General features: G+C 46.9%; 193 protein-coding genes and 1 tRNA gene (1 of these 194 cut by a window edge). 52 read left to right on the forward strand and 142 right to left on the reverse strand.

Going from position 1 to position 230,686, the window contains the following annotated elements; all coding sequences use genetic code 11:
* Positions 1-371: the 5' portion of a 50S ribosomal protein L11 methyltransferase gene (gene prmA / locus V7S65_RS13720; protein WP_336386764.1), read on the reverse strand. It extends 457 nt beyond the left edge of the window; 371 of the gene's 828 nt are visible here — the first part of the coding sequence; the start codon lies at positions 369-371; its stop codon lies beyond the left edge, outside the window.
* Between the two features lie 121 nt (positions 372-492).
* Here prmA and V7S65_RS13725 point away from each other — a divergent pair, with 121 nt between their 5' ends.
* A complete protein-coding gene (locus tag V7S65_RS13725; protein WP_336386763.1) occupies positions 493-1,062 on the forward strand; it encodes a hypothetical protein in 570 nt (189 codons plus the stop codon).
* A 91-nt stretch (positions 1,063-1,153) separates the two neighbouring features.
* Here V7S65_RS13725 and V7S65_RS13730 read toward each other — a convergent pair whose 3' ends face one another.
* The 3 genes from V7S65_RS13730 to V7S65_RS13740 all read right to left on the reverse strand — a co-directional run bounded on the left by V7S65_RS13730 (position 1,154) and on the right by V7S65_RS13740 (position 4,743).
* Positions 1,154-3,502: a polyribonucleotide nucleotidyltransferase gene (locus V7S65_RS13730; protein ID WP_336386762.1), complete on the reverse strand. Its 2,349-nt coding sequence runs from the start codon at positions 3,500-3,502 to the stop codon at positions 1,154-1,156.
* 124 nt (positions 3,503-3,626) lie between these two features.
* On the reverse strand, positions 3,627-3,899 hold the full coding sequence (gene rpsO / locus V7S65_RS13735; RefSeq protein ID WP_079470431.1) for a 30S ribosomal protein S15: 273 nt from the start codon (positions 3,897-3,899) through the stop codon (positions 3,627-3,629).
* Positions 3,900-4,047: 148 nt separating this feature from the next.
* Positions 4,048-4,743, reverse strand: a complete 696-nt coding sequence (locus tag V7S65_RS13740; RefSeq protein ID WP_079470432.1) for a cell division ATP-binding protein FtsE — start codon at positions 4,741-4,743, stop codon at positions 4,048-4,050.
* Between the two features lie 153 nt (positions 4,744-4,896).
* On the opposite strand from V7S65_RS13740, the gene V7S65_RS13745 reads away from it, so the two are divergent.
* Together V7S65_RS13745 and V7S65_RS13750 are read left to right on the forward strand one after the other, a co-directional pair.
* Complete coding sequence (locus tag V7S65_RS13745; RefSeq protein WP_079470433.1) at positions 4,897-5,262, forward strand: BlaI/MecI/CopY family transcriptional regulator; 366 nt, start codon at positions 4,897-4,899, stop codon at positions 5,260-5,262.
* 2 nt (positions 5,263-5,264) lie between these two features.
* Positions 5,265-6,956: a M56 family metallopeptidase gene (locus tag V7S65_RS13750; RefSeq protein WP_336386761.1), complete on the forward strand. Its 1,692-nt coding sequence runs from the start codon at positions 5,265-5,267 to the stop codon at positions 6,954-6,956.
* A 303-nt stretch (positions 6,957-7,259) separates the two neighbouring features.
* Here the strand turns inward: V7S65_RS13750 and V7S65_RS13755 are convergent, their stop codons facing one another.
* Positions 7,260-8,435: an AIR synthase related protein gene (locus tag V7S65_RS13755; RefSeq protein ID WP_079470435.1), complete on the reverse strand. Its 1,176-nt coding sequence runs from the start codon at positions 8,433-8,435 to the stop codon at positions 7,260-7,262.
* 137 nt (positions 8,436-8,572) lie between these two features.
* On the opposite strand from V7S65_RS13755, the gene V7S65_RS13760 reads away from it, so the two are divergent.
* Positions 8,573-9,511, forward strand: a complete 939-nt coding sequence (locus tag V7S65_RS13760; RefSeq protein ID WP_336386760.1) for a bifunctional riboflavin kinase/FAD synthetase — start codon at positions 8,573-8,575, stop codon at positions 9,509-9,511.
* On the opposite strand, the gene V7S65_RS13765 is transcribed toward V7S65_RS13760, so the two are convergent.
* Genes V7S65_RS13765 through V7S65_RS13775 form a run of 3 tightly spaced genes read right to left on the reverse strand, consistent with a single transcriptional unit; the run spans position 9,508 to position 11,502 of the window.
* Positions 9,508-9,777 (reverse strand): hypothetical protein, encoded by a 270-nt coding sequence (locus V7S65_RS13765; protein WP_079470437.1) that lies wholly within the window; start codon positions 9,775-9,777, stop codon positions 9,508-9,510. The two genes, V7S65_RS13760 and V7S65_RS13765, sit on opposite strands and share 4 nt — an antisense overlap.
* Positions 9,778-9,785: 8 nt before the next feature.
* Positions 9,786-10,781 carry a DNA polymerase III subunit delta gene (gene holA / locus V7S65_RS13770; protein ID WP_111577714.1) on the reverse strand — a complete coding sequence of 332 codons (996 nt, stop codon included), beginning with the start codon at positions 10,779-10,781 and terminating at the stop codon, positions 9,786-9,788.
* Positions 10,782-10,809: 28 nt separating this feature from the next.
* Positions 10,810-11,502 carry a ribonuclease H-like domain-containing protein gene (locus V7S65_RS13775; protein ID WP_227024494.1) on the reverse strand — a complete coding sequence of 231 codons (693 nt, stop codon included), beginning with the start codon at positions 11,500-11,502 and terminating at the stop codon, positions 10,810-10,812.
* A gap of 138 nt (positions 11,503-11,640) precedes the next feature.
* On the opposite strand from V7S65_RS13775, the gene V7S65_RS13780 reads away from it, so the two are divergent.
* Both V7S65_RS13780 and V7S65_RS13785 read left to right on the forward strand, forming a co-directional pair.
* Complete coding sequence (locus V7S65_RS13780; RefSeq protein ID WP_336386759.1) at positions 11,641-12,603, forward strand: hypothetical protein; 963 nt, start codon at positions 11,641-11,643, stop codon at positions 12,601-12,603.
* A gap of 437 nt (positions 12,604-13,040) precedes the next feature.
* Positions 13,041-13,436, forward strand: coding sequence for a response regulator (locus V7S65_RS13785; RefSeq protein ID WP_079470441.1), 396 nt, complete (start codon positions 13,041-13,043; stop codon positions 13,434-13,436).
* Positions 13,437-13,512: 76 nt separating this feature from the next.
* Here the strand turns inward: V7S65_RS13785 and V7S65_RS13790 are convergent, their stop codons facing one another.
* Positions 13,513-15,156, reverse strand: coding sequence for an ABC-F family ATP-binding cassette domain-containing protein (locus V7S65_RS13790; protein ID WP_079470442.1), 1,644 nt, complete (start codon positions 15,154-15,156; stop codon positions 13,513-13,515).
* Between the two features lie 246 nt (positions 15,157-15,402).
* On the opposite strand from V7S65_RS13790, the gene V7S65_RS13795 reads away from it, so the two are divergent.
* On the forward strand, positions 15,403-16,065 hold the full coding sequence (locus tag V7S65_RS13795; RefSeq protein WP_336386757.1) for a carbonic anhydrase: 663 nt from the start codon (positions 15,403-15,405) through the stop codon (positions 16,063-16,065).
* 2 nt (positions 16,066-16,067) lie between these two features.
* Entirely contained in the window at positions 16,068-16,886 is an 819-nt protein-coding gene (gene murI, locus V7S65_RS13800) for a glutamate racemase (protein ID WP_079470444.1), read from the forward strand.
* A 54-nt stretch (positions 16,887-16,940) separates the two neighbouring features.
* Here the strand turns inward: murI and V7S65_RS13805 are convergent, their stop codons facing one another.
* From V7S65_RS13805 to V7S65_RS13840, 8 genes are all read right to left on the reverse strand, one after another.
* Positions 16,941-18,989 carry a S9 family peptidase gene (locus tag V7S65_RS13805; protein ID WP_336386756.1) on the reverse strand — a complete coding sequence of 683 codons (2,049 nt, stop codon included), beginning with the start codon at positions 18,987-18,989 and terminating at the stop codon, positions 16,941-16,943.
* 138 nt (positions 18,990-19,127) lie between these two features.
* Positions 19,128-20,513 carry a Gfo/Idh/MocA family protein gene (locus V7S65_RS13810; protein WP_336386755.1) on the reverse strand — a complete coding sequence of 462 codons (1,386 nt, stop codon included), beginning with the start codon at positions 20,511-20,513 and terminating at the stop codon, positions 19,128-19,130.
* Between the two features lie 187 nt (positions 20,514-20,700).
* The gene (locus V7S65_RS13815) at positions 20,701-21,465 is read right to left on the reverse strand and encodes a succinate dehydrogenase/fumarate reductase iron-sulfur subunit (RefSeq protein ID WP_079470447.1); all 765 of its coding nucleotides are present in this window, start codon (positions 21,463-21,465) and stop codon (positions 20,701-20,703) included.
* Positions 21,466-21,528: 63 nt separating this feature from the next.
* A complete protein-coding gene (locus tag V7S65_RS13820; protein ID WP_336386754.1) occupies positions 21,529-23,502 on the reverse strand; it encodes a fumarate reductase/succinate dehydrogenase flavoprotein subunit in 1,974 nt (657 codons plus the stop codon).
* A gap of 19 nt (positions 23,503-23,521) precedes the next feature.
* Positions 23,522-24,205: a succinate dehydrogenase cytochrome b subunit gene (locus V7S65_RS13825; protein ID WP_079470449.1), complete on the reverse strand. Its 684-nt coding sequence runs from the start codon at positions 24,203-24,205 to the stop codon at positions 23,522-23,524.
* A 187-nt stretch (positions 24,206-24,392) separates the two neighbouring features.
* Positions 24,393-24,956, reverse strand: coding sequence for a hypothetical protein (locus V7S65_RS13830; RefSeq protein ID WP_079470450.1), 564 nt, complete (start codon positions 24,954-24,956; stop codon positions 24,393-24,395).
* A gap of 30 nt (positions 24,957-24,986) precedes the next feature.
* Positions 24,987-25,805, reverse strand: a complete 819-nt coding sequence (murQ, locus tag V7S65_RS13835; protein WP_079470451.1) for an N-acetylmuramic acid 6-phosphate etherase — start codon at positions 25,803-25,805, stop codon at positions 24,987-24,989.
* A gap of 19 nt (positions 25,806-25,824) precedes the next feature.
* Positions 25,825-26,673, reverse strand: coding sequence for a BadF/BadG/BcrA/BcrD ATPase family protein (locus V7S65_RS13840; RefSeq protein WP_336386753.1), 849 nt, complete (start codon positions 26,671-26,673; stop codon positions 25,825-25,827).
* A 216-nt stretch (positions 26,674-26,889) separates the two neighbouring features.
* Here V7S65_RS13840 and V7S65_RS13845 point away from each other — a divergent pair, with 216 nt between their 5' ends.
* Complete coding sequence (locus tag V7S65_RS13845) at positions 26,890-28,506, forward strand: S41 family peptidase (protein WP_227024496.1); 1,617 nt, start codon at positions 26,890-26,892, stop codon at positions 28,504-28,506.
* 88 nt (positions 28,507-28,594) lie between these two features.
* Here V7S65_RS13845 and V7S65_RS13850 read toward each other — a convergent pair whose 3' ends face one another.
* Both V7S65_RS13850 and V7S65_RS13855 read right to left on the reverse strand, forming a co-directional pair.
* Positions 28,595-30,715 (reverse strand): carboxy terminal-processing peptidase, encoded by a 2,121-nt coding sequence (locus V7S65_RS13850; RefSeq protein ID WP_079470454.1) that lies wholly within the window; start codon positions 30,713-30,715, stop codon positions 28,595-28,597.
* A gap of 275 nt (positions 30,716-30,990) precedes the next feature.
* The gene (locus V7S65_RS13855; protein ID WP_336386752.1) at positions 30,991-32,220 is read right to left on the reverse strand and encodes a PQQ-dependent sugar dehydrogenase; all 1,230 of its coding nucleotides are present in this window, start codon (positions 32,218-32,220) and stop codon (positions 30,991-30,993) included.
* Between the two features lie 141 nt (positions 32,221-32,361).
* Between V7S65_RS13855 and V7S65_RS13860 the strand changes: the two genes are divergently transcribed.
* Positions 32,362-33,618: an MFS transporter gene (locus V7S65_RS13860; RefSeq protein ID WP_079470456.1), complete on the forward strand. Its 1,257-nt coding sequence runs from the start codon at positions 32,362-32,364 to the stop codon at positions 33,616-33,618.
* 40 nt (positions 33,619-33,658) lie between these two features.
* Here the strand turns inward: V7S65_RS13860 and V7S65_RS13865 are convergent, their stop codons facing one another.
* Positions 33,659-34,153 (reverse strand): YkgJ family cysteine cluster protein, encoded by a 495-nt coding sequence (locus tag V7S65_RS13865; protein ID WP_079470457.1) that lies wholly within the window; start codon positions 34,151-34,153, stop codon positions 33,659-33,661.
* Positions 34,154-34,317: 164 nt separating this feature from the next.
* Here V7S65_RS13865 and gcvP point away from each other — a divergent pair, with 164 nt between their 5' ends.
* A complete protein-coding gene (gene gcvP, locus V7S65_RS13870) occupies positions 34,318-37,179 on the forward strand; it encodes an aminomethyl-transferring glycine dehydrogenase (RefSeq protein WP_407934863.1) in 2,862 nt (953 codons plus the stop codon).
* An 80-nt stretch (positions 37,180-37,259) separates the two neighbouring features.
* On the opposite strand, the gene V7S65_RS13875 is transcribed toward gcvP, so the two are convergent.
* A complete protein-coding gene (locus V7S65_RS13875) occupies positions 37,260-38,510 on the reverse strand; it encodes an alkaline phosphatase family protein (RefSeq protein ID WP_079470459.1) in 1,251 nt (416 codons plus the stop codon).
* 316 nt (positions 38,511-38,826) lie between these two features.
* Between V7S65_RS13875 and V7S65_RS13880 the strand changes: the two genes are divergently transcribed.
* The 6 genes from V7S65_RS13880 (at position 38,827) to V7S65_RS13905 (ending at position 44,620) form a co-directional block, all read left to right on the forward strand.
* Entirely contained in the window at positions 38,827-39,339 is a 513-nt protein-coding gene (locus V7S65_RS13880) for a hypothetical protein (protein WP_079470460.1), read from the forward strand.
* A gap of 267 nt (positions 39,340-39,606) precedes the next feature.
* Positions 39,607-40,476 carry a hypothetical protein gene (locus tag V7S65_RS13885; RefSeq protein ID WP_336386750.1) on the forward strand — a complete coding sequence of 290 codons (870 nt, stop codon included), beginning with the start codon at positions 39,607-39,609 and terminating at the stop codon, positions 40,474-40,476.
* Between the two features lie 15 nt (positions 40,477-40,491).
* Positions 40,492-41,412 (forward strand): hypothetical protein, encoded by a 921-nt coding sequence (locus V7S65_RS13890; RefSeq protein ID WP_336386749.1) that lies wholly within the window; start codon positions 40,492-40,494, stop codon positions 41,410-41,412.
* Positions 41,413-41,459: 47 nt separating this feature from the next.
* Positions 41,460-41,810, forward strand: coding sequence for an MmcQ/YjbR family DNA-binding protein (locus V7S65_RS13895; protein WP_111577726.1), 351 nt, complete (start codon positions 41,460-41,462; stop codon positions 41,808-41,810).
* A gap of 73 nt (positions 41,811-41,883) precedes the next feature.
* Positions 41,884-43,776, forward strand: a complete 1,893-nt coding sequence (locus V7S65_RS13900) for a CocE/NonD family hydrolase (protein ID WP_336386748.1) — start codon at positions 41,884-41,886, stop codon at positions 43,774-43,776.
* Positions 43,777-43,900: 124 nt separating this feature from the next.
* Positions 43,901-44,620, forward strand: coding sequence for an FKBP-type peptidyl-prolyl cis-trans isomerase (locus tag V7S65_RS13905; RefSeq protein ID WP_079470465.1), 720 nt, complete (start codon positions 43,901-43,903; stop codon positions 44,618-44,620).
* Positions 44,621-44,768: 148 nt separating this feature from the next.
* Here V7S65_RS13905 and V7S65_RS13910 read toward each other — a convergent pair whose 3' ends face one another.
* The 8 genes from V7S65_RS13910 to V7S65_RS13945 form a co-directional block, all read right to left on the reverse strand.
* Complete coding sequence (locus V7S65_RS13910) at positions 44,769-45,770, reverse strand: chorismate synthase (RefSeq protein ID WP_079470466.1); 1,002 nt, start codon at positions 45,768-45,770, stop codon at positions 44,769-44,771.
* A 22-nt stretch (positions 45,771-45,792) separates the two neighbouring features.
* Positions 45,793-47,055, reverse strand: a complete 1,263-nt coding sequence (gene aroA, locus V7S65_RS13915) for a 3-phosphoshikimate 1-carboxyvinyltransferase (RefSeq protein WP_079470467.1) — start codon at positions 47,053-47,055, stop codon at positions 45,793-45,795.
* Between the two features lie 39 nt (positions 47,056-47,094).
* Positions 47,095-48,120: a 3-dehydroquinate synthase gene (aroB, locus tag V7S65_RS13920; protein ID WP_079470468.1), complete on the reverse strand. Its 1,026-nt coding sequence runs from the start codon at positions 48,118-48,120 to the stop codon at positions 47,095-47,097.
* 74 nt (positions 48,121-48,194) lie between these two features.
* Entirely contained in the window at positions 48,195-49,298 is a 1,104-nt protein-coding gene (locus tag V7S65_RS13925) for a chorismate mutase (protein ID WP_227024498.1), read from the reverse strand.
* A 33-nt stretch (positions 49,299-49,331) separates the two neighbouring features.
* Entirely contained in the window at positions 49,332-50,174 is an 843-nt protein-coding gene (locus tag V7S65_RS13930; RefSeq protein WP_111577727.1) for a prephenate dehydrogenase, read from the reverse strand.
* Complete coding sequence (locus V7S65_RS13935) at positions 50,171-51,334, reverse strand: pyridoxal phosphate-dependent aminotransferase (protein ID WP_111577728.1); 1,164 nt, start codon at positions 51,332-51,334, stop codon at positions 50,171-50,173. The genes V7S65_RS13930 and V7S65_RS13935 overlap by 4 nt, the downstream gene beginning before the upstream one ends.
* Positions 51,335-51,342: 8 nt before the next feature.
* The gene (locus V7S65_RS13940) at positions 51,343-52,167 is read right to left on the reverse strand and encodes a prephenate dehydratase (protein WP_079470471.1); all 825 of its coding nucleotides are present in this window, start codon (positions 52,165-52,167) and stop codon (positions 51,343-51,345) included.
* Positions 52,168-52,749: 582 nt separating this feature from the next.
* Positions 52,750-52,983 carry a hypothetical protein gene (locus V7S65_RS13945; RefSeq protein WP_079470473.1) on the reverse strand — a complete coding sequence of 78 codons (234 nt, stop codon included), beginning with the start codon at positions 52,981-52,983 and terminating at the stop codon, positions 52,750-52,752.
* Between the two features lie 131 nt (positions 52,984-53,114).
* On the opposite strand from V7S65_RS13945, the gene V7S65_RS13950 reads away from it, so the two are divergent.
* Positions 53,115-53,690: an RNA polymerase sigma factor gene (locus tag V7S65_RS13950; protein ID WP_079470474.1), complete on the forward strand. Its 576-nt coding sequence runs from the start codon at positions 53,115-53,117 to the stop codon at positions 53,688-53,690.
* Entirely contained in the window at positions 53,665-54,798 is a 1,134-nt protein-coding gene (locus V7S65_RS13955; RefSeq protein WP_336386747.1) for a S1C family serine protease, read from the forward strand. The genes V7S65_RS13950 and V7S65_RS13955 overlap by 26 nt, the downstream gene beginning before the upstream one ends.
* Before the next feature lie 66 nt (positions 54,799-54,864).
* Here V7S65_RS13955 and V7S65_RS13960 read toward each other — a convergent pair whose 3' ends face one another.
* The 8 genes from V7S65_RS13960 to V7S65_RS13995 form a co-directional block, all read right to left on the reverse strand.
* Positions 54,865-55,581 (reverse strand): carboxypeptidase-like regulatory domain-containing protein, encoded by a 717-nt coding sequence (locus tag V7S65_RS13960; RefSeq protein ID WP_079470476.1) that lies wholly within the window; start codon positions 55,579-55,581, stop codon positions 54,865-54,867.
* A 182-nt stretch (positions 55,582-55,763) separates the two neighbouring features.
* The gene (locus V7S65_RS13965; protein ID WP_079470477.1) at positions 55,764-55,949 is read right to left on the reverse strand and encodes a CsbD family protein; all 186 of its coding nucleotides are present in this window, start codon (positions 55,947-55,949) and stop codon (positions 55,764-55,766) included.
* Positions 55,950-56,030: 81 nt separating this feature from the next.
* Positions 56,031-56,984, reverse strand: coding sequence for an aldose 1-epimerase (locus tag V7S65_RS13970; protein WP_336386746.1), 954 nt, complete (start codon positions 56,982-56,984; stop codon positions 56,031-56,033).
* Positions 56,985-57,098: 114 nt separating this feature from the next.
* Entirely contained in the window at positions 57,099-58,427 is a 1,329-nt protein-coding gene (gene xylA, locus V7S65_RS13975) for a xylose isomerase (protein ID WP_336386745.1), read from the reverse strand.
* 46 nt (positions 58,428-58,473) lie between these two features.
* On the reverse strand, positions 58,474-59,952 hold the full coding sequence (locus V7S65_RS13980; RefSeq protein ID WP_111577732.1) for a xylulokinase: 1,479 nt from the start codon (positions 59,950-59,952) through the stop codon (positions 58,474-58,476).
* A gap of 96 nt (positions 59,953-60,048) precedes the next feature.
* Positions 60,049-61,734, reverse strand: a complete 1,686-nt coding sequence (locus V7S65_RS13985) for a sodium/sugar symporter (protein WP_079470481.1) — start codon at positions 61,732-61,734, stop codon at positions 60,049-60,051.
* Between the two features lie 397 nt (positions 61,735-62,131).
* The gene (locus V7S65_RS13990) at positions 62,132-63,271 is read right to left on the reverse strand and encodes an NAD(P)/FAD-dependent oxidoreductase (RefSeq protein ID WP_336386744.1); all 1,140 of its coding nucleotides are present in this window, start codon (positions 63,269-63,271) and stop codon (positions 62,132-62,134) included.
* A 9-nt stretch (positions 63,272-63,280) separates the two neighbouring features.
* Positions 63,281-64,081, reverse strand: coding sequence for an SDR family NAD(P)-dependent oxidoreductase (locus tag V7S65_RS13995; protein ID WP_336386743.1), 801 nt, complete (start codon positions 64,079-64,081; stop codon positions 63,281-63,283).
* Positions 64,082-64,230: 149 nt separating this feature from the next.
* On the opposite strand from V7S65_RS13995, the gene V7S65_RS14000 reads away from it, so the two are divergent.
* Together V7S65_RS14000 and V7S65_RS14005 are read left to right on the forward strand one after the other, a co-directional pair.
* Positions 64,231-65,277, forward strand: a complete 1,047-nt coding sequence (locus tag V7S65_RS14000) for an NAD(P)-dependent alcohol dehydrogenase (RefSeq protein WP_079470484.1) — start codon at positions 64,231-64,233, stop codon at positions 65,275-65,277.
* Positions 65,278-65,406: 129 nt separating this feature from the next.
* A complete protein-coding gene (locus tag V7S65_RS14005; RefSeq protein WP_133256157.1) occupies positions 65,407-65,931 on the forward strand; it encodes a hypothetical protein in 525 nt (174 codons plus the stop codon).
* Positions 65,932-65,960: 29 nt separating this feature from the next.
* On the opposite strand, the gene ilvA is transcribed toward V7S65_RS14005, so the two are convergent.
* The 8 genes from ilvA to V7S65_RS14045 all read right to left on the reverse strand — a co-directional run bounded on the left by ilvA (position 65,961) and on the right by V7S65_RS14045 (position 76,355).
* A complete protein-coding gene (ilvA, locus tag V7S65_RS14010) occupies positions 65,961-67,217 on the reverse strand; it encodes a threonine ammonia-lyase IlvA (RefSeq protein ID WP_079470485.1) in 1,257 nt (418 codons plus the stop codon).
* Between the two features lie 160 nt (positions 67,218-67,377).
* On the reverse strand, positions 67,378-68,424 hold the full coding sequence (gene ilvC / locus V7S65_RS14015; RefSeq protein ID WP_079470486.1) for a ketol-acid reductoisomerase: 1,047 nt from the start codon (positions 68,422-68,424) through the stop codon (positions 67,378-67,380).
* A gap of 128 nt (positions 68,425-68,552) precedes the next feature.
* The gene (gene ilvN, locus V7S65_RS14020) at positions 68,553-69,089 is read right to left on the reverse strand and encodes an acetolactate synthase small subunit (protein WP_079470487.1); all 537 of its coding nucleotides are present in this window, start codon (positions 69,087-69,089) and stop codon (positions 68,553-68,555) included.
* 49 nt (positions 69,090-69,138) lie between these two features.
* Complete coding sequence (gene ilvB / locus V7S65_RS14025) at positions 69,139-70,887, reverse strand: biosynthetic-type acetolactate synthase large subunit (RefSeq protein WP_235015942.1); 1,749 nt, start codon at positions 70,885-70,887, stop codon at positions 69,139-69,141.
* Positions 70,853-72,532 carry a dihydroxy-acid dehydratase gene (gene ilvD / locus V7S65_RS14030; protein ID WP_336386742.1) on the reverse strand — a complete coding sequence of 560 codons (1,680 nt, stop codon included), beginning with the start codon at positions 72,530-72,532 and terminating at the stop codon, positions 70,853-70,855. Before ilvD ends, ilvB begins: the two co-directional genes overlap by 35 nt.
* A 247-nt stretch (positions 72,533-72,779) precedes the next feature.
* Positions 72,780-73,682, reverse strand: coding sequence for a branched-chain amino acid transaminase (locus V7S65_RS14035; protein ID WP_079470490.1), 903 nt, complete (start codon positions 73,680-73,682; stop codon positions 72,780-72,782).
* 682 nt (positions 73,683-74,364) lie between these two features.
* Positions 74,365-75,462, reverse strand: coding sequence for a phosphotransferase enzyme family protein (locus V7S65_RS14040; protein WP_336386741.1), 1,098 nt, complete (start codon positions 75,460-75,462; stop codon positions 74,365-74,367).
* Positions 75,453-76,355, reverse strand: coding sequence for a sugar phosphate nucleotidyltransferase (locus V7S65_RS14045; protein ID WP_079470493.1), 903 nt, complete (start codon positions 76,353-76,355; stop codon positions 75,453-75,455). The genes V7S65_RS14040 and V7S65_RS14045 overlap by 10 nt, the downstream gene beginning before the upstream one ends.
* A 131-nt stretch (positions 76,356-76,486) precedes the next feature.
* Here V7S65_RS14045 and V7S65_RS14050 point away from each other — a divergent pair, with 131 nt between their 5' ends.
* The 3 genes from V7S65_RS14050 (at position 76,487) to V7S65_RS14060 (ending at position 79,603) form a co-directional block, all read left to right on the forward strand.
* Positions 76,487-77,827 carry an alpha-L-fucosidase gene (locus V7S65_RS14050; RefSeq protein ID WP_079470494.1) on the forward strand — a complete coding sequence of 447 codons (1,341 nt, stop codon included), beginning with the start codon at positions 76,487-76,489 and terminating at the stop codon, positions 77,825-77,827.
* Positions 77,828-77,856: 29 nt separating this feature from the next.
* Positions 77,857-78,804, forward strand: coding sequence for a 1-aminocyclopropane-1-carboxylate deaminase/D-cysteine desulfhydrase (locus V7S65_RS14055; protein WP_336386740.1), 948 nt, complete (start codon positions 77,857-77,859; stop codon positions 78,802-78,804).
* 67 nt (positions 78,805-78,871) lie between these two features.
* Positions 78,872-79,603, forward strand: coding sequence for a hypothetical protein (locus tag V7S65_RS14060; RefSeq protein WP_079470496.1), 732 nt, complete (start codon positions 78,872-78,874; stop codon positions 79,601-79,603).
* Positions 79,604-79,605: 2 nt separating this feature from the next.
* On the opposite strand, the gene lipB is transcribed toward V7S65_RS14060, so the two are convergent.
* Positions 79,606-80,370 carry a lipoyl(octanoyl) transferase LipB gene (gene lipB, locus V7S65_RS14065; protein WP_339545901.1) on the reverse strand — a complete coding sequence of 255 codons (765 nt, stop codon included), beginning with the start codon at positions 80,368-80,370 and terminating at the stop codon, positions 79,606-79,608.
* Between the two features lie 58 nt (positions 80,371-80,428).
* Here lipB and V7S65_RS14070 point away from each other — a divergent pair, with 58 nt between their 5' ends.
* Positions 80,429-81,502: an RluA family pseudouridine synthase gene (locus V7S65_RS14070; protein WP_336386738.1), complete on the forward strand. Its 1,074-nt coding sequence runs from the start codon at positions 80,429-80,431 to the stop codon at positions 81,500-81,502.
* Between the two features lie 165 nt (positions 81,503-81,667).
* Positions 81,668-83,296: a gliding motility-associated C-terminal domain-containing protein gene (locus tag V7S65_RS14075; RefSeq protein WP_168771317.1), complete on the forward strand. Its 1,629-nt coding sequence runs from the start codon at positions 81,668-81,670 to the stop codon at positions 83,294-83,296.
* A 3-nt stretch (positions 83,297-83,299) separates the two neighbouring features.
* Here the strand turns inward: V7S65_RS14075 and V7S65_RS14080 are convergent, their stop codons facing one another.
* From V7S65_RS14080 to V7S65_RS14115, 8 genes are all read right to left on the reverse strand, one after another.
* The gene (locus V7S65_RS14080; protein ID WP_111577739.1) at positions 83,300-84,250 is read right to left on the reverse strand and encodes a hypothetical protein; all 951 of its coding nucleotides are present in this window, start codon (positions 84,248-84,250) and stop codon (positions 83,300-83,302) included.
* A 132-nt stretch (positions 84,251-84,382) separates the two neighbouring features.
* A complete protein-coding gene (locus tag V7S65_RS14085; RefSeq protein WP_111577740.1) occupies positions 84,383-84,922 on the reverse strand; it encodes an anti-sigma factor in 540 nt (179 codons plus the stop codon).
* Positions 84,923-85,195: 273 nt separating this feature from the next.
* Positions 85,196-86,065, reverse strand: a complete 870-nt coding sequence (locus V7S65_RS14090; RefSeq protein WP_336386737.1) for an anti-sigma factor — start codon at positions 86,063-86,065, stop codon at positions 85,196-85,198.
* A gap of 66 nt (positions 86,066-86,131) precedes the next feature.
* Positions 86,132-86,635 carry an RNA polymerase sigma factor gene (locus V7S65_RS14095; protein WP_079470502.1) on the reverse strand — a complete coding sequence of 168 codons (504 nt, stop codon included), beginning with the start codon at positions 86,633-86,635 and terminating at the stop codon, positions 86,132-86,134.
* A 119-nt stretch (positions 86,636-86,754) separates the two neighbouring features.
* Complete coding sequence (gene def, locus V7S65_RS14100) at positions 86,755-87,333, reverse strand: peptide deformylase (protein WP_079470503.1); 579 nt, start codon at positions 87,331-87,333, stop codon at positions 86,755-86,757.
* A gap of 102 nt (positions 87,334-87,435) precedes the next feature.
* Positions 87,436-87,849, reverse strand: a complete 414-nt coding sequence (gene ruvX, locus V7S65_RS14105; RefSeq protein WP_079470504.1) for a Holliday junction resolvase RuvX — start codon at positions 87,847-87,849, stop codon at positions 87,436-87,438.
* A gap of 26 nt (positions 87,850-87,875) precedes the next feature.
* Positions 87,876-88,742 carry a UbiA-like polyprenyltransferase gene (locus V7S65_RS14110; protein WP_079470505.1) on the reverse strand — a complete coding sequence of 289 codons (867 nt, stop codon included), beginning with the start codon at positions 88,740-88,742 and terminating at the stop codon, positions 87,876-87,878.
* A gap of 12 nt (positions 88,743-88,754) precedes the next feature.
* Positions 88,755-89,288, reverse strand: a complete 534-nt coding sequence (locus V7S65_RS14115; protein WP_235015944.1) for an RNA methyltransferase — start codon at positions 89,286-89,288, stop codon at positions 88,755-88,757.
* A 46-nt stretch (positions 89,289-89,334) separates the two neighbouring features.
* Here V7S65_RS14115 and mutS point away from each other — a divergent pair, with 46 nt between their 5' ends.
* Complete coding sequence (mutS, locus tag V7S65_RS14120) at positions 89,335-91,944, forward strand: DNA mismatch repair protein MutS (RefSeq protein WP_111577742.1); 2,610 nt, start codon at positions 89,335-89,337, stop codon at positions 91,942-91,944.
* An 86-nt stretch (positions 91,945-92,030) separates the two neighbouring features.
* Here the strand turns inward: mutS and V7S65_RS14125 are convergent, their stop codons facing one another.
* From V7S65_RS14125 to V7S65_RS14135, 3 genes are all read right to left on the reverse strand, one after another.
* The gene (locus tag V7S65_RS14125; protein WP_336386735.1) at positions 92,031-93,614 is read right to left on the reverse strand and encodes a SusD/RagB family nutrient-binding outer membrane lipoprotein; all 1,584 of its coding nucleotides are present in this window, start codon (positions 93,612-93,614) and stop codon (positions 92,031-92,033) included.
* Positions 93,615-93,652: 38 nt separating this feature from the next.
* Complete coding sequence (locus tag V7S65_RS14130; protein WP_336386734.1) at positions 93,653-96,937, reverse strand: SusC/RagA family TonB-linked outer membrane protein; 3,285 nt, start codon at positions 96,935-96,937, stop codon at positions 93,653-93,655.
* An 845-nt stretch (positions 96,938-97,782) separates the two neighbouring features.
* Positions 97,783-98,814: a LacI family DNA-binding transcriptional regulator gene (locus V7S65_RS14135; protein ID WP_079470509.1), complete on the reverse strand. Its 1,032-nt coding sequence runs from the start codon at positions 98,812-98,814 to the stop codon at positions 97,783-97,785.
* Positions 98,815-99,128: 314 nt separating this feature from the next.
* Here V7S65_RS14135 and V7S65_RS14140 point away from each other — a divergent pair, with 314 nt between their 5' ends.
* The 7 genes from V7S65_RS14140 to V7S65_RS14170 all read left to right on the forward strand — a co-directional run bounded on the left by V7S65_RS14140 (position 99,129) and on the right by V7S65_RS14170 (position 112,079).
* Complete coding sequence (locus V7S65_RS14140) at positions 99,129-100,004, forward strand: AraC family transcriptional regulator (RefSeq protein WP_079470510.1); 876 nt, start codon at positions 99,129-99,131, stop codon at positions 100,002-100,004.
* A gap of 138 nt (positions 100,005-100,142) precedes the next feature.
* A complete protein-coding gene (locus tag V7S65_RS14145) occupies positions 100,143-100,727 on the forward strand; it encodes an RNA polymerase sigma factor (protein WP_079470511.1) in 585 nt (194 codons plus the stop codon).
* A gap of 92 nt (positions 100,728-100,819) precedes the next feature.
* Positions 100,820-101,842, forward strand: coding sequence for a FecR family protein (locus V7S65_RS14150; protein ID WP_336386733.1), 1,023 nt, complete (start codon positions 100,820-100,822; stop codon positions 101,840-101,842).
* 5 nt (positions 101,843-101,847) lie between these two features.
* Entirely contained in the window at positions 101,848-105,333 is a 3,486-nt protein-coding gene (locus V7S65_RS14155) for a SusC/RagA family TonB-linked outer membrane protein (protein WP_336386732.1), read from the forward strand.
* An 11-nt stretch (positions 105,334-105,344) separates the two neighbouring features.
* Positions 105,345-106,922, forward strand: coding sequence for a SusD/RagB family nutrient-binding outer membrane lipoprotein (locus V7S65_RS14160; protein WP_336386731.1), 1,578 nt, complete (start codon positions 105,345-105,347; stop codon positions 106,920-106,922).
* A 376-nt stretch (positions 106,923-107,298) separates the two neighbouring features.
* A complete protein-coding gene (locus V7S65_RS14165; protein WP_200817288.1) occupies positions 107,299-110,448 on the forward strand; it encodes a SusC/RagA family TonB-linked outer membrane protein in 3,150 nt (1,049 codons plus the stop codon).
* Between the two features lie 29 nt (positions 110,449-110,477).
* The gene (locus tag V7S65_RS14170; protein ID WP_336386730.1) at positions 110,478-112,079 is read left to right on the forward strand and encodes a SusD/RagB family nutrient-binding outer membrane lipoprotein; all 1,602 of its coding nucleotides are present in this window, start codon (positions 110,478-110,480) and stop codon (positions 112,077-112,079) included.
* Between the two features lie 249 nt (positions 112,080-112,328).
* Here the strand turns inward: V7S65_RS14170 and V7S65_RS14175 are convergent, their stop codons facing one another.
* From V7S65_RS14175 to V7S65_RS14185, 3 genes are all read right to left on the reverse strand, one after another.
* Positions 112,329-113,141: an alpha/beta hydrolase gene (locus tag V7S65_RS14175; protein WP_336386729.1), complete on the reverse strand. Its 813-nt coding sequence runs from the start codon at positions 113,139-113,141 to the stop codon at positions 112,329-112,331.
* A gap of 84 nt (positions 113,142-113,225) precedes the next feature.
* Positions 113,226-115,550 (reverse strand): M1 family metallopeptidase, encoded by a 2,325-nt coding sequence (locus V7S65_RS14180; protein ID WP_336386728.1) that lies wholly within the window; start codon positions 115,548-115,550, stop codon positions 113,226-113,228.
* 8 nt (positions 115,551-115,558) lie between these two features.
* On the reverse strand, positions 115,559-116,140 hold the full coding sequence (locus V7S65_RS14185; protein ID WP_336386727.1) for a HupE/UreJ family protein: 582 nt from the start codon (positions 116,138-116,140) through the stop codon (positions 115,559-115,561).
* Positions 116,141-116,208: 68 nt separating this feature from the next.
* Here V7S65_RS14185 and V7S65_RS14190 point away from each other — a divergent pair, with 68 nt between their 5' ends.
* Together V7S65_RS14190 and V7S65_RS14195 are read left to right on the forward strand one after the other, a co-directional pair.
* Entirely contained in the window at positions 116,209-116,697 is a 489-nt protein-coding gene (locus V7S65_RS14190) for a DUF6702 family protein (RefSeq protein ID WP_336386726.1), read from the forward strand.
* A 32-nt stretch (positions 116,698-116,729) separates the two neighbouring features.
* Positions 116,730-116,882, forward strand: a complete 153-nt coding sequence (locus V7S65_RS14195; protein WP_159454328.1) for a hypothetical protein — start codon at positions 116,730-116,732, stop codon at positions 116,880-116,882.
* Between the two features lie 727 nt (positions 116,883-117,609).
* Here the strand turns inward: V7S65_RS14195 and V7S65_RS14200 are convergent.
* From V7S65_RS14200 to V7S65_RS14345, 30 genes are all read right to left on the reverse strand, one after another.
* Positions 117,610-118,902 carry a phenylacetate--CoA ligase family protein gene (locus V7S65_RS14200; protein ID WP_336386725.1) on the reverse strand — a complete coding sequence of 431 codons (1,293 nt, stop codon included), beginning with the start codon at positions 118,900-118,902 and terminating at the stop codon, positions 117,610-117,612.
* A gap of 11 nt (positions 118,903-118,913) precedes the next feature.
* A complete protein-coding gene (locus V7S65_RS14205; RefSeq protein WP_079470522.1) occupies positions 118,914-119,291 on the reverse strand; it encodes a holo-ACP synthase in 378 nt (125 codons plus the stop codon).
* A gap of 5 nt (positions 119,292-119,296) precedes the next feature.
* Positions 119,297-120,982: a C45 family peptidase gene (locus V7S65_RS14210; protein WP_336386724.1), complete on the reverse strand. Its 1,686-nt coding sequence runs from the start codon at positions 120,980-120,982 to the stop codon at positions 119,297-119,299.
* A gap of 1 nt (position 120,983) precedes the next feature.
* Complete coding sequence (locus tag V7S65_RS14215) at positions 120,984-122,501, reverse strand: phytoene desaturase family protein (RefSeq protein ID WP_336386723.1); 1,518 nt, start codon at positions 122,499-122,501, stop codon at positions 120,984-120,986.
* Positions 122,488-126,363, reverse strand: a complete 3,876-nt coding sequence (locus V7S65_RS14220) for a 1-acyl-sn-glycerol-3-phosphate acyltransferase (protein WP_336386722.1) — start codon at positions 126,361-126,363, stop codon at positions 122,488-122,490. The genes V7S65_RS14215 and V7S65_RS14220 overlap by 14 nt, the downstream gene beginning before the upstream one ends.
* A complete protein-coding gene (locus V7S65_RS14225) occupies positions 126,356-127,549 on the reverse strand; it encodes a DUF2062 domain-containing protein (RefSeq protein WP_111577751.1) in 1,194 nt (397 codons plus the stop codon). Before V7S65_RS14225 ends, V7S65_RS14220 begins: the two co-directional genes overlap by 8 nt.
* Positions 127,550-127,909 (reverse strand): 3-hydroxyacyl-ACP dehydratase, encoded by a 360-nt coding sequence (locus V7S65_RS14230; RefSeq protein WP_336386721.1) that lies wholly within the window; start codon positions 127,907-127,909, stop codon positions 127,550-127,552.
* Positions 127,910-127,944: 35 nt separating this feature from the next.
* Positions 127,945-128,568 carry a hypothetical protein gene (locus tag V7S65_RS14235; RefSeq protein WP_336386720.1) on the reverse strand — a complete coding sequence of 208 codons (624 nt, stop codon included), beginning with the start codon at positions 128,566-128,568 and terminating at the stop codon, positions 127,945-127,947.
* Positions 128,546-129,178, reverse strand: a complete 633-nt coding sequence (locus tag V7S65_RS14240; protein ID WP_336386719.1) for an outer membrane lipoprotein carrier protein LolA — start codon at positions 129,176-129,178, stop codon at positions 128,546-128,548. The genes V7S65_RS14235 and V7S65_RS14240 overlap by 23 nt, the downstream gene beginning before the upstream one ends.
* Positions 129,171-129,950, reverse strand: coding sequence for a polysaccharide deacetylase family protein (locus V7S65_RS14245; RefSeq protein ID WP_079470530.1), 780 nt, complete (start codon positions 129,948-129,950; stop codon positions 129,171-129,173). Before V7S65_RS14245 ends, V7S65_RS14240 begins: the two co-directional genes overlap by 8 nt.
* Entirely contained in the window at positions 129,944-131,008 is a 1,065-nt protein-coding gene (locus tag V7S65_RS14250; RefSeq protein ID WP_336386718.1) for a beta-ketoacyl synthase N-terminal-like domain-containing protein, read from the reverse strand. The genes V7S65_RS14245 and V7S65_RS14250 overlap by 7 nt, the downstream gene beginning before the upstream one ends.
* A gap of 12 nt (positions 131,009-131,020) precedes the next feature.
* On the reverse strand, positions 131,021-132,217 hold the full coding sequence (locus V7S65_RS14255; protein ID WP_336386717.1) for a beta-ketoacyl-[acyl-carrier-protein] synthase family protein: 1,197 nt from the start codon (positions 132,215-132,217) through the stop codon (positions 131,021-131,023).
* Complete coding sequence (locus tag V7S65_RS14260; protein ID WP_079470532.1) at positions 132,214-132,480, reverse strand: phosphopantetheine-binding protein; 267 nt, start codon at positions 132,478-132,480, stop codon at positions 132,214-132,216. Before V7S65_RS14260 ends, V7S65_RS14255 begins: the two co-directional genes overlap by 4 nt.
* A 19-nt stretch (positions 132,481-132,499) precedes the next feature.
* Positions 132,500-133,054 carry a hypothetical protein gene (locus V7S65_RS14265; protein ID WP_079470533.1) on the reverse strand — a complete coding sequence of 185 codons (555 nt, stop codon included), beginning with the start codon at positions 133,052-133,054 and terminating at the stop codon, positions 132,500-132,502.
* A 67-nt stretch (positions 133,055-133,121) separates the two neighbouring features.
* Positions 133,122-134,378, reverse strand: a complete 1,257-nt coding sequence (locus V7S65_RS14270; RefSeq protein WP_079470534.1) for an NAD(P)/FAD-dependent oxidoreductase — start codon at positions 134,376-134,378, stop codon at positions 133,122-133,124.
* A 43-nt stretch (positions 134,379-134,421) separates the two neighbouring features.
* A complete protein-coding gene (locus tag V7S65_RS14275; RefSeq protein ID WP_227024503.1) occupies positions 134,422-135,483 on the reverse strand; it encodes an SAM-dependent methyltransferase in 1,062 nt (353 codons plus the stop codon).
* 14 nt (positions 135,484-135,497) lie between these two features.
* Entirely contained in the window at positions 135,498-136,643 is a 1,146-nt protein-coding gene (locus tag V7S65_RS14280) for a beta-ketoacyl-[acyl-carrier-protein] synthase family protein (RefSeq protein WP_336386716.1), read from the reverse strand.
* A 12-nt stretch (positions 136,644-136,655) separates the two neighbouring features.
* On the reverse strand, positions 136,656-137,075 hold the full coding sequence (locus tag V7S65_RS14285; RefSeq protein ID WP_079470537.1) for an acyl-CoA thioesterase: 420 nt from the start codon (positions 137,073-137,075) through the stop codon (positions 136,656-136,658).
* 3 nt (positions 137,076-137,078) lie between these two features.
* Positions 137,079-137,837: a hypothetical protein gene (locus V7S65_RS14290; protein ID WP_111577755.1), complete on the reverse strand. Its 759-nt coding sequence runs from the start codon at positions 137,835-137,837 to the stop codon at positions 137,079-137,081.
* 6 nt (positions 137,838-137,843) lie between these two features.
* A complete protein-coding gene (locus tag V7S65_RS14295) occupies positions 137,844-138,269 on the reverse strand; it encodes a hypothetical protein (RefSeq protein WP_079470539.1) in 426 nt (141 codons plus the stop codon).
* Positions 138,270-138,344: 75 nt separating this feature from the next.
* Entirely contained in the window at positions 138,345-139,220 is an 876-nt protein-coding gene (locus V7S65_RS14300) for an LpxL/LpxP family acyltransferase (protein WP_079470540.1), read from the reverse strand.
* Positions 139,220-139,477 (reverse strand): acyl carrier protein, encoded by a 258-nt coding sequence (locus V7S65_RS14305; RefSeq protein WP_079470541.1) that lies wholly within the window; start codon positions 139,475-139,477, stop codon positions 139,220-139,222. Before V7S65_RS14305 ends, V7S65_RS14300 begins: the two co-directional genes overlap by 1 nt.
* A 95-nt stretch (positions 139,478-139,572) precedes the next feature.
* A complete protein-coding gene (locus V7S65_RS14310; protein WP_336386715.1) occupies positions 139,573-140,799 on the reverse strand; it encodes a beta-ketoacyl-[acyl-carrier-protein] synthase family protein in 1,227 nt (408 codons plus the stop codon).
* A gap of 49 nt (positions 140,800-140,848) precedes the next feature.
* The gene (gene fabG / locus V7S65_RS14315) at positions 140,849-141,577 is read right to left on the reverse strand and encodes a 3-oxoacyl-ACP reductase FabG (RefSeq protein ID WP_336386714.1); all 729 of its coding nucleotides are present in this window, start codon (positions 141,575-141,577) and stop codon (positions 140,849-140,851) included.
* A 48-nt stretch (positions 141,578-141,625) separates the two neighbouring features.
* Complete coding sequence (locus V7S65_RS14320; RefSeq protein ID WP_336386713.1) at positions 141,626-143,161, reverse strand: HAL/PAL/TAL family ammonia-lyase; 1,536 nt, start codon at positions 143,159-143,161, stop codon at positions 141,626-141,628.
* 146 nt (positions 143,162-143,307) lie between these two features.
* Positions 143,308-144,600, reverse strand: coding sequence for a hemolysin family protein (locus V7S65_RS14325; protein WP_079470545.1), 1,293 nt, complete (start codon positions 144,598-144,600; stop codon positions 143,308-143,310).
* 23 nt (positions 144,601-144,623) lie between these two features.
* Positions 144,624-145,355, reverse strand: a complete 732-nt coding sequence (locus V7S65_RS14330) for a ZIP family metal transporter (RefSeq protein ID WP_079470546.1) — start codon at positions 145,353-145,355, stop codon at positions 144,624-144,626.
* Complete coding sequence (locus V7S65_RS14335) at positions 145,352-145,930, reverse strand: phosphatase PAP2 family protein (RefSeq protein WP_079470547.1); 579 nt, start codon at positions 145,928-145,930, stop codon at positions 145,352-145,354. Before V7S65_RS14335 ends, V7S65_RS14330 begins: the two co-directional genes overlap by 4 nt.
* A 2-nt stretch (positions 145,931-145,932) precedes the next feature.
* Complete coding sequence (locus V7S65_RS14340) at positions 145,933-146,676, reverse strand: class I SAM-dependent methyltransferase (protein WP_079470548.1); 744 nt, start codon at positions 146,674-146,676, stop codon at positions 145,933-145,935.
* A gap of 31 nt (positions 146,677-146,707) precedes the next feature.
* A complete protein-coding gene (locus tag V7S65_RS14345; RefSeq protein ID WP_336386712.1) occupies positions 146,708-148,726 on the reverse strand; it encodes an LTA synthase family protein in 2,019 nt (672 codons plus the stop codon).
* A gap of 166 nt (positions 148,727-148,892) precedes the next feature.
* Here V7S65_RS14345 and glmM point away from each other — a divergent pair, with 166 nt between their 5' ends.
* Entirely contained in the window at positions 148,893-150,275 is a 1,383-nt protein-coding gene (glmM, locus tag V7S65_RS14350; protein ID WP_336386711.1) for a phosphoglucosamine mutase, read from the forward strand.
* Between the two features lie 70 nt (positions 150,276-150,345).
* Here the strand turns inward: glmM and V7S65_RS14355 are convergent, their stop codons facing one another.
* The 5 genes from V7S65_RS14355 to V7S65_RS14375 all read right to left on the reverse strand — a co-directional run bounded on the left by V7S65_RS14355 (position 150,346) and on the right by V7S65_RS14375 (position 155,219).
* The gene (locus tag V7S65_RS14355) at positions 150,346-151,473 is read right to left on the reverse strand and encodes a cysteine desulfurase family protein (protein ID WP_079470551.1); all 1,128 of its coding nucleotides are present in this window, start codon (positions 151,471-151,473) and stop codon (positions 150,346-150,348) included.
* A gap of 194 nt (positions 151,474-151,667) precedes the next feature.
* Positions 151,668-152,399: a LytR/AlgR family response regulator transcription factor gene (locus V7S65_RS14360; protein ID WP_079470552.1), complete on the reverse strand. Its 732-nt coding sequence runs from the start codon at positions 152,397-152,399 to the stop codon at positions 151,668-151,670.
* On the reverse strand, positions 152,396-153,688 hold the full coding sequence (locus V7S65_RS14365; RefSeq protein WP_079470553.1) for a sensor histidine kinase: 1,293 nt from the start codon (positions 153,686-153,688) through the stop codon (positions 152,396-152,398). The genes V7S65_RS14360 and V7S65_RS14365 overlap by 4 nt, the downstream gene beginning before the upstream one ends.
* A 192-nt stretch (positions 153,689-153,880) precedes the next feature.
* The gene (locus V7S65_RS14370; protein WP_336386710.1) at positions 153,881-154,228 is read right to left on the reverse strand and encodes a DUF4907 domain-containing protein; all 348 of its coding nucleotides are present in this window, start codon (positions 154,226-154,228) and stop codon (positions 153,881-153,883) included.
* Positions 154,221-155,219, reverse strand: a complete 999-nt coding sequence (locus V7S65_RS14375; RefSeq protein WP_200817289.1) for a Kelch repeat-containing protein — start codon at positions 155,217-155,219, stop codon at positions 154,221-154,223. The genes V7S65_RS14370 and V7S65_RS14375 overlap by 8 nt, the downstream gene beginning before the upstream one ends.
* Positions 155,220-155,466: 247 nt before the next feature.
* Between V7S65_RS14375 and V7S65_RS14380 the strand changes: the two genes are divergently transcribed.
* Together V7S65_RS14380 and V7S65_RS14385 are read left to right on the forward strand one after the other, a co-directional pair.
* Positions 155,467-156,801, forward strand: coding sequence for a DUF4270 family protein (locus V7S65_RS14380; RefSeq protein ID WP_336386709.1), 1,335 nt, complete (start codon positions 155,467-155,469; stop codon positions 156,799-156,801).
* A 9-nt stretch (positions 156,802-156,810) separates the two neighbouring features.
* Positions 156,811-158,040 carry a hypothetical protein gene (locus V7S65_RS14385; RefSeq protein WP_336386708.1) on the forward strand — a complete coding sequence of 410 codons (1,230 nt, stop codon included), beginning with the start codon at positions 156,811-156,813 and terminating at the stop codon, positions 158,038-158,040.
* 26 nt (positions 158,041-158,066) lie between these two features.
* On the opposite strand, the gene V7S65_RS14390 is transcribed toward V7S65_RS14385, so the two are convergent.
* Positions 158,067-159,437, reverse strand: coding sequence for a GH1 family beta-glucosidase (locus V7S65_RS14390; protein ID WP_079470558.1), 1,371 nt, complete (start codon positions 159,435-159,437; stop codon positions 158,067-158,069).
* Positions 159,438-159,626: 189 nt separating this feature from the next.
* Between V7S65_RS14390 and V7S65_RS14395 the strand changes: the two genes are divergently transcribed.
* Positions 159,627-160,673 carry a formylglycine-generating enzyme family protein gene (locus V7S65_RS14395; RefSeq protein ID WP_336386707.1) on the forward strand — a complete coding sequence of 349 codons (1,047 nt, stop codon included), beginning with the start codon at positions 159,627-159,629 and terminating at the stop codon, positions 160,671-160,673.
* On the opposite strand, the gene V7S65_RS14400 is transcribed toward V7S65_RS14395, so the two are convergent.
* From V7S65_RS14400 to V7S65_RS14510, 23 genes are all read right to left on the reverse strand, one after another.
* On the reverse strand, positions 160,656-161,165 hold the full coding sequence (locus tag V7S65_RS14400; protein ID WP_336386706.1) for a DsbA family protein: 510 nt from the start codon (positions 161,163-161,165) through the stop codon (positions 160,656-160,658). The genes V7S65_RS14395 and V7S65_RS14400 overlap by 18 nt on opposite strands.
* A gap of 1 nt (position 161,166) precedes the next feature.
* Positions 161,167-161,628 (reverse strand): redoxin domain-containing protein, encoded by a 462-nt coding sequence (locus V7S65_RS14405; protein ID WP_111577763.1) that lies wholly within the window; start codon positions 161,626-161,628, stop codon positions 161,167-161,169.
* A 114-nt stretch (positions 161,629-161,742) separates the two neighbouring features.
* Positions 161,743-163,296 carry a M56 family metallopeptidase gene (locus tag V7S65_RS14410; protein ID WP_336386705.1) on the reverse strand — a complete coding sequence of 518 codons (1,554 nt, stop codon included), beginning with the start codon at positions 163,294-163,296 and terminating at the stop codon, positions 161,743-161,745.
* Between the two features lie 13 nt (positions 163,297-163,309).
* Positions 163,310-163,669 carry a BlaI/MecI/CopY family transcriptional regulator gene (locus V7S65_RS14415; RefSeq protein ID WP_079470564.1) on the reverse strand — a complete coding sequence of 120 codons (360 nt, stop codon included), beginning with the start codon at positions 163,667-163,669 and terminating at the stop codon, positions 163,310-163,312.
* Between the two features lie 171 nt (positions 163,670-163,840).
* On the reverse strand, positions 163,841-164,980 hold the full coding sequence (locus tag V7S65_RS14420; protein ID WP_336386704.1) for an AhpC/TSA family protein: 1,140 nt from the start codon (positions 164,978-164,980) through the stop codon (positions 163,841-163,843).
* Positions 164,981-165,050: 70 nt separating this feature from the next.
* Positions 165,051-166,133 carry an AhpC/TSA family protein gene (locus tag V7S65_RS14425; RefSeq protein ID WP_336386703.1) on the reverse strand — a complete coding sequence of 361 codons (1,083 nt, stop codon included), beginning with the start codon at positions 166,131-166,133 and terminating at the stop codon, positions 165,051-165,053.
* 238 nt (positions 166,134-166,371) lie between these two features.
* Positions 166,372-166,965, reverse strand: coding sequence for a bifunctional phosphoribosyl-AMP cyclohydrolase/phosphoribosyl-ATP diphosphatase HisIE (gene hisIE, locus V7S65_RS14430; protein ID WP_079470568.1), 594 nt, complete (start codon positions 166,963-166,965; stop codon positions 166,372-166,374).
* A 23-nt stretch (positions 166,966-166,988) separates the two neighbouring features.
* Positions 166,989-167,744: an imidazole glycerol phosphate synthase subunit HisF gene (gene hisF, locus V7S65_RS14435; protein ID WP_079470569.1), complete on the reverse strand. Its 756-nt coding sequence runs from the start codon at positions 167,742-167,744 to the stop codon at positions 166,989-166,991.
* An 11-nt stretch (positions 167,745-167,755) separates the two neighbouring features.
* The gene (hisA, locus tag V7S65_RS14440; RefSeq protein WP_336386702.1) at positions 167,756-168,901 is read right to left on the reverse strand and encodes a 1-(5-phosphoribosyl)-5-[(5-phosphoribosylamino)methylideneamino]imidazole-4-carboxamide isomerase; all 1,146 of its coding nucleotides are present in this window, start codon (positions 168,899-168,901) and stop codon (positions 167,756-167,758) included.
* A 1-nt stretch (position 168,902) separates the two neighbouring features.
* Positions 168,903-169,496, reverse strand: coding sequence for an imidazole glycerol phosphate synthase subunit HisH (hisH, locus tag V7S65_RS14445; RefSeq protein WP_079470571.1), 594 nt, complete (start codon positions 169,494-169,496; stop codon positions 168,903-168,905).
* Between the two features lie 4 nt (positions 169,497-169,500).
* Complete coding sequence (trpA, locus tag V7S65_RS14450; RefSeq protein WP_111577768.1) at positions 169,501-170,274, reverse strand: tryptophan synthase subunit alpha; 774 nt, start codon at positions 170,272-170,274, stop codon at positions 169,501-169,503.
* 8 nt (positions 170,275-170,282) lie between these two features.
* Complete coding sequence (trpB, locus tag V7S65_RS14455) at positions 170,283-171,491, reverse strand: tryptophan synthase subunit beta (protein WP_111577769.1); 1,209 nt, start codon at positions 171,489-171,491, stop codon at positions 170,283-170,285.
* Between the two features lie 6 nt (positions 171,492-171,497).
* Complete coding sequence (locus V7S65_RS14460) at positions 171,498-172,133, reverse strand: phosphoribosylanthranilate isomerase (RefSeq protein WP_336386701.1); 636 nt, start codon at positions 172,131-172,133, stop codon at positions 171,498-171,500.
* Between the two features lie 4 nt (positions 172,134-172,137).
* On the reverse strand, positions 172,138-172,941 hold the full coding sequence (trpC, locus tag V7S65_RS14465) for an indole-3-glycerol phosphate synthase TrpC (protein ID WP_079470577.1): 804 nt from the start codon (positions 172,939-172,941) through the stop codon (positions 172,138-172,140).
* Positions 172,942-172,956: 15 nt separating this feature from the next.
* Entirely contained in the window at positions 172,957-173,952 is a 996-nt protein-coding gene (trpD, locus tag V7S65_RS14470) for an anthranilate phosphoribosyltransferase (RefSeq protein WP_336386700.1), read from the reverse strand.
* A 60-nt stretch (positions 173,953-174,012) separates the two neighbouring features.
* The gene (locus tag V7S65_RS14475; RefSeq protein WP_079470579.1) at positions 174,013-174,582 is read right to left on the reverse strand and encodes an anthranilate synthase component II; all 570 of its coding nucleotides are present in this window, start codon (positions 174,580-174,582) and stop codon (positions 174,013-174,015) included.
* Between the two features lies 1 nt (position 174,583).
* Positions 174,584-175,996 (reverse strand): anthranilate synthase component I family protein, encoded by a 1,413-nt coding sequence (locus V7S65_RS14480; protein ID WP_336386699.1) that lies wholly within the window; start codon positions 175,994-175,996, stop codon positions 174,584-174,586.
* A gap of 246 nt (positions 175,997-176,242) precedes the next feature.
* Positions 176,243-177,379: a bifunctional histidinol-phosphatase/imidazoleglycerol-phosphate dehydratase HisB gene (gene hisB, locus V7S65_RS14485; RefSeq protein WP_336386698.1), complete on the reverse strand. Its 1,137-nt coding sequence runs from the start codon at positions 177,377-177,379 to the stop codon at positions 176,243-176,245.
* The gene (hisC, locus tag V7S65_RS14490) at positions 177,376-178,449 is read right to left on the reverse strand and encodes a histidinol-phosphate transaminase (protein ID WP_079470583.1); all 1,074 of its coding nucleotides are present in this window, start codon (positions 178,447-178,449) and stop codon (positions 177,376-177,378) included. Before hisC ends, hisB begins: the two co-directional genes overlap by 4 nt.
* Positions 178,450-178,459: 10 nt before the next feature.
* Entirely contained in the window at positions 178,460-179,752 is a 1,293-nt protein-coding gene (gene hisD / locus V7S65_RS14495) for a histidinol dehydrogenase (protein ID WP_336386697.1), read from the reverse strand.
* Positions 179,753-179,767: 15 nt separating this feature from the next.
* Positions 179,768-180,622: an ATP phosphoribosyltransferase gene (hisG, locus tag V7S65_RS14500; RefSeq protein WP_079470586.1), complete on the reverse strand. Its 855-nt coding sequence runs from the start codon at positions 180,620-180,622 to the stop codon at positions 179,768-179,770.
* A 284-nt stretch (positions 180,623-180,906) separates the two neighbouring features.
* Positions 180,907-181,587 (reverse strand): hypothetical protein, encoded by a 681-nt coding sequence (locus V7S65_RS14505; protein WP_079470587.1) that lies wholly within the window; start codon positions 181,585-181,587, stop codon positions 180,907-180,909.
* A gap of 210 nt (positions 181,588-181,797) precedes the next feature.
* Positions 181,798-182,787, reverse strand: coding sequence for a hypothetical protein (locus V7S65_RS14510; protein ID WP_336386696.1), 990 nt, complete (start codon positions 182,785-182,787; stop codon positions 181,798-181,800).
* Between the two features lie 327 nt (positions 182,788-183,114).
* On the opposite strand from V7S65_RS14510, the gene V7S65_RS14515 reads away from it, so the two are divergent.
* The 3 genes from V7S65_RS14515 to V7S65_RS14525 all read left to right on the forward strand — a co-directional run bounded on the left by V7S65_RS14515 (position 183,115) and on the right by V7S65_RS14525 (position 185,182).
* On the forward strand, positions 183,115-183,534 hold the full coding sequence (locus V7S65_RS14515) for a LexA family protein (protein WP_079470588.1): 420 nt from the start codon (positions 183,115-183,117) through the stop codon (positions 183,532-183,534).
* 63 nt (positions 183,535-183,597) lie between these two features.
* Positions 183,598-184,350: an SOS response-associated peptidase gene (locus V7S65_RS14520; protein ID WP_336386695.1), complete on the forward strand. Its 753-nt coding sequence runs from the start codon at positions 183,598-183,600 to the stop codon at positions 184,348-184,350.
* Between the two features lie 13 nt (positions 184,351-184,363).
* A complete protein-coding gene (locus V7S65_RS14525) occupies positions 184,364-185,182 on the forward strand; it encodes an AraC family transcriptional regulator (RefSeq protein WP_336386694.1) in 819 nt (272 codons plus the stop codon).
* 67 nt (positions 185,183-185,249) lie between these two features.
* On the opposite strand, the gene V7S65_RS14530 is transcribed toward V7S65_RS14525, so the two are convergent.
* From V7S65_RS14530 to V7S65_RS14545, 4 genes are read right to left on the reverse strand one after another with little or no spacing between them, the layout of a single operon-like run.
* Positions 185,250-186,587 (reverse strand): alkaline phosphatase family protein, encoded by a 1,338-nt coding sequence (locus V7S65_RS14530; RefSeq protein WP_336386692.1) that lies wholly within the window; start codon positions 186,585-186,587, stop codon positions 185,250-185,252.
* Between the two features lie 17 nt (positions 186,588-186,604).
* Positions 186,605-188,365, reverse strand: a complete 1,761-nt coding sequence (locus V7S65_RS14535) for a RagB/SusD family nutrient uptake outer membrane protein (protein ID WP_339545926.1) — start codon at positions 188,363-188,365, stop codon at positions 186,605-186,607.
* A gap of 18 nt (positions 188,366-188,383) precedes the next feature.
* The gene (locus V7S65_RS14540; RefSeq protein WP_336386690.1) at positions 188,384-191,710 is read right to left on the reverse strand and encodes a SusC/RagA family TonB-linked outer membrane protein; all 3,327 of its coding nucleotides are present in this window, start codon (positions 191,708-191,710) and stop codon (positions 188,384-188,386) included.
* A 17-nt stretch (positions 191,711-191,727) separates the two neighbouring features.
* A complete protein-coding gene (locus V7S65_RS14545; RefSeq protein WP_336386689.1) occupies positions 191,728-192,702 on the reverse strand; it encodes a FecR family protein in 975 nt (324 codons plus the stop codon).
* A gap of 169 nt (positions 192,703-192,871) precedes the next feature.
* Between V7S65_RS14545 and V7S65_RS14550 the strand changes: the two genes are divergently transcribed.
* The 5 genes from V7S65_RS14550 (at position 192,872) to V7S65_RS14570 (ending at position 195,843) form a co-directional block, all read left to right on the forward strand.
* Positions 192,872-193,468, forward strand: coding sequence for an RNA polymerase sigma-70 factor (locus tag V7S65_RS14550; protein WP_079470594.1), 597 nt, complete (start codon positions 192,872-192,874; stop codon positions 193,466-193,468).
* Between the two features lie 177 nt (positions 193,469-193,645).
* Positions 193,646-193,855, forward strand: coding sequence for a hypothetical protein (locus V7S65_RS14555; protein WP_336386688.1), 210 nt, complete (start codon positions 193,646-193,648; stop codon positions 193,853-193,855).
* 40 nt (positions 193,856-193,895) lie between these two features.
* On the forward strand, positions 193,896-194,369 hold the full coding sequence (locus V7S65_RS14560) for a PRC-barrel domain-containing protein (protein WP_079470596.1): 474 nt from the start codon (positions 193,896-193,898) through the stop codon (positions 194,367-194,369).
* A 120-nt stretch (positions 194,370-194,489) separates the two neighbouring features.
* Entirely contained in the window at positions 194,490-195,464 is a 975-nt protein-coding gene (locus V7S65_RS14565; protein WP_336386687.1) for a hypothetical protein, read from the forward strand.
* Positions 195,465-195,573: 109 nt separating this feature from the next.
* Positions 195,574-195,843 carry a hypothetical protein gene (locus V7S65_RS14570; RefSeq protein WP_079470598.1) on the forward strand — a complete coding sequence of 90 codons (270 nt, stop codon included), beginning with the start codon at positions 195,574-195,576 and terminating at the stop codon, positions 195,841-195,843.
* A 55-nt stretch (positions 195,844-195,898) separates the two neighbouring features.
* Here the strand turns inward: V7S65_RS14570 and V7S65_RS14575 are convergent, their stop codons facing one another.
* The 8 genes from V7S65_RS14575 to V7S65_RS14610 all read right to left on the reverse strand — a co-directional run bounded on the left by V7S65_RS14575 (position 195,899) and on the right by V7S65_RS14610 (position 209,254).
* Positions 195,899-196,930 carry an isoaspartyl peptidase/L-asparaginase family protein gene (locus V7S65_RS14575; RefSeq protein WP_336386686.1) on the reverse strand — a complete coding sequence of 344 codons (1,032 nt, stop codon included), beginning with the start codon at positions 196,928-196,930 and terminating at the stop codon, positions 195,899-195,901.
* Between the two features lie 23 nt (positions 196,931-196,953).
* Positions 196,954-197,988 (reverse strand): cyanophycinase, encoded by a 1,035-nt coding sequence (locus V7S65_RS14580; RefSeq protein ID WP_336386685.1) that lies wholly within the window; start codon positions 197,986-197,988, stop codon positions 196,954-196,956.
* Positions 197,988-199,385, reverse strand: coding sequence for a RagB/SusD family nutrient uptake outer membrane protein (locus V7S65_RS14585; RefSeq protein ID WP_336386684.1), 1,398 nt, complete (start codon positions 199,383-199,385; stop codon positions 197,988-197,990). The genes V7S65_RS14580 and V7S65_RS14585 overlap by 1 nt, the downstream gene beginning before the upstream one ends.
* Before the next feature lie 12 nt (positions 199,386-199,397).
* Complete coding sequence (locus V7S65_RS14590; protein ID WP_336386683.1) at positions 199,398-202,751, reverse strand: TonB-dependent receptor; 3,354 nt, start codon at positions 202,749-202,751, stop codon at positions 199,398-199,400.
* A 115-nt stretch (positions 202,752-202,866) separates the two neighbouring features.
* Entirely contained in the window at positions 202,867-203,943 is a 1,077-nt protein-coding gene (locus V7S65_RS14595) for a FecR family protein (protein WP_336386682.1), read from the reverse strand.
* Positions 203,944-204,034: 91 nt separating this feature from the next.
* Positions 204,035-204,586, reverse strand: a complete 552-nt coding sequence (locus V7S65_RS14600) for an RNA polymerase sigma factor (RefSeq protein WP_111577786.1) — start codon at positions 204,584-204,586, stop codon at positions 204,035-204,037.
* Between the two features lie 14 nt (positions 204,587-204,600).
* Positions 204,601-207,645 (reverse strand): S41 family peptidase, encoded by a 3,045-nt coding sequence (locus V7S65_RS14605; RefSeq protein WP_336386681.1) that lies wholly within the window; start codon positions 207,643-207,645, stop codon positions 204,601-204,603.
* A gap of 70 nt (positions 207,646-207,715) precedes the next feature.
* The gene (locus V7S65_RS14610; protein WP_336386680.1) at positions 207,716-209,254 is read right to left on the reverse strand and encodes a hypothetical protein; all 1,539 of its coding nucleotides are present in this window, start codon (positions 209,252-209,254) and stop codon (positions 207,716-207,718) included.
* 167 nt (positions 209,255-209,421) lie between these two features.
* On the opposite strand from V7S65_RS14610, the gene V7S65_RS14615 reads away from it, so the two are divergent.
* A tRNA-Gln gene (locus V7S65_RS14615) sits at positions 209,422-209,492 on the forward strand.
* Positions 209,493-209,646: 154 nt separating this feature from the next.
* Here V7S65_RS14615 and V7S65_RS14620 read toward each other — a convergent pair.
* The 5 genes from V7S65_RS14620 to V7S65_RS14640 form a co-directional block, all read right to left on the reverse strand.
* Positions 209,647-210,267: a hypothetical protein gene (locus V7S65_RS14620; protein ID WP_336386679.1), complete on the reverse strand. Its 621-nt coding sequence runs from the start codon at positions 210,265-210,267 to the stop codon at positions 209,647-209,649.
* A gap of 56 nt (positions 210,268-210,323) precedes the next feature.
* Positions 210,324-210,524, reverse strand: coding sequence for a hypothetical protein (locus tag V7S65_RS14625; RefSeq protein WP_336386678.1), 201 nt, complete (start codon positions 210,522-210,524; stop codon positions 210,324-210,326).
* A gap of 372 nt (positions 210,525-210,896) precedes the next feature.
* Entirely contained in the window at positions 210,897-211,994 is a 1,098-nt protein-coding gene (locus V7S65_RS14630) for a Fic family protein (RefSeq protein WP_336386677.1), read from the reverse strand.
* Positions 211,995-212,094: 100 nt separating this feature from the next.
* Entirely contained in the window at positions 212,095-213,525 is a 1,431-nt protein-coding gene (locus V7S65_RS14635; protein WP_111577793.1) for a SusD/RagB family nutrient-binding outer membrane lipoprotein, read from the reverse strand.
* An 11-nt stretch (positions 213,526-213,536) separates the two neighbouring features.
* On the reverse strand, positions 213,537-216,731 hold the full coding sequence (locus V7S65_RS14640) for a SusC/RagA family TonB-linked outer membrane protein (RefSeq protein WP_336386676.1): 3,195 nt from the start codon (positions 216,729-216,731) through the stop codon (positions 213,537-213,539).
* Between the two features lie 125 nt (positions 216,732-216,856).
* Here V7S65_RS14640 and V7S65_RS14645 point away from each other — a divergent pair, with 125 nt between their 5' ends.
* The 3 genes from V7S65_RS14645 (at position 216,857) to V7S65_RS14655 (ending at position 220,719) form a co-directional block, all read left to right on the forward strand.
* Positions 216,857-217,624, forward strand: coding sequence for a hypothetical protein (locus V7S65_RS14645; RefSeq protein ID WP_336386675.1), 768 nt, complete (start codon positions 216,857-216,859; stop codon positions 217,622-217,624).
* A 355-nt stretch (positions 217,625-217,979) separates the two neighbouring features.
* On the forward strand, positions 217,980-218,828 hold the full coding sequence (locus V7S65_RS14650) for a hypothetical protein (protein WP_336386674.1): 849 nt from the start codon (positions 217,980-217,982) through the stop codon (positions 218,826-218,828).
* Between the two features lie 289 nt (positions 218,829-219,117).
* Positions 219,118-220,719 (forward strand): NAD(P)/FAD-dependent oxidoreductase, encoded by a 1,602-nt coding sequence (locus V7S65_RS14655; protein WP_336386673.1) that lies wholly within the window; start codon positions 219,118-219,120, stop codon positions 220,717-220,719.
* Between the two features lie 65 nt (positions 220,720-220,784).
* Here V7S65_RS14655 and V7S65_RS14660 read toward each other — a convergent pair whose 3' ends face one another.
* From V7S65_RS14660 to V7S65_RS14685, 6 genes are all read right to left on the reverse strand, one after another.
* Positions 220,785-222,182, reverse strand: coding sequence for an alpha-L-fucosidase (locus V7S65_RS14660; RefSeq protein WP_079470615.1), 1,398 nt, complete (start codon positions 222,180-222,182; stop codon positions 220,785-220,787).
* 37 nt (positions 222,183-222,219) lie between these two features.
* Positions 222,220-223,845: a RagB/SusD family nutrient uptake outer membrane protein gene (locus V7S65_RS14665; RefSeq protein WP_336386672.1), complete on the reverse strand. Its 1,626-nt coding sequence runs from the start codon at positions 223,843-223,845 to the stop codon at positions 222,220-222,222.
* A 29-nt stretch (positions 223,846-223,874) separates the two neighbouring features.
* The gene (locus V7S65_RS14670; RefSeq protein ID WP_168771321.1) at positions 223,875-227,183 is read right to left on the reverse strand and encodes a SusC/RagA family TonB-linked outer membrane protein; all 3,309 of its coding nucleotides are present in this window, start codon (positions 227,181-227,183) and stop codon (positions 223,875-223,877) included.
* A gap of 196 nt (positions 227,184-227,379) precedes the next feature.
* Entirely contained in the window at positions 227,380-228,357 is a 978-nt protein-coding gene (locus V7S65_RS14675; RefSeq protein ID WP_336386671.1) for a FecR family protein, read from the reverse strand.
* A 62-nt stretch (positions 228,358-228,419) separates the two neighbouring features.
* A complete protein-coding gene (locus V7S65_RS14680) occupies positions 228,420-228,992 on the reverse strand; it encodes an RNA polymerase sigma-70 factor (RefSeq protein ID WP_079470619.1) in 573 nt (190 codons plus the stop codon).
* 175 nt (positions 228,993-229,167) lie between these two features.
* Entirely contained in the window at positions 229,168-230,670 is a 1,503-nt protein-coding gene (locus V7S65_RS14685; protein WP_336386670.1) for a redoxin domain-containing protein, read from the reverse strand.
* Positions 230,671-230,686 lie beyond the last annotated feature (16 nt).

The raw sequence follows: 230,686 nt of genomic DNA on the forward strand, positions 1-230,686 counted from the left end.
GCGGTAGTGGCATGATGCCCGGTACCAAAAGCCATTTTAGGGGTAATAATAATTTCATATACGGGTTGCGGATCAAACGGCGGGTGAAACTCCGCCCGGATACCACAAAAGCTATCTACCTGCACCGGCTGGAAATTGCTTTCCCACAGGGCGTTCCAGTTAACCGGTAAAATCGTTTCTTTCGTATAGGTAACCCCGTGGGCTTCCAATTGCTGCTGTAACACAGCCTCGTCGAAATCAGCGGCGGGGATATAGGCAATAAGTGTGTCCGGCTGTTCTTCAAACCCTTCGTATTTCAGCTCAGATAACTGGGCAATCAGCAGGTCTGTTTGTTCGGCGCCGGCCCGCATGGTAATAGCAATGTAAGACATAGGCCGCAAATATAGCCATTAGTGGCTAGCTTTCAGTCTTTTGCCCCTGTATCTGCCGCTAAAATCATCTCCAGATATTAAAAATCATTATATTTGATTTATAAATCATATCAACTATCCTATGAAAGCACTGTTCCTCCTGCTGACCGGCGTGGCGTTGTCCCTGCCGGGCATGGCCCAGGTAATTAAAGTACGGCCACCAGAACCTATTATGGATTCCATCATTTACCAGACTGAAAATGTAACGCTGATCTTCGACAGGAAGCATCTCACGGAATATATGACGGGCATGGATTCCACTCTTCGTAACAGTAAATACAGCAACAAGGTATTTAACAGCGTACAGTTTGCACACCTGAATGCCATTGATATGGGCAACCATTTCCGTAAGGCTTATTGCTACCTGGAAGATACTGCCAACAAGGATTTTAGTTACAGCACCGGTAAAATGAATATGTTATGGGCAGAAGATGGTGGTATTATGCTTCCCTATGTGGAAGAAATAATGCCGGACCTGCTGGCCGGCGGGGAAGTAAGGGTGATAGACAGAAGTACCAAAGCGGTACAACCGGCTTACAAGATGATTGCCGAACCGGTAGATGGTAATAATTACCGGGTGTTCCGCCTGAACAGCGGCCGGGAAATATTCAGGGAAAGTACTTTCCGTGTAGAGCAGCTTACGAGGAGATAAAAACGGATCCATCATAAAAAGAGAAAGCAGCCACCTGGGTGACTGCTTTCTTTTGTATTTAATTCCAGTTATCTGCTAGCTATAACAGCGCCTATTCGGCATCAAAGGTAGGCTCCTGAGGTTTTTCAGGACCGGCGTTGTAATTTCCGCCACCACGGTTACCGTCGCGGTTGAAATCACGTCTGTCGCCGCCACCGCGTCTGTCATCACCGCCACGTCTGTCGTCACGGGGACCACGTCTGTCGCCACGATCTCCACGATCGCCACGATCACGGAAGTCGCCTCTGTCGCCACGCTCTTCACGTTCTGGTCTTTCCACATAACCTTCCGGTTTAGGCATGAGCACTTTGCGGCTCAGCTTAAACTTACCGGTTTTAGGATCGGTACCAGTCAGTTTTACTTTTACTTTTTCGCCTTCTGTCAGCACACCTTCCATTGTTTCCAGGCGTTTCCAGGAAACTTCAGAGATGTGGAGCAAGCCTTGTTTACCAGGCATGAACTCAACGAAAGCACCATAAGGCATGATGGATTTTACAACGGATTCATATACTTCACCTACTTCAGGTATTGCAATGATTCCTTTCACCCATGCAACTGCTTTATCAAGACTTTCTTTCTGAGAAGAGAAGATACTAACTTCACCGGTTTCACCAACTTCTTCGATGTTGATGGTAGTACCGGTTTCGCGTTGGATCTCCTGTATAATTTTACCACCGGGTCCGATTACAGCGCCGATAAATTCACGGTCGATGATGATCTTCTCCATGCGTGGTGCATGTGGTTTTGGTTCAGGACGTGCAGCAGGCATTGCTTCGTACATGGCTTCCACGATATGCAGACGGCCTTTCTTAGCCTGAGCCAGTGCGGAGCGCATTACATCCATGCTTAAACCATCCACTTTAATATCCATCTGGATACCCACAATACCATCGCGGGTACCGGTTACTTTAAAGTCCATATCACCCAGGTGATCTTCATCACCGAGGATGTCGGTTAATACTGCCCATTTGCCATCGGATGCGCGGGAGATAAGACCCATTGCCACACCGGAAACGTGTTTAGGCAGGGGCACACCAGCGTCCATCAGTGCCAGTGAACCGGCACATACGGTAGCCATAGAGGAAGAACCGTTTGATTCGAGGATATCAGAAACCACCCTTACTGTGTAAGCGTAGTCGCTGCCTGGCATCATTTGCTTCAGGGAGCGCATCGCCAGGTTACCATGTCCTACTTCACGACGGCCGGGACCGCGCATCATTTTCACTTCACCTGTAGAGAATGGAGGGAAATTGTAGTGCAGGATAAATTTGGAATAGTTGGAAACGGCTGCGCTTTCGATCAGCAGTTCATCTTCCGGAGTACCCAGTGTAACGGTAGTCAGCGACTGTGTTTCACCACGGGTAAACAGGGCGGAACCGTGAGGAGAAGGCAGGATATCTGTTTCCATAGCCAGCGGACGAACCTGATCCAGTGCACGGCCATCCAGGCGAACGGATTCGTCCAGGATCATGTTGCGGATCACTTCTTTTTCCAGGTCATGCAGGTATTCTTTTACCAGCGGCTGGTCTTCTTCCGGTAATTCGCCCAGGTGTTCTTTCAGTTCGGTGCCGATGGCAGCAAACGCATCGCTGCGATCGTGCTTGGCTGAAGCTGACTTGGCTACCTGGTAAATTTTATCTTTTGCAAAAGCTTCTACTTTTGCTTTCAGTTCTTCGTTCTGATGAGGTTGTGCGTATTCACGTTTGCCGGTTACACCTTTCAGGTCACGCAGTTCTTCCTGTGCTTTTACCTGCACCTTGATCGCAGCGTGTGCTGCTTCAATTGCGAGGATCAGATCTTCTTCCTGGCACTCTTTACTTTCACCTTCCACCATCATGATGTTCTTGTCGGTAGCACCGATGATGAAGTCCATGTCGGCTTTAGCCAGTTCAGTACGGTTAGGGTTGATCACGAGTTTGCCATCAATGCGCGCTACGCGGCACTCAGAAATAATTTCCTGGATGGGAACGTCGGATACAGCCAGTGCAGCAGATGCAGCCAGACAGGCCAGTGCATCAGGCATTACTTCGGGATCAGATGAAATCAGGGACACCAGTACCTGAACTTCACATAAATAATTGTCGGGGAACAGGGGACGCAGAGCGCGGTCAATCAAACGGGAAATAAGTACCTCGGAATCAGACAACCGGCCTTCACGCTTGAAAAAGGAACCTGGGATACGGCCTGCGGATGCAAACTTTTCCTGGTAATCAACTGTAAGGGGGAAGAAAGACTGGCCTGGTTTGGGTTCTTTATTTGCTACCACGGTGGCCAGCAATATTGAATTCCCTAAACGCACCGTAACGGCACCGTCAGCCTGACGGGCCAACTTGCCGGTTTCGATGGTCACCATACGACCGTCTCCTATATCGAATTTCACTGAAATAGGTGTCAGATTCATAATAAAGTGAGGATTAAAAATAAAGTTATTCTTTTTTGATCGCTAAAGAACAACAAAAGGTATACATACAAAAAAACTATTCCCAACCATATAAGTTGGGAATAGCGCTATAATTAAGTCATGGTTATTTCCTGATACCTAACTTCTCGATGAGGGCACGGTAGCCTGTGAGGTTGGTTTTAGATAAATAGGAAAGCAAACGCTTTCTCTGGCCAACCATCTTCATCAAACCACGGTGGGTAGAAAAATCTTTTTTGTTTTGTTTCAGGTGACCGGAAATGCTGTTGATACGCTCAGTCAGCAGTGCGATTTGTGCTTCCACAGAGCCTGTATTTTTTTCGCTTCCACCAAATTCCTTAAAAATATTGGCTTTCTTTTCAACAGTTAAGTAAGACATCTTTAAAAATAATAAGTAATAATAATGTTTTTTGTCGCTATTTTTCCGGTGCAAAGGTAATTTAAAAAATAGGAATTACCAATTAACCGGAAATTAATAATAAATGAGGGATAATGTACATCTGTAAGATTTTCTTTCTCAACAACTCCTAAGAAGAGAAATTCACAGCTGCATTATCCGTTACATGCCCGTTTTCTGTACGCAGTACTCTCGACGGGAATTTCTGTAATACAATGTAATCGTGTGTGGCCATCACTATGGCGGTTCCTTCGCGGCAGATACGGAATAACAGCTGCATAATACCATCGGAAGTTTCCGGATCCAGGTTACCCGTAGGCTCATCCGCCAGGATCAGTTTTGGCGAATTCAGCATAGCACGGGCAATATCCACACGCTGCTGCTCTCCTCCCGATAACTCATACGGCATCTTAAAGCCTTTGGTACCCAACCCCACTTTTTCCAGTACATCCGTGATCTTATTCTCCATTTCCTTTGGATCCTGCCAACCGGTAGCCCGGAGCGCAAATTTCAGGTTATCATGCACATTGCGGTCGGTTAATAACTGAAAATCCTGGAATACCACACCCAGATTCCGGCGAAGATACGGCACTTTTTTCCAATCCATCTTCTTGAGATCAAAACCAACCACCTGTCCTGTGCCATCATTTAAAGGTAAATCGCCATACAATGTCTTTAACAAACTGGATTTCCCGGTACCGGTTTTACCAATGAGATATACAAATTCACCCTTATTCACCGTGATGTTCACATCAGATAATATCAATGAATGGCCCTGGTATATACTGGCGTTTGTTAATTGTATGATAGGTTGTTCAGGCGTCATGTCCTTTCTGTTTTTTACGGTCTGTGCGGACAAAAATAACTAATTAAAAAATAACTCGTTGTGATAATATGTCAAATATCCATCTCTTTAAAACTAAAAAAATAGTTGTCGAACTAAACAATTAGTTTTAACTTGGTTTTATAAACGAGATATATGAAACAACTCACCAAAGCAGAAGAACAGATCATGCAGGCACTCTGGGAAACAGGACCCGCCTTCGTGAAAGATATAATAGAAGTAATGCCGGAACCAAAACCACATTACAATACCGTATCTACCCTCGTGAAAATCCTGATTGAAAAAGGATTTGTTGACTTCAAAGCCTATGGTAAATCACACCAGTATTTTGCCCTTGTTACCAAAGACGCTTACAGCCACAAAACGGTCAACAATATTGTAAAAGGCTATTTCGACGGCTCCTTCAGCAACATGGTTTCTTTTTTTGTGAAAGAGAAAGAACTGAGTATCGCTGAACTGGAGAAACTGGTACAAAAAATTAAAGCAGCCCAAAAACCTTAACCATGACAGTTCTGCTCACCTATCTCTCTAAAGTGATCATCTGTTCTGCCGTTTTATACGGCTACTATTATATTGCCCTGCGTAATAACCGCTTCCATCAATGGAACCGGTACTACCTGGTACTCATCACCCTGATTTCCCTGCTCACACCACTCCTGAAGATTCCACTGCCGGGTCAGGCAACCGAATCCTCCGCAGTATTATCTTATACCGCGCGTATTGTTAATATCCGCGAAACCGTGATATCAGCCAGCCCCGGGATCAGTTCCGGTACAGTGCTTAACACATTGTACATCGCGGTGATAGGTTTACTGCTGACAAGAACGGTGATCAGTCTTTTCCGGATCAAAAACCTGATCCGCCGCAGCCAGGTACAGGAAATTCCTCCTTACCGGTTTGTAAAAAACAAGGATATCAAAGCGCCCTTCTCTTTCTTCAGCTATATTTTCTGGGATCATCAAACTTCGCTGAATTCGCCCGAAGGGCAGCAGATCTTCAAACATGAACTGGTACACCTGCAGGAGAAACACAGCACAGATAAACTGTTCATGGAACTGGTAACGGCCGTGTGCTGGATCAATCCCTTCTTTCACCTGATAAAAAGGGAACTGGCGCTGGTGCATGAATTCCTGGCCGATAAAAAAGCAGCCGGGGAAGAAATAGCAGGCTACGCCCAAACCATCCTCCAGATGGCCTTTCAAAGTAAACAATTCAGTATTACGAACGACTTTTTCCATCCGCCAATAAAAAGAAGAATTCTTATGCTGACACAATTCCACACCCCCAGGTTCAGTTACCTGCGACGCATCATGGTGCTGCCACTGGCTGCATTCATTTTCTGCTCTCTTGCATTTGTGGCCGATAAGCGTCCGTCCGCCATTCCGGCGCTTGCCGCCACTAACACCGTTGTACCCACCCCCTCAGCGGTACCCTCCGCCGCCCTTGCAATGGATACTACACCTGTGAAGAAGGTGAACAAAACGAAAGACAACGTTTACACTTTTGTAGAGCAGCCCCCTTCTTTCCCGGGTGGTGAGGAAGCGCTGGCAAAATATCTTTCCAGGAACATCCGGTATCCAAAAACTGCACAGGAAAAAAATATATCCGGTACCGTGTTCGTAAGTTATGTGGTAAACGAAGAAGGTAATATCACGGATGTTCGCCTCCTGGGAAAAAATCCGGGCTTTGGTCTTGCTGAAGAAGCCATGCGCGTAGTAAAGGAAATGCCGCAGTGGGTACCTGGAAAACACCAGGGGAAAACGGTATCTGTACAGTTTAACCTGCCCATCCGCTTCATGCTGGATACCGGGAAACAGGCGCCCAAACCCGGTGGTCAAACCGTGAACTTCCCGCCACCGAACAATGATAATAATGAAGTATTCACCTTCGTTGAACATCCACCGAAATTTCCAGGCGGTGAGAACGCGCTCGGACTATATCTCAATAAAAACATCCGTTACCCGGCAGAGGCACAGAAAGCCAAAATAAGCGGTACCGCTTTTGTGCAATTTGTTGTGGATGCAGATGGCAGCATCCGTGATGTGAAAACAATAGGTGCAAAGAAAGGCTATGGCCTTGAAGATGAAGCGATAAGAGTAGTTAAGGCCATGCCGAAATGGGAGCCAGGCGTGCAAAACGAACACCAGGTAGCTGTGCAGTTTAATCTTCCTATCAGGTTTAGTTTACAAAACTAACACAACTATAAACAATCAATGAAGAAAGGCCACCGGTTAAACCGGTGGCCTTTCTTATTAAAATACGGTTATTACTTCTCCGATACGTCTTGGATACTTCTTGGATACTTAGGACTCGTGTATGTGTCGTATTCCCTATACAGTTCCTATACAGTCCCTATACACTCCCTATACTGTTCCTATACTGTTCCCATACACTCACCATACACTCACAATACACTCACAATACACTCCCCATACACTATGAATAAAAAATCCTGCCCACTTTGCCGGTGAACAGGATACTTTTTTAACACTATTTTCCTAATATACAAAAGTACCGGCCGGCGCTTTCACCGTCACTTTCTTCTCTTCAGCGGCCTCTACCCTGCCTATAATCTGTGCATCGATATTAAAGCTTTTGGAAATGCTGATAATGTCGGCGGCTATTGCTTCCGGTACATACAGTTCCATCCTGTGGCCCATGTTAAATACCTGGTACATTTCCTTCCAGGGGGTACCGGATTGTTCCTGGATAAGACTGAACAACGGAGGTACCGGGAACAGGTTATCCTTGATCACATGCAGTTTCTCGATAAAATGCAGCACTTTGGTTTGAGCGCCGCCACTGCAATGCACCATCCCATGAATCTGCGGACGGAATTGCTCCAGCACTTTCTTGATCACCGGTGCATAGGTGCGGGTGGGCGACAATACCAGCTTGCCTGCATCCACGGCGCCAAAGCCCGGAATATCTATTTTATCTGTCAGCGATTTTTTACCGCTGAATACCAGTTCATAAGGAATATTGGGATCAAAGCTTTCGGGGTATTTCTCCGCAATAGCTTTGCTGAATACATCATGACGGGCACTGGTAAGACCATTGCTACCCATACCGCCGTTGTATTCTGTTTCGTAAGTGGCCTGACCGTACGATGCCAGTCCCACTACCACATCTCCCGCCTGGATACGATCGTTGGAGATCACATCTTCGCGTTTCATGCGGCAGGTAACAGTGGAATCCACGATGATGGTACGTACCAGGTCGCCCACATCGGCGGTTTCCCCACCGGTGGAATAAATACTGATACCGTGGTTCCGCAGTTCTGCCAGGATTTCTTCCGTGCCATTGATGATGGCGGCAATTACTTCACCCGGCAGCAATTGTTTGTTGCGGCCAATGGTGGAAGAAAGGAGGATATTATCTGTAGCGCCCACACAAAGCAGGTCGTCCATGTTCATGATAATTGCATCCTGGGCTATGCCTTTCCAAACGCCCAGATCACCGGTTTCTTTCCAATAAATATAAGCCAGGGAAGATTTGGTGCCGGCGCCATCTGCGTGCATGATATTGCAATAGGCTTCATCGCCCCCTAAAATATCGGGTACAATTTTGCAGAATGCCTTGGGGAAAAGACCCTTATCAATGTTTTTAATGGCATTATGCACATCTTCCTTACCTGCTGAAACACCACGTTTGGCGTAAATATTATTATCCACCGGGAAATAAATAAATATGTAAATAAAAAATAAACTAAATAAAGATGCTCTTCAGGCTGCAAAAGTAACAGATTCCATGCAGAATGCCCGCCGAATGTGTTAGATTTGCACGGCGATTTTGATAGTTATTGATTTATATGCAGGTTCACAGGGACTTAGACCATTTACCGGAATTCCGTAATGCTATTATCACGATAGGCACTTTCGACGGAGTACATGCAGGCCACCGCTTCATTATTGAACAATTGGAGCAGGCTGCCGATACCTGCGGTGGAGAAACCGTGATCATTACCTTTGATCCGCATCCGCGGGAAGTATTACAACCCAAACCTAATAACATCCGGCTGCTGACTACCCTGCCTGAAAAAATTGCCTTGCTGGAACGTGCCGGTATCGATCACCTGGTAGTAGTACCTTTTACCAAAGAATTTTCTGAGATGCCCGCCCGCAGTTACCTGGAAGACTTCCTGGTAGCGCGCTTCAAGCCGCATACCATTATCATAGGTTACGACCACCGGTTTGGCCATAACCGGGAAGGCGGACTGGAACTGCTGGAAGCAGAACAGCAGCAGTATGGTTTTACCCTGATAGAAATTCCGCAACAGGTAGTGCATGATCTTACGGTGAGTTCTACCAAAATCCGCAAAAGCCTGCAGGAAGGCGGTATCCGGCTCGCCAATGAATTACTGGACTACACTTATTTCTTAACCGGCACTGTGGTGCATGGGGATAAAATGGGCCGGCAGCTGGGTTATTCAACCGCCAATCTGCACCTGACAGATGAAAGAAAGCTGATTCCCGCTGAAGGGATTTATGCCGTAAATGCGCAACTCAGCGGCCGCAGTGAATTATTACCCGCCGTTATGAGCATCGGCTTCCGCCCTACTTTCAATGGCACTGATCTGCGCCTGGAAGTACACATCTTTGATTTTAAGGAAGATATTTACGGACAGGAATTGACCGTTCACTTTGTAGAATACATCCGGTCCAACCTGAAATTTGACAATATAGATGCCCTGATAGTGCAGATGGATAAGGATTCTGCACAAGCGAAGGAGATCCTGGCGAAGATTTAGAATTCTTCTCCCAGGAGTTCAGTCTTTTCTTCTTTCTTTTTAGGAGGTTTCATTAAACGGACCCCACGCCAGAGGAAAAAAGCAGAAGCGATCACATAAAAGCACATCACCAATGCGGTGTTGGTGCTCATTCTAAAATCCACACCGATGCTTCCCTTATGAATAGTAATAATATTCATCAGCACAATCAGCGCGCAGAAACTACTTAAGCAGAAACACAGCAAGCCAAACAGCAACCTGAATATCTTTTTTACCCCAATAGCCATAGAAATAATTAATTCATCACCTTATACATCAGTTCTTTCATCAGTTCCCCGTCTTCCACACCACTATCGTTAATGCCTATACTCCGCAGGTTATATTGATGTAACAGCAAGATAGCTTTTTCGGTTCCTTCGGGTCCGTACTGACGGGCAGCGTTCATATAGTCCTTTACAAAAAAAGGATGTACACCCAGCGCAGTGGCTACTTCCTTCTCTCCTCCTTTTACGCTGAAAATGAGGTTTACTTTTGCGAAGAAATTATACAATGCGGGCAGTGTCATCTGGATAGGTGCTGCTTTGGGATTGGCGGCAAAGTAAGAGATGATGCGGAATACTTTGGCCGTATTTTTCTGTCCCAGGGCGTTTTGCAATTCAAATACATTGTATTCTTTGCTGATGCCCACATACTTTTCAATATCCCCTTCATCAATCTTTTTCTGGGCCGGAAGGTTTACCAGCAGCTTATCTATTTCATTGGAGATACGCGACAGGTCATTACCGATATGGTCTACCAGGAGGATAGCCGCTTTTTGTGAGATGGCCAGTCCGCGGCTGCTCACATAGCTTTCCACCCAGGTGGGGAGCTGGTTATCATATAATTTTTTGGTAGACAGGAGTACGCCTTTTTCCTTTATGAGCTTGGCCATTTTACTCCTGCCATCTATTTTGCCCTGTTTATGCGCCACTACAAACACGGTGGAGGTAAGCGGGTTATCGATATAGGTTTCCAGTTTCAGGAGGTCGCGCATGGCCTGGGCTTCTTTGAGGAGTACCACCTGTCTTTCCGCAAACATCGGGTACCTGCGGCAGGCGTTGATCACCTGGCTCCAGTCGGTATCTTTTCCGTAAAGGACGGTGAGGTTGAAGCCTCTTTCTGATTCAGGCAGCAGTTCATGTTCTGCATAGCTGGTAACCTGGTCAATAAAAAAGTCTTCATCTCCTTCCAGCCAGTATAATGATTTGAATTTCTGTTGCTTCCAATCCCTGATGATATCCTGGTACTCCATTACTAGAATGCTTTTCGTCTTTTTAAGACTATTTTTTTACGATGATAATATCTTCCTGTGTCAATGCCGGTAAACGTTTGAATTTCAGCAGCAGCTGTGCTACCGCCAGTACATCCTTCTGGCAATAGGCGGCAATACGTTCCAGGTCTCTTTCCTCCCAGTATACCTTGCCTACCATGCTGCCATCTATATCGTCTTTGGGCGTATCAATACCCATTACAGCGGTCAGGAGTTTCAGGGAAATATAATGTTTAAAGTCCCCGAAGCGCCACAGTTGCAGGGTATCGAGCATGGGAATTTCCCAGGGTTTAAATCCGTGCAGCTGTAAAGGCTGTGGCAAAGATAACTGATGGATAACAGACCTCCTGCAAATAAAAGGAATATCAAATTCTTTGATGTTATGCCCGGCAAACTGGAACCGGGGGTATTTCGCATAGAATTTATTGATTAATTCTAAAAATCCTGACAGCACAACTGCTTCATCATCATCATAAAACGATTTCAGCCTTAGCTGGTACCTGTTATTTTCGAGACTGAAGAAGCCTACCGAAATACACACAATTTTCCCAAATTCAGCGTAGATGCCAGCCCTGTCAGCGTATGCTGAATCTTCATTTCCCGAAACTGGCGCAGTTTTTGTAATTTTCTCCCGCCAGAGCTGTTGCATGTCTTCAGATAAGTGCTCTATAGCTGGAGCCGCCGGTGTTGTTTCTATGTCCAACAGTAATAATTGATCTAATGCAATATTTGGAAGCACGATTGAAAAACAGTTTTATAGCTATTTATAAAATATGAATATTATAAGTACTTTTGAATAACAATTTTTAACCATATAACAATAAACATAAAACTCACAACTATGACGGAGAACACTTTTAATTCACCTGCACCGGGATCACCCGGACCAGAAAAACCACGTAGCCGGAACGGTCTAATTTACGGTATTTTAATTGCAGCATTAGCGGGTACCTGGATATATATGTTGTACGATAAAAATAAATCCAATGAGCAAATCGTTCAAAAAAGTACCCAGATAGATTCGATTTCTTCTTCCCGTGATGCACTGCAGCAGGAATACAATGCAGCCAATGCCCGCCTGGATGATCTGGTTTCGCAGAACACCCGGATGGACAGCCTGGTTAAAACAAAAGATAAAGAAATACAGGATATGAAAGCCAGGATCTCCAGCATCCTGACCAATAAAAATGCTACGCAGGCACAGCTGGCGGAAGCCCGTCGCCTGATTGAGCAGCTGAAATCCAATATTGAAGGTTACTCAGAAACTATTGAACGCCTTGAAGGTGAAAAAATAGTGCTGGCAGGTGAAAGAGATTATGCACGTAAAGAGCGCGACTCTGTGTCTACTGTGAAGGATAGTCTTAACAAGAAAGTAGACCTGGGTTCCGTACTGCACGCATCCAACATTAAACTGTTACCGATCCGTGTAAAGAACAACGGTAAAGAAGTGGAAACCAGCAAAGCAAAACGCGCAGATATGATGCGGGTTACCTTTGACCTGGACGACAACCGCATTGCGCCAACCGGTGACAAAGAAATTTTTGTAGCCATCACTGCTCCCGATGGAGCTCCTCTGGCTGTAGAAGCGCTGGGTTCCGGACGTTTCACACTGGAAGATGGTACCGAGAAATTATATACTGCTAAGAAAACAGTTGCTTACACTACTGGTCAGAAACAAACAGTAAGTATGGACTGGAAACAGAACTCCGATTTCAAAGTAGGCGATTATGCTGTTGAAATCTATCACAATGGTTTCAAAATCGGACAAGGTAAAGTAACATTGAAAAAAGGCGGCTTGTTTTAGTAGCAATCAGCTTTACTGATAAAGGCAATGGCCGGAGTGAAAGTATGTTCTTTCGCTCCGGCCATTCGCATTTATAGCGGTTTTATAGCGGGTTCATGGTGTTTTTTTCGCTTATCTGATTTGTTAATGATTAGTTATTGCCAAAAAGATATATATAAAAATAAAATTAAATTAACGTTCTTTGCTTCACAATTAAAGATAGCCGGAGGCCACTGCACTCCCTTGACCAATGCTTAAGAAGAGAATGTGACAGGCATATAATGCCGGTTTAGCCCGTGTTTACAATTAAGGAGATTGATTTCAGCAGCTTGTTATCCCTGAAGTCAACGCCCTTTATTTGACAGAAAACGGTCCCTGATAATTCGCTTCTTGACATCGTCTCTTGTGCACCTTTTGTTATTATCGGATAAGATAAGAAGCCCAATTAAAACTGAAGCATGGAAGACATGAATAAAATAGTGTACGTTGTAGATGACGATGAAATATTTCATTTCATCATCAAAAAAATGTTGGGGCACCAAAGCGATCACCTGGTAGTTACCTCTTTTCTCTGTGCAGAAGAGGCCCTGGAGCAGCTTTCCAGTACCCCTCAGCCTACCTTACCCTCTCTTATCATTCTTGATATGAATATGCAGCGAATGAATGGCTGGGATTTTATTGAGGCATACAGAGGATTGAAAACTTCTCTTAAAAGTACCATCCCGATTATTATGTGCTCCTCCTCTGTGGATGTACGAGATATGCAAAAAGTGCAGCATACGCCGGAACTGATGGCGTACATTACAAAACCGCTCGATAAGAATAAACTGAAAGTAATAGAGGAGTATCTGTAAGATATAAAAACACCATTAAAAAAGAAGCGAATGATCGGTTGATCATTCGCTTCAATTATTTTCAGCTATTTATCTTTTACGCTAAAACCGCGCTGCCGTACATTTCTTCACGCAGTGCTTTCACACGTTCATCGGCCAGGTACTCATCAAAGGTCATCAATCTGTCGATGATGCCTTTAGGCGTCAGTTCAATAATACGGTTTGCTACTGATTGCATGAAGGTATGGTCATGGGTAGTGAACAACACCACGCCTTTGTAGTTGATCATACTTTCGTTGAAAGACTGGATAGATTCCAGATCCAGGTGGTTGGTAGGCTCATCAAGTATCAGCACATTCGGATCCTGCAGCATCATGCGGCTGGTCATGCAACGTACTTTTTCACCACCACTCAGCACGGAAGTTTTCTTCATGATCTCATCTCCGCCAAATAACATTTTACCGAGGAAGCCACGCAGGAACGGCTCATCCACATCAGTTACATGTGGTGGTACGTATTGACGCAGCCAATCCATCAGGTTCAGGTCTTTATTGGTAAAGAAGGCAGCGTTGTCGTTTGGCAGGTAGGCACTGGTAACAGTGGTACCCCATTCAAACTTGCCGCTGTCGGCCTTTGCTTCATTGTTGATTACTTCAAAGAAGGTAGTGAGTGCCAGGTGATCTTTAGACAGGAACGCGATCTTATCTCCCTTGTTAACGGAGAAAGTAACATCTGTAAAGAGTTTGCGGCCATCCACCAGTTTTTCCAGTTTCTCTACGTTCAGGATCTGGTTACCTACTTCGCGCTGTTGCTTGAAGATGATACCCGGATACTTACGGTTAGAAGGCTGGATATCTTCCACCACCAGTTTTTCGAGGGCTTTCTTACGGGAAGTAGCCTGTTTACTTTTGGAGGCGTTGGCACTAAAGCGGGCGATAAAGTCCATGAGGTCTTTACGCTTATCTTCCATTTTCTTGTTCTTATCTGCAATCTGGCGGGCCATCAACTGAGATGATTCGTACCAGAAGGTGTAGTTACCGCTGAAGATCTGGATCTTCGCGCGGTCCACATCTGCCACATGCGTACATACGGCATCGAGGAAGTGACGGTCATGGGATACAACGATCACGATATTTTCGTAGTCGGCCAGGAAGTTTTCCAGCCAGCCAATGGTTTCCACATCAAGGTCGTTCGTAGGCTCATCCAGCAGCAGGATATCAGGATTACCGAACAGCGCCTGTGCAAGCAGTACCCGCACTTTAAGGCTACCGGCAATGTCTTTCATGAGCGTGCCGTGCATTTCTTCCTTCACACCCAGATCGCTCAGCAGTACGCCCGCATCGCTTTCTGCGGTATAACCGCCCATTTCGCCATACTCAGCTTCCAGTTCGCCCGCGCGCATACCGTCTTCTTCGGTAAAGTCTTCTTTGGCGTAAATAGTGTCCCTTTCGTGCGCTATTTCCCAAAGTTTCTTATTACCCATCAATACGGCATTCAGTACGGTAACCTCGTCAAACCCAAAGTGGTTCTGTGTGAGCACGCTCATGCGCTCACCGGGGGTGATTTCCACAGTACCTTTATTCGGTTCTATTTCACCGGACAATATCTTCAGAAAAGTAGACTTACCTGCTCCATTGGCCCCAATCACACCATAACAGTTCCCTTTTGTGAAATTGAGGTTTACTTCGTCAAACAATACTCTCTTACCAAAAGAGAGCGTTACGTTTTTAACACTGATCATGCTGGCTATGTAAATTTTGAAGCTGCAAAGGTACTGATTTAATGCGGGGTTTCCAAGAAGACATCCTACCAGACATATCGATAAAAAAACAATGATAATCATCTTTGTAACAGCATTTTATACATTCAATATGCCAGCAGTGAGCAAAAGCAGTCATTCCTCTCCAGCTGTTAACCCATTCATCATGAAAGGGTTGTCTCGCATATGCTTTCTATACGTATCTTTAGCGCATAAAAATGGAACCGCATGACAGCATATAAAGAGATATTTGAGAACAACAAACGTTGGGTAGCTTCCAAAATGGCCACGGACACGGAGTTTTTCGAGAAGATGGCCGATTCCCAGAAACCAGCCTATCTGTATATTGGCTGCAGCGACAGCCGCGTTCCCACCAATGAAATCATGGGACTCGAAGCAGGTGAAGTTTTTGTACATCGCAATATTGCCAACCTTGTTCCCAACACCGACCTCAACGTAATGGGCGTGATCAACTACGCGGTGGTACATCTCGAAGTAAAACATATCATTGTATGCGGTCACTACAACTGCGGCGGCGTAAAGGCCGCCATGCAGGCGAAAGACCTCGGTATCCTCAACCCCTGGCTGCGCAACATCCGCGATGTTTACCGCCTCCATATGGACGAACTCAACGCTATAACGGATGAGCATACACGCTACAACCGCCTTGTTGAACTGAATACACAGGAACAATGCATCAACGTGATCAAAACCGCAGCGGTGCAGAAATCATTCGTGGAAAAAGGATTCCCTACCGTACACGGCTGGGTGTATGATCTGAAAAACGGCATGCTGAAAGACCTGGAAATAGACTTTGAAGGCGTACTGCACGAAATTCAGAAGATTTATGACTTAACAGGTTCCGGCCTGATGCAAAAAGACAACGACTAATCATGGGTCCGATAGGCATATTCGACTCCGGCTACGGCGGCTTAACCGTACTCAAAGAAATAGTAGCGGAACTCCCGCAATACGATTACATCTACCTGGGCGATAACGCCCGCGCACCTTATGGCAACCGTGGCTTTGATACCATCCATGCCTATACGCTGGAATGTGTGCAGAAACTGTTTGCAATGGGTTGCCCGCTGGTAATACTTGCCTGTAACACCGCTTCGGCCAAAGCGCTGCGTACCATCCAGCAAAAAGATCTGCCCAATATAGCCCCTGATAACCGGGTGCTGGGCGTGATCCGTCCTACTTCTGAAATGGTGGGCACCATCACACAAACCGGTGAAGTAGGCATACTGGCCACCAACGGCACCGTATCGTCCGAATCTTACCCGCTGGAAATCCAAAAGTTTTTCCCGCACGTAAAAACACATCAGCTGGCCTGCCCTATGTGGGTACCGCTGATTGAAAATAATGAACACGAAAACGAAGGTGCAGACTACTTTGTAAAAGAGTACCTGGATAAAATATTGCTGCCCTCACCCGGCATCGATACCCTGGTACTTGGCTGCACCCATTATCCCCTGCTGATGAAAAAGATTAAACAGTTTTTACCAGGCGGTATCACTGTTTTGTCGCAGGGGAAAATTGTGGCACACAGCCTGAAAGATTATCTGAAACGCCATCCTGAAATGGAAAGCAGGTTAAGTAAGCAACAGCAACGTACTTTTTATACAACCGATGACCCGGCCATTTTTGATAAAATGGCGGAGATCTTTTACGGTAAAACAGTAACATCTGCAAAGATGCTCACCAAATAAATAAAGCCTGCCGGCAAATGATACCGGCAGGCTTTACATTTTTATTTCTCTTCTTTATTTTCCCTCGAGCTTTAACAGGAACGAATACTCCAGCGCCACTTCCTCCAGTGCTTTAAATCTTCCGGAAGCGCCACCGTGGCCGGCTTCCATATTGGTATGCAACAGCAGTAAATGATGATCTGTTTTCATTTCCCTTAGCTTCGCCACCCACTTGGCCGGTTCCCAGTACTGTACCTGTGAATCGTGCAGCCCGGTGGTGACCAGCATATTCGGATATGCCTTCTGCTCCACATTATCATAAGGAGAATAGGACTTCATGTAATCGTAAGAATCTTTATTTTTTGGATTGCCCCACTCATCAAACTCACCGGTGGTGAGCGGAATACTTTCATCGAGCATGGTGGTAACCACATCTACAAAAGGCACCTGTGCTACAATGCCATTGAACAACGTAGGCTCCATATTGGCTACAGCACCCATCAGCAGACCGCCTGCACTGCCGCCCATCGCATAAAGATGTGCGGAGTCGGTGTAATGCTGCTGTACCAGGAATTTGGCGCAGGCGATGAAATCGGTGAAGGTGTTTTTCTTTTTAAACATCTTGCCGTCTTCATACCACTGCCGCCCCATTTCCTGGCCGCCACGGATATGTGCAATAGCAAAAGCAAAACCACGATCCAGTAAACTTAACCGCGTAGAGCTGAAAGTAGCATCCATGCTGTTGCCATAAGAACCGTATCCATACAGTAATAACGGGCCCTTGCCATTTTTCTCAAACGTTTTCTTATACACAATCGACACCGGAATTTTGGTGCCGTCTGTGGCAGTAGCAAATAATCTGTCTGTGGTGTAATCTTTCGGATCATAACCGCCCAGTACTTCCTGCTGGCGTTTCAGTTCACTGGCGCCTGTTTCCATGTTGTAATCATACACAGAGTTGGGCGTGATCATGGAAGTATAGTTATACCGCAGTTCTTTGCTGTCCATTTCCGGGTTACTGCTAACGGAAGCAGTGTATGCGGTTTCTGAAAAGGGCAGGTATTTTTCTGTATGGGTTTTGTCGTTGATGATCCGGATATGCGTTAAACCGCCTTTTCTTTCTTCCAGTACCGTATACTCTTTAAACAGCTCCACTCCTTCCAGCAATACATCGCTGCGGTTGGGGATCAGCTCTTTCCAGTTTTGCCGGGAAGTTTTATCCAGCGCGGTTTCCATCAGGCGGAAGTTGAGTGCATTCCAGTTGGTGGTAATGTAGAATTTATCATCACGATGATCCACGTAGTACAGCATCTCTTTTTCACGCGGGTGGAAAATGCGGAATTCTTCATTGGGTTTGGCCGCATCCAGGATCCTGCTTTCAGACGACAACGTGCTTTCGCTGTTGATAATAATATACTTACCGGATTTTGTTTTGGATACCTCTACATTAAACGTTTCATCGGCTTCATGATACACTTCCTTATCGGTTGCAACGCCCAGTGAGTGCCGCATGATACGATCAGCCCGGAGGGTAACGGTATCTTTGCGGGAATAGAACAGGGTTTTATTATCACTGGCCCAGGTGCTGCCGGCGGTGGTTTCATGGATTTCGTCTTTCAGCAGTTCGTTTGTTTCCAGGTTTTTGATCCGGATGATATAACGTCTGCGGCTTACCGTATCTATTCCGTAGGCGAGTAATTTCGCATCGGGACTTACACTCAATCCGGCTACCTGGCAATAGGCGTGGCCTGCAGCCAGTTCGTTTACGTTCAGGATCACCTCTTCCGGCGCTTCCAGGCTGCCTTTCTTACGGCAATGCACGGGGTACTCTTTCCCTTCTTCATAACGGGTATAGTAATAATAACCGTTTTTAAGATAGGGCACACTCATATCTGTTTCCTTGATCCGGGATTTCATCTCGGTGAAGAGTTTTTCGCGGAGCTTTTTTTCGGGCGACAGGATCGTGTCGAGGTAAGTGTTTTCTGCGTTCAGCCAGGCCAGTACTTTCGGATCTTCCCGGTTGTTCATCCAGTAATAATTATCGATCCGTTTGTCGCCGTGGATGCTGAGTTCTTTAGCTATCTTTTCCGCTACAGGAGGTTTTATATCGGCCTGGTCATTCATAGTATTTTTCTTTTGATTACAAGACAAAAGCACCGTTCCCAAAAGCAACCAACAATTACCCTGGAAGTTTTTAAACATAGGAGATAGATTTAAATAGTAAGGTTTTAACTCAAAAGCATTACAAATTACGAATTCTCCTTACACTATTTTCATATTCACCGGGTCCCAGTTGATCAGTTTTTTGCTGAAGTAGCTTTCATTTGTTACCAGAGCTGGTCCTGCGGCGCGGAGACCAAATACGGCATCTTCCACCACCGACTTACCGGAGCGCATGGATTCAAAGAAGTTGGTGAAGTGGTCCAGGCGGTCGTCGTATCCTTTGGGAGAAGCAAAAGCGCTGGAGGTTTCCACTGTATTCCGTTTATCTGTAGGGTATTTGGCGTTATACTCCTGCACATACTGCGCTTGTTGTTGTTTGGTAAATGTGTTATAGGTATCCCAGCCACCATAGCCCGGCGCTTCCGGCAGTTTGTGTTTTTTGATTTTGAAATCATTCCAGCCCAGTTCCAGCACGCCATCGGTACCAATAAAACGGGTGTATTCGCCGCCACCGCTGCCATCAGCAAAGTTCACGCGGAGCGTCATCTGGAAGGCGGGATGTTCTTTTGTTTCGGGGTAGTCGAAGATGGCTACTACCACATCCGGCACATCGCGGCCATCTTTCCATTGTACCAGGTTGCCGCTGGCGTAAATGGAAGTGGGACCGAGCGACCCGGTAATGAAATGCAGTCCGGAGATGAGGTGTACAAACAGATCGCCGGGGATGCCGGTGCCATAGGCGCGGTAATTACGCCAGCGGAAGAAGCGTACCGGGTCGAAAGGCATTTTGGCTGTATCTTTCAGGAAGGTGTCAAAGTCTACGGTAGCGGGTGAAGCATCCGGCGGGATGGAGTATTGCCAGGCGCCGAGTGCGCTGTGGCGGTCCATCCGGGCCTCTACCACGTTCAGTTGTCCTATTTCGCCTGCCTGGTAACGTTTACGCGCTTCTGCGAGGGCCACGCTGCTAACGCGCTGGCTGCCCACCTGGAAAACGGCTTTGGTGCGTTGCTGTGCGGCAATTACTTTATGCCCTTCTTCTATCTGCTGTACCATCGGCTTTTCACAGTACACGGCTTTACCGGCTTCCATTGCGGCAATGGCAATGGTATCGTGCCAGTGGTCGGGTGTAGCTACTATGATGGCGTCTATATCTTTTCGTTTCAGTAGTTCGCGGTAGTCGCGGGTGGTGTATACCTGCGGGCCGAATACGTCTTTCACCTTTGTAAGGTGGCCGGTGTACAGATCAGCAGCGCCCACAAATTCCACTCCCGGCACTTTAATGGCGGTTTCCACATCCCCGAATCCCATGATGCCCATTCCTACACAGGCGATCCGGATTTTGTCGTTCGGAGCGATCCTTTTTTCAGGCTGTAATATTTCTACGTGTTCCTTTTCTTTTGCGAGGGCCGCCAGCTGGCCTATTCCGAGCAGTGCGGCGGTGCTGCCGATGTGTTTGATAAACTTTCTGCGTGATTGTTCTGACATATGTTCTCTGTTTTACATTGCGTGGAAAAAACACATGATAGTAAAAAAATTTAGAAAGATAAAGTTCGATGGATGAGCGGAGGGGCTTTTTGGAAAGCACGTAAAAAGAAAGGAGATAAGAATGGATATTCCATTCTCATCTCCTTAATATCATAAAAGAAAAAATCAATAAGACAAACTCCGCAGCTTATTTCTCGGAAGAAAATCCTGCTCCAATAAACTCCCGGTTGAGGCGGGCGATATTGGTGAGGGAAATTTCTTTCGGGCATTCAGCTTCGCAGGCGCCGGTATTGGTACAGCTACCAAAACCTTCCTTATCCATTTGCGCAACCATGTTGAGGGCGCGGGATTGTTTTTCGGGCTGGCCCTGTGGCAGCAATGCCAGCTGGGAAACTTTTGCAGATACGAACAGCATGGCAGAAGAGTTCTTACAAGCTGCTACGCAGGCGCCGCAACCGATACAGGCAGCAGCCGCAAAAGCCAGGTCAGCTTTGTTTTTATCTACCGGTAAACAGTTCGCATCCTGTGCGTTACCTGTATTTACGGAAATATAACCACCTGCTTCAATGATGCGGTCGAAAGCGGATCTGTCTACAGTCAGATCTTTAATCACCGGGAATGCGCCTGCTCTCCAGGGTTCTACCGTAATGGTATCGCCATCTTTGAAAGCGCGCATGTGCAGCTGGCAGGTAGTAGTCCCATCCCAAGGACCGTGTGCGCGGCCGTTGATATGCATAGAGCACATACCGCAGATACCTTCGCGGCAGTCGTGGTCAAATGCTATTGGTTCTTTGCCTTCATTGATCAGCTCTTCATTCACTACATCAAACATTTCCAGGAAAGACATTTCAGAAGAAATGTTTTTTGCCTGTAATGTTTCAAATCTACCCTGATCGTTTTTGTTTTTCTGCCTCCACACTTTTAATGTGAGGTTCATGTTATAATGTTCCATATACCTTGGACAATTATTTGATTTATAATCCTGGCTAACCGTTAAACAGTTTACCAATAACCATTATTTGTAGCTACGCTGTGTTGGTTTACATTCAACGAATTCCAGCGGTTCTTTGTGCAGTTCATACTGGCCATCACCTTTGTATTCCCATGCAGATACGTAGCTGAAGTTTTCGTCGTCACGTTTTGCTTCCCCTTCATCTGTTTGTGATTCTTCGCGGAAGTGGCCACCACAGGATTCGCGGCGGTTCAGCGCATCGATGCACATTAATTCGCCCAGTTCCAGGAAGTCGGCCACGCGACCGGCTTTTTCCAGTTCGGGGTTGAATTCATTGGCTTCACCGGGAACGCGAACATCTTTCCAGAACTCAGCACGCAGCGCTTTAATTTCTTCGATCGCTTCTTTCAGGCCCTTTTCATTACGCGCCATACCGCATTTGTCCCACATGATCTTACCCAGCTTCTTGTGGAAGAAATCGACAGATTTGGTGCCTTTGATGTTGATGAACTTATTGATTGTTTCCCTCACTTTATTTTCTGCCTCTACGAAAGCAGGGTGGTCGGTAGGGATTGCCTTTGTGCGGATTTCATCTGCCAGGTAGTTACCAACGGTGTAAGGAATCACGAAGTAACCATCTGCCAGGCCCTGCATCAGTGCAGATGCACCGAGACGGTTAGCGCCGTGATCAGAGAAGTTTGCTTCTCCCAGGGAATATAAGCCGGGAACGGTAGTACCCAGTTCGTAATCCACCCAGAGGCCACCCATTGTGTAGTGTACCGCAGGATAGATACGCATGGGCAGTTCGTAAGGATTTTCACCGGTGATTTTGGCGTACATGTCGAACAGGTTACCATATTTCTCGGCTACTACTTCTTTACCCAGTTTAATAATTTCTTCTTTGGAGATATTGGAGAGCTGGCGTTTACCCACCTCAATATTACCATAACGTTCGATGGCTGCGGCAAAGTCGAGGTATACTGCCTGTTTGGAAGTACCTACGCCATAACCGGCATCGCATCTTTCTTTTGCTGCACGGGAAGCCACGTCGCGGGGAACGAGGTTACCGAATGCAGGATATCTTCTTTCCAGGTAGTAATCCCTTTCTTCTTCAGGAATATCACTGGCTTTGCGGGTATCGTTTTGTTTTTTGGGTACCCAGATACGGCCATCGTTACGCAGTGATTCTGACATAAGGGTCAGTTTCGACTGGTGATCGCCGGAAACCGGGATACAGGTAGGATGGATCTGTGTGAAGCAGGGGTTAGCGAAGTAAGCGCCGTTCTTGGTAGCTTTCCAGGCGGCAGTTACGTTAGAACCCATTGCGTTGGTAGACAGGTAGAACACGTTGCCATAACCACCGCTGCAGATCAGCACGGCATGACCGAAGTGGCGTTCCAGTTCGCCGGTGATCAGGTTACGTGCAATGATACCGCGTGCTTTACCATCGATTTTCACGATGTCGAGCATTTCGTGGCGGTTATACATTTTCACGTTACCCAGTGCTACCTGGCGTTCCAGTGCGGAGTAAGCGCCGAGGAGCAGCTGCTGACCGGTTTGACCGGCGGCATAAAAAGTACGCTGTACCTGTGTACCACCAAAAGAGCGGTTACTTAACAGGCCACCGTATTCACGTGCAAAGGGAACACCCTGTGCCACGCACTGATCTATAATGTTACCGCTCACTTCTGCCAAACGGTGTACGTTAGCTTCACGGGCGCGGTAGTCACCACCTTTTACTGTGTCGTAGAATAAGCGGAAGACAGAGTCACCGTCATTCTGATAATTTTTTGCCGCATTGATACCACCCTGGGCAGCAATACTGTGTGCGCGGCGCGGACTATCCTGAAAGCAGAATGCTTTTACTTTATATCCCAACTCTCCTAATGAAGCCGCTGCTGAAGCGCCGGCCAAACCAGTACCAATGATAATTACTTCCAGGTTGCGCTTATTGGCAGGGTTCACCAGTTTACAGTGTCCTTTATAGTCTTCCCATTTGGAATTTAATGGTCCGGCAGGAATTTTTGCGTCAAACATATATCCTTACTTTACAGAATTATTTGAAATAGATTACAACGGGGATGATAGCAAAACCGATAGGAATTGCGATACCAAACAACCATATGCCAATGAAGCTGAGTAAGCCGTTGTATTTTTTATGATTTAAACCAAAGGTCTGACAGGCGCTTTTAAAGCCGTGGATCAGGTGGAAAGACAGACCGATCATACCGATCACGTACAATGCTACCAGCCAGCCATTCTTGAAGGTTTCATAAGATAAAGCATACAGGTCTTTCAGCGGTTCAATGCTGCCTTCATAAGTGCGGGTGGGCATTTCCGTGTAGTGGAATTTCCCCCAGAAGTTAACCAGGTGGATAACGATGAAGATTAAGAGGATACTTCCCATAATGGCCATCTGACGACTGAACCAGGAAGATGTCTGATTACCCGGGTTCACGGCGTATTTCACCGGACGGGCTGCTCTGTTGCTGAATGTGAGCTGGAGCGCAATAAACGCGTGCAGCAGGATCACAATTTTCAGCCCCCAGGCAATAAACTGAATCAGGCTGTTGTGTCCCATAAACGCAGCGTATGCGTTAAAGGCCTTGCCTTCGTCGTTGTACAACAGCTGGAAATTACCTGCCAGGTGTACAATAACAAAACTGCAAAGAAACAAGCCGGTAGCACCTACCAATAACTTCTTACCGATAGAGGTATTAAAGAACTGTGACCACTTCATAAGTAAAATTCTAAGCTTCCTAGTATAAAAAGATGTTTGAAATGTCGGGCAAATTTAACGCAGGAAAAATAAAAACCAAATGATATTTATCAGGTTTTCATACGCATATATTATTATTCACATTCATTACGCATTTGTAATCATCTAAACACGCATAATATCTTTCATTTTGTAATGAAAATTAATATTATTCCAGCCGTTTTAACATGATATTATCTACCATGTTAAACAGGTGTAATGGTTGATAGGTGCGCCATTTATCATCATCGAGCAAGTGAACATAGTAGTGCAAACGTGCTCTCTCAAACTCTTCGCGGGTTTGTATTGGCATATTGAGGCTTACGATCCAGCCACCTTCATCGCGGATATCTTCCCACCATTCTTCATAATAACAATCATCGGAAGAATGGAAGTTCATTACATTTTCCGTGATGAGAATATATTTTGTGATGCCTTGTGCGATGAGGGTATCGATGATGTTGCGCTTCATAGTCATGATGTCGTTATCAATCGCATCATTCCATTCTCCCAGTAATTCTATGATGGCGAAGTTAAACTGGTAATCTATGAAGAGGATTTTCATGTACAGGTTGCGTGAGCCAAATTCATCCCACTGTGGATGTATATAATAGTTATACACCGAATTGGAATATTCAAACTCACTGTATTCCCTTCCATAAAACGGAGAGTACTCATCTTCTTCGGCGGTGTACAAATGCCGCCAGTTGTAATATGGCTCTATGTTATGCATACCTGGTTGCTGGGTACAAAAGTTTTAAAATCATTTTCCGGTAAAATCGTCCACTGCCTTTTTCACGCTGCCGGCCTTTAACAGCAGTTGTTGCGCCTGTTCGTAATCGGTGAGTGACAATTGTTCCATGAGCATTTTCACGCCGCGGTCTACCAGCTTTTCGTTACTGAGCTGCATGTTCACCATTTTGTTATCTTCTACCCTGCCGAGCTGGATCATCACGGCGGTAGACAGCATATTCAGCACCAGCTTCTGCGCAGTGCCGCTTTTCAGGCGTGTGCTGCCCGTTACAAACTCCGGTCCTACCACTACCTCCACGGGGAAGTCGGCCGCCGCAGATACCGGCGTATCCGGGTTACAGCTGATGCTGCCCGTTACAATGCCATGCTTACGGCATTCATTGAGGGCGCCTATTACATAAGGCGTGGTGCCGCTGGCCGCGATTCCCACCACCACATCTTTATCGGTTATATTATACGCCTGCAGATCTTCCCAGCCCTGTGTGCGGCTGTCTTCCGCAAACTCCACGGCTTTACGTATAGCCGTATCGCCGCCGGCAATCAATCCTACCACCAGTCCCTGCGGCACGCCAAAAGTAGGCGGGCATTCTGAAGCGTCTACCACACCTAAACGTCCGCTGGTACCGGCTCCCATATAAAAGAGGCGGCCACCTGCCAGCATTTTATCTGCTACGGCGGTCACCAGTTTTTCTATTTGCGGGATCGCCTTTTCCACGGCTAACGGAACGGTCTGATCTTCTTTGTTCATGTTCGTCAGCAGCTCCTGCACGCTCATCTTTTCGAGGTGACGATAGTGTGAAGCCTGTTCCGTTACTTTTACAAATGACATATTGAATGGTTAAAAATGATTAACGATGATATTCCAGCAAACCTTCCATTGGCGTGCGCAGCACTTTGCCCATTGGCAATTCATAGAGTTCGCACAATTCACTGATGATGTCTCGGAAGTGCCAGGCAACCCCACCGGTAAAGTGTAGTGCGGTGGTCCAGCTTTCCCTGTATTTATAAATATGATTAAAGAAGAAGTCGTTCAGCCCGTCTTCCAGGATGTTCTGGATCATGTAGTGCTCGCGGTTTTCCGACAGAAACTCTGTAAACCCGGCCAGGTAGCGGTTGGCTAACGGCTTGCGGTATACGTTTTCCAGGATCTCATCTTTATTGGTATGGTACTTATATTCAAAGCGGGCGTGCAGGTCGGCATCAAAACTATGGTAAAGGTAATACTGGAGCACTTTACGCCCCAGGTAGGCGCCACTGCCTTCATCGCCGAGGATATAACCCAGGCCCGGATTATTTTTCACCACTTCTTTCCCATCATAGTAACAGGAATTAGAGCCGGTACCTAAAATGCTTACCACGCCTTCCTGTGCGCCGCAAAGTGCGCGGGCAGCCCCCATAAGGTCGTGCTGTACATCAAATGCAGCAGCAGGCCATACCGCCTTTATAGCATCGGATACCAGCTGCAGGTTCTTTGGCTGCGACAGGCCCGTTCCATAAAAATATATTGCTGTTACCGGTTGGCCGGCAGGTAACTGTGGTACCAGTTCCTTTTCGAAAATGGCCTTGATCTGCTCCGCAGATTGAAAATACGGACTCACGCCCTGCGTTTTCAATATCAGCGGTTCCGCCGCGCCCAGCAAGCCCCATTCCGTCTTCGTAGATCCGCTGTCAGCAATTAACTTTATTCCAGCACCCATATCCGGTTATTTATGAAATTTAAGAATCCTAAAAGTTTGCACCCGATTTATGCTATTTTTGTCACAATTTAAACAAAAGGGGTTCATAAAAACAAATGGCCCCTTTAAGTTTAAGTGATGATGATACATGTATGCAGCAGATTGCTTTCCGCCAGGTGCTTTTGCTACATGGATACAAAGATTGGTCATATAAATTAGCGGGATAATAATCTGATTATGTCTAACAGGAAGTTGAATGTTTTTTTACCTCTTCTCTTTGCAGTTGTATTAGCCCTGGGAATGTTCCTCGGACATAAAATGCCTGGATCGAACAACGGAGGGGCCACTGTATTTTTTACCAAACCCAACAGGGGCCCGTTACAGGAAGTGATGGACCTGATCAAAGCGAAATATGTAGATTCACTCAATACAGATGATTTACAGCAGGAAGCCATAGAAGGGTTACTGACCCACCTGGATCCTCACTCCATATATATACCACCTTCTGAACTGCAACGGGTAAATGAAGATATGGAAGGTAACTTTGAAGGGATCGGGGTAGAATTCAATATCACTGCCGATACGGTGAATGTGGTGAGTGTGCTGAGCGGCGGCCCGTCTGAAACCGCAGGCGTACAAACCGGTGATAAGATCCTGAAAGTGAACGACAGCCTGGTAGCCGGCAACAGCATTACACCGGAAAAGATCCGCAAACTGCTGAGAGGCCCTGCCGGTTCTACCGTGAACACCATTGTATTAAGACAGGATAAAAAGATCACCATCCCCATCAAGAGAGGCGTTATTCCTTTGTATAGTATAGACGCCAGCTACATGGCGGCTCCTGGTGTGGGTTATATCAAGATCAGCAAATTTTCCGCCACTACCTACGATGAGTTTATGAAAGCCATCCGTCAGCTGGAAAAACAAGGCATGCAGAAACTGGTAATTGACCTCCGGCAGAACCCCGGCGGTTACCTGGATGCAGCCACCCGCATTGCCGATGAACTCATCGACGACCAGAAACTGATTGTATACACGAAGGGGAAAGACTTCCCACGTACCGATTATAAAACGAAACGGCCGGGTCTTTTTGAAAGAGGCGCCCTCGCCGTACTTACGGACGAAGGCTCTGCTTCTGCCAGCGAAATCCTTGCAGGCGCCATACAGGACTGGGACCGTGGCACCGTTATTGGCCGCCGCACTTTTGGTAAGGGCCTGGTACAGGAGCAGTACGACCTGGACAACGGAGGCGCGCTGCGTCTTACCGTAGCCCGCTACTATATTCCTTCCGGCAGAAGTATCCAGAAACCTTACGGAAAAGGACATGATGATTATGATGACGACATCATTGAACGTTACCACCACGGAGAAATGGTGAACAAAGACAGTATCAAAATAACCGATACCGTGCTTTATAAAACAGCAGCAGGCCGCCCGGTTTACGGCGGTGGCGGTATTACACCGGATATTTTCATTCCGTTTGATACTTCCCGCTTTACACCTACTTTAACTGCCATTTATACCCGCAATACGTTCAGCAACTTTGCGTATCAGTATTATACCACGCACAGGGAAATTTTCAAATCTTATACGAACGCTGAGGCTTTCACCAAAAACTTCCAGACTACGCCTGAACTGATCAGCGACTTCAAAGTATACGCTAAAAAAGACAGCATACCTGGCCTGGATCATCTCACAGCCCGTGACGAAACAGAAATCCGCACAAGGCTCAAAGCCATGCTGGCACGCCAGCTGTACAGAACAGAAGGTTTCTATGAAGCCATCAATGCAGAAGATCCTATGGTAAAGAAAGCGCTGGAAGTAGTGAGCAAGGAAAAGGGAGCGTCACAATAACGAAATCATTACGATAAAATAAGAAAGCCGTTCAGGAATATCTGAACGGCTTTCTTATTTTATGTTAGTAAGAAGATGATCTCTTCTCTTACTGATTCTTACGCTGCATCTTAGGCAATGACTGAACGATCAGGTCATTCATTACGTTCACTGCTTCATCGAGATAGATGTCTTTGGTTCTGATCCTGATCCAGTCCTTGTTACGGGCTATCTTGGAAGAATCGTTGCCAAATTTCTCCATATCAGATTTGATGTTTATGATATTGAGTTCTTTTACTTTATCATTTACTGCGTCATATTTTTTGAGTGCAGCGGTATTTGTTTTTTGTTCTGTTTTGTAAGTCTGCAGGTTCAGGGAATAAGTTTCCTGTTTTTCCAGTTTCTTTAAAGTGTTCAGGTTTTCGTTGAGCAATTTGAAAGCTGCGCTGGAAGCCATTCTTTTTTCGCTGTTCTTTTTCAGAGATTCTGCATTTACCGGGTTATACCATGCAGTGAAGCTTGCGCGGGGGATTTCATCCCATGCCAGTGCATCGGAATCTTTACGTTCAGCTACTTCGTAGTATGGATCAGGCAATACGATATCTGAAGCCACGCCTTTCAGTTGGGTAGAACCGCCATTGGCGCGGTAAAATTTCTGCTGGGTAAGTTTCAGTGCGCCGAGGCTGCCACCGTCTTTTACCGGGTAGAAATCATCCAGGTTGAAGAGACGTTGTACCGTGCCTTTACCAAATGTTTGGGTGCTGCCGATGATTACTGCGCGTTTGTAGTCCTGCATGGCTGCGGCCATAATTTCAGAAGCGGAAGCGCTGTATTCGTTTACCATGATAGCCAGTGGTCCTTCGTATTGTACATTCTTATCGCGGTCACGCAGTACTACAGCGTCGCCACCACGGGAGCGTACCTGTACCACGGGGCCTTCCGGAATGAACAGGCCGGCCATCTGCACTACATCCTGGAGGGAGCCGCCGCCGTTGAAGCGGAGATCAAGGATAATGCCTTCCACATTCTCGGCTTTCAGCTTAGCTACTTCTTTGGCAACGTCTTCCGCGCTGCGGGCGCCGTTACGGTCGTTGAAGTCGGCATAGAATTCCGGCAGGTAGATGTAGCCTATTTTATGTTGTCCGTTGATGATCGCTGATTTGGCGAATGTTTCTTCGGTAACAATTTCATCACGGATGATGGTGATATCTTTAGTGGTACCGTCCACGCTTCTTACAGTCAGTTTAACAGGAGTACCTTTTTTACCACGGATCAGTTTCACCGCATCTTCTACGGGGTAACCGGTAATATCCACTGGTTCAGTATTTCCCTGGGCTACTTTCTGGATCACATCGTTGGCTTTCAGTTGTCCCTGTTTCCAGCTCGGACTTCCGGTAACGATGCTTACCACGCGGATTTTGTCGCCTTCTTCTTTCAGCTGTGCGCCGATACCAAAGAATTTACCGGCCATCTGTTCTTCGAACGCACGTTTTTCATCCGGCGGGAAGTAGTCGGTATGCGGATCCATGGTAGTGGTAATCGCATTTACGTAGAGGTTAAAGCGGTCATTATCGTTCTGCCTGTTTTTCAGACGTTCAAAATAACGGTCGTACAGTTGTTTCACCTTTACGCGTGCTTCTGCTTCCAGTTCCACATCGGTTTTGGTTTTAATACTGTCTTTCCCTTTATCTTTTTCTCTCATTTCCTGGAGATCGGTCAGTTTTTCCAGCGTACGGTATTTCAATACTTTGCGCCAGGCTTCTTTACGGGCATTTTCATCTGCAGGAAAATCCACTTTATCCGGGTCCAGTGTTACCTTTTCATCTACGGTGAAATCAAAAGGTTTGGACAGGATTTCAGGGTAGATCGCTGCTGCTTCAGCCACCCGTTGTTTGATCAGGGTGTTGATGCTGCGGAAACAGTCGATCGGTGCGCCTTTCAGTTCATCGTCAATATGAACGGCGAGGGGCATAAGTTTATCCACATCTGTTTTCAGGAAAAATTTCTTTTCCGTGTCCAGGCTACGCAGGTATTTATTAAAAACTTCGGTGGAGAATTTGTCATCTATTGCTTTGGGTTGGTAATGCCCTTCTTTCAGCATCTGCCCCACCAGGTTCATGATCACCTCATAACGACCGGGAGGATCGTCATTATGTCCGAGCTTATTAAAAGCCAACACGCCTGCGGAGATGCTAAGCAGCACAACCGGTATAATCACTTTCAGTCTCATATGTATCTCAATTGAACTTAAACGTTGTCAAATCAAATATAAAATAAAATCACCCGTCGGTCGTGCAATTTATTTCCTTTTAACAAAAAATTGGGCCAAACGGGCACCAGGCGAGATACATGGCTGAAAAGCGTTGTTTTTCCCGCCCGCTACAGTACCTGTGAGGGTGTGGTTACCGGCTGTCGACGTATCCACGAAGTATCTACGAAGCATCCACGAAGGAACCCCGCCTGAAAGGTGGACCTGAGGTAAACGATTAAGATGGCTGGAATGTTTTATTCCTTCACCAGCTTATACACCGCTCCTTTAAATCCGCTGCTGCCGGAATTGCTGGCAAGCATATATAATTCGCCCTGTTCATCCTCTCCCCAACTGAGGATCTGGAGGTTATCCGCAGGGCGACCGGTGAGTTCCAGCGGAGCGCTGGTCCATTTTTGCCCGTTGGGCGTGAGTACAAAGGCTTTCCCGTTATAATCGCCGAAAACATATAATCCTTTCAGCGCCGGGATGGCGCTGCCGCGATATACATAACCACCGGTGATACTTATCCCCACATCGTGGCTGTATTCGTGGATAGGTGCAATCAATGCCGACTTGTCCGCACCCGCAGGCACGTTATAGTCATGAGTGCCTTCCAGGATCCGCCAGCCGTAGTTGCCTCCTTTGGTGATGATGTCTACTTCTTCATACTTATTCTGTCCTACATCACCGGCAAAGAGCATCCTGGTGGTTTTATCAAAGGAAAAACGCCAGGGGTTGCGAAGGCCATAGGCCCATATTTCAGGCCGGGTGTCGGGCCGGTTAACGAAAGGATTATCCGGCGGGATAGAATAGGGTGTTCCATTGACATTTATTCTTAATATTTTACCCAGTAAAGTATTGAGGTTCTGACCGTTGCCAATAGTGCCATGCTTATCGCCGCCGCCGCCGCCATCACCAAGCCCCACATAGAGGTAGCCATCGGGACCAAACTGCAGCTGCCCGCCGTTATGATTGGATTCCGGTTCATCCACTTCCAGTACAATCCTTTTGGAGGCGGTATTGGCCACATTTGGATTCCCTGCTGTGGTGGTAAACTCTACCAGGCGGCTGGTGTGATCGAAGCCGGATCTTTTAGCAGGCGAGCTATAGTACACATAAAACTTGTGATTCGATTTAAAATCGGGGTGAAAAGCCATCCCCAGCAGCCCGCGTTCATCATATCCCGGATTTACGGTAATCATATCGCTGCTTACATCCAGGAAAGGGGTGGGAAGCAGCTTGTTTTGCTGCACGATCCATACTTTCCCTTCTTTCTGACAGAAAAATAACCTGCCGGTACCATCCCCGGGCACGGCCATATTTACCGGAGATATGAACTGGTCTGTTACCAGCTGCAGCTTCGCTTTCCGGGGCGCATTAGCCGGAGGCTCAGGACCATCGTCATTGGAATTATTGCCCGCGCAGGCAAACTGTATGAATATGGCCGGTAATAAAGCCCGGAAAATAAGGGTATGTATTTCCATAGAACTGCGATATTAATGCAGAATAAATATAACCCAGAAAGCCGAAAGGAAGAAGTGATTGTGGTGAGCGGTGAAGCGGATTGTCCGATATTCTGCAGCCGCCGTTTCTGATTTTTGTACCTTCGCAAAAAACTCATCAGGTTGGACACTACGGCACCGAAAAAGAACGACCCATACGCTTCGCTACGCTTTCCGGAATTCAATTATTACCTGGTAATCCGCTTTGCGCTTGTATTTGCGCTGGCCATGCAATTTGCCATTATAGAATGGAAAGTATATGAAATTTCAAAAGATCCCTTCTCACTGGGATTGATAGGTTTGGCAGAAGTAATTCCTGCCGTGTTGCTGGCGCCGTTTGCCGGGCATATGGTAGACAAACGTGAGAAGCGGGGCATGCTCCTCTATTGTGTGATTGCTTATCTTTTTATCAGCTCGGGGTTATTCCTGTTAACCTGGGACCGTGCAGTGGCGGGCGTTTCAAAGCACTGGGTGCTTAACCTCATTTACCTGCTGGTTTTCCTGGGCGGCATTGTGCGGGCCTATACAAGTCCTTCTAACTTTACCCTGATGTCGCTGCTGGTGCCGCGCGAATTATACGCCAACGCCTCTACGTGGAGCAGTTCTGCGTGGCAGATAGGCGGTGTGCTGGGACCTGCGCTGGGCGGTCTTTTCATTCACTGGTTCGGGGTACACTGGTCGATGTTGATGGTAGTATTTATTTTCCTGGCGCCCTTATACAGTTTGCTGAAGATAAAGCCCAAGCCGGTTTATTATAAACCGAAGGGCGAGAGTTTTGTGACGGGTCTTACTGAAGGAATGCGGTTTGTATGGAAAACCAAAGTGGTATTGAATGCGATGGCGCTTGATATGTTTGCAGTGTTGTTTGGCGGTGCGGTAGCGATGTTACCGGCATTTGCCACAGATGTGCTGCATGTGGGTTCCCTGGGTTATGGCTTGCTGCGTTCCGCCCCAGCGGTGGGTGCGCTGGTCACCATGTTTATACTGGCCCATAAGCCATTGGTGAACAAACCGGGTATCAAGCTGCTGGCGGCGGTATTCGGCTTTGGTTTAACCATTATATTGTTTGGTCTTTCCACTAGCTTTTACCTGTCGATGTTTGCGCTGCTGATCAGTGGCGCGCTGGATGGTATCAGTGTAATCATACGGCAAACGATCCTGCAGTTAAAAACGCCGGACGATATGCGCGGGCGGGTAGCATCGGTAAGTTCCATGTTTGTGGGTTCTTCCAATGAACTGGGGGCCTTTGAAAGCGGTTTTATGGCCAGGGCAATGGGTTTGGTGCCATCGGTAGTATTTGGAGGATGTGTTACGCTGGGCGTGGTGATCACCACTTATATTATCTCACCGGCTATGCGCAAACTGGATCTGAAGCCTTAGCAGGCGGCGGTTAGCCTTTAACAGCGCCAACCGCCTTTACCTATAAATCCATCTTTTCCTTTAACTTTTCCAGTACATAATAAACAGCCGGGCAAACGGTGCTGTTTTCGTAGGTGATCTTCGGGCGTTTAAAAAAGTCGTAACTGTCTGTGTAGGGATAGTTGGCGCAATCGCCGGGGCGTACATCATAGATGCCGCAGTAGTTGTCGGCGCCCAGGAAGGGGCACGGCGTGAACTTCACCACATAGTCTTCATCCTTATCAAGCCGGAGGTAGGTTTCAATGAAATCACCTTCCTTCATGCCCAGGTGCTTTGAGATGCGCCTTATATCGGGCCCTTTAAAACGGGGGCTGATGGTTTTGCAGCAGTTACCGCACTGGAGGCAATCGATTTTACTGAATGCTTCCTCATGCAGATCCGGCAACAGCTTCTCCACTCCTTTTCCACGGCGGGTTTGCAGTTTTGCGAGGAACTGTTTATTCGCTTTTTGCTTATCCTGGGCCTTCTGTTCCCAGTCTTCTAATATTTTGCTCATTTGGTGCAAAGATAGGTAAATAGTCTGTGGACAAAATTATGACATATACACCCATCCCTGAAGTATCATTTATCACTGTTTTCCCCCGCCAGTATTGATTGTTTGGCCGTTGCTTAAAATCTGCATAGCTTTGCGCATTCTATTTCAAATTACCTGCTTACATCATGAATCTTTTTGATATTCAACAAAATGAATTCGTGCACCGTCACATAGGGCCGAATGAAAGAGAGACCAACCAGATGCTGGAAACCATCGGGGCCTCCAACCTGGACCAGCTGATCAGCAAAACCGTTCCGGGCGCCATCCGTATGCAACAGCCACTGGCTATTCCTGCAGCGATGAGTGAAAGTGATTATCTCCGTCATCTGAAGGACATATCACTGAAAAACAAAGTATACCGCAGCTATATTGGCCAGGGTTATTTTGATACGATTACACCAAGTGTTATTCTGCGTAATGTATTTGAGAATCCAGGATGGTATACCCAGTATACGCCGTACCAGGCAGAAATTTCCCAGGGCCGCCTGGAAAGCCTGCTGAACTACCAGACAATGGTATGTGATCTGACAGGACTGCCAATTGCCAATGCTTCCCTGCTGGATGAAGCCACTGCCGCAGCAGAAGCCATGACCATGTTCTTCAATGCGCTGAATAAGGATCATGATCATGTAACCAGACCTAAATTTTTTGTAGATAACAACGTATATCCGCAAACGCTGGATGTAATTTATACCCGCGCTACCCCGCTTCACATTGAAGTAGTGACAGGCGATTACAAAACTGCTTCCTTCGACGAATTATACTTCGGTGCGCTGATCCAGTATCCCGACAACGTGGGTGCTGCAGCCGATTACCGTGCTTTCATTGACCAGGTACACGCAGTGGGCGCATTTGTAGGTGTGGCAACAGACCTGCTGGCATTGACCCTGCTTACTTCCCCTGGCGACATGGGCGCTGATGCAGCCTTTGGTTCTGCACAACGCTTTGGTGTTCCATTGGGCTTTGGTGGTCCGCACGCTGCTTTCTTTGCCGTAAAGGACGATTTTAAACGTTCTATCCCCGGCCGTATCATCGGTGTGAGCATTGATGCCAATGGCGGCCGTGCGCTGCGTATGGCACTGCAAACCCGTGAACAGCACATCAAACGTGAAAAAGCAACTTCCAATATCTGTACTGCACAGGCATTGCTGGCCAATATGGCCGCCATGTATGCCGTATATCATGGTCCGGAAGGGCTGAAAAATATTGCTACCCGTATTTCCCTGCTCACCAATACACTGGCGGGTAAGCTGAAGGCTAAAGGTCTGAAGCTGGCGTCAGACAGCTTCTTCGATACTATCGTAGTTGAAGGCGCTGATGTAAAAGATGCTGCAGAAGCACTGGGTATCAACTTCCGTTACTTCGCCAATGGCAATGTGGGTATCTCTCTCGATGAAACCACTACCATTGCTGATGTAAACGACATCCTGCACGTATTTGGCGCAGGTACTACAGATGCAGCAGCCGTTTCCGGTGGTGCCACCGGTATCCCTGCCGATCTGCAACGTACTTCTCCTTACCTGCAATATCCTGTATTTAACAGCTATCACAGCGAATCGCTGATGATGCGTTACCTGAAGATGCTGGAAAACAAGGATCTTTCCCTGAATACTTCCATGATCTCCCTGGGTTCCTGCACCATGAAGCTGAATGCAGCTACCGAGATGATTCCTTTGAGCTGGGCACACTGGAGCAAAATGCATCCATTTGCACCGAAAAACCAGGTAGGCGGCTATTTACAGATGGCTGAAGAACTGGGAGAATACCTCAGCAAAATTACCGGCTTCGACGCATGCAGCCTGCAGCCTAACAGTGGTGCACAGGGTGAATACGCCGGCCTGCTGGTGATCCGCGAATACCAGAAGAGCAGAGGTGAAGGCCACCGTAATGTAATGCTGATCCCGATCAGCGCCCACGGTACCAACCCCGCATCTGCAGTAATGGCGGGCTTCAAGGTAGTGATTGTAAAAGCGCTGGAAAACGGCTACATCGATGTAGACGATCTGAAAGCAAAAGCAGCCACCTACAGTAAAGACCTCGCCGGTATCATGATCACTTATCCATCTACCTACGGTGTATATGAAGAAAGTGTAAAAGATATCTGCGCTACAATACACGAACACGGCGGACAGGTATATATGGACGGCGCCAACATGAACGCCCAGGTAGGTTTAACCGCACCCGGACTGATTGGCGCAGACGTTTGTCACCTGAACCTGCACAAAACTTTCGCTATTCCTCACGGTGGCGGCGGTCCCGGCATGGGCCCTATCTGCGTAGCAAAACACCTGGCGCCATTCCTGCCAGGACACGTTACACTGAATGATGGCAAGCCATCCAACGCCGTATCTGCAGCGCCATTTGGTTCTGCCAGCATCCTGCTGATCTCTTACGCTTACATCCGCATGCTTGGATTCAACGGCGTTAAACAGGCGTCTGAATTTGCTATCCTGAATGCCAACTATATGAAGGCAAGACTGGAAAAAGCATATGACATCCTGTATACCGGTGTTAACGGTACCTGTGCGCATGAATTCATTGTGGACCTCCGTCCGTTTAAAGCAGCTGCCGGTATTGAAGCGGAAGATGTGGCCAAACGCCTGATGGATTATGGCTTCCACGCTCCTACCATGAGCTTCCCGGTTCCGGGCACTATCATGATTGAGCCTACTGAAAGTGAGGATAAAGGTGAGCTGGATCGCTTCTGCGATGCGCTGCTGGCTATCCGTGAAGAGATCCGTGCGGTAGAACTGGGTCAAAGCGATAAACAAAACAACGTACTGAAAAATGCACCGCATACCCAACAGGTGATCACTGCCGATGAATGGACCCGTCCATACAGCCGTCAGCAGGCAGCATTCCCGCTGGAATATGTGAAGGCAAATAAATTCTGGCCTTCTGTAAGCCGTATCAACAATACATTCGGCGACAGGAACCTGATCTGTACCTGCGAACCTGCAAGTGCATATGAGGAAGCAGCGGTATAAGCTGTTGGTTTAAATATTAAAAGAGAAGGGGATAGATGTTACGTCTATCCCCTTCTCTTTTTTTTAAAGATAAATAACGGTTATTGTAAGACAGGCTCCAGTACTTCCAGGCGCCCATCGATAGGCTGTGTGATATCCAGGCCGAGTATTCTTGCTACTAACGGGTACACATGTACGTTTTCGAAAGTGGCGATGCGGGTATGTGGTTTAAAAGCCGGCCCCCAGGCCATGAAGATGGCGTTCATGTTGGTGAGGTTATTGTCATACCCATGATGACCCGGACTTGCTTTTTTTGACGGTGTAAATATATAGTTGGCTTCTGCCAGCAGGATAATATCACCGATACGGTTATAAACATCTTCCTGACCATAGTGCCATCTTTCAGGTGTTTCCTTTTTCAGGTAAGCCGTATAATGATTTTCGTGTTGTTTAAGATAATCATATGCGGCTTTGATTTCCTCATCGGTTTTACCGTATAGCATTACCTTTTCGTTTCCAGGTATACTTTTCAGGGGTTGCAGCACGGGTGCATCCGGCAGGGTGATGGTATGAGTGGTATCTGCCAGCATCATACCGTGATCGGATACCACGATAAAATTTACCGGGAGATGCAGCTGCTCTGCTTCGGCCACCATTTTGCCGATGGCGGCATCCACAAATTGTACGGCGCTGCGTACACTGTCGGCGTCCGGTCCCCAGGAATGTCCCATGTGATCCACTTCAGGGAAGTAGAAGGTAATGAGGTGCGGGCGTTGTTCTTCCGGCAGGCGGAGCCAGTTTATGACTGTTTGGATGCGTTGATCGATCCTTGTTTTTTCCTGGTACTTAAAATAGTAGGTAGGACGTACGTTTTGTATAGCGCTTTCTGATCCTACCCAGAAATAGCTGGCGCTGATCATTTCCTGTTTCTCCGCCAATACCCATAATGGCACGCCATTGTACCAGGTGCCGTCTTCCACGGCATCGCGGTTGCCCACTTTGTAAACAGCATCTCTTTTACGGTCGTAAAAAAAATTATCCACCAGGCCGTGATGGGCGGGGTAAAGACCAGTAGCCAGGGAATAGTGATTGGGAAAAGTAAGGGATGGAAATGCCGGCTGCATAGCAGTAGCGCGAACGCCTGCTCCCGACAGGCGCAGCAGGTTTTGTGCATTGTATTTTTCGGCGTAGTCGTACCGGAAACCATCAATGGAGATCATGATCACATAGGGCCTCGACTGCTGCGTGGCGCTGTTCTTTCTTCCTTCCACTACCAGCTGGGCAGTATCCTGGGCGTAGCCGGCAAAGCTGATCGATAGCAGGACAGCGGCTAATAAAAAAATCCTTTTCAATATTATAGTATTTATGATTGCATGGTAACAATTGGGGAAGAATAACAGATGATGGGTTATAATGCGGGGCAAATTAGAAAACTATTTCCATTCAAAACGACATAAAGTAGTTATATATCCGTTAATAAAAATGCAGATATGAGTTACCACAGCTATTAAATCTCTCTTAAACATGTAATAATATTTTACCACATATTATTACAAAATGGCTACAAACAAGCAAAATGATAATCACTAAATAAAAAATTATATATATAATTTTAATTAATTAATTGTTTATCTATATATTAGCCTACTGAAAAACCATCTAACAACTATGTCTGATTACACCTTTATTACGACTGAGGAACATTTTTTATTACAGGACGCGCTGAAGAGAAACAAGCAACAGTTAACAAAATTCACCCTTATCGGTTTTGGGCTATTATTGATTGCTGCTGTGATACCGCAAATTTATTTATACACTCACAACAACCTGGGTGATGCGGATGATTCGCTCCTGTCTTTCAAAAACCTTTGGTTCTGGGTATGGCTGTTATGCTTTGTGATAGCGTTGATATTTGCGTTGATAAAAGTAACAGATATACGCTACTGGGCTATTAAAAAAGATCTGACTGCCCTACAGAAAGCCACCCTGGAGGCGCCGATGGAAGCGGTATACCTGGAAAACAATGATACACAAACCAATATTATGATCCTGCTGGAGAATAAGAAAAAACGCCTGTTTTACTGGATGCGTGGTGCGTTGGAAGGATACAGGGCAGGGCAGCAAGTGGAGATCACCTATGCCCGTTATTCCCGTGTGATCATCAGTATCAACAAGAAATAATCCGCCAAAGTTTTTAAGTGCCGGCCCTGTGCGTGTAGCTTACCTGCTAACACACAGGGCTATATTATTGCAGGGCCGGCTTGTAACATTTACCCCATATCAGCGTTTTATCCTAAATCTGCATTCCGGGAGCGTCTGCTTGATAGTTTGACCTTACTTTTCCCGCAGAAGCCATCAATAAATCGGTATTTTTAACAGGTTGTTATCCAATTTATGCGTTTATCCTTACTATATCCGGTAAAAATCCTGCTGTACTATACTGCGCTTTTGCTACTCATAATAGCTCCAGCCTGTCAGTGTAAAAAAGACAACAGCGTTACTCCCCCACCCCGCCCGGAGCCACCAAAAGATATTTACCTCGTTACCGCGATCCGCGTGAATAACATACCCAAAGACAGTCTTGTTTATAATGACAAACACCAGGTTACGGAGAGATGGGACTACAACCCTACTTACCGTATCTGGCAAAATTATATAGCCTACACCTATAACCAGGAAGGTTATGTATCAATGGCCAGGTATTATAACGAAAATGATAATACTATAAAAAGTCTTAGCCAAAAGGATTCAGTGGCGTGGAATGCAGACAGGTTTATCATTTACACCACCTTTTACAGGGAACTGGGTAATGAAATTTCCGGGTACGATACGCTTAATTATTTACAGACTAACAATCAAAGAATGCTCACCCTCGTAGGCACTAAAGACACCATTTCTATTGTTGTTGGAGTGGCAGTGTTGTACAAACAATACCAGTATAACGGGAAAGATATCACGCAGTTTCAGGATATAAACTGGTATCATGTATATAACGGGGAACCCGAATTACTCTCGAACACATTTGACCTTGCATACCTTCCGCTGGAGAACCCGTTGTTTCCACAGGTATCAAAAAATCCACTGCTGTTCCGCACCATTGGCGGTGATAAATTTCCTTATCCCTCCGATGAATATTACCCTTACCTTTTGAGTGAACACCTGACAGCAGCGTTTACGTATAAAACAGATAAGGTACCACCGAAGATCTGCCCCATCGCCTATAAAATGTTTGATACCACACAGTATCCACAAACACAAAGTATTCCAGGCATCAATAAAACAATTGCTTATACCTATAAAGTGATCAAAGCAGATTAAGAACGAAATCATACCATGAAATATATTACGCTACCCGTCATTGCGCTTGTAATATTGACTAATACCGGATGCCGGAAAAAAGATCAGCCTAAAGAACCAACGGGACCAGCGCCCATACAGGTTACTCGCCTGATAACACAGATTTATAGAGATAATATTCTCTATGAGCAACTGGGTTATAACAATAACCAGCAACTAACCACCTTCGACCATTATGAACCCGGCAGTGATCAGGCTACTATGCATATGGAATTTAAAACCGATGCCAATGGAAAGCTGACAGGAACAGTTCTCTATCGAAAGGACGGAGCCAATTTCAAATTGTCGGAAAAAAATGTGGTACAATCATCTGAAAGAGAATTTAAGATAACAGGATTCCTGTACCCACCATACTCTGGAGGGAGAAATGATACGGTACCGGACGCAATGCGATTTACATTTGATGACAGCGGTAAATTGATTGAACTCACAGATACATTGATAACAGAGAAGGGCGCCGATTATATGCGCCAATTGATAGCCATCACCACCTGTAATTATTCCGGCGATCAGCTCAATAACTTAACACGCAATGGTTATGGCTATTATGCCTCCCCCACCCTGCCAGGCGGAGAAGAAACCACACTGCATACCAGCAGCATATCCCAGTTTGAATATGACGACACGCCTAACTTTTTCTATGCACTCGGCAAACAATATCCTTATCTGCGATTTATAATGAGGCCGGACCATCGCTTATTTGCCGGTCGCACCAATGTAAAAAAGATCACTGAAAAGCATCTCCCTCCTGGCGGCAGTCAGACTGAGATCACCCATATCTTCCGGGATATCCGCGATGATCACGATAGCCAGGTCGTTTACACTACAGAGTTGTCCATACAAAACGGTGTTACCAGTACTACCCAATGGCGGTATCATTACAGACCTCTTCCATAATTCCCGGAAATTTTACAGACTTTTGTAACAAGATATAATTGTTACTCATGAACCTTGCACAATTTCAGGAATATTGTCTTTCACTACCCGGCGTTACAGAAGAGTTTCCTTTTGGAGATGAAACCCTGGTATATAAAGTTTGCGGAAAAGTATTTGCCCTCAGCGGCCTTTCAAATTTTGAATCTATTAACCTCAAATGCGATCCGGAAGAAGCCGTTGAACTGCGGGAGCGTTATGAAGGCGTGATCCCCGGCTATCACATGAATAAAAAACACTGGAATACTGTTGATGTACACTCCGGTATTCCCAATAAGCTGCTGCTGGAATGGATCAGAAATTCGTACGAGTTGGTAGTGGCGAGTTTACCAAAGAAAGAAAAAGAGAAACTGGGCCGGTAACCGTTCCCCACATAGCTGCCAGCCATCCCCCGTTTTTTTATTACATTAGCCCGAAATCTAAAATAAACTGTTTATGAGAAAATGGCTGCTGCTGGCCTGTGCCGCGCTGTTTGTAATTCCTGCGGCGTGTAAGGCCGTTAACCAGGATTCACTCTGGATGCATGAACACTACACTAAAAAGGAAGTGTACATCACCATGCGCGATGGCATTAAGTTATTTACTTCCATTTACCTGCCGAAAGATCAATCGGAAAAACATCCTATCCTGATGACGCGCACGCCTTATTCCTGCGCTCCTTATGGAGAAAATGCCTTCCGTCCGTTGTATAAAAATCATTATAAAGAATACCTGAAAGAAGGCTACATCATGGTCATACAGGATGTAAGAGGCACCTGGATGAGTGAAGGTAAATTTGTGAATGTAAGACCTTTCAATCCTGCTAAAAAAGGAAAGAAAGATATTGATGAAGCCAGTGATACCTATGATACCATCGACTGGCTCGTGAAAAACCTCAGCGGCAACAACGGTAACGTAGGAATATTTGGTATTTCCTATCCCGGCTTTTACTCTACTATGGCTGCGCTGAGCGGCCACCCGGCCCTGAAGGCGGTGAGTCCGCAGGCGCCTGTTACGGATTGGTTTTTGGGAGATGATTTTCATCACAACGGTGCTTTCTTTATCGCAGACGCTTTCTCTTTTTATACGGTATTTGACCAGCCGCATCCCAAACCCACTACGGAAGGGCCAAAGGGCATTGATTACTACACGCACGACAACTACAAATACTACCTGGAAACCGGCGCATTGCCTAACTTCGCTAAGATCATCGGCGACAGCGTAACCTTCTGGCATGAAATGTACGCACATCCTACTTACGACAGCTGGTGGAAAGCCCGCAACGTGCGCAACTTCCTGCAGAATGTAAAACCCGCTATGTTGATTGTAGGAGGCGTGTTTGATGCGGAAGATTGCTTCGGCGCGTGGAATACCTATCAGGCCATTGAAACCAAAAGTCCGGCTACCAATAACCGTATTGTAATGGGACCGTGGTACCACGGTCAATGGGCATCCAACGATGGTACCCACCTGGGTAATGTGCGCTTTGGCAGCAACACCGCCGAATACTACGCACAAAACGTTGAAATTCCTTTCTTCAACTATTACCTTAAAGGCAAAGGCGCTGCACCTGATATCGCAGAAGCCACTATTTTCTTCACCGGCGAAAACAAATGGAAACAACTCCCTAAATGGCCTCCGGCTAACATGGAAGACGCTCCTGTTTATTTGCAGGAAGATGGTAAGCTTTCCTTTACCAAACCCGCTGCTGCCAATAGCTTCAGCGAATACGTAAGCGACCCGGCCAAACCTGTTCCATATACAGAAGACGTACATTTTGGCCGTACCATCAACTATATGACCGATGATCAGCGCTTTGCCGCCCGCAGACCTGACGTAGCCGTATTTGAAAGTGAAGTACTGGACAAAGACATTACCCTGGCCGGCCCCGTAGTAGCAGACCTGATTGCCAGCACCAACACTACAGATGCCGATTTCATCGTGAAAGTGATTGACGTATTCCCTGACGATTTCAAATATGAAGAAGACGCGCCTGCCGAACATCGCCGGGTGCCTTCCGCTACCTACCCGATGGGCGGCTACCAGATGCTGGTACGTGGAGAGATCATGCGCGGCAAATTCCGCAACAGCTTTGAAAAGCCGGAAGCATTTGTGCCTGATCAACCTGCTGAAGTGAAATTCACCATGCCGGATGTAGCGCATACCTTCCAGAAAGGACACCGCATCATGATCCAGGTACAAAGCAGCTGGTTCCCGCTGTCAGACCGGAACCCGCAGCAGTTCATGGATATTTACAAGGCTACAGACAAAGATTTTAAAAAGGCCACTATCCGCATTTACCACGATGCACAGCATCCTTCCAACGTGGTGTTGCCGGTAGTGAAATAATGATTTACCGGGATGACACCGTTGGCATCATCCCGGTAAAAGGCTTGCGGGCGAAATATTATATTGATTAACTTGCATCATCTTTAAAAAGCCTTATTTTAACTAACATTTCTGTCTATTATTTATGAAGTACAAAAAATACCTGTTCATAGGAGCCCTGGGATGCTTATCCGTACAAGGTTTCAGTCAGGCTAAACCTGCACCTAAGAAGCCCGTGGCCAAAACAGCCGTTAAGTCACCGGTATTGAAAAACAAACTGGACTCCGTGAGCTACGGAATAGGAGTTAGTATTGCGGAGAACCTGAAGGCCCAGGGACTGGAAAATGTGAATCCTGCCCTTCTGGCCAAAGCAGTACAGGATGCGTTGAAGAACAAACCGTTAACACTGTCAAAAGAACAATGTGATATGAGCATAAGTAATTATCTGCAGCAGCTGAAAGCAGACAAAGCTGCCAAAAACCGCGAAGCAGGACTTAAATTCCTGGCGGAGAATAAATCAAAACCAGGAGTTGTAACGCTGCCTGATGGTTTACAGTACCAGATCCTGAAAGAAGGCGATGGTCCTAAACCTACCGCCGCCGATAAAGTAAAAACACATTATCATGGTACATTAATCGATGGTACGGTGTTCGATAGCTCTGTAGACAGAGGTCAGCCCATCTCCTTCCCGGTAGGCGGCGTGATCAAAGGCTGGACAGAAGCCCTTCAGTTAATGCCTGTAGGCTCTAAATGGCGTCTTTTCATCCCTTCTGAGCTGGCATACGGCGATCGTGGTGCAGGTCCGAAAATCGGTCCGGGTGCAGCGCTGATATTTGATGTGGAGCTGCTGGCGATTGAGCAGTAAAAGGATCGCCTTCGGCGATTGTCTTTTTCAGGATTAAGCTGATAACGCTGATTTGATTATGTTTTAATTTTAAAAGATTAGGGAAGATAAAAGCGGATTCGCTTCTATCTTCCCTAAAATTTTTTATATCCAAAAAAGTAAAATCGGTCTACTTCGCAGCAAACACCCGCGGCCGGCGTTGTTCCAGCAACAGAAAATCAGCCAGCACCATAGCGGTAACTGCTTCCAGTACCACCGGTACGCGCAGGGCGATGCAAAGGTCGTGACGGCCTTTCACGCTGAAAGTTTCTACTTCCCCGCTTTTAATATTGAGGGTTTGTTGTTCTTTAGGTGTACTGGAGGTAGGTTTCACCGCGATGCGGAAAACCAGCGGATTGCCATTGGTGATACCGCCTACTACGCCACCCGCATGATTGGAGGCTGTTTTACCGGTTTTATCGATGATGGGATCATTATGTTCGAGTCCTTTCATTTTAGCAGCAGCAAAGCCGGCGCCAAACTCAATACCTTTGATAGCAGGAATTGCAAAAACGGCGTGCGCCAGCGCGGATTCCAGCGAATCAAAGAAAGGTTCGCCCAGGCCAATGGGCAAGCCATTTACCACGCACTCCACGATACCACCTACTGAATCTTTTGCTGCAATCGCGGCTTCCAGTCCGGCTTCCGGATCAGGGTTGCCTCCTACTTCCGTGATGGTGGCATTCACCTGGATCTCTTCGCCCAGGATCTTTTTGGCAATTACACCGGCTGCCACCAGGTTGAGGGTGAGCCTGCCGCTGAAATGTCCGCCGCCGCGATAGTCTTCAAAGCCGCCAAACTTTTCGGTCGCTACAAAATCGGCATGTCCCGGACGCGGAAACTCCCGCAACTTTTCGTAATCAGTGCTGCGGGTATTGTTATTTTCAAAAAGAATAGTAACAGGTGCACCGGTAGTGAAATCGTTAAAAACGCCTGATTTGATAAAGGGCAGGTCTTCCTCCTTGCGGGGCGTAGTGCCCCTGGAACCGCCTTTACGACGTTCCAGGTCTGCCAGGAAATCTTCCTGCTTTAACGGGATACCTGCCGGTATACCATCTATATTTACGCCAACGCTGGCGCCATGTGATTCTCCAAAAACATTTACCCTGAATAATCTGCCAAAACTGTTCACACGCTGATGATTTAAAGTGAAATTATACGGTTACTGCCACCTTACCACCCAACAATTCCAGGTGATCATAAAATTCCGGGTAGGATTTGTTGATTGCTTCTGCATTGTCGATGATCACCGGACCGTCTGCTGTTAAAGCAGCTACAGCGCATGCCATCGCAATACGGTGGTCGTTATGTGAATGTACCTGGGCGCCTTTAATACCGGTGCCGCCGTGTACCAGCATGATGTCGCCTTCAAGGTCAATCTTAATACCCATCTTGCCAAATTCCTCCTGCAGTGTTAAACCACGATCGCTTTCTTTATGAGCCAAACGGCTCACGCCTTTTATTTTCGTAGTGCCGTTACAGTTAGCAGCCAGCGCTACCAGCGGAGGGAACAGATCGGGACAGTCGGTGGCATCTATTTCAAATGCGTTCAACCCGCCTTTTTCTATATTTACCGTAAACACGCCGGACATTAAATGTGCGCCGGCTTTTTCCAATGCTTCCAGGATAGCTTTATCTGACTGGGCAGAGGACGTGTTGAGATGCTGTACTTCTGCTTTACCGGCTACTGCCGCAGCTACCAGCAGGAATGCGGCGCCGCTCCAGTCGCCTTCCACCGTATAGTCGCAGGGGTTATACGCCTGTTTCTTTCCGAAATGGAAGGTTTCAAAATTCTTTTCTTCCACCTGAACGCCAAAGTGCGCCATCAGTTGAAGGGTTAACGCAATGTATGGTTTGCTTTTCAGATCTGTTACTGTGATGGTCACGTTTTCTGCTGCAGCACCATAGGCCATGAGCAGGCCGGTGAGGAACTGTGAGCTGAGGGAACCATCGATCGTAATATCTTTCGGATGTAACGGTCCCTGGATATGCAGGGGCAATTTACCGCCCTGTGTGGAGCATTTTACATCGAGCTGTGGTAATACGGCTTCGAAGAAATCCATCGGGCGGGTAGTTAAGCTACCGTGGCCTTCAATGGTAATGGGCAGGGACGACAACGCTGCGATGGGCGTAAACATACGGATCCCCAAACCGGATTCGCCGCAGTTGATTTCATCATAAAACGGTGCTACACCGTTGCTGGTGATTTCGAAATAGTCGTATTCCCGTTTGATTTTAGCACCCAGGTTTTCGGCTACTTCCAGTGCTGCCAGGCAATCATTGCTCAGGCCGGGATTACGGATAATGCTCTTTCCTTTTGCCAGCAAAGCCGCTGCCACAGCGCGTTGCATAGCGCTTTTGGAAGGATTGGCCGTAACCGTGCCTTTAATGATGGCTGGTGATACAGTAACTTGCATATGTATATTTCGTCTGCCTTTAATTAATTAGAAAAAAATTTACAATTCCTGCAGTAACAACTTCAGTTCTGCAATGGGAATGGGCATGGTGGTTGCTTTCCCGATCTCCTCCAGCAATACAAAATGTATTACATCTTTCTCCCGTTTTTTATCCAGTTTAAAGATGTCGAACACCGCGTCTTTATCAGAGTTAAAAGCTACGGGCAGCTGGTAATCGCTGATCAGTTTTATCAGGCGGATCGTTTGATCTGCCGGCAGGTTCATCAGCTTTTCCGAAAAACGGGTAGCTGCTACCATCCCTATGGCCACTGCTTTTCCATGCGCTATATGTTCAAGCTTTTCCACAGCATGACCGAGGGTATGACCAAAGTTGAGCCATCTGCGCGGACCGTTTTCCAGCTCATCTTCCAGTACTACTTTTGTTTTTGCTGCTACCGATTTTTCCACCAGGTATTGCAGTACTTCCACATCGCGGGCCAGTGCTTTTTCTTTGTTATTTTCGAGATAATCAAACAACGTTGCATCCATGATACACGCGTATTTGATGATTTCAGCAAAGCCGTTATGCCATTCTTCTGCCGGCATAGTGAGCGGCAGGGTATAATCGAAGAGGATAAACTCCGGCTGGCGGATAATGCCCAGCAGGTTTTTCTGTTTACCATGACTCACCCCGTTCTTTCCGCCAATGGAAGCATCTACCTGCGCCAATAATGTAGTAGGTACAAAGCCAAAAGGAATTCCACGCATGTATATGCTGGCAGCAAATCCTGCCACATCAGTGAGCATTCCGCCACCAATACCAACCAGCGTGGTTTTGCGGTCGGCTTCGTAAGAAATAAGACCATCGATGATCTTATCCACCGTAGCCATGTTCTTTAATTCTTCCCCTGAGGGCACCACAATTTTGTTCCAGTTGTGCAGATGATGACCGTGATAGTATTCTACATTTTCATCTATTACCAGTACGGCCCTGTGACGGTTTACATGATTGCCCAACTCCATCAGGCTTTCCCCTAAAAAATAGGTGGTTTCCTGTTGTTGAAACTGGTGGGTTTGTATGAGCATGGAGCGATTAGCTTTAGCTGTCAGAAAAACTACTGCCGGCTGTTGTTAGTGTCAACAGCCGGCGGCTGATGGATCTACTTATCTTCGTTCATTACTTTGTTCTGGCGGTTGATGGATTCCAGGTGAACTGCATCAAAATATTTCACGATGAAATCTTTCGTCAGGCCCAGTTTCTCACCTTTAGACACCGCGCGGTCCAGGATTTCATTCCAGCGGTTTGTTTGCAGGATGGTGATGTTATTTTCTTTCTTGTACACACCAATCTTTTCTGCAATTTTCATACGGTTGCCGAGCAACAGCATAATTTCATCATCTACCTGGTTAATCTGCGCACGCAGTTTTTCCAGTGCAGAGTTGAAATCTTTCTTATCGGAATGTTCTCTTCTCCAGGTGATACCATCCAGCAGGTCTGCTAATTTTTCAGGCGTGATCTGTTGTTTGGCATCGCTCCAGGCATTGTCCGGATCTACGTGTGTTTCCAGCATCAGTCCATCGTAATCGAGGTCAATGGCTTCCTGGGAAACTTCCTGCAGAATATCGCGGCGACCGGAGATATGTGAAGGATCGCAGATCATAGGCAGTTCAGGCATACGGCGTTTCAGCTCAATAGCCAGGTGCCACATCGGTGCATTACGGTATTGGGTGTTGCCATAGCTGGAGAAGCCACGGTGAATTAAACCTACTTTATTGATACCTGCTTTCTGGATTCTTTCCACGGCGCCAATCCACAGTTCCAGGTCAGGATTGATAGGATTCTTAATTAAAACGGTAGTGTCCACGCCTCTCAGTGCGTCGGCTACTTCCTGTACAGAGAAAGGGTTTACGGTAGTACGTGCGCCTACCCACAGAATATCCACACCGAAATGCAGCGCGTCTTCCACCTGCTTCGCAGTAGCTACTTCCACCGCCAGCGGCAGACCAGTGATTTCACGGGCTTTCTGCAACCATGCAAGACCCTTTGTACCGATGCCTTCGAAAGAACCGGGGCGGGTACGGGGTTTCCAGATACCGGCGCGTAAAACGTCCACTTTACCTGTTTTTTGCAGGGCCAGTGCGGTGGCTAATACCTGCTCTTCGGTTTCTGCACTGCAGGGTCCGGAAATGATCAACGGCTTTTTATCGGAAGACGGATCGGAGAATTTTGTTTTAGATAATATCTGTTCCATTGTCTGTACCATAGTATTGAAGTTAAGTAGATTATCAGAATTTAGTTATTTCAGGATCTTCCTGATTTTATTGGATTTTTGAATCAATTTGTAAAAGGTGTCGTAGTCTTCATTTTCCAGCAATGATTTCATCTGCTGTAACTGGCTGATATGTTCGTCCAGTACATCGAGTACATTGTTCCGGTTGTGTTTGAAGATAGGTACCCACATATCAGGAGAGCTTTTCGCCAACCGTACAGTGGATTCAAAACCACCGCTTGCCAGTTCAAAGATGCGTCCTGACTCTTTCTCTTTTTTCAACACGGTTAATGCCAGTGCGAAAGAAGTGATGTGAGAAATGTGAGATACATAGGCAGTGTGCAGGTCGTGCTCTTCTGCATTCATATACACAGTGCGCATCTGCAGCTGGTCTACCATATTTTCCACTACTTCCAGGGCGTCTTCATCACTGTTTTTCACATCGCAGAGCACCATCGTTTTATTTACGAAGAGGTTGCGTACAGCTGCATCGGGGCCGGAGTACTCGGTGCCGGCCATCGGATGGGCCGCCACAAAGCGTCCTCTGTTGGGATGACCGGCAACGAGTTGCAGTATTTTTTCTTTGGTAGAACCTACATCCATAATCACCTGGCCGGGGCGCGCTTTATCCATGATGGCAGGCAGGGCCTGCAGCACTGCATCCACCGGGATCGCCAGTATCACCAGGCTCGAGCGCTTCATGGCATCTTCCAGGCTGGCGCCTTCATCGATGATGTTCAGCTCCAGCGCCCGTTGCAGGTGCTCCTGGTTCTGATCCACCCCGATGATCCGCTCCGCCACGCCTTTTTCCTTCAGCGTGATGGCGAGCGAGCCGCCGATTAAACCCGTTCCTATTATTGTTGCAATCATTTTACGTTGGTTTTGATACGTTCTATCGCTTCCTGGAAAACTTTTTCATCCTGGCACAAACTCACCCTGATATAGCCGTTACCGTTACTTCCGAATATTCCTCCCGGAGTAATGAATACACGTGCCTTTTGCAGTATTTCATCAGTGAGCGTATAGCCGTTTTCGTTAGTAGCAGGTATTTTCGCCCAAACGAACATACCTACCTGGTTTTTATCATAGGTGCAATGCAGCAGATCCAGCAACTGAAATACTTTCTCCCTGCGTGCACGGTAAATTTTATTTAAGTCGTCGTACCAGTCTTTACCCAGCTGCAGTGCTTTTACAGCGGCCATCTGCATAGGCTGGAACATACCGGAATCCATATTGCTTTTGAAGCGCAGTACCTGTGCAATCCACTCTGCCTTGCCCACCAGCATACCAATGCGCCATCCGGCCATATTGGACGATTTGCTGAGGGAGTTCAGTTCCAGCACCACATCCTTTGCACCTTCAAACTGCAGCAAACTTTCGGGTTGCTCATTCAGGATGAAGCTGTACGGATTATCGTGGCAGATAAGGATATTATGTTGTTTGGCGAAAGCGATGAGCTTTGCGGCAAACTCCCTGTTTACTTTTGCGCCGGTAGGCATATGCGGGTAGTTTACCCACATCAGTTTCACGCGGCTCAGGTCTTTTTGTGCCAGTGCATCCAGGTCCGGCAGCCAGCTGTTCTCTTCCGTCAGGTCATAATCAACAACAGTAGCGCCACTCAGGTTCACTGCAGAGCGGTAGGTAGGGTAACCCGGGTTAGGGATCAGGGCTTCATCACCTTCCTGCAGGTAAGTCATGCAGATATGCATAATCCCTTCTTTGGAACCAATCAGCGGCAATACTTCCGTATCCGGGTTCAGGGTTACGTTGTAATAGCGTTGATACCAGTCTGCCATTGCTTTACGCAGGGCGGGAATACCTTTATAGCCCTGGTAGTTGTGCGTATTCGGCAAAGCGGCGTTCTCGTTCAATGCAGCCACCACTGAAGGATGAGGAGGCAGATCCGGGCTTCCGATACCGAGGTTGATCACCTTTGTACCGGTTTGGTTCATTTCCTCAATTTCCCTGAGCTTTTTGGAGAAGTAATATTCTTCTGTGCCTTGTAATCTTTTAGCGACCTGTATCTGCATAAAACTGATTAATGTGTTTTTCCTTTTTTATAAATACCCAGCACTTTCAGGTGTTCTGTGAGTGGTTCTATTTTCGATAATGCTTTTTCAAAGTGAGCGGCGTTATCAAATTCCATATCGGCGTGGAAGTAATAATTCCACTCTTTCGCCGGGATAGGAAAGGATTGCAGCTTCGACAGGTTGATGCCGGCCACTGCGATCTGGGTAAGCACTTTAGCCAGGCTGCCCCTGTCGTGGCTCGTTTGAAAGTATACGGATGCTTTATTGGCATCTTCCGGCGTAGCCATCGGCGTGCGGGACACGGCCAGGAAGCGGGTATAGTTATTTTTATTGGTGTGGATATTAGGCGCTATGATATCCAGTTCAAAGATTTCCGCAGCCAGTTTACCTGCAATAGCCGCTGTACTTTTCAGTTTCTTCTGTCTTACATGCTTGGCACTGAGGGCGGTATCTTCTGTTTCTACCAGTTTGATATGCGGGTATTTTTCCAGGAAATCCATACACTGCAAAAGGGCCATCGGATGGGAATGTACTTCCCTGATATCTTCCATTGTTTGCCCGGGCAGTACCATGAGGTGCTGGTTGATCTGAAGATAAATTTCACCGGTGATGTGCAGACCGGAGTTTTTAATAAGACTGTAGTTTGGTAAGATGCTACCGGCAATTGAGTTTTCGATGGCCATTATACCTGCATCCACATCGGTTTGCTGTTTTGCTTTTTTAACCAGCTCTGCAAAGGAGGCACAGCATTCTATTTCGGTTTGTTTACCGAAATACCCCTGGGCAGCAACCTGGTGAAAACATCCTTCAAACCCCTGTATGGCAATTTTCATGTGTATGTGATTGATTTTATTCAGTTATAGTTGCTACAGCAACTAGCTATTAAAAACAGAAAGGGTCCCGATCCGGGACCCTTTGCGCTGTACTTTTATATGTAAGTATGTTATTGCAAACGAGTCCCCTGCTTCTTCGCATAAAAGAAGTAAGAGAAGTAATAAAAAAAGTAATTGCCTGAAACTGGCTGTAACATATGTTTATCTGTTGTTGGCATCAGCTGGCTGTATGCCTGTTTTTGGTATTAAAAAAGGCCTTCCGGTTCCGGAAGGCCTTTTTGTAGTTCTTTTATCTTTTACAAACGACCTCCCTATTTCTGGTACCAGAAATAATAAAAGCTAAAAAAGCCGAAAGAGGTTTGCTGTATCATATTATTATTTGTTACTCGTTTTGAGTGTAGGACAAAAATACGGCACGATTTTAATTATCCAAGGGGTAATATCAAAAAATATGCTTTTTTTAATAATAAAGGTCGTTTATTGAATAACTTTCAAAGAAACATATTTCCATAATCAAAAACGGGGCATAAAAAAACCGTTCAGGCTAAGCCGGAACGGTTAATTATAAATTCTAAAGTCAGATTAGTGATGAGCAGCAGCTGAATCAACAGTTTTAGCAGCAGAATCAACAGTTGCTTTTGCAGCGTTAGCTACAGAATCAACAGTAGAAGTAGCTACCTGAGCAGCTGAATCGATAGTAGCACCAGCAGCGCTAGCAGTAGAGTCGGTACCAGTTTCAGTTTTTGCACCACCGCAAGCAACTGCGAACAGACCGAAAGACAGAGCTAAGAAACCAATTTTGATTACGTTCTTCATGTTACAATTATTTAAGTTGTTTTTGAATGATTTAACCTTTATACCGGGATCACCTAAAAGGTAACCCAAACTTTTAAAAATATTTTTTTTCGCTACTTTGGGTTACCAAATGCCTAATAACTGTATTAAGAGTGAAGCAAAATCAAGACATAACAAGAGACCGGGAATTATTGCTGGGACTGGCAAAAGGCGAGGATAAGTCATTGGAAATCATCTATTCTGAGAACTTTCCGGTGGTATTACGAATGATCCTTCAGCATAATGGCTCGGAAGACGACGCAAAAGATGTGTTCCAGGAGGCTATTATAGTATTATATGAAAAGGTACAAACCAGTGATTTTACTTTAAGCAGCAGGCTAAAAACCTTTCTTTATTCGGTTTGCCGCCATCTGTGGCTTAAAAAAGTTCACCGTACCTACGGATTATATGCTTTAACGCCTGAGCTGGAAGAAGTAATTCCGGCCGCGGAAGAACTGGAAGAACATGAGGCAAGGGATCAGGAATTCAGGATCATGGAAGGGGCAATGAGCAGTATTGGTCAACCCTGCCAAACCATCCTGGAAGATTATTATCTGCATAAAAAATCTATGCAGGAAATAGCGGAAAAGTTCGGATACACCAATGCCGAAAATGCCAAGAACCAGAAGTACAAGTGCCTGATGCGTTTGAAGAAGTTATTTTTTGATCAATACAAAACACCACTATAAGCAGAAAGCAGCCATGAAAGAAGACATGATCTTATTACGTGAAATTGAGCGTTACCTGGAAGGGGAAATGAGCGAACAGGAAAAAACTGCTTTCGAAACTTTACGTCATACCAACCCGTTAGTTAATAAACAGGTAGAAGAACACCAGCTGTTTCTGCAACACCTGGGCAATTACGGAAAACGCCAACAATTACAGGCAAAGCTTAACCAGATACATCAGCAACTGGATATGCCGAGTCTCCGCAAACAGGCACAGGAAGAAAACCAGACTGCAAGAAGATTAACCATCCGTCGCAGAACCATCACCAACCTGGCTGCCGCCGCCTGTATAGCACTGGTTACCTCCCTGTCTACCATCGCGGTAATACAGAATGTTTCCAAAAATAAATCCACTGCACAGTACGAAGATGTAAGAAGGGTACTGAATAATATTCAACGTTCCCAGAATGCCATCATCAGCGATATGAACAGCAAGAGCAGGGCCCCGTTAAACCCGGGCACCTATGGTGGTACCGGTTTCGCGGTATCCGGTAATGGCTATATCGTTACCAACTATCATGTAGTAGCCGGCGCCGACTCCGTATATGTTCAGAATAATAAAGGAGAAGCTTTTAAAGCTATCAGCATATTTGAAGATATTTCCAGCGATCTGGCTGTACTGAAGATTGCAGATTCTTCTTTTAAAAGTCAACCCCTGCCCTATGCTTTGAAACCACAAAGCGTAAAACTGGGCGAAGAAGTATTCACAATGGGCTTTCCCCGCGATGAAATTGTTTATGGCAAAGGTTATATCAGCGCCAAAACAGGTTTTAACGGAGATACTACGGCCTACCAGGTATCTATCCCGGTAAACCCGGGTAACAGTGGCGCTCCGCTGCTCGACAGCAAAGGAGATGTAGTGGGAATAGTAACCGGCAAACAAACTACCTCCGATGGTATTGCCTTTGCGGTAAAATCTGCCCACCTCAAACATCTGCTGGACGAAATGCCAAAAGATAAACAAACCCGGAAGGATTGGAACCACAAGAGCCGCCTGGAAGGAATGAACCGGGTAGATCAGATTAAGAAACTGGAAGACTTTGTATATATGGTGAAGGTGTATAATTGAACCAACGCCCATTAAAAAAAAGCGCGGGATATGTTATCCCGCGCTTTTTTTATGCCCTCTGCCTGCTTATTTCTTCAGCCAGGCTTTGTATTTATCAGTGATCCAGTACAACAAATCGTTGTTATTGATCGTCCGCATGGTATTATAATCAGGATAATTGTCCCGCATAAATAACTGGAGTGAGTCGCCTTTAAGCCCTGTTACCCGGCTTACCAGTACCGGTGTAAAGCGGGAGTCGATGTACTTTTCTTTTTCCATCTTCTCGTAATTCTCTTTAAACTGCCGTTTTTGTTTTTCTTTTTTGGAGAAACGGGTAATGGGACTAAACACGATACCAGCGCCTTCAGGAGTACTGCCACCTGCCAGTGGTTTGTTCGGATTATCAAGAATATATCCGTACTGGTTACGTCTTTCCATTGAATCTACCTGGTAAGGCGTATACTGGGAGGTGATTTCCACGCCTTTCAGGAACTTCCCGGCTGATTCCATCACCACATTGATGGTTTGAGTGCCGGAACTTTGGGTAACGATGACCGTATCCGGCTTGTAGCCTACGAAAGTAACCACGAGCCGGTCGTTGCGGGAGGCAGATATTTTGTAATACCCTCCCTGATCAGAAAGCGACCGTTTCCCGGAGTTGAGATTGCTGACTGTGGCATAGGGCAGCACCAGCTTGTTGCTATCTGAAATCATCCCGGTAACGGTTACCTGTGCCTGTACCTTCGGAGCAAATGCCATACTGAGTATACAGCCTAGTGCTATGATGCGTATGAAAACCTTCATATAAAATATAATAATTTTTACAGCTAAATCCCTTCCAATTCTTTACAAACAGATCAGTATAGACATTGTTCATCTACCCTAACGAAGTACAAATTAAAGAAAATGCCACGGTGTTTTAAAAACAAAATCCTTCCACCCAGGGGCGGAAGGATCTGTGTATTTAAAATTTCAGGTTGTACCAATCAGGCAGACTTCAGTAAATCGATCACTTCGTCCCGGCTTTTACCCAATTTCTGCTGCAGCTTTCCAATCAACTTATCTTCCTGTCCTTCTTCATATAACAGGTCATCGTCAGTCAGGTCCGCATATTTTTGTTTCAGGGTACCTTTTAATTCGTTCCACTTTCCTTTGATTTGTAACTTGTCCATAATCTTTCAATTTATATGGTGATATAATCGGGTTACTTATGAAAGTGGAAGAGCCAAAGAATATGCCATCACCTGGTTATGCTATAAAGACACCTGGATGCGGGTACTGAAAACCCTGCTTTCGCCGGCAGCCAGCTGAACCAGTCCGAGCCCGTTGTTAAAGGCATCCGGGGCGCCGCTGAGATTTTCCATAGCGATGCTGGTACGGTGCGGCGGAATGTATATCTGCAGGATGGGGTAGCTATTTTCCGGGTAGAAGGCAATGTTGATATTTTTCTTCGGATCGTGGATCGTCGCAAGCGGTTGTGGCTTTGTAAGATCCAGTACAAAAGAATTATCAAGCTCCACGCCTTTCAGCAGCTTCCCTTCAACAAATTCGGTATATGGCAATACTTTTCCGGTAGGCAGCAATTTTTCGTTAAACTCCACTATTTCTTTTGAAGCAAAGGTGAGCACCAGTTCATCTACCGGGGTACCGGTGCTGAAGTATGGATGCCAGCCATCCATCACGGGGATGGTATCGCCACTCTGGTTTACAAGGGTGGTGTTCAGCTGCAGCTCATTACCCGCGCGCAGGGTAAAGGTAGCGATACAGTCGTACGCAAAAGGATACCCTGCATCATCCGTTTGTTTAAAATGATGGGTAAGGGTTACCGATGCCTGCTGATCATCCGCCTGTTGCGCGGTCACCGTGAAGGGGGCATCGTATAGCAAGCCGTGGATGGCATTTCCGGGCGCCAATGTTTTTTGAATGGTGTAGGGCTTACCTTCCCAGGTATATTGCGCATCCTTCATGCGGCATGCGTATGGACTCAGTTTTACGCTTTTAAAGCTGGTGCGTAGATTTGCTTCCAGGTCGGCGATATCTGTATAACTATCTATCAGGTTCAGATTCCCTGTTGTGTGCTTTACCTTGAAAGCATGCAGCAGTGCGCCGTAAGAAGGAATTATTTCCACCTGCGTTCCTGTTTCGAGATCCTGGAGCGCAACGATATCAAATCCTGCCTCTTGAAAAGAATGGATGCCAAATTTCATTGTTCATTATTTTGGAAGAAAAAATAAAACATTTTGGGATTTTACTTTGGTATTATTTGATAACAGCTGTTTGTTGTTACCGGATAATACCAAGGCAAAATCCCAAAAAGTATCTTAAATGCTTGCGTTGATCAGGTTTTCCAGCCATTCCTGTTTACCGCTGGTTTGTTTGGGCTCTCCGTTTGCCAGGGCAAAATTACGGAGGTCCTCCAACGTTAGTTTACCTGCTTCAAATTCCTGTCCTTTACCACCGTCGAAAGAAGCATAGCGGTCCTGGCGGAACTTTTTATACGGTGTAGCGGTCAGTACTTTTTCCGCAACGATCGCTGCTCTTGCGAAAGTATCGATACCACCGATGTGTGCATGGAAAATATCTTCCAGGTCGGTGGAGTTACGACGGGTTTTTGCGTCGAAGTTTACACCACCGCCGGCAAATCCGCCAGCTTCAAGGATCACGAGCATACTTTCAATGAGGTCGTTGAGGTTGGTGGGAAACTGATCAGTATCCCAACCGTTTTGCGCATCCCCGCGGTTAGCGTCAATGCTGCCCAGCATCCCTGCATCTACAGCTACCTGCAGTTCGTGCTGGAAGGTATGGCCTGCCAGCGTAGCGTGATTTACTTCGAGGTTCAGTTTGAAATCTTTGTCGAGGCCAAACTGGCGCAGGAAGCCGATCACCGTGGCGGCATCGTAATCGTATTGGTGTTTGGTGGGTTCGCAGGGTTTAGGCTCTATGAAGAAGGTACCTTTGAAACCCTGTGCCCGCGCGTAATCGCGGGCCATGCCCAGGAAACGGCCCAGGTGTTCCTGTTCACGTTTCATGTTGGTATTGAGCAGGGTCATGTAACCTTCACGGCCTCCCCAGAATACGTAGTTTTCGCCGCCCAATGCGATGGTAGCATCCAGTGAGTTTTTCACCTGGGTACCAGCGTAGGCCAATACTGCAAAATCAGGATTGGTAGCAGCACCGTTCATGTAGCGTGGGTTGCTGAATACGTTGGCTGTGCCCCATAACAATTTCACGCCGCTGGCCTGTTGCTTTTGTTTGGCGTAGGCAACGATTTGCTGCATACGGCTTTCGTATTCTGCGATGTTAGCGCCTTCGTCTACCAGGTCTATATCATGGAAGCAGTAGTACGGAAGCCCCATTTTGGTGATGAACTCAAAAGCTGCGTCCATCTTATCTTTAGCGCTCTGATTGGCGTCCGGGGAAGTGAGCCACGGGAATTGTTTGGTACCCGGACCAAAGGGATCACCGCCGGTTCCGCAGAAGGTATGCCAGTAAGACACTGCAAAACGGAACAGTTCTTTCATGGATTTACCGCCGATGAGGCGGTTCTCATCATACCATTTGTAAGCCAGCGGGTTGTCTGACTGTGGTCCTTCGAACTGTATTTTACCAATCCCTTTGAAATACTCGTTGTTTCCTAATGTAATACTCATAACTAATGTGGTTTTTTAAAATGCTGGATCAACCTATATGTTTCCGTTAGTGCATCAGGGTACGAAGACCATTCAGCCAGTTGCCGTAAACATCACGGTATTGTGACTGCAGTGCGGCATCCGGCTCTATCACTGCGAGGCATTCCATACCGCGGAAAGCGTCTGCAGTACTAACATAGCCGGCTCCTATTGCGGCGCCGCGGGCGGCGCCCTGAGCACCATCTGTATTATATAATTCTATCACTACATTGGCGGTATTGGCGAAGGCTTCCCGGAACAGGGGGCTGAGGAACATGTTCGCATGTCCGGCTCTTACGCGGTGAATGCTGAGGTCCATTTCCGCCATGATGTCCATGCCATAGTTAAGGCCAAATACAATGCCTTCCTGTACGGCGCGCATAATGTGCGCACGGCTGTGGCGGTTGAACTCCAGGTTGCGGAGGGTAGCGCCGAGGCTCCTGTTTTCCAGTATGCGTTCCGCACCGTTGCCAAAAGGAAATACCTGCAGGCCCTTAGCGCCTACCGGCGCCTGTTGCGCCAGGGTATTCATTTCAGGATAGGTGATATCCCCTACCAGGTTTTTGAGCCAGCTGTTGGCAATGCCGGTACCGTTAAGACACATGAGCACACCATTTCTCGTATGGGCGTGATCGTTATTCACATGCACAAATGTATTGACACGGCTCTGCCGGTCGAAACTGTTTTTATCGTGTACAGCATATACTACGCCCGATGTACCCGCTGTGGTGGCGGCTTCTCCGGGTTGCAGCACATTGAGCGAAAAAGCGTTGTTGGGCTGATCGCCGGCGCGGTAGGTAACCGGTGTGCCGGGCGCCAGTTTCAAGGTAGCAGCTGCTGCCGCTGTGAGCTGGCCCTGGATGCCGAACGTAGGTACGATGGCAGACAGCAGTTGTTCATCTATATTATAATACTTCAGTAATGCTTTGGAAACGGTATTTTCCTCAAAGTCCCAGAAGGTACCTTCTGATAAGCCGGAGATGGTGGTGCAGGCTTCACCGGTTAATTTCATGGCAATAAAATCACCCGGCAGCATTACCTTATGAATACGTTCATAAATATGCGGTTCATTTTCCTGGATCCAGCGAAGCTTTGAGGCGGTGAAGTTACCTGGAGAATTAAGCAGGTGCTCAAGGCAATACTGTTCCCCTAGTGCTTTAAAGGCGGCATTACCAGTATTTACGGCGCGACTGTCGCACCAGATAATAGCCGGGCGCAGTACCTGTTGTTGCTTGTCCACACACACCAATCCGTGCATCTGGTAAGCAATACCTATTCCTTTGATCTGTGCAGGATCAACAGTATACCTGTTCAGCAGGATTTCCGTAGCATGAATAATTTCCTTCCACCAGCTCTCAGGGTCCTGCTCTGCCCAGTCGGCCTGGGGTACATCAATAGCCATCTCTTTTTCGGGGCAGGTGGCAGTGGCCACGCAAGCGCCGGTATCAGCATTCAGCAACGCCGCTTTGATAGACGATGACCCAATATCGTATCCTATAAAGTACATAACGCGAAAAAATTAACAATCTGAAAAAGGACCGGATATTTTACGACAGGAAAATGTCCTAAAATATCCGGATACCAAAATAATAAAATGTTCTTATTACCAGAATACAGTATACAGGGCAATAAGAATACCTACAATCAGTAAGGCGCCCACGGTAAAGCCCAGGTTGGGTTTAAACATGCTGGCGTCGATAGCCAGTCCTTTCGGATTGTTCACACTGCGTTTATCCGACAACGTAATAATGATCATACCCACCACGCACACTACAAACACCAGTCCCATACGATCAATAAAGGCCATTTCATATAAGCCGCTGTCCGGGTTTAATGCGGCAAAGCCAAACTGGTGCAAAGGCTCCAGGTTTACCCATGCCGGCATAAATTTCAGGAAGAAGGAAAGAAGCAAACCACCTATCATCGCAAACATGGCTGCGCTGGAGGTTGTCCGTTTCCAGAAAAATCCGAGGGCAAACATGGCAAATACACCGGGAGAAACAAAGCCGGTATATTCCTGGATAAACTGGAAACCACCTTTTTTATCGATACCGAGGAAGTTGGAAATCACGATGGCAATGATCATGGTAATAATTACCACGGCACGGCCTACGCCTACGATCTTCTTTTCGTCGGCATTTTTGTTATATATCTTCTTATAAATATCCAGGGAATAAATGGTGGAAATACTGTTGGCCTTACCTGCCAGGGAAGCCACTACCGCGGCTGTTAAAGCAGCAAATGCCAGTCCTTTCAGCCCCGAAGGCAGGAGGTTGAGCAGTACAGGGTAAGCATTATCCGGGTTCAGGGAACCGCCTTTCATCATGGATTGTGCGAAATCGCCGTGGTTCTGGGCATACAGTACGTAAGCCGCAATACCCGGTAATACTACGATCACCGGCATCAGGAGTTTCAGGAAGCCTGCAAACAGTAGTCCCTGGCGGGCGGTTTTCAGATCCGCACCCAATGCACGCTGTGTAATATATTGGTTACATCCCCAGTAGTTCAGGTTTACGATCCACATACCACCTATCAGCACACTTAGTCCGGGCAGATCGAGGTATTTGGGATTTTCTTTATGAAGGATCATATGGAAATGATCGCTGGCATGTTGTGTCATCAGGGAGAAGCCTTTTAATACGCCTTTCTCACCAAAATGCTCAGACACCAGCTGTAATGCCAGGTAAGTAGTGGCTAATCCGCCCAGGATAAGGAAAAACACCTGTATCACATCGGTGTAACCGATCACCTTCATCCCTCCCAGCGTAATGAGGATGGCGAAGAAGGCCAGTGCCACCATACACACATAGAAGTTTATACCGGAGATGGTGGAAACAGCGAGGGCGCCGAGATAAAGAATAGAGGTGAGATTCACTACCACATACAACAACAGCCAGAAAACGGCCATGATGGTACTTACCGTTTGATTATACCTGCGTTCCAGGAACTGGGGCATGGTATAGATCTTATTTTTCAGGTAAATAGGCAGGAAAAACACTGCTACCACGATGAGCGTAGCCGCCGCCATCCATTCGTAGGTTGAAATGGCCAGTCCCATGCTGAATCCGTTTCCGGACATCCCTATAAACTGCTCTGCAGAAATATTGGAAGCAATGAGCGATGCGCCGATAGCCCACCAGGTAAGGGAACCTTCTGCCAGGAAAAAGTCTTTGGAATCCGTTGTGGTCTTCTTCTTTTTCTGATAGATATAGTAACCATAGCCAGCCACTATTAAAAAATATACCAGGAATACCAGGTAATCAAAGATGTGTAAGGATTTTGTTTGCATAACGTTCAAACGTGGTTATAAAAAATTTAGCGGATCAATATACATAATAAATGTAAAAAATACGCTTACAAATGTTTTTTTTACGTGAAAATAAAAAACGCGAGGGCTGCCGCGGTTTACCGGGTGCTAAAACTATACATTTAAATTACTTGTCATAGTGCTTTTGTATAAAAAGAAACAATTGATACCCTTTACTTTCACAAAAGGTACCCGTGAACGCAATAAAAATACATTCCTGATTGATTTCCTTTCCTTTATGGAGATAGGAATTGTCAACTGAATGCCTGATAGCGTGGAAATAAAAAATAAATATAGAACACAGAAAACCGGGAAGCAAGTTTTTCGGCTTTAGCGGGAAAAAACATTTTGGCCAATGCCTGCCCGTAGCGGGTTATTATCAGGATTCCAATGCCATCACGGCAATATTGTCGCCGATTACAGAACCGATGGCCACGCCCATGCCTCCCATGCGCACGCCCATGATCACATTTTTCGTATGTGCCTTTACGATAGGTTGTTTTGTTTTACCAAAAGCCATGATGCCGGTCCACCTGTCGGCCACCGCCACTTCACGGCCCGGGAGTATTACGTTATGCAGCAATACTTCCAGCTCGTGCTGGATCCGGTCGTTAAACCGGAAGTTGGTGGAAGTTTCGCCGGCAAAGTCGAGCTGACGGCCACCGCCCAGCAGTACTCTTCCTTCCAGTTCCCTGAAATAATAATATCCTTCTTCCATGTGGAAAACGCCTTTAAAGGGCAGGTCTTTTACCGGCGTGGTAATGAGTACCTGTCCCCTGCCGGGCACTACATCTTCCTCCGGGAGCAGCCGGCGGGTAAAGGCATTGGTGCAGATGAGCACTTTGCGGGCGGAGAAAGTAATGTCTTCTTCCAGGGTATGATGCGGCACTATAACGTTTACACCTGTATGAAAATCGTCTATTGTTTTTACGGTGCAGCCGGTTTTAATTTCCACTCCTTTTAACAGGGCGGTGTCAATGAGCGCCCGCATCATTTTACCGGTATGTAATTCCCCCTCAAAATTATTGCGGATGAGTGCTTTTACATAGCCGGGGGCAAAACCGAAAACAGGGAGGCCGTCGTTTGCCAGGGTAAATGCGGGTTCCCCGTTGAAGAGTTCTGCCAGGATGTGGTTTACTTCCGGGAGCTGGTGCAGCGCCCATTCTTCAGAGGGGCCAATCAGTTCATGGCTGCCGTTTTCCCCGTAGCCGATAGTGGCGTCGCCGAGGCGGCTGCGCAGCAGGCGTAAGCCCTGCAGGCGCAGATTGACCAGGTTCCTCACCGCTTCCACGGACATCGTTTGCAGATCAGTCAATATTTCGGTGAGGCTACCGATACAGGCAAAGCCGGCGTTTTTGGTACTGGCGCCGGTGGGTAGAATGTCTCTTTCCAGCACCAGTACCCGGCTGCCGGGCGCTCTTTCTTTCAGGCTGATGGCGGCCGACAAGCCAACGATACCGCTGCCGATAATGATATAGTCGTATTGCAGCAGGCTTTCCTTCTCCCAGAAACTTAACATACTTATTATTTATACAGTGCCTACAGATCCGCCATCTACCCGGAAAACCGCGCCAGTGATAAAAGAGGCGTGATCAGAAGCCAGGAAGGCCACTATGCTGCCGGTTTCTTCCGGGGTACCGGGGCGGCCCAATACCTGGTAAGGACGGTTTTGTTTCAGGAATTCTTTGGCGGCATCGGCGATGGAAATATTTTTTTCTTTTGAGATGCCTTCCAGCATTTCATCTACCAAAGGTGTTTTGATAAATGCGGGTGAAACAGTGTTTACCAGGATATTGTCTTTTCCGTAGTTCTGCGACAATGTTTTGGAATAGTTATTCAACGCGGCTTTTGTAGCATTGTAATGGCCCATGTTGGGATCCGGCTGTTCCGCATTTTCGGAGGAGATATTGATGATCCTGCCACCGCCCTGCTTTTTCATATGCGGTATTACCAACTGGGTGAGTGCAACCAGACCGAAGAAATTGACTTCAAACACCTGGCGCCACTGACTCATACTGATGGTATCCAATGGTCCGAAGGCATCAATGCCGCCGGCGTTGTTTACGAGGATATCGATATGCCCCAGCTGCTGCACCGTGGTGTTAACCAGCCGCTGCAGGTCCGCTTCTTTCGTCATATCTGCTACTACCGCCAGCACATCCTTTCCCTGCAGCCGGAACATGGCGGCTGTATCTTCCAGTTCATCCGCATTACGGGCGGTGATCACTACTGTAGCCCCTTCCTGCAGCAAAGACGCTGCGATGCCTTTGCCTATGCCTTTACTGCCACCGGTAACGATGGCTACCTTTCCTTTTAAGTTAAGCTCCATGATCTTATTATTTTACACCAAAAATAAAAACAGGCGATCCGTTTATTACTGTATAAGTTATTGAAAAAACAGTAAAAAGAGCCGTTTTAAACGGGCAGGTATCCGGATAGTACAAATTATGTAGCTTCGGGGGACTAAAGTTTTACACCATGATTGCAACAAAAGCTTATGCTGTGCAGGATGCTGCATCGCCATTGGGTCCCTGGAATTTTGAGCGCAGGGAGCCCGGTCCGCATGATGTGCAGATCGAAATCCTTTACTGCGGGGTATGCCACTCGGATATACACCAGGTGCGGAATGAGTGGGGCAATTCCATTTACCCGATGGTTCCCGGCCATGAAATAGTGGGGCGTATCACCAAAGTCGGCGATCATGTCACGAAATTCAAGGTGGGCGATCTGGCCGGGATAGGTTGCTTTGTAGATTCGTGCCGGCAGTGTGACCCATGCAAATCCGGCGAGGAGCAATATTGTGTAACCGGTGGCGCCAGTACGTACAACGGTTACGAAATGGATAGAAAAACACATACTTATGGCGGATACTCCACCCATATTGTAACAGATGAAAACTATACGCTGAAAGTTTCTGATAAGTTACCGCTCGATGGCGTAGCACCGCTGTTATGCGCCGGCATTACCACTTATTCCCCCCTTCGCCACTGGAAAGTAGGCAAAGGCCATAAAGTGGCAGTAGTGGGTTTGGGTGGTCTTGGTCACATGGCAGTAAAGCTCGCCTCCTCTATGGGCGCCGAGGTAACTATGCTGAGCACCTCTCCTTCCAAAGAAGCGGATGCCCGCCGGCTGGGAGCCCATCATTTTGCGCTGATGACAGATAAAGAGCAGGTAAAGCAGCTCCGCAATAAGTTCGATTTTATCATCAACACTATTTCTGCCCCGCATGATTACACCACTTACTTAAACCTTTTGAACCTCGATGGCGTGATGATTTGCCTGGGAGTGCCTCCGGAACCTTCCGTGGTACCGGCTTTCAACCTGATCATGGGACGCAGGAGCATTGCCGGGTCATTGATCGGCGGTATCCGTGAAACGCAGGAAATGCTGGATTACTGTGCAGAACATAATATTACCAGCGATGTGGAAGTAATTAATATCAAAGATATCAATACTGCTTATGAGCGGATGCTGAAAGGCGATGTGAAGTACCGGTTTGTAATTGACATTGCGAGTTTAAAATAAGTGAACCGGATTTTATTTTACGCCCGCCCCGGTGAACCGGGGCGGGCGTTTTTTTGTTATGCAGTTGTTAAGCAGGATTTGCTCTTTGGTTTTGTTGGTATATTAGTCACTATCCCTAAATTCCCCGTCATGTCGAGTACTACTACCTCAAAGAACCGCAACAGGTACCGGCGCCTGCATCTAATCACAATTGGTATGGTTGTCATCACCATTGCCGGAATTTTGCTATACTCATTTCTTAACCAGCACAAGGGTATACCGGATGTTGCTGCTGATCTGCATTTCGCGGTAATGCCCGAAGAAGATACCAGTATAGGAAGATGTGCACAATACCCTATAGGTGCCATAGAGCTGCAAAAGCTATATCTGGCGAATGATCCGGTAGTGGCAGAAAAGTATACGAATGAAACGGTATATCTAAACGGTATTTATATTGGTACGGGTATTAATCCAATGGGCACTGCCTATATGATCCTTAAAAGCAGTGACAGATCCCATTCCATTAAATGCTTTCTGCAGAACAAAGAAGATATCAATTTAACGAAGGGAAGCCCGGTTTTCCTGAAAGGCTATTGCAGGGGGCTGATCTGGGATCTCAAAATTGAGGAATGTGAATTACTGGATTTTCCGGTGGTAGCGTCACAAAAAAAATAGCGCGCCCATTTTATGGACGCGCCTGATTTTTATACGAGATACCCGAACAGGCTGTCATCTTTATTCAGTTCGGTGATCTGGAAATTATATTTCTGACAATTGGCAATCAGTTTATCGTAGTCTTCGCGGTGCCTCAATTCCACACCTACCAGTGCCGGGCCTATTTCCTTATTATGTTTCTGGATATATTCAAACCGGGTGATATCATCATCCGGGCCAAGTATATCATTCACAAATTGTTTCAGGGCTCCGGGACGTTGAGCAAAGCGTACAATAAAATAGTGTTTCAATCCTTCATACAGGAGTGAACGTTCTTTTATTTCCTGCATGCGGTCGATGTCGTTGTTACTGCCGCTGATAACGCATACTACTTTTTTCCCTTTGATTTCTGCTGCATGGTCGTCCAGTGCCGCGATGGACAAGGCGCCCGCGGGTTCTACCACAATAGCATCTTCATTATATAACCGGAGGATGGTGGAACACACTTTTCCTTCGGGTACCAGGTGCATTTTATCCAACACATCTTTACAGATTTCGTAGTTGAGGGTACCTACTCTTTTAACAGCGGCGCCATCTACAAAGCGTTCTATTTCATCGAGGGTAACGGGGCCGCCGTTTTCCAGTGCGCGGAGCATGGAGGGCGCGCCTTCCGGTTCCACGCCGATGATGCGGGTATTGGGGCTGTAAGTTTTGAAATAGGTGCCGAGGCCGGCGGCAAGTCCGCCGCCACCAACGGGTACAAAAAGAAAATCGATAGCGGACTGGTCTTCCAGTATTTCCACTGCCACTGTACCTTGTCCTTCAATTATTTTCGGGTTATCGAAAGGAGGGATAAAGGTCATGCTGTTTGCTTTTGTGAAAGCCTGGGCTTCCACAGAGCAATCGTCGAAGGTATCTCCTACAAGGCGGATTTCTATGTGATCGCCGCCAAACATATTTACCTGGTTAACTTTTTGTTTTGGTGTGATCACGGGCATAAACACCACGCCTTTTATATTCATGGCTTTACACGCATAAGCGAAGCCCTGGGCGTGATTACCGGCGCTGGCGCAGGTAACGCCTTTGGCCAGCAGTTCGGCGGGCAGGCTGCTGATGAGGTTATAGGCGCCGCGCAATTTATAAGAGCGTACAATCTGCATATCCTCTCTTTTCAGATATACGTCGCAGTTATAACGCCGGGAAAGGTTGGCGCTATACATCAGCGGAGTGCGGGTGACGATTGGTTTCAGTTTCACTGCCGCGTCCAGGATATTCAGGGAATTGACACTACTCATTACTTCAGACATAAAATGTAATTAATACAAATGGCAAAGCATTTTCGGGATTATCGAAATCATGGAACCTGTATTCAGTATTGGAAAGATGTATTCTTCCGTACTAAATACGAGCGCCAATAATTTCAATAATTCGAAAATGCTTTGCCATTGTAATGTATAATATTAGCTATTAAGCGTTGTTAGGACGCAGCTTACGTACAGCCGCACCTGCCTGCCACATTTCGCTTTCGCGGAGTTCTTTCAGTTCTTCGTTCAGTTTTTCGCGGTAGTCCGGAGTGCTGTTGGAAGCGATAGAACGGGCAGCTTCTTTACCTGCAGCAACGCTGGCATACAGTTCATCAAATACAGGCTGGGTAGCAGTTTTGAACTTCTTCCACCAGTCGAGCGCACCGCGCTGAGCAGTAGTAGAGCAGTTTGCATACATCCAGTCCATACCGTTTTCTGCTACCAGTGGCATCAGTGACTGAGTGAGTTCTTCTACTGTTTCGTTGAAAGCTTCAGAAGGTGAGTGACCATTCTTACGCAGTGTTTCGTATTGAGCAGCGAAGATACCCTGGATACAACCCATGAGAGAGCCGCGTTCGCCGGTAAGATCGGAGTAAACTTCTTTTTTGAAATCTGTTTCAAACAGGTAACCGGAACCAACGCCGATACCCAGTGCTACTACGCGTTCTTTAGCGCGGCCGGTAGCGTCCTGGAAAATAGCGTAGCTGGAGTTCAGACCCTGACCAGCCAGGAACAGGCGGCGCAGTGAAGTACCGGAACCTTTTGGAGCTACCAGGATTACGTCTACATCAGCAGGAGGAATAATACCGGTTTGCTCTTTATAGGTAATACCGAAACCGTGGGAGAAGTACAGTGCTTTACCAGGAGTCAGGTGTTGCTTTAAAGTAGGCCACAGGGTGATCTGTCCGGCATCAGACAGCAGGAACTGAAGAATAGTACCTTTCTGAGCTGCTTCTTCGATATCGAATAAAGTTTCACCAGGAACCCAGCCATCAGCAACTGCTTTATCCCAGGTTTTGGAATTTTTACGTTGACCTACAATAACATTAAAGCCATTGTCTTTCAGGTTCAGTGCCTGGCCAGGACCTTGTACGCCATAACCAATAACTGCAATCACTTCGTTCTTCAGCACTTCCCTTGCTTTTTCCATAGGGAATTCTTCTCTGGTTACTACTTGTTCGAGTACCCCTCCAAAATTGATGGTTGCCATGTGTTGTTTTTTTAGCTTTTAGCTACTAGCTGTTAGCTATTAGCTGAGGTGTGATTTGAATGAATAATGATTAAGATGTCAGCTGCCGGCGGCTGGCCGGCAGCCAGTTATTTGCTGAAAGCACGCGGCTAAAGGCCGGGCGCTTCCTGTGTATGTAATTCTTTCAGGTGTTCGTGGAAACGGCGGCTCCATTTTACAATGGCAACCCTTCCGCTCTTGGTGTACTCTATCAGGCCGTATGGCTCCAGTTTCTTGATAAAATCCGTCAGCTCCTGCTGATGACCTGTTTTCTCGATCACAAAATAATCTGCGGTGATCGTCAGGATACGCGCATTGTTTTCACGTATCAGTCTTTCGATATCACCTGTATGTAACGACCGGGTAGAAATCTTGTACAACGCCAGCTCCTGGTATACCACTTCATCTTCTTCATGCACAAAAGCGCGGTGAATTTCAATCAGTCTTTCTATCTGTCCAACTACCTTATCCAGCTTCTCACGTGTAGACATCACCGTTATTACAAACTTATACACACCCGGAATTTCTGTTTCAGCGGTGGTTAAGCTGGTGATATTGATGCCCCTGCGGGTAAATATGATGGTGATACGGTTGGTTATACCTATACGATCTTCCGTATATACCGTTACTGTATATTCTTTTTGCATATACCTGTTGTGAATTACAAATGATCAATGTGAATCCTCCGGGATGCTGCTACTCCAGCCTGATGCTGGAAACAGGAGCGCCTGCGGGCACCATAGGGAATACGTTATCTTCTTTTTCCACTACTACTTCCAGCAGATAAGCACCCTTGTGCGCCAGCATTTCATCAATAGCGGCGGATATATCTTCCCTTGCTGTTACTTTTTTGCCGGGGATATAAAATCCTTTGGCAACCTGTACAAAGTCGGGATTGACCATTTCAGTGGAGGAATAGCGCCTGTCGAAAAACAGTTGCTGCCATTGTCTTACCATTCCCAGGAAGTTATTGTTCAGGATCACTATTTTCACACCAATCTGCGACTGGTGAATAGTGCCCAGTTCCTGTAATGTCATCTGGAAGCAACCATCGCCGATAATAGCGACTACTTCTTTTTCAGGCGTACCGGTTTTGGCGCCCATTGCTGCCGGCAGCGAAAAGCCCATCGTACCCATTCCACCGGAGGTGACATTGGTATTGGGATTTTTAAAGCGGTAGTAGCGGGAAGCTACCATCTGGTGCTGACCAACATCTGTTACCAGTACTGCTTCGCCTTTGGTTTTTTCTGAGATCAGGCGGATTACTTCTGCCATTTTCAGTTCACCTTCCTGCGGGTAAAGCTCAGCATGCTGTACTTTATCATATTCTTTTTTATCAGCGGCGCGGAATTCTTCCAGCCAGGCTGCATGCTCTGCAGGGTTTACCTGTTTGATCAATGCTGCCAGGGCTGGCTTTGCATCTGCGTGAACGGCTACATCAGCTTTGATGATCTTGTTGATCTCTGCTGCATCGATTTCGATGTGTATAACTTTCGCGTTGGGAACATAAGTGCCTACGTCGCCGGTTACACGGTCATCGAAGCGCATGCCCACTGCGATTACTACATCGGCTTCGCCGGTGAGCATATTGGGACCATAGTTACCATGCATTCCCAGCATACCTACATACAGCGGGTGATCTACCGGTACGGCAGACAGGCCCAGTAAAGTAGATCCGATCGGGATAGCGGCTTTTTCGGCCAGTGCGATCAGTTCTTTTTCCGCACCTGATAACAGTACGCCATGACCACAGAGGATGAATGGCTTCTTTGCACCGTTGATCAGCGCTGCTGCTGCGGTTACCGCATCCTGGTTCAATTCAGGAATAGGACGGTAACTGCGGATATATTCACATTTCTTGTACTCGTATTCAAATTCCCCGAACTGTGCATTTTTGGTGATATCCACCAGTACAGGGCCGGGACGGCCGCTGCGGGCAATGTAAAATGCTTTGGCCATTGCGCCGGGGATATCTTCCGGACGGGTCACCTGTATATTCCACTTGGTGATAGGCATGGTAATGCCGATCACGTCTGTTTCCTGAAATGCATCGGTTCCTAACAGGGCAGCGGCTACCTGGCCGGTTACGCATACCATTGGGGTACTGTCCATATAAGCATCCGCCAGACCTGTAACCAGGTTGGTAGCGCCCGGACCGGACGTAGCAAAAGCTACACCTACCTTACCGGAGCTGCGTGCATAACCTTGTGCAGCATGAGTGGCACCCTGTTCGTGCCGGACGAGTATGTGATGGACCTGATCCTGGAAATCGTAAAGGGCATCATAAATAGGCATGATCGCCCCGCCGGGATATCCGAAAATAGTGTCCACCCCTTCTTCGATCAGGGAACGGATCACAGCCTCGGAACCTGTAATCACAGGCTTTGCAGCTAATTGTTTATCTGCTATCTCAGGCTTCATCGGTAACACATCCTTCTGTTGCATTTTTTACAAGTTTTGCGTACTTAAATAAGATTCCATTGGTCACTCTCAATGCGGGTTGTTTCCACGCTGCCCGGCGTGCGGTCAGTTCTTCATCACTGATTTCCACATTGATAAAATTCTTCGTTGCGTCTATTTCGATGATATCGTTGTCTTGTACGAGTGCGATATTTCCCCCTTCAAAAGCTTCCGGGGTAATATGGCCTACCACAAATCCGTGGGTACCACCGGAGAAACGGCCATCGGTGATGAGGGCTACGCTTTTACCCAGTCCCACGCCCATGATGGCGCTGGTGGGTTTCAGCATTTCCGGCATACCGGGAGCGCCTTTCGGGCCTACCTGGCGGATAACGACCACATCCCCTTCTTTCACTTTACCGGAGGTGATACCTGCGATCAGTTCAAATTCGCCGTCGAATACACGGGCGGGGCCTCTGAAGCGTTCGCCTTCCTTACCGGTGATCTTGGCTACGGAGCCTTCTGTAGCGAGGTTACCGTAGAGGATCTGGATGTGGGCGGTTTGTTTCAGTGGTTTTTCCAGCGGCACAATGATATCCTGTGTGCTGAAATCTATGTCTGCCACGTCTTCCAGGTTTTCGGCGATTGTTTTACCGGTAACGGTCATACAATGGCCGTGGAGATATCCTTTTTTCAGGAGATATTTCATTACCAGTGGAACGCCGCCAATGTTGTGGAGGTCTTCCATGAGGTATTTACCACTTGGTTTCAGGTCGGCGATCAGCGGTGTTTTGTCGCTGATGCGCTGAAAATCTTCCAGCCTGATAGAGATGCCTACTGACTTCGCAATGGCGATAAAGTGCAGTACGGCGTTGGTGCTGCCACCCAGGGCCATGATGATGGTGAGGGCGTTTTCAAACGCCTCTTTGGTCATGATGTCCTTAGGTTTAATATCTTTTTCAAGGAGCAGGCGGATGTATTTACCGGCAGCGATACATTCATCTTTTTTGTCCTGGCTCAATGCGGGGTTGGATGAGCTGTACGGGAGACTCATACCGAGTGCTTCAATAGCGGAAGACATGGTATTAGCAGTGTACATACCGCCACAGGCGCCGGCGCCGGGGCAGGAATTCTGTACAATGCCTTTAAAATCGCCTTCATCCAGTTTGCCGGCCATTTTCTGACCTAATGCTTCAAATGCTGAGATGATGTTAAGATCCTGGCCTTTATATTTTCCGGGTGCGATGGTACCGCCGTAAACCATGATAGAGGGGCGGTTGAGGCGACCCATAGCCATCAGGGAACCGGGCATGTTCTTATCGCAGCCGGGTACGGTGATCAGGGCGTCGTAATACTGCGCTCCTGCAACGGTTTCAATGGAATCTGCAATCAGATCACGGCTAACGAGGGAGTAGCGCATCCCCGGCGTACCATTGCTCATACCGTCACTGACGCCAATAGTATGGAAAATGAGTCCGACCAGATCATTTGCCCAGACGCCTTTTTTCACGTCTTTCGCCAGATCATTCAGGTGCATATTGCAGGTGTTGCCATCGTAGCCCATGCTGACGATACCCACCTGTGCTTTTTTCAGATCTTCTTCTGTTAAACCAATTCCATACAATTGTGCCTGCGCAGCTGGTTGCGTAGGGTCTTGCGTGATCGTCTTGCTGTATTTATTTAATTCCATTGCTTTTTGTTATTACCCCGATTACAGGTGTTTATAGGTACCCTATTTTAAAAACTCTCCACAAATTACCCGGTGTCGTCGTCAAATTCAAACCAACTTATTCCAATTTACCGGTCTTCAAATCTGCCTTTTTAACTTCAAAACCCTTTACTGCAAAGGATTGTAAGTTTTTCGATTTACAACCTTCAAAGGGTTTTAACTGTCAGCTGTTAGCATTTAGCGAATGCTAACAGCTAACAGCCAACGGTTATGCTAATTGAGCTTCGCGCTGAAATGATTTTTCCAGCACTTTAGCTTTGTAAGCCTGTTGGAGTAATTTTCCGAGTGACTGTGCCCAGGGTTTGCTGAAAGACTGACCGTCCAGGGAGTCGATACCGATGATTTCTGCTGCGGTACCGCAGAAAAACGCTGCTTCGGCTTCTTTTAATTCCGGGATGGTGAATAATTTCTGTTCCAGTGGGATATTCAGTTCCTGGCAAAGTTCGATAACAGTGGCGCGGGTGATGCCTGGGAGGATGTTACCGGCGGGAGGAGTGTATATTTTGCCGTCTTTTTCAAAGAAGATGTTAGCACCGGGGCCTTCTGCAACGTAACCATTCATATCCAGCAGCAGCGCTTCATCGTAACCTTTTTCTTTTGCTTCCTGCGAGGCCAGTATGGAGTTTACATAAAGACCGGCCGATTTGGATTCTATTTTAAATGCTTTCGGATTTGGTCGTTCGTAGGAGGAAGTCATTACGCGCAACAGCTTTTCTCCCAGGTAAGCTCCCCATTCCCACGCGCAGATCAGGATGTGCGACTCTGCGGCGGCTTTCAGCGTCATATTTGGCGGACAGAAAACCAGCGGCCGGATATACGCTTCTTCCATGTTGTTCATCTCCAGTACTTTATAACAAGCGGCGATCAGCTCTTCGTTATCAAATTTGTAAGGGATGTGGATCAGTTCACAGGAGCGCTTCAGGCGGTCGAAGTGTTCTTTTGCTTTAAAGATCTTCACTTCGCCGTTTGCGGTTTTGTAGGCGCGGATGCCTTCAAAAACAGCATAACCGTAGTGGAGCGACTGGCCATACAGGTCAGTTGTAGCAGCATTTGCTTTGGTGTACTCACCATTGATGTAAAGAAAGGTGTTGTCGTTGTAATAGCTATACATAAAATTGAAATTATACCAGGAATATACAGTCCAAAAAAAAGCCTCCCTCTTTGCGGAGGAAGGCGTTATATTTTGTGATTATATGCACGTTTACCTATCCTCCATACTGGTGGCTAATAATGACAACGACGATAATCACGACCTTCGTGATAGCCCAGTTGAGCTGAGGTACGATGTGATTAAGTTTTATATTGTCTTTATTTACCCACATGGAGGTGCTTATTTTCTTTAGCGTTTCTACAAAAGTATTCGTGAAAAAAATAAAAAACAACAACACACCCAATATTTAGTAAAAAATTAATCACATTAAGGGTTTTTGAAAATATTTAAAAAAAGAAGGCAATAGTTACGCATTTTCTAAACAAATCGTATGATCCTTATAAATTAATCTACCAGTTTTGTGTACAAAAGACGCGGAAATTGTCTTTTCCAGGATTAAACTGATTACACTGATTACCTTGATTGGACTTTTTGGATTTTAAAGGATTTGGGGAGATATGAGCGATATCCGCTTACATCTCCCCAAATCCTTTAAAATCCAAAGTGATCAAATCCTTAAATCAGCATAATCAGTTTAATCCTGGAAAAGACAACCTCCGCAAAAAAAAATCCCGGTGCAGGAAGCACCGGGATAAAATGATTTCATTTCATTTACTGTTCACGTTCTAAAAAATGATTTCATTTACTGTTCACTTGTTACGTTGACATGCAGGCATTTGTCGATGATATCCTGCAGTACTGTTTCTTTTTCCATGAGCCGCTGCAGTAAAACCAGCTGATTTTTTGCGCGGTCGTAATTGTGTGCCGGATACTTGATGGGATAATATACATCACCGTTCAGATAATCGGTGAGGAAGCGTATCCCCTGCATGTAGATCATAAACTTCCCGGCAAAGAACAGTTGTTCTTTTTCTACTTTTGTCAAAGTACCGCCAATCTCTGCGAGATACCCCTGCATAAGGGCTTCGTAGTATTCTTCGCGGATAACGATCTGGCTGAAATCCCTTTCTTCTTCAGACACGGGGCAAACATAAGTGCGTACCATGTCACCGAGGTCTGAGATGATTTTTCCGGGCATCAGGGTATCCAGGTCACATACACAAATACCTTCATAAGTATCCTTGTTGAGCAATACGTTATTGATTTTGGTATCGTGGTGCATCAGATGGTCCCTGAATTCAGGATTTGTTTTCAGCTGTTCATACGTTACTGCGATGTCAGAATAGCGGAGGAAATCTTCAATCATCTCTTCTGCTGCAACTTTCCGGTCTTCCTTTGCCGTTCGGATAGCCTCCTGGAAGGCGCTGTACCGAAGGGTCAGGTTGTGAAAGTTTGGAATCGAAGCTTTAAACGGCTTCAGGTCAATTCCCGAAAGGTAACTGGCGAGGCGGCCAAATTGTTTGGCTGCTTCATACGCCTGCTTTGGGTTGTCGGCCTGGTCTACCGTTACGGAATCCGCAATAAAAGGGATCAATCTCCAGTATTCGTTGTCAATTACAAAGAGCTCTTCCCCGTTAACCGTGGGGATCGGCGTAATAAACAGATAGCCGGGATGATGAACTGCCAGATAATCCGCTGCCATTCTCTGGTTGGCGGCGATAACTCCTGGTTCCTTAAACACGTTTACATTGATCTTTTGTAAAACGTATCTACTGCCGTCCTGCTTTTTTTCTAACAAAAAAGTGTTGTTGATGTGTCCTGATCCAAATTTTCGGACATTTAATCCTTCAGGCTCAAGTCCAAAAGCCTGAAGGATCTTTTTGTTGGGTTTTATTTCCATAAATTGTCTGGATATTCTCCATTCTCAACCAGCGCCGACAAGCTGGCCTGCACGCCCGGTGCATCTTCTTTGTAAGTAACGCCAAACCATTTTGCGCTGGTTGGGATTACTTTTACCTGGCCAATACCACGGCGGGTAAATTCATCGGCTACAATCGTAATAAAGAACTCCGATTTAGGATTGCTGCTGTTTTTTTCCAGGAATTCACTGAAAAGGCCCTGGCTCAGTTCAAATACGCTCGGATGAAATCCCCAGAAGTTCATGGATACCGGCGTATTGGCTGGTAACGGATGTTTGCTGCCATCTGCTTCTTCATAAACGATCTGGTTGTTTTCAGCGTATATCTTGGTCCTTTCGTTGATAGCCGCCAGGTTACCGTCTGCGCTTACTTCGCATACACCGCGGGATACAGAACCGTGCTCACTGATAGTTTTGCCCAGTTCATAACCTACTACGCTGTATACATCAGGTTTGCAGTCGTTGTTCAGGAAAGCCGCCATTTTAACGAAAGCATCGGTACCATAGAAATCATCTGCATTGATCACTGCAAATGGCTCATTGATAGCGTTTTTGGCGCAAAGAACGGCGTGGGCAGTACCCCACGGCTTAGTCCTTTCGGCCGGCACCGCATGATCTCCTAAAAAAGCATCCATTTCCTGGTATACAAAATCAACAGCCACGCGGCCTTTGAGCTTTGGTTCAAAGATTTCCTTGAACTCAGCCGCAAAATTCTCGCGGATGATGAACACTATTTTTCCAAAACCGGCGCTGATAGCGTCGTAAATAGAGTAGTCAACGATAGTTTCACCGCTGGGGCCAAATTGCTGGATTTGCTTTAAACTTCCGTAGCGGCTGGCCATACCGGCCGCCAAAATCAATAAAGTCGGTTGCATTTTTCTGATATTAGTTTTATAAGTGTCAACTATTTACCTAAAAATATCGGCGCTAAATTTAATCATTAAAACTATTTTCACACTTTCTTTTTGTAGTAACACCCTTTTTTAAAGATTAATTAAACTGAACAATGAAGAGATTATTAGTGCTGGTAGCCTTTGCCATGCAGCTTCTTACGGCTGCCCATGCGCAACAGAAAACAAATCCGGATGACATCAAAGAAAAAATGCAGTGGTTCTCCGATGCCAAACTGGGCATTTTTATTCACTGGGGCATCTATTCCGTCAAAGGAATCGATGAATCCTGGTCGTTCCACAACAAAAAAATATCCTACCCCGATTACATGCAGCAGCTGAAAGGCTTTACTGCAAATAATTACAACCCGCAGGCATGGGCCGACCTCATCAAAGAATCCGGCGCCCGCTATGCGGTAATGACCACCAAACACCACGATGGCGTGGCGCTGTGGGACAGCAAATACAGTAAACTGGATGTTGCTAACAGTACGCCGGCGAAAAGAGACGTGCTCACCCCGTTCTACGCGGCTTTGCGGCGCGATAGTATCAAATGTGGTGCCTATTTCTCCCTGATCGACTGGAGCCACAACGATTATCCGCAGTTTCTGAAAGACAGCAACCGCTACGAAATCAAAGCCCAGCCCGAAAGATGGCAACGCTTCCTCAAATATTATGAAGGACAAATGGCCGAAGTAATGACGAAGTTCAACCCGGACCTGTGGTGGTTTGACGGCGACTGGGAACACTCCGCCGAAGAATGGGAAGCACCCAAAATGCGACAAATGCTCACCTCCCATAATCCCAACACCATTATCAACGGACGCCTCCAGGGTTACGGCGACTATGAAACCCCGGAACAGAACTTCCCCGTGTCGCGCCCGAAGTACCACTGGTGGGAGCTTTGCATGACCATCAACAACAATTGGGGATGGCAGCCACAAGACAACAACTGGAAAACACCCTTCGAAATTATCACCATCTTCGTGGATGCCGTGAGCAATGGCGGTAACCTCCTGCTTGATATAGGCCCCAAAGCCGATGGCAGCATTCCTGAAGAAGAAGTACATATGCTGAAAGAACTCGGCGCCTGGAACAAACGCAACGGCGAAGCGGTGTTCAATACCATCGGTGGTATTCCGCAGGGACACTTCTATGGCCCCACCACCCTCTCCAAAGATTCCAGCACCCTCTACCTGTTCCTGCCTGCTAAAACCAGCGGCCAGGTAATGGTGAAGGGCCTCTCCAATAAAATTGAAAGCATCACCGTACTGGGTAACAACAGCCAGCTGACCCACAAGGTAGTTGGCAAAATTTCCTGGAGCCCTGTACCCGGACTGGTATTTATAGACGTACCGGAAAATGTACACGATAAATACATCACGGTGCTGAAAGTGAAGCTGGATAAGGCTGTGAAGCTGTACAGAGGCCAGGGCGGTTTCCTCACCAACGATTAATAAGCGATTTTGATTTTATATTTGGGGAGATGAGAGCTGCCGTATGCTTTCATCTCCCTGATCTTTTTATCGCCTTATCACTTAACCGCTGCATGATTTCTTACAACAACATTACCCTCGAATCTTTTCAAACCACCTGGCTGCCGGAGCATATCCACGCTGCCATGCTGCGTTTGGATAAAATTCACCCGGAGGTATCAGGCAATAAGTGGTTTAAGCTGAAATACAACATTGCGGCGGCTAAGGCCCATAACAACACCGGCATCCTTACCTATGGCGGCGCTTACTCCAATCATATTGCAGCCACCGCGCTGGCCTGCAGGGAGGCTGCTTTACCCTGCACAGGTATTATCCGGGGGGAAGAACATAACGGCCAGTTGAATCATACGCTTCAAACCGCGGAAAACAATGGCATGAAGCTCGTTTTCGTTAGCCGGGAGGATTATCGCAATGATAAAGGCGGCGAAACTGTATATCCCGGTTATCATGTTGTTCCTGAAGGCGGTCACAACGCCCTGGGCGCCAAAGGCTGTGAAGAGATCCTTTCCATCTTCCCCACAACAAACTATACACATATCCTCTGTGCAGTAGGCACAGGCACTACGCTTGCTGGCCTCATCAACAGTGCCGCACCGCATCAGCAGGTAATTGGCATTCCTGTGCTGAAAGGCGCGCAGTACCTTGAAAAAGAAGTTACTGATCTATTGCATCCCAATAATACCACCCGCTGGCAGTTATTATACGAACACCACGGTGGAGGCTATGCAAAGAAATCACCGGCACTTATAGATTTTATCAATACTATTTACAAAGAAACAGGCATCCCGACAGATATTATTTACACCGGCAAACTGGTAATGGCCTTTCGTGATCTGGTCCAGCAGGGCTACTTTCCGGCCAACAGCAACATATTGCTGATACACAGCGGTGGCCTCCAGGGCAATCTTTCCCTCTCTCCCGGCGTTCTATCCTTTTAAAAACTGTTCATTATATTTGAACGGTAGTGTATTTTTGCCAACTTTAAGAGCTCACGGAATAATCAGTATGAAGCAGATTGTGCGTATAACATTTGTTATTGGAATTTTTTTATTGACCGGATTTGCAGGAAAGGCTCAGACACAGGAGTTTGTGCCACCTGTGCTGCCTAATTTTACCGCTTCTATTAAAACCGGTAGAATACAACTGGACTGGATCTCCGGCTTCACACAGGTAAAAGAAATTGGTGTACAGCGCTCGCTCGACAGCGTGCTGAACTTTAATACCATTGGTTACGCCAGCTATCCTACTCAAACAAGGAACGCCTATCTCGATAATAAACCGTTACCGGGCAGCAACTATTACCGTCTCTTTATCTTATTCACCAACGGACGCTTCATGTACAGCAAAACCATACTGGCCTTGTCCGACAGCACTATCCGCGCGGATCAGAAATTACAGTATGCCGATATCATGGATGCTTCAAGAGGACTGAGAGGCAAAGAACAGGAAAACAGGGAGCCGGAAAGAGCCTCCTGGCATCCCTCCAACTACATCTACACTACCGCCGATGGTAATATCAACATAAAACTGCCGGATGCTCCACAAAAGAAATACTCCGTTAAGTTTTATGAAGCCAACGGCACCTTCCTTTTTGATATAGACCAGGTAAAAGGCCCTTCCCTCATTTTAGAGAAAGCCATTTTCATGCATGCCGGGTGGTTCAACTTCGAAATATTCGAGGATGGGAAATTAAAGGAGAAATGGAACCTGTTTATTCCACTGAACTATAAAATGTAACACTACACCATTTCAGCGTTGAACACTTCGCCGAAATGTTTGCTCAGCTTAGCTTTTACTTCTTCCAGGCTTACCGGCTTTCCCACTTCTTTATCGAGTGAGGCTACCTGCTTGTCGGCAATGCCACAGGCGATGATGTTATTGAAGTAATCCATAAGGGTATTCACATTCAGCGCAAAGCCATGCATGGTTACCCAGCGGCTGCAACGTACGCCCATGGCGCATATTTTACGGGCCTTCGTTTTATCGTGCGGATCCAGCCATACGCCGGTTTCCCCGGAAGAACGGTCGCCGGTTACGCCATACTCCGCCAACGTGCGGATGATCACCTCTTCCAGGCAGCGCAGGTATTTGCCAATATCTGTAAAGAAATTTTCGAGATCCAGGATAGGATAACCCACCACCTGGCCGGGACCATGAAACGTAATATCTCCGCCACGGTTGGTAGGCACAAAGCCTATCCCCTGCTCCTGCAGCTCCTGTTGGGAGATCAGCAGGTTTTCCATATGACCGCTTTTACCAATGGTATACACGGGAGGATGTTCGCAAAACAAGAGGTAGTTGGTAGTAGCCTTTGGCAACTGATCGGCCACCCTGGTTTTCAACTGCACATTTTCCTTCAGCAACTGCTCCTGGTAATCCCAGGCAGCCTGGTAGTCTATCACGCCGAGGTCTTTTACTACAATCTTCTGCTTTACTTTGTCCATGATCATATTGGTCTTTTTCAGCTGCGCAAAGGTACGCCAAATCGCTGTGATACGGAACATTTGCCCACAGGGCTGCTAAACTGCCAACTAAGCTTTACCTTTGCAAAAAATTATATTGATGGCTGAAGAATTGCTGGAACTGGAAGATGAGCTGGAAAACGGGGATGGCAGCGAGGAATTATATGAAAAGATTAATATGGTGGTCGACAAAGGTCAGGACCCTATCCGTATTGATAAATTCCTTACTAACCGCATAGAAGGCGCCACCCGCAATAAGATCCAACAGGCCCTGGATGGTGAACTGGTATTGGTGAACGATAAACCCGTGAAGGCCAATTACAAGATCCGGCCGCTGGACAGGATCGTTGTGTTTTCCAACCGGAACCCGGAAAATACCGATATCATTCCACAAGAACTACCGCTGAATATTGTATTTGAAGACGACGATATTATGATCATCGACAAACCCGCCGGCCTGGTAGTACATCCCGGCTGCGGCAACCGCGATGGTACACTGGTAAACGGCCTCTCGTGGTACCTGGGCGATAAAACCCAGGCTACAGAGCCGGAAATTCCCCGTTTCGGGCTGGTACACCGCATCGATAAAAATACCAGCGGGTTGCTGGTCATCGCCAAATCCGAGAAAGCGATGAACGACCTGGCCAAACAATTCTTTGATCACACCGTACATCGCCGCTACATTGCGCTGGTGTGGGGCGATTTTGAAGAAGACGAAGGCACGGTGGTAGCCCACGTAGGCCGCCATCAACGCTTACGTAAGATCATGGACGCATATCCCGATGGTGAATACGGCAAAGAAGCTATCACCCACTACCGCGTACTGGAAAGGTTTAATTATGTAACCATGATTGAATGCCGCCTCGAAACCGGCCGCACCCACCAGATCCGCGTACACATGCAGCATATCGGCCACTCCCTGTTTAATGATGAAACCTATGGTGGTAACCGCATCGTTAAAGGAACCGTATACACGAAGTACAAACAGTTTGTGGAAAACTGCTTTACTATCATGCCCCGTCATGCCCTGCATGCACAACAGCTGGGCTTCATACATCCCCGCACCCGCGAGCAGATGTACTTTGAAAGCAACTTACCTTCCGACTTTACGGCCGTACTGGAAAAATGGAAAAGATACATCGCGGCCAGGCCACTGAAAGAGGATGAAGAATAACTTACACCCGGTTTTAGCGGGGAATTGTCTCCGCTAAAATCATCTTCTCACAAAAATCATATTTATTATTACAAATATTCTACATGTTTAGGTTATCTTAGCGGCAATTACCCATGTCATTGCATGAGAGACCAAATATCTGTTTTCTGTCGATTCTTATTCCTTATGCCGGTTTTACTGGTGTGCTGCCTGCTTAGCAACAAAGCCGGCGCCCAGAATACCCCTTTTGCGGTATCCTCTACCTGTGTAAACGATACTTCTTTTTTCCTGATCATCAATCCCGCCGGTGTTGACTCTGTAAAATGGTTTTTTAATGATCCCCCTTCGGGAGATAAAGATTCTTCCAGGAGCATGCGGGCGTATCATATTTATACCAGTACCGGCACTTACACCGATACCCTTATCGCCTGGCGCAATGGTGTTCCGGATACCACCATACAACCCGTTACCATCGTTACGCCTGTGATCTTTGACCTCGGCGACCAGGACATCACCCTGTGTGAAGGCGGCACCATGACTTTGCAGGCGCCCATCATTCCCGGCGCTACGTACCTGTGGCAGGACAGCTCCACAGGCAGCAGCATCCTTGTGGATACTTCCGCTACCTATAAAGTAAAAATAAACGGCTGCCCGAACCCCGACTCGGTGAATGTTTTTTATACACCCATCCCGGAAATTGATCTTGGCAAAGACCTCATATTATGTACCGGCGAACATATTGCGCTGGATGCTACCGCGCAAAACTGTACATATCTCTGGAGTACCGGTAATACAGAACCTACACAGGATGTTTATACCTCCGGTACTTATCACGTAGACGTATATCCGAAAGGATGCCCCACTGTGTCGGACGATATTACCATTACTTTCACCGGTGCCCCATATCCTTTTTCACTGGGACCGGATACTCTGCTGTGTCCCGGGGAAACGATCCGCGTGGCACCGGCCATCCCGGAGGCCACCAAATGGGAATGGAGTACCGGCGCTACTACGCCATCGGTGACCATCCGCAACACCACTAACCTGTGGGCGCTGGTGGAAATCAACAACACCTGCAGCGTGGTAGATACCATCTTCATCAATTATAACCGGTTAAAAAAACTGGATCTCGGCAACGATACCAGCATCTGTAAAGGCAACTTCCTGGTGCTTACCGCCGATTTCGGCAACGGACAATATCTCTGGCAGGATGGCTCCGACCAGGCCACCTACTATGTAACCAAGCCCGGCTTCTATTATGTGCATGCACAAATAGGCCGCTGCGAATCGATGGACAGCATCTCCGTAAAATTTGAAGATACCCTGCGGGTAAACCTCGGCCCGGATACGCTGCTCTGCAGAAACGAAGTATACCAGCTGCGCGCCACCGGCGCTGGTGGCGGCACTTACAAGTGGCAGGACAGTACCAGCACACCTATGTACACTGTTACCAGGCCCGGGTTTTATGCAATGGTGGCTACCAATAGCTGCGGAACATCTGTTGATTCAGTAGAAGTAAAATATCATGATTGCGAATGCCAGCTGTACTTCCCCACAGCCTTTTCACCTAACGGAGATGGACGAAATGATTATTTCCGGCCGGTATACCGGTGTCCCATATACGATTATACGCTCAGCATCTACAACCGCTGGGGAGAACGGATCTTTTATACTACCGATCCGCAGGTGGGCTGGAACGGCCGTGTGAACGGCACTTTAGCAGATATCGCCACTTATGTGTGGATAGTGGATTATAAAGAAGTGATCACCCGGTTTGCCGTGCATAAAACCGGCACTATTACTTTGGTGAACTAACGGTTACTGCGCGCCCGTAAAATTCAGGAACTTAGCGGCAAACACGGCTGTCTCCCTTTTTTTGAAGGGCACATTCCAGGTGCCGTTATAGGTAACCAGCGCAGGGATCAGGAGGCCATTATATTTGGTCATCTGCACATTCATCTTCACATTAAAATCAAACAACATCGTTTTGTAAGACAGGGCATATTTACGGCCAACGATCTCAAAGTTCTCTTTATTAAACCAGGTGATCAGCTCGTCGATTACCACGTCTGCCCTGTCGATGCGGCTCAGGCCGGGCTTTGTTCTGGCAGTAAACACATAGCAGGAGGTGCCGTCCACATAGTTTTCGGCAGTGATGGAAAAATCGTAGTACCGCATTACCTCGCTGTTGAAGATGGCTACTTTGGGCCCTACGATGGGCACACCACGGATAGGTTTCCCGGGGTTAAAGATCAGTTGTTTCAGCTGCGCCTTATGCCGGGCGAGGCTGCCGCTGGAGCGGTCGGGATCTTCCCCTGATTCATCGGTGCACACGGTGCCTTTGGTAAAGAAGAGGTTAGCGTATAATTCGGCTGTATAATAATTATAATTTCCTTTGCGGGTATAGAAGTCGCCGGTTACTTTTTCGTTAGAAACCTGCATGGTGCGGCATTTCCCTTTCATTTCCTGGTGGGTTTGATTATACAGGGAAGCCTGTACCTGGGCCTTTTTGCCAAGTACCTGGATATCGTTGATGGCATCAAAGCCTACGATATGCAGGTTTTTGAATGCGCGGTAAAAGGTGGTGTCATCTTCCACCCTTTTAATAAAGCTGTTAACGTCGAAGCCTATACGCTTTGCGGCTACAATAACTTCATCCAGGTTAACCGTCATTCCTTTATAGCGGGCTGTGTCCTGAGCGTTGAGTTGCAAACATTGTAACAGGCTGAGGGCAATGGTTCCGGCTATACTTTTCCAAAAATGTGACATAGCTGCAATTTAGTAAAAAAGAGCAAAGTGGATGCCAGGCAAATACTAAAAACAGAAAGCCGTTGCAAGTATCACTTGCAACAGCTTTCTGTTTTTCTTTAAAAGGAGATAGAGAAGACCTATCTCTTTTTATCAACCGGGGATTTTTCCGGCCACATACATTTGTTCCATAGTAGGCTGCAGCGCACCACCTTTTTTCTCCAGTGTAACAGCAAACATTTGTGCTTTGCCGGTTACTTTCATTTTCTGGAGGAGGCTGGCTGTATCACCCATTTCGAACACGCCCATATCAACCGGTTTGCCATCTACGATAGCCCAGAGTTGATACTGTTTGTCGGCAGTTGGTTCTGGCAGTTTGTTAACTTTCAGATACACTTCCTGACTTTGCGGGTTCCAGAATACAGTAGCTAATGCTTCAGGGAACGCTTTGGTACCTGGCATCGGCACTTTCAGAACTTTAGGATCCTGGAGAATATCCAGAGATTCCTGCATTTGTTTGGTCCTGGACAAAATGGAGTTCTGTGATACGAGTAAAGACTGGTATTTGTCTTTGTACTCCTTGAATTCCTTGTACCGGTTAAAGTACACATAATTCAGAATAAGACTTCCCACCAGCAGCACGGCGGCGATGGTGGCAAGCCATTTCCAGGATAGGTTTTTAGTTTCTTGCATGGATACTACTTTTGGTTGTTGCAGGTCTTGATCGGGTACAGGTTAACCCTCCTGCAAATTGGTTTCATTATTGAATTGTGTGAATAAACGTGTTTTTGGATATAGTTTAGATACTTAAATACTAACGGATTTCACAACACGACAAAACGGAACATGATCATCACGCCTTCTGCTTTCACGGATATTTTTCTATAATAGTTATTTCTCTTTGAAAATGGTTAATCGGGGCGCCGGTAAAGGCGATATACTCATTTATGATAAACAAATCCAGCGTTAGTTTGCCAGTTTTGCCGACATGCATACCTGGTCCATACTTGGGTCGGGGCTGCCGCCTTTCTTTTCAAGCGTAATGGCGAAGCCCTGTGCAACCGCTACTGCTTTCATTTGTTGTAACAGTTGTGAGGCATCGGCGCCGGTGAGAAAAACACCTGCATCCACCAGCTTCTTATTCGCAATGGCCCATAGCTGGAATTGTTTACCGGCCGGAGGTACAGGCATCAGTTGCGCCTGGAGGTATACGGCCTGTGTTTTTGCATTCCATCCTACAGATACCAGGTTGCCTGCATATTTGCCGCCACCGGGGATTTTTGTCCATTTAAAATCGGGATTATTCAGGGGGTCCACATCTGTCACTACATTGCCGGGCGTTTCCTTTAAACTGGTCAACGCCTGCTGTTCCTTATCTGCTTCCAGTTTTTCTTTGGTGGCTATCAGCGACTGGTAGCGGCTTTTATAATCAGTGGATTTCCGGAAGAAAAAGAAATTCATGAACACACTGCCCAGCAACAAGACTACGATGGCGGCGGTCAGGTACTTCCAGATCCGGTCATTTGATTTTTTGGCCACTGGCAGCTGTTTTACCGGGGTTTCCCTGGCTGGTTGCTGCGTTTGTTTTTTCTGTTTTCCGTTCAGGGGTGTGGGGATTGGTGCACGCAGTTCATCCGGCAGCAGGTCGTTTCCTTCCTGCGTGTTTTCCTGACGGATAATTTCCACCAGCCGTTCCTTGATGCCGTGAGGAGGTGCTATTGCATACAGCTGCACAAAACGCTCCTTGTCGTGCTGCAATGAATCCACTGCAGCTTTAACGTCGGGGTATTGAGATACGGCCGTTTCTACCTCACCTTGTTCTGCTTCCGGTAACATACCGAATACATAGCTTTCAAGGATTCCGGATGATATGTATCGTTGTACATCCACTATTTCTTATAATTACAATTGTTTTAACAGTGTTCTCAATTGTATGATAGCATTGCGCATGCGGGTTTTCACGGTGCCCAATGGTATTTCAAGGGACCTGGCTATTTCTTCCTGGGTATGTCCCTTGAAGTAAGCCATGTCTATAATAATTCGTTGATCTTTTTGAAGCTTTTCAATCACTTTGGTTAAACCAAGATGGTCCACGGATAAGTGTACCGCCAGCTGTGGTTCATACATCAGTGCCACACTGTTTACATCCTGTACGCGCTGTTCCAGTTTATGATTTTTTGAGCGAAGACTGTCGATTGCTGTGTTGCGGGTAATATTCAGCATCCAGGTAAATAACCTGCCTTTGGAGGCATCATAGCGGTCAATATTCCGCCAGATTTTTACAAATACTTCCTGTAGTACATCTCCCGCTGCGGCTTCTTCTCCTACTACTTTCAGGGCTACGCCATATAAAGCAGGTGAATAATGATCATACAAATAAGTGAATATCTTTTCATCCCTGGCCATAAGACCCTGAATCAATTCAACTTCAGTGTATGTTAAGGTAGCTCCCAAGTTTGAGGATATGGATGTTATACTTTATGATACCAAAATAACAGGTTTTCTTTACATTACAAAATTATTTCCTATTTAGGGAAAGTCATCTTGTAATCTACTCTTATTTTGCCTTTGGTAATGTCTTCGAGCTTACTTTTCAACATTCTGCGCTTTAATGGCTTCAGGTGATCGATGAATAAAACACCGTCGATGTGATCATACTCATGGAGGATTACCCGGGCAGTCACACCCGTGAATGTTCTTTCATGCGGGGTAAAGTTCTCGTCCACATAGCTCAGGGTAACCGTTTCCGCCCTGTTTACATCTTCCCGTACCTTCGGAATACTCAAACATCCTTCATTATATGCCCAGTCTTTCCCGCCGGTTTCCACGATATGTGCGTTGATAAACACTCCTTTCACGCCCTCATCTCCGGGATAATCGTTCTTTTCGTCTTCTTCCAGGTTGTGAATAATCTGCTCACTGTCTACCACAAACAGCCGGATCGCCTTATTTACCTGCGGGGCGGCAATGCCCACGCCGTTGGAACCATACATGGTTTCCCACATATTGGCAATCAATTCCTTCAGGTTAGGATATTCAGGAGTGATGTCTTCTGCTACTTTTCTCAATACCGGGTGACCGTAAGCTACAATTGGCAAAATCATGTTCAAATACTTGGTTTAATCCGCAAAGATAGACAATTTCGGAGTTAAGCGGATGTTGTCTTGCCCCCGATTAGCCTGATTAAGCTGATTTTTTATATGGTATTATATTTTATTACGGAGATATTCCTGCAGTATAATAGTGGCACTGATCTCATCAACGAGGGCCTTATTCCTGCGGTCCATTTTCTTCAGACCGCTGTCGATCATCGTCTGGAAAGCCATTTTGGAGGTAAAACGCTCATCCACCGTTACAACAGGGATATCCGGGAAGTTCTTTTTAATGATACGGATACACTCCGTAACCAGTGCAGTAGCATCTGTTGCGTTGCCATCCAGCCCTTTGGGCTCCCCTATTACAATTGTTTCCACCTGTTCGGCGGCGAAGTATTTTTTCAGGAAAGGGATCAGGTCATGCGTGGCAACGGTGGTAAGCCCGGTGGCAATCATCTGTAAAGGGTCTGTTACGGCCAGTCCCGTTCTCTTTTTTCCGTAATCTATTGCCATCAGGCGGGCCATATCGTATCTTTTAGCAGGGTGTTGGGTTAATGAAAAACGAGCATATCCGTGATCGCAAAAACAGCGAACACCACGCTCGCAATCCCGTTGGTAGTCATAAACATAATATTGATCTTACTAAGATCATCGGGTTTTACCAGCAAATGCTGCGAAACCAGCATCACCACAAAAACAGCAGCTCCTATCCAGTAGATCCAGTGAAAATTGCCGGTTAAGCCGATAGTTACTACCAGCGCCGCCGCTATCACATGGAGTAATTCAGAAAAACGCAGGGCGCCGGAAAGTCCCAGCCACGCCGGGATGGAATTCAGCTGCTGCGATTTATCAAAGTCCTCATCCTGCAGGGAGTAAATAATGTCAAAACCGGATACCCAGCATAGCACCAGCAAAGATACCAGCACCGGTAACAGCGCAAAACTGGCGGTTACTGCCAGGTAAGCGCCAATCGGCGCCAGCGCCAATCCTACACCCAGCACCAGGTGGCAAAGGGCGGTAAAACGCTTGGTGTAGCTATATCCCAGCACCACCAGCAAGGCTACCGGCGACAGGTAAAAGCACACGGGGTTGATAAACCAGGTGGTGAGAATAAATAATACCACATTGGCTATAATAAAAAACAAGGCATTTTTGGGAGATATGATACCGGCTGGTATTTCCCTTTTAGCCGTACGTGGATTGAGCTTGTCGATATCCACATCCAGCCACCGGTTAAACGCCATCGCCGCACTGCGTGCAAACACCATACACAGCACTACCAGCGCAAATGTAACCCAGTTAAGACCGCCGCCTCCTTTGGTGATAGCCATAAAAAAGCCGGTGAGGGCAAAAGGCATGGCAAAGATCGTGTGACTGAACTTTACCAGCGATAAATACTTGTTGACCGTAGAAATCATATAATTAGTCCTTTAAGCCTTCTTCAATTTTACAAAGATATCCCAAACCACAATACCGGTACTCACAGAAATATTTAAGGAATGCTTCATGCCCAGCTGCGGAATTTCAATACAACCATCCACCAGCTTCATTACTTCCCCGTCTACCCCGCTCACTTCATTCCCAAAAACCAGCGCCAGCGGCTGATCCGCAGGTGGTACAAAACTGTTCAGCATATAACTGTTCACCGCCTGCTCAATGGCCATCACCCGGTATCCGGCTGTTTTCAGCTCCTGTACAGCACTCACCGTGGTATCAAAATACTGCCACTCCACCGTTTCGGTAGCGCCCAACGCCGTTTTATTGATATCGCGGTGCGGCGGCACCGGCGTATAGCCACAAAGAATGATTCCCTGTACAAGGAATGCATCCGCTGTACGGAACACTGACCCCACATTGTGCATGCTGCGTATATTATCCAGTACCAGTACAATAGGCGTTTTATCGGCAGCCTTGAACTCTTCCACCGTTTTACGGCCCAGTTCATCCATGCTTAATTTTCTCATCACCTGCAAAGATAATAGGATGGGATGAGTTTTATATATTTGCGGCATGGCAAAAAGTAAAACGGAAGAAACACCGCTCATGCAGCAACATAAGGCCATCAAGGACAGATACCCTGATGCCGTACTGTTGTTCCGTGTTGGCGATTTTTATGAAACGTTTAATGAGGATGCAGTTATAGCCGCCCGGGTACTGGGCATTGTTTTAACCAAAAGGGCCAACGGGTCCGCCTCTTATGTTGACCTGGCAGGATTTCCCCACCACTCGTTAGATACTTATCTTCATAAACTGGTAAAAGCAGGTCACCGGGTGGCCGTGTGCGACCAGCTGGAAGATCCCAAAACAGTAAAAGGCATTGTTAAACGCGGCGTCACCGAAATGGTCACACCCGGCGTAGCCATCAACGATAAGCTGCTGGAAAACTCCAGCAATAACTTCCTGGCGGCTGTTCATTTTGGTACAGACACCACCGGCGTATCTTTTCTCGATATTTCCACCGGCGAATTTTTTATTGCAGAAGGCAGTACGGAATATGTGGATAAACTCCTCCAGAGCTTCCGCCCGGCAGAAGTACTGTTCGCCAAACAACAACAGAAAAATTTCAAAGCTACTTTCGGCACCCGTTTCTACACCTATACTATGGATGAGTGGATATTTACCACCACCTATGCGGAAGAAATACTGCTGAAACATTTCCAGACCCATTCCCTGAAAGGATATGGTGTGGAAGGCCTGCCGTCCGCTATTATCGCTGCCGGCGCCACCCTTCACTACCTGAAAGATACCGAGCATCCCAACCTCCAGCATATCACCCGCATGCAGCGCATCAGCCAGGACGACTTCCTCTGGATGGACCGCTTCACCGTGCGCAACCTGGAATTGCTCAACAGCAGCGTGGAAAACGGGCATACCCTCCTGAAAGTACTGGACAATACGGTAACCCCGATGGGCGCACGCCTGCTCAAACGCTGGATGGTATTCCCCCTCCGCGATATCAAAGCCATCAACGAAAGGCTGGATACCGTTGAATACTTTATCAAAGAAACCGATCTCTCCAAGTCACTCGTACATCACCTGAAACAAACCGGCGACCTGGAAAGACTGGTATCCAAAATACCGCTGAAGAAAATAAATCCACGCGAAGTATTACAACTAGCCCGCTCCCTGCAACAGGTACAGGCGGTACAGGCACTCCTGGAAAACAGCAGCAGCGACTACCTCCGGCGGCTAAACGAAAAACTGGATCCCTGCGTTCCTTTACTGGACCGTATTCTTAACGAAATCATGGAAAACCCGCCGGTACTGGTAAACAAAGGCGGCTGCATCAAAGAAGGCGTAAACGCTGAACTGGATGACCTCCGGAACATCGCCAACAAAGGGAAAGACTATCTCCTGCAAATCCAGCAGAAAGAATCAGAAGCCACCGGTATTCCTTCCCTGAAAATAGCTTTCAACAACGTATTCGGCTATTACCTGGAAGTAACCAACACCCACAAAAACAAAGTGCCTGACCGTTGGATGCGCAAGCAAACACTGGCCAACGCAGAACGATATATCACTCCCGAACTGAAAGAGTACGAGGAAAAGATTGTAGGAGCAGAAGATAAGATCCAGGTGCTGGAAAGCAAACTGTTCGACGACCTGGTGCAAAGTCTCCAGGCATTTATTAAACCGGTACAGGAAGATGCACAGGTGTTTGCGCGGATCGACTGCCTCCTGTGTTTTGCTCACAACGCCCTGCAATACAAATACCGCCGCCCGAATATCACGGAAGGCTTCGACCTTTTGATCAAAGAAGGCCGTCACCCGGTGATTGAAAGGGGGCTACCTGCGGGTGATACCTACGTTTCCAACGACCTGCAACTCGATAAGGAATCCCAACAGATCATTATTCTTACGGGCCCCAACATGTCCGGTAAATCGGCCCTGCTGCGGCAAACGGCGCTCATCACCCTGATGTCGCACATGGGTAGCTTTGTACCTGCCACCAGCGCTGATATTGGTCTTACTGATAAAATATTTACCCGTGTAGGCGCTTCCGATAACCTGAGCGGCGGGGAATCTACCTTTATGGTGGAAATGAACGAAACAGCCAGCATCATCAACAGCATTACAGCGCGCAGCCTCGTAATACTGGATGAAATAGGCCGCGGTACCAGCACTTACGATGGTATCTCCATCGCCTGGAGCATCGTGGAATACCTCCACGACATGACCACACACCGCCCTAAAACGCTGTTTGCCACCCACTATCATGAACTGAATGAACTGGAAAACAAACACGCGCGGGTAAAGAACTTCCATATCACCAACATGGAATCGGGGAATAAAATTATCTTCCTGCGTAAACTGGCGCCCGGTGGAAGTCGCCACAGCTTTGGTATTCACGTGGCCCGCATGGCCGGCATGCCGCCAGAGCTGATCAACAGAGCCAATGAAGTGCTGGCCAATCTCGAAGAAAAACATATCGATGCACCACTGCAGAAAAATATAAAACAGATCAGCACGCCGTCTCAGAAGCTACAGCTGAATATATTTGATGCACATAGTGATGTGTTCCAGCAGATCCGGGAGAAACTGGATACCGTGGATATTAACCGGTTAACACCGGTAGAAGCATTGCTGAAGCTGAGTGAGATTAAGAATATGATCGGGTAGGTTGCTGATCATCGTTATAACATAAAAAAAACGTCCCGGAAAGTCCGGGACGTTTTTTTATTATAATTGTTCACTGGTCCTGGTCCTTAACGAACGTCCCAGAAAATTTTGATGTTGGCTTTGTCTTTTGCAGCAACTTTTGCGTAGTTGTCTGGATTGTACACCTGCTCAGTAGAAGGATACAACAAACGCTCAGGCGGAACGGTAGAACCGGAAGTAGATGCCAGTGGGAAAGGCAGCTTCGGATAACCAGTACGTCTTATCTCTGTCCATGCTTCGCCAGCCTGAAGGATAAAGAAGTTCACCCATTTCTGCGTCCAGATCTTTGCCAGTTTCTGCTGGGTGGTACCTGTATAGGCAATAGCCGGCATAGTCAGGAAGCTATTAACAGCCGAATCAGTAGGCGTTGGTATTACAGGCCAGCTTTGATCCGCACGGTATACCACTGCTTTATTAAGGCCATAATAAAATTCTATCGACTGTTTAAGACCATTGGTATAATCGGTAAGAGGTGATCCTATACCCCATCTTTCACCTGCTTCTGCTTTCAGGAAGCTCACTTCTGAAGCTGTAAAAATAACTCCAGGTACGTTGTAGTTATTGAAGAAAGTTGCAGAGTCGTAAGTAGCATAACCTGCAGCTTCATAAGCAGCGGCAGTACCGTTAGCCGGGAAGCCTTTCAGACCATGTGTAGTACCTTTATCCCAGTATACTTCTGTCCGGGGATCGTCATTCGTTGCCATTACTGTATCCAGGAGGAAAGCAGGAGCAAAAGGACTTCCTGTTAAAGCGCTAAATATATCGCTTTTCAGTGACGGAGGACTCATCTGAATAGTTGCGTTTTCCAGGTTGGAGCTGATTAACGGATATTTCACCGGGTTATTCAGCATAGTCGTCACTTCCGTTTTCGCGCTTGCTTCTTTCACAAACGAAGTACGCATTAATAAACGCAAACGCAGTGAGTTGGTATAACGTCTCCAGGCATTCACATCCCCTTTCAGCATAATATCCGCTTTACTTAAGCTGGCTTTGGCTACATTAGAGAGCTGGACTGTTTCAAAATAAGTATTCAGGCTGTTGAGTCCGGAGATCAGCGTATCATAAATAGCAGCAGCATCTTCAAAAGCAGCAGGATCTACATTACGGTCAGGCGTATTCAATGAACCTGCCTGGCCAAAAGGAATATCACCCCAGAGATCCACCATCTGGCTGGTCTGGTCAAATAAAATTACTTTGGCGCAATTCAGGAATACCAGTTGGTCTGCCTGTTCCTCCGGTGTCAGTTTTCCGAAAGTAGTTTGCATTTCCCTGAAGTTAGCCATGATACCAGGTCCAACGTAGTTAAAGTCATTGTCGTCACTTTTGGACCCTGCATAAAAGTCTACCCAGCGGTTTTCAGTGTAAGACAAAGAAGGTACATACATCTTTGTACCTGGCTGTAATGCCGTAGTCTGCGAGAAGCTGGCTGTAGTGGGCAATATAAAAGTGGCATAATCCCAGTACGATGGACGCATACGCTTATTGATGAACATACCGCTGAGCAGTTTGCTCATAGAGCCGGTCTGACTTAACTCCGGGTTAGCGTAATCGTCTGCAATCTGTTTCTTACATGCGCTGAAAGAAGCAACAAGTAAGATAAGAAGTGAAGTGTTTATTAAAAGACGTTTCATTTCAATTTGTTAAGTTCGTTTACAAAATCAGCATACTACTAAAAACGTGCACGCAGGCTGGCGCCTAAACTCCGGGTAGGGCCCACTGTGCCGCCATCAACACCCTGACTCAGCCAGGAAGAACCTACTGCTACTTCCGGATCTAAACCTTTAGGTAAGGTTTTCCAGATATAGAACAGGTTTCTGCCGATCAATGAAAACTGCAGATTCTGCAAATGCAGTTTTTCTATGATGCTTTTTGGCATATTGTAAGTGAGTGTTACCTCACGCAACTTCACGTAGCTGTTTTTAAACACGGCGTTTTCATACAAACCGTTAGTCTGCCAATCGTGCTGGGTAGACCAGTATTGTCCGGCTGTAATTACTTTCTCATTCTTTTTACCATCTTCAGTTACACCTGGCAGGATTACACCATCGTGATGCGCACCATTCGGATTAGCCACCAGGTTACCACTTGCGTAGTCGATTGCATCGTAGGCAAGACCGCCATGTGCTGCATCTCTGTATTGCAGGGTACTGTTAAACATACCGGCACCGATCTGATAGTAGTAAGGAATAGATACCAGGTTACCACCTAAGCGATAATCCAGTGTAAAGTCCAGTGAAAAGTTTTTATAGCTCACGGAGTTGGAGAAACCACCTACTACTTTAGGCATAATGTTGCCGGCATATTCGTACTCGGCAGTGTTGGTAGTGTAAATACCATCTGCATTTACAATCTTATTACCGTTTTCATCTTTGTTAGCCGGATGTACATAAATATTACCCAGCGGATCGCCTACGTTAGAGCGGATCAGCAGGTAACCACCATCATAGGAAGGCATGGTTAAAGTAGTCTGACCATCTTTCAGTGCAGTAAGTCTGTTTCTATTTACCGCAAAGTTAAAGCGGGTAGTCCAGCGGAAATCTTTATTAGCAATTGGTGTGGCATTAATAGCAGCTTCGTAGCCATAGTTGCTCAGGTCTCCCGCATTCACCAGCTGAGAAGTAGCGCCGGAAGATGCAGGTGTGCTCAGTGTCAGGATCTGGTTCGTGATCTTATTGTTATAATAACTGAAATCTACACCGATCTTATTTTTCAGGAAACGTGCTTCAAAGCCAAACTCCATTTCTCTCTTTCTTTCTGATTCCAGCAGTTCATTACCAAAAGCGGAAGGATTGGATTGCTGGTAGGGAACATTGTTCTTACTCAGCGTAACGGTGTAAGGATTGTATGCAATGTTGGACTGATAAAGATTAGGATGATTACCAACCAGGCCATAAGAAGCCCTGAACTTCGCATAGTCAACAAATGCAGGCAGTTTAGCTACTTCGGAAAGCAGGAAACCGGCGTTCACGGAAGGATAAAAGTACTTGTTATTAGCTACCGGTAAAGTAGAGGTAGACTCATAACGACCTGTTCCTTCCAGGAACAGGAAGCCTTTATAGCTCAGGTTCAACATACCAAAAGCCGCTACATCTATCTGTTCAGCGCGAACAGAGGTAGCATACAACGGACTTGCAGAGTTATTCAGACTAAACCAGTTTTCATCCACCAGACCATCTTTGGTTTGAGTGAACTGATTTTTATACGTTTGTTTACGGCCGGTAACACCGCCTGTAACTGAGAGATCAAAGTCTTTGGCAACTTTAGGATTATATACGAGGATCGCATCTCCGTAAAACACGTTATTGTTACGGGTGTTTACATCGTACTGACCAGTATATCCTAACGCAGCCGGTTGTGTGTTATGTTGTTCATCTGCGGTAGTTACGTTGGTGAAATCGCCTCCTACTCTACCTCTGAAACGCAGATTATCCAGGATACCCACATTCAGGGTTGCACTGTTGATAAAGCGGTTCTGGGTTTCATCGTAGTTGTTACGCAGGTTGTTCCACAGGTAATCCATCAGGTTGGTAGCTCTGAAACGATAGGCCATTTTCTCATCCTGATCGTACTGGTTGTTGTTAGCATCCACGTACTTATAACCGTTACTGGTCTGGTATTTATTTAAGAACGTATTCATATCATCAAAGCGGCTAAAGAAACCGTCGAATGAACCGAATATGTTACTCATTACGTTTGCGCGGTTATGAACAAAGCTATTATTGTAAGTAGATACGAGATCCACACTTACCCTTTCACTCAGTTTTAATGTACCGTTCAAATTGAAGTTGTTCTTATAGAGATTACTTCCCGGCATGATGCTCTTATAATCCACGCGATTGTATGAAAAGCGGAAACTACCCTTATCGCTGGCATTTGAGATTGCTACATTGGCTGCAGAGTTGTAACCTGTCTGGAAGAAGTCTTTATAGTTATCTTTCTGTGCAACATATTTACGGGTAGTACCATCCCAGTATTTCACATCACTGCCATCGAATTTAGGGCCGAACTGATTGTAAGCGCGATAATACGGGTGCCTGGAGCCATCGGCATCAGTAACCCAACCTTCAGCATCAGCAATACCATTTACGATATTCGTTTGCGGATCGTACCCGGGACCATATTCGTTCTGATAGTCTGGTTGCGAAGCAATTTTCTCCTGGTTGAAAGTGTAGTTTACATCTACGTTCAGACCGCGGCCTTTAACACCTTTCTTGGTGGTAATAACTACCACACCGTTAGTAGCTTCAGAACCATACAATGCAGAAGCACTCGCACCTTTCAGGATAGTGAGTGTTTCGATGTCTTCCGGATTGATGTCCAGTGCACCATTTCCCTCAATTCTTGAGTTGCTGGTACCAAAGCTTCCGGAAGTAAGATCATTGAAGTTTCTCAACGGTACACCATCTACCACGTACAGCGGCTGTGTACTCAAACCGATAGAGGATACACCCCTTACCTGTACGGAAACAGCGCTGGAAGCGCCACCCGGAGCAGCCACAATTTTCACACCGGCTGCTTTACCATACAAGGCAGAAGCAAAGTTGGTGCTTCCGCTTTCGGTAATTTCTTTTGAACTTACAGTACTCACAGAGTAACCCAATGCCTTGGCTTCTCTCTTAATACCCATAGCGGTAACCACTACTTCATTCAGATTCTTGTTGTCTTCTTTTAATACAATGTTTACGGTAGACTGTCCATTAACAGCTACTTCCTGGTTGATAAATCCTATGTAGGAAAAAACGAGTGTAGCACCATCTGCTACCTGGATTTTGAAATTTCCATCGGGGCCGGTTGTAGCTCCGTTGGAGGCGTTTTTCTCTTTTACGGTAACACCCGGTAAAGGCGTTCCTTTTGCGTCCTTAACGGTTCCCGCAACAGCTTTCTTATCCTGCGCCCAAGCAGTGATACAGCAGCATAAGAAAAGCAACGTGGTGAGAAGAAGTGATCTTCGCATAGCTTCCTTTTGGTTTAGTGAATTATAACAAGTGAATCAGACACATAAGCAAAAAAGACACGAAAGGTCCCGCTACCATTAACCTGCCTGCATTGCACAGGGGTTCTGATGGTAATCACGTGGTTTCCGTTCTTAAATAATTAAATGGAATTACTCCATTGGCATTAATTGTTATTCTGACACTATAGTAATACTAAAACGTTTTAGCAATACCACATAAAAAAAACCTGTATACCACTCTCACATTTCATTTTCGCTACAAGTTTGGCTGATCAGTCTGAATAATGGTTTCAAACTTAGGGATAATTATGAGAAGTGCAAAGAAGATTTAACAATTTTTTTATTTATCGTTAACAGCTCGTTAAGAAAGAGAAAATAATATTCCATGTGATTAAAATAGCATTAGGTAATCGCCGGAGGCGATTGTCTTTTTCAGGATTATACAGATTGAGCGTGATTAATTTGATCTGATTTTGTTCAGATTTTTTTAAGATAAAAAAAGATGTCTCACTGCTATCATTAAAAATTATTGCTGTCCGGGCTGAAAATAAAAAAGCATAAAAACTGTATTTAAAGCGCTAAATCCATCTATTGGCAATCTCTGCCATATGCCACCCTCATTATAGGATAAGCCGTAGATAAGCCGTATATAACCCGTATTTAAGCCGTAGATAAGTTGTACCTATAGAGATATGGCTTATCCCTGTTTTATCTCCGGGTATAACATAAATACAGGAAGTATCACCCCCTGGTTACAGCTGGCTATACAATGCTTCAGGGGAGATAAGCATAGGTATCTCTATGCTTATCTCCCCTGATCATTATAAAATCAAATCAAAAAGACATTACTTCCGCGAAGAAGAACCGCGGATAATCAGCTCCGGCTCCAGTATTACCTGTTGCGGCGGAGAAGCAGGAGTGCCCGCCACATGATTCAGTTCTTTCATCAATAAATCCACAATACTTTTTCCGATAGCTGCGATAGGTTGTGATACACAGGTAATGGAAGGACTGTGCAAACGGAACAGGTCATGGTCATCAAAACCTACCAGCCCGATTTCTTTTCCTATCTCCCATCCCATTGAGCGGATCGTTTCAATACCGGCGATACCCAGGTAGTTGGTGGCAAAAAATACAGCGTCCACGCCTTTTACAGCAGTGAGGAATTTCTTTATCTCATTGTTGAAACTTTCCCGGTCCAGGTCGAACGGCAGGCGTTTGACAAACGATTTATTAAAAGGAATTTTATGGTCTTTGAGCGCAGCAGTGAACCCGTCAAGCCTTTCTTTCATCTGCGTTTGATCAGATGCGATAGTAACGATGGCGATTTTTTTATAGCCTTGTTTCACCAGGTGAGTGGTGGCGTCATAGGCGCCCTTATAGTTATTAAGCACCACATAATGGCTGTTCACATGCGGGAAATAACGATCCACCAGCACCAGTGGTTTGGCGGCCGATTGAAGCAGTTCTATTTCTTTATCAAGGTTTTTGGTAGGCGTGATAATATAGCCATCCACCTGCCGGTATTTCAATACTTCGAGGAGTCCTTTTGCCTTTTCCGTATTGTCTTCTGTGCTGCCGTAAAGCACCTTATAACCGTGCTTATCGGCCTCATCTTCCACGACTTTGGCCAGCGTGGCAAAGAAGTTGTTGGCAATATCCTCTACAATAAGACCAATAGTTTTGGTTTTACCGGTACGCAGTCCGCGGGCGAGCTGGTTCGGTTTATATTTCAGACGGGTGGCAATTTTCTGGATTTTCTTACTTACCTGTTCACTGATTCTTTTCTCCTTTGCTTTACCGTTGAGTACAAAAGATACCGTTGTAGGAGATACTCCGGCTTGTTTTGCAATATCTTTAATAGAGATCCCTTTCATAGAAAAAATGCTACATCGATTTAGCCGGACGTAATTTACAAAATGAAGTTGGAAATTACGCTCTTGTGCTAATTATTCCAAGTAACCCGGTCAAAACTATTGCTCTTTACCCCGGTTTGTTTTCTATCACATAAAAAGGTTATTTTCGGCAAAATGATATTTTTTTAACCAATTTTTAATAATTTGGCATCATTCATAGGACGATCTCAATACTGCTCGCCTACCTGCATAGGGTTCCCCCAGACGGGAATAATGGCAATGGTAATAAAGTACAGGACGGTCACACTAACATAGTAGCTTAAATTAATACATGAATGAAACCCATCCTTATTAAAGTTGGGGCTTTTGCCGATAATCAGATCACGATTATAGAAAGAAGTGATCCTTATTTCAATACACCATTCCACTTCCATCCGGAGTGCGAGCTGGTATATGTTACGGAAAGCCACGGGAAGAGAATTGTAGGGGATAGCATCGAGAGCTTTGAAGAAGGCGATATGGTGTTTCTCGGACCGCATATACCGCATGTATGGTATAATGAGGAAGAATATTATAAGGGAGATGAAAATCTGAAAGCCCGCTCTGTGGTCATCTATTTCCCTAAAGACATATTCGGGGAGAAATTTTACGGATTACCGGAAACCAAAGCACTCAGTGAATTATTTCACCGGGCGCAAAGGGGAATGAAAATCACCGGCGCCACCCACGAGCTGCTGAAACCCGAGATCCTGGCCCTTCCCCGGAAGGAAGGACTGGACCGCATCATCTCCCTGCTCCACATCTTAAAAACACTCTCTGAAACCCGCGATTGCTATTACCTGGCCAGCACCGGTTACTCCCACGCCTATAATGTAAAGGATAACCATAAGATCGATGAAGTATTCAAGTACGTTATGAATAACTTCTCCAAAGAAATATCCCTGCAGGATGTAGCCAGCATCACCAACCTGTCGCCCCAATCCTTCTGCCGCTTCTTTAAAAACCGTACAAAAAAATCCTTTGTACAGTTCCTCAATGAAGTACGCATCGGGCACGCCTGTAAACGGTTAACCGAGGAAGACTGGTCCATCGCGGAAATCGCCTACTCCTGCGGCTTTAAGAACCTGTCCAATTTCAACCGGTTCTTCAAGGAAATAGTAGGCAAAACACCCAAGGAATACAAAAATGAACTGCGCCTGAAGGAAGCATGATAAAAAATGTAATTATTTTATCATTTGGTTATTTAGTTATTTTAAAAAGTAAGGGCCAAATGTCAAAATATCAAATTTTTCTTCTTACATTCATTTCAGTAATTATCAACCAAAACGCTTAATTACTACTGTAATTCGATGTACAGCAGTTATTCCGATAACCAGTTAATTTCGCTGCTGAAAAGCGACGACACCGCTGCCTTCAATGCCATCTACGACCGCTACAGTAAAATGTTGTATTTGTTTATACACAGCAAACTGGATGCCTCCGAGATCAGCAAAGATGTGCTGCAGGAACTCTTTATTTCCCTTTGGGAGAAAAGACATTCACTGATCCTCAAGGAATCATTGAAAGCTTACCTGTACCAGGTAGCCCGCCACAAAATCATCGATATTTACCGGAAAAACGCCACTTACCGCAAATACCTGCAGCAACTCATCGAACATTTCGATGCACAGCCGCACTCCATCACGGAAACAGTAGATAATAAAGCACGGACACAGGAACTGTTTGAGGCCATCAACCACCTGCCCGACCGTATGAAAGAAATTTTCATGCTCAGCAGGTTCGAAAACCTCACCGTAGAACAGATCTCCACCCATCTTGGCCTTTCGCAACAGACCGTAAAAAACCAGATTACCAAAGCGCTGAAGATACTAAGGACCAGCTATGCCAGGACCGACCTGATCGTACTCCTGATATATGTTTATTTGTTTATCTAACCCGCACACCCGGCACCGGATAAAAAATAATTAAATGTACATGGTACCTTTTCCACGTTATTACGACTTATCAACACATAAAACGGCAACAGGTGGACACAGAACAGATTAAAATATTGCTGGAACGGTATAACCAGGGGAATTGCTCACCGGAGGAGGAGGCTATTGTGGATCAATGGTTTGAAAATATCAACCGGCACAAGTCCACCTATGTAGAAGATAAAGAACTCGACCGCGAACTCGACAGCATCCGTTTACAACTCAACGAACATATCACCCCCGCACCAAAGGTGCGGCATATGCGTGCCCGTTACTGGTACGCCGCAGCAGCAGTAGTATTACTGGCAGCAGGCGTTTTCTGGTTCAACCAGCCAACACCCGGCACACATCCTGCCACCGGCAACCAACCTGCCTCCATTGCCGCTAATGGAGCCAACCGGGTGGTAAAAGATGGTTTTGTGGAAATCACCACACCAAAAGGCAACAAGGAAAGTATCACCCTCGAAGACGGCAGCTCCCTGGAACTGAACGCCGGCAGTAAAGTACGCTACCCCGAACATTTCGATAGCAACAGCCGCACCATTTTCCTGGAAGAAGGAGAAGCCTTTTTCAATGTAGCCGCCGACCCAACCAGGAAATTTGTGGTGAATACCGGGGAACTGGCCACCACCGCACTCGGTACCGCCTTCAACATCCGGGCATATGCCAGCGAACACAAAGTAACCGTGGCACTTGTAAGCGGTAAAGTAAAAGTTGACCAGCTGAATAAAAGCAGCCAATCCGCCTCCTCACTCATCCTGCTGCCAAGTGAACAGATCAGCTACGACCGCATTTCACTCAGCCTCGTAAAATCTGTTTTCAGCAAACCTGAAGAGGTGACCGCCTGGAAACAGGGATACCTCGTATTCAAAGACGCACCCTATAATGAAATAGTAACAGGTATAGAAAATCGTTATGACGTTACCGTTATTAACGAAAGCGACAAAAAAGAATGGAACTACAACGGCTCTTTCAAAAACGAAAGCCTGAAAGACGTCATGGATATCATCTGCCTGGCTAAATCCCTTTCTTATACCATTAAAAACGACACCGTTCACCTGCAAAACAAAAACTAGTCCATATGAGGGTAAAGCCATGCCCCATGATGTGGTTTGTATCCACGGGGTTGATGCTGACACTACTGTTGGCGGGGAGCTTGAACACAACGACTAGTGCCATCACGCAAACACCCGACCCGCCCACAGGTATAGTTGTCACCATCCAGGTAAAAAATAAAAACCTGGAAGAAGTAATGACCGAAATTTCGGTAAAAACAGGACTCAACTTTCATTACGACAAAACGGATCTTAACCTGAAGAAAAAGATTACGTTGAACTGTACGAAAACACCCATCGATGAAGTGCTTACGTTACTATCAGTTCAGGCCGGATTAAAGTTTACCCTGATCAATAACAAAATCATTGTAGGCGCAGAAAGTGAAGCCAAACCCTCGCCCACTGTAGACCTGCTGAATCATGTGTCCCTGGAGAGAGAGATCAGTGGAACCGTACGCGATAACAAAGGCACGCAGCTCCCGGGAGTCACCATTCAGATCAAACATTCCAATAAAGGAACCCAATCCAACGCCGATGCTGGTTTTTCACTGAAAGCCAGTACCGGCGATGTGCTTGTATTCAGTTCCGTAGGATTCATTACCCGCGAAGTAACGGTGGGCGCCGATCCCCGCATCGATGTACGCCTGCAGGAAAATGTAAAAGCACTCAGTGAACTGGTGGTTACTGCACTGGGCATCCAGAAAAAAAGCCGGGAACTGCCCTACTCCACCCAACAACTGGATGGCGATGACCTGCAACTGGTAAAAGATGCCAACGTTATCAACTGCCTGAACGGAAAAACGGCCGGCGCCACCATCACCCGCAGCGCATCCGGCATCGGCGGCTCTGTGAGAGTGGTATTGCGCGGCAACAAATCCACCCGCGAAAACCAACCCCTCTATATCGTAGATGGCGTACCTTATGCCAATTACACACCGGCACAACCCGCAGATGTATGGGGCCAGTCGCATAACATCATCGGGGCCGGTGGCCGCGACGGCGGAGACGGTATCTCCAACATCAACCCTGATGATATTGAAAGCATCAGTATCCTGAAAGGTGCTTCCGCAGCGGCGCTCTATGGCAGCCAGGCCGCTAACGGCGTGATCCTCATCACCACCAAAAAAGGAAAACCCGGCCGCAGCAAAATTGACGTTTCTTCCGATTATACCCGCGAAACACCCGCGATCCTGCCCCCGCTGCAATATCGTTACGCACAAACCGATACGCCCGGCGTGGATAAAGTAGGCACGCCACAACCCGGATCACTCGGCAGCTGGGGCCGATCCATCAATGCACCCGATCATGTAAAAAACTTTTATAACACCGGTTCCACCTTTACCAACACCATCGCCTTCAGCGGCGGCACCGAAACCGCGCAGAGTTATTTTTCATACGCCAATACAACCAATAAAGGAATTCTGCCCACCAACAAATTCGACCGTCATACGGTGAACCTGCGCGAAACATTAAAGCTGCTGAACGACAAACTGGTAATGGACGCCAATGTATCTTTCACCGCACAAAGCACTACCAACCGGCTTTCGTCGGGATTGTACTACAGCCCCATTTCCGGGCTCTATACCTTTCCCCGCGGGCAGGACTTCGACTACTACAAAAATAATTTTGAATACCACGACCAGGGCCGCGACCTGTACATGCAAAACTGGTGGAACATCCGCAATGATAAAAAGTGGATCGGGCAGGACGACCAGCAAAACCCTATGTGGGCGCTGTACCGCGACCTGCGGCTGGATTCCCGCTACCGTGGCCTCGCTACCCTGTCGCTTACCTGGCAGCTGAACGATTGGCTATCATTGAAAGGACGTGGCAACTTCGATAAATCGCTTGATCAATACGAACTGGAAGCATACGCCGGTACACAAATTGTACTCGCCGGCTCAAACGGACGGTATACCCTCGAACGGGAATTCAATACCCAACTGTACGGGGATATGATGCTGAACGCCAGCCGGAAAATGAATAAGTGGCTGCACCTGGCCGGCAATATCGGCGCAAGCATTACAGACACCAAAGCACACGAACGCAATTTTAACGGCTCCAATCCCAATGCCGATCCAGGGCTCACGTACCCGAATAAATTTTCGGTATCCAATATCCTCAGCACCTCGCTCGATGCACAACACAGCATAGACCAGAAGCAACTGCAGGCCCTTTTCGGTAATGTACAGGCAGGCATCAACAATTATCTTTTCCTGGATCTCACCGGCCGTAACGACTGGTCCAGTACATTCGCCTATACCACTACGCTGCACAAAGGATATTTTTATTATTCAGCCGGGTTATCTGCCGTATGGAGTGAGATGTTTAAAATGCCCGCGGCTGTTGATTTCCTGCGTTCCCGCATTTCCTACGCCAAAGTAGGTAACGATATCGCCGCCTACTCCTCCCGGCCGGCGGCGTTTACGCTGCAAACCATTGCCGGCGTTACACGCGTGGTGCTGAATCAACGTACGCTTTACCCGGGTCTCAGCCTGGAGCCGGAAGACAACCGGTCTTTTGAAATAGGTCTGGAAGCGCATCTCCTGAAAAACAGGATCACCGCCGATATTACCTTCTACAAAAATAATAACTACAAACAGTACATGGAAGTGCCGGCACCACTGGGCAACAGGTATAATACCTACTATCTCAACATGGGGAATATACAAAACCAGGGATGGGAAGCCACACTCACTTTAATGCCTATACGTAATAAAGCGGTGTCCTGGACCAGCACTATCAACTTTGCCGCGAATAAAAATAAAATCGTTTCCCTTTCCAATTCCAGGATCATCGGTGCAGATACCAGCAGCATGTTTGTACTCACCGATTTCGGGGTAAATATGTTTGGTTCGTTCATCATGGAAGGCGGCTCCTGGGGCGACATCTATTCCAATAAAGAATTGTTGCAAAACGATAAAGGCGCCTACGTGATTGATGCTGCCGGCAAACTGCAAACACGCAACGCATTTAAAAAAGTGGGTAATCCCAATCCCGATTTCACATTAGGATGGAACAACAGCATCGACTATAAAAACTTTAACCTCAGCTTCCTCATAGACGGTCGCTTCGGTGGCAAGGTAATGAGCGTAACACAGGCAGTACTGGACTGGTACGGCGTAAGTGAAGAAAGCGCCAAAGCCCGTGACAAAGGCGGCGTGGAAATAAACGCGGTGAACAGCAACGGCACACCTTACAGCGGGAAACTGGATGCACAAAGCTACTATACCACCATTGGCGGCAGGGCCGGCATTGGCGAAATGTATATGTACGATGCCACCAACATCCGCTTAAGGGAACTAAGCCTGAGCTACCGCATACCGCTGAAGTGGAAATGGATCCGCAATATGCGCATGGGCATAGTAGGCAGGAACCTGTTCTTTTTTGAACTGCACGCGCCGTTTGATCCGGAAGTATCTATGGGTACGGGCAACGGACTGCAGGGTGTAGATGTTTTTGGGTTGCCACCCACACGAAGTATGGGCATCAACCTGAGATTAGGAATTTAAAATACTCACCAATGAAAAGCTGGAAAATCAACACATTATTCGCCGTTATGGCAGTTGTGCTGGCAAGTGCATGTACGAAGAGATTTGATGAGATTAACAGGAATCCTTTCGACTTTACAGAAGAGGAACTGAAAGCCGATTACCGGCTGATGGGAGAACCATTGTCGCAGGCCCAGTTGAACCTGCTTATTTATAACGACCCGCCTACTGCCCAGCTGCAACAAAATCTGAATGCGGATATTTTCTCCGGCTATATGATGGCGCCCACTCCTTTTGAAGGCAATATCAATAATACCAACTATGGCCTGTTATACTACTGGAACAATAAACCGTGGCAGGTAACCTACAGCAATGTAATGAAGACCTGCGATTTTGCACAATCGAAAGCCAAAGGCCACTACGCCGATTTTTATGCGTGGGCGCAGATCATCAAAGTAGAAGCCATGCATCGTATCAGCGATATTTATGGCCCGGTGATTTACACAAAGTATGGTATACTGAATGAGGAAATGGGGATTGATTATGATTCACAGCAGGAAGCGTACTATGCTTTTTTTAAAGACCTGGATGAAGCGGTGGACACATTAACTGGTTTTATTAACAGCGGCTTTCCTCAACGCTTTGCTGCCTTCGACCTGGTATACAAAGGCGACTACACCCAATGGGTGAAATTTGCCAACACCCTTCGTTTGCGGCTCGCTATCCGTATTTCCGGTATTGATCCGAAAAAAGCGCGTGAAGAAGGAGAGGCAGCACTGCGTCATCCGATCGGGCTGCTCACAACACCTGCGGATAATTTTGCAGTGAATATTTCACCGGTTACACATCCGCTGAATATTATGTGTTACACCTGGGCCGACTTAAGAATGAGCGCGCCTATGGAATCGATCCTCACCGGGTATAAGGATCCGCGGCTGGCGCATTATTTTGTACCGACCGACGATGGCGTGAACGTTTACCACGGCATCCGCAACGGTATTAAGATTGCCGCCAAAGAAGAATACAGTGGCTTTTCCCAGCTGGTGAAATTTGACAATAAGATATTGTTTATGACCGCCGCGGAAGCCTGGTTCCTGAAAGCCGAAGCAGCACTGTATGGCTGGCAGGGCGCCGGTAACGCAGCCACTAATTATGCCACCGGCATCAGCACTTCTTTTAATCAATACAGTATTGCTAACGCTAATGCATATATGAATAACAATGTGGATAAACCCCATCCATATACCGATCCGCAGAATAGCGATAATAATGTACCGGAAGGCGATCCTCATTTAAGTACCATCACCATTAAGTGGGAAGAAAGCGCTGCGCTTCAACAGAAACTGGAACGGATCATCACCCAGAAATGGATTGCCATGTTCCCGGAAGGACAGGAAGCATGGAGTGAATTCCGCCGCACGGGTTACCCTAAATTATTTCCCGTGGTAATCAACAACAGCGGTGGTACTATTTCTACCGAAAAATTTATCCGCCGCCTGCCCATGCCGCAGATAGAACTTGTTACCAATCCTAAAGCAGTAGCCCGTGCTGTAGCCACGTTAAAAGGACCGGATACCGGCGGAACACCGCTCTGGTGGGATCTCCGGTAACATCTCAAAAAAATTTAAAAATAATTTAAAACGGGATAGTACTAAATATAACTCCGCACGACTCCTTTCCGGAAGCGCCACAATTGAACGCTTTATGCTATGCAGCCTGTAACAAACAGACGTTATTAAAAACAACATTTCATGTAAGGAAAACACATTTGCTTTGCTCAACCCGGTCAACACATTGCGATAAGCAATGAGGCTTTGCACGCCCCTATAGGCCGGTAACTGCATATAACACGAAGAAAAACAGCCAGTAAAGGATGGTACGCGCCATGCTAACGGCTATCTTATTTCCAAACAATGCACGCTATAAAAAATGGTCAGTTTAATTCAACTATACAAATCCCATTTATTAACCAAAAAAAAGGCAAGTATGAAAAAAAACCTACGCCTTATGAAAGTGTGCGCTATGACCGGTCTGGCCCTCACTTCCATATTAGCAGACAGTGCATATGTGAAGGCCGCCAGCTATACATGGTCGCCCGCATCTTCATTCCGTAGCACTTTCCAGGAAAAAGAAATCAGCGGCACCGTAAAGGATAGCAAAGGCAATCCTCTTCCTGGTGTTACTGTACAAATTAAAGGCGCCTCCAAAGGCACACAAACAAGTGCAGAAGGTAAATATCATATCAATGCTAAAACCGGTGATGTATTGGTTTTCAGCTATGTTGGTTTTGCCATTAAAGAAAGTACCGTTGGCAGCAGCGCTACCCTCAATGCTACCCTTGAAGACAATGTAAGAGGACTGAATGAGCTGGTAGTTACTGCGCTGGGCATCCAGCGTAAAGCAAAAGATCTCACCTACTCTACCCAACAGGTAAAAGGAGAAGATCTGACGAACGTAAAAGAAACAAACGTTATCAATAGCTTATCCGGTAAAGTTTCCGGATTGCAGATCAACCGCAGCGCCTCCGGTGTGGGCGGCTCTGCCAGGGTGATTTTACGCGGACAAAAATCTATCCGTGAAAACCAGCCACTGTACGTGATCGATGGCGTGCCTATCGCTAACTTCACCAGCGCGCAACCTGGTGATCTCTGGGGACAGGCATCCGGCGCATCTTCCGGTGGCCGCGATGGCGGTGATATCTTAAGTACCATCAACCCGGATGATATTGAAAGCATCAACGTACTGAAAGGCGCCTCTGCATCAGCATTGTACGGCAGCCAGGCCGGTAATGGTGTGATCATCATTACTACTAAAAAAGGTAAAGCCGGTCAGGCAAAAGTGAACTTCTCTTCTAACTTCACTATCGACAGACCCGCATATCTGCCCGAATCACAAAACTCCTATCTTCAAACCGGTAACGGTACCATTGATAGCTGGGGTAAAGCAGGCAGCAGCCCTGAAATTGTAAAAGATTTCTTTAAAACCGGTACTACCTGGATCAACTCCGTAAACGTAGCCGGCGGTACTGAAAAGGCACAAACTTATTTCTCCTATTCCAATACCACGAATACGGGAATAATGCCTACTGCAAAGTATGGTCAGCATACACTCAACTTCAGGGAAACAGGCACCTTCCTGAACGACAAACTGAATATTGATGCGAATGTGCAGATGACTACACAAAATGCACACAACCGCCCTACTTCCGGTTTATATTATAACCCGCTTACCGGTTTATATATCTTCCCAAGAGGACTGGACTTCGAAAGTTATAAAAACAATTACGAATACTTCTCTGCACAACGTAACGTAAACATGCAGAACTGGTGGAACATCAATTATGATAAAGGCCAGGCGGGGGAAGACTTCCAGCAGAATCCATACTGGATACTGAACAGGAACGTTACCGAAAACAGGAAAGATAACCTGATTGCATCACTGAGCTTACGTTATGCTATCAACGACTGGTTAAATGTACAGGTACGTGGTAACGCCAACAAAGCCTGGGATAAATATGAACTGAAAGCAAATGCCGGTACACAAACCACTATTGCAGATGCCAACGGCCGTTATACTTACGATTACCTCACCAGTACCCAATACTATGGTGATCTGTTAGTATCAGGTAACAGGAAATTATCCGATAAACTCGGATTCAATTTCACTGCCGGTACCAGTATCAACGACCTGAAACAGGACCGTACCTTTATAGATTCCAAAGACGGCGACCTGGCTTTTGCCAATGTATTCCACATTGGTAACCTGAACCTGAGTCCTGCTGCTAAATTAACACCCACCGGTGCCAGAAGGCAGATCCAATCCGTGTTTGCAACAGCCGGTGTGAACCTCAGCGAAAAAGTATTCCTGGACCTGACCGCACGTAACGACTGGTCATCCACCCTGGCTTACACGCCTTCCATGAAGAAAGGTTACCTGTATTACTCAGCTGGTTTAAATACCATTCTGAGTGATGTATTTAAGATGCCTTCCGCCATCACTTATTCAAAGATCCGTGCTTCTTATGCGAAGGTGGGTAACGACGTAGATCAGTTTGTAACACGTCCCACCAACCAGATCATTTCCGGCACACTGATCTCCAACATTGCCGGTCCTTTTGGTGGCGTGGCGCTGAAACCAGAAATCACCACTTCCGTTGAAATAGGTACAGAGTGGAGATTCCTTGACAACCGCCTGAACCTGGATGTTACCTGGTACAATTCCCACACAAAAGATCAGTACTTCGACTTTCCCGTATCCGTTGGCTACCTGTATCCTAATGCTTACCTGAATGCAGGTGACGTACAGAATACCGGTATAGAAGCCACACTGGGTTTCCAGGTTGTTAAACAGAAGAATGTAGGCTGGAATACTGCCTTCAACTTCACCCGTAACAGGAATAAGCTGATCAAACTGGCGCCGCAGTTAAACGGTGACTATACCCTCACACCAAGAGGCGATAACGTTAATACGTATGCGTTAGTACTGCATGAAGGAAGCTCCTATGGCGATATCTACGGCAGGAAAGCAGTGCGCAGCGAAAGCGGTCAGCTGGTAATAGATGATGAAACCGGTAAACCCAAAGCAAAAGACGGTAAACTGGAATACCTCGGTAACCCAACACCAGACTTCCTCCTGGGATGGAGCAATACCATTAACTGGAAAAAGTTCAACGTAAACATCCTTGTAGATGGCCGCTTTGGTGGTAAAGTAATGAGTATCACCCAGGCAATGATGGACCAGTACGGTGTGTCAAAAGCATCCGCAGATGCCCGTAACAACGGTGGCGTGGATGTACCTGCTGTTTACGGCAGCGGTAAAGCATATACCGGGAAGGTACCTGCAGACCTGTACTATCAGGGTATTGGCGGTCGCGCCGGTATCACAGAGTTCTACATGTATGATGCTACCAATATCCGTTTAAGAGAATTATCCATCGGCTATACTTTCGCATTGAAACCAGGATTCTTCAAAGACATGAAGCTTGGACTGGTAGGACGTAACCTGTTCTTCATCACTAAAAAAGCGCCTTACGATCCTGAATTGAGCATGAGTACCGGCAACGGTGTACAAGGTGTGGATGTATTTGGTTTACCATCTACCCGCAGCTTTGGATTGAACCTGAAATGTGCATTTTAACCTGATTAAGAACAACAAAAACAAGAGCTATGAATTATAAAACATTCAAAATAGCTGGTCTGGTGATGGCAGCCACACTATGCTTCAGCAGCTGTACCAAAAACTTTGAGGACATCAACAAAAACCCATACGGTTCCACTGATGAGGAATTAGCGGCTGATTTCGCCCTGGTACCCGCCTTATTGCAACAGGCACAACGCAGCATTTACCTGTATCAGCCGGCGCCTACCTTCCAGCTGCAACAAAACCTGCTGAGTGATATTTACAGCGGATACATGATGTCTCCCACTCCTTTCGGCGGTAACATCAACAACATCACTTACAGCTTTGTAGATGGCTGGATCAACACTACTTTCAGCACCGGCTATACCAATGTAATGAACCCCTGCTATAAAGTGGCCGGTTTTACAAAAGGTAAAGTACCTGATAGCTATGCCATGTCGCTGATCGTGAAGGTGGAAGCCATGCACCGTACCTCCGATATCTTCGGCCCCATCATCTACAGCAAATATAATACGCCCAATGGGGATGGTTCTGTTGACTACGACAGCCAGAAGGATGTTTACTATACCTTCTTTGAAGAACTGAAAACAGCGATCGATATTCTGACGCCACTGGCTGATAAACCATCTTCAGAGTTGTTTAAAAAATCTGATCTCGTGTACGGCGGTAACTACAAACAGTGGTTACAGTTTGCCAATACCCTCCGTTTAAGACTGGCACTGCGTATCGTAAACGTAGATGCAGCGAAAGCCAAACTGGAAGGCGAAGCGGCCCTGGCCAACGCCGGCGGACTACTGCAAACGTACAAGGATAATTTCACCGTGGATATCGGAAGCACCACGCATCCGCTGAATACCATCTGCGGCTCATGGGGTGATATTTTAATGGGTGCGCCCATTGGCACTTATCTCGGTGGTTACAACGATCCACGCCTGCCTTTGTACTTCAAGAAAGCAGTAGACCCTGCTGTAAAAGACCGCTATATCGGTATCCGTAATGGTATTAACATCGATGGTAAAGCGCGTTACGCCGACTATTCCAAACTGATGGACCTGCCTGGCAAATTACAGCTGGTAACCGCTGCTGAAGCCTGGTTCCTGAAAGCAGAAGCGGCTATCCGCGGATGGGCAGGTGCAGGTAGTGCGCAAACCAATTATGAAACCGGTATTCAAACATCCTTTAATCAATATTCATTAGGCAGCGCCAGCACTTACTACAACAATGCTACTTCCCTGCCTGCTGAATACATTGATCCCAAAGCCATGACTGCGGGACAAAATGATATTAAGAAAGGTTCACAGTATCTGAGCACCATCACCATCAAATGGGAAGAAGGTGTTACGCTTGACCGGAAACTGGAACGTATCATTACCCAGAAATGGATCGCTAATTTCCCTGAAGGGCAGGAAGCATGGAGTGAATTCCGCCGCACCGGTTATCCTAAGCTGTTCCCTGTTGTTGTGAACAACAGCGGTGGAAAAGTAAGTACTACTGATTTCGTTCGCAGGGCGCCGTTCCCAAGTAACGAATACTCTACTAACGGAGCTGCCGTTGCGAAAGCAGTGAGCACGCTGAGCGAACCCAAAGACGTAGGTGGTACTCATTTGTGGTGGGATCCAAAAAAATAATTACCGGACATTCTTATTTTGAATCGCGTGCATAAAAAAGGCCGGTCCTGTTGAGGACCGGCATACGCGTATGTTGTCTTTCTCAGGATTAAACTGATTATACTGATTTAGGGATTTGATCACTTTTGATTTTAAAAGATTCTGGGAGATATAAGCGTATATCTCCCAGAATCTTTTAAAATCAAAAAAATAAAATCAAGGTAATCAGTATAATCAGTTTAATCCTGAGAAAGACAACATACGCTCTATCTATTGTTGAAAAAACTGATGAAAGAACAACAGCTGGTACTTCACAGCGTTGGCCCAGTACTGCCAGTTGTGCTCTCCCGGACGCTCCGTATAGTCGTGAGCGATACCTGCCAGCAATAATTTTTTATGAAGATCCCGGTTTACATCAATAAAGAAGTCTTTCACCCCGCAATCGATGATGATGGACAATGCGCCTGATTTGAGACTATCTACCTGTTTGAGTACCGTATAGTCGTACCAGTTAGCACCATCTGGTCCGGGTTCGCCCAGGCGTTTTTTCAGGTCCCAGTTTTTTGGGAAGGGGCGGAAATCCACACCACCGCTCATGCTGCCGGCGGCTCCAAATACGTCCTGGTGGCGGATGGCAAGGAACATGGCGCCGTGGCCTCCCATGCTTAACCCGGCGATGGCACGGTGAGCGGGTTCGGGTAACGTTTGATAATGCTGATCTATGTATTGCGGAATCTCCTTTGACACATAGGTTTCAAAACGCATGGAGCTGTCTACAGGGCTGTCGAAATACCAGCTGGTTACCGCGCCATCGGGGCATACGATCATGCACTGATAAGTATCTGCCAGTTCTTTGATAACGGGGACATTGGTTACCCAGTTGGCGAAATTGCCGCCGGCGCCGTGCAGCAGGTATACCACCGGGTAACGCTGCGTGCCGTTTTTGTAGCTGGTGGGGGTAATGACCACACATTTGTACGCGCGCTGCATTTTCTGACTTAAAACAGAAACGGTATCTACATCCGCGGCCCTGGCTGTTTGCACCAGGCATATCCATAATAATAAACGGGCTATTACTTTCATAACTCGGGCTTTTAAAAGAAACTTAAAAAGTAAGGCGGCTACCATACGTTGATGATAGCCGCCACAAAATATAAAATAGCTTGTTTATTTTGTACTTGCTTTCTTCATCGGGTTGTCGCCGCTGGAGGCGCCGCGGATTCCCCCGGATGCCTTAAACAACTCGAATTTGGATGGTGCAGCTTCGCGTGGCCAGCTGTTGTTGCTTTCGTCGATATCAGCTGTTTCCCGCAGTGGATCGAGCTTCACAGCTACCACCTGTTTATCTTTTGCAAACACCTTTGTAACGGCATTTTCATCTTTGCGCCAGATGTAGGCGGAGATCCGGTCGGTTTCTTTGGTACCATCGGCATATGTCCACTCAATGATGAGCGGCATTACCAGTCCGCCTTTATTGGAGAATGTCAGCTGGTAGAAGTTCTTCTTACTGTCGTACAGCGCTTTTTCTTCTTTGCTCAGGCCGTTATAAAACTGGTTATAGGCTGCTTTATCTTCCTGGCTTACCTCGAAGCGGTTCCATTTACTGTAGAAGTCCTGCAGGCTCGTATCCTGGTCTACCGTGTATTTTACGCCGGCGGCTTTATTTCTCTGCCTGGCTATATGATCCATATTTTTATCATAGGCTGCCTGTGCGGATTTGGCTGTTTCTTCCGGATTTTTGCCATCCATGCGATACCATTTGAGGCTGTCGATAGAGATGTCTACCGGCTCCGTTCCAAAGAACCATCCGCGCCAGAACCAGTCCAGGTCTACAGCAGAGGCATCTTCCATTGTACGGAAGAAATCGGCCGGTGTGGGGTGTTTGAAGGCCCAGCGGCGGGCGTATTCACGGAATGCAAAATCAAACAGGTCGCGGCCCATGATGGTTTCTCGGAGAATATTCAACCCTGTAGCTGGTTTCGCATAGGCATTGGGGCCAAACTGCACGATGTTCTCGGAGTTTGTCATGATAGGTTCCAGCTGATCTTTCGGCATCTTCATATAATCCACAATCTTATGAGCAGGGCCGCGGCCAGAAGGGAAGTTGCTGTCCCACTCCTGTTCTGCCATAAACTGACAGAAGGTATTGAGTCCTTCATCCATCCAGGTCCATTGCCTTTCATCGGAGTTCACGATCATGGGGAAGAAGTTGTGCCCTACTTCGTGCGTGATCACCCCGATCATGCCGTTCTTGGTGGCTTCGCTATAGGTGCCGTCTTTATCGGCGCGGCCATAGTTAAAGCAGATCATGGGATATTCCATTCCATTGGCTGCTTCCACGGAAATGGCCACCGGGTAAGGATATGGAATAGTATGTTTGGAGTAGGATTGAAGGGTGTGGGCCACTACTTTGGAAGAATAGCGGCGGTAGAGCGGATATGCTTCAGGCCCGTAGTACGACATAGCCATTACCTTGTTGCCTTCCACATTGGTAGCGAGGGCGTCCCATACAATGCGCCGGGAAGATACCCAGGCGAAGTCGCGTACATTCTGCGCTTCATACACCCAGGTATTTGTTTTGCCGGCGTGGCCCTGCATGGCTTTCTTTGCTTCATCGAGGTTCACTACTTCTACAGGCTCCTTGCTGTTCTGCGCCTGCTGCCAGCGCTGGTATTGCGCCGGTGTGAGTACTTCTTTATAGTTCTGGCATTCGCCGGTGGCGCCCACTATATGGTCTGCAGGAACGGTCATGCGTACACGAAAATTTCCAAACGTGAGGGCAAATTCTCCTCTGCCGGTAAACTGCTTGTTCTGCCAGCCCTGGAAATCGGAATATACGGCCAGTCGCGGATACCACTGGGAAATGGTGTACAGGTAATTTTTATCTTCCGGAAAATATTCATAGCCACCGCGGCCGCCAATGGTCATACGGTCGGAAATGTTATACCACCAGGATACTTTAAACCGGTACTTCTCGCCGGGCATCAACGACTTAGGCAGATCGATGCGGAGCATCGTCTGGTTAATAGTATAAGGCAATGCTTTACCATCGGCATCGGTGAGCTTTACAATCTTTACGCCCAGGTCTTTTCCCGAAGGCAGGATACTGTTCAGTGTGGCCAGCGTCATTTTATCTGACATGCGGCTTTCATTGAACTGCTGGTTATCGCTTTTGCTGTCGTGTTCATTCTCATCCAGCTGTAGCCACAGGTAGGTAAGCGGATCGGGAGAATTATTAAAATAGGTGATGGTTTCGGCACCGGTGAGTTTCTGCTGCTCATCATCCAGTTGTGCTTCGATGTCGTAATCGGCCCGTTGCTGCCAGTACTTAGGGCCCGGAGCGCCGGAGGCAGAGCGGTACATGTTGGGTGTTTGCAGCATGGTACCCAGCTGCTCGAAGCGGTTGCCATGATTGGATCCCGGGTTGTTTTGCGCCTGCAGCGACAATACGCTGCAGCACAATACCCCGGCCAGGTAAAGTTGTTTTCTCATAAACAGTATTATATAAACAGTGCTCTTACGCTTTGAATGATCATTATAAATGCCACGCCAAAGGTGGCAGAAGAAAGGAACATGTTCCAGTCCCGGCGTTTTACGCCTCCAAATTTCACGATCGCGGTAGAAATGAGCAGTATGCACATCACAATGATGATCTGCCCGAATTCCAGCCCTAAATTGAATCCCAGGAGTGGCTTAACAATGTTTGCCTGGCTCCCCAGCAAACTTTTTAAGTAATTGGAAAACCCCAGTCCGTGAATTAAACCGAAAAATAATGCGTAAAAATAATTCAACTGCAGCTTTTGCGGCTCATCGTTTTTCCGGATAATATTGGAAACAGCTGTTACGCAGATGGTCACCGGTATCAGGAATTCGATAAGCGCCGCAGGTATACGGACAATGTGTAACACACTCAAAGCCAGCGTAATAGAATGACCGATCGTAAATGCAGTCACCAATACCAGTACTTTTCTCCAGTCGCGCAGCAGGTAAATGGCACTCAACGCTATTACAAAAAGAATATGGTCGTACGCGTCCCAGTTTATAATATGTTGCCACCCCAGCTGAAAATACAACTCATCCATTGTCCCCTTTTCTATAATTTTGGTAATTATAAAAAGTAAAAGTTAATTTTTTTAAAAATATTAGTCCAGTGGGTTTATTATTATGTAAATGGTGGATGACGTTGTGGCTCACAGCCCTGCACCCCTTCTATGCAAGCGTGACAGAGATTTCACATGATGTCGGTAAAAAAGAACTGCAGGTAAGCTGCCGCATTTTTACAGACGACCTGGAAAATACCCTTAAAGCACAGTATAAGATCCCGCTTGATATTACCCACCCTACCAGCCGGAAACAGGTAGAAGGCTATATCTCTGCCTATCTCTCCCAACACCTGGTGATTACCCTCGATGGTAAAAATGTTCCCCTTCATTTTATTGGTTATAAAATAGAAGAAGATGCTGTGTGGAGTTTCCTCGAAGCGGAAAATGTACCCACACCAAAGAAAGTGCAGGTAAAGAATAACCTGTTGTATGAACGCCATGCCACGCAAACGAATATGGTGCATGTGCTGGTGGGCGGAGAAAGGAAAAGTACGAAGCTGGATAACCCGAAAGAGGTGGCGGTGATGGGGTTTTAGGATGTTTATTCAGAATTTAGTAAATTGTAGTAATGAAACCAACAATAACAGTCATATCACGGGAAAATAAAAAGGCGCTGGAGGCTCTGAAAAAGCTTCATGCGGCTAAGTCCTCGCTACGTGATTATATTGCTAAAGGTGGCTCAATTAAAGACTATAATCCTAAGAAAAAGAAGCTTGATTAAGCCTTACGAATTTAGCTCTAATCCTTCCCCTGTAGAAATTAACGTTGATTATCAATTTGAAACATGTAACGGACATGTGTACAAAGTGACTTTTGTAGAAGCCACAAGAATTATAGATATACTGGATAACCTGCCAGTAGTTTCAAATGCGATTTATGTTATCGTTGATCCCATTTATATTCAGGGGAATTTGAATTTAGACATCAGAATCGGATCAACTGTGATCGATATTATAAAAGATTATCTTTTGGAAATAGATCGTTTTTCCATACTGGTATTCAATTGTGATATATCCGATGGCCGTCAGATTAACAGGCACCATAAGTTTGACAGGTAGTTCCGGGATCATGCACGTGATCTTAATTTTGAAAAGATAGATGAGGAGATATTAGAGCCCGACGAAACCGGGAGCGGCTATACTGCCACCTTTATTTCCATTCTTTATGCAACTGATCATCCACGAAAAACTATCATACTGCAGGAACTTTCTCATCTCCGTGCTACGATAGGTGCTGATAAGCTCAGATAAGTTATAACTATTCTTATAAAACGTTTATGAAAGAGATTCCCGATTTTCTTATCACTACAGAAGAGGAGTATAATAAAACAATACAGCGCATACATCACCTAATGCTAAAAGGTGAAGCCAATCTCAGTCCCATAGAACTAAATGAACTGAAGTTAATGGCCATTGCAGCAGAAAGTTTTGAAGACAAAAACTATCCCTTTAACTCCTGTTATCCAAAAACTTCACCGGCTTCCGGCTGTTCTCCGGAAACTGCATCCGCATAATATCCTGCTGACTGGTATACCGTACCTGCGGAATCACCCGCAGCTTCGCCTGCAAATAAGACTTTATCTTACGGTCCATTTCTTCTGATTCTTCCCGCGGCCACAGGTGCAGCAATATCTCATCAGTACCGAGTTCATTGGAATACACTTCCACCACAAATTCTTTCACATCTTCCATATCATTAAGCAAATCAAACAGGGCAGGCGGATACAGGGTAGTGCCCTTATATTTGATCATCTGTTTTTTACGGCCTATTACGGGAGATAACCGGAGCGTATGTCTGCCGCAGGAGCAGGCTCCATAATGATACTGGCAAATGTCACCGGTTTTATAGCGCAGCAGGGGCATCCCTTCCACGCCCAGTGTGGTAATAGTTACTTCCCCTTCTTCTCCCGGTGCAACGGGCTGGTTGTTTTCATCGAGCAACTCTACATAGAGCAGCTCTGGATGATGATGCCCCCCCTGACCGGCTTTGCATTCCGTAAAAGCAGTTTGCATTTCAGTGGATGCATAGGTGGAATAGAGCTGGATATTCCATTGCTCTGTGATCTTCTTGCCCAGTACGTTCAGTGAAAAGTCCGTGTTGCGGATATTCTCTCCAATGCATACCGCCTTCTTAACGGAAGTCTGATTGATATCTATATGATGTTCTTTGGCGTAAGCAATCAGCTTTACAATAAAAGAAGGAACACCTACAATAGTGGTAGGTTGTATCCGTTGGATATTTTCCCATTGCATGCTGGGCACGCCGGGGCCTACGCGCAGTACGCCTGCTCCCAGTTTACGAATGCCATTGTAATACGCCATACCCGCCATAAACTGACGGTCCAGTGTAAGCATAAGCTGGTAAATATCGCTGTCGGTACCATCTGCACAACAGAAAGAAATATATTCGTTATAGCTTAAACGCTGCAGGTCTTTTTCCGTTAAGGCGATGATCACCGGGCGTCCTAAAGTTCCGGAAGTAGTAGTGTATTCGGCTATTTTGCTTTTATCCACACAAAGAAACTCCCAGTTATGTTCCTGGAGATCTTCCTTTGTAACCGGCGGGATCTGCGAAAATGCTTCCAGCGATTGAACCTGGTCTGCAGCAATGCCGTGTTTTTTAAACCATGCTTTATAGAATGGCGAAAATTCACGCAGGTAACCCAGCAGGCGCATTACTTCCTTCTCCTGGTAAGCCCTGATAACTGCTTTAGACTGTAGTTCTATATCCGGTATATACATCTTCTATAAATTTATCCTTCTAAAATCACCATTGCAACAGCGGCACTTTTTTCATGGGACAATGATACCCATATTTTCCGGATGCCTGCTGATGCGTATCTGTCTGCACCGTTTCCTATTAAAAATAATTGCGGTTTCCCGGCTTCATCATTGCGGATCTCTATTTCGTCGAAGTTCACACCGCCATTGCCCCAGCCGGTACCCAATGCCTTCAGCAGGGCTTCCTTTGCAGCGAAACGGGCAGCATAACTTTCCGCCGGCATCGCCTGGTTTTCACAATAGCTGATTTCAAAAGGAGTAAACACCAGGTTCCGGAATCCATCTCCCTTCGCCAGCTTTGCCGCGATGCGTGGCACTTCTACGATATCTGTTCCGATACCAATGATCATAGTGGTTAGCTTTTTAGTTTAGCATTACACAGTGCCAGCTGCTTGCGGATATGATCTTCCTCGCCTTTGGTGGCAATCACTTTTGTTAACGCCGTTTCGTAATAAGACTTCGCCTTTGCATATGCTTTCTGCTTATATTCATAATCACCTGCCAGCACGTAGGTGTGATAATAAGCCGGGTTAGAAGCAATCAATGCACGGATATCCACTGCCTGCCCTTCTTTCAGCTGATCTCTCAGCTTGCGGTAGGTTTCAAAGGCAAGATAATCTTTTGACAGCAGGAAACTATCTGCCGCTATATTCTGTGCGCTGTCGTATACTTCATGATCAGTAGTAAGACCATGCATGCTGAAAATCTTATTCAGATCGTAAGCCACAAACTGCCCCAGCTGATAAGGTGCGGTAGATACCCATACCATCCCTTTCTTAGGCTCAAACACAATGGAGTGGTGCGCAATCAGCTGGTTAATGGCTTTCTCATTACCCATCCCGATATCCGCATTGTGTAAACCTCCGCGGTCGCGCAGGATATCCACTGTTTTCTGAACAGTATTGGGTCCCTTCTCTTTCATCAGTTCTGTAAGCCTTTCATAGCGATATTCGGAGGCGCTTTCTTTTATCTGTAATTTATTAGACGCCAGGCTGCCCAGCGAATCGCCCTGGAAGTGATTGGTGCAGGTGATAAAGTTTTTACCGGAACTGTACATATCCATGCCTTCCGGTGTCTTTTCGATGAGCACCGCTTTATTATCTTCTGCAGAACCTACCAGGAAAGACTCTGAAACAAACATCTTACGCTTCCGCGCAATTTCCCATGCTTCGTTGATATTTTTTGCATACTGCAGTATTTCCCGCGCCACCAGTGATACCGGGGTAGCGGCAGCGGTAGGTACGCTGGTTTTGGCAGCATTGATGGTTACGGTAAGTCCTTTGTCGTTCATGCCGGAAACCACGCCGGTAAAGCCGCCCCAGGTTACAAACATAAAGTTGTGGCCTTTCTCAGGACGGTAGAATACCACCATCTTCTCTTCTGCAAAGGCATCGCCCATGTAAAAATCGAAGTTGCGGCCAATGATCAGGTTACTGTCGGCCGACTGATCATTCCACGTACCAAATGACGTACAACCCACCAGCATCATGCCCTGCAGAGCATGTCCAATGTCGTGCGCAGCATGATAGTTCATCAACCGGGCATAGTTGGTACCAATATAGTCGTAGTTGGGAGAAGCAGAAAAAGACTCTCCATAAATTTCTTCCTTAAACTCTTCCGGCACATGATCCGCCAGATCGCGGTTAAACCAGCCGATAAAATATTTCAGGAAATGCAGGTAGAAAGTAGAAGGCACCATTTTGCTGAACTGCGCCACAAATACATCTTCCTGGCGACGGATCAGCTCTCCGGAAAGCTTACCATTGATCACCCCTCTTTCAAAAGGAGCGCCCTCCACATACATTTCATACAATCCACTGTTGCTTTTACGGAACCAGTTGTTGCCCAGTGTATACGCGGTACTGTCCAGCTTGGTGCGCTGCAGCTGCAACGCCCGCTGGTCGGCTATTACCGGCGGCGGCATTTTACTTACCGATACCAGGTAAATGGCCAGCCCGATAAAAAGCAATACGAAAAAGCCGATGATGTATAGTAGTATGCGTCCAAGTCTTCTCCAGCCGCTGCGTTTCTTATTTTTCACTTCAAGTATATATTGACTGATTAATTTCATCTAACAGGAAATCCATTCCCAGCAACTCCGCCGAGGTGATCACACTGCTGATGGTTACCCCTAAAATTCCATGCAAGTTCAGGTTTTGACCGGTAAGATACAAATTGGATAGTTTGGTACGGGCCGAAACCATTGTCCGTAAAGGATCTGCACTATCTTTTGCAATGCCGTACATGCTGCCGTCGCCGGTACCGATATAATCCCGGTATGATAACGGTGTAGCCACATAGGAAGTATGGATACAATCCCGGAAACCGGGAAACTGCTTTTCCACACAATCAATAAGCAGGTTGGCCTTTTTCTCCTTAAATGCTTCATAATCCGCTCCCCTGCTGCCGGTTTGTAACACCGTATTAAAAGTATGTTGCCATTGCTTTACCTCATCATACCGCATGTAGGTCATGATGGATAAACTATCTGCCCAGGTTTCATGCCGGGAGCTGGCCGATACGTACATGGCATAGGTTTGCGGCCATTCTTCTTCTTTATAATCAATACCTGCCCAGGCATTACCTGTAGCATGGTAGTAATGATTGTAGTTAAGATATCTAAAGGTACCCGGTTTCAAAGCTACGTTCAGTACAAAGGCGCCTATTGAATTTTCCAATCCCTGCATGCGGCTGCGGTAAGCGCTGCGCAATACATCACTGTGGGTAATCGCCATCGTTTGCGCAGGATGCAGGTTAGAAATATAATGCGTAGCCTGTACTTTGCTGCCATCCTGCAATACAATATGATCCACCTTATCGCCGTCGCCATTGATAGCGGTAACAGCCATGTTACGGATCACTTCTCCACCGTTCTCCCGGATCTGGCGGCATAGCAGCTTTCCTATCTGGGAGCCGCCATCCACACACTTCCAGGAGCTTTTCATATAGCTGTTTAACACCAATGCATGTACGTAAAAAGGCGTTTTCTCCGCTACGCCTGCATACAAAAGATTGTTGCCGGCCAGTACCTGTTGCAGTTTTTCATTGCTGGTAATGCTGCGCAAATAGTCGGCAGTATTCAGTTGCAACACCGATCGCTTTTCTTCATAATCACCGGTACGAAGATTATACAGCGGGAACTTGCTGCATACTTCCGTGATCTTATTGCAATAGGCGCGTAACGCCGCCTCTTCTTCAGGAAAATCCTCCAGCAGCGTACGGATGAAGTTCTCTTCTCCCTGCGCTATCCGGTACACTTTATCATCCCCGGCAAAACTGATATGATCGAAACCATCCATATCCATACGTTTCAGCCGGAGCTTATCATAAATGCCGAGGTATTTAAATACTTTGTAAAGGTTTTCACCAGGCGCCAGTCCGCCGATATAATGCACACCAGAATCAAAAATAACTTTATCACGTGACCATGTTTGCAGGCAACCGCCTGTTTGCCGGTTCTTTTCGTATATGCATACACGATACCCATGCCGGCTGAGGATAGCTCCACATACCAAACCGCCTAGGCCGCTGCCTATAATGATGACATCATAGTGGTGCATAATTTTCCTGGGGAAGTTTTTTGATCACAAATATTACATTAGAGGTGTACCGGGTATTGTCTATTTCCTCCGCTACTGCACCATATTTGTGAACAAGACTACGTACATGTGCAGCTGAGAAAAACGACAATGGCTGATCCTTCGTTTTATTAAACCCAATTACTTTTGTAGACATAAACTCTGTGAACTTCGTCCCCTCGTGCCTTTTGGCCATGTCGCTGTCGCCATCGCGGATCACAATCACACCATCCGGCGCGAGCCGTGCTATACATTGCTGCAGCAGCATCTCCTGCTCATCTGCAGGCAGGTAGTGCAACACATCACTCAATATAAAAGCATCATACTCGTTAAAAGGAGTAGCGGAAATATCACCATGAATAAACTGCAGCTGTTCCGGCTTATTATAACAGTAAGCCGCAGTGGCTATCTTATCTTCATCGTAATCAATACCAGTGATGGTTCTACCCGGCGCCGTCCAGGTAAGCATGTAGTCCATGAACCCATAGCCACAGCCAATATCCAGTATGCGTCCTTCTTTAGGTAATAACTCATGAAACAGCTGGTAATTGTTTTCCATCTTTGTTTTCACACGCATATACCATTCCAGCACCGGTCCTTTGTAGATATAATTATATTTCAGCTGCTCCCGGAAATATTTTGGCACTTCCGTTTCCGCGCGTAATATTTCATATTGTTGTTTAAAATACCGGCTGATAGATTTCGTACGTGCGCTGTAGTTATCTCCCCACGACTTATCCTCAGGTGTAATACGGGGCAGGTACTTTACGGTTACTGTACCATCCTTCAACAGGAAATCTCCTTTACTCATCGTATAGGCGGTACCGTGAATCACCATCGGCAAAATATCCAGACCCAATTGTTCTGCAATATAAAAAGCGCCTTTATGAAAACGCTTGATAGCCGGGTCGGGCGAGCGGGTGCCTTCCGGGTACACTACAATAGAATACCCTGCCGCTACCCTGTCTCTCAGCTTTTCAATAGCGCCCTCTGCACCGTCCGCAACAGGATAGTAATCCGCCAGGCGAACTACGGAGCCAAACACCGGTGAACGCCACACCCATTGATTGGTAAGCAATATCACCTTCGGGTGAAGCATGGTGGACACTAATATATCGAGGAAAGACTGATGATTACTGATAATCACCGCCGGCTTTTCCAGTTGCTCATTGGAAGGATTAATGATGCGCTTCTTCACATTACGCATAATATACAATACGCTATGTGTATATGCAGAAAGTATGCGGTGATACAACACCTTTCCTTTTTCTTTATTGAATGGGTTCCAGCGGATCAGCACTGTACCGATAGCAGTTAAAAGGAAGCTGCCCATCGCAAAATAAGTAAAGGAAAATACAGAGAGCGTCCATCCTTTGAAAGTCCACGGTGCAAAGCCTTTCCGCACACGGCCGGTGATCAGCCAGTTAAACAGGAAAGGGATCATTACCTGCGAAATCAACACCACGGTACCAATACCGATAATAGAAATCAGCGCAATAGATTTCAGTGAAGGGTGCTGTGCAAAGATGAGCACACCCAGCCCAAGAATAGTAGTGATGGCCGACAGGAAAATGGATGACTTGAAAGAAGAAAGGGTTTTCTTCCCGGTCCTGTATTCCTGTAACAGTCCATCCATCATAAAGATGCTGTAATCATCTCCCAAACCAAAAATAAAAGTAGAGAGGATGATATTTACAATATTGAACTTAATCCCGAAAAGCCCCATGATACCTAATATCCACACCCAGCTGACAGCCATCGGGATAAAGGTGATGAGCGCCAGTTCAATACGGCCATACGATAATAACAATGCAAAAAACACCAGCAGAGAAGTCATCCATGCAATGCTGTTAAACTCATCTTTCACCACTTCTACCAGTCGGTTAGCTGCATATTGTTTATCCAGCACCGTTGTATTCGGTATGTTCTCCAACGCATCGTACACTGCCTGTTTGTGGGCCGGATCTACTTTCAGTAAGGTTACCACGGAGGTAGTACCGTTCTTTTCTATTATAAAATCCCCGAGGTTACCGCCGCGCAGTACCTGCAAAGCACTGGGATCGAGCGGCTGAAAATTTTTATTGATCAACTGGTCAAAAGGATCAAAAGCCGCTTTACTAAAGCCCAGTGTGCTTCCTTCACTACGCAGATATTGTAGCAATTGCTGCTTCCTGTCTGCGGTCCAGTAATGATTCCAGCGGTTAATACGTGCCTCCTGTTCCTTATTGGATAACAGTAACGCCTGTACGCCGGCATACTTTTTCACGATACCTTTTTCCTGCAACTGCTGAATAACCGGCAGCAGCTTTTCGCCGCTTTCCAGCGCTCCTTCCAGATTGCGGCCGTCAGACACTACATACACCGATTGCGCCACGTAGGAATTTACGCTGTTCAACTGTGCTTCCGCAGCTTTTAATTGCGGTGTCATGTAGTTCATGCGCATCATATCACTTTCAAAGGATACGTTGCGTGCAGTATAGAAAAACACGATGGTAAGCAGGAAAATAGCGCCTACCAGGTACTTGTTTTTCTCCGGCCGGTAAGCAGATAATTTGTCGAGCCAGTTATCATGATGAGTGACTGCTTTCACCGGTTGCCGGCCCATTACAATCCAGTGTGGCAGGAAGATCAGCGAAAATAAGGCAGCGCCCACCAGGCTGAGTGCAGCAAATAGTCCCACGTCTTTCAGCATAGGAGAATGCACAAACTGCAAACACAGAAACCCGCCGATAGTAGTAAAACTACCGAGCGTCATGGGTGTGGCCAGGTCGTTGATCACTTCGCGGATATTCTGCGAGTGACGGTAATGATTAAATACATGCAGCGAATAATTCACCGCAATACCAAGCACTACAGCGCCCGCGCCCATGGCCATTACGGAGATGTGTCCTTTAATAACGTATATCCATGCCAGTGAAAACAATCCGCCGAAAATCACGGGCAGCATCACCAGCACCGGGGCTCTTTTCTTTTTAAAGAACAGGGCAATCAGTACTACCAGTAATACTACCGTAATGCCTTGCGTTAAAAAAGTATCCTGTCTTAACTGGGTGGCATTACCCACGGAAACAGCAGTACCACCGAAGTAAGAGGCGGCGATGCCGGGGTATTGCTGATCAAGACTATCCTTTATTTTATCAAGTCCTTTCAGGAACTGTGCATTAATTTTTGTGGCACCCGGCGGGTTTGCCGGCGTGATAAAGATCATCAGGTGTTTATGATCTTTAGTGATGATGTAGTTATCATACAGTTCAAACTGATCATCATACTGCAGGTGTTGCAGCTTCTTTACACCTATCCAGGAAATGCCTACCGGATCGGCCTGGATCATTTTTTTCAGTACCAGTCCTGCGGGTGATATCAGCGTATTATAATCGTATTGTAATGATTGCTGTAGTTGCTGAGGTGCCAGTAAGCTATCGATTTTCGCGTAATCATTTTTTTCCAGGAAGATGGGCAGGTGTTGTTGTATCACCTGCATCAATCCCATGATCATGGCGTCGTCTGTTTGCGACTGAATCTGCCTGATATAGGGCGATAGCTGTGCGCCCGCCCTGGTGGACAGTTCTGCGGCGTAGGCCGTTAAACTATCAGGCTGGGCTTCCTGCGTAGTATCTTTTTGGGAGATGGTAACAATCAGCTTATCCGCAAACCTGGAATCCTGGAACACCTGTTGCAGCTTATCCAGTTTCTTATCCTGCGGCAATATTTTGGTAATATCTTCTTCCAGTTTTATTTGTGCAGCAAAATATCCAACCAGCAAAAAACTGGCAATGGTGCAACACCACAGCCATGCTTTACGCTGCTCAAAAAAATTATAGATCGCTACAAAAAGATTACCCATTTCTTCTTTCTTTTCTAAAAATTGTCAGTATTGCCCAACTCACTATCCAGGCCAGCAATCCACCCAATACTGCCAGTGTAATGCTGCCAAATACATATTGCAACAGGTTATCCCTGATGGTATCGAAGTTGATGCCATTGGAAAATACCAGGTCTTTGGCGGTTTGCCCCATCCATACGCGCCCTGCCAGGAAACTGGCAAAGATCACAAATGGTGTAAGCGGCGGGGTACTGATATGTGCAAAAAGCAGCACCAATGCCTTATTCAGCCTGAATTTTATAGACAACAGGATAGATACCAATAGCTGGAATCCCCAGATAGGTATGATCCCCATAAAAATACCAAAGCCAATGGAAGCTGCTTTCCTGATATTGGATTCGTCAGACTTCAGCACTTCTTCTTTCCACATTTTTTTCCAGTTCTCTTTTTTTAAAAGAAAACGGACCAGGTCGCGGGGTTTGATATACAAAAAAGTGACGAGTACCAGTATGGTGTTCAGTACTGTGATGCGCGAAACATCCCTTACCGGTCTGAAATGAGACACCCGTTCTTCCGGTGGCGGGTAGTATACACGCACTGGTGTCCAGTCGACCTTAATACCTTTCCATGCACTGCGCACCAATACCTCTATTTCAAATTCATATTTGGTGCAGAAGTAGTGCATTCTCCCCATGCGTTGCAGGGGATACAGGCGGTAGCCGGATTGTGTATCAGGTCCTTTCAATCCGGTGGTTACCTGGAACCAGAAGTTAGATACTTTGTTGGCAGAAGTACTTTTGCCCGGCATATTCTCCTGGTGCAGGTTACGGGCGCCTATGATCAGTGCGCCCGGCTGTTCTTCAATCTGCTGTAACATAGTGGGCAGATCGGTGGCAAAATGCTGGCCGTCGGCATCCATTGTGATTACATAGTCGTAGCCCTGCTCCAGCGCATAGGAAAATCCACGGCGAAGCGCCACGCCTTTTCCACGGTTAGGGCTATACGAAACTAATTGCAGGGAAGGGAACTGTTCCAGTACCGCCGCTGTTTCATCTGTCGCACCGTCGTTTACCACAATCACATGACTGGTATAAGTAAGCGCGTCAGTCAATACAGCGCTCAGCGTACCGGCGTTGTTGTACGTAGGAATGAGCACCGCTGCGCGGTGGCGTTCAAAGTGTTCGTTATGTGTAGGTTGGCTGGTCACTTAGTTGAATATACCCTGGAACTTCATAAATGTTTTATCGTCGCGCTTCAGTGTTGCATTCACTTTCCATCCTCCTTCCTCTTCTTTGTAGGTCAGCGTAACATCCACCAGTGGCTGTTTTACCGGGTCTATCATGTTCAGGAATTTCATCTGGTTTGCTTTTTTCAGCATCACCTTTCTGTCCAGCGCGCTTTCCAGCACTTCCGTAATGGTTTGCATCATGCATACACCCGGTACTACAGGCTGTTCCGGGAAATGCCCCTGAAATATGGGATGTGTCGCATTCAGTTCGATGGTGGTGGCCACCTGTCCGGGTTCCTGGGATTGCGCTGTAACGGTATAAAAATTTCCTGCTAACATTGGACTGTGTGATTATGTAATTAAAGGTGACGTTTTTACTTTTCTACTTTCTGCAATGAAATATTGAATTTGAAATGCTCATGACGGATGTTGATTGTATCCGGCACGCCGTTGTTATAATGCTGCATCCATACGGTGACAGCCGGTTTGCGGCGCGACGACTTTTCTATCCGCACCAGTTTCGTACAGGTGGTATCCGTGATATAATAGTTGTTACCTTTTTCCGTAGGCACTACTATATAACGGTAATGGCTATCCGCAGCCATATGCGCTGCCTGCAGATCGGGCCGCAGCAGCACCAATGCAAAATCCTGCTGTAACGTTTTCACCACTGCCTTCTTGTCCATTTTAGCCATCAGGTAGTGTTTGGTAAAATTCCCCTGCTTATCAAATTCAAAATCAAAGAACTTAAATCCCATCTCGTTGGCAAATACCACGCGGATACTGCTATCCGGCATCTGCTTGAAAAACAGGAGTCCGCTCAGGTGATGCTTCAGAATATCAACCTGCGTGCTATATAGCGTAGACGTGAACTGCGGGCTGAACTGCCTGATACAATTTACATCGCCGCTCACAGGCTGTAATCCTTTGTACACCGACCGGCAACCTGCCATCAGCATCACTATTCCCAACAAACTACTTAGCAGAAAATACCGCATCCGGGATATTTGTGTTCAATTGTTTATGTAAAAAACTGATGGTGGTATCATCGCCTGATAATTCCGCCATTGTAATTTTTGATACAGAATAGTCCTGTTTATCTACCAGCAGCACAATAGTTTGAAAATATTCTTTCATTACCTTGTTTACCGGCGTAAGCTCCAGGCGGTAATACTGGGCATTTTCAGCGGCTTTGGTAGAAAAATCAGCGTTATCCAGCACGGTTCCCCTTACACAATCCACCGTAATTTTATTGATCTGTTCAAACAGTTTATTATTCTTCCCCGACACTTTATTCTCTTTCTGCGCGTCCTTGATACGGATATCTTTCCCGTTAATCACCAGCAGGTAATAAGAAGGCTGGAGGTATTCCATTCTTACTTTATTATCTTTCTTAAACCAGAACTTCCCTTTAGACACAATTTTATCAGACAACATGCTCAGGTTCTTTTCCTGTACAAAATCGCACTGAATGCTTTGCGTACTCTGAGCGGCCTTTGCAAACTGCTGCTTCAGCGGCGTCATATCTCCTACCGGCTTAAATCCGGACTGGGCCTGTATTTGCAGGCTCACTACACAACCAATCAATATTAACAGCCATTTACACATATGCTCTAACGTTTAACATTTTATCAATTCTTTCCAGGCGGTATCCCTTTTCACGGATCGCATGGATCAGCTGTGGCAGTATATCTGCGGTTATCTTACAGGTATCATGCAGTAAAATAACGGCCCCTGGTTTCAGCTGCTGCATAATCCGGTGCAGTAATGCTGTTTCATCCTTTGCCACTGTATCCAGTGAGCGTATGTTCCAGCCTACCGGCAGATAATTACCTGCTTTTACTGCCCTTGCCAGGTTCGGATTGGTGACGCCGTAAGGTGGGCGGAACAGGCGCGGATGCAGGCCCGTAGCGTCTACCGTGAGCGCATCCATTTCCTGCATATCCTTCAGCATGTTACCGGATAACTTCATATCAAACCAGAAGTGGTGTGAATAAGTATGATTACCTATGATATGCCCTTCTTCGTATATCCGTTTCAGTAAGCGCTCATTCCCCCTGATATTCTTCCCGATACAAAAAAAAGCAGCAGGCACCTGTTCCCTGTGCAGGATGTCCAGTATCTGTGGCGTAAAAGCCTCCTGTGGCCCGTCATCAAAAGAAAGCGCCACTACCTTTTCTGTAGTATTGGCCTCACAGAACGCCTTTAAAAAAAAGCCCGATTCAATATTCATCGCCCCGTAAACAGTTACCGGGAGAAAAATAAGCAAAGGCACACCGTACCACCAGAAGGAAATACCATACGCCATTACTTTATCCAGGAACAAAAGTACCAGGAGACTAATAGTGGCAATGATATTTACAACCCTGTTGTTTAGCATGCAGTGAGTAATACCAGCGAATGATGTGTTCCCTGGTGGTGATTATAGATTAATACTTTTTTTATCTTCTCCGGCGCCTTACCAAAAAACACCGCCGCTTCCGGCACTTCCTGTTGCGCTATGATGGCGTTGGCCATCCATACGCCGAAAGACGCCGCTGTAGGATATTCCCCGCAGAGGTGTTTAAAGCTGGCTTCCGCATGTTCAGGAAATAAGGCGTCGGCTACTTCTTCATAAATTTCATCCTGGTCAATATCTCCATTCCTGCCGGTAACAATCAGATCAATATCCGCAGGCGTGCAATTATTATCTTCCAGGAATTTCATGATGTGCCCGATCACTTCTCCTTCCCAAAGCGGTTTGTACAAGGTACTTACACCGGATAGCTCGGCTACGGCACCTGGTTGTTTGGTAATCCCCAATGTAAAAAAAGCAGCGCCTTCACCGGCAATAGTGCCGCGGGAAGGGCTGTTCAGCAGTTCCATCGTTTTTACCGGCGTCTTTTTATAGAGGCCGAAACGCGACAGCAACTGGTGGCTGTGATTCGTAATTTCATCCACTCCGCCGGCGAGAATGTGTTGTGCCGAGCCTTCTTTCAATATCATAATAGCGTCCAGCAGGGCGTTTTCAAAAGAAAAGCCGCGGTGAACGAAGGTGTTGTTATATCCGTTGCAACCCAATAGCAGGGCAATCTGACCGGCTACGGTATTGTGTGTACTTTGTATAAAGGCAGTAGGTGTAAGCATTTCCTCCTGCTGGTTCACCATTTTGGTGAGGAACACGCCCGTGTCGTCCAGGCAGCCATAAGCAGTGCCGGTAATGATCGCATCCGGAGCGGTAATGCCGGCTGCTTCCAGGCTTAAATTCGCCGCCCCTACTCCCATTTTCACCACCCGGCTCATCCTGCGGATCTGTTTCACATCAATCCATTGTTTGTAATCGGGGTCTACTGTGGCCAGGCGCACCTGTTCGTATTCCCTGGGAGTAGCCAGCAAAGGGCCTCCCTGCGCAGTTTCCTGCGGAGAAATACAACCGGTGCCATTTATATAGATCTGCATAATTTATAGCTGTTAACTGGCCCTTGAAAATAACAGGCTGGAACAATTGCCGCCAAAACCGAATGAGTTGGACATTACATGTTGCAGATCATGACCTGCAGAAAAGGCGGTAACGGGTGCAAATGGTAATTCCTTCATCTGGTGCTCGAAACGCGCATTCGGGTAAATAATTCCTTCCTTTACTGCCAGCGCCGAAAATACGGCTTCGATGCCACCGCTGGCGCCCAGCGTATGACCGGTAAAGGATTTGGTAGAACTCATCGCCGGGAAATGCGGTGCAAAGAGCCGGTTTATAGCGATTCCTTCCGATACATCATTATTCTGTGTACCGGTGCCGTGTAAATTAATATAACCAATTTGTTGTGGTTGCAGTCCGCCCATATCCAGCGCGCCTTTCATGGCCAGGTAATTACCAGTGCCATCCGGCGAAGACGCTGTTTGATGAAAGGCATCATTAGCATTGGCAAAGCCGCTGAGGCGGCACCAGGGCTGCAGGCGGGCGGCCAGGCTGTCGGATACCAGCACCACGTAACCCGCGCCTTCGCCGAGGTTAAGCCCGGTACGGGTATCGTCAAAAGGCCGGCAGGGCTGCTGATCAAGAATCATGAGGGTATTGAACCCGTTGAGCGTAAAGCGGGTCAGCGCATCTGTACCGCCGGCAATCACTACATCCACAATGTTATTGCGGATCAGCCGGGAGCCATACATCAATGCGTTGGCGCCGGAAGAACAGGCCGTGCTGATAGTAGAAATGTGATGACGCACGCCGAGACTGTCGGCTACCAGTTCGGTGATGCTGCCGCATTCGTGATGAACCAGGTTCTGTAACCGGCCACCACGCGGATCAGAGAGGTACTCCGCGAAAAAATCCTCGGTTTTATCCATCCCGCCTACGGTATTGCCGGAAACAAATCCTACCCGGTATTGGGAGATATCCCCCAACCCGCTGGACTGCCACGCCTCGCGGGCGGCAATCATGCTGAGCAGGGCCGTACGGCTGATATTTTCCGGCATCCGCGCCATATCGGCGAGGGTGGCGTTATCTGCCTTTACTTCTGCTACCGGAAAGGTAGTGCGATGAACAGAAGACAGGTGCTGCATGGCTTCCATACCGGGTTTCATGTCCCGGAACGATTGTATACAGGCAGGTACATCCAGCCCGATACCGCTGATCACTCCACCGCCCGCTATCCACACCTTTTCACTCATGCCTTTACGGTTTGATTTTCGGTAATATACACCGCCATCGTGCGTACCGAGTGGAAGATCTTCGGTCCTTCTTCAGGATTGGCAATGCGGATATTGTAGTGCTGTTGCAGCAATACAATCAATTCCAGCGCATCGATAGAATCGAGCCCAAGCCCTTCCTTTGTAAACAACGGCTGATCGTTGCCAATGCTGTCCGGTGCTACTTCCTGCAAGTTCAATTGTTCTATGATCTGCGCTTTCAGATCCGCCATCAACTTTTCCACTGTAGTTTGATTAAAGTTATTAACTGTTTTTTTGTTGATACAACGATGACAAAGCCGCCTCTGTTAAAGGGATGGCATTGTTCCGCTGTTTATTTTCCACGAGGAATAATACGGCCTCGTATTGTTGTTCCATTACTTCTACCCACCCGCAAATACAAGCCTGCAAAGGCGTTTCTGCCAGCAGCTGCGCCGGATAGGTGCTCATTAAAGTTGTATCAAAAACATCTGATACAAAAAAAGTATTCTCTCCTTTAAAACCATGCCGGATGGAGATCTCTCCCATCACGATATTGGGCAGGGTATACACAAACAACGCCGGACTGGCAAAGTCCTTTACAGTAGCGTAGTACCGCAAATCTGTATCCAGGCTGCTGCTCCGGTTGGATAATACCATGCCTGTTTGTTCCGGTGACAATAAATGTATGTCGGTGTCCTTCAGCAATACTTCCGCTGCCAGCCAGCCCAGCTTGCTGAGGGCGTCCATTTTATGGAATTTAGGATACTGACCGGAAAAACGGTCGTATCCTGCCCGCAAAAACTCCGGTAATTCCAGTGCGGAATCCGCCTCCCACAACAAAGAGCCATTTAAATAAACCCTGTTTTGCCGTATGATGCAACTCCCCGTAATATATGTCGATCCGCTATTCAATCTCCGGGTTGCTTTTTAATTTTTCTGTTAATTCAATAGTCCTGACCAAACGTTTCAAGGCCGTATCATGATTTTTCACAAAAGGATTATTCATATCCCACACATAACCAGCCAGTACAGAACAAATTTGTCCTTTTATCAGCGGATCAGCATCTTTCTTAAAGAAAATAGTATCGAGGGTGCCTTCGTACCAGGCCATCACATAGGAACGGAATGTATTCACGCCCTGCATGGTAGGCTCCATATACTCTTTCTCCCAATCTACCGCCTCACCTTTCAGTTTCCGGATCACCAGTTTTGCCGCTGTTTGCGAGGAAACACAGGCCAAAGTTACGCCAGAAGAGAAAATCGGGTCCAGAAATTCTGTCACGTTACCGGTCAGCACAAATCCATCTCCATAAAATTTATCCGTGGTAGCAGACCACGACTGTAAAATACGTGGTTCAAATACCAGTTCCACATCCCGGAAACGCTCCCTGGTATAGGGTTCTGCCTCCAGCAGGGCGCGGTATTTCTCTTCATCGGTACCCGGATATTCCTCAAAAAATTCCGGATCTCCCACAAAACCCAGGGAAGTAACCCCGGTAGCGAAAGGAATGATCCAGATCCATACGCCCTTTTTATGTACCACTGCGGTAATGCGGTTAGGCTCGTCGGCCATAGAACGGCGCACATCCACGGTATGGGCAAATAACGCCTTGCGGGGTTGCAGGTTGGAGTTTTTCTCCAGGTTGAATAATTTGGGAATCACCCGGCCGTAGCCGCTGCCGTCTACTATGAAGCGGGCTGCAATCTGCGACTGCTGCCCATCTTTATCTTCTACCGTTGTAATGGAATCAGACCCGTTAAAACGTATATCCGTTACAGTTGTTTCATAAGCTACCGGTACACCCATGCTCTCTACGGTGTCGGCCAGCGTTTTATCAAAATCAGCGCGCGTTACCTGCCAGGTCCAGGTCCAGCCTGGTGTGAATTGCTCCTGGAAAGTAAAATCGCAGAGCGCGTCTCCTTTTACAAACTTTGCCCCATACTTCTGCTGAAATCCCTTTGCTTTAATGGCGTCAATAAACCCTGCTTCTTCCAGGGCTTCCATGCTGCGGGGCAACAGGCTTTCACCGATCACAAAACGGGGGAATTTCTGTTTCTCCACCACTTTTACATTGTACCCTGCCTGATGAATGATAGACGCCGCTACTGTTCCTGCCGGACCCGCTCCTATTACCAGTACATCAACTTGCTCAGTTTTCATAAGTGACGATTTTGGGAGTTATAGATTTATGCGATTGGGTTTGTTATTTTTTTTGACATTTCAACAATGTATAGTTCATTCCCATCTGGTCATTTTCCTCAATAATGGTTAAACCGGCATCGTCAATACACTGGAAGAAATCATCTGTATGATACATCTGGCTGTTACCATTAGCCATAGCGGTAAAGTACAGGGAAGTCTGCTGCAGGCAAAAAGCGGCGGATTTAAACTGCTGGCGGTTCCAGAAAGGTTCCAGGATATATACAGTCCCTCCTTCGTTGAGTGCTTCGCGGCAACGTTTCAGGATGGAAACAATTTCAGCTTCAGAAAAACAATCGAGGAACTGGCTCATCCAGATGGCATCAAAGCCTTGCGGGAAGGGCACTTCCTCGTGGAGAATGTTGGCAATATGAAAATGCACCCGGTTTTCCACGCCGGCATCTTTCATTTTCTGTTGTGCCAGTCCGGCCTGACCCGGTAAATCAAAGATGGTTACTTCCACTTCCGGATCTTTGGCGGTGCAGGCCAGCGCCCACTTACCAGTGTTACCACCGATATCGAGCAAACGTTTTGGTTTCTTTTCAAAAACAATATCCAGCGCCTGCGGAGTAGCGAGGTCTGAATAGTAATGGTCGAAGTCGAACCAGCTTTTACCTACTTCAGGTGGCAGCAGCGACAAGCCCGGGTAAATAGTATCCCAGGGACCGAGTTCGCGCAAACCGGCAGGCTTTCCTTCTATCAGACTTTCCTGCAGATGATTCATGCCTTTGTAGCAGATATCCTGTGAAAAGTCCATATTGATGCGGGTAAGCTGATCATGTAAAATAAAGTAACCGGTTTTGGTGAGGGTATACCGTTTATCGTTCACAATCACCAGCTCCATACCTAAACCTGCTTCCAGCAACACTCTTACAGCATAACGCGACATTTTGGTTTGCTCCATTATTTCTTCAATGGTAATACCGGCAGAGCGGCTGTTGCTCACCGCCGTTAAAATACCCATATCACGTAATGCCCGGGTAGCCTGAAACGCAACGGGGGCAAATGCCAGACGCAATGCAGCTTCTTTTGCTTCGAGTGCTGTTTTTGTTTCTTTATTAAACACGACAATAACTTTGTTTAGCTGTTAAGATTAAAAACCATCGCTGCATTGCATCCACCGAAACCTGATACTGTTTTCAGGAAGTGGCGGGATGTTTTTTGCAGCAGGGTATTATGAACATTTACCGGCATACTCACACCGGGTATTTCAAATCCTTTTGTTGGCAATACCACACCGGCTTTCATGGCCTGCATGCTGATAATTGCTTCTATGAGTCCGGCGGCGCCCAGCGTATGGCCGTAATAGCCTTTCAGGCTGTTTACCGGTAAGGCTGCCAGTCCGGCGTGATGCAGTGCTTTCGCCTCCATTTCATCGTTGTACAGGGTAGCCGTGCCATGTGCCGATACAAATCCAATGTCCTCAGCAGTGAGTCCGCTGCCGTTTACCGCCAGTTGCATCACTGCGGCCAGTTCTTCGCCGGTACGTGAAGGGCCGGAAATATGATTGGCATCGTTGCTGATAGCGCCTGCACCCAATGAAAAGAGCGCATCCCCTTTTTCCCGGCTGAGGATCACGGTGGCAGCGCCTTCTCCCAGCGTAACGCCTGTTCTGTTGGCATCGAACGGCTTACAGGGAACAGCGCTTACTGCCTGGAACGACTGAAACCCGGATAATACAAAGCGGGTCAGTACATCTGCGCCGGTCACCACTACATGATCATAACGTCCTGATTGAATGAGCCGTTTGCCGGTTAAAATGGCTACCAGCCCTGAAATGCAGGCACTGCTGATCACCAGTGGTTCATTGGCCGCGTTAAAATGAGCGGCCACTTTCTTTGCAGTGGTGTACAGCTGCATGTTGGCCAGCGGCGGTACAATGCCTTCAGGCTGCTGCTCCAGCAGTTCAATATTTCCTTTTGTGGTGGAAATAATGAAGCCGGTGCGTGCATCTGTGAGCGTAACAGCTGTTTGTCGCAAAGCCGATTGTATAGAAGCAACCAGCAGCTGCTCAAACCGCGTGTATCCTTTTACGTTAGCGTTTGCCGTAAAGGCGTCCAGTTGTGCAGGCGTTGTGATAGCGCCATAAAACGGAGCAGCGGCATAGGCGGCATTGTTATGCTGCGCTATGCCACTGTTGCCAGATAAAACCTGGTCAAAATTTTCCCGGGTAGTACTGCCAAGAGGCCCCACAATATTATCTGCTACTACATACACCTGTTGCATAATACCCTTTGGTTATACCAGTCCGTGCTTTTTTTTCCATTCACTGAAAAAAGGAGGAGCAATCAATTGCAGGGATGAAGTTTCCTTGTCCAGGAATACCTGTACGGAAGAACCCTTTGCTACTATTTCCCCTGTGGCAGGATTGGTAAGGATGTATTCAAATTTTATTTTTGCTGCCAGGTCGTCCACATACCTTGTTTCTACTATCACCCTGTCGCCGTAGCGCAAAGAGCGTTTGTAATCACATTGTACATTTACTACCGGTACAGTGAATCCTTCTTCAAAAATATCCAGGTATCTGAGCCCGTATTTTTCTCCGAAAGCTTCCCTGCCGTCTTCAAAATACCGCACATAATGCCCGTGCCATACTATTCCCAGCGGATCTGCTTCATTAAATCTTATCAGTATGTTGGTGCATTCAGTCAGTATCATAATTTATCCTTTCTTCTTTGGTTTCTTTGTTGCGGGCGTTGTTGTACCGGCAGCTTTGGTTTCTTTCTTTGCTGCGGGTGCTGCCACTACCGGTTTTGGTTCTTCCGGATCTTTGGCTTCAGCGTATTTGGTTTTCAGTTTGCTGTAGTCGTCGTCGATATCATCCAGCACACTCTTAATAGTAGCCAGCCAGTAGTTGCGCCATGCGAAGCTCCATTTCTGGCCTTTACCTACATAACGTTCTGTGAGCAGTACATTTTTCTTGTCCATGTCAAAAATGGTCAGCCACATAGAGGCACTTTTGCTGGTTTTGCTCATGCCTTCCATTACCAGCATTACGCCGATTCCATGTTTTCCGGTAAAATCGTACGATTTCACCACTTTGACAATGTCTTCCGGTTTAAGACGTTCAAAGTCGGAAGATTCATCAGATTTCAGCGCATCTTTATTGATGGCTTCATTGCGTTTGTTCACCAAACCAATACTGGTGTTGTATTTATCGCGGTGAAGTGCGCCTGGTACATCGTACTTCTTTTGTTCGTTCACAATTACCTGGTTAAGGGCAGTAAACTCATGGTCTACGATGGCGTCTGTTTTGGCGGCGGCATCACCCAACAGTTTGGCTTGTGTAAAATCCACGCCCAGCCAGGTAAAGGACGAATCTTTGTTGTCCAGGAAGTTCTTCAGTGTTTGAGCATTTGCTGTCATAGCCATCATGCTCAACATCAGCAACGGAAGTGCAATTAATTTTCTGCAGTTCATGTGTGATTAAATTTGGGGATTGATGAATATTTTCATTTCGCATTGTGCCATGAGGCGGCCGTCAAACATCACTTTGCCGGTTACCATAGTGGCATTAAATACTTCACCGCCGATTTCGGTGGTTGTTTCTATCATTTGTCCTGCCGGCGGCAGCTCCAGTATTTCCAGGTCTTTTACAGCGCCAATAAACCCCAGGGGAACGGGGGTATTCTGCTGTTTGGCGATATAGCCGATGCGGGCAGCGGCGGTTTGTGCAATATTTTCCATCAGGCCGGGTGCGGTGAGCACCCCATTCTCCACAAAAATATTATCTGGTGCTATGTGAAGACCGGTACGGGTTACGGGGCCATCTACAGCCAGGATTCCACTGATCATCACAATGGGAGTACGCTGGGGAATATAGGCGGTGATATCGTCTGAATGAATAAACATCTGCACAAGTTATTATTAAATATGAAACACGAAATAAATAGAATTATACGAAATTATTAACAGTAAAAACACGCATTATTCCCAAAAATCGTAATAATTGAACCATTGTACCGGGTAACGGTATACTTTTTCTTCCACATGATGCACAAAATCCTGCAGGGCGGTTTCTACTCCCTGGTTACGCCGGCCGTGGTACGAGCGGGGTTCTGTGGCAAAAAAATGATAATGGGTAGACGATTCCTTAAAGGCAAATACTACGGAAACCGGCACCCGGAAGGTGGCGGCCAGCAGGAAAGGACCCAGCGGAAAACGGGCATCCTGGCCCAAAAAAGGAACCGTTACGGTTTTATTGCCCGGCAGGAACCGGTCGGCATGCATACACACCAGCTCCTTATTACTCAATGCTTCATTGATAGCATAAATATGCGACAGGTCATCCTTGATCACGATAACATTCATGTTCCGGTCGCCCGTAATACCGGACAGGTAATCTTTGATCCGCTGGTGTTCGCCGTCGAACATCACAATATTGATACGGGTTTGCAGGCGCTTGAACAAATGACCGGCTACTTCCCAGTTACCCACATGTGCGCTTAACAGGATGCCGCCTTTACCGCCGGCAATCATTTCACGTAAATGATGTTCTCCCTCAAACTCAAAGGTGAATTTATTGGACATGTCTGCCATCACCACTACCTTATCGATCAGTGTTTGGCCAAATACATGATAATTCCGGTATAAACTGAGCAACGCGCGGCCCCTGCTATAACCAATTTTTGTACGGAGATAATGATAGACAGGTTTTGAGGAACTCCAGGAAAATGCAAAAAAATAGAAGGCTACAAATCTCAGCAACATATACGCAGGCACCACCCCTCCATGCTTCAACAGGAAAACAAAACAACTATATCCGAACTTACTCCCCTTAGATTTTCCTTGCCAGGAAGGCATTATACCAGTTCTTTTTGTTGTACACGAGTGGCTACATAGTTGTAGAAATCCTGGAAGGTGACAATAGCCTGGAACTCTTCAGGATTTACTTTAAATCCGAAGTTATCTTCTATTACTACCACCATGTCGATATAATCCAAACTATCCAGATCCAGTGTGGATTTCATGTTTGCTTCCGGCGTGATGGCCTCAGGGTTTGCTTCAAACTCCTCTACCAGAAACTTATTCGTAACAGTTATTATCTCTCTAATGTCCATAAAAGTGTGAAATCAGATATAGGTCGGTTAATAATTTGTGTTTATTCAGTCTATTGGTCAGCTAATCCTATTCCGAGCGCCAAAGTTAAGGATATTTATTTTCCATTCCACCCCCTTACTATCAGGGATGAATTTGTTCCTCCAAAGCCAAAAGAATTTGACAAAAATATATTAAAATTTTTATTAATTGTACTGGTTACAATATTTAACCTGGCGGCATCCTCATCAGGGTTATCCAGGTTGATATTGGGGGCAATAAAGCCATGCTGCATCATAAGCATGGAATATACAATTTCACTGGCGCCCGCCATCCAGCATTCGTGGCCGGTCATGGACTTGGTGGAGCTTACGTAGGGCCGTGAAGCGCCAAACACTTCATGAATCGCTTTGGCCTCGCTGGCATCACCGGCGGCGGTGGAGGTGGCGTGTGCGTTGATATACTCTATATCGCCCGGCTGCAAACCGGCATCCTGCAGGGCTATCTGCAGAGATCTTACAGGTCCGTCTACGGTTGGATTGGAAATATGCGCGCCATTGGAGGAAAAACCGTATCCCAGTACTTCGCCTAAAATTGTGGCGCCCCTGCGCTGTGCAGACTCCAGGCTTTCCAGGATCACAGTGGCAGCGCCACCGCTGGGTACCAGCCCATCCCGGTCGCGGTCAAATGGCCTGGAAGCACGGGTAGGATCTCCTTCCCTCACAGAAAATGCGGCAATGGCATCAAAATTTCCCATCGCATACACATTTACTTCCTGGGCGCCGCCGCAGATCACAGCGTCCTGCATACCGTTCCGGATAAACATATATCCGAGCCCGATAGCATGTGAGCCGCTGGCGCAGGCTGCGCTTACAGTGAAGTTTACGCCCCTGAGCTTAAAAATAGTAGCCAGGTTCATATTCACCGTGGAGTTCATGGTCTGGAAAACAGATCCGGAACCCACCAGCATCGTATCTTTTTTAGCCCGCATCACATCGTTGGCTTCTACCACCGGTTTTGCGGAGCTGTCGTTGCCATATAAAAGTCCTATCGGTGTGGAGTCAATATATTCAGGTGCCATGCCTGCCTGTGCGAGGGCTTCGCGGGTAGCCATGTAGGCAAATTCCGCCTGTTCCGGCATCATGAGCCTTGCCCGGCGATCCAGCAACCCTTTGAGTTCAGGTCTTTCTATATACCCGGTCAGCCCGGAACGGTAGCCAAATGTTTTTCTTTCGGGGTCCAGTACTATACCGGATTTGCCCTGATACAATGAATCTTTTACTTCCTGCATATCCTTTCCGATGCAGGAATAAATTCCCATCCCAGTGATCACTACTCTGTTCATAGCTCTTAGCTTTTAGCGGTTAGCCTATAGCCCAGTTATATTGACGTTATTAAGTGTGCAGCCCCCCATTGATGTTTAAAATTTCCCCGGTAATATAACCTGCGGACCTGGAAGCCAGGAAGGCCACTGCATCCGCCACCTCTTCGGCGGTGCCAAAGCGGTTCATGGGAACCTGTGCTGCCAGCTCTTTTTCATTAAGCTCGGCGGTCATATCTGTTCTGATGAAACCGGGCGCAACGGCGTTCACCGTTACCCCTCTTTTGGCAACTTCCTGTGCCAGTGCCTTTGTAGCGCCAATTACCCCTGCTTTGGCGGCAGAGTAGTTGGTTTGACCGGGTAAGCCCTTGATACCGGACAGCGATACCATGTTAATGATACGCCCGTAACGTTTCAGCAACATGCTGTTCAGCACCTGTTTGGTTACGTTGAAAAATCCGTTCAAACTGATATTGAGTACATTGCTCCATTGCGCCTCATTCATCCAGAACATCAGGGAATCTTCCCGGATACCCGCATTATTCACCAGTACTTCTATCTGTTGTTCTTTATTATTTTCTACCCAGCTCCCCAATACCTGTTGCACTTCGGCGGCATCGCCTACGTTAAACGGCATCAGTTCACCGGTACTGCCTTTTGCTTTTACTGCCTCCAGCGTTTCCAGCGCTGCAGCCTCATTTCCTTTGTAGTTGATCAGCACATGATAGCCTGCTTCGGCCATTTTAATACATACTGCCCTTCCTATGCCCCTGGACCCTCCTGTTACTAATGCACATTTCATGAATTACAAATTACGAATTACGAATGACGGCTAACCACAATTATTTGATCAGAACTGAACCGGCATGTTCTTTATCAGGTACGCTTTAATTTGCTGAAGATCTTTATAGCGCGGGCTGTCCTCAATAAATTTAGGGAAAATTGCTCTCACTTCCTGGTATACTTTGTGAGAGAATCCCGCCAAACGATCCTGGCAATTCAGATAATCCACCGCCTGTAATACCGTCATCACCTGTATAGCCAATACCTGGAAAGTATTCTCTATTACTTTGCTGGTCATGATAGCTGCGTTGGTTCCCATGCTCACAATATCCTGGTTATCGTTGTTGTTCGGAATACTGTGCACATACATTGGGAACGACAAAGTCTGGTTTTCCGCCACGGTGGAGGTTGCCGTAAATTGCACTCCCTGCATTCCAAAATTGAAGCCAAGTTTGCCCAGGTTCATAAACGGCGGGAACTTGTGATTCAGCTTTTCGTTCAGCAGGTAGTTGAGTTGTCTTTCTGCCAGCATCGATAATTTGGTGATGGCTATCTTGATTTTATCCATTTCCAGGGAGACATAATCGCCGTGGAAATTTCCGCCGTGGAAAACGTTTTCCAGGTGATGATCCACTACGGGATTATCACTCACGGAATTCAGTTCCTGTACCACCAGCTTTTCTGCCTGTGCAAGGGTATCGTATACAGGACCCAGGATCTGCGGTACGCAGCGCAGGGAATAATACTCCTGTACTTTATCTTTAAAAATTTCTTCTTCCAGTTCTTTATAAAGATGATCAGGGCGATGGCGGACCATTTTGCTGCCCTTGAGGATCTCCCGCATTTTGGCGGCAATCTGCTGCTGGCCTTCATGCTTTTTCACGGCATTCAGTTCGGCCGACAGGTGGTCGTCAAACGCTTCTACTATTTCATTGATCATGGCAGATAATACCACCGACCAGCCCAGCAGTTTCTTTGCTTCAATGAGGTTTACCAGCCCGATGCCCGTCATGGCGGAAGTACCGTTGATAATGGCCAGTCCTTCTCTCACATGAATGCCTATAGGTTTCAGGTTCAGTTTAGCAAAAACATCTGCCGTAGGCTGATATTTATCTTCATACCATACCTCTCCTTCGCCGATCAGTACCAGCGCCAGATGGGCCAGCTGTACCAGGTCGCCGCTGGCGCCTACGCCACCATGCTCAAACACACACGGATATACGTTTTTATTGATCAGGTCTTTTAAAAGATGTACCACTTCCGGGTGAATACCGGAATGCGCCTGCATAAAGCTGCTCAAACGCGCTATCATCAGGGCTTTCGTATGCAACGGCGACATACAGTTGCCGGCGCCGGAGCTATGGCTGCGGATCAGGTTATACTGCAACTGGAAAGTATCTTCATCGCTGATGCGGTATTGGGCCATCGGGCCAAAACCGGTGTTGATACCGTAAATCAGTTTCTTTGCCGAAAATTTTTCGAGGAATAGAAAACTAGCTTCCACCTGCTGCAAAGCCGCTGCTTCCAATGTCAGCTCTTCTCCGCCCAAAAGGACCCTGTACACTTCTTCCAGGGACAGTGCCTTACTTCCTATTGCAACCATTTTATCTTAAATTAAATTATTTGTATATGTAAAAAAGTGCTCAAAATTAGCATAAAGCTAGATTTATCCAAATAAATAACAACCCCACTCAACGAATTACGGGTAATTACGCATGCGGTTATTACTTATCGGGGTGGGGATCAAGCCTAATCTTCTTCTGTTGTTGTTGTTGGCGGTGTAACCAGTACTTTGTCGATACGATGCGCATCCATGTCCACTATTTCAAAAGTAAAATCTCTCCAGGAGAACTTCTCTCCTGTTTGCGGAATATGTTCCAGGTGATGCAGGATAAACCCTGCCAGCGTATCAAAATCCTGCTCAAACTCGGTCATCCAGTCTTCTTTATCAAATTCTTCCAGGAAATCATAAAACGGGATCTGGGCATCTACCAGCCAGGTACCATCATCCCGGAGCACCATTTCGTAATCGTCGCTTTCGGCAGTTTCCGGCATGTCGCCCACAATCGCTTCCAGGATATCATTCAGCGTGATCATTCCCAGGAAAGTGCCATATTCATCCACAATAAAAGCAGCGTGCAGGTGTGTTTCCTTAAACTTTTCCAGCACCTGGTAAGCGGTATTGTTTTCCGGCACAAATAATGGCTTACGGATAATATCAGTGATCGGGGTCGACTGTCCCGCTACGGAATACAGGTCCTTGATGGTAATAAGTCCTTTAATACTGTCTATCTGCCCGTCGCACACCGGATACACCGAATGCAGGCTATCCAGGATGGTTTGCCGGTAGGTGGCAGGTTCATCGTTGATATCCAGCCAGGTAATATCGTTACGGTAAGTCATGAGCGAGGTAATATTACGGTCGCCCAGGTGGAATACCCTTTCTATAATCTCCTGTTCAGTTTCTTCAATAGCGCCGGAGCTGGTGCCTTCATTAATAATGGCTTTGATCTCTTCTTCCGTAACATGGGGTTCACCGGATTTAAGATTCAATAATTTTATCAGCGCCGCAGAAGACGCGGTTAATAACCAGATAAAGGGAAAGGTAAGCCAGGAAAGCACCTGCATAGGCTTGGCCATAAACTTGGCGATTGCTTCCGGTTTGGCCAGCCCGATACGTTTCGGCACCAGTTCTCCCAATACCATAGAAAAATAAGTGATCACCACTACAATGATAACAGTAGCCACCACACTGCTGTAAGGCTGTATAACCGGAAAGGTGTTAAGCCAGGCCATCACATCTGTTTTGATGTTCTCGCCTGAATAAATACCCGTTAAGATGCCGATCAGGGTAATACCGATTTGCACGGTAGAAAGAAAGGTGTCCGGATTGTTGGCAAGCTTTAAAGCTGCCTTTGCTTTTTCATCCCCTTTATTGGCCTGGTTCTCCAATCGGATCTTCCGGGCCGAGACCAACGCTATCTCCGACATCGAGAAAAGGCCGTTCAATAAAATAAGGATGAGGATAATGACGACTTCCATATATAAAGCCTAAAAATAAAAAATTATTCAAATATCAGGGTTAGAAATGCCAGAAGCAAGCCCAGGGCTATTGCCAGCACTTTTTTCCTGCTGAGTTCATGATGTTTGGTGCCACTTTCGTAAAAGATAGTAGTGGAAATGTGCAGAAATGCACCCACCACCAGCGCTACCACGTATAAGAGGTAATGTTGTATCACTTCAAAACGGCTGCCCAGCCAACCCGCCAGTACAGCGGCCAGCGGCGTTACCAACGCGAAAATGATCAGTATCCGCCAGAGATCTGCCCTTTTCTTGTTGGCATGCATCATCACGGTAATGAGTGTTAATGCCTCCGGAATTTTATGGGCGGCCACACCCGCCATCAGCGAGGGTAATGCCGAATGATCATTGTACTTAAAGCCCAGCGGCAACCCTTCCATGAACGCATGGATGGAAAGCCCCAGCAAAAGCGGGGTCACCGCAATATGATGGTGATGCGTTTGCGGTATATGGGTATGGCCGTGTTCCATACCATGTGAGAGCTGCTGCAGGAATACCTGCAGGAAAAATCCCAGCACAATATAAACGCCTGCCTGGTGGCCCAGCGCCTCATACACTTCCGGCAGGAGGTGCATAATGATCACCCCAAAAAGAAAAGCCCCTGTAAATGCGAGCAGGTAAATAGAAAAGTTAGCATTGACGCGTTTTACCGTCATGGGAATAATCCCACCAGCAATGGTTGCAGCCAGTATTAGTATCAGATAGTTCCAGTTCATGATGCGAGTTCAGACTCCAGTCTTATGCGGCGTTGAAAAAAACTGCCGCTCAGCAGTCCGATTAAAATACCCAGTACTGCACCTCCCGCTACATCGAGCGGATAGTGCACGCCTACGTATACCTGTGCATAGGCAATAGCAGCCGCCCATACAAAAAATAACCAGGCGTACCGGTGAAATGCCTGTTTTAAAGTTATGAAACAAAATGTAGCCAGGGCAAAATGATTGGCGGCATGATTGGAAGTAAAACTCCCGCTCATAGGACAATACACTACCAATACCCGTGCGTAGTGCGACACCAGCGGATCGCGGCAGGGCCTCACCCTTCCGATCGCGCTTTTCAGATACAGGCTGCTCTGGTCTGCCACACCAAAGCACAACAGGAAAAATAATATCCAGAAAAGGCCCTTCCAACCATAGTTAATAGTTACAAACAGCCCCAGGAACAGGTACAACGGCGCCCAAACAAAAGGCTCCCTTAAAAAAGGCAGCACTACATCCAGGAATCCATTATACCATTGACCGTTAATATGAAAAAAGAGCCGGAGATCTTCGCGGAGTATCGATTCAAGCATGGCTATGATTTTGTGGCAATGATGATCAGTCGTGGCGAACGCTGTTCATCATAGCTGTTAAAGTGATAGTCGCCGAATATTTCTGTTATTTTGAGCCCCTGTTTGGCGAACATGGCTTCAAACTCCTGCCTGGTAAAGGCATTCACGCTTTCGGTGTACGTAGCGCGACGCATCTTTTCCTTATCCAGGATACTGATCTGCTTCATAAATTTATGCGCTTTCAGTTCCCGGCGGATATCAAATACTACATTATCTTTTTCCTTTACTTCATCGTTCACCAGGTGAGCAGCTACATAATTGCTGTTCAGATAATCCAGTACCAGCTTGCCTCCCGGCTTCAGGGCGTTTTTGAGCGTACGCAATGCGTTGTCATTGTCGCGCTGCGATTCAAAATAACCAAAGCTGGTAAAGAAGTTAAACACCACATCGAAGTAGTTTACCCAAAAAGGTAAACGCATGTCGTGCTGAAAAAAGCTGAGGTGATCATTTTCCAGCTTTTTTGCGATATTAATACTTTCGATAGAAAGATCGATCCCAGTTACATAGTAACCTTTATCCGCCAGGTATTTGGCATGCCGTCCCCTTCCACAGGCTACATCCAGCATTTCCGCATCCGGCGCCGGTTGCAGATAAGTGAGTAGCTTATCAATAAATGCCGCGGCTTCCCTGTCATCCCGGTTGTTGTACAACAGATGATAATAAGGAGAATTAAACCAATCTTTAAACCATAGTTTATCTACTTCCATATTTTGTGCAGCTATAGGCAGAAGCTAACAGCTATTTTTTATTATTAAACATCAAATATCGGGTGCTTTCGTAAAAGCCACGTGTTAAATTATCGAGGCTTTTCGCTGTATCCGGCTGCTGGGCACGGATATTCTTCAACGGGTCGCCTTTCAGATCATACAGTGCGGTAGCATCTGTGACCAGGTTGATTTCATACAGGTAACGATCGCCCAATGTAGCATAAAAAGGCATCTGGTTACGCAGGTAAGTCATGAACACATATTTATCGTTCACCCTGGTACTATCAAACAGGTCTACGCCCAATGTATAATTTTTATACGGCATTCCCACCAGTTTCGCTACTGTAGGATATACATCCAGCAAGCTTCCCGGGGTATTCACCTGTTGTGGCGCCAGGTGCTTCGGACTGTACATAAAGGCCGTTACATGCACGCCGCCGGTGGATAATTCATATTCCGGCAACGGCATAAAACTGTATGGATTAAGCACGCAGTTATGATCTCCGAAAAATACAAAAATGGTGTTATCAAGATAGCCATCTTTACGGGCCATATTAATAAGGTGTCCCACGTTATAATCTTCATACCTCAGCGCATTGAACTGGTCTACCGACACAAAGCCCGATTGTTTGAACTTTTTCATGTCCAGGTCTTTCTCCGTCAGCTTTTTAAAATCGCCCGCGCCGCTGGTAGTGGTGTACGGCGGGTGATTATCTGCCAGCTGGAGGAAGGCCACAAAAGGTTTCTTCTTATCATTATCTTCTTTAAAAATACCACTGGCTTCGGTGATCAGGTCATAATCGGAGATGCCCCATACGTCGGCCTTCCCGGATTTGTACATGCCCTCTTCATAAATGCGCACACCTTCCACGTTGTTGGTAAATACCGCGCGGATATTGGCCCAGTTGGTATTTCCTCCCAGCAGGTACAGTTTATCGTAGCCTTTGAACTGGTCCATCACAATGCGCTGATCCAGCATTTTAGGGTGACGGCTGGCTGTTTTCACCGCAGTAATGTCCGGCAAACCGGTGTGCACGCCAAATACCGTTTTGGCCGTACTGATGGCCGGTACATAAAAATTTTTAAACAGGATGCCGCTGTCTGCCAGGCGTTGCATGTTAGGCGTGGCCTGCATGGGATTTCCATACATACTGGTTACTGCCGCACCGGTAGATTCCAGCATTACCAATACTACGTTGAGCCGGGGCCTGCTGCTGTCGCCGGCAACGGTACGCACATAGTTGAGGTTATTCACATCGGCGGAATCCACTTTAAGATAGGCAGCCAGGGACGGGTAATACTTTTTGGTGGCTTCAAGATTATAGGTATCTCCTTTTACGGAGAAATTGGACGCAAAATACAGGATGGGATTGAGTCCCAGGCTGGTTACACCGTTGTCGCGGGTAAACATGGCCTGGCTCCAGCGCAGCGGGAAATAAGCGATGTTTCCATAGATGCCCGCGGCAAACAACAGCACTATCCCTGTTACGAACCCGGTGAAAGGCCATTTACGCAGGTAGATCACCGGCTGGGCAGCAAATTTCTTCCAGGTGCCCTTCTGCAAACGGTATACGAGGAACATGAAAACAAAAATCCCCAACGCGCCTCGTACTACAGGATAGCTTTGCCATACCATCCGGGCATTGTCTGCCCGCTCCCCCTTTGCCAGGAATCTCAATACAGAAGGGTCGAGACGCTGCCCCAGGTAGTCGTAATGACCGAGGTCCAGTATATAAAGAAGGGTAAGTAACAGGTAAATAAGGAAGAAATAGACAAAATTGGTATTACGTATAGCCCTGGACGTAAAAAATTTATTCCGGGTAATCAGCGTTAATAACAATATGGGAATCATGAGATAAAGTGCCAGCCGGAGATCAAATCTTAGTCCCAGGTTCCAGGCTTTGAGTATCGCTGCATGCTCCGTAATGGTTGTTTTAAAGAAGAACAGGTAAAATATAGCCCTGAACATCACCATTAGCAGGAAGAGGTAAAGCGTTTGAACAAACACATAACGAATATACCGGGGTATATTCTTCCACGAGTATTGCATGTAACGTATAGCTGTTTTTTGAAAAGCGTAGCTGCAAATATAGTGAAAAGTGATGGCGGAAAATTGAAAAACAGGAATGATAGCGGTGTATTCGTGGTCATCTTTTCATAATTAGGTTTTCTGGAATGGATTTTTTTATATTTGCCTTCCTTTAAAATTGAATCTTGTGGCACTGATCAAATCGATATCCGGCATACGCGGAACCATAGGCGGTAGGCCCGGCGAGGGACTTTCTCCATTAGATGTGGTAAAATTCACAGCCGCTTATGGCACCTGGCTGAGCCGGCAAACAGACAACCGTAAGGTGGTAATAGGCCGTGATGGCCGTATTTCCGGCGAAATGGTAAAAAACCTGGTAGTATCCACCCTCAACGGGCTTGGGATTGATGTGATAGACCTCGGTTTATCCACCACCCCCACCGTGGAACTGGCGGTAACGATGGAAAATGCCGCAGGCGGTATTATTCTCACTGCCAGCCATAACCCGAGAGAATGGAACGCCCTGAAGCTGCTGAACAGCAAAGGCGAATTCATTTCCGGTGAAGACGGCGCACAGCTGCTGGAAATAGCCGAACAGGAAGACTTTAACTTTGCAGATGTAAACAAGCTCGGCACCTACACTGCCGACGATTCTTATCTGCAGAAGCATATTGACCTGATCGTGAACTACCCGCTGGTGGATGTGCCTGCCATTAAAGCACGCAACTTTAAAATTGTGGTGGATGCGGTAAATTCTACCGGCGCTTTATTTGTTCCTCCCCTGCTGAAAGCATTGGGCGTGGAAGAAGTAGAAGTGCTGTTTGCGGAAGTAAACGGCAAATTCAGCCACAATCCCGAACCGCTGGCTGAAAACCTGACCGCTCTTTCCAATGAAGTAAATAAATCCAATGCCGACCTCGGTATTGCCGTTGATCCGGATGTAGACCGTTTGTGCTTTGTTTGTGAAGATGGAAGCATGTTCGGGGAAGAATACACCCTGGTGGCAGTGGCGGATTACGTTTTAAGCAAAAGAAAAGGTAATACCGTTTCCAATATGTCTTCCACGCAGGCGCTGAAAGATGTAACCCTGAAGCATGGCGGTGAATATACCCCATCTGCGGTAGGTGAAGTGAATGTGGTAAAGAAAATGAAAGATACCAACGCGGTGATCGGCGGAGAAGGCAATGGAGGTATCATTGTTCCTGACCTGCACTACGGCCGTGATGCCCTGATCGGTATCGGGCTGTTCCTGAGCCACCTGGCACACAGCAAAAAAAGCATCAAAGCTTTACGCAACAGCTATCCCGATTATTTCATCTCCAAAAATAAAATAGAGCTGGATAAAGGCGTAGATGTAAAAACTATCTTCGAAAAAATCAAGGTAAAGTATAAAAACCAGCCTTTAAATACCGAAGACGGACTGAAAATAGAGTTCGATAAAGACTGGGTACATCTCCGTACATCCAATACAGAACCTATTATCCGTATTTACGCGGAAAGCCAGAATGAAACTACGGCAGACAATATCGCCAAAAGAATCATGCAGGATATTAAGGAGTTTATGCACTAGTGTGTAAACGGTATATAATAAAAAAGGCAGCTAAGAAATACTTAGCTGCCTTTTTTTATGTTCGGATCAATTACATCAGTTCTTTCAGTCTTTCTACTACCTTATCCACTTCTTCTTTGGTGTTATTTTTACAGAAGGAGAAGCGAACCGCAATTTGGTTAGGATTGCTGTTGATGGCGCGAATAACGTGAGATCCCGCATTGGCGCCGGAAGTACACGCACTGCCGCCGGAAGCGCAGATGCCGTTGATATCCATATTAAACAGGATCATCTCCGTTTTCTCAGACTTGGGGAAAGCCACATTCAGTACGGTGTAAAGGCTACGGCCATACAAATCGCCATTGAAGGCTACTTCAGGAATGTGTTTTTGCAGCTGTTCTGCCATGTACATACGCAGGCCATTGATATGCGCGCTATGCTCTTCATGGTGTATAGTAGCCAGTTCCAGGGCTTTTGCAAAACCGATGATACCATACAGGTTTTCGGTGCCGGCGCGCATGTTGCGTTCCTGGCTGCCTCCCTGGATGAAAGGCGTTATTTTAACATTTTCGTTGATGTACAGGATCCCTACTCCTTTGGGGCCGTGGAACTTATGCCCGGCGCCGGTGATGAAGTGTACCGGGGTATTGCGCAGATCAAACGGGTAGTGGCCTACGGTTTGTACCGTGTCTGAATGAAAGATGGCGTCAAACTCCTTGCAGAGGTTCCCTACGGCATGAATATCCAGCAGGTTACCGATTTCATTGTTGGCGTGCATGAGGGATACCAGGCAGCGCTCCCCGGAATTTTGCAGCAGTTCACGCAGATGGTCCATATCAATATGGCCGGTAGGCAGCACATTCACAAAAGAAAGGGCTACGCCATCGTGGTGATGCAGGTATTCTACGGTGTGCAGGGTAGCATGGTGCTCAATGGGCGAAGAGATAATGTGCTTGCAGCCCAGATCTTTTACCGCGGCATTGATGGCCGTGTTGCTACTTTCTGTACCGCCAGAGGTAAAGAAAATTTCTCCCGGATGTGCATTTAATGTTTTGGCGACTGATTTACGCGCATTTTCGATACCCAGTCTTGATTCCCGTCCGTAAGAATAGATAGAGGAAGGATTACCGAACTTTTCCGTCATAAATGGCAGCATCGCTTCTAATACCGCTGGATCCAGCGATGTGGTAGCTGCATTGTCGAAGTATATTCTTTCCAATGTTTGGTGGTTTTTGATAAAAGAATAAATAATTAATGGTGGTTGGTGGTCTTAAAAGGTAGCGAAGTTCCGAAAATTTTGGGATTTTTGATTTTGGTTTTTTATAAGCGGAAATTTAAAAGGTGGACAACACGCCAAACCAGTTGAAGCGCGTTGTCCACCTTTTAATGTACATCTCCCGAAGGGAAAATATATTATGAATTTCTGTTAATCACGTCATAGAACCGGTCGCGGTACCCATCTGAAATAGGGATCGACTGGTTGGCGATCATCACGGTATTCTTTTCCACGCAGTTGATTTTGTTAAGGGAAACCAGGTACGACCGGTGTACCCGGATAAATTTATCGGCCGGTAAACGGGTTTCAAATGATTTCAGGCTGCGTAGTGTGAGTACCGGCAGGTTTTGTGTATAGATCTTCGTATAGTCTTTCAGTGCTTCGATGAAAAGAATGTCTTCCAGATTGATCTTGATGATCTTGTATTCTGTTTTTATGAAGATGTAGTCATTTACCCATGCGGCATCCATAGGGATGGCGTTATTGCCGGCGCTTACATTTTTCTGCTGGGTAGCAGACCATGTTTCGCTGGCTTTGGCGGCGGCCTTCAGAAAGCGTTCAAAAGGAACGGGTTTCAGGAGGTAGTCTACCACATCCAGGTTAAAGCCATCCAGGGCATACTCTCCGTAGGCAGTGGTAAACACTACCATTGGTGGGTATTTAAGAGACTTCAGGAACTGGATCCCTGTAATATCAGGCATTTTGATATCGAGGAATACCAGGTCTACCGGTTCGTCCTGGATGAAGCGTAACGCGGTGGCCGCGTTTTCGAATTTACCTGCCAGGGTCAGAAAAGGAACCTTACGGATGTAGTCTTCCATGATTTCCAGCGCCAGCGGCTCGTCATCCACTGCAATACACTTTATCATTTTTTCAACGCAATTTTAAGATCAACAATAAATTGGTTCTCGGTTTCCGTGATATCAATCTCATGTTCATGCTCGTAGAGCAATGCCAATCGTTTTAATACGTTGTCCAGGCCAATTCCTCCCCTTTCGGCTACCCGTTCTTTAAAGTGACTGTTCTTAACTGTTAATCTGATCATATTTTCAGTTGTAGCAATATCTATATCTATAAAGGAATCTTCGGTATAACTGATCCCGTGTTTAAAGGCGTTTTCCACAAAAGGCACCAGCAGCATCGGTTCTATTTCTACCCCATCCGCGTTGCCGCTTAACTGGTAATTGATCTCTATATCCTTTGGTAACCGCAAACGTTGTATTTCAATGTAATCATGAAGGTATTTCAGTTCGTGCGACAGCAATACCCGGGCTTCATTGGACTCATAGATCATATAACGCATTATGGTTGACAACTTCAGAATGGCATGTTCTGTTTGCGCCGATTGTTTATGAGCCAGCGAGTAAATAGTATTTAGACAGTTAAAAAGGAAGTGAGGATTAATCTGCGACTTTAAAAATTTTAATTCCGCATTTAATTTTTCCACTTTCAGCTCTTCCCGTTGTTTTTCGCTTTTAAACCATTCCAGGGCAATCTTGATAAATCCGCTCATAAACAACATGAGCAGTGCAAAAAATCCGGACCTCCGCAGCACTTCCGGAAAAAACAGGTACTCCAGGATAGTTGGTGCATCCGGCTCCAACATTGGCACTCCGGGCAGCGGAGGAGCAGCCGCAATACCTGCAACGGCAACACCGGCGGTATCGTTGGTCACCGATTTCCCCTCTGTTACCTGCCTGGCGGGGATAGCCTGCGCGTCTGCCCCCATCAACCTCTCCCTTATCATCATACGACGACGGTGAAACGGTGGAAAGTCGTCGGATGTTACTTCTGATTTGTTAAATTTTCTATCCATGCGTATCGTCATCATCGGATGTGGCCCGCGCGCATAATTCCGGAAGAAATAATAATTTAAAACCGCCTGTTGCGCCGTGATAAAAACGATCAGTAAAACGATGCTGCTGAGATAGATGGCAATCTTTTTCCCGTTAAAAAAACGGGGGATCAGTACATATATATTGAGATAAAAAATACCGATGAGAAACAGGTTATCAATGAGTTCTTTTATAAAAAAACCTGTATGCAGAATCTGGATGCGATAAATGAAAAATGGGAAAAACAGAAAGCACGCCCAGCCAAGGATGTGCAGTGAAATGAGGAAGGGACGACTTTTGATAATCCGTTTAAAATTTAGCATCACTTTGTTTGATGCGATAAACTTACACCAGATAGGGTTAGGCTTGTGTTAAAATTTGTTAATCCGATATAAGGGTTTGTTAAATTTAATAAAGAAATTAAAAACAGCTTAAAAACAGGCATATACAGGCTTTGTCTTTCTCAGTAAAAAAACTGTGAAAGACAAAGCCTGCATACAAAACACATTCACAATCTATTGCGCTTCCGGTATCTGCATGGCTATTAATTCCTGCCGTGATACCGATGGTATTTTATGTTGTGTCAACTTCGCAGCTACCACCTGCCCTACACGCATTGCCTCCTCTCTTGATCTGAACACATGATTACCGGGAATAGCGGGAATCACATCCTGGTAGATATAGGTATGTCCATCTACATTTACCCTGTATCCCCATCCGTTGTTTATCTCAAAGGGCACCACTACTACCGGAACCATATCCGACCCGGGGCCGGGTGTGGTTTTCCGGTAAGATTTCCCCACTACAAAAGCCAGTACGATCACGGCAATACCAGCTATGATAATGATATTACGTTTAGTCATTTTTGTTGTACTCTGCATTTGGATCAAATTCCCATAAATCATCGAGCGAGAGGCTGGAACTGGCGCCCAGTCCAACGAAGCCACGGTCTTTCAGGCTAAAGCCAACCGCTCCTGAGCGGGCAGCTCCTTCAAAATCGGTTTTCTGTACCCAGCGGTCAGTACCCGGCGTGTATTCCCATACAGCCGCGGAATAGCCGCCTTTAATACCTGAAACGATATAGCCTTTGCCTTTCATGGAGAAAGCGGCAGCAGAGCTGCCTGCAAAGTTATAGTCATCATCAAAACTATCGTCGTTTACGTTGGCGATTGGGTTGAGGGTAGTCCAGGTAGTTCCGTCGAATGAATAGAAGTCGGTTACATTAGCTGCGTTGGCAGTACCCATGCAAACGTAGGCTTTGTTGCCGATCACAAAAGCAGAAGCATCTGTTCTCTTTCCGCTATTCATACTTTCTACCTGCGTCCACGCTGTAGCATCCGGAGCAGTAGGATCAAATTTCCAGTTATCCTTTAACCAGTTGCCATCATAACCGGTGGTAATAAAACCTTTGTCGTTCAGTGCAAAAGCCACTGCGCCGTAACGGGCCGTTCCTTTAAAGTTGGCTTTTTTAGTCCAGGTTTTGGCAACCGGATCGTATTCGTAAAAGTCGTTCAGCTTATTTAATCCGTCGTAACCGGTACCCACATAACCTTTACCGGCCATTGCCATGCCAACTGCTCCATTCCTCGCTACACCGGGGAATGAGGTTATCTGCGTCCACTGGTTCAGATCCACATCGTATACCCAGAAGTCCTGTAATCTTTCCGTTCCATCATAGCCGGTACCTACGTAGGCTTTATTATCAATTACGAAGGAAGCTGCCGAGCTCCTGGCCACGCCTTCGTATTGAGAGCGCTTCATCCAGTTCCCCACCAGCGTAGTGGTATCTGAACTTTTCGAACAGGCCGCCAGGGAAGCCATCAATAATAAACTATAACCTTTTAAATATCGCATTAGCATGTTCTTTTTACTAGCGCCAAAATTATCCGCAGGAGCATTCCCGCAAACAGGAAATAGCTGTTCCCCTGTTTTTAACGGACGGATACCGTTATTTCATCTACCAGTTGGTTTCTTTCGGCTGAAATGCCTGTTGCTACGCTATTGGCGGCATAAAGGATATATTTCGTTATTCATCGATGAATTTTGGCCGTTGGCATATTAAAGGAACTGAAAGTATTGATCCTGTCTAAAATTGCGCACCATGAACAATACCATGTATCACTTATTTTTCAGGCGTTCAGCAGGAGGCATACGCAGATACCTCCCCGCACTTTTACTGGTGGCGGCTGTTTCTTCCTGCCAAAAAACCGGGTTTACCTATAATAATGTTGTAGATAATAATCAGAATACGGATTACATCCTGACCGACACGCTCACTGTAAATGTGAAAACCGTGCAGCAGGATTCTGTACCCACTTCCGGGGCTGAAGTATTACTGGCCGGAAAAAGAGTGGACCCGCTGTTTGGCACCGCCACCATACAATCCTATTTCCAGATTGCGCAACCCGCTGCAGTAGATATCCCGGTGAATGGCTCCGCATACGATTCTATGGTATTAATAATGCGTCCTAACGGCTATATCGCCGGCGACTCCACCATACCACAGGATCTCCAGGTTTACCGGGTAACATCTACCATACAAACCGCAAAAAATTTCTACTACCTGTATAACAACAGCAGCTTCTCCACAGAAAGCACGCCGATAGGCAGTTTCAGCGGCATTATCAGGCCGGGTACCGACAAAACCGTTACCCTGCATATGTCCGATCAGCTGGGCGCCCAACTGTTTGGCATGCTGCGCGATAAAAGCCCGGACATCACTGCCAATAATACCTTCCTGGAATTCTTTAAAGGACTGAATGTGAGAGGTGGCCCCAACAGTAAAGCCGTTAGCGGATTTAGCGCAACAGACAGCTCTCTCGTGATGCGGTTATACTATCATGTTAACGAAATCATCACCACTGTTAAATACGTTGATTTTAAAATGCAGGCGTCTAACCTGCAATTCAACCAGGTAGTAGCGGATCATACCGGCACGCCACTGGCGCCGCTTACCGGCAACGTTAAAGAACTTTCCTCTGCCAGCACCGGCAACAGGGTATTCACACAACCTATCACCGGATCGGCTACACGAATAGATATCCCCTATATCAAAAACCTTGTGTACATGGGGCAGTTCTTTAAAATAATGAAAGTATATATGACGCTCAAACCTGTGCTGGGCACTTATACAGATAGCCGCCTGCCGCCAAGAATGGCGCTGTGCGAAGTAAATAAACTGAACGATGTAACAGATACCCTTACTTATGGTCAACTGACTGTAGATAAACTGTATGATAAAAACACCAACTACACTTTCGACATTACCAGCTATGTAACAAAAGAACAAACCGTCAGCGACGTCAACTCCCGCGGCCTCCTGCTTACACCAAGTGCTACAGACAGCAGAACAACGCTGGACCGGCTGGTTACAGGTGATCAGAAGAATACTCAAAACCAGCTTAAAATACAGTTATACTATCTGTTGTATAAATAAAGGATACTCATGCGAATAAAAATATATAGCGGATTAATCATACTCCTGTTGTGCACAGCCACTGTAAAAGCACAACACGGCCTCAATTCCATTTACTCTGCCTATGGCATAGGCGACCTGGAATCGAGGGATTACAGCCGCAATTTCGGGCTGGGAAGCACCGGCATCGGCCGCAGGCATTCCGGTTACCTCAACGAACTGAATCCCGCCTCCTACAGCGCACTGCCTCCGCAAAACTTCATGTTTGACGTGTCGCTGAAAGCACAGCAGATAAATTACAGCGGCAACAATATTTCACAAAGCGCCGGGGATATTAATTTTAAACGGCTCGCACTCGGATTCAAAGCAGCCAAATGGTGGGGCATCGGCGCAGGTATTACACCCTTCAGCAGCATCGATTACAAACTGGAAAACCAACAGTTTGTAACCGGCACAGGCACCCCTGTAACCGCCACCACTACCGGCACCGGCGGATTTAACCGGGCCTATATCTCCAACGGTTTCCAGATCAGCAAAAATTTCTCCGCCGGCGTATCTACCGCCTTCTTATTCGGACCGCTGAATACCACCCAATATATTGGTTCTGACTCCTTACAAACACAACATAACAAATACGGATTCAAACCTAACTTTACAGCAGGCGCACAATATGCAGGAAAAATAGGCAAGGACTGGCAACTCGGACTGGGCGCCACTTACCGCTTCGAAACAACGATGAAGCTCCAGGAAAAACTGAATATTGTTAACCAGGACGGCACTTCGCTATACCAGAAAGATGAAGACCCTTCTTTCTTTACCCTGCCCGCAGAATATGGTGCAGGTTTGAGTCTTACCAACGGTACCATTACCTGGGTAGCAGATTACCGGCACTCGCTGTGGAACTCATTGAATGAAAAAGGCGCTACCTACCGCTACCAGGATGGAGAACGGTATTCTACCGGTGTAGAATATACGATTAAACGGCAGTACTATAACCAGAGCTTTGAAGGAGCCGTGTTACAGGCGGGATTTGCTTATAATAAAACCCCGCTGGTAGTAGGCAGCACACAAATCACTGATATCTCCGGTACATTGGGCGTATCACTCCCCAATAAAAATGGTCAGCTAAGGTATTATGTTGGCCTGGAAGCCGGACAACGCGGCAAAGAAGGCACTGCGCTGGTGAAGGAAACATACGTAAATGCTGTATTTAACTTCAGCTTAAGGGATATCTGGTTCTTTAAACGATTAGCGCAATAGTGGATAGGAATCGCCTTCGGCGATTCCTACAATTCTTTCTCCGCCGACAACAACTCCCGGAACCAGTAGCCGGAGTCTTTAATCATTCGCTGCTGCGTGTCAAAATTTACGTACACAAGGCCAAAGCGGGCGCGGTAGCCTTCTGCCCACTCAAAATTATCGGTAAGGGTCCAGGCGAAATAACCATCTACCGGAATCCCTTCCTTTTTTGCTTTCAGCACCGCTGCAAGATATTCCTGGAAATAGCTGATGCGTGCAGTATCTGCTATGCGGCCATCGGCGCCGGGTATATCCTGGAAGGCGGCTCCGCCCTCTGTAACGATCAGTTTTTTTACGCCTTTGTAACCGGCAAACTGGCGGAGAATTTCGTATAGCCCGTTGCCGTTAATTTCCCAGCCCAGTCCTGTTAAGGGCACATTCCTGTACCTGGCCTTCACTTCGGAGATTCTCACCACCGGCATAAAAGTGTTGTACTTTACTACCAGCGGGAAATAATTCTGCACACCAATAAAATCAAAATCAAAGGCCAGCCGGTCCCAGTCGCGCCACAGGGCGTACCGGCGTTCAATACGTTTGAGCAACGGAAAATCCGTTACCGGGTATCCCATTCCCAGCGAAGGTTCCAGGAACAGGCGGTTAAACAATGCATCTGCACGACGCGCCGCCATCAGGTCGGCGTCGCTGTTGCTATTGGGGATAATCTGTGAGCAGGACAGCGCCGTGCCGATATTGGCGCCGGCAACTTCTTCCCGTAGCACGCGTCCACCTTCCGCCTGTGCCATCACTGCATGATGCACGGCCGGCAAAAACCAGGAGAGCCCAAACTTGCCCGGTGCATGTACGCCAAGCATGTAACCCAGGGCCGTAAAACCGAAAGGCTCATTCATCACAATCCAGTTCTTCACTTTATTCCCGAATTCGCGGGCGCATACCCGTACAAATTCTTCAAAAGCAAAAACAACACCCCGGTGGCTCCAGCCGCCTTTATGCTCCAGCGCCTGGGGCAAATCCCAGTGATAAAGCGTTACATAAGGCTCCAGGCCCAGCTCCAGGCACGCATCTATTACCCGGTGGTAAAAGTCGATCCCCGCGGGATTTACCGCACCTGTGCCTTTAGGCATGATGCGCGACCACGACAGTGAAAAACGGAATACGGAAAAGCCCAATAGCTTTGCCAGCAGTATGTCCTGTGTATAGCGGTTGTAAAAATCGGTGGCTACCTGCGCGTGACTTTTATCTTTGATCTTTCCTTTACGGCCGGAGAAAGTATCCCAAATAGAGGGTCCTTTGCCATCGGTATTGAAGGCACCTTCATTCTGAAATGCGGAAATAGTAACCCCCCAGAGAAAATCATCCCCGAAATCCTTTCGGGTAAAGGGTATGGCAGTTGTTTGCATATGCAATACCTGTAACCGGGGGCAAATGCCTCCCGAAACAGCATGCAGTTTACAACAGTTTTCGTGGAAATTTAATTATATAATTGTTAAGGGGACATTTGCGGCCGGACAGGCGATGGTGAAAATTTCGCAAAAGCTGTTTTAATATATTATTTTTGAAAGCCTACTAAATTGATAGACAAATATTATATGTTTAAGATAAACCTATTGCTTGGCTTTGCATTTCTGAGCGCCTGCGCAGGGAATCCGCGGAAACAGGAACCAGCTGCTGCCGGAAAGGATTCGCTGAATAAAATGGTACTGGTACCGGCAGGTACTTTTACAATGGGCGCCGACGACTCCACCGGTATGGCAGATGAATATCCTAAACACACCGTAGATATTGCCGGCTTCTGGATGGATGAACATGAAGTGACCAATGCCGAATTTGCACGATTTGTAGCCGCAACAGGATATGTAACTACTGCGGAAAAGCCTATCAGTAAAGAAGAATTGCTGGCCAGCCTGCCGCCCGGAACACCGGAACCCGACAGCGCTGCATTGGCAGGCATGATGGCGCCGGGAGCATTGGTATTCACGCCTCCTGATCATGCGGTTCCTTTCAATGATATTTCCCAATGGTGGTCCTTTGTGGCAGGTGCTACCTGGCAGCATCCTGAAGGGCCGGCCAGCAACATCGATAAGCGGGAAAATGAGCCCGTTACACAGGTGTCGTGGCTGGATGCACAGGCTTACGCCAAATGGGCCGGGAAACGCCTTCCTACGGAGGCAGAATGGGAATATGCAGCACGTGGCGGCCTGTCGGGCAAAATATATCCCTGGGGAACCGAAGCCTTAACCAGCGGCAAGCCCAAAGCCAATACCTGGAACGGTAATTTCCCTTACAATAATACCAAAACAGATGGCTACTACGGTCTCGCCCCGGTGAAATCGTATAGCCCTAATGGTTACCAGTTATACGACATGTCCGGCAATGTGTGGGAATGGTGTGAAGACTGGTACGACGCCAATTATTATATCCAGGGAGAAAAAGGAGTGAAGAATCCGGCGGGACCGGCAGCAGGGTTTGATCCGGACGATCCGGGCCAGGCCAAGCGCGTAATCCGGGGAGGGTCCTTTATGTGCAGTGATGAATATTGCCGGGGATACCGGGTGTCGGCACGCATGAAAAGCACACCTGAATCCGGTTTGGCGAACCTGGGTTTCCGCTGCGTGCGTTCACTTGACCAGAAATGAAGATAGTTCGCGGTAGTCGCCGTTATAGCGTTTGCCGTTTACATAAAAAGTAGGCGTGCCGTTTACGCCACTGCGAACACCGCTTTCAAAGTCGGCCTCCACCCTGCTCAGCAGTTTGGGCGCCTCCAGGTCTTCTGTGAATCGCTGCAGATCCAGCCCCACTTCTTTTGCCAGTGTTAACAACAGGGCTTCATTTAATTCGGGCTGACGGTTGTAAATGGCATCATGCATTTCCCAGAAACGGTTTTGTTTAGCGGCGGCTTCTGCTGCCAGCGCGGCATCCATCGCATATTCATGGGCTTCAGACAATGGAAAATTGCGGAATACAAACCGGAGCTGGCTGGCAAAACGTTCCTGCAGTTCTTTTACCACGAAAAAAGCCTCCCGGCAGAAAGGGCATTGAAAGTCGCCATATTCAACCAGTTCTATAGTGGCATCGGGCGCACCGAGGACATGGTCCAATGCGTTTACCGGTGGGATCAGTGTAGGCATGTCAGTTATTTTTGAGATTTTCCAGGGCTTCCAGGATGCCATCTGCGCCCGGGTTTTCGTTCACCGGCGATAAATAGCTCCATTGAATGATGCCGTTGGCATCTATTACAAATAACGCACGTTTGCTTACGCCAAACTTTTCCTCATATACACCGTAAGCAATGGAAACCGCGCCTTTCGGCTCAAAATCGGAGAGCAGGTCGAAGTGGATCTGGCGGGCGCTGGCAAACGCGTGATGGCACCAGGCGCCATCTACGGAAATACCCAATAGTACAGCATTATACTTTTCAAAGTAGTGAAGCATTTCATTGTACAGCGTCATCTGATCGCTGCATACGGGACTCCAGTCGGCCGGGTAAAAGGCCAGGATAACATTTTTTCCACGCAGGTCCTTTAAATGGACCTTCCTTTCCGGAGTGGCTTCCAATGTGAAATCAGGAGCAATTTCGCCTTTCTGTAACATAAGCGGTTGAATTGTTAGTCCTATATAAACAGCTGCCGCGGAATAATGTTGTGCAGAAACAAAAATGCCACGGTGGCGGACCGTGGCTTTCTGTGCGATAGGCTGTTGCCTTTATTACTTTACGATAACGGTATCAGATTCTACCCTTATCACACCGCCTGAATTCACTGTTTCAGCCGGATTGGCTGTGGTGGTGATCATTACTATGCCTTCCGGATGTGCTTCCCCTTTGAAAATAGTAGCTTTGCCTCCTTTGTAAACATTTACAGCTTTGATAGAAGAAGCGGGTATGGAGTTAGCTTCTTCCCGGGTAACTTTTTTGCCGTCTACTACCAGCAATACATCAGCCGGAAGCGTTTGCACACCACTGTTTTTGTTGGTACTAACACCAGTCCTGACTCCAATCACATTAACAGTGTGGGGAGTACTATCCGTTACCGGTGCAACCCTTAAACGCTTCTTCATGGTAATCAGGATCACACCGTTCTTTGCCCGGGGACCATAAATTGCAGTAGCTGATTTGTCTTTCAACACGCTGATAGATTCGATATTATCCGGGGAAATGCCTTCCATTGATTCTACCGGATTACCATCTACTATGTAGAGCGGGGCTTTATCCGGATCCACATCCCGAAGCCTGATTACATTTCCTGCCAGGGTATCTTTTATTACCCTCGGCGGCGCAGGTGGTGACTGTTTCACTTTGGGTGGCGCAGGTGGCCGCGGTGCTTTGGGCGGCGCGGGCGGAGGTGGTGGCGGTGGTACGGTATCTTTAATGATACTGCTGATAAAAGGATTAACGGAAGGCGCCTTTGTGTAGTTGAGCGACAAAACGGTTCCTCCTACCAGTAGTCCTAATACCAGGTAACGCGCCATTTGATAACGTGATGACTTTTTGCTGTTCATCATGATGATCCTGTTTTTTAGATGTGAGAAATTGAAATTGTTTGCGATGGCCGTCGCATATGGGATCCCACTTACTTTAATTAAATTGTATTGATAGGCGGTTTTATCCACGCCCTGCTTTAGCAGGTACCTGTCTGTTATAAACTCCAGGTTTTCACGGATGGCTGTTTTCATGAGCCATGCGCCGGGATTGAACCAGTAAAAAATGTTGTTGAGTTCTCCCAATACCACATCCACACTGTGCCACTGCTGTACATGCACTTTTTCATGACGCAGTATAGCCGGCAGCTCCTCCGGCTGATGCAGCACAGGATTGATATAAATATTCCGGAAGAAAGAAAAAGGATTCACGGGTTGCTGCAGCACCTGTACAGGGATATCGGCTATTTCCCTGCGCTGCGAGCTCCGGTGTATCTTCCATAACGACAATAACTGGAAACAAAAACGTATAGCCATTACAGATACACCTGTCCAGAAGATATACACCAGCAATGTCCAGATGGTAAACACCGGTGCAGGTGCCTGCCAGCCGGCAAGATCCGGCACATAGGTCATCACGTTATCCGCCAGCACCTCATGCCTGTTTACAAACGCATCAATAGGAATTAAGGGAAACAAGGATGAAAAAGCAATACCGGTAAGCAGGAACAACCGGTTCCCGGTATAAAAGGTAAGCCTGCGCAAACCAAAGCGGTAAGCGAGAAAAAATAACGTGAGCGCGATATTTGCCTTTAAGAGGTATATTAAAATAGCAGGTACCATAGCCGTAATTTTATTATTTACCTTTTTCTATCATGTTGATAATTTCCTTTAACTCAGCCGGACTGATCTTTTTCTCTTTGGCGAAAAAAGACACCAGCTCTTTATACGAGTTCTCGAAATAGTCTTTCACAAAGCCGTTCATAAACTTCTGTTTATAAGCTGCTTCTTCCATAACAGGCGTGTATTCATATACGTTACCCACCTTCCTGCTTTCCACAAATCCTTTTTTCTCCAGGTTCTTGATGGTGGAAGCTAATGTAGTATATGGGGGCGCCGGAGCGCTGTGCGCTTCCAGGAAGTCTTTCACAAAACCTTTCCCTACTTTCCAGATAGCCAGCATGGCCGTTTCTTCTTGCTGGGTCAGTTTTTCCATAGCAATGAATATTTTTGAATTACGATCCTTTCGTAAATCTACGAAAGTTTCGTAGATAAACAAATATTTTTTCAGAAAGATGATTTCAGCGGGCAGGATTGTTAAAAACGAAAGAGGTGCAAAGGATGGAACCTTTGCACCTCTTAATATGTTTTCTCCCGGAGGAAATTATTATTTCAGTATCTCTTCCAGCTTGGAGGCCAGTTCATCACCACGCAGGTTTTTTGCTACGATCTTTCCTTTAGGATCGATCAATACATTCTGCGGGATGGCGCGAACGCCGTAAAGGTCTGCTGCTGCATTCTTCCAGCCTTTCAGATCAGATACATGCGTCCAGGTGAGCTTGTCTGCATCAACAGCCGCCAGCCACTTGTCTTTTTTGTCATCCAGGGAAACGCCGAGGATTTCAAAGCCTTTGGATTTGAATTTATCGTATGCTTTTACCACGTTAGGGTTTTCTGCACGGCAGGGGCCGCACCAGCTGGCCCAGAAATCAACCAGTACATATTTACCACGGAAAGACGACAGGCTGATGTCCTTGCCACTGGCATCTGCCTGGGCAAATTCAATGGCAGGCTGACCAACAGCCGTTTTACGGGCAGATTCGAGACGTTTGGAGAATTCCTTACCGGAAGGTGAATTCTTCGCTTCCTTGCTTAATTTCTTGAACAGCGGTGTAACTTCAGCTGGTTTTATATCATAACCGGCTACCTGGTTTAACAGGAACATCGCAATCGGAGAGTTGGTATTTTTAGAAAGAAAATCGTTCTCGATCTTTTTCTCTTCTACGTCTAACGCGTCATATTCTGCTTCCAGCTTCTTAATCCCTTCTTCGTCTTTATTCTTTGCCAGTTCGCGGTATTGTTTCTGCAGAGCTGCGCTTTTCTCATTTACATCTTTCAGCAGCTCATTCAGATTTTTATAATCGTCATTTGCTTTAGAACCGGTAACAGTAGCTTTGCTGATAGAATCAGTAGTGCTGATAGTGATAACGCCTTTGTCCAGGAAAACCGCCAGCATATCACGTCCCATCGACATTGGTTTTTCTGTGCCTTTCTGCACCAGCATCAGGCTGGCCAAACCAGCTTCTTCCAGGGTGCCGTTAAAGGTAAATTTACCGTCTTTGATCTGCGCACTATCCATGAAGTTCTCACCGCCCTTACGCATCCGGAGGTAAACAGTAGCAGGATTCTGCTGTTGGGAAACAGTTCCCTGTATAGTATATGGTTTGCCTGCAACCGCGCCTTTCTTATCCTGGGCAAACATCAGCGCCGGCACTAAAAGGGCAACACCTATAATCGCTTTTTTCATTGGTTTTTGTTTTACGAATAACAAATTTGTAAAATCCGCCGGTCATTAACAACCTGATTTTGATAAGCGGCTATTTTAGCAACTGCTCCAGCTTTGCCTCCAGCTCTTCCCCACGCAGATTGCGGGCAATAATTTTCCCGGTGGGATCTACGAGGAAGTTGGTAGGAATAGACTGAACGCCATACTGCACGGCTACTTCATTGCCCCAGCCACGCAAATCAGATACCTGGGTCCAGGCCAATCCGTCCTGGTCAATAGCCCGCAACCAGCGGTCGCGGTTATCATCCAGCGAAACGCCCAGAATGGTGAAGTTTTTATCCTTGAATCTGTTATAAGCCTTTACTACATTGGGATTCTCCTGGCGGCACGGACCACACCAGCTCGCCCAGAAATCAACCAGCACATACTTGCCACGGAAAGATGATAATTTTACCGGCTTCCCTTTGGTATCCTCCTGCGAAAAATCGTCGGCGGCCACATTCAACACGTTCGCTTTCAGACTTTTTACATAGGCGGTTACACTCTGCCCGTACTGGCTTTCCTGCACCGACTTATCCAGTGATTCAAACAATTGTCTGAACTCTTCCGGCTCCAGCCTGCTGCGCAGTTCGTTCATCATCAGCCAGATACTGGCAATACTCTTCGGATGCGAGGTAATAAACTGTTTACCAGTATTCACCACTTCCCGGCTGAAAGTCTCCGCTTTCTTACGAAAGGCATTCTTTCCCGGCTCGTCTTCAGGATTGATCTGTTTTGCTTCCTCATTCAGCTCCTGCGCCTGTTTGATCAATGGCTCAAATGCTTTCTGGTACTCCTGCATCGCCAGCGTATTCTCATTTCCCTTTACGGAAGTAGCAATGGGATAAGTAGCCACAGAAGTAGTAACCTGAACAGGCTCATTCCCTGTTACAAACAACAACGGGTAATTTACGTCCTGCAATATCAAAGCATACACCGCAGGCTCCTTACCACCTTTCACACGGAAGTTGAACTGCTCATTCTTTATCACTGTCGAATCATCCGGGTTATTATCCTGGTCGTTAAAAAGATAAATGGTTTTGCCGTTACCTCCCCTCACAATGCCCGACACCTGCTGGGCATTCGCACCTGCGAAAACCAACACCGCAGCGGCTAACAGGAAAATCTGTTTCATTAAGAATTATTTTAATTAGTTAGTGGGGTGTAATATACGAAGAGATTTTTTTATGGAGATGGCTGCCGGCTTCGCCGGCTTTTAAATTGTCTTGCCCAGGATTAAACTGATTCGCTGATTTGATTTTGTTCATGAGTGGGCTTATAAGTTAGTTATCAACCCCTAATAAATAAAAATAAAATCAGCGAAATCAGTTTAATCAGTTTAATCCTGGGCAAGACAATTTAAAAACAGATGGTTATTTATGCCGCTGTTTTAACACCGATATAACATCTGACAGCTGGAAACCCTTTGCCTGAAGAAGGATCAGGTAATGGAACAGCAGGTCAGCAGATTCGTTGAGGAACAACTCATCGTTATTGTCTTTAGCTTCAATCACTACTTCTACGGCTTCCTCTCCTACTTTCTGCGCAATTTTGTTGATGCCTTTGGCAAAAAGACTGGCAGTATAAGATTTATCGGAAGGATTGTTTTTCCGGTCGGTAATGATGTTTTCCAGGGTGGAAAGAAAGTTGTTGTCTACATTCTTTTCATCCCAGCAGGTATCAGCGCCGGTATGGCATACCGGGCCTACAGGACTGGCTTTAATGAGAATCGTATCCTGGTCGCAATCTACCATCAGGTCTTTTACCATCAGGAAATTACCACTCTCCTCTCCCTTTGTCCACAAACGGTTTTTTGAGCGGCTGAAAAAAGTCACCTTGCCATCCAAAACGGTTTTCTCCAGCGACTCCCGGTTCATATAACCGAGCATCAGCACCTTATTGGTGATGGCGTCCTGTATAATGGCCGGTACCAGGCCATCGGGCGACTTTTGAAAATCTATCTGCATTGTTTACTTGTTTCAGGTATCACTTAAAATCTTACGTTCACTCCCTTGTTATAAAGAAAAGTTTTGAGCGCAGGAATTTCTATTTCTTTATAGTGGAAGATGCTCGCAGCGAGTGCGGCATCTGCCTGTGCGTTTTCAAAAACGTCGGTAAAATGCTCCATCGTACCAGCGCCGCCGGAGGCTATAACAGGTACATTCAGGTGCTGAGCCAGCTGCCCGGTAATATCCAGCGCAAAGCCTTTCTTCGTGCCGTCGTTATTCATGGAGGTGAGCAATATTTCACCCGCCCCACGGCCCACTGCTTCTTTTGCCCAGTCGAATGCTTTTACATCCGTTTTCACGCGGCCGCCATTCAGGTATACGTACCAGTCGCCGTCCTCAAAGCGGGTATCAATAGCCAGTACAATACACTGACTGCCAAATTCACGGGCCAGCCTGTCTACCAGCGCTGGATCCTTAAAAGCAGAGGTATTCACCGAAATCTTATCTGCACCGGATTGCAGCAGTACGTATACGTCTTCCACAGAAGAAATACCGCCACCAACAGTAAACGGAATATTCACATGACGGGCAATGTTCGTTACCAGTTCCGCCAGCGTTTTTCTCCGTTCATTCGTTGCCGTTATATCCAGGAACACCAGCTCATCTGCTCCCTGTGAAGCATATAAAGCACCCAGTTCCACGGGGTCACCGGCATCGCGGATATTTTCAAAATTGATGCCCTTCACGGTACGGCCGTCTTTGATATCCAGGCATGGTATGATGCGTTTGGTCAACATGTGCTAATAGTTTACAGGAATGTTTTTAATGCATCCATAGAGATGTTACCTTCATAGATCGCTTTACCGATGATAGCGCCACTACAGCCAATTTCCTGCAGGGCTGCTACATCTTCAATATTGCTTACACCGCCGCTGGCCACAAAGTTAATACCCGGAAAGCGTTCTATAATTTTTTTATACAGATCAATTGACGGTCCCTGTAAAAGGCCGTCCTTAGCGATATCGGTACAAAAGATATTGGTAACGCCCCGTGCGATATTGCTTTCGAGGAAATCGAATACAGACAACTCGGTTGTTTCCAGCCAGCCGCCTACCGCAATCTTTTCTTCCTTCACATCAGCGCCCAGGAATATTTTATCTGCCCCGTATTGCTTCACCCAGCTAAAAAACAGTTCCGGTTGCTTCACGGCCACACTACCAATGGTAGCCAGCGCTGCGCCACTTTGGAATACAATCTCCAGGTCTTTATCTGTTTTAATGCCACCGCCAAAATCCGTTACCAGACCGGTTTTCCCGGCAATGCTCTCCAGCACTTTCCAGTTTACTACCGCTCCTTTTTTGGCGCCGTCGAGGTCTACCAGGTGAAGGCGGCGAACACCGATAGCTTCAAATTCCTTCGCCACTTCCAGCGGATGTTCGTTGTATACTTTCTGCTGGTTGTAATCGCCCTGGGTAAGCCTTACGCATTTACCACCGATGATATCGATAGCAGGTATAATTTCAAATTTCTTAGTCGTCATGTTTTGCTGATCCAAAGGCAGTTCCATTCTAACAAAAGTAATTCCTCCTTTAATAAAGTAATCCCCTTTCGTTGTGTAGCCCAGCCTGTCATAAAATGTTACTGCGGTATCGCGGGCATTACACCAGAGCAGTTTTATTTTTTCTTTTTTACAGATATCCACCAGATGTGCCAGTATCGCTTTGCCAAAGCCTTTTCCCTGTGCAGCCGGCGCTGTAGCCAGTTTACGGAACTGCGCACTGTCGCGGCCAAGGAAAAGGGATACCACTGTTACCAGCTGTCCCTGGTCAAAAACGCCGAAGTGTAATCCATCTGCATCGTGGTCTACTTTTACAGCGTCCAGCGACTCATTGGGATACAACACATCCCTGCGGAGCTGCAGCGTATCATCTGCGCTGATTTTCCGGATATTCATCTTACAGGTTCAAAAAATTTTCAATAATACGGGCGCCTGCTACTGCGGATTTCTCCGGGTGAAACTGTACCGCATAAAAGTTGTCCTTCTGCAAAGCAGCGCTGTAGTTGATCACGTAATTGGTGATGGCTACCGTATCTGCGCCGAGGGCGGCATAGTAGCTATGCACAAAATACATGTAGGAATTCTCCGGCACGTGTTCGAACACTACACTGTGCAAACCGGTGATGTTGTTCCAGCCGATCTGTGGTATTTTCAGCAGGTTTTCCACCGGCGACTGAAAACGTTTCACATCTACATCAAATACACCGAGGCATTTGGTATCGTTTTCTTCCGAATATTTACACAACAGCTGCATTCCCAGGCAAATGCCCAGCACCGGCTGTTTCAGGCCGGCAATCACAGCATCCAGTTTCCTTTCTTTCAGGTACTGCATCGCCGTGCTGGCTTCTCCCACTCCGGGGAAAATCACCTTATCGGCCGACATGATCTCTTCGTGATCATCCGTAACAGTACCGTTTACGCCTAAACGCTCCAATGCGAATTGCACAGAGCGGATATTACCGGCGTTATATTTTATGATAACCGTTTTCATGTTATTACTGAGTTATTCCCGAAATAAACGTTTTCACCGTTTCGTCAATATTTTTGCTGTGCTCAATGGCCCTGATAAAAGCAGTACCAATAATAGCGCCATTGGCATATGCAGATGCTGCCTCAAAAGTAGCTTTATCTTTTATACCAAAACCAATTAAAACCGGGTTTTTGAGCTGCAGCTGCTTCAGCCGCTCAAAATAAGCCTGCTGATCTTTCATATCCTTGTCCTTTCCTGTAGTGGAGGAAGAAGACACCGCATAAATAAAACCCTTACTCAGACTATCTATTTTACGGATCCGTTCTTCACTGGTTTCCGGTGTTACCAGGAAAATCAGGTGCAGGTTATACTTTTCAAAAATGGGTCTGTACTCATTTTCATATTCGGCCATTGGCAGGTCCGGCACAATGATGCCATCCACACCTACTTCCGCACACTTTGCACAAAAGGCTTCCACCCCGTAGGTTAATACCGGGTTGAAATACCCCATGAGAATAACGGGCACCTGTATACGATCCCTGAAGCTGGTGAGTTGTTCAAACAATTTGTGAAGACTCATTCCATTCTGCAACGCTTTGGTGCTGCTGTCCTGGATCACAGGGCCATCCGCCAGCGGATCGGAGAAGGGCATCCCCAGTTCAATAAGATCCGCCCCGTACTGCTGTAACGCGGTCATTACCGGCAGGGTGTCATTCAACTCCGGAAAACCAGCCGTACAATATATATTTAAAACGTTGTGCCGCTTAACGGCAAACAGTTGATCAATACGATTTTGCATAATCCATTTTATTTATTCATGTGACGGATATAGGTATCCAGATCTTTATCACCGCGGCCGGAAAGGCATACCACTACTACATCATCTGTATTCAGGGGCAGATCTTTCAGTTTAGCCAGGGCATGAGCCGATTCCATAGCAGGAATAATTCCTTCCAGCAGGCTCAGTTCATAAGCCGCTGCGAGTGCCTCATCATCGGTAGCCGACAGGAACTGTGCACGGCCTGATTCATATAAATGGGCGTGCATCGGTCCGATGCCGGGATAATCGAGTCCTGCAGAAATGGAATGCGGTTCCACGATTTGTCCGTCGTTGGTTTGCATCAGCAATGTTTTGCTGGCATGGATAATACCAATGGTGCCCAGCTGCGTGGTAGCGGCGGAAAACCCGCTGTGTACGCCCTTTCCGCCAGCTTCTACGGCTACGAGTTTCACTTCTTCCCTGTCGAGGTAGTGGAAGTAGGCGCCGGCCGCATTGCTGCCGCCACCGATACAGGCCAGTACATAGTCAGGATTTTCGCTGCCGGTTTTCTCCAGGAGCTGTTTTTTTATTTCTTCACTGATCACCGACTGGAAACGGGCCACCATATCAGGATATGGATGCGGCCCCGCAGCGGTACCTAAAATATAATGGGTATTTACCGGGTTATTGATCCAGTCGCGGATTGCTTCGTTGGTAGCGTCTTTCAAGGTTTTGCTGCCGCTGGTGGCCGGTACTACGGTGGCTCCCAGCATTTTCATACGGGCTACGTTGGGCGCCTGTCTTTCTATATCGATGCTGCCCATATACACCACGCACTCCATGCCCATGAGCGCACATACGGTAGCTGTGGCCACGCCATGCTGACCGGCGCCGGTTTCAGCGATGATGCGGCGTTTGCCCAGTCGTTGCGCCAGCAGGATCTGCCCGATAGTATTGTTTACTTTATGTGCGCCGGTATGATTCAGATCTTCTCTCTTAAGATAAATTTTCGCTTTATATTTTTCAGACAACCGCTTGGCAAAATATAAAGGGGAAGGCCGTCCTACATAATCCCGCAGCAGGGCTTCAAAGTCCTGCTGAAAAGTAGGATCACTGAGGATGCCGAGGTATTGGGACTGTAATTCCTGTACGTTGGGATACAGCATCTCAGGGATGTATGCCCCACCAAATCTGCCATAATAGCCATTCTTATCCACCTGATACCTGGAGTTGCCGGTATTAATCGCAATATCCATGACCGTCTATTTTATTATTGATGAATGAATCTGTTTCACAAATTGTTTTACCAGCGGGATGTTTTTCACACCCGGACTGTCTTCAAACTTACTGTTCACATCCGCAGCAAACAACGCCGGCAACTGCATCTCCAATATTTCCGCTGCCTGATCTGCACTAATGCCCCCGCTTAAAAAGAAGGGATGATCAAAAGGATAAGCAGCCAGCAGCTCCCAGTTAAATCTTTCGCCGGTACCGCCATAACCTTTTACGGACGCGGTATCGAAGAGGAAATAATCCGTTACCGGTATAAAAGGCGCTACTTCAGTTTGCCAGTTAACGCTGTCACCTATACGAAAAGCCTTTACCACCGGGATAAATGTGCGGACAGCGGCGCAAAACTCCGGCGTTTCATCGCCATGCAGTTGCACCAGGTCCAGTGCGTAATCGCTCACGGTACGCTGGATCTGCTCCAGCGGCGCATTTACAAACACTCCTGCTTTCTTGATGCGGGTGGTTTCCCGTACCGATCTTGCATCTATTTTGTTACCGGCAAAACGAGGGGATTTTTCGTAAAAAATAAACCCTGCGTAGTCAACGCTGTTATCTACCAGCGCCTGCAAGTCATTTATCCTGGTAATACCGCAAACTTTAATACGCATAGTGTTATGATTTATGCTGCAGGTCGTTGAGTGTTTGTACAAAATTTTCAAAGGCACGCGCCGGATCTTCTTGCTTCATGAAATGCTCTCCTATCAGGAATCCCTGGAATCCGGCGGCTTTCAGCGTTACAATAGCCGCAGGATCGTTGATACCACTTTCTGCCACTTTAACTTTATCGGCCGGAATTTTCGGGGCCAGTTCACAGGAGCGGTTAAAGTCTACCTGGAAAGTGATCAGGTCGCGGTTATTCACCCCTACCAGGTGAGTATGTTCAGTTACTTTTTCCAGTTGCGCTTCACTGTGTACTTCCAGCAACACTTCCAATCCGAGGTTATGTGCAAAAGCTGCCAGGTGTGCTACCTGCGCGGCATCCAGGCATTCTGCGATGAGAAGTATTACATCCGCACCGATCGCCTTAGCTTCCAGTATCTGGTATTCATCTATCACAAAATCTTTCCGCAGAATCGGGATCTGGTTGAAGCTGCGCGCCTGTTGCAGGTCGTCGGATGAACCACCGAAATATTTTTCATCGGTGAGTACCGACAGCCCGGAAGCGCCGTAACGGGTATACGCTGTGGTTACCTGTTGCACGGTAACATCTCCATTGATCACTCCTTTTGAGGGAGAGCGGCGCTTGAATTCCGCAATGATACCCGTTTTTTCCGGTTGCTGCAGGAAATGGCGGAGCGACAAGGTTTCCCTCGGGAATGCCGGCGACTGCTCCAGGTCCTGCGCGCTGCGCTGCAGCTTGCGGGCAGCTACTTCGATGTGTTTATGAGCAACAATTTCTGCTAAAATATTCTTCATGATAAACTATCTGTACTACGACTGCAAAGCAATCAGTTTTTTGAACGCATTATGTGCACTGCCCGACTCCAGGGATTCTACCGCGGCGGCGAAGCAATCTTCATACGAATTATATTTTCCGAGGCTGTACAAACCCATTGCTGCGTTGGCAAAAACAACGGAGTTCTGTGCCCAGGTACCTTCTCCTTTCAAAATCTTCATAAAGATCTTTGCGGCTTCTTCTGTAGAGTTACCGCCGTAAATATCTTCCTGGTGAACTTTACGTTTGCCCAGCTGTTCCGGGGTCCAGTCCTGTTCACCTTTGTTGGTGATCACTTTAGTATCTGCTGTGAGGGATATTTCATCATATCCGTCGAGGCTGTGAACAATCACAAACTGCTTATCCGTTTGCTGGAACAGGTAGTTGTATACCCGCGCCATTTCCAGGCTGTACACACCGATCAGCTGATGTTTGGCCAGCGCCGGATTCACCAGGGGGCCGAGCATGTTAAAGAACGTACGGATACCCAGCTGGCGGCGGATACCTGCTACATGTTTCAACGCCGGGTGGAACAGGGGTGCGTGGAGGAAACAGATACCCGAATCTTCCAGCTCTGTTCTCAGTTTGGCATCGTCGTTCTTGAATTTATACCCCACCAGCTCCATTACATTGGAGGCGCCGCTTACAGAAGATACACCATAGTTGCCATGCTTGGCTACTTTGGCGCCTGCGCCGGCTACCACAAAGCACGACAAGGTAGAAATATTAAAAGTATTTTTTGCATCCCCGCCGGTACCAACGATATCCAATACATCGTAACCGTTGAGATTAACCGGTACACAGAGTTCCAGCAAGGCATCACGGAAGCCCAGTAACTCATCGATGGTGATGCTGCGCATCAGGTATACGGTCATGAAAGCAGCCAGTTCGCTTTCATTGAACATACCTTTGGAAATGCTGATCAGGATATCTTTGGCAGCTTCGCGGCTGAAAGTTTTATGTTCAAAAAGGTAATTAAGAATCTTTTTCATTTTTGGAAGAATTTTGCTGATTGGGTGTTCGATAATGTTAAAACGGGTGTCCTGTTGTTCTTACAGGCTTAACCAGTTTCTTACAATCTTTTCTCCCTGCGGGGTAAGCACACTTTCCGGGTGAAACTGTACGCCACTCACATCATACTTGTTATGTTGTACCGCCATGATAAAACCATCTTCATCTTTGGCGGTGATCACCAGTTCCGCAGGCAGGGTAGATTCGTCGATTACCCAGGAATGATAACGACCCGCGAGTATTTGTCGTGGTAAACCATTAAACAGCCGTCCATCTTCTTTAATAATATTCACATTGGTAGCTACGCCATGGTATACTTCTTTCAGGTTGGTGAGAGAAGCGCCAAAAGCCTGTCCTATGGCCTGCTGGCCCAAGCATACTCCAAAAATGGATTTGGTGGGTGCATATTCTTTGATCAGCGGCAGCAACAATCCAGCTTCTTCCGGAATACCGGGGCCGGGCGATAAAATAATTTTATCGTAGTCGTTTACTTTTTCCAGTGGAATTTCATCATTGCGTACCACGGTTACTTTACCGTTGATGATTTTTTCCACGAGATGAACGAGGTTGTATGTAAATGAATCGTAGTTATCGAAAACGAGGATGTTCATACTAAATTTTTTGTGCCAGCAGAATGGCTTGTTTTAACGCATTGAGTTTGTTGTTCACTTCCTCCAGTTCCGAAGAAGCTACTGATTTGGCCACCACACCGGCGCCGGCCTGATAGTACAGGGTATTCATTTTACTGAGTATGGAGCGGATCATGATGGCGTGGTTGAAGTTGCCGTTGAAACCAACAGCGCCGATACAACCGCCGTAGAAGCCACGCGCAGTGGGTTCATACTGATCAATGATTTCCATAGCGCGGTATTTTGGTGCGCCGGACAGCGTACCTGCCGGGAAGGAGGAAGCCAGGAGGGTGAAGGGATTCAGCTTTGGATCTACCTTTCCGGTTACTTCGCTTACCAGGTGAATTACGTGGGAATAGAAATGTACCTGTCTGTAAGAAGCTACCTCCACTTCTGTGGCATTTCTGCTGAGGTCATTTCTTGCCAGGTCCACCAGCATCACGTGTTCTGCGTTTTCCTTCGGATCTTCCAGCAGCTTATTGGCCAGTAGTTTGTCCTGTTCATCATCCCCGGTACGGCGGAAAGTACCAGCAATGGGGTGAATAGTGGCTTTGCCATCTGTAATCACGATCTGTGCTTCCGGTGAGGAACCCATTAATTTGTAATCGCCGTAATCGAAGAAGAAGAGATAAGGAGAGGGGTTGATGGAGCGGAGGGCGCGGTAAACGTTGAATTCGTCGCCTTTGAAGGATTGCTGGAAAGATCTGGAAAGTACTACCTGGAAAACGTCTCCGCGGAAGCAGTGTTGTTTGCCTTGTTCTACCATCTGCATATATTCCGCGTCCGTCATATTGCTTTCTTCTTCTCCGGTAGTGGCAAACGGATACCCGGGGGAATCTTTGTGCCGGATAAGCGACTCCAGTAGTTCAAACTCACTGTCGATGCCCTCTACCTGGTTTTCACAAAGATAAAGTTCATCTTTAAAGTGATTGATTGCTATAACATATTGATAGTAGCGGTAACGCATCAGCGGGATGGTGTTACCTGCCTGTTGTTTCTTCTTGTTAAATTCAATGGTTTCAAAGAACTGTACGGCATCAAAAGTAGTATAGCCGAAGAGGCTCTGTGCCATTGGTACCGGGTGTTTGCCGGTGAAAGAATAGTTGCCCAGAAACTTCTCCATTTCATCCAGTACCTGCTGCTTATTCTTCAGCTCTTTCTTTTCCACAGGCAGGTTAGGATATTTAAACTCGAAGTGCGACGTGGAAGTAACTTCGATACCTGCAATAGGCTTCACACAAATAAAGGAATAACTGTTGTCGCTGGCCCTGTAGTCAGTGCTTTCAAGGAGGATAGAACCCGGGAATTTATCGCGCAGCCGCAGATATATTCCCACTGGCGTGAAAATGTCTGCCAGCATCTGTTTGGATCTCGTTTTTACTTGGATGGTACGCATGATGTATTGGGTGAAGTATTTGTTTTATTTGAAAAAGGGAAGGGCTGAAAAAGCGGAAGGCCCGCTGTGTAACAGCGGGCCTTCCAAATATATTTCTAAACGAAACATGGCACTGTAACACAGATCAGGAATTGATTCCGTGCCACCACCAATGTTTGTTTGTAATGATATTTTGCATAGCGAGAACAAAAATGAAACATTTTTTTAGAAAATGCAAATTTTTTTTGTGGTGGCATCTTCGCTGTCCTACAATACCCCTTTGGTAGAAGGCAGCTGCATATTGGCCGGATTCCGCTTTACCGCCATTTTGATGGACTTGGCAAAGGTTTTAAAGATAGCTTCTATCTTATGATGCTCATTTTCACCTTCTGCCTTAATGTTCAGGTTTGCTTTGGCGCCATCTGAGAAGGATTTGAAGAAATGATAGAACATCTCGGTAGGCATCTCCCCTATTTTTTCCCTTTTAAATTCCGCATCCCATACCAGCCAGTTACGACCGCCAAAGTCAATACCCACCTGGGCCAGGCAATCATCCATCGGCAGGCAGAAACCGTATCTTTCGATACCACGTTTATCACCCAAACCTTTGGCAATGGCTTCTCCCAGTGCAATACCGGTATCTTCTATGGTGTGGTGCTCATCGATATGCAGGTCGCCTTTGGCCGTAATCTTCAGGTCTATAGCGCCATGACGGGCAATCTGGTCGAGCATATGATCAAAGAAGCCCAACCCGGTATGAATATCCGCTTTACCGGTACCATCCAGGTTCAGTTCTATATTGATATCTGTTTCATTGGTTTTACGTACGTGCGTTACCGTTCTTAATCCCAGCTTCAGGAACTCATAGATCCGGTTCCAGTCGGTAGTTTCAAGGGCAATCACGGATTGCAGGGCGGCCGTGTTATCACTGATCTCTGCGCTGCCCAAACCGGAGCCTTCATTGATCCAGATAGCTTTTGCGCCCAGGTTCTTTGCCAGTTCCACATCGGTGATACGATCACCAATCACGAAAGAGTTGGCCAGATCATAGCTGCCATCCAGGTATTTAGTGAGCATACCGGTGCGGGGCTTGCGGGTAGGCGCATTATCAGCCGGAAAAGAGCGGTCAATAAACACCTCATCAAACTTGATCCCTTCGTTCTCAAGCGCTTTCATGATCATGTTCTGCGCAGGCCAGAAGGTATCTTCCGGGAAAGAGGCGGTGCCCAAACCATCCTGGTTGGTAACCATTGCCAGCTCATAGTCCAGCTCAGCGGCGATCCGCGCCATATTCACAAATACTTTGGGATAAAACTCTACTTTGTCCAGGCTATCGATCTGGTAAGTTGGCGGCACTTCCTTAATCAGGGTACCATCGCGGTCTATAAAGAGCACTCGTTTCATGCAGATGCTGTTGTGGCTGTTTTCAGGTTAAAAGATTTCAATACTTCCAGCAGGCGCAGGTTCTCGGCCGGCGTGCCTATGGTGATCCGCAGGCAACCCATACACAGCTCTACTTTGGAACGGTCACGTACTACAATTCCCTGTTCAATAAGGTAGTTGTAGATGCCTTTCGCATCGGTGGTTTTCACCAGGATAAAGCTGGCGTCGCTGGGATAAATGTGCAGTACTTCCGGCAGCTGAAGCAGCGCGCCGGAGAGCAGGTCGCGTTCTATCACTATTTCACGGATCCATTCATTTACCTGGCTTACATTTTCCAATGCCTGGAGCGCCAGCTCATTGGTGGCCTGGCTGATATTATACGGAGGTTTCACCTTGTTAAAGGTGTTCACAATATCTTCACTGGCAAAAGCCATCCCGATACGGAGTCCGGCCAGTCCCCATGCTTTCGACAGCGTTTGCATCACCACGAGGTTGGGATATTCGGTGAGTTCCTGTATAAAGGTTTTCTGACGGGAGAAATTGATATAAGCTTCATCTATCACTACAATACCATCAAAATTATTCAACAGCAGTTCAATATCCGAACGGTTAATAGAATTACCGGTAGGGTTATTGGGAGAACAAATGAAGATGAGCTTTGTATTGGCATCTATGGCCTGTTGCAGCGCGGGAATGTCCAGCTGGAAATCTTCTGTCAGCGTTACCTTGCGGATAACAGCATCGTTGATGTGCGCGCTTACTTCATACATGCCATAGGTAGGCGGACAAAGAATTACATTATCCACACCCGGATTTACGAATGAGCGGTAAAGCACGTCTATGGCTTCGTCGCTGCCGTGACCAATAAAAATATTCTGCGGGGGCACGCCTTTGATATCGGCAATTTTGTATTTGAGCTGCCATTGCATCGGGTCAGGATAGCGGTTATAATTCACCGGCAACGGAGATCCGAAATTATTCTCATTCGCATCCAGGAAGATGGACGCTTCTCCTTTGAACTCATCTCTGGCAGTAGAATAAGGCACCAGTTTTTTTATGTTTTCCCTTACCAGGGTATCGAGATTAAACATATCGCATTAATTAATCTGTTATTAGTGAGCCGGTGTATTCCAGCTGTTTTAATCTTACGGTAACGGCGTTTTTATGCGCCTCCAGTCCCTCTGCCGCTGCCATTGCTTCTATGGTAGAACCAATATTCTGCAGCCCTTCGGGAGATATCTGCTGAAAAGTAATCTTTTTTACGAAGCTATCCAGCGAAACACCGCTATAAGCCCTGGCATAGCCATTCGTAGGCAGCGTATGATTGGTGCCGGAAGCATAGTCTCCGGCGCTTTCCGGGGTGTAGTTGCCCATGAAAACGGACCCGGCATCTGTTACTTTATCTGCCAGGTTCTCCGCGCCTTCACAGGCCAGGATCAGGTGTTCCGGCGCATAAGCGTTCAGCATTTCAATGGCAGTGTCCATATCCTTTACCAGGATCATCTTGCTGTTTTCCAGTGCTGCGGTGGCAATGCCTTTGCGGGGAAGTGCATCCAGCTGGGCATTCAGGGCATTGGTCACGTTAGTGAGTACTTTCTCACTCGTGGTTACCAATACTACCTGGCTGTCGGGGCCATGCTCTGCCTGCGACAGTAAGTCGGCCGCCACAAAAGCCGGCACACAGCTATCATCCGCCAGCACAGCCACTTCAGAAGGACCAGCCGGCATATCGATGGCTACGCCGCTTTTATTTACCAGTTGTTTTGCACAGGTAACATACTGGTTACCCGGACCAAAGATTTTATATACCTGCGGCACGCTTTCCGTACCGTAAGCCATAGCGCCAATGGCCTGTACACCACCGATTGTAAATACTTTTTCAATTCCTATCAGCTGTGCAGTGTACAATATCGCCGGGTGCAGGGAAGGCGTGCAAAGCACTATCTCCTTACAACCAGCTATCATGGCTGGTATTCCCAGCATCAGGATAGTGGAAAACAGCGGTGCGGAGCCCCCGGGAATATATAAGCCTACCTTTTGTATGGCTACTGATTTACGCCAGCATTGTACGCCGGGCATGGTTTCAATTACCTGTACCTTTTCCTGCTGTGCGCGGTGAAAGGTAGTAATATTTTTTACCGCCTGCTGGATAGCCGCTTTCAGTGCGGGTTCCAGGGTAGCTTCTGCAGCAGCAAAAGCGGCGGATGGTACCTGTAAATTGTCCAGCGTTACTTTATCAAATTCAGCTGCAAATTTTCTGACAGCAGCGTCTCCGCCGGTACGTACTTCCAGGAGGATATCGTTCACTTTCTTTTCGAGCGCGGAAGTATCCATCACAGGTCTTTGCAGCAGTGTATTCCAGGAACTTTTATCGGGAAATCTGGTTATTTGCATCGTTTACTCAGTTTATCAGATCACCATTTTTTCGATGGGCACTACCAGGATACCTTGTGCACCGGCCTCTTTCAGGCTTTCGATGATATCCCAGAAATCATTTTCATTTAGCACTGAATGAACAGAGCTCCAGCCGGCTTCTGCCAAGGGCAGTACTGTAGGGCTTTTCATACCCGGCAGCAGACCAATAATTTCATTCAGTTTATCATTGGGCGCATTGAGCAGGATGTACTTATTATTTTTTGCTTTCCTTACTGCCTGGATGCGGAATAAAAGTTTGTCCAGCAACAGCTGTTGCTCCGGCTTCAGGCTGTGGCAGGCTGCCAGCACGGCTTCCGACTTCAGCACCGTTTCCACTTCTTTCAAACCATTCATGAACAGGGTAGATCCGCTGCTCACCAGGTCACAGATGGCATCCGCCAAACCTATACCGGGCGCTATTTCCACGGAGCCGCTGATTTCATGGATCTCTGCGGTGATACCGTTTTGTTGCAGAAAATCTTCCACTATCACTGGGTAACTGGTAGCAATACGTTTGTTCTGCAGGTCTTTCACGGAAGTATAATCCACTGATTTCTCCACTGCCATCGATAAGCGGCATTTGCCAAAGCCCAGTTTCTGAACAATATTTACCTGCTTTTGTTTTTCCAGCACTACATTTTCTCCTACAATTCCTATATCTGCCACACCATCTTCAATGTATTGCGGAATATCATCATCGCGCAGGAAAAACACTTCCAGCGGGAAGTTGGTGGCTTCTGTCTTCAGCTTATTAACACCATTGTTGATGTCGATGCCGCACTCCTTCAAAAGCTTGATGGAATCGTCGTGCAGGCGGCCAGATTTCTGGATTGCAATTTTCAGTTTCATCCCTGATAAAATAAAAAAAGGGGCTTACCTCTGCGGTAAGCCCCTGTTGATGATGTAATATGGTGATATACACAAATCATCCCCTGCCTACCCTTGTGGTAAGATATGATGGTGGTGATGTGTATGTTTGTTTGTAATCATAATTTCAGGTGCAAAAATAGGAAGTAAAATGAAATAACAAAGGTTTTTTTTGGAATTAACCGGAAATTTAAATATAAGCGCTTATATATAACCACTGGTATAAATGGTTGTTTCCCATACTCCTTTCGTAAGTAATTCCACGTTTATTTCGCCAGCCTGCTTTGCAGTTCAGGTACTACATTTTCGAAGGTACGCAACAGCCGGTCCCAGTTGCGGAATGACTCATCAGAACTGGCCGAAACACCGGGAGGGGCTATTTCGCTGACCAGCTTCGCCTTGTAGGTAAGCGGATCTGTGTTTCCTGTTTTGATAATAAGACGGGTACGGATAGTAGCTGCTTTAAAGGATTTTACCACCCAGGCAGTACACATGTATCCCGTAGCTTTATCAGTAACCGCAATCACATCAAAATAACCGGTAATGATCCGGTTGATCAGCTTCCAGGAATTTTCTTCATCATGACTGGTCCGCACGTCGATATCCTGGTTAGCGAGATTGGTTACCATTGAATTTTCGTAAGCATCATCTTTCTCCAGTTTAATATAATCCGTGGAAGGTAATGTGTGCTTTCCGTCGTTAATGTAGTTCCTTTCCTGTGTAATGAAACCTACTTTTTCCACACGGATATTCACCTGTGCATACGCGGCTACTTTAATTTCTGTAGAGGTGTTATTGACCAGTTTTCCATCTACATAGATCCGTGCATCATTTTCGGTATTGATGACAATCTTTTTGGATTTAACTTTTGCAGACAGCTCATTAGGTACAAAGAAGGTGAAAGCTGCCAGGCAGCAGAACAGGAGTGCTTTGATTTGAATGCCCATAAGAAATAAGGATTATCTGAGGTTTACAATATTATCGCCGCGTAAAATTTAACGGCGCATGAATTTATTGATGGGATATAGGGAGAGTGTAGAAAAAAAATCCGAATGCGGTGAATAACAAGTGATTAACATTTATATATAACTGTAAAAGACGAAGCGGGAAACCATGGTTTCCCGCTTCGTCTTTTATAAAATTTAATTCCTTAAAAATCAGTTAGGCACGTTAGTCCATGCAGACCAGCCCAATACTGAATCCCATGATATCTGTACCAGCAGGCCACTTGAACCCGGCGCATAAATATTAAGGGAATTACCTGATCTCGCAGCTACAGCAGGTGTACCAACGATACTACCTCCAAGTGTTTGCCAGCCGGACCATGAATCGGAAGTAGGTGAAGAAGCTGTGTTATACAATTGGGCCAATGTACCATCGGTACCCTGTGCATAAACATTTACTATCCACAACGATCTTGATACCGCAGCCGGACCGGAAGCAATGCTGCCACCCAGATCAGTCCACGGCAGCCAGTCTGCGCCTAACACCCATTTTCTAAGCACCAGGTTATTCGTAGTTCCTTTTGCAAATACATACAGGTTACTTGAATCGAGCGTTGCAACTGCCGGTGCGGAAGTAATATTTCCACCCAGGGTTTGCCAGGTAGACCAACCTACTCCTGGCGCCCAGTATCTCTGTATCAGGTGATTCGCTGAGTCACGCGCGAACGTATTGATGTTTATACCATCCCTGCTGATAGCAGCAGGCGCGGAATTAAGCTGTCCACCGAGGTCAGTCCAGCCGGACCAGCCGGTTGACGATGTCCATCTTTTTTCTATCAGCGTATTAGCAGTACTCTTCGCATATACAACCAGCGAATTGGTGTTCAGAGAAGCCACTGCAGGCGCAGATGTAATGGTTCCGCCGAGGTTTTCCCACGCCGACCATCCTGATGCCGGCGACCAGGTACGGTGAAGCAGACTATTGGTTACGCTCTGCGCAAACATGTCTACGACATTGGAGTTTTTCCTGGAAATAACCGCCGGGGAAGATTTCAAACGGGTAACAGTGTCCACCACTAAGGTGTCAGCGCCTAACAATGAACGTGAACCAGCATCAAGCGGTTGGATTTCATTCAGTGCATTACGGGAACAGGAGGCAAAGGTGATAAGGCCCACGAACAGGGGCAACAAGGTTTTTTTCATGTAATGAGGGAATGGGTTTTAATAGAATAATCAATCTTTAAACTAAAACTAAAACAATGTACTTCGTCCCAAATATATGTGATAAAAAAAATATCCTGCAGTTAATTATTGAACTAGATATGTTCCCTTCTCCCCTCCTCAAAAAAATCTTACTGCGCCTGTTTTAGCAGCCGGAATTCACAGCGCACTGATCTCCTGTCACTTACTTTTCACCCGCTGCAGTTGCAGTTTTCCACTTTTGCAAACGATGTGTTAATGGATTTTATAAACTAATAATTTTAGCTTTATTTTGCTAATAATATTAGTACTCACAAAAACGATAGTCATATGCAAGTATTGAAACCGAGTGACCCGCACATCACCCTGCCATTCTTTAATACCAGTGTCCCCGCGGGGTTTCCAACACCTGCCCTGGATTACGAGGAAGAACAGATTGATCTCTCCCGTATCCTGCAGCCAAATCCCACTACCTCCTTCATTATCAGGGTAAAAGGCGATAGCATGACAGATGCCAGCATCCCCGACGGTTGCATGGCCGTTGTAGACCGCTCCATCCGCCCGTCTACAGGAGATATTGTGGTGGCGGCGCTCAATGGGGAATATACCGTAAAACGCCTCGTAAAGGCAGGCCGCAGCTGGGTACTGCACCCCGAAAATGCTTTTTATAAACCCATTGTTATCACTGAAGATGCCGACTTCCAGGTGTGGGGCGTGGTAACCGCGGTAATTGTAGATATGCGTAAATAGCGCACCGGAACAGATACAGAAATAAAAGTACCTTTATCAGCTATAACATCCCGACAGATCAATATGTGTTACGATATCGCTTTTACCTCCAGCATAGAGAGCATTTTCAAATACCTGCCGCGACTGAAACCCGGCGGCAAACTGGATATCCACTTCGATCCCACCTGGCACAAGATCGGGATGTCTTATCCGCAATGGCCGGTGGTAACCAACAACAACGGATTCAAACTGGAAAAATATACCTGGGGCCCCGTACCTAAAATGCTGGATACCCTGGAAAAAGTAAAACGGCAGCGACAACTTTTCCTGAATGCCCGCAGCGAAAAAGTTCTTGAAAATGGTACGATGTGGAATGCTATCCGGCATCAGCGTTGCCTGGTTCCTGCCAGCGGCTTCTTTGAATACCGCTACATTCCCGGATGGAAAAACAAAGTGGCCTACTATATTAAACCCAAAGAACAGGAACTCTTTTTCATAGCGGGACTATGGGCAATGTCTAACTCCTGGGATGTGGATAAACCCGCACGCATACCCGCCTTCTCACTGCTAACCCGTGCCGCCAACCCACTGATGGCACAAATCCATAACGGCGGCGAAAACGCCGGCAGAATGCCCATGATACTTACGACTGAACTCGCAGAACAATGGCTGCAACCAGATCTAACAGATACGGATATACGATCTATCATACAGTATGAACTGCCCGCAACACAACTGGAATGCTGGCCGGTGAATTCTGTCAGAAAAGTAAAGCCCGACGACGCAACAGTAATAACCCCGGCAGCCTATGAAAATTTACCTGCCCTGCAGGTGTAAATAATTTTCACCGATGAAAGACACTGTTATCCCTTTCTTCAAACCGGCTACCACCGGTGGCATTTATATACAGGAAATTGGCGTAATCAACCATCACGAAGATGCATACCTGTTATTCCTACTCCGGAAAGGCCATTGCAGCCTGGAAATAAACGGGCAGCCACTTCATTTCACTACGCCTTCCTTCGCCTTTATTCATCCTGACCAGGTGCATGTATTAAAAGAAGTCGAAGACCTGCAGGGATGGCTTATTTCGGCTGAAGCCTTCCTTATCCCATCCGCGTGCATCCACCTGTTTAAAAGTTTACCCATAAGCCGGCAATGCCAGCCGCTGGATGCAGCTTCGCTGCATATGCCGGAACAACTCTGCCAGCTGCTGTTGCAGCAGTTCCGTCAACCCTCTCTTTTTTATAACAACATTCTCCATAGTTTACTCGAAACATTGTTCCATACAGCAGCAGCATGTTATCCTGCGTGTAATACGCCAGCCGCTGCGCAAACCGAACCGGAAAAGATCACCAATCGCTTCAAAGAAGTGCTGGCCGACAAAGGCCGCTCCATGCCCACACCGGAAAGCATGGCACGCGAACTAAACATAAGTGCCGGCTACCTCAGCTACTGCGTTCATATCGCCACCGGGGCTCCCTTATCTCACTGGATTGCGGATAGCGTTTTAACCGAAGCCAAAAGAATACTCTATTATACAGACCTCCATATACGGGAAATTGCCTATGAACTGGGATTTGAAGACCATACCCATTTTTCCCGCTTCTTTATGAAACATACCGGCACTACCCCGCTCCTGTTCAGAAATAAATTCAGACCATCTTAAACGCCACAAAAAAAGCGGGCGCCCCTCTCACAAGGCACCCGCTTATTATTGCTACGTTTTCAATGCTTTATTTAGTGATCACACCCGCCGGCACTTTGCCATCGGTATTATCCAGCGATAGCCCAAGCAGTTGCGCTACCAGCGGCGCCACATCTGTTACGTTCATTTCTTTCACATGAGCACCTGCCACTATCCCGGCTCCGGAGGCCACAAAGCCGGTTTGTATCTGCTTAAAATCCGGGAAATAACCATGCGTTCCTCCTTTGGCAGCCCGTACCAGCTCCCCGGTAGATGCGCCGCCAATGGTTACGCCATCAGATGCGGAAATAGCCAGGGCAGCGTGTGGATCAGCACCCACTGCATCGAGCTGTTTGCGGGTAATAACCCGGAATAGCTGCTGCTGTGCAGCCGGCAGCCCTTTCAGCAATGCCAGTACTTTCTGCTGTGTAGCCACATCCTTCGGATCTTTCAGATGCAGGAAAGCCGCTCCGCCGGAAGAATGGAACTGTGCTTTCCAGTCGCCCGTTTTGGTATTATTCAGCAATCCGTTTTGCGCCAGCAATACATTCGGGGAAAAGTTTTTGCTGATATTTACAAAACCATGATCACCGGTAACAATGATGGCGGTATTTTCGTATATCCCTGCACGTTTGAGCGATTCTATAATGGTACCCAATGCCCTGTCGGCGCCGGCTACGGCCTTTCTCACCAACAGTCCGTCGCGGCCCTGTTCATGTTCGTAGTGATCCGTGCAGGCCAGGTGCAACGTAGTAAAAGCAGGCTTATAGGTAGCAATCAGGTAGGCCGACATGCGCGCCACATTTTCATCCAGTATCAGTTCTTCATCTTCCATCGTGAAATCCTTTTCGCCCAGTTTACCGGTGGCATGCTCCTGTACTTCCTGCCACAACGAAACCGGGTTGGTTACGGTGGCCATCAGCTCCCGTCTGTCCTTCTTACCAACGGACCATACATCCGGTATGTTGTAATCGATCGGTGCGCCTACGGATACCGGCCAGATTACATTGGCCGATTTTTTACCGGCTTTATGCACAGCGTCGAACAACGTAGGCGTTTTGATACTGTCGTAATAAAAATACCAGATCCCGCTGGCGCCGGTGGGTTCAAAAGGCGTGTTATAGTAAATACCATGCCTGGCCGGTGTTACACCGGTAATCAGCGACGTATGATTAGGATAGGTAACAGTAGGGAATACACTGTTTACCCCATCTGCATAAGCGCCGCTGTCTTTCATTGCCCGCAGGTTCACCATACCCCAGGAGGCATCGGTGTAAAACTCAGGCCGGAAGCCGTCAATGGTAATCAGCACCACATGTGAAGCGCGCTGTGCATAAGATGTGAATCCTATCATCAGCAACAGTGCTATACCGGTAATCTTCTTCATACTATTTTTATTTTACTTTATTTCCATTCAGGATTCTGCACCAGCTTAGGGTTCAATACCAGCTCATTATACGGTATCGGGTAAACGTACTTATAATTTGCCCACTGACGTTCAATATTGCTCAGCCAGATCAGGTTACCGCTGTTACCGGCAGATAATTTGGTCTGGTCGTCATCAATCAGGAAGTAGTATACACCCGGCACTTTAGTGGCCGGCGTTTTCTTTACAAAGGATACATCGGGCTTTCCATCTTCATTTAAATCCATCAGGGCATCCATAGCAGGCACATATAAGCCAATATATGGCTTCAAAAGTAAAGGACCAAGTCCCCAGCGCACCAGGTCATAAAAACGGAACCCTTCCAGGATCAGCTCAACCCCTCTTTCACGGCGTACTTCCAGCAACACGGCGTCTGTTACGTTTGCGTTAACATTCGGGAGTGCTGTTTTATCCTTGAAATAATCAATGAGATAAGGATCGGCTGTTACCGGCATCTCGGTATTCTTCAAACCTGCGCGGGTTCTCAGTAATTTGACGGTGCTATTCCAATCGTCTGCGGTGAAGCTGTTCAGCTCGGCCTTTGCTTCTGCCTTATTCAGCAATACTTCTGCATAACGGATAATAGGAACAGAGTTATTATTCTCTGCCACACCATCGGTAGCTTTTGAATCCATCGTAAACTTCAGCGGCTGATAACCGGTATAGGTATACGTAAAATCAGGCGGCGCAATTTGTCCTTCGCGGCTGTATTTCCCCATACGGATAGTTTGCTGCAAACGCAGATCCCGGTTCTTTACTTCTTCATTGAAAGGCAGGTTATCATAACCAGCTTTGTCTGTAAAGCGGCTGCCATCAATGTTCAGGTAGGTATCGGTAAATGTTTTAACAAGACTGATCCTGTTGCCGTAAGTGGCGCTGGTAAAAAACCAGTTGGCATCATTGAATACGCGCAAGCTTTTATTACACACATACGCCAGGATCACTTCATTCACATTCGGCGTTTCATTAATGAACAGGTTGCGGTAGCTCATAGTGGCGTCGCTGCCGGTGTTCAGCGTATACAGTCCGCTCTTTATTACTTCGTCGGCGGCACTCACCGCGGCGCTCAGCCAGTTGTCGTAACCCGGTGTCTGCGTTCCCGGACGATGCTTACGGTACGTGCCTTCAAATAAACATACGCGCGACTTATACGCCAGCGCCACCCAACGCGTGATCTGCGAACAGGTGTTATCTTTTTTATTGCGGATATTGGCACACGCAAAATCGAGATCAGCCAGTACGCTGTCCATTACCATCGTACGCGGATCACGGCCCTTATACAGCTCCGGATCTTCGATGGTCATGGTTTTACTATACCAGGGCACATCACCAAAACGCTTCACCTTCTCAAAGTAAAACATGGCACGGAAAAAACGAGCAATACCGGCATAGTGGTTTTTAGCTTCGTCAGGAATTTTCGCCTGGCTGTAATGCTCCAGGAAATAATTGATATTACGCAGGTCGCTCCAGCTCCAGCCGCTACTCTGCGTAGCCGAGTAAGCATCGCGCTGAATGAACGTATTCACATCTTTCCCCGCCATATAATCGCTCATCACATCTCCCCTGATAATCGCATTTCCATCAGGTAATATTTTATAGAAAGAAGTAGCATACAGCTGCAGATCCTGCTCTGTATTAAACGCATTATCAGGATCCAGTTTATCAAACGGCTTCAGGTCGAGATCCTTCTTACAGGACACCATCGCCAGGATCAATAACAGGTAAATACTATTTTTCATCTTCATAAACATTAATCGTTAAAAAGTTATACTTAAACCAACGGTATATGTTTTCAGCATCGGGTACGACATACCATTACCCGCTCCAATGCCCACGGCATTGTTATTCAACTCCGGATCAGAACCTTCAATCACTTCCGGATCCAGCGTTTTCATTATGCGGTACAACGGCGACCATGTCCACAGGTTCTGACCAGTGAAGAACACCCTCGCATTCTTCATCTTAATCCTTGAAATCCATTCCTGCGGCAGGTTATAACCAACTGTCAGGTTCTTTAAACGGATGTAAGCCACGTTCTGCACATACTTTGATTGCTGCACAACCAGCTCTGCATTGGAGTTGAGCGCAGTGTACCCGCGGAAGCGCGGGAAATATGCATCCGGATTGGCTTCCGACCAGCGGTTATCCATGATCTCCTGCGGCATCCAGCTATAAGGACGGTTGTATTGCCCCCAGAAAAGAGAGGCATCTGTACCCGGCCACCAGTCGCGCTTACCAATACCCTGGAAGAAAAAGTTTACAAAGAAATTATTCCAGTTAGCGTTACCCGTAATCCCAAAAGCATAACGGGGTTCGGTATTTCCAATCACCTGCTGATCGCCCGGCTTGTATACCGTGCCCTCGCCCTGGTCTATCTTCTTGTTTCCATCAAGATCTTTAAAACGGATATCTCCGGGTAACAACTTATTGGCATTGGACACGCGGATAAACGACTGGTCAACGTCATACTTATTAATTTCATCCTGGCTCTGGAAATAACCATCATTTACAAAACCCCACATATCACCTACGCGCATGCCTTCATAATAAGTGTTGATCAGCTTACTCGGATTGTTGAAACGGGTGATGTACGATTTATAATCAGATAACACCACACCAAATGAATAACTGAAAGGCTTGCTGCCGGCTTTAAACTGATCCGACCAGTTCACTGATAACTCCCAACCCTTTGTTTGCAGATCGGCATAGTTCCCTTTTGGCACACTGGCGCCAAACACCGCAGGAACCGGCAATCCCACGGTAAACATATTGGTAGTATTGCGGGTGTATTTATCAAAGGAAACTTTCAAACGGCTGCTCAGCAACGATACATCTATACCACCATTCAGCGTAGTGGATTTTTCCCAGGTAAGACCATTAGGTATCACATTGGGCTGCTGCGTATAATCCGGTATCACACCGTTGATAGCCATCTGCAGTTTGGTCACCGACATGGTTTGCAGGAACTGGTAAGGATTCACATTACCATTACCCAATGCGCCATATGAAGCTCTCAATTTTAAATCGCTCACTGCCTTCGGGGATATATTCCAGAACTTCTCTTTCGATACACGCCACCCGGCAGAAGCAGAAGGAAAGAAGCCAAACTGCTGTGATTCCGGGAACTTGGAAGAACCATCGTAGCGGCCATTTACTTCGAGCAGGTAACGCTCATCGTAGTTATAGTTAAGGCGGAAGAAGCCGCCGAGCGTACGCCATTCATAGCCACCACCTGTGAGCACATAGTTCAAGCCATTCATCAGCGAAAAATCGGGCATATTGGGATTAATCAATCCGTCGTGCTGATAATACCGCGATTTGAACAGGGTGTTTTCATAGTTGTATCCAACCAGTAACTTAAAGGTATTTTTCGCCACGCGTTGTTCATAATCCGCATAGAGGTTCATACCGGTATAGGTAGTCCGGTCGTTTTCTTCATTCATCTTGCTTTCGCCCCGGGTCAGTGTCTGACCGGGTGTTTTACTGTAGGGCACAGGCGTATACAAACGTGTTTCCACACTGGAAGTATAAGCATAGGTGAAGTCGCCGTTCACATGCAGTTTATCATGCAGGAAAGACGTGGTAAAGCGCGACGTATTTCTCAGCATCAGCTGTGTTTGATCGGAATAGTTATTCCCCGTTAAGAAACTACCAAATACAATAGCGGCGTTTTCAGTGAGGGAGCCATCCGGGTTTTTCAGCATGGCAACAGGAAATGCTTCATCCGAAATCCTTCTCCATACCGGCGTATTGCTGGGGTGGTTGAGGATGGGGAAGAAATAAGTGCGTTGGGAGAAGTCGAAATTATTTTCCAGCTTGAGCCAGTCGAACGGCCTTACCGCTCCTTTTGCCCGCACATTATACATCTTGAATTTATCGGGGTTGTACCGGAAGATACCGTTCTGCGACATATACCTGCTGGAGAGATAATATTCCGATTTTGCATTACCACCGGAAGCCGACAACGTTTGTTCAGTACCGGGGTTCCGGTCTGCATACAGTTCTTTGAACCAGTCGGTATTACCGTAGTAAACATAGTTTCCTGTCGCAGGATCGATAGCTGTTTTTGGCAGGGAAGGGTCGTCATTCCTGCGTTTCAGCTCGTCGAGGTAATCCAGTGAAAAAGGGAATACGCTGTTGGCTTTGGCGGGGTGCGACTTATAATCGTTCCATGCGTAATAGGCTTCATCAAAATTTTTGGCCCATTCGTACCCGTTAGTAACAAACTGTGGTTTAACGGTGCGGTCGTTCAATGAGTAGTTACTGGAGTAAGTAAGCTGCGTGTTATTTTTAGCAGGATTTTTTGTAGTAATGAGTACCACGCCGAAACTACCGCGTGCGCCGTAAATAGCGGCAGAAGCCGCATCCTTCAATACAGTTACACTTTCAATATCGTTGGGGTTTAATAAATTGGGATCGCCGGGAACGCCATCTATAAGTACCAGTGCGCTACCACCTGCACCAATGGAGGTGGTACCTCTTACATTATAGGTAGCGCCGCGGATGGGCTTACCATCCGTGATACGGATATTAAGATTTGGTAACACGCCCTGCAACCCTTTGGTGGCGCTGGTCATGGGCCTGTTCTCAAATACCTCTTTTCCTACCTGGTCTACCGCTCCGGTGAGATTAATCTTCTTTTGGGTACCATAACCAACTACTACTATTTCGCTGAGTGCAGCCGAAGATTCTTTCATCACCACGTAAATAGATTGCTCTTTCTGCGGGTCGAGATTGTTTTTGGTAATTACCTGTGTAACATATCCCACATAAGCGATCGTAAATACAAACGGACCTTGCAGATGCGAGTTATCAAAAGTAAATACGCCCTTTGCATCTGTGATGGCAAAGCTTTTCAGGCTATCGGGACCACTTTTCAGCTGTACAGAAGCGCCCGGTACGGCCTGTCCTTTTTCGTCTTCAATTAAGCCTTTGATCCATGTTTTCTTTTGTGCCTGTGCCGGCAGCAGGTTGATAAAAGCCATCAGGAGCAGCAGGCTGATAAATTTACAGCCATGCAGGAACCTGTTGGAGTGGTTCAGGGGCAAAGCTCCGCCCTTCACTAGCAGGTAGCGATGTGTCATAATGCGCAAATGTTTAGTTAGTGATTCTTTTCTATACGGTAACCTGTATTTGTTGATGTAATTTTCAAATCGTGCAGCATCGCAATACGATGCAGCACCTGTAACAGTGAATCGGTATCCCGGATTACCCCGGAGAAGGCGATGTTATTAAAGGCAGCCGCCTTGAGCTGAATATTCACATGATATCCCCTGGCAATAGTGTCGAATACATTGGATAACGGCGCCTGGTCAAATGTGGCGGTAAATCCACGTAAGGAGCCAAAGTCGATCTTCGGCGTAACAAGTGTTTTCTCCGGTATTGGCTGCAAGCGTGCAATTCCCGTAGCAGCATTGCAAACCAGCGACTGGCCCGGTGTGAGATAGCGCACCTGCGCATTGGTCTTCACCATTACTTTACCTGTATGGAGAATTACGTTTACTTCCTTTTGTTTACTGGAGATAGTAAAACTGGTCCCCAACGCGGTGGTGGACACGCCCTCGCTCCATACTGTAAAGGGTTTGGGTGCGTTCGCTGTTACGTTAAAATACCCTTTACCACGTAGTAACACTATCCTGTTTTTTGTGCCAAACGGGGCCGCAAAGCGGATTTCCGCATCCTTATATAATATTACCTGTGAGCCGTCCGGTAAATGAAGTATCTGCTGTTTGCCGGAAGTATTGGCGATGGCGGTCGTGTCGGGCTGTAGTACTGCTTGTTTGACTGCTACTTTTCGTGCAGGCGGCAGCGTAGTATTAAACATCCACAACGCACCGGCGGCTATTACTACGGCAGCGGCAACAGCGGCGGCACGGCGCAGGTACACCACCCGGCGCTTTTCCCTGATACGGGTGGCTATTACGGCATACATCTCACTTCTTTCTGCAGAAGTAAAGGCATTTATCTCCGGTACTTGCTGTTGCTCATACCAATGATCGTACTCTGCCTGCTCCGCTTCCGTAGCAGTTCCGTTCAGGTATCTGTCCAGTAAATATTGCAGGCGCGATGGCGTCATCAGTATGGGTGTTTGTAATACTTATCACCTGAACGGACATTTACCCCCACTCCTTTTTCCCAAAAAAGAACGAATTCATATTTAGTTAACATTGGAAGAAGTTGTTTACCATAAGTTAACATGGAAACTTTACCCCAGTAGATATCTTTGCAGGCAAAACTGAACGCTTATCTGCTCCGCTGGTCAACATACATGTGATAATTTATGGCAACAAGCCAGGAGTGGCGATACCAAAGCCTTTGAGCTATTATACCGGGCCACCGTTATTTCTCTCAGCAACCAGGCATTCCGTATTCTGAAAGACCGGGAACAGGTAAAAGATATTATACAGGATATTTTTACGAGTTTATATCTCAGGAGAGACGAACTGCCCGGAGATGTTAACATCAGCGGTTATCTTAACAATGCCGTTAAATATAAGGTATCCAACCAGCTGCGTAATAAACTGCTCAAAGAAAACCATCACCAGGTGCTGATCAGGCAGGCGCACCAGCAGGAAGTGGTACAGCCCGTGCAGCTGGAACAGCATGAACTGAAAAACCGGATCGCCCGCAGTATTAATACATTGCCCCAAAAATGTAAAGAGGTGTTTATGCTCAATTACTATGGTAATATGAGCTATAAAACGATTGCACAGGAAATGGGCATCTCTGTAAAAACAGTGGAAAAGCACATGAGCAAAGCGCTACAGGTACTACGCCGGGAACTGAAAGAAGAACATTATCTCGGTATCCTGCTGGTAGCAGTGAGTATCTGCACCGGATGATAATTTCCGCAATACGTAGGAAAAACACCCTAAAAAAAATGGCTGAACTCCCCGGAATTACCGGATAAATCCTCCTTAATCAGCCATAGATCAGGAAAATAATGATTTACTGTTTTTTTATGTGCATTGGTATAATGATTGCCGGACATTGTATGAACCATTCTTAATCCTATAATTATGGCACACTTAGAAGTTCAACCCAGGAAAAAAAATCCGGCGTGGATATGGCTGATACTAGGGCTTGTTATCATTGTTGCTATTATGTTCTTACTCATGCGCAGCAGTAACAACAACCGCCGCGACATCATAACAACCACTGATACTGTTATCACCGCCGATACCGGTAATATGGCGCCAGCAGCGGATACTGCCGGCACACAGCCCTAACGGACCCTCACCGATTTCCTCATCTTAAAAAATCATTACCATGTCTATAACTGCAACTAACCGGCTTGAAGAATTAAGCGGCAGCAAATTTGAAATCGTAGACGGACAGCCCGATGTCAGGCACTGGGAGGTAGAAGACCTGCAGGGAAATAAACTGGGAAAAGTAGATGACCTGCTGTTCAATCCTGCCTCACGCAGGGTACGCTATCTCGTCATTAATCTGAAAGGTAACCGGGTAGGACTCACCGACCGGAAAGTACTATTCCCCATCGGCGTGGCCATCCTGCATGAAAAAGATGATACGGTACTGTTGCCGGAAGTAACGCCTGTACAGATCAGTATTCTGCCTTTCTATGAGAAAGGAGTGATTGTTACACCCGAAACAGAACAGGATATCCGGAATGTATTTGTTTCGCCGGATTCTCATATAGCCGACAGCGACTTTTACGGCCACGACCAGTTTAACCAGGAAAAATTTTATGGAACCCGGGCGCCACGGGACAACCGCGTATAGTACTTGCCTTAAATAATCGTCCGTTGAACGTTAGCCTGCAAAAGAGAAAGCCTCCCGTCGGAGGCTTTCTCTTTTGCAGGCTACACTAAATATCCTTTATTTGTACACAAATTACTCCGGATGAAATATGCTCTGCTGTGTGGCCTCGTGTTACTTTCTTTTGTTGTAAAAGGCCAGAACCTGGTGAACTACCGTGATACGGCGAATCATTTCTCCGTAGGAATTCCCAACGGATGGCAGGTAATAAAAAACAAACAGATCCCTTCCCTGAAATTTATGGCGCAGCGGAGCGCCACCGACAGCGCCCTTCCTGCGCCGGAAAATTTTACAGTCAACGTAGTGGAGGAACCCCGCTCCAATGTGGATGCCATCGCAAAAAAACTCCTGTACTATATCGGCCGCAATCCCTATTTCAAGCTGCTGGATTCCGGCAGCATCGTGAGCGCCGGCAAAAGGATGATCTGGCTGGATGAAATACACCTGGAGGGAAACAGGGCCGACACCATTTTTGCCAGCATTTTTATTGCGTATGCAGACAATAAAACCTACCTGCTGACAGCCACTACCCTTTCGCCATTTTCCGCCGGTTTTAAGCCCTTGTTTCACGAAATAGGACATTCCTTCAAAACAGGCAAAGCAGCGAGGAAAGAACGCCTTAAAATAGCATTGCCGGCCGGTATTAAATGGACCATGATCACCGATACTGAGGTGGACAACCTGGCCACGCGCCAGTTTCTGCCCGCCGACGAAACCCCGCAGCAATGGACCCTGCTCATCAATGATATGACAATGGAAAATGCAAGGGTCAATAACATTGATCTTGCCGTGAAAAGTTTTTCAGACGCCGCAGTAAGTAAAGCATCCCAGGCAAAGATCACGGTGCTTGGGAAAGAAAACATTCCCCAGAGGCGGTGGGCGCTGTTTAAAGTAGAGACACCCGGCGCCGGGAACCCGGAATCACAGCTGTATTACGTGATACAGGGACCCAAATCTTTTCACGCCGTTTTTATCGCTAAAAAAACAGAAACTTTGCCGGCTGATTTTGTAAGTAAATGGAGCGCTGTTTTCAAAAAAAGTAAAGTGGTGAATGAATAATTATCCCACAACTGTGTATTTATTTACGCAGCCTTCCCTGTTAGCCCCTTGTAAATCAAGCCGTTTTTAGTGGTGCGATGTTTGGGTCATTTCCTGAAAAACATGCTTTATGACCACACAACCTAAAACACCCGGACCACTCCTCGACGATGATCTTCAACCAGACGATATTGTTAATCAGAAACAACAACCGGTGCCGCAAAAAGGCAACCAGGATGAACAATCACGACGGGGAGACGATACTTCCGATGAACTATTGGATGAAGAAGATGATGACGTGGAAATAGATGAGCTGCTGGAAGAAGAAGATATTACGGATGAGGATGTAGCTGAAAACAGCCTGGAGGAAGATGATTCACCAAAAAGGCCGTTGGAATAAAAAAACACGAACGGATCCGGGTACTACGCCCCGCATCCGTTCGTTATTTTAACACTTACTTATAGATCGCAATTTCAATTTTCCCGTCTTTGGTAACGGCGCCCCGGTACATGCCTTCTGTATTGAACGACATGGTCATGTTCCCTTTTTTGTCCAGGGCAATCAAACCGCCATCGCCGCCCATATCACCTACTTTTTTGATCACCGTGTTCCCCGCCTGCTGCACGGAAAGTCCTTTATACGCCATGAGGGCCGACAAATCATAAGCCACCACATTACGGATATAAAACTCACCCCAGCCGGTACAGGAAATAGCCGCTGTTTCATTGTTCGCATAAGTACCTGCGCCAATGATCGGGGAATCGCCAATGCGGCCATATTTTTTGTTGGTCATACCGCCGGTAGAAGTAGCCGCCGCCAGGTTGCCCTGCTGATCCAGCGCCACGGCGCCCACGGTACCAAATTTATAATCCCTGTTTTTGATGCCCAGTTTTTCCGGGTTCGTATAGGCGTTGGATTTAGCCGCTGCAACAGAATCTTCCCTGATAGCCCTTTGCAGGTCCCTCCAGCGCGATTCTGTTCTGAAATAAGAAGGGTCGACTATTTCCAGTCCGGCTTCCTTTGCAAACTTTTCCGCACCAGGACCTACCATCATCACATGCTCCGACTTTTCCATCACAGCCCTTGCGGCGCTCACCGGGTTACGCACGGTGGTTACACCGGCTACGGCGCCTGCTGCCCTGGTTTTACCATTCATAATAGCGGCATCCAGTTCGTTGCGTCCTTCATGGGTAAACACCGCACCTTTGCCTGCATTAAAAAGGGAATCGTCTTCCAGTACCCTCACAGTGGCTTCCACCGCATCCAAACTGCTTCCGCCGGATTGCAGGATCTTGTAACCTGTTTCCAGTGCTTTCTGTAAAGATGTTTTGTAAGCCGCTTCTTTCTCCGGGGTCATATTCTTTTTAAGAATGGTACCCGCACCGCCATGAATCACCAGTACGTAGGACGATGCCTTTTGCTGCGCCATTACAGGTAAAACAAAAAGTGCTGTCAGAAAAAATAAAATGCCAAACCTGCCTTTCATATCAAATTTTATTAAGAGAATAATCAGATTGCCTTCTTCTTTAACTGGCCGTTTTCCACCCACCACCAGTACCAGGCGCCGCCACTGGCTGTTGCCGCATCAAAATCAGTTACCCGGAAACTGCCGTTGCCGGAGGCGCTGGCAGGAATCTCATATACTTTCAATGCCTGCCCGTTGTGGTTCCATTGCAAGGGTTGTCCCGGGTCACAAAGTTCCGGCTTTTTAAGACTGTCAGTCAGGATAAAATATGCCTTACTCACGCCAAAAACTTTTGCCATCCCTGCTTCGTCAATACACACCGCCGTTTTTTCGTCGGGTGCAATACCGCGGGGGAAGATGCCCTGGTCTTTGATGATGCGGCTCATAAAGGTAACATGCCTGCCTTCCCGGCCACGCTTCAGGTAATGCTGATCGCTGATCACGTCACGAAGATAAGGTGCATGAAGGAAATCGTTGTTGTACACTTTTACGAGCGAATCATACGGATTGGCCAACACAGAATCAGACACTGCACTGCCGCCTTCGCCGCTGTAATAAAATCCGCTCAGGATGGCACAGCCCGCGCTGGTGCCGCCTACCGGCACTTTCTTTTCCTGCAGTAAATAATTAATCGCGTCGTTTACTTTGGTGCCTCGCCACTGGTTCATGTAGCGCGACTGATCCCCACCGGCAATAAACAACATCTCCGCGTTGCGGATAATATTGGCTACCGTATCGTTGTTAGCCAGTTCGCGGCTGGTGATATTCAGCGTTTCCACGGAATTTACTTTTCTGAGGGAATCTATGTCACTGTTATAACCTCCGTTGCCGGAGGCTGTAAGTACTACCACATCGCCGCCGCCGCTGCGTTCAATCATCCACTGAAAAGCGCCGTCTACGTTGTCCCCGCCACCAATCAATGCCACGCCGCCTTTTACCGGTGTGGTCACGTCTGCGGTATCGCCAATAATGCCTATCGAGGCCGGGCGACCGGCAACAGCCGGTTGTTTTGGAACACGCATGTAACAGGCATTTAAACACATAGCCGTTACCGTTAGTACAATCATTATCCTTTTCATCAGTAGCCGGGATTTTGTTTCATGTTTTTGTTGGCTTTGGTTTCCGCATCAGGAATAGGGAATACATATCCCTTCTGGCCGGGTTTCAGCAATACAGCGCCCAATGCGTTGATAGCATCTTCCGGGTTGCGGGTTACATTCAGCCCCCTTCTTCTCAGATCGAAGAGACGATGCCCTTCAAAGGCCAGCTCCTTGAAACGTTCGGTATACAAAGCGGTGATCAACGCATCTTTATTGTTGAATGACTGCGGCGTGTAACCATTGATGCGCGCGGCACGCAGGCTGTTCAGATCAGCAGCGCCATCTCCCACCCGGTTACTTTCTGCCAGTGCCTCCGCACGGATCAGGTACATTTCTCCTGTTCTTAAAAGCTTAATATCCGCCAGGCCCAGGCTGCCGGAAGAACCAAAGTATTTATTCACCAGGTACTCGGAGTTACCGGCGCCGCGGGTATCGTCAAACTGTATGTAAGCAGGATAACGCACGTCGTTATTCTTATCAAACAGGTTAATCAGTTCAAAGGAAGGTACATATAACGCTACGTCCCTGTTGAAATAAGCGCTGCCAATCAGGTCATCATTACTGCCTGCCACCTGTTTCAGTTTCCAGATCACTTCAGCCTCCTTCGTGTCTTTCCAGATGCCGGGAAAATCGCTGGCTGATGCCAGCGGTAGCGCATCAATGGCTTCTGTGGCATAAGTTACTGCATCGCTCCATTTTTTGGCGTATAAAGCCACTCTCGCCTGGATAGCAGAAACAGCAGGAAGCGTGATCCTCGTGTTATCATCTGCCTCAGCAGGGATCAGTGTTTTAGCCAGTTGCAAATCTCTTTCTATACCGGCTATTACTTCTCCAAAAGTATTCCGTGCAGGAAAACTGTTAACGGAAGTATCCATATAAGGCACCCCCATAGCGGCCGGTTCATATGCTTCTGCATAACTCTGCAATAACTGGAAATGACAATAAGCACGAATAGCTAATGCCTCTCCGCGGTACTGATCTTTCAAACCTATCTCATCACCTTTGGCAGGAACATTACCCATAGCGCCCAATACCCGGTTGGCGCGGTCAATGGCAATATAATATTCCCCGAAAGAAGCGGTAACGGTGGTATTGCTGGGATCTACCCGCCAACGGTAAGTGGCAACGCCACCACCCGTACCGTTTTCACTGGGAAGGGTACACTCATCGGTCATCAGGGATACACTGTAGATGGTGTTGTAGGTAAGACCAGAATAGGCGCCGAGCAGGCCGCCATTCAGATCATTCACCGTCCGGAAAGTTCTTCCCGGATCTATGATACTGTCGGTAGGCGAAAGGTCCAGTTGCTTATTACAGGCAAGTATACACAACAACAACAGGAGTGTAAAAGTATATTTGATATAACGGATTGTCATGAGCTCAATGATTTAAAAATTAACGTTCAGGCCAAAAGTGTAGGTTCGTGCGCTGGGGTAATCAAACCTGCCCTCACCATAGTTATTTTCCGGATCAAAACTTTTCCATTTGGTCCAGGTATACAGGTTCTGCGCCTGCGCAAAAATCTGGATGCCCTGCACAAATTTCAGGTGGGTCATAATTTCTTTCGGGAAATTATAGCCGATATTTACATTCCTTAAACGCAGGTAAGATGCATCCTGGATATCTTTGGAAGAGAATCCCCTGCTGGCGTCAAACTTAGGCAGGATGGCGTTATCGCCTGGTTTCTTCCAGCGGTCATACAACATGCGCACCGACTGATTACTGCTGGCAAAACTTGGATTTTCGTTGTAGTAATCTTCGTTGAGATAGCGCATGGTTTTATCTGCAAACGTAAACAGTGCGTTCAGATAAAATCCTTTCCAGGTAACGCCGGTATTAAACCCACCGGTGAAAGGAGGAATATAAGTGCCAAACTCCGCTACGCTCAAAGCCGTTTCATTGTAGTCGCTCGTTTTATTACCCGACCTGTCGTAGTACAGCGGATCTCCTGTTTGCGGATCTACTCCGGCCCATTTAGGTGCATAGTGAGACCCGTAAGGCAGGCCTACTCTTACAATCTGCGTGGTGCCCTGCGTAAATTCACCGGAAGCCCCCAGATCGGTGATCACATTTTTATTATACGCAAAGTTCACCCCTACCGACCAGGTGAAATCTCTTCTCTTCACAATATCTCCCTGGAGATCCATTTCTATGCCCCTGTTGCGCATAGCGCCGGAATTGAGGAACATGGTGGAAAACCCGGAAGTGATAGATAAAGGCTGTTCTATGAAGAGGTTATTGGTTACTTTATTATATACATCCGTTACCAGGCGGATACGGTTATTCATTACACCCAGGTCAAAGCCAACGTTAAATTCTTTGGCATATTCCCAGTCGTAGTTAGGGTTACCCGGCTGGTTAGGCACAATGGCCGGATTACCGCCATACTGCTCGGTTCCGTAGGTACGGAAATAAGCAAAAGGCCCGAGATTGGAAAATGGATTGGCAGAAGTACCATAGCTCGCGCGGAAGCGCAGGTTATCTACAAAGCTCACATCTTTCAGGAAATTTTCTTTCTTCACTTCCCATCCAACACCCAGGGAATAGAAGCCATGCCAGCGGTTGTCCGGTGGTACGGTAGAAGCGCCGTCGTACCGGTAACTGGCATTCAGTGTATACTTTTCATTGAAAGTATACCGGCCTACACCAATCCAGGAAGCCAGCGCGCTTTTGGTGCGGCCGCCTCCCAGCAAAGCGTTGTAGGGCGAGCCGGGCGTAATGGCAGCAGGAGTAGCGGGCAACCTGTCGTCCAGGTCATAACCGGTATAGTCAAATGCACGGTAATTATTCCGGGTAAACTCAAAATAACCGGATACTTCAAAATCATGTTTACCGGCAACTTTTGAATACGTTAACCCGGAAGTGCTCACCAGTGTAACATTCCTGGTAACGCCTTCTCCAAAACTACCTCTTCCGCCGTTATCCACTTTATAGCCGGAATAGGAATCCGGGTTCACATAACGCTCGGTGGTAGTTTCCCTGAAGTCGATGCCCAGCCTGGTTTTCGCTACCAGTCCTTTTGCCAGGATATAATTCAGTGAAGTACCGATAATACTTTTCAGCTGATTGTCTTTGCTGCTGGTATTTAATAATGCTTCCAGTGCATTGCTGCCTTCCCGCAGATCATATACCGGGTACACATCATCGTTATAATTGGTGACCAGTGTACCATCCGGTGCATAAGGATATTCATAAGGCAGGGCGTAGTATACAGCTGCCAGCGGGTTGCTGCCGCTGCTGGAGGCTTCTCTTTCTATGAAGGAAGACTCAGAATAGGCTAGTCCCACGTTGATGTTGGCGGTTAACTTACCGGCGTTAAAATCCAGGTTATTTTTAAAGCTGTAGCGTTTCAGTTCAGAACGTTTGGCAATACCCTGCTGATCATAATAATTCACGGAACTATAAAACCGTATGTTTTCATTACCACCGCTCACGCTCAGCTGTTGTTCCTGGAATTTACCTGTTTGCAGGAAAATCTTTCTCCAGTCGGTATTTACATTTCTCAGGCTATCGATGATATGGTCTGCTTCCTGTTTTTCCTGTGGTGTTTTATTGGCGTAGTCAGGATTTTTACTGGAGAATTCCCAGCCGGGTCCCAGGTTAGCGCCGGTTTCCAGACCGATTTCCTCTTCAAACTGCAGGTGCTGCGCTGAATTCATCATCTGGAATTTGGGCGTGGTCATATTGGAAAAACCATATTGCGATTTATAGGACACTGCTAATCTTCCTGCCTGTCCTTTTTTGGTGGTGATCACAATTACGCCATTGGAACCACGCGATCCGTATAATGCTTTGGCGGAAGCGTCTTTCAATACGGTAACAGAAGCGATGTCTGAAGGGTTGATACCCTGAAACTGACCTGCTTCGATGGGGATGCCATCCATTACATATAAAACGGAGGAGCTGCCATTGATGGTACCCACGCCGCGTACAGTAATAGTGGCGCTGGTACCCGGCTGACCGGAACCCGCAGATACCACCATTCCCGGAACCCGTCCCTGCAGGATCTGGTCGAAGGTGGCCATAGGCACCTGTGTAATTTTATCGGCCCCCACTACGCCGGCGGCGGCGGTAGATTTATCCCTGGCATAATTCGTATACCCGGTAACCGTTACGGCATTCAGCGTTTTGATATCTTCGGTTAATACCACATTAATTTCACGCCTGTTGCCGATAGTTACCTGCTGACTAACATAGCCTACCAGTGAAAACTGGAGTGTGGCAGCATTATCAGGAGCAATGAGCGTATAGGCACCATCTTCATTGGTAAGCGTGCCGGCAGTGGTGCCGGAGGCACGTACCGTAACACCGGGTAAAGGCAGGTTATCCAATCCCCGGACGGTTCCCCTGATAGTAATATCTACGGCAGATTTACTTTCTGTACCGGCGTATACTACTACCAGCCCGTCTTCTTTCAGGGAATAGGCCAGGTTGGTGCCTGCAAATGCCTGTGAGAGCACCGCGTCCAATGTGGCTTCCTTTGCTGCTACCGTCACCTTTTTGTTTTCAGGCAGTGTTTTATCATGAAACACAAAGCGGTAAGCCGTTTGATGCTCCAATGTTTTCAGCAATTGTTTGATACTTGTTTCTTTTACCTGCAGGGTGATCGTCTCCTGCGCGAAACAAATAGCCTGCACCTGAAGGCAGGTCAAAAAAAGAAGAACCGTTAATTTCATAGTAAGCAGCAATTTGCCGGTGGGAACAGGTTTCCCCTTCCATTCCAGGAATACAAGTTTTAACATACCTTTGATGTTGGTTTAGTAAATGATCATTCAGGACATTTTCTAGCCTAATTCCGGGGGGAAGTGTTCCACCACTTCCCCCTTTCTTATATTTATTTGGTTGATGTATAATTATTTATTTACTGATAATAATTTCTCCGTTTACCATTTTAAAGCTGAATGGATAAGATAACTGCAGGGCATCCAGTGCTTTCAGGATCGTTTCACTTTCAAAAGTGCCGGAATACCGGTAATGCTTTACTTCTTCATCTGCAAAGGTGACCCGGATACCATACCATTTTTCCAGCTTGCCTGCAATCGCTTCCAATGGCTCGTTTTCAATTTCCAGCCGGTTTCTTACCCAGGCTATTTCCCTGGCTTTGTGATTTACCGGATCAGCATCCAGCGGCACTATTTTAAAAGGATTGGCCGGTGTTGACAGCCCGGCTGCATTTGTTGTGAATTTCTGATTTGGTTGTAGTATGATCTTCTCTTCCGGTTTGCTGGCCAGCGTAACCTCTACCTTGCCTTTAAACAAAGCGGTTTCCGATTGATGGCTACCGGCATAGGCGCTTACATTAAAAACGGTACCCAGTACCTTAATATCAAAAGCGGCAGTATGTACAATGAAAGGGTACTGCGCATGTTGTGTTACATCAAAAAAAGCCTCTCCGGTAAGGGTTAACTGCCTGTTGGCCTCATTAAAGCCTGCGGCCAGTTCCACGGTACTGTTTTGCCGTAAAATAATGGAGGAACCATCCGGCAACACGATCGTTTTACGGGGATCATTGCCGGCATTGATAACCACCATGCCTGTTTCGGGCGAGGTGATATCGGCAACAGTATTGGTACGGTTGAACAGGTAAATGGCTCCGGCCAGCAGCAGGACGCCTCCCAGTGCAGCGGCATATTTAAATAACGGATTGATTTTTCTGCCGGAAGGAGTGACGGACTGCTCTTCCAGGGCTGAATGAAGAAGCTCATACTGTGAAATACCATCCTGCAGGTGTTTCAATTGCTCCAGGCGGTTACCCTGCCGGGCGGACAGTACCTCAATCATATACCGGGCTTCCTGTACAGCGGCCTTCTTTTCGGGATGGCGGGCCACCCAACTCTCCCAAAATAATACATCAGTGTCATTCTCTTCCAGGCAATAGCGCTGGAAAGATTCATCACATGCAAAGTCGGCGGCTTCGAAGTCCTGGAAATTCATGTAGGTATGCCTTTGATTATACAGACGGCAAAACCGGCCATTTTTCCTAAGGGTTTTATAAATTTTTTTTCGGGAGATAGAAAAATGCTGCTTATTTCAGCATTTTCCTTAGTGCTTTGATGGCATCATAAATGGTATTGTAAGCCGTTTTCACCGTTTGCGAAGTTTGTGCGGCTATCTGTTCATAGGACAGACCTTCAAAAAATTTAAGCCGTATCAGCTCTATCTGTCGTGGGGTTAGCGCTTTCAGGGCCTGTTGCAGCCGCTGTTTTAATTCTTCATCCTGTTGTACCTGGATAATTATTTCTTCATAAGATAATTCCCGCTCTGCTTCTTTATCCGTCATCCGGTGAATGGCAGCATGGATCTTCGACTGGTACGCCAATTGATCCAGCAGCTGTCGTTTCAGGGCGGTAAATAAATAGGCCGGCACATTGGTTACCGGGCGCAGCGTTTGGTGCCGGGTCCAGAGCTGCAAAAACAATTGTGTGATACAGTCCTTCACCAGTTCATCGCTGCCGCAAATTTTTAATCCAAACCGCAGCAAATGTGAATAGGTATTATTATACAGTGCAAACAACGCCTGTTTATCGCCGTTTCTCAGGCGCTCCCAATGAATATTATTGTCTTCTTCATAAGACATAAAAATGCAGGTCGTTATAATGTTGATATCGCAGTTTCCTTCATCAGTTCCCTGATGGCTGCTTCCAGTTGCTGATCTCTTCCTTTAGTTATCTCTTCAGGCGCGTTATTCACACGTATATCCGGCTCCGTCTGATGATTTTCCAGGTAATAGCCCTCCCTGCTTTTCACACCCAGCGAAGGCACGCTCCAGTGGAGATTCCCATCAGATAATGTTTCCCCGGTCATGAAAGTACAGCTTCCCGGCACCGGCATGCCTATCAGCTTGCCCATATGGAGATACTGATAGTCGAACGCAAAACAGCTGCCATCGCTGTAGTTGGCTTCGTTGGCAATCACCACCGATGGCTTCGTCCAGCGGAAGCCGGGTTCGATGCTTTCTACCTGGGAGTCCGTTGTATTTTTCCTGACCTCCGTGCCACTCAGCATCATGCCCAGGTCTGAGGCCAGGTCGCCTCCCCGGTTAAAACGGGTATCCACCACAATACCTTTGCAGCCGGCGTACCTGCCCATTATTTCGCTGTAGGCGTTGCGATAGGCAGCATCATTCATCCGGTATAAATGTACATATCCCAGCTGGCCGTTGCTGAGGCGTGTTACTTCGTCCCTGTTGCGTTTCACCCATCTTTTGTACAGCAGGTCGCTTTCTGCTTCCGGCGTAACCGGCGTCACCACTATATCCTGCTGCTGACCGCCATCACTAATACGCAACCGGATATTTTTACCTGCCCGGTGATTAAGATATTGGGAAAGATCTTTATCTGCTGTAATCTCCTCTCCATCTATAGCCGTAATAAACATGCCCGGCTTCAGGCCAAATGCTTCCTGGTCCAGCGGACCATTGGGAAGTACCTCACTTATTTTTACACCGGCGCCCCTGTAAGATACATCGTAACAAATACCCAGGGAAGCCGTTTCTTCTTTTTCTTCTGCAATATTGCTGCCTGTAGCACCACTGTGACTTACATTCAGCTCACCCAGCATTTCACTTACCATCTCTGCCAGTTCAAAGTTGTTGGCAATATGCGGCAGGAACTTTTCATAATTCCGGCCATATGCTTCCCAGTCGGCGCCGTGATAACCGGCGGTATAAAATGCTTCCTTTGTTCGTCGCCAGATATGCGAAAACATCGCCTCCCTTTCTGCGGGCAAATCTATTTTCATAGTGCCGTTAATGGTGATGCTATGCTGCGTTTTTCCGGTGGTATCCAATTGCAGGATACGGGCGTCTGCCAGCAGAAAAAGCTGTTGTTGTGCGGTATCCCATTGCAGGGAACAATCTTCCGCCTTAACAGACAAAGGCATCGTGGATGTTTTGGTGGATACATCTGTTATCCACAATTGATAAGCCGCACCGGCTTTTACCAGATAATATAATTTATTCCCGTTTTTACTCAGTAATACATCCGCCAGCATAGCGGCCGAGGGGGTTAGTTTTGTAATCCGTTCTGCATCTTTAAAACTGTTGCCGGAAAACGGTAACGCATATACGTCCTGCTGCCGGCTGCTGCTGGTGGAAAAACCCCGCAGTCCGTTCCGGTCGCTTTTCCAGATCATCATCTTTCCGTCCATTGCCCATTGCGGCGCCTCATCGGCAAAGCCGCTTTGCGTGATATTTTGTACACTACCACTGCCATCAGCTGCTACGAGACCTACTTCCTGGTTGCCGGCGCCCGGCTGGTTGTATTGAAGCAGGAGATACTTGCTATCAGGGCTCCAGCGGAAATACTGATCGTGATCCTTACGGCTGAACAACGACGCAATGCGACGGCTCTTTCCCGAAGCGATGTTATATATTTTTAACGTTACCCTGTTTTCGATATAAGCTATTTCTTTTCCATCGGGAGAATACAAGGGCTGGTAGTTTTCCTGGCCGTTGGCCAACAACACGGTTGTTTTTCCACGCAACAGATCCATTTCGCAAAGCTGCCAGCCACGGCTGCTTTCGCTGGCATACAACAATTTTGTGCCATCCGGTGAAAAGCTGAGGTCTGCCTCTTCTTCCGGGGTATGCGTCAACTGCCGGATGGTACCCTGTTCCATGCCGGCGGCAAATACATCTCCCCGGAAAATAAACGCGCACTCCTTACCGGAAGGTGAAACCACGCCGTATTTAATATGATCCGCCACGGGTACTACCTTTGTGTTTTCCATGGTCCGGCTGGGAGGGCGTATGTTTACTTTTTCAGGTGCTGCGCCCGGCGCCTGCAAATAAATATCTCCGTTGAAACCGAAGCACAGCACGCCATTGCCGGCTGCGCTCAGAAACCGCACGGGGTAATGCTTAAATGTTGTGAGTTGTTCTGATGTTCCGGGATGATCCAGCCACAAACGGTGTACATTAAAACTACCACTCTCTTCACTCAAATAACAGATGGCCTTTCCATTATTGGTAAACACCGGTGACCTGTCTTCCCCGCGAAAGTTTGTCAATTGTTGATATGTATCTTTCTGCATGTCATACAGCCAGATATCCCTTGCTGCAGCAGATACCTGGTGCTTTCGCCACGGATTCTCCCGGTTCTTCTTATCGTGATAAATAATGTATTGACCATTGAGCTTTGCATCTTCTGCGGGAACGGTTAGCACTTGCGTTACCCGCCCACCGTTTACGGATACACGATATAGTTCAGACTGCGCATCTGAAGGGAATTGCCGGTTGTTCACCGCATCCATTCTTACGCCGCCAAAAATCACCTGCTGATCATCTTCACTAAAATCATATGGATACTCATCTGCCGAATGAAAGGTGAGTTGTTTTTCAATTCCCCCGCTGGCAGGTACCAGGAAGACATCTGCATTACCATAGCGGTCCGATGCAAAGGCAATGCTGCGGCCATTGTGGCTCCATACGGGCATCCACTCTTCCGCACTGCTATTCGTTAACTGTACAGCAGTACCACCCGTAGCAGCTACGGTGTATAGATCGCTTTTATAAGTAAATGCTATTGTTTTTCCATCAGGAGAAAGGGAAGGATAGCGCAGCCAGCTGAACGAACTTTGGGCAAAAATATATTCCCCAAAAAACAAGATGAGTAAAATAATGATCAGTCTTTTCATTCGCAGTTTGTAACAACCCGGATAAAGATACAAATATATCATTCATATTTTCCGGGGTTACTGCATCCTGCTAAATGCCCAGCATCACCCGCTCCTCCTCGGCTTCAGCTTCTTCCTGGGTCACCGGTGGCGCATCAGTTACTTCTGTGAGCAGCAGGGTATATCCCAGCAGCAATACAATTAATAATACCTGGTACCGCAACACAATAGGCGCCGCAAAAACGCTGAACGCAAAATTCAGCCCGATGAAAGCCCAGCACAACAGCAAGGCGATATTAAACTTACGGCTGGTTTTCCGGATCCCTTTTTTGATAAGATAGCGGATCGTTTCTTCTATAAATAACAAATGACAAATCACTATCAGGGAAGGGAACAGCGACATCAGCGTACTTTGCCAGTTATTGTATTTGCCTTCCGGCTTTGGCTTATCCCCATCTTTAAAAAAAGTAGCTACTTCTTTATTCACCAGGTTGATGATGGGCCGGTTATACCCGCCTAATACTTCCAGCTCCGGCAATAAATAAAGCTTCGCATTGCCCAGCAAATAATAGCGGGTAAAATCCCAGGGATATTTCCGGATCATATAATTCCCATAGTCGCTGCATAAAGGCGCTACGCCACACCAGCCGGCATATACGTCTTTGTCCTTATGCGCCAGTCCATAGTCTCTCAGCAATCCCTTCTGCGGCCCGTTCATATCCCACATAAAATACGATCCGTCCGACACCACTATTCTTCTCGGCAACTTCTTCACCGCCGTCATATAGTGATATACCGCCTTATGCGTTTTGGCAAACTGTTTTGGTACGCCCACAGAATCCAGCGGTATATACTGCATCATATACATGGCGTTATTCATAATCTGCCAGCCACTGAAAGCAGAAAATATTTTCACCCCGGAATGCTCCGCGGTTTTCTGCCGGGTAAACATCACAAACGAAACGATCAGCATCACCGGCAATAAAACAGCCACCACTTTCTGCCACGGCCGGTAAGCCGATAATAAAATCGGTATCAGCGCCACCAGCGGGTAAAACATGGCATTATACCGCACCGTAAACGCATAGCCCAGCAACAGCCCGTGAAATACCAGCAACAGCGTGGTGGGTTTGTGCAGGATCCAGAGCAACAATGTAATCCAGGTAAGTCCGAGCGAGAGAAACAGTGCATCCGAAATAAAATAATTACTCAGAAACGGGAACAATGGATTAATAAGCAGAAATGCATAAAAGCCATACCTGAAATAGCTCTGCGGATTAAAAATGTAGCATACACTGAAATAAAAGAAAAAGGCGCTGGCTTCCAGCAATATAAACTGCACCACGGTGAGCATTATTTCCGAGCGGGAAAACTGGTGAAACAGCCACAGGAATTTAGAATATCCTATGGGCCAGAGGTTGTAATTCCTGTTCTGCAGGGCCGTTTCCATATAGGATCCGGTATCTGACGTAAAATCTATATACGGAAAAAAATGTTTGAATACCACCATCTTGACCACCGCCACAATAACGGCTGCTGCCAGGAGCAGGCCATTGCGCCGGCTGGCAAATATAAAGGCGCCGAAACCAGGAGCGGGAGTAACAAAGGACCGGGGAGATAGTAATAACATAGCCAGTTTTGAGGGATTTTACATATGGCTACAAGTATAAAAGAAGCCACTGAATTGGGGTATCAGTGCATGATTTTCAGTGTTTTAAAGATCTTTTTTTTAGAAAAGGGGATTAAAAATTTGGTAATTATCAGAAATGTCATAATTTCGCGGTCCTGAATTGCTATTGCCTGATAGTATAACGGTAGTACGACAGACTCTGACTCTGTTTGTCTTGGTTCGAATCCAGGTCAGGCAACAAGAAAGTCCGCTTTGATAGCGGACTTTTTTTATTGGGATGATAGTATCATGTGATACTATCATCCCAATAAAAATGACGCCTCCATATCAGATCACTATCGGATTCTTCAGCTCATTGTCTCCATTTCATCCACCTTAATATTATAAAAGGTCTAAGACCAACTTACCTGTTTACGAGGAATAAAGAAGCCTTTTATGCAATTGGGATTCCTTATACATATTTGAACATGTGTTTTGTCGTTGAACCCTGCACCGTCATAAATGGTACTTCCCTCAATGAAGATACCTCTTACTGTATCAAAAGGAGGTTGCTTTGTTTGGGCGGTAATTTTGTGAACATTCTTTATAACAGCACAATCAAGAGCCCTTACTACTTTATCAATTGAACTTTCGTCACCGATAGGATTTTTGTTGACAGGAAGTTTTGTACCTTCACTGGTTGCAGATTGTTTCAAACTGTCATATGAAAGTTTGACCAGATCAATAAACCGTTTATCTGATAGGTCCAGGCAATTGCCCAGGCTAAATACTGCTCCTAAAACAGCTGGTTTTTTGATCTTTACATTCGGTGGCGGGCTTTTGGCGAAGTGAGATGCCCGCTCATAATTGTTTTGCCAGAAATACATTCCGTCACCCAACCAATCCCATTTGTTCCTGCTTGATTTCAGCATGGTCTGGTGCATAACGACCCGATCCCGTATATCTTGATCGCAACCATGAAAACCAATAATTAATCCGGGATCAGAAGAATATAATAATTCCGGCGTGGCCATTAAGCAGGGAAATTAATGTGTGGAAAACAAAGGTGTATGGTTATGATAGAAGAGATTTACCTGGTAGCAGCTTTCTTTTTAGCGGCAGCTTTTTTTGCTGCAGGTTTTGTTGTTTTGTTACCATCTCCATCCGTAATCAGAATGCTCCGAATGCCTAAATCATCAATTAATTTTGTTGCTTCCTCTTGAGATTGAGCAACAAGATTCCTTTGATCAATTAAGGCTTTACGAATAATATGATAAGAAGCACTAGTCATGAATGCAAATATACCCAAAATTGAGCTTTTCCCATTTAATACTAAATATTATTTGTTAATCATTTCCCATTTACTAAAAGAAGAATAATCTGCTCACGTTCACGCATAATTTTGTCATACCAAATACAAACACCCAACAAAAACAATCCAATCATGAACATTGATCAAATAGATATCGAAACAGGTGCATAACATGCCTATTCTTAATCTCAACCAACAAAACCAGTTCAGTCATGAGCATCAATCAAACAGATATTGACACAGGTGCATAACACGCACATCAAATTTCAAAATAACAAAGCTGATTAACAACTTAATCAGCTTTGTTATTTTAATCCTGAATTAATCATTACAATCCGGTTTTGCCGCCAATCAAACCAACACATAACTTGTACTTCTTCCACCAGCAGCCTCCTTCTTCAAAACTTCTTTCTCCAACAGGTCATTAATATCCCTGATCGCAGTATCCGAGGAGCATTTGGTAATCTTTGCCCATTTGGAAGAAGTAAGCTTTCCATTAAAACCATCCAGCATTTTTAACAACATCATTTTTTGACGTCCGTTAAATTCCTTGTCTTTATACCTTTCCCAGAACCTGGCTTTATTTATAACATTGGTTAAAATTTCATCTGTAGCCATCATTGCGCGATATAAACAATCGAGGAACCATTCCAGCCACGCTGTTATATCCAGATTTCCCTTTTGTGTTTTTTCCAGTATGGCGTAATAGGCATTCCTTTCTTTCCTGATCTGAGCCGACATGCTGTAAAACCGTTGACTGTTATCATCTGCACGGGCCAGTTGCATATCAGTGATAGCCCTTGCTATACGGCCATTTCCATCATCGAAAGGATGCAGGGTAACAAACCATAAATGAGCCAATGCAGCTTTTATAATTGGATCGTAATAAGTATTTCCGTTAAACCATTGAAGAAATGCTTTCATTTCTGCAGGCAGTCTGCGTGAGGAAGGCGCCTCATAGTGAACCTTTTCCTTTCCGTAAGGGTCTGAAACCACTTGCATCGGAGCTGTATCCGGGTTATTTCTCCACGCGCCGGTAACAATCTTTCTCATTCCGGTTCGCCCGGTAGGAAAAAGCGCAGCATGCCAGCTGAAGAGCCTTTCTTTAGTAAGTTTGGCTGTATACTGCTGTACCGCATCCATCATCATTTCCACTACCCCCTCCACGTCACGATCAATGTGAACCGGACTGGCAATATCAATTCCTAATCTTTTAGCAATAGACGATCTCACCTGCTCCGTGTCAAGTATTTCTCCTTCAATTTCACTGGATTTTAATACATCGAGTGTAATAGTTTCAAGAGAAGCTTCTGTTTGCAGATCAAAGCCCAGGCTTTCCATATAACCCAGTATTTTCCCCTGCTGGAAACGTACTTTCGCCAGCAGGTCTGTAAGCTTGCTGTGATCCCATTTGAACTCCGGCCAGGTATTTCTATTGTGTATATACATTATTCGCCGCTCATTTTGCGGTGAATATACGGATTATTATCCGCAAATACTCGCTTAATCACCGCATAATTTGCGGCAATTAACGTAGTTCCACTTCCTCCTACCTCTCCACATCCCACCACACTCTCCCCGTCAAATCATCCTTACCATGCAACCCCGGCTGCGCAGCAACCGCATCATCCACACTCTTCGTATTCACATTATGCTCTGAAAGCGGGTATCCCTGTCTCCGCGGAATAGGGATGTTATTATTATCCGGCGCAGGCGTTAACTCAGGATAGCCTGTCCTTCTCCATTCTGCCCATGCTTCATAACCGTTCATATACAGATGTACCCAACGTTGGTAAGCAATCTGTTTAATAGCGGTAGCGGCATTATACGCTACTTCCGGACGTGCGAGGTAGGCGGCAACGCCGGTGGAGGAACCTGTCCACTGATTAATAGATGCGGTAACAGCGGCATTGTAATCGAGCAATGCCGCCGCATCGCCGCCGCTGATCCATCCCAGCTTCGCGGCTTCTGCACGGGCAAACAGTGCCTGTGCGTATGTCACCAGGTAAACGGTGGCATCCTGTTTACGTATAGCCGTTCCCTGGAAGGATACGCTGCTTGCGGGGATATTCTGCGCCTGGTTTCCCTGCAAACCGTAAGGCATGCCTACATAATCGCCGCTGCCGGTGGTGCCTGCATATACTTTCAGGCGGGGATCGCCCAGTGGCTTCATATAATCTACGAGTGGCTTGCTGATGCAGTACCATCTGCGGCCCTGCACGGAATACACGTAGTACCAGTAGTTCTGGTAGGCTGCTTCTCCGAGGTGTTGTGAAATGGCATTGTCGTCGTTACTGGTAAAGATGCCATCGGTTAATGCGGCGGCAAATTCACGCTTGCCCCAGGCGGGATCTACTTTCGACAGTCGTAATGCCATGAGTGCATGCAGGGTGCCTGCCAGCCGTTTCCATTTACTGATATCGCCATAATACAACACATCGCCTGCGGCGGCTGTTTTGCTGTCTTCCAGCTGGGCGGCGGCTTCGGTTAGTTCTTTAAACAGGTCTGTATAAATATCTTTCTGGCGGTCGTAAGCGGGATTTATTTTATCCCGTCCCTGCAATGCTTCTTTGTAAGGCACATCTCCCCAGCGGTCGGTGATGTACCAGAAGAAGTAAGCCCGGAGTATCCTGGCTACTGCTTTCTGGTTATTGGCTGATCCTTCATCTTCATTAAAATGAACAGTGTTGATGATCTTGTTCAGGTTCATCAGCGCATCGGCATAAAAACTGGAAAATTCAAAGGAGATGTTGATATAACGGGAGGCATCTGTATATACTTTTTCGGAAAGATGCTGCACATACAACAATCCATAGGGAGTGGCCGTGGTGGTATCCATTCGCAGGATGGCATAGGTAAGCAGCTTGGGATTGGAAAAAGTATCCGGCTGATTCGGATCACGGTTAATGCTATCTGAAAACTTGGTGCAGGATACTAACGTAAACGCAAGTACGATAATGATATATAATAGCTTTTTCATGGTAGACTGGTTTACAGAGAAATGTTAAGATTGATACCAAACGAACGGGTGGTGGCTAATTGCCCTGTTTCCAGCCAGCTGATAGACGACCGTCCCGTAGACAATTCGGAAGGATCAAGCCCTTTGGGCGCCTGCTGGTATATCATAAAAGGATTACGCGCAATAAGCGCTACATTAATGCTATTGAATGGCATTTTCTTATGCAGCTCTTTGGTAAAGGTATAGCCTACACGAAGTTCCCGCATCTTAATATAACTGGCATCATACAACCATTCTTCATATACCGATGTGCCAAGCACCGTACGGTAATAAGATTTTGCATCTACATAAGCAGTTACTTCAGCTCCTGTTACACTGGAGATACCATTTACTTTCACGCCGCCGCCATCTGCCAGCGGATCGCGTACATTCTTCCCTTTATCATTAATGGCTGCTGTTTCTTCAGCCTGCCCCGACTTAACACTCAGCATTTTTGTCCAGCTGAAAAATTGCCCGCCGGATTGAAAATCGATCATCGCTGATACATCGAACCGGCCAATACGGAACGTATTCAGCCATCCCCCGGTGAAATCAGGCACCACGCTGCCAAAGTTGTGGTTCTCTTCAAACATCGGCAAATTGGCCGCATCCAGTAGTATCTTGCCCGTTTTAGTATCACGACGGTAAGCATTCCCTACCAGCGTGCCGAAAGCGGCGTTTACATCCGCATTCAGGTAAACACTCACTCTTGAATACGTATTCACATCCAGCTGCAGGGTGTTAATGCCCGGATACAATTCCTTCACCAGGCTCCTGTTCCTGCTCACATTGAGCGTTGAGCTCCAGTTGAAGAATTTTGTTTGTACCGGTGTGCCATTCAAACTAAGCTCCACACCTTTGTTCTGGATCTTCCCGGCATTAATAATCGTATTCTCATAGCCAATAGCGCCTGATACAGGGATACTCAGCACCTGGTCAATATTCTGCTGGTTGTAATAGGTAAAGGCAAGCCCTAAACGGTTATTCAGCACCTTCAGATCCAAACCTGTTTCAAAGGAATTACCCAACGATGGCCTGATCCCCGGATTATTGAGCGTGGTAGGCAGGTGCATAGGCAAATAGGTATTATCATCACGTCCTTTATACGGCGTTTCCAATATATACGACTCGTAGATCTGGTAAGGGTCCAGGTCCGAGCCCGCCTTGGCAAAACTGAGCCGCACTTTTCCATAGGAAAGCGGCTCCCACTTCAGCAGCTCACTGAACACCATACTGAAAGATACAGATGGATACCAGTAAGAATTATTGCCCGCCGGCAGTGCGGAGGAGATATCATTACGCACGGTAGCATCGAGGTAATAAATATTATCATAACCCAGTGAAACGGCTGCAAACGCACTGCGCACTTCCTTTCTCCGGAGATAGTTGGATACATTTGGCCGGTCGATGGAGGCAGAAAGATTATAGAAATTCACAACAGATAAACCACCCTGCGTTCTGCCCTGGATGCCGTTATACCGCTGCGTAAGCAGGTTACCGCCCAGGTTGGCATTCAAACTCAGTTTATCAAAAGCTTTATTATACTGAGCCAGTATCTCGTAGTTCATCTCCTTATTCTCAAATTTCGCTTCATAATATTCGTTGATATCCCTGCCCCCATAAGCCTTACGCTGATCAATGCTCTGCGTATACATATCCCCTCTCACGGCGCCGCTTACTTTCAGTCCTGGCAATACATCATAACTCAGGCCCACATTACCAAAGAGGCGGTCGCGTGTATCGTGATTAAGATTCTCGTATGCTTCAAAGTAAGGGTTGTTCCAGTCGCTGCCCGGCTTCTTCAGAAAATCAGGATCATCAATATCTTCATGATTCCAGTGATAAAAAGTACCATCAGGATATTTATATTGCTTTAGCCGGTTCATATCCAGCGACCGTTCAAACCACTGATAAAAGTTACGCGAACCCTGGTAGTAGCCCTGGGCCGGGCGCTGGCCTTTATTGTTGGCATAATTGAAGCTGGTAGATACCGTTAATTTCGGCGTCAGGTTCAGCGAGCCGTTAAAGCCGAGATTATTTCTTTTGAGATAGGTATTGGGCTCAATACCCTTGATATCAGTGTGATTGAACGACAGCCGGAAAGTGGTATTCTCACCACCGCCAGACATACTGATGTTGTTATTAAAAGTAGTACCCGTTACAAAATAATCCTTGATATTATCGGGATGCGGACTAAAAGGCGTCAGCTTGCCATAGTCAGGATCAGCAGGATAGAAACTATACATTTGCCGTACCGGTGTGCCATCCATTTTCGGGCCCCAGCTTTCATCGGTACCGGACGCCACTAACTGCGATTGCCCGTTCACGGTAATAGTACTGAACTGCTGACTGCTACCGGCCCCGTAAATATTTTGCAACGGCATAAAATTGCCTGCTTTCTCAACGGAAAAAGCGGAGTTAACATCCACTGCCACTTTCCTGTTTCCTTTACGACCGCCTTGCCGCGTGGTGATCAGGATCACACCATACTGTCCTCTCAGTCCATATAACGCGGAGGCAGCCGGGCCTTTCAGCACATTCACGGATTCAATATCCTCCGGGTTAACGTCCTGCGCCAGGTTTCCCAGATCCGGACCGTTTCTGCCGGCAAAGTTATTATTGGAAATAGGCGTTCCATCCACTACTATCAGCGGCTCTTCCTGCCCGTTGATAGAGTTGATGCCACGGAGCTTTATTTTTTGCGTACCGCCCATACTGGCCCCGGATGAACCTACCACCTGCACGCCCGCTATTTTACCCGCCAGGGAGCCCAGCACATTCTGCTCTTTCGTAAGCGTAAGGTTACTCCCTTTTACTTCCTGTACCGAGTAACCTACTGCTCTTTCTTTCCGGGAGATGCCCAACGCAGTAACCACCACCTGATCCAGGTTCCGGGTGTCCTGTTTTAGTGTAACGGTAATGCTGCTTTTTCCACTGGTATTTACTTCTGTTGTAAGATACCCTACCAGGCGGAAAATCAGTATTACATCGGTATTGCCGGCATCCAGCCGGAAGTTTCCATCGGTGTCTGTTGAAGTACCTTTATTAGTGTTTTTGATCTGTACGCTCACACCAGGCAGGCTTTCACCTTTTTCACCTGTTACCTTACCGGTAATAATACCCGTTTGCGCGATGGAGGGTAAGGATATGGCACAGTACACCAATAGGATAGCGAGGAGTTTTTTCATTGAATAGAGGTTAGATTTTGGTTAAGATATATTATACAAAATAGCGCATTAATCTCTTAATGTCAATAGCACGGGAAAGCTCACATCTCGCCATTTCTTCGTATTTTCAGTAAAAACAAATCGCTATGGCAAAACAAACTGGGTTATTCCAATTCACCGGTAAGTTGGATAATGTGATCGGTTACCGGAGAAATGGGAGCTATTTTGTACGCACCATGCCGGTCACTGTAAAACAAACTGCCGCTACCCGGCAGGCATCCCGCAATTTCGGGATCGCCAGCAGGAAGGCAAAACTCATCCGGCAGGCTATTACGCCTCAGCTGGAAATTAACTGCGACGGCTCCCTCGTGAACCGCCTCAACAAAGTATTGATCACCGCGGGGAAAGACCAGTGGAAACACCTCGAAGGCTTCCGGTTCAATAAACACACCGGCATCGATAAATTCTTCTGGCTGCAACCGGTGATGCAAAACGGTACATTAAAAATACCGGCTCAAACATTATCGCCGCAGGGCGCCATTACGCACCTGGAAATAACGGTGATGGCTACACGCATCAGCTTCGTGGAACGGCGGATCATTAAACAGCATTCCACAACCATAAAGGTGGATCTGAACGCCCCCTTCAATGGAGCAGAACTGAACGCATCCGTTCCCGGAAAAGGAACGCTGCTGGTAGTATTGCAGGTAACCGCCTGGAAAGGAGCCGATCCTGTTGGAGACCGCCGCTTCATGGCCGCCGATATCATGTTCGTCGCTACACCGGCAACCAAAAAGGAAGCCGCAAAAAGGAAACAACATATACCGGATGTCAGGAAAGTATTACCTTACAGACCCGCGAAAACACCAGGATCACCGGTAGTGCGCACCGCCAATAAGTGGCAACGGGAATGAGTTCTCCCTCTGCGTAAAACAATCAACAAAATATCATCTCTAAAACCCCGGAGCCATCGCACTCCTGAATCGCCATGCGCCACGGTATCACATCAACAATAAAAAGCCATAAAAAACCAAAAATCACCCGTTCAACGATCAATCATCTTCCAAAAAATCCCTCACAATCAAAAAAAATCAAAAAAAGCAATCCGTAAAATCATCCTGATCCTGGTGAAGACAACCTCCGCTTCAAGTCCACCTCCCCTGCATGGATACTGTATGTCCTAAGCCACTGTACAGCGATTCCTAAGCCATTCCTGAGTAACTCATACGTATACACTTATTAATTCCCCACTTTTCCGTAATTTAACGCATGCGTTATATCACCATCTATATATTCATGCTCCTGTCCTCCGTCACCACGCTGGCACAAACCGTTGCCCCGGTGGCACTCGGCGCCCTGTCTACCGACAAAATCAGAGAAGCCTCCGGCATCGCGTCCAGCACCACCCTGAAAGGCTGCTACTGGACGCACAACGACAGCGGCAATAAACCCGAAGTATACCTGCTCAACAGTAAAGCAGCGCTGATCAGCACCGTGAAACTCACCGGCGCAGGGAACCGTGACTGGGAAGATATTGCGGAAGGTATCGGACCGGAAAAAGGTAAGCAGTATGTATACGTAGGTGATATCGGCGATAACTCCGGCGAACGGGATCATATCCGCATTTACCGCTTCCAGGAGCCGGATAAACTCCCCGCTGCACACCTGGAAATAAAGCCCGATGTGCTCAAACTCCACTACCCCAACAGCCCCCGCGATGCAGAGTCGCTCATGATTGATCCTATCAGCAAACAAATCTATATCCTCAGCAAAAGAGAAAAAGAAATAAGCCTGTATAAAACCGACCAGCTGTTCTTCAAAGACGGCGATAAAGCCACCCTGGAGAAATTAATAAAACTCCCCTACACCTGGGTCACCTCCGGCGATATTTCCAAAGACGGACACCACATCGTGATTAAAACCCTCACCACCGTTTACTACTGGCACCGCAATACCAACGAAAGCGTGGAACAGGCCATGTCAAAACCTGCAAAAGAACTCCCCTACGTAATCGAAAAACAAGGTGAAGGCATCACCATCCTGCCAGACAACAGCGGCTATGTTACCATCAGCGAAGGAAAACACGCTCCCCTCAATTTTTATAAATGGAAATTCTGAACCGCTAACCTTTATTGCTGCCGTCGCATTTCAGTAACATCGTCTATACTTGTATAGTGCGGGCAGCCTTCATTATCTGCTGCTAACCCATATTTATATACACCCTCAAAAAAACAGGTAATTCCTTTGCCCGGAAATACCTGGAGTAAAACCATTTTTCTACTATGCCACTGACTAACAGCTTCCACCATTTTTTTGCCCGGGGAATGCCTCTCCGGCAGGCCGTTTCCAACAGTTAATTGCACAACAGCTCACCTCAGAACCATTTATTCAATAACCTCATTCGCTCATGCAAAAGAAAGCTATCATCATTGGCGCCGGCCCTGCAGGGCTCACTGCCGCCTATGAACTACTACAGCGCACCAGTATCACCCCTATTGTACTGGAGAAAAGCACAGATATCGGCGGGATCTCCAAAACTGTAAACTATAAAGGCAACCGTATCGATATCGGAGGCCACCGCTTCTTCTCCAAATCAGACCGCGTAATGGACTGGTGGATGAACATGATGCCGCTGGATAAAGAAGCCGCAGAAATATTCTCTATCAGCTACCAGCAAAAAACAAAAGAAATAAAAGCTACCCGCAACAACAATAACACGGATACCCTCGTAGCGCCTGATCCCGACCTCATCATGCTGGTAAGAAAACGCCTGTCGCGCATCTACTTCCTGCACAAATTCTTTACCTACCCCATTCAGCTATCTGTAGATACCCTCCGCAAACTGGGCTTCTCCACTACCATCAGTATTATGGTATCGTACCTGTGGGCGCAGATCTTCCCCAGGAAAAATGAAAAGTCGCTGGAAGACTTCATGGTAAACCGTTTTGGACTTACCCTTTATCACCTCTTCTTCAAAGATTATACAGAAAAAGTATGGGGCGTTTCCTGCAAAGCCATTTCTGCAGAATGGGGCGCACAAAGGATTAAAGGCATCTCTATCGGTAAAGCTATTTCACACGCGGTAAAATCCGCCATCGAAGCAGGGAAACCCAAAGACCTCAAACAAAAAAATGTAGAAACCAGCCTGATCGAACAATTCCTGTATCCTAAACATGGCCCCGGCCAGCTATGGGAAGAAGTAGCCCACCAGGTAATCAACAAAGGCGGTACCGTATTAATGCAACACGATGTAAAAAAGATCCATACCTCCGGTAATCAAATCACCGCCATCGAAGCGCTGGACCGCACCACCGGCGAAGTAGTGCTGCTGGAAGGCGACTACTTCTTTTCTACCATGCCCATCAAAGAACTGGTAGCCGACCTGGAAGCAAATGTACCGGGCAATGTCCGGGAAATCGCCGCCGGACTGCATTACCGCGACTTTATCACCATCGGCATCTTACTAAAAAACCTCAGCTTCGCGGATAAAAAAACCGGCGAACACAAACCACTGGAACTGAAAGACACCTGGATCTACATCCAGGAAAAAGATGTGAAAGTAGGACGACTCCAACTATTCAATAACTGGAGCCCCTACATGGTGAAAGACCCCGACACTACCTGGGTGGGCATGGAATACTTCTGCAATAAAGGAGATGATTTCTGGGAACTGACAGATGAACAAATCCGGCAAACCGCCATCACGGAACTCTGTAAAATAGGACTGGCGCAACAAGCAGATGTGCTGGACGCCACCGTACTCAGAATGGAAAAAACATACCCCGCCTATTGGGGCACCTATGCCCGCTTTGAAGAACTGAAAAGCTATATAGATACCTTCGAAAACCTGTTCCTGGTTGGCCGCAACGGTATGCACAAATACAATAACTCCGACCACTCTATGCTCACCGCAATGGTAGCGGTAGATAATATCGCCAACGGCATCGTTACCAAATCAAATATCTGGTCTATCAACACAGAACAGGAATATCATGAAGAGAAAAAATAAAAAATCCGCAGACTTTGTTCCTGGAAACTATCTCCGGGAACAAAGTCTGCGGATAAAATCAATGGTTACCGTTTCTCGTTATACACGCCAAACTCTGCAATCGCGGGCGTTTCAGTGTAATCGTCTATCAGTATCCTCACTTTATTACCCCATACACGCGGAAAACGGTGAATCCTCACACGCCCCGCATTCTCCCCTGCTGATGGCAGTGGCTTCCACTCCCCGTTCTCATTATACTCCAGCCTGTATTGTTTAATACGCGCTTTGTCTTCCGTAATCACAATCATGTTAAAACCCTGCTGTTTGTCAAATTCCACTTCAAACCAGGGCTGCTTTACCGCGCGGTTCGACTGCCACGTGCTTCTGAAACTATCATCGTTCGCAAAATCCATGATGTTCATATCACTGCTCCAGCTGGAATTAGCCGCCTGGTGTTTGGCAATGTTGGGAGAAATAATGGGAGATGCATACGCAGGTAATGCCGCTACCGGTCCGTCATTCTTCCACTGTTTTCCCACCTGCTTTAATGCTTCCAGTGCATTGTTATCTATTAAGCCATCCCGGTTAGGCGCTACGTTTAAAATGAAATTACACCACGCTTTACCAAAAGGAACAATGTTTTCATTTACCAACTGGTCCACGCTCTTCACCGGTGTAGCAGGGAAATCAGCTTTCCAGAACCACGCCGTGTTAATAGGCAAACAGGACAACGCCGGCAAGCGGTTGTTATCAGTAGAAATATGCTGACCAGCACCCTGCTCATACGATTTGATATCCGTATAAAACAACGCCTCCGCAGGATACTTCGCAGCGTTCAGATCCATCACCAGGCACTTAGGCTGCAGTCTTTTGATGAGGCCATAAATTTCCTCAAAAGGAACATCATCGTAGGAAATCCTCGACCACGGCGCGTCCCAGCCATCAATGATCAGCGCGGTAATTTCGCCGTAGTTGGTGAGCAACTCGGTGAGCTGCGCCTTGATCATCTTAATATGCTCTTTTGTAATTTGCCCCGGCCTGATTTTATGATGCGTATCCAGGATTGAATAATACAACATCACCTTCAGTCCTTTCGCACGGAAAGCAGTGGTGTATTCCTTTACCACATCTCTTTTCAACGGACTGTTCATCACATTATAAGGAGTGGTTTTGGTATCCCAGATGGCAAAACCGCTGTGATGCTTAGTGGTTAAACAACCATAAGACATGTTTGCTGACTTGGCCGCTGCCGCCCATTGATTACAATCCAGTTTCTTCGGATTAAAAATAGCCGGGGATGCTTCCGGATCGGCCCAGTCATCATCCATAAAAGTAGGAATATTGAAATGGATGAACATACCAAAACGCAGATCCACAAACTGCTGCTGCAACGCAGGCAGCGACGGTGTTTGCTGGGCGCCGGCCCGCCCCGTTACGAGTAACAGTACCGCCGCCAGAAGGCTGATAACCTGATTCTTTTTCACAAGCTAATGAGTTAAAATATAAAAGAATAAAACGTACTTACTTCCATTCAGGTTGTTGCACCAATTTGCGGCCCTGATCCAGTATGCCCTGTGGTATAGGCCATACATAAAATTTATCCGTACTGAAATGCCTGTCTTCCAGCTTTGTTTTAGGATACTTATTGGTTTTACCACCGGTAGCAGGAATATCTGTTAGCCCGGCAGACGCATCTATCGTATAAATAGGTCCGTTCAATACCTGCTGCCCAATTCTCCAGCGCAAAATATCGAAGTAGCGGTGTCCTTCACCAGCCAGCTCTATCCGGCGCTCATGACGGATAAAAGTACGCAGCGTTTCCTTGCTCATACTCCACCCGTTAAGCGCGAAAGTGGCGGCTACATCGGGCATACCGGCACGACGCCTGATTTCATTCAGCGCATTAATAATATCTGCAGATGGTCCGGAGGTTTCATTCGCAGCTTCTGCATACGTAAGCAGCACTTCTGCATACCGGAGGATCTTCCAGTCGTTGCCGCCATTATCGCGGGACTCCAGCTCTGTTTTATCGAAGATCTTCTTAAACGCATAACCTGTATAGGTGGCTTTATCGCCGCCTATTTTATCCAGCGCACTGTTAATAGGATCGTACATTTTATCATTTGCCAGCGTGCTGCCGGGGTAATAAATAGTGGCCTTTAAACGCGGGTCACGGTTCTTCCACGGCGCATGTGCATCATACGCAGGATCTTTGGTGTAAGGATAATAACCGGCGGCACTTTCATAATCATCTACCAGCGAAGGCAAAGGATTCAGATAAAGCGTACCTCCTGAAACAGAGTTCACACCGGCAATATCACGCAAGCCATTCGGGCGTAACTCCTTTACATGGATATAGCTGATCATGCTTTCGGAGGAGTAATCTCCTTCCTGCTGAAACAGGTTATAATAATCCGGGTACAGGGAATACACTTTGCTGTCGATCACTTTCTTTGCTTCAGTGGCAGCACCTGCATAGTCGCCGGTATATAAAAGCACGCGGGCTTTCAGTCCCCAGGCGGCGCCTTGTGTAAAGCGTCCCTTATCGTCGCCGGTATAAGATGGCGGCAAATCCGGTGCAGCTTCATCCAGCCATTTGATCGCCTGCGCAATCACCAGGGCTTTCTTGTCCTGCGGCACATCTGATTCAGCAGGAGTAGCAAATACTTTCGTCACCAAAGGCACATCCCTGAAAAGCGTAGCCATTATAAAATAACGGTACGCCAGCGATACCTTTACTTCTGCTTTTAATCTTTTCTTTAATCCTTCATTCATATCAGGCACTTTATCCACATGATCAAGGAATTCGAGGCAATGTCTTACCTGGTCGTATTTCCATTCGTCGCCCAGATTACCGGTAGTGGCTACAAACGTGCTGTTGCCAATCAGCTGCGCATTGCGAAGGGTATTGCCCCAGGAAGCTGTTTTGGAAAAAGCGTTGTCGCTCATTCCTTCATAGCAAACAAAAAAGTCGGCGGAAGGGAGGAATTCATATACCCTGGAGGCAAATTTTACTGCATCCGATTCGGTGGTCCAGTAGGTGTCATCAGAGTATTGATCCAGCGGCGCACGGTCCAGGAAATTTTTAGAGCAAGCCGCCAGAAGGCTGCAGGCGCATAATATAGTGATGATGTGTAGTCGTTTCATGTTGTTGTTGTTTTGCAGTGAGAGCGTCATCAGAATTTCAGGTTCAAACCAAAGGTGTAAGTCTTCATTTGCGGGAAGTTCACACCCGACTGCCAGTTGTCGATTTCCGGGTCAAAGTTTTTCGGGAAACGTTTCGACTTCAGCGTCAGCACATTTTCCATCATGAAATAAAAACGGAGCTGACCAATCTTCGCGCGCTGCAAAATATTGTTGGGTACATTATATCCCAGTTGCAGGTTCTTCAAACGCACATATTTTGAATCATACAGCCACCAGTCGGAAAAGTCGTAGTTCACGCTCAGATCCTGGCGCATCAGGGGATAGCGGGCGCCTTTATTTTGCGGTGTCCAGGAGTCCATCAGGTCGGTGGTAAAGGAACCACCGTAGTTAAACGGACTTACGGCATAACCGGTGAGGTACGTTTTATTTTTCAGCACGCCCTGGAATAACATGCTCAGGTCAAACTGCTTCCAGGAAAAATTAGCATTCACGCCAAACATCAGGTGCGGGTCTGCATCGCCCAGTATTACACGGTCTTCAGGGGTAATTTGCCCGTCGCCGTTGGTATCCTGGTACTTGATGTCGCCGGCTTTATTTTGCGGCTTATAGGTAGGCGATGCTTTCACTTCTTCATCCGACTGATACAAGCCAAGCGCTTTATAACCATACCACGTCCACCGTGATTGGCCTACCATTACGGGGTTTTCCTGTAATACATCCGGCGTTCCACCCAGGTCGAGGATCTTGTTACGGGAATCGTAGATATTCACCATTACACCATACTTCAGCTTATTATCGCGGTTCTGGTAGCCGGCAGATACTTCCCATCCCCAGTTGCTCATGCGGCCCAGGTTCATTACGGGCGCATCGCGGCCAAAGGTGGATGGCACACTGGGCGTTAATAAAATCCCGGTGGTCTTCTCTTTAAAAACATCAGCGGTGAGGGTAAATTTCTCATCAAAAAATCCTGCGTCCACACCAATGTTGCCGGTTACTTTTTCTTCCCAGGTAAGATCCGGGTTAGCGGTGTTGTTATAATACGTGGTAGTTTGCGCTTTATCATTGAAATAAGAAGCGCCGGTACCAATCAAACTGGCCCAGGAGTAAATACCCCGTGTATCCGTTCCCGTTGCATTCTGATTACCTACCTTACCGTAAGATCCACGCAGCTTCAGGTTGCTCACAATGTCAGATCCTTTCAGGAAGTCTTCTTCCGAAATTCTCCATCCGGCAGAAACAGATGGGAAGAATCCCCAGCGGTTATTTTTGAAACGGGAAGATCCGTCGTACCGACCGTTTACTTCCAGCAGGTAGCGGTCTTTAAAGCTGTAAGACAACCGTCCGAACATCGACTGGATCGCCCATTCATAGGCGCCTCCGCCGGTAGACCAATAGTCTTTTTTCACACTGCCGCCGTTGATCACATGAATATCATTATTCAAAAAATCCTGGCGACCCAGGGAGTAAGAGTCGTACTTCATGCTCTCCTGGCTATATCCCAGCAGGGCTTTAAAGTCGTGCTGCTTCACCTGTAAACCGTAATTCAGCGTACCAATAAACGTTTGGTTAATAGCCGTATTATAATCGTCGTTCAACGAGTTGGGCGACTGCTGTGTAGTAACGAGGTTTTCCTCATCATCATACAGCTTATAGGTAGCCCTGAAAATTTTATGCTTGATATCGCGGCTGTTGTAGGAATACTGTCCTTTTACCGACAGGTTTTTCGTAATGCCGTAATCCAGCGTCAGGTTGGTATTAAAGTAATTGTCTTTGTAATTTTCAAACCCGCCGTGATTGATAATAGCCACCGGCTGGGAGCCGCCACGGTAGCTTCTGTCGCGCCCCTGTGGTGTATAGGCCCATTCCGTAGGGTTGAGGATATATGCCCAGTGCATGGCGGTAGTATAAATACCGGCGCCCGCAAAGCTTTTAGGCGCATTCATATACACCGTATTGATCCCGAACTTCAGGTTATCCAATATCTGTGTATTGATATTTACGCGTGAGGTAAAGCGCTCGTTCATCACGCCCTGTACCAGTCCTTCCTGTTTCAGGTATCCGAGTGATACAAAGTAATCGGTATTTTTTGTTCCTCCGGAGACACCAACGTTATGTTGCATCTGGAGTGCGTTCTCTTTGAAGATGGCGCTGATCCAGTCGGTACTGGGCAATTCACCGCTGGCGTATTTCTGGATATCGGCGTCAGAAAAACGCACGGTGGCATCGGGATTATCGTTCAGCTGGGATTCATTCCATTTGCGCATAAAGGATACTGCGTCTACCAGTTTTGGGAGATAGGTAGGCTGCTGTATACCTGCGTAAGCATCGTACGCGAGCGAAGGCTTGCTGTTCAGTTTACCTTTGCGGGTAGTAACCAGTATTACCCCGCCGGAAGCGCGTGCCCCATAAATAGCAGTGGCAGACGCATCTTTCAGGATACTGATGTTATCAATGTCCTGCGGGTTTACCGTTTCCAGCTGACCGGCCACGCCATCTATCAGTACCAGTACGGGGTTGCTGGATAAAGTGCTGATACCGCGGATATTCAGTTTGTTGTTGTTGGTGCCGGGCATACCATCGGTTTGCTGGATGAACAGGCCGGGTACTTGTCCCTGTAAGGCGTTTACCACGTTTGGCACGGGCCTTTCCGCTACTGCAGCGCCTTTTACAGAGGCTACTGCGCTGGTAAGACTGGCCTTTTTCTGGGAGCCATAACCTACCACTACAATTTCACCGAGCTTTTTGGTGTCTTCCGTGAGTACGATACGGAGCTGGGTGTCCTTACCGCTGGCTATCTCCTGGGTATTATATCCCATAAAAGATACGATGAGTACCGCGTTTTCGGGGATGCCTTTCAGCACGTATTCTCCTTTTTCATCGGTAACCGCTGCCATGGAAGCATCTTTTACACGAACAGATACACCGGGTAGGGGTTCATCTTTTTCATTCACCACCTTCCCGCGGATATCTTTGTACATCAGGCCGGCATCGGCGTCCAGCAGCATATTCGCCAGCATTTCATTGCTGCGGCGGATGATCACTTTATCATCTGCTATAAAATATTCCAGGGAAAACGGCGCCAGTAGCTCTTTCAGCACATTGCCTACTTTCTGGTGCTTTGCCCGGATAGTTACCACGCTGTTAAAGATCTCTTTATTAACCGCATAGCTGAAAGAGAGATTGGCGCTGGCGCCTATCTCATCCAGGGCATCATGCAATGCTCCTCCTTCCACTTTCAGCGTAATCCTTTTTTCGAGCAGCTGGGCTTCGGTGTGCTTGGCCAGCAATGTTAGTGTGGTACTACATACAACGACTACAATACACAATGACATTTTCATTAGCATGCCTATTACAGGTACACATTTTTTCATACTTTTACGTAGATTAAGGTTGAGTAAAAACTAGCTGCCATCGGTTACCAGGCCAGTGTGGCATACTAGCGTTAAGACTTAACTTTCAGCCTCCCGCAAGGGAGGTTTTTTTTATGTAGGTGGCGCTTCTTTATGCATAGGTTGGTGGTTTATTTCATAACGTTCAGCATTCCTTATCCTTCCTGATGATGTAGGTAGCACCGTTGTGCTCCAGGGTTGCATTGAGCGACAGGCACAGCTGCCGCAACGCTTTCTCCAAAGTGCCGTTGGTATTAAATTCCCCGAAATAAAAACAGTTGGAGATATCTCCGGTGATCTCAATTTTTACGTTGTAATAATATCCCAGCTCGGCTGCTACTTCCCGCAGGCCCGCCCGGTCGTATTTCAGGATGCCTTCGCGCCGGCTCAATAAATTGCCGGTGGCTACCCCGTCTTCCTTCGTGATCTTCCCCGTAGCCTTGCTAAACACCGCCCGCTGGCTGGGAGATACATGCACCGCGCTATCCGCGTTGCCTACCGCCACTTTACCCGTTAACACCGTTACCGCCACATCCGGCTGCGCATCAAATGCCCGGATGTTAAAGGAAGTGCCCAACACCCGCGTATCTACCCGTCCGCTGTGAATAATAAAAGGCTGCGCCGCATCGGTAGCTACCTCAAAAAAGGCTTCGCCATTCAATGTAAGTTCACGGCTTCCTTTCCCGAAAGCATCCGTATATTCCAGCCGGGAGGCCGGGCTAAGCCAAACGATGGTACTATCGGGCAGCTGTATCTTCTTGTGTTCCCCTGCTTTAGTGGCCACCAGTTGCTGCTGTGAATGAACAGCCATTTGCTCCGGAGGGCGCTGGAAATACCACCAGCCGGCTGCTGCCAGTACCAGCAGCACTGCTGCTGCCGCAGCGATTTTTGTCCACCACACGCGTTTCACCGGCGCTGTTTCCCGCTCCGCAGTCCGGATGCGCAGCAGCAACTGTTGCTCCATTTCCGCCTCCAGTAAGGATTTAGCGCCAAGCTGCACTTCGTCCCACTCCGTGGTAGATTTGAAACTGTGATAGTAATTCATCAATGATTGTATCTCCTCCTCACTCGCCGAGCCGTTCATCCATTTATCTATCAATGAAAAAAACTCCTGTCTGTTCATACGGGGTATTTTATCATTAGTGACAAAAAAGAAGGGCTACCCCCAAAGCAGGCAAAAAAAAATTATTTATTAATAAGCAGGAGGAGCAGCAAAGCATAGCCCAGGGCGGACCGCAGCTTACGGATGGCAATATTGATCTGGTTTTCAACGGTTTTCACCGAAACATTCAACTGTGTGGCGATCTCTTTATAGGAAAGATGTTGCTCCCGGCTCATCCGGAATATGATCCGGCATTTCTCCGGCAAGGTGTCTATCAGGGTATTCAGCAGGGATTGCAGCTCTTTTACGGCCAGCTTACTTTCCGGCGAAGCGGCTTCCATCCGCTCCATCATATGATCAAATAACTCCTCCCGCACCGGGTTTTGCCGGATATACCGGAATACCTTGTAACGGATGCTGGCAGAAAGATAAGCCTTCAGGGAAACGGTTAATTGAATGCGATGGGACTTTTGCCACAGCTCTGTAAACAGCTCCTGTACCAGGTCTTTACAGGCTTCTTTGTCTTTCAGCACCTGGTAGGCCGACAAGAACAGCGGTTCCCAATGCCGCTTATACAACAGGGTTAGCGCCTGTTCATTACCCGACTGCAGCAACAACAACAATTCTTCATCTGTTTGCCCCTCAATGGCCGGCATGGCTGATATTAATTTTTTTATATGAAGGTGGAATACCGGGGGTAAATATAGAGTTTATATTATTATCCTTTGGGCAAAAAAGATGAGTGGCATTCCTGCCCCGGGTGTATACCATAAAATAACAGGACCGGCCAATTGGCCAGCCCTGCTGCATAAATGGGGTTTCAATATTGTATTATGCCTGTTTCTCCAGCAACAACCGGATCATATCCTCCAGCATCAACTCCGCATCATGATTCTGAATCATGAAATTCTTGAAAATGATCTTACCATCCTGGTCAATCAGGTAATTCGTGGGCGCGCCTCTTACCGGGAGGTTCTGCCGGTTTGTTTCCACATCTTTCAATGGCGTAAAGCTATATTTACTGGATTTCACAAACGGTACCACATACGCATCCTGGTCGCGCACAATGTTAATGCCCAGGTAGGATACCGGCTGACCATTAAAATTCTTCAGCACCTTTTCAAAGTGTGGAAACTCTCCCCTGCAGGGGCCACAGCCGGGAAACCAGAAGGTAAGCAATACCACTTTGCCTTTGTAGTCTTTCATGGATACTTTACCATCGGCGAAATAGGACTCCAGCGAAAAAGACGCTTCCTTAGCCCCTGTATTCAACTGTTGCTTCAGCTCCTCATAAATTGCGCTTTCTGTTTTACCGGCTTCCTTACCATAGGCCAGCAGCGGCGCTTTCAACGACCTGGCCGGTGTGGCCACGTAGTACTTCATCAGGGTATCATATGCCTGCTGCGGATGTCCGCCCTGGTTAGCTACTTTTGCTTTGAGCAATGCCAGCGTTTGCGGCATGCTACCCCATCTCTTTGGCTTTATGCTATTCAGTACCGCGGCGGCTTCACTGGTTTTATTATCTGCCAGTAGCTTTTCAGCGGCTATAAACTGGCCGGCCAGCTTTGCATTTTTCTCAAACCCTTCTTTGCTTTCTGATTCCAGACCAGGCGTTGCTGCCAGGTCAGTGGCCAGCTTCAGCGCTTCCGAAGGATTGTCAGATAACAGCAGATCAAAGTATTCTTCCATACCGGAATTGGACCAGCTGAACTTTGATACCGGGAAATCACGGCGCATCTGCTCATACAGTGCCTTCTTTTTCTGCATATCCGGTGCACGGAAAGCCATCCAATACAATGCCTGTGCTCCGCGCTGACTTTCCGGGAACTTTTTGATCAACTCATTACACATCTCCCGGTATTTCTCCGGATCATCTTTTTCAAGGGAATTGGCATAGTAAAAAAGATAATCTGCATTATCCGGTTCTGCGGCAGCCGCTTTACCCATAAAGTCCCGCGCCTTGTCAAATTCACCCCAGCGCTCTGCATCTATCGACAGCTCCTGCCAGGCATCCGCCAGTTTCGGATTCAGCGCCACCGCCTTCAGCAGGAAAGGACGGGCTGCAGGGCTTTCCATGTTTGTATAAAATTTACCGTAGCCATAAGCGATACCCGCTTCTTTGGGGAACTTTTTGGTCCACAGCTGGTATTGCTTTACAACAGCTGCACTGTCTTTCCACATGGCTTGTATGTATGCGTCATGCGCGGCAATGTTCTCCGGATGTTTATTAATAACGCCTATCAGGCTATCGCCTTTTTGCTTCAACTGCGCATTGGCCATTGAAGGCAACGACAGCAAGGCCGCTGTGATTAAATGATTGAAAGTGATTTTCATAATGCTGGTGTTTGAC

This window comes from Chitinophaga sp. CCNWYY40 (genome assembly GCF_037483205.1).
Classification (GTDB): Bacteria; Bacteroidota; Bacteroidia; order Chitinophagales; family Chitinophagaceae; genus Chitinophaga; species Chitinophaga ginsengisegetis.

Coding starts and splice junctions, on each gene's coding strand:
- V7S65_RS13725 (WP_336386763.1), top strand. CDS start 493: ATGAAAGCACTGTTCCTCCTGCTGACCGGCGTGGCGTTGTCCCTGCCG.
- V7S65_RS13730 (WP_336386762.1), bottom strand. CDS start 3,502: ATGAATCTGACACCTATTTCAGTGAAATTCGATATAGGAGACGGTCGT.
- rpsO (WP_079470431.1), bottom strand. CDS start 3,899: ATGTCTTACTTAACTGTTGAAAAGAAAGCCAATATTTTTAAGGAATTT.
- V7S65_RS13740 (WP_079470432.1), bottom strand. CDS start 4,743: ATGACGCCTGAACAACCTATCATACAATTAACAAACGCCAGTATATAC.
- V7S65_RS13745 (WP_079470433.1), top strand. CDS start 4,897: ATGAAACAACTCACCAAAGCAGAAGAACAGATCATGCAGGCACTCTGG.
- V7S65_RS13750 (WP_336386761.1), top strand. CDS start 5,265: ATGACAGTTCTGCTCACCTATCTCTCTAAAGTGATCATCTGTTCTGCC.
- V7S65_RS13760 (WP_336386760.1), top strand. CDS start 8,573: ATGCAGGTTCACAGGGACTTAGACCATTTACCGGAATTCCGTAATGCT.
- V7S65_RS13765 (WP_079470437.1), bottom strand. CDS start 9,777: ATGGCTATTGGGGTAAAAAAGATATTCAGGTTGCTGTTTGGCTTGCTG.
- holA (WP_111577714.1), bottom strand. CDS start 10,781: ATGGAGTACCAGGATATCATCAGGGATTGGAAGCAACAGAAATTCAAA.
- V7S65_RS13780 (WP_336386759.1), top strand. CDS start 11,641: ATGACGGAGAACACTTTTAATTCACCTGCACCGGGATCACCCGGACCA.
- V7S65_RS13785 (WP_079470441.1), top strand. CDS start 13,041: ATGGAAGACATGAATAAAATAGTGTACGTTGTAGATGACGATGAAATA.
- V7S65_RS13790 (WP_079470442.1), bottom strand. CDS start 15,156: ATGATCAGTGTTAAAAACGTAACGCTCTCTTTTGGTAAGAGAGTATTG.
- V7S65_RS13795 (WP_336386757.1), top strand. CDS start 15,403: ATGACAGCATATAAAGAGATATTTGAGAACAACAAACGTTGGGTAGCT.
- murI (WP_079470444.1), top strand. CDS start 16,068: ATGGGTCCGATAGGCATATTCGACTCCGGCTACGGCGGCTTAACCGTA.
- V7S65_RS13805 (WP_336386756.1), bottom strand. CDS start 18,989: ATGAATGACCAGGCCGATATAAAACCTCCTGTAGCGGAAAAGATAGCT.
- V7S65_RS13810 (WP_336386755.1), bottom strand. CDS start 20,513: ATGTCAGAACAATCACGCAGAAAGTTTATCAAACACATCGGCAGCACC.
- V7S65_RS13815 (WP_079470447.1), bottom strand. CDS start 21,465: ATGGAACATTATAACATGAACCTCACATTAAAAGTGTGGAGGCAGAAA.
- V7S65_RS13820 (WP_336386754.1), bottom strand. CDS start 23,502: ATGTTTGACGCAAAAATTCCTGCCGGACCATTAAATTCCAAATGGGAA.
- V7S65_RS13825 (WP_079470449.1), bottom strand. CDS start 24,205: ATGAAGTGGTCACAGTTCTTTAATACCTCTATCGGTAAGAAGTTATTG.
- V7S65_RS13830 (WP_079470450.1), bottom strand. CDS start 24,956: ATGCATAACATAGAGCCATATTACAACTGGCGGCATTTGTACACCGCC.
- murQ (WP_079470451.1), bottom strand. CDS start 25,805: ATGTCATTTGTAAAAGTAACGGAACAGGCTTCACACTATCGTCACCTC.
- V7S65_RS13840 (WP_336386753.1), bottom strand. CDS start 26,673: ATGGGTGCTGGAATAAAGTTAATTGCTGACAGCGGATCTACGAAGACG.
- V7S65_RS13845 (WP_227024496.1), top strand. CDS start 26,890: ATGTCTAACAGGAAGTTGAATGTTTTTTTACCTCTTCTCTTTGCAGTT.
- V7S65_RS13850 (WP_079470454.1), bottom strand. CDS start 30,715: ATGAGACTGAAAGTGATTATACCGGTTGTGCTGCTTAGCATCTCCGCA.
- V7S65_RS13855 (WP_336386752.1), bottom strand. CDS start 32,220: ATGGAAATACATACCCTTATTTTCCGGGCTTTATTACCGGCCATATTC.
- V7S65_RS13865 (WP_079470457.1), bottom strand. CDS start 34,153: ATGAGCAAAATATTAGAAGACTGGGAACAGAAGGCCCAGGATAAGCAA.
- gcvP (WP_407934863.1), top strand. CDS start 34,318: ATGAATCTTTTTGATATTCAACAAAATGAATTCGTGCACCGTCACATA.
- V7S65_RS13880 (WP_079470460.1), top strand. CDS start 38,827: ATGTCTGATTACACCTTTATTACGACTGAGGAACATTTTTTATTACAG.
- V7S65_RS13890 (WP_336386749.1), top strand. CDS start 40,492: ATGAAATATATTACGCTACCCGTCATTGCGCTTGTAATATTGACTAAT.
- V7S65_RS13895 (WP_111577726.1), top strand. CDS start 41,460: ATGAACCTTGCACAATTTCAGGAATATTGTCTTTCACTACCCGGCGTT.
- V7S65_RS13900 (WP_336386748.1), top strand. CDS start 41,884: ATGAGAAAATGGCTGCTGCTGGCCTGTGCCGCGCTGTTTGTAATTCCT.
- V7S65_RS13905 (WP_079470465.1), top strand. CDS start 43,901: ATGAAGTACAAAAAATACCTGTTCATAGGAGCCCTGGGATGCTTATCC.
- aroA (WP_079470467.1), bottom strand. CDS start 47,055: ATGCAAGTTACTGTATCACCAGCCATCATTAAAGGCACGGTTACGGCC.
- aroB (WP_079470468.1), bottom strand. CDS start 48,120: ATGCTCATACAAACCCACCAGTTTCAACAACAGGAAACCACCTATTTT.
- V7S65_RS13925 (WP_227024498.1), bottom strand. CDS start 49,298: ATGGTACAGACAATGGAACAGATATTATCTAAAACAAAATTCTCCGAT.
- V7S65_RS13930 (WP_111577727.1), bottom strand. CDS start 50,174: ATGATTGCAACAATAATAGGAACGGGTTTAATCGGCGGCTCGCTCGCC.
- V7S65_RS13935 (WP_111577728.1), bottom strand. CDS start 51,334: ATGCAGATACAGGTCGCTAAAAGATTACAAGGCACAGAAGAATATTAC.
- V7S65_RS13940 (WP_079470471.1), bottom strand. CDS start 52,167: ATGAAAATTGCCATACAGGGGTTTGAAGGATGTTTTCACCAGGTTGCT.
- V7S65_RS13945 (WP_079470473.1), bottom strand. CDS start 52,983: ATGAAGAACGTAATCAAAATTGGTTTCTTAGCTCTGTCTTTCGGTCTG.
- V7S65_RS13960 (WP_079470476.1), bottom strand. CDS start 55,581: ATGAAGGTTTTCATACGCATCATAGCACTAGGCTGTATACTCAGTATG.
- V7S65_RS13965 (WP_079470477.1), bottom strand. CDS start 55,949: ATGGACAAGTTACAAATCAAAGGAAAGTGGAACGAATTAAAAGGTACC.
- V7S65_RS13970 (WP_336386746.1), bottom strand. CDS start 56,984: ATGAAATTTGGCATCCATTCTTTTCAAGAGGCAGGATTTGATATCGTT.
- xylA (WP_336386745.1), bottom strand. CDS start 58,427: ATGAGTATTACATTAGGAAACAACGAGTATTTCAAAGGGATTGGTAAA.
- V7S65_RS13980 (WP_111577732.1), bottom strand. CDS start 59,952: ATGTACTTTATAGGATACGATATTGGGTCATCGTCTATCAAAGCGGCG.
- V7S65_RS13985 (WP_079470481.1), bottom strand. CDS start 61,734: ATGCAAACAAAATCCTTACACATCTTTGATTACCTGGTATTCCTGGTA.
- V7S65_RS13990 (WP_336386744.1), bottom strand. CDS start 63,271: ATGTTAAGTTTCTGGGAGAAGGAAAGCCTGCTGCAATACGACTATATC.
- V7S65_RS13995 (WP_336386743.1), bottom strand. CDS start 64,081: ATGGAGCTTAACTTAAAAGGAAAGGTAGCCATCGTTACCGGTGGCAGT.
- V7S65_RS14000 (WP_079470484.1), top strand. CDS start 64,231: ATGATTGCAACAAAAGCTTATGCTGTGCAGGATGCTGCATCGCCATTG.
- V7S65_RS14005 (WP_133256157.1), top strand. CDS start 65,407: ATGTCGAGTACTACTACCTCAAAGAACCGCAACAGGTACCGGCGCCTG.
- ilvA (WP_079470485.1), bottom strand. CDS start 67,217: ATGTCTGAAGTAATGAGTAGTGTCAATTCCCTGAATATCCTGGACGCG.
- ilvC (WP_079470486.1), bottom strand. CDS start 68,424: ATGGCAACCATCAATTTTGGAGGGGTACTCGAACAAGTAGTAACCAGA.
- ilvN (WP_079470487.1), bottom strand. CDS start 69,089: ATGCAAAAAGAATATACAGTAACGGTATATACGGAAGATCGTATAGGT.
- ilvB (WP_235015942.1), bottom strand. CDS start 70,887: ATGCAACAGAAGGATGTGTTACCGATGAAGCCTGAGATAGCAGATAAA.
- ilvD (WP_336386742.1), bottom strand. CDS start 72,532: ATGGAATTAAATAAATACAGCAAGACGATCACGCAAGACCCTACGCAA.
- V7S65_RS14035 (WP_079470490.1), bottom strand. CDS start 73,682: ATGTATAGCTATTACAACGACAACACCTTTCTTTACATCAATGGTGAG.
- V7S65_RS14040 (WP_336386741.1), bottom strand. CDS start 75,462: ATGGAAATAAAACCCAACAAAAAGATCCTTCAGGCTTTTGGACTTGAG.
- V7S65_RS14045 (WP_079470493.1), bottom strand. CDS start 76,355: ATGCAACCGACTTTATTGATTTTGGCGGCCGGTATGGCCAGCCGCTAC.
- V7S65_RS14050 (WP_079470494.1), top strand. CDS start 76,487: ATGAAGAGATTATTAGTGCTGGTAGCCTTTGCCATGCAGCTTCTTACG.
- V7S65_RS14055 (WP_336386740.1), top strand. CDS start 77,857: ATGAGAGCTGCCGTATGCTTTCATCTCCCTGATCTTTTTATCGCCTTA.
- V7S65_RS14060 (WP_079470496.1), top strand. CDS start 78,872: ATGAAGCAGATTGTGCGTATAACATTTGTTATTGGAATTTTTTTATTG.
- lipB (WP_339545901.1), bottom strand. CDS start 80,370: ATGTTCCGTATCACAGCGATTTGGCGTACCTTTGCGCAGCTGAAAAAG.
- V7S65_RS14070 (WP_336386738.1), top strand. CDS start 80,429: ATGGCTGAAGAATTGCTGGAACTGGAAGATGAGCTGGAAAACGGGGAT.
- V7S65_RS14075 (WP_168771317.1), top strand. CDS start 81,668: ATGCCGGTTTTACTGGTGTGCTGCCTGCTTAGCAACAAAGCCGGCGCC.
- V7S65_RS14080 (WP_111577739.1), bottom strand. CDS start 84,250: ATGTCACATTTTTGGAAAAGTATAGCCGGAACCATTGCCCTCAGCCTG.
- V7S65_RS14085 (WP_111577740.1), bottom strand. CDS start 84,922: ATGCAAGAAACTAAAAACCTATCCTGGAAATGGCTTGCCACCATCGCC.
- V7S65_RS14090 (WP_336386737.1), bottom strand. CDS start 86,065: ATGTTACCGGAAGCAGAACAAGGTGAGGTAGAAACGGCCGTATCTCAA.
- V7S65_RS14095 (WP_079470502.1), bottom strand. CDS start 86,635: ATGGCCAGGGATGAAAAGATATTCACTTATTTGTATGATCATTATTCA.
- def (WP_079470503.1), bottom strand. CDS start 87,333: ATGATTTTGCCAATTGTAGCTTACGGTCACCCGGTATTGAGAAAAGTA.
- ruvX (WP_079470504.1), bottom strand. CDS start 87,849: ATGGCCCGCCTGATGGCAATAGATTACGGAAAAAAGAGAACGGGACTG.
- V7S65_RS14110 (WP_079470505.1), bottom strand. CDS start 88,742: ATGATTTCTACGGTCAACAAGTATTTATCGCTGGTAAAGTTCAGTCAC.
- V7S65_RS14115 (WP_235015944.1), bottom strand. CDS start 89,288: ATGAGAAAATTAAGCATGGATGAACTGGGCCGTAAAACGGTGGAAGAG.
- mutS (WP_111577742.1), top strand. CDS start 89,335: ATGGCAAAAAGTAAAACGGAAGAAACACCGCTCATGCAGCAACATAAG.
- V7S65_RS14125 (WP_336386735.1), bottom strand. CDS start 93,614: ATGAAACGTCTTTTAATAAACACTTCACTTCTTATCTTACTTGTTGCT.
- V7S65_RS14130 (WP_336386734.1), bottom strand. CDS start 96,937: ATGCGAAGATCACTTCTTCTCACCACGTTGCTTTTCTTATGCTGCTGT.
- V7S65_RS14135 (WP_079470509.1), bottom strand. CDS start 98,814: ATGAAAGGGATCTCTATTAAAGATATTGCAAAACAAGCCGGAGTATCT.
- V7S65_RS14140 (WP_079470510.1), top strand. CDS start 99,129: ATGAAACCCATCCTTATTAAAGTTGGGGCTTTTGCCGATAATCAGATC.
- V7S65_RS14145 (WP_079470511.1), top strand. CDS start 100,143: ATGTACAGCAGTTATTCCGATAACCAGTTAATTTCGCTGCTGAAAAGC.
- V7S65_RS14155 (WP_336386732.1), top strand. CDS start 101,848: ATGAGGGTAAAGCCATGCCCCATGATGTGGTTTGTATCCACGGGGTTG.
- V7S65_RS14160 (WP_336386731.1), top strand. CDS start 105,345: ATGAAAAGCTGGAAAATCAACACATTATTCGCCGTTATGGCAGTTGTG.
- V7S65_RS14165 (WP_200817288.1), top strand. CDS start 107,299: ATGAAAAAAAACCTACGCCTTATGAAAGTGTGCGCTATGACCGGTCTG.
- V7S65_RS14170 (WP_336386730.1), top strand. CDS start 110,478: ATGAATTATAAAACATTCAAAATAGCTGGTCTGGTGATGGCAGCCACA.
- V7S65_RS14175 (WP_336386729.1), bottom strand. CDS start 113,141: ATGAAAGTAATAGCCCGTTTATTATTATGGATATGCCTGGTGCAAACA.
- V7S65_RS14180 (WP_336386728.1), bottom strand. CDS start 115,550: ATGAGAAAACAACTTTACCTGGCCGGGGTATTGTGCTGCAGCGTATTG.
- V7S65_RS14185 (WP_336386727.1), bottom strand. CDS start 116,140: ATGGATGAGTTGTATTTTCAGCTGGGGTGGCAACATATTATAAACTGG.
- V7S65_RS14195 (WP_159454328.1), top strand. CDS start 116,730: ATGAAACCAACAATAACAGTCATATCACGGGAAAATAAAAAGGCGCTG.
- V7S65_RS14200 (WP_336386725.1), bottom strand. CDS start 118,902: ATGTATATACCGGATATAGAACTACAGTCTAAAGCAGTTATCAGGGCT.
- V7S65_RS14205 (WP_079470522.1), bottom strand. CDS start 119,291: ATGATCATTGGTATCGGAACAGATATCGTAGAAGTGCCACGCATCGCG.
- V7S65_RS14215 (WP_336386723.1), bottom strand. CDS start 122,501: ATGCACCACTATGATGTCATCATTATAGGCAGCGGCCTAGGCGGTTTG.
- V7S65_RS14220 (WP_336386722.1), bottom strand. CDS start 126,363: ATGGGTAATCTTTTTGTAGCGATCTATAATTTTTTTGAGCAGCGTAAA.
- V7S65_RS14230 (WP_336386721.1), bottom strand. CDS start 127,909: ATGTTAGCAGGAAATTTTTATACCGTTACAGCGCAATCCCAGGAACCC.
- V7S65_RS14235 (WP_336386720.1), bottom strand. CDS start 128,568: ATGCGGTATTTTCTGCTAAGTAGTTTGTTGGGAATAGTGATGCTGATG.
- V7S65_RS14240 (WP_336386719.1), bottom strand. CDS start 129,178: ATGTGTAAATGGCTGTTAATATTGATTGGTTGTGTAGTGAGCCTGCAA.
- V7S65_RS14245 (WP_079470530.1), bottom strand. CDS start 129,950: ATGCTAAACAACAGGGTTGTAAATATCATTGCCACTATTAGTCTCCTG.
- V7S65_RS14250 (WP_336386718.1), bottom strand. CDS start 131,008: ATGCAGATCTATATAAATGGCACCGGTTGTATTTCTCCGCAGGAAACT.
- V7S65_RS14255 (WP_336386717.1), bottom strand. CDS start 132,217: ATGAGTGAAAAGGTGTGGATAGCGGGCGGTGGAGTGATCAGCGGTATC.
- V7S65_RS14270 (WP_079470534.1), bottom strand. CDS start 134,378: ATGAAAACTGAGCAAGTTGATGTACTGGTAATAGGAGCGGGTCCGGCA.
- V7S65_RS14280 (WP_336386716.1), bottom strand. CDS start 136,643: ATGCAACAGGTGTATGTAGTAGCAGATAATATTGTGGGGCCTCTTGGC.
- V7S65_RS14285 (WP_079470537.1), bottom strand. CDS start 137,075: ATGATACTGACTGAATGCACCAACATACTGATAAGATTTAATGAAGCA.
- V7S65_RS14290 (WP_111577755.1), bottom strand. CDS start 137,837: ATGAACTGCAGAAAATTAATTGCACTTCCGTTGCTGATGTTGAGCATG.
- V7S65_RS14295 (WP_079470539.1), bottom strand. CDS start 138,269: ATGTTTATTCATTCAGACGATATCACCGCCTATATTCCCCAGCGTACT.
- V7S65_RS14300 (WP_079470540.1), bottom strand. CDS start 139,220: ATGCCTTCCTGGCAAGGAAAATCTAAGGGGAGTAAGTTCGGATATAGT.
- V7S65_RS14305 (WP_079470541.1), bottom strand. CDS start 139,477: ATGGACATTAGAGAGATAATAACTGTTACGAATAAGTTTCTGGTAGAG.
- V7S65_RS14310 (WP_336386715.1), bottom strand. CDS start 140,799: ATGAACAGAGTAGTGATCACTGGGATGGGAATTTATTCCTGCATCGGA.
- fabG (WP_336386714.1), bottom strand. CDS start 141,577: ATGAAATGTGCATTAGTAACAGGAGGGTCCAGGGGCATAGGAAGGGCA.
- V7S65_RS14320 (WP_336386713.1), bottom strand. CDS start 143,161: ATGGTTGCAATAGGAAGTAAGGCACTGTCCCTGGAAGAAGTGTACAGG.
- V7S65_RS14325 (WP_079470545.1), bottom strand. CDS start 144,600: ATGGAAGTCGTCATTATCCTCATCCTTATTTTATTGAACGGCCTTTTC.
- V7S65_RS14330 (WP_079470546.1), bottom strand. CDS start 145,355: ATGAACTGGAACTATCTGATACTAATACTGGCTGCAACCATTGCTGGT.
- V7S65_RS14335 (WP_079470547.1), bottom strand. CDS start 145,930: ATGCTTGAATCGATACTCCGCGAAGATCTCCGGCTCTTTTTTCATATT.
- V7S65_RS14340 (WP_079470548.1), bottom strand. CDS start 146,676: ATGGAAGTAGATAAACTATGGTTTAAAGATTGGTTTAATTCTCCTTAT.
- V7S65_RS14345 (WP_336386712.1), bottom strand. CDS start 148,726: ATGCAATACTCGTGGAAGAATATACCCCGGTATATTCGTTATGTGTTT.
- V7S65_RS14360 (WP_079470552.1), bottom strand. CDS start 152,399: ATGATAAAGTGTATTGCAGTGGATGACGAGCCGCTGGCGCTGGAAATC.
- V7S65_RS14365 (WP_079470553.1), bottom strand. CDS start 153,688: ATGCTAAATTTTAAACGGATTATCAAAAGTCGTCCCTTCCTCATTTCA.
- V7S65_RS14370 (WP_336386710.1), bottom strand. CDS start 154,228: ATGACTAAACGTAATATCATTATCATAGCTGGTATTGCCGTGATCGTA.
- V7S65_RS14375 (WP_200817289.1), bottom strand. CDS start 155,219: ATGCGATATTTAAAAGGTTATAGTTTATTATTGATGGCTTCCCTGGCG.
- V7S65_RS14380 (WP_336386709.1), top strand. CDS start 155,467: ATGAACAATACCATGTATCACTTATTTTTCAGGCGTTCAGCAGGAGGC.
- V7S65_RS14385 (WP_336386708.1), top strand. CDS start 156,811: ATGCGAATAAAAATATATAGCGGATTAATCATACTCCTGTTGTGCACA.
- V7S65_RS14390 (WP_079470558.1), bottom strand. CDS start 159,437: ATGCAAACAACTGCCATACCCTTTACCCGAAAGGATTTCGGGGATGAT.
- V7S65_RS14395 (WP_336386707.1), top strand. CDS start 159,627: ATGTTTAAGATAAACCTATTGCTTGGCTTTGCATTTCTGAGCGCCTGC.
- V7S65_RS14400 (WP_336386706.1), bottom strand. CDS start 161,165: ATGCCTACACTGATCCCACCGGTAAACGCATTGGACCATGTCCTCGGT.
- V7S65_RS14405 (WP_111577763.1), bottom strand. CDS start 161,628: ATGTTACAGAAAGGCGAAATTGCTCCTGATTTCACATTGGAAGCCACT.
- V7S65_RS14410 (WP_336386705.1), bottom strand. CDS start 163,296: ATGGTACCTGCTATTTTAATATACCTCTTAAAGGCAAATATCGCGCTC.
- V7S65_RS14415 (WP_079470564.1), bottom strand. CDS start 163,669: ATGGAAAAACTGACCCAGCAAGAAGAAACGGCCATGCTGGCTATCTGG.
- V7S65_RS14420 (WP_336386704.1), bottom strand. CDS start 164,980: ATGAAAAAAGCGATTATAGGTGTTGCCCTTTTAGTGCCGGCGCTGATG.
- V7S65_RS14425 (WP_336386703.1), bottom strand. CDS start 166,133: ATGAAACAGATTTTCCTGTTAGCCGCTGCGGTGTTGGTTTTCGCAGGT.
- hisIE (WP_079470568.1), bottom strand. CDS start 166,965: ATGCAGATAGATTTTCAAAAGTCGCCCGATGGCCTGGTACCGGCCATT.
- hisF (WP_079470569.1), bottom strand. CDS start 167,744: ATGTTGACCAAACGCATCATACCATGCCTGGATATCAAAGACGGCCGT.
- hisA (WP_336386702.1), bottom strand. CDS start 168,901: ATGAATATCCGGAAAATCAGCGCAGATGATACGCTGCAGCTCCGCAGG.
- hisH (WP_079470571.1), bottom strand. CDS start 169,496: ATGAAAACGGTTATCATAAAATATAACGCCGGTAATATCCGCTCTGTG.
- trpA (WP_111577768.1), bottom strand. CDS start 170,274: ATGCAAAATCGTATTGATCAACTGTTTGCCGTTAAGCGGCACAACGTT.
- trpB (WP_111577769.1), bottom strand. CDS start 171,491: ATGGATATTGCGATTAATACCGGCAACTCCAGGTATCAGGTGGATAAG.
- V7S65_RS14460 (WP_336386701.1), bottom strand. CDS start 172,133: ATGCGTATTAAAGTTTGCGGTATTACCAGGATAAATGACTTGCAGGCG.
- trpC (WP_079470577.1), bottom strand. CDS start 172,941: ATGAAGAATATTTTAGCAGAAATTGTTGCTCATAAACACATCGAAGTA.
- trpD (WP_336386700.1), bottom strand. CDS start 173,952: ATGAAAAAGATTCTTAATTACCTTTTTGAACATAAAACTTTCAGCCGC.
- V7S65_RS14475 (WP_079470579.1), bottom strand. CDS start 174,582: ATGAACATCCTCGTTTTCGATAACTACGATTCATTTACATACAACCTC.
- V7S65_RS14480 (WP_336386699.1), bottom strand. CDS start 175,996: ATGCGTACCATCCAAGTAAAAACGAGATCCAAACAGATGCTGGCAGAC.
- hisB (WP_336386698.1), bottom strand. CDS start 177,379: ATGAAACGAGTGCTCTTTATAGACCGCGATGGTACCCTGATTAAGGAA.
- hisC (WP_079470583.1), bottom strand. CDS start 178,449: ATGTTTAATCTCGATACCCTGGTAAGGGAAAACATAAAAAAACTGGTG.
- hisD (WP_336386697.1), bottom strand. CDS start 179,752: ATGCAAATAACCAGATTTCCCGATAAAAGTTCCTGGAATACACTGCTG.
- hisG (WP_079470586.1), bottom strand. CDS start 180,622: ATGAAACTGAAAATTGCAATCCAGAAATCTGGCCGCCTGCACGACGAT.
- V7S65_RS14505 (WP_079470587.1), bottom strand. CDS start 181,587: ATGGGCATTCAAATCAAAGCACTCCTGTTCTGCTGCCTGGCAGCTTTC.
- V7S65_RS14510 (WP_336386696.1), bottom strand. CDS start 182,787: ATGAAAAAAACCTTGTTGCCCCTGTTCGTGGGCCTTATCACCTTTGCC.
- V7S65_RS14515 (WP_079470588.1), top strand. CDS start 183,115: ATGCAAGTATTGAAACCGAGTGACCCGCACATCACCCTGCCATTCTTT.
- V7S65_RS14520 (WP_336386695.1), top strand. CDS start 183,598: ATGTGTTACGATATCGCTTTTACCTCCAGCATAGAGAGCATTTTCAAA.
- V7S65_RS14525 (WP_336386694.1), top strand. CDS start 184,364: ATGAAAGACACTGTTATCCCTTTCTTCAAACCGGCTACCACCGGTGGC.
- V7S65_RS14530 (WP_336386692.1), bottom strand. CDS start 186,587: ATGAAGAAGATTACCGGTATAGCACTGTTGCTGATGATAGGATTCACA.
- V7S65_RS14535 (WP_339545926.1), bottom strand. CDS start 188,365: ATGAAAAATAGTATTTACCTGTTATTGATCCTGGCGATGGTGTCCTGT.
- V7S65_RS14540 (WP_336386690.1), bottom strand. CDS start 191,710: ATGACACATCGCTACCTGCTAGTGAAGGGCGGAGCTTTGCCCCTGAAC.
- V7S65_RS14545 (WP_336386689.1), bottom strand. CDS start 192,702: ATGACGCCATCGCGCCTGCAATATTTACTGGACAGATACCTGAACGGA.
- V7S65_RS14555 (WP_336386688.1), top strand. CDS start 193,646: ATGGCACACTTAGAAGTTCAACCCAGGAAAAAAAATCCGGCGTGGATA.
- V7S65_RS14560 (WP_079470596.1), top strand. CDS start 193,896: ATGTCTATAACTGCAACTAACCGGCTTGAAGAATTAAGCGGCAGCAAA.
- V7S65_RS14565 (WP_336386687.1), top strand. CDS start 194,490: ATGAAATATGCTCTGCTGTGTGGCCTCGTGTTACTTTCTTTTGTTGTA.
- V7S65_RS14570 (WP_079470598.1), top strand. CDS start 195,574: ATGACCACACAACCTAAAACACCCGGACCACTCCTCGACGATGATCTT.
- V7S65_RS14575 (WP_336386686.1), bottom strand. CDS start 196,930: ATGAAAGGCAGGTTTGGCATTTTATTTTTTCTGACAGCACTTTTTGTT.
- V7S65_RS14580 (WP_336386685.1), bottom strand. CDS start 197,988: ATGAAAAGGATAATGATTGTACTAACGGTAACGGCTATGTGTTTAAAT.
- V7S65_RS14585 (WP_336386684.1), bottom strand. CDS start 199,385: ATGACAATCCGTTATATCAAATATACTTTTACACTCCTGTTGTTGTTG.
- V7S65_RS14590 (WP_336386683.1), bottom strand. CDS start 202,751: ATGTTAAAACTTGTATTCCTGGAATGGAAGGGGAAACCTGTTCCCACC.
- V7S65_RS14595 (WP_336386682.1), bottom strand. CDS start 203,943: ATGAATTTCCAGGACTTCGAAGCCGCCGACTTTGCATGTGATGAATCT.
- V7S65_RS14600 (WP_111577786.1), bottom strand. CDS start 204,586: ATGTCTTATGAAGAAGACAATAATATTCATTGGGAGCGCCTGAGAAAC.
- V7S65_RS14605 (WP_336386681.1), bottom strand. CDS start 207,645: ATGAAAAGACTGATCATTATTTTACTCATCTTGTTTTTTGGGGAATAT.
- V7S65_RS14610 (WP_336386680.1), bottom strand. CDS start 209,254: ATGTTATTACTATCTCCCCGGTCCTTTGTTACTCCCGCTCCTGGTTTC.
- V7S65_RS14620 (WP_336386679.1), bottom strand. CDS start 210,267: ATGGCCACGCCGGAATTATTATATTCTTCTGATCCCGGATTAATTATT.
- V7S65_RS14625 (WP_336386678.1), bottom strand. CDS start 210,524: ATGACTAGTGCTTCTTATCATATTATTCGTAAAGCCTTAATTGATCAA.
- V7S65_RS14630 (WP_336386677.1), bottom strand. CDS start 211,994: ATGTATATACACAATAGAAATACCTGGCCGGAGTTCAAATGGGATCAC.
- V7S65_RS14635 (WP_111577793.1), bottom strand. CDS start 213,525: ATGAAAAAGCTATTATATATCATTATCGTACTTGCGTTTACGTTAGTA.
- V7S65_RS14640 (WP_336386676.1), bottom strand. CDS start 216,731: ATGAAAAAACTCCTCGCTATCCTATTGGTGTACTGTGCCATATCCTTA.
- V7S65_RS14645 (WP_336386675.1), top strand. CDS start 216,857: ATGGCAAAACAAACTGGGTTATTCCAATTCACCGGTAAGTTGGATAAT.
- V7S65_RS14650 (WP_336386674.1), top strand. CDS start 217,980: ATGCGTTATATCACCATCTATATATTCATGCTCCTGTCCTCCGTCACC.
- V7S65_RS14655 (WP_336386673.1), top strand. CDS start 219,118: ATGCAAAAGAAAGCTATCATCATTGGCGCCGGCCCTGCAGGGCTCACT.
- V7S65_RS14665 (WP_336386672.1), bottom strand. CDS start 223,845: ATGAAACGACTACACATCATCACTATATTATGCGCCTGCAGCCTTCTG.
- V7S65_RS14670 (WP_168771321.1), bottom strand. CDS start 227,183: ATGAAAATGTCATTGTGTATTGTAGTCGTTGTATGTAGTACCACACTA.
- V7S65_RS14675 (WP_336386671.1), bottom strand. CDS start 228,357: ATGAACAGACAGGAGTTTTTTTCATTGATAGATAAATGGATGAACGGC.
- V7S65_RS14680 (WP_079470619.1), bottom strand. CDS start 228,992: ATGCCGGCCATTGAGGGGCAAACAGATGAAGAATTGTTGTTGTTGCTG.
- V7S65_RS14685 (WP_336386670.1), bottom strand. CDS start 230,670: ATGAAAATCACTTTCAATCATTTAATCACAGCGGCCTTGCTGTCGTTG.